Annotated in this window: 156 protein-coding genes, 3 tRNA genes and 4 pseudogenes (1 of these 163 cut by a window edge); 42 read left to right on the top strand and 121 right to left on the bottom strand. The window is 65.4% G+C overall.

Annotated elements, in window-relative coordinates; translation table 11 throughout:
* Positions 1-397: the 3' portion of a peptidoglycan DD-metalloendopeptidase family protein gene (locus ABZ677_RS11720; protein ID WP_358369684.1), read on the top strand. The gene continues 95 nt to the left of window position 1, outside the view; 397 of the gene's 492 nt are visible here — the last part of the coding sequence; its start codon lies beyond the left edge, outside the window; the stop codon is at positions 395-397.
* Between the two features lie 3 nt (positions 398-400).
* Here the strand turns inward: ABZ677_RS11720 and ABZ677_RS11725 are convergent.
* From ABZ677_RS11725 to ABZ677_RS11760, 8 genes and pseudogenes are all read right to left on the bottom strand, one after another.
* Positions 401-1,341 (bottom strand): annotated as a pseudogene (locus tag ABZ677_RS11725) (MinD/ParA family protein).
* Between the two features lie 485 nt (positions 1,342-1,826).
* Positions 1,827-2,753: a tyrosine recombinase XerC gene (locus ABZ677_RS11730; RefSeq protein WP_037189641.1), complete on the bottom strand. Its 927-nt coding sequence runs from the start codon at positions 2,751-2,753 to the stop codon at positions 1,827-1,829.
* 69 nt (positions 2,754-2,822) lie between these two features.
* On the bottom strand, positions 2,823-3,605 hold the full coding sequence (locus tag ABZ677_RS11735; RefSeq protein WP_094742079.1) for a siderophore-interacting protein: 783 nt from the start codon (positions 3,603-3,605) through the stop codon (positions 2,823-2,825).
* Between the two features lie 96 nt (positions 3,606-3,701).
* The gene (gene dprA / locus ABZ677_RS11740; RefSeq protein WP_094742080.1) at positions 3,702-4,823 is read right to left on the bottom strand and encodes a DNA-processing protein DprA; all 1,122 of its coding nucleotides are present in this window, start codon (positions 4,821-4,823) and stop codon (positions 3,702-3,704) included.
* Positions 4,820-6,085 (bottom strand): annotated as a pseudogene (locus ABZ677_RS11745) (YifB family Mg chelatase-like AAA ATPase); the annotation flags it as partial. The pseudogene ABZ677_RS11745 and the gene dprA, both read right to left, overlap by 4 nt.
* A 184-nt stretch (positions 6,086-6,269) precedes the next feature.
* Positions 6,270-6,677: a Fic family protein gene (locus ABZ677_RS11750; protein ID WP_143544844.1), complete on the bottom strand. Its 408-nt coding sequence runs from the start codon at positions 6,675-6,677 to the stop codon at positions 6,270-6,272.
* The gene (locus ABZ677_RS11755; protein WP_179274246.1) at positions 6,641-7,222 is read right to left on the bottom strand and encodes a Panacea domain-containing protein; all 582 of its coding nucleotides are present in this window, start codon (positions 7,220-7,222) and stop codon (positions 6,641-6,643) included. Before ABZ677_RS11755 ends, ABZ677_RS11750 begins: the two co-directional genes overlap by 37 nt.
* 455 nt (positions 7,223-7,677) lie before the next feature.
* Positions 7,678-7,902: a hypothetical protein gene (locus ABZ677_RS11760; RefSeq protein ID WP_094695436.1), complete on the bottom strand. Its 225-nt coding sequence runs from the start codon at positions 7,900-7,902 to the stop codon at positions 7,678-7,680.
* A 121-nt stretch (positions 7,903-8,023) separates the two neighbouring features.
* On the opposite strand from ABZ677_RS11760, the gene ABZ677_RS11765 reads away from it, so the two are divergent.
* Both ABZ677_RS11765 and ABZ677_RS11770 read left to right on the top strand, forming a co-directional pair.
* Entirely contained in the window at positions 8,024-8,248 is a 225-nt protein-coding gene (locus ABZ677_RS11765; RefSeq protein WP_358369432.1) for a hypothetical protein, read from the top strand.
* Positions 8,249-8,274: 26 nt separating this feature from the next.
* Positions 8,275-8,463, top strand: coding sequence for a hypothetical protein (locus ABZ677_RS11770; RefSeq protein ID WP_358369435.1), 189 nt, complete (start codon positions 8,275-8,277; stop codon positions 8,461-8,463).
* A gap of 398 nt (positions 8,464-8,861) precedes the next feature.
* On the opposite strand, the gene ABZ677_RS11775 is transcribed toward ABZ677_RS11770, so the two are convergent.
* From ABZ677_RS11775 to ABZ677_RS11865, 19 genes and pseudogenes are all read right to left on the bottom strand, one after another.
* Complete coding sequence (locus tag ABZ677_RS11775; RefSeq protein ID WP_358369438.1) at positions 8,862-9,308, bottom strand: phage protease; 447 nt, start codon at positions 9,306-9,308, stop codon at positions 8,862-8,864.
* 14 nt (positions 9,309-9,322) lie between these two features.
* Positions 9,323-10,201, bottom strand: coding sequence for a major capsid protein (locus ABZ677_RS11780; protein WP_094695440.1), 879 nt, complete (start codon positions 10,199-10,201; stop codon positions 9,323-9,325).
* Positions 10,202-10,217: 16 nt separating this feature from the next.
* The gene (locus ABZ677_RS11785) at positions 10,218-10,592 is read right to left on the bottom strand and encodes a capsid cement protein (protein WP_358369441.1); all 375 of its coding nucleotides are present in this window, start codon (positions 10,590-10,592) and stop codon (positions 10,218-10,220) included.
* A gap of 2 nt (positions 10,593-10,594) precedes the next feature.
* On the bottom strand, positions 10,595-11,218 hold the full coding sequence (locus ABZ677_RS11790) for a hypothetical protein (protein WP_358369444.1): 624 nt from the start codon (positions 11,216-11,218) through the stop codon (positions 10,595-10,597).
* Between the two features lie 21 nt (positions 11,219-11,239).
* Positions 11,240-11,626 carry a helix-turn-helix domain-containing protein gene (locus ABZ677_RS11795; protein ID WP_358369447.1) on the bottom strand — a complete coding sequence of 129 codons (387 nt, stop codon included), beginning with the start codon at positions 11,624-11,626 and terminating at the stop codon, positions 11,240-11,242.
* Positions 11,623-12,237, bottom strand: coding sequence for a hypothetical protein (locus ABZ677_RS11800; RefSeq protein WP_358369450.1), 615 nt, complete (start codon positions 12,235-12,237; stop codon positions 11,623-11,625). The genes ABZ677_RS11795 and ABZ677_RS11800 overlap by 4 nt, the downstream gene beginning before the upstream one ends.
* Positions 12,230-12,520: a WhiB family transcriptional regulator gene (locus ABZ677_RS11805; protein ID WP_358369453.1), complete on the bottom strand. Its 291-nt coding sequence runs from the start codon at positions 12,518-12,520 to the stop codon at positions 12,230-12,232. The genes ABZ677_RS11800 and ABZ677_RS11805 overlap by 8 nt, the downstream gene beginning before the upstream one ends.
* A gap of 349 nt (positions 12,521-12,869) precedes the next feature.
* Positions 12,870-14,537, bottom strand: coding sequence for a phage/plasmid primase, P4 family (locus tag ABZ677_RS11810; RefSeq protein WP_358369456.1), 1,668 nt, complete (start codon positions 14,535-14,537; stop codon positions 12,870-12,872).
* Between the two features lie 230 nt (positions 14,538-14,767).
* Entirely contained in the window at positions 14,768-14,956 is a 189-nt protein-coding gene (locus tag ABZ677_RS11815; protein WP_094695446.1) for an excisionase family DNA-binding protein, read from the bottom strand.
* Between the two features lie 211 nt (positions 14,957-15,167).
* Positions 15,168-16,571 carry a recombinase family protein gene (locus tag ABZ677_RS11820; RefSeq protein WP_358369460.1) on the bottom strand — a complete coding sequence of 468 codons (1,404 nt, stop codon included), beginning with the start codon at positions 16,569-16,571 and terminating at the stop codon, positions 15,168-15,170.
* Positions 16,572-16,603: 32 nt separating this feature from the next.
* Positions 16,604-16,849 (bottom strand): annotated as a pseudogene (locus ABZ677_RS11825) (magnesium chelatase domain-containing protein); the annotation flags it as partial.
* A complete protein-coding gene (locus tag ABZ677_RS11830; protein WP_094634544.1) occupies positions 16,849-17,205 on the bottom strand; it encodes a YraN family protein in 357 nt (118 codons plus the stop codon). The gene ABZ677_RS11830 and the pseudogene ABZ677_RS11825, both read right to left, overlap by 1 nt.
* A gap of 357 nt (positions 17,206-17,562) precedes the next feature.
* The gene (locus ABZ677_RS11835; RefSeq protein WP_037189646.1) at positions 17,563-17,907 is read right to left on the bottom strand and encodes an Lsr2 family protein; all 345 of its coding nucleotides are present in this window, start codon (positions 17,905-17,907) and stop codon (positions 17,563-17,565) included.
* 401 nt (positions 17,908-18,308) lie between these two features.
* Positions 18,309-18,614 carry a DUF2469 domain-containing protein gene (locus tag ABZ677_RS11840; RefSeq protein WP_008717288.1) on the bottom strand — a complete coding sequence of 102 codons (306 nt, stop codon included), beginning with the start codon at positions 18,612-18,614 and terminating at the stop codon, positions 18,309-18,311.
* A 37-nt stretch (positions 18,615-18,651) separates the two neighbouring features.
* Positions 18,652-19,413: a ribonuclease HII gene (locus ABZ677_RS11845; RefSeq protein WP_358369465.1), complete on the bottom strand. Its 762-nt coding sequence runs from the start codon at positions 19,411-19,413 to the stop codon at positions 18,652-18,654.
* Positions 19,410-20,171, bottom strand: coding sequence for a signal peptidase I (gene lepB, locus ABZ677_RS11850; protein ID WP_358369687.1), 762 nt, complete (start codon positions 20,169-20,171; stop codon positions 19,410-19,412). Before lepB ends, ABZ677_RS11845 begins: the two co-directional genes overlap by 4 nt.
* 199 nt (positions 20,172-20,370) lie before the next feature.
* On the bottom strand, positions 20,371-20,712 hold the full coding sequence (gene rplS / locus ABZ677_RS11855; protein WP_032378188.1) for a 50S ribosomal protein L19: 342 nt from the start codon (positions 20,710-20,712) through the stop codon (positions 20,371-20,373).
* Between the two features lie 132 nt (positions 20,713-20,844).
* On the bottom strand, positions 20,845-21,699 hold the full coding sequence (locus ABZ677_RS11860) for a hypothetical protein (RefSeq protein ID WP_358369690.1): 855 nt from the start codon (positions 21,697-21,699) through the stop codon (positions 20,845-20,847).
* A gap of 107 nt (positions 21,700-21,806) precedes the next feature.
* Positions 21,807-24,158, bottom strand: coding sequence for a Tex family protein (locus tag ABZ677_RS11865; protein WP_358369468.1), 2,352 nt, complete (start codon positions 24,156-24,158; stop codon positions 21,807-21,809).
* Between the two features lie 68 nt (positions 24,159-24,226).
* Between ABZ677_RS11865 and ABZ677_RS11870 the strand changes: the two genes are divergently transcribed.
* Positions 24,227-25,180 (top strand): serine hydrolase, encoded by a 954-nt coding sequence (locus ABZ677_RS11870; protein ID WP_358369471.1) that lies wholly within the window; start codon positions 24,227-24,229, stop codon positions 25,178-25,180.
* 5 nt (positions 25,181-25,185) lie between these two features.
* Here ABZ677_RS11870 and trmD read toward each other — a convergent pair whose 3' ends face one another.
* From trmD to ftsY, 12 genes are all read right to left on the bottom strand, one after another.
* Positions 25,186-25,866, bottom strand: coding sequence for a tRNA (guanosine(37)-N1)-methyltransferase TrmD (gene trmD / locus ABZ677_RS11875; RefSeq protein ID WP_037189652.1), 681 nt, complete (start codon positions 25,864-25,866; stop codon positions 25,186-25,188).
* 3 nt (positions 25,867-25,869) lie between these two features.
* Positions 25,870-26,412: a ribosome maturation factor RimM gene (gene rimM, locus ABZ677_RS11880; protein WP_037189653.1), complete on the bottom strand. Its 543-nt coding sequence runs from the start codon at positions 26,410-26,412 to the stop codon at positions 25,870-25,872.
* 13 nt (positions 26,413-26,425) lie between these two features.
* On the bottom strand, positions 26,426-26,668 hold the full coding sequence (locus ABZ677_RS11885) for an RNA-binding protein (protein ID WP_027496687.1): 243 nt from the start codon (positions 26,666-26,668) through the stop codon (positions 26,426-26,428).
* On the bottom strand, positions 26,665-27,141 hold the full coding sequence (gene rpsP, locus ABZ677_RS11890) for a 30S ribosomal protein S16 (RefSeq protein WP_358369476.1): 477 nt from the start codon (positions 27,139-27,141) through the stop codon (positions 26,665-26,667). Before rpsP ends, ABZ677_RS11885 begins: the two co-directional genes overlap by 4 nt.
* Positions 27,142-27,329: 188 nt before the next feature.
* Positions 27,330-28,160, bottom strand: a complete 831-nt coding sequence (locus tag ABZ677_RS11895) for a CPBP family intramembrane glutamic endopeptidase (protein ID WP_358369479.1) — start codon at positions 28,158-28,160, stop codon at positions 27,330-27,332.
* Positions 28,157-29,263: an amidohydrolase family protein gene (locus ABZ677_RS11900; RefSeq protein ID WP_358369482.1), complete on the bottom strand. Its 1,107-nt coding sequence runs from the start codon at positions 29,261-29,263 to the stop codon at positions 28,157-28,159. The genes ABZ677_RS11895 and ABZ677_RS11900 overlap by 4 nt, the downstream gene beginning before the upstream one ends.
* Before the next feature lie 19 nt (positions 29,264-29,282).
* On the bottom strand, positions 29,283-30,842 hold the full coding sequence (ffh, locus tag ABZ677_RS11905; RefSeq protein WP_037190175.1) for a signal recognition particle protein: 1,560 nt from the start codon (positions 30,840-30,842) through the stop codon (positions 29,283-29,285).
* A 130-nt stretch (positions 30,843-30,972) separates the two neighbouring features.
* On the bottom strand, positions 30,973-31,890 hold the full coding sequence (locus tag ABZ677_RS11910) for a M23 family metallopeptidase (RefSeq protein ID WP_358369485.1): 918 nt from the start codon (positions 31,888-31,890) through the stop codon (positions 30,973-30,975).
* A gap of 203 nt (positions 31,891-32,093) precedes the next feature.
* Positions 32,094-34,625: a [protein-PII] uridylyltransferase gene (locus ABZ677_RS11915; protein WP_037190176.1), complete on the bottom strand. Its 2,532-nt coding sequence runs from the start codon at positions 34,623-34,625 to the stop codon at positions 32,094-32,096.
* Complete coding sequence (locus ABZ677_RS11920) at positions 34,615-34,953, bottom strand: P-II family nitrogen regulator (protein ID WP_019664269.1); 339 nt, start codon at positions 34,951-34,953, stop codon at positions 34,615-34,617. Before ABZ677_RS11920 ends, ABZ677_RS11915 begins: the two co-directional genes overlap by 11 nt.
* A gap of 4 nt (positions 34,954-34,957) precedes the next feature.
* Positions 34,958-36,325: an ammonium transporter gene (locus tag ABZ677_RS11925; RefSeq protein ID WP_358369489.1), complete on the bottom strand. Its 1,368-nt coding sequence runs from the start codon at positions 36,323-36,325 to the stop codon at positions 34,958-34,960.
* 189 nt (positions 36,326-36,514) lie between these two features.
* Positions 36,515-37,906 carry a signal recognition particle-docking protein FtsY gene (ftsY, locus tag ABZ677_RS11930; protein WP_358369492.1) on the bottom strand — a complete coding sequence of 464 codons (1,392 nt, stop codon included), beginning with the start codon at positions 37,904-37,906 and terminating at the stop codon, positions 36,515-36,517.
* Between the two features lie 95 nt (positions 37,907-38,001).
* Between ftsY and ABZ677_RS11935 the strand changes: the two genes are divergently transcribed.
* Positions 38,002-38,634 carry a pyridoxamine 5'-phosphate oxidase family protein gene (locus ABZ677_RS11935; protein WP_094742088.1) on the top strand — a complete coding sequence of 211 codons (633 nt, stop codon included), beginning with the start codon at positions 38,002-38,004 and terminating at the stop codon, positions 38,632-38,634.
* A 16-nt stretch (positions 38,635-38,650) separates the two neighbouring features.
* Here ABZ677_RS11935 and smc read toward each other — a convergent pair whose 3' ends face one another.
* The 14 genes from smc to ABZ677_RS12005 form a co-directional block, all read right to left on the bottom strand.
* A complete protein-coding gene (smc, locus tag ABZ677_RS11940) occupies positions 38,651-42,352 on the bottom strand; it encodes a chromosome segregation protein SMC (protein WP_358369495.1) in 3,702 nt (1,233 codons plus the stop codon).
* A gap of 60 nt (positions 42,353-42,412) precedes the next feature.
* Positions 42,413-42,688 carry an acylphosphatase gene (locus ABZ677_RS11945; RefSeq protein WP_094634209.1) on the bottom strand — a complete coding sequence of 92 codons (276 nt, stop codon included), beginning with the start codon at positions 42,686-42,688 and terminating at the stop codon, positions 42,413-42,415.
* Positions 42,685-43,584 (bottom strand): SMP-30/gluconolactonase/LRE family protein, encoded by a 900-nt coding sequence (locus ABZ677_RS11950; RefSeq protein WP_358369499.1) that lies wholly within the window; start codon positions 43,582-43,584, stop codon positions 42,685-42,687. Before ABZ677_RS11950 ends, ABZ677_RS11945 begins: the two co-directional genes overlap by 4 nt.
* A complete protein-coding gene (locus ABZ677_RS11955) occupies positions 43,584-44,012 on the bottom strand; it encodes an OsmC family protein (RefSeq protein ID WP_037189670.1) in 429 nt (142 codons plus the stop codon). The genes ABZ677_RS11950 and ABZ677_RS11955 overlap by 1 nt, the downstream gene beginning before the upstream one ends.
* 91 nt (positions 44,013-44,103) lie before the next feature.
* The gene (gene mutM / locus ABZ677_RS11960) at positions 44,104-44,970 is read right to left on the bottom strand and encodes a bifunctional DNA-formamidopyrimidine glycosylase/DNA-(apurinic or apyrimidinic site) lyase (protein WP_037189672.1); all 867 of its coding nucleotides are present in this window, start codon (positions 44,968-44,970) and stop codon (positions 44,104-44,106) included.
* A complete protein-coding gene (rnc, locus tag ABZ677_RS11965) occupies positions 44,970-45,767 on the bottom strand; it encodes a ribonuclease III (protein ID WP_230596224.1) in 798 nt (265 codons plus the stop codon). Before rnc ends, mutM begins: the two co-directional genes overlap by 1 nt.
* 11 nt (positions 45,768-45,778) lie before the next feature.
* Entirely contained in the window at positions 45,779-45,961 is a 183-nt protein-coding gene (rpmF, locus tag ABZ677_RS11970; protein ID WP_032397784.1) for a 50S ribosomal protein L32, read from the bottom strand.
* Positions 45,962-46,570: a DUF177 domain-containing protein gene (locus ABZ677_RS11975; protein ID WP_037189678.1), complete on the bottom strand. Its 609-nt coding sequence runs from the start codon at positions 46,568-46,570 to the stop codon at positions 45,962-45,964.
* A 91-nt stretch (positions 46,571-46,661) separates the two neighbouring features.
* A complete protein-coding gene (locus tag ABZ677_RS11980; RefSeq protein ID WP_094634206.1) occupies positions 46,662-47,453 on the bottom strand; it encodes a DivIVA domain-containing protein in 792 nt (263 codons plus the stop codon).
* A gap of 119 nt (positions 47,454-47,572) precedes the next feature.
* Positions 47,573-48,061, bottom strand: a complete 489-nt coding sequence (gene coaD, locus ABZ677_RS11985; protein WP_037189683.1) for a pantetheine-phosphate adenylyltransferase — start codon at positions 48,059-48,061, stop codon at positions 47,573-47,575.
* Positions 48,062-48,097: 36 nt separating this feature from the next.
* The gene (gene rsmD, locus ABZ677_RS11990; protein WP_037189685.1) at positions 48,098-48,652 is read right to left on the bottom strand and encodes a 16S rRNA (guanine(966)-N(2))-methyltransferase RsmD; all 555 of its coding nucleotides are present in this window, start codon (positions 48,650-48,652) and stop codon (positions 48,098-48,100) included.
* Entirely contained in the window at positions 48,649-52,065 is a 3,417-nt protein-coding gene (locus ABZ677_RS11995) for a pyruvate carboxylase (RefSeq protein ID WP_358369506.1), read from the bottom strand. Before ABZ677_RS11995 ends, rsmD begins: the two co-directional genes overlap by 4 nt.
* 222 nt (positions 52,066-52,287) lie before the next feature.
* Positions 52,288-54,564 (bottom strand): ATP-dependent DNA helicase RecG, encoded by a 2,277-nt coding sequence (recG, locus tag ABZ677_RS12000; protein ID WP_358369508.1) that lies wholly within the window; start codon positions 54,562-54,564, stop codon positions 52,288-52,290.
* A gap of 13 nt (positions 54,565-54,577) precedes the next feature.
* On the bottom strand, positions 54,578-56,275 hold the full coding sequence (locus ABZ677_RS12005; protein WP_358369511.1) for a DAK2 domain-containing protein: 1,698 nt from the start codon (positions 56,273-56,275) through the stop codon (positions 54,578-54,580).
* A gap of 251 nt (positions 56,276-56,526) precedes the next feature.
* Between ABZ677_RS12005 and rpmB the strand changes: the two genes are divergently transcribed.
* The 6 genes from rpmB to ABZ677_RS12035 all read left to right on the top strand — a co-directional run bounded on the left by rpmB (position 56,527) and on the right by ABZ677_RS12035 (position 61,170).
* Entirely contained in the window at positions 56,527-56,718 is a 192-nt protein-coding gene (gene rpmB, locus ABZ677_RS12010) for a 50S ribosomal protein L28 (RefSeq protein ID WP_008717389.1), read from the top strand.
* Positions 56,719-56,921: 203 nt separating this feature from the next.
* A complete protein-coding gene (locus ABZ677_RS12015) occupies positions 56,922-57,494 on the top strand; it encodes a M15 family metallopeptidase (protein WP_037189699.1) in 573 nt (190 codons plus the stop codon).
* The gene (locus ABZ677_RS12020; RefSeq protein ID WP_358369516.1) at positions 57,491-58,135 is read left to right on the top strand and encodes a phosphatase PAP2 family protein; all 645 of its coding nucleotides are present in this window, start codon (positions 57,491-57,493) and stop codon (positions 58,133-58,135) included. Before ABZ677_RS12015 ends, ABZ677_RS12020 begins: the two co-directional genes overlap by 4 nt.
* Positions 58,136-58,187: 52 nt before the next feature.
* Positions 58,188-58,898, top strand: coding sequence for a response regulator transcription factor (locus ABZ677_RS12025; protein WP_358369519.1), 711 nt, complete (start codon positions 58,188-58,190; stop codon positions 58,896-58,898).
* Entirely contained in the window at positions 58,898-60,292 is a 1,395-nt protein-coding gene (locus ABZ677_RS12030; protein WP_358369522.1) for a HAMP domain-containing sensor histidine kinase, read from the top strand. Before ABZ677_RS12025 ends, ABZ677_RS12030 begins: the two co-directional genes overlap by 1 nt.
* Positions 60,293-60,375: 83 nt before the next feature.
* Positions 60,376-61,170 carry an enoyl-CoA hydratase-related protein gene (locus ABZ677_RS12035; protein ID WP_082323593.1) on the top strand — a complete coding sequence of 265 codons (795 nt, stop codon included), beginning with the start codon at positions 60,376-60,378 and terminating at the stop codon, positions 61,168-61,170.
* Between the two features lie 5 nt (positions 61,171-61,175).
* Here the strand turns inward: ABZ677_RS12035 and ABZ677_RS12040 are convergent, their stop codons facing one another.
* The 3 genes from ABZ677_RS12040 to ABZ677_RS12050 are packed head-to-tail and all read right to left on the bottom strand — an operon-like array spanning position 61,176 to position 63,435.
* Positions 61,176-61,868, bottom strand: a complete 693-nt coding sequence (locus tag ABZ677_RS12040; protein ID WP_358369525.1) for a uracil-DNA glycosylase — start codon at positions 61,866-61,868, stop codon at positions 61,176-61,178.
* Complete coding sequence (locus tag ABZ677_RS12045) at positions 61,865-62,389, bottom strand: gamma carbonic anhydrase family protein (protein WP_032397774.1); 525 nt, start codon at positions 62,387-62,389, stop codon at positions 61,865-61,867. Before ABZ677_RS12045 ends, ABZ677_RS12040 begins: the two co-directional genes overlap by 4 nt.
* 38 nt (positions 62,390-62,427) lie before the next feature.
* Positions 62,428-63,435, bottom strand: coding sequence for a thiamine-phosphate kinase (locus ABZ677_RS12050; RefSeq protein ID WP_358369693.1), 1,008 nt, complete (start codon positions 63,433-63,435; stop codon positions 62,428-62,430).
* Between the two features lie 173 nt (positions 63,436-63,608).
* Here ABZ677_RS12050 and ABZ677_RS12055 point away from each other — a divergent pair, with 173 nt between their 5' ends.
* Positions 63,609-63,857, top strand: coding sequence for an Lrp/AsnC ligand binding domain-containing protein (locus ABZ677_RS12055; RefSeq protein WP_358369529.1), 249 nt, complete (start codon positions 63,609-63,611; stop codon positions 63,855-63,857).
* A 3-nt stretch (positions 63,858-63,860) separates the two neighbouring features.
* Entirely contained in the window at positions 63,861-64,466 is a 606-nt protein-coding gene (locus ABZ677_RS12060; protein WP_358369532.1) for a DUF3515 domain-containing protein, read from the top strand.
* Positions 64,467-64,484: 18 nt separating this feature from the next.
* Here the strand turns inward: ABZ677_RS12060 and ABZ677_RS12065 are convergent, their stop codons facing one another.
* Positions 64,485-65,591, bottom strand: coding sequence for a D-alanine--D-alanine ligase family protein (locus tag ABZ677_RS12065; RefSeq protein WP_037189713.1), 1,107 nt, complete (start codon positions 65,589-65,591; stop codon positions 64,485-64,487).
* 73 nt (positions 65,592-65,664) lie between these two features.
* A complete protein-coding gene (locus ABZ677_RS12070; protein WP_037189714.1) occupies positions 65,665-66,663 on the bottom strand; it encodes an NAD(P)H-dependent glycerol-3-phosphate dehydrogenase in 999 nt (332 codons plus the stop codon).
* Between the two features lie 120 nt (positions 66,664-66,783).
* Here ABZ677_RS12070 and cofC point away from each other — a divergent pair, with 120 nt between their 5' ends.
* From cofC to ABZ677_RS12085, 3 genes are all read left to right on the top strand, one after another.
* A complete protein-coding gene (gene cofC, locus ABZ677_RS12075) occupies positions 66,784-67,530 on the top strand; it encodes a 2-phospho-L-lactate guanylyltransferase (RefSeq protein WP_358369536.1) in 747 nt (248 codons plus the stop codon).
* Between the two features lie 194 nt (positions 67,531-67,724).
* On the top strand, positions 67,725-69,845 hold the full coding sequence (locus ABZ677_RS12080; protein WP_230596244.1) for an RNA degradosome polyphosphate kinase: 2,121 nt from the start codon (positions 67,725-67,727) through the stop codon (positions 69,843-69,845).
* Positions 69,845-70,780 (top strand): NUDIX hydrolase, encoded by a 936-nt coding sequence (locus ABZ677_RS12085; RefSeq protein ID WP_094716554.1) that lies wholly within the window; start codon positions 69,845-69,847, stop codon positions 70,778-70,780. The genes ABZ677_RS12080 and ABZ677_RS12085 overlap by 1 nt, the downstream gene beginning before the upstream one ends.
* Before the next feature lie 128 nt (positions 70,781-70,908).
* On the opposite strand, the gene ABZ677_RS12090 is transcribed toward ABZ677_RS12085, so the two are convergent.
* From ABZ677_RS12090 to leuC, 3 genes are all read right to left on the bottom strand, one after another.
* The gene (locus tag ABZ677_RS12090) at positions 70,909-71,598 is read right to left on the bottom strand and encodes an HU family DNA-binding protein (RefSeq protein WP_037189723.1); all 690 of its coding nucleotides are present in this window, start codon (positions 71,596-71,598) and stop codon (positions 70,909-70,911) included.
* A 149-nt stretch (positions 71,599-71,747) separates the two neighbouring features.
* Complete coding sequence (gene leuD / locus ABZ677_RS12095) at positions 71,748-72,365, bottom strand: 3-isopropylmalate dehydratase small subunit (RefSeq protein ID WP_037189724.1); 618 nt, start codon at positions 72,363-72,365, stop codon at positions 71,748-71,750.
* A gap of 45 nt (positions 72,366-72,410) precedes the next feature.
* The gene (leuC, locus tag ABZ677_RS12100) at positions 72,411-73,835 is read right to left on the bottom strand and encodes a 3-isopropylmalate dehydratase large subunit (RefSeq protein ID WP_037189725.1); all 1,425 of its coding nucleotides are present in this window, start codon (positions 73,833-73,835) and stop codon (positions 72,411-72,413) included.
* 149 nt (positions 73,836-73,984) lie between these two features.
* On the opposite strand from leuC, the gene ABZ677_RS12105 reads away from it, so the two are divergent.
* Complete coding sequence (locus ABZ677_RS12105; protein WP_037189727.1) at positions 73,985-74,716, top strand: IclR family transcriptional regulator; 732 nt, start codon at positions 73,985-73,987, stop codon at positions 74,714-74,716.
* A gap of 113 nt (positions 74,717-74,829) precedes the next feature.
* The gene (locus tag ABZ677_RS12110) at positions 74,830-74,997 is read left to right on the top strand and encodes a DUF5302 domain-containing protein (protein ID WP_170946045.1); all 168 of its coding nucleotides are present in this window, start codon (positions 74,830-74,832) and stop codon (positions 74,995-74,997) included.
* A gap of 62 nt (positions 74,998-75,059) precedes the next feature.
* Here ABZ677_RS12110 and ABZ677_RS12115 read toward each other — a convergent pair.
* Both ABZ677_RS12115 and ABZ677_RS12120 read right to left on the bottom strand, forming a co-directional pair.
* A tRNA-Glu gene (locus ABZ677_RS12115) sits at positions 75,060-75,132 on the bottom strand.
* 91 nt (positions 75,133-75,223) lie between these two features.
* Positions 75,224-75,295: transfer RNA gene (locus ABZ677_RS12120), tRNA-Gln, on the bottom strand.
* Positions 75,296-75,539: 244 nt separating this feature from the next.
* Here ABZ677_RS12120 and ABZ677_RS12125 point away from each other — a divergent pair.
* Complete coding sequence (locus ABZ677_RS12125; RefSeq protein ID WP_358369542.1) at positions 75,540-77,126, top strand: bifunctional 3'-5' exonuclease/DNA polymerase; 1,587 nt, start codon at positions 75,540-75,542, stop codon at positions 77,124-77,126.
* On the opposite strand, the gene ABZ677_RS12130 is transcribed toward ABZ677_RS12125, so the two are convergent.
* Genes ABZ677_RS12130 through ABZ677_RS12140 form a run of 3 tightly spaced genes read right to left on the bottom strand, consistent with a single transcriptional unit; the run spans position 77,084 to position 80,391 of the window.
* Positions 77,084-78,088, bottom strand: coding sequence for a YihY/virulence factor BrkB family protein (locus ABZ677_RS12130; RefSeq protein ID WP_170946046.1), 1,005 nt, complete (start codon positions 78,086-78,088; stop codon positions 77,084-77,086). The two genes, ABZ677_RS12125 and ABZ677_RS12130, sit on opposite strands and share 43 nt — an antisense overlap.
* Positions 78,089-78,134: 46 nt before the next feature.
* Positions 78,135-79,610 (bottom strand): glutamate--tRNA ligase, encoded by a 1,476-nt coding sequence (gltX, locus tag ABZ677_RS12135; protein WP_358369545.1) that lies wholly within the window; start codon positions 79,608-79,610, stop codon positions 78,135-78,137.
* A 7-nt stretch (positions 79,611-79,617) separates the two neighbouring features.
* Positions 79,618-80,391: a fumarylacetoacetate hydrolase family protein gene (locus ABZ677_RS12140; protein WP_358369548.1), complete on the bottom strand. Its 774-nt coding sequence runs from the start codon at positions 80,389-80,391 to the stop codon at positions 79,618-79,620.
* Positions 80,392-80,521: 130 nt separating this feature from the next.
* Between ABZ677_RS12140 and ABZ677_RS12145 the strand changes: the two genes are divergently transcribed.
* Complete coding sequence (locus ABZ677_RS12145) at positions 80,522-81,745, top strand: MFS transporter (protein ID WP_358369551.1); 1,224 nt, start codon at positions 80,522-80,524, stop codon at positions 81,743-81,745.
* 81 nt (positions 81,746-81,826) lie between these two features.
* Here ABZ677_RS12145 and ABZ677_RS12150 read toward each other — a convergent pair whose 3' ends face one another.
* From ABZ677_RS12150 to ABZ677_RS12170, 5 genes are all read right to left on the bottom strand, one after another.
* The gene (locus ABZ677_RS12150; RefSeq protein WP_358369554.1) at positions 81,827-82,837 is read right to left on the bottom strand and encodes a 3-isopropylmalate dehydrogenase; all 1,011 of its coding nucleotides are present in this window, start codon (positions 82,835-82,837) and stop codon (positions 81,827-81,829) included.
* 49 nt (positions 82,838-82,886) lie between these two features.
* On the bottom strand, positions 82,887-84,482 hold the full coding sequence (gene serA / locus ABZ677_RS12155; RefSeq protein ID WP_037189733.1) for a phosphoglycerate dehydrogenase: 1,596 nt from the start codon (positions 84,480-84,482) through the stop codon (positions 82,887-82,889).
* Between the two features lie 184 nt (positions 84,483-84,666).
* On the bottom strand, positions 84,667-85,668 hold the full coding sequence (gene ilvC, locus ABZ677_RS12160; RefSeq protein WP_170944858.1) for a ketol-acid reductoisomerase: 1,002 nt from the start codon (positions 85,666-85,668) through the stop codon (positions 84,667-84,669).
* Between the two features lie 60 nt (positions 85,669-85,728).
* On the bottom strand, positions 85,729-86,232 hold the full coding sequence (gene ilvN / locus ABZ677_RS12165; protein ID WP_032397758.1) for an acetolactate synthase small subunit: 504 nt from the start codon (positions 86,230-86,232) through the stop codon (positions 85,729-85,731).
* The gene (locus ABZ677_RS12170; protein WP_358369558.1) at positions 86,229-88,184 is read right to left on the bottom strand and encodes an acetolactate synthase large subunit; all 1,956 of its coding nucleotides are present in this window, start codon (positions 88,182-88,184) and stop codon (positions 86,229-86,231) included. The genes ilvN and ABZ677_RS12170 overlap by 4 nt, the downstream gene beginning before the upstream one ends.
* 257 nt (positions 88,185-88,441) lie before the next feature.
* Here ABZ677_RS12170 and ABZ677_RS12175 point away from each other — a divergent pair, with 257 nt between their 5' ends.
* Both ABZ677_RS12175 and ilvD read left to right on the top strand, forming a co-directional pair.
* Positions 88,442-88,984 (top strand): PH domain-containing protein, encoded by a 543-nt coding sequence (locus tag ABZ677_RS12175; protein WP_230596226.1) that lies wholly within the window; start codon positions 88,442-88,444, stop codon positions 88,982-88,984.
* A 60-nt stretch (positions 88,985-89,044) separates the two neighbouring features.
* The gene (ilvD, locus tag ABZ677_RS12180) at positions 89,045-90,886 is read left to right on the top strand and encodes a dihydroxy-acid dehydratase (protein WP_358369562.1); all 1,842 of its coding nucleotides are present in this window, start codon (positions 89,045-89,047) and stop codon (positions 90,884-90,886) included.
* A gap of 74 nt (positions 90,887-90,960) precedes the next feature.
* On the opposite strand, the gene ABZ677_RS12185 is transcribed toward ilvD, so the two are convergent.
* A complete protein-coding gene (locus ABZ677_RS12185; protein ID WP_358369565.1) occupies positions 90,961-91,941 on the bottom strand; it encodes a DoxX family protein in 981 nt (326 codons plus the stop codon).
* Positions 91,942-92,034: 93 nt separating this feature from the next.
* On the opposite strand from ABZ677_RS12185, the gene ABZ677_RS12190 reads away from it, so the two are divergent.
* Positions 92,035-93,183, top strand: coding sequence for a PQQ-dependent sugar dehydrogenase (locus tag ABZ677_RS12190; RefSeq protein WP_358369568.1), 1,149 nt, complete (start codon positions 92,035-92,037; stop codon positions 93,181-93,183).
* A gap of 60 nt (positions 93,184-93,243) precedes the next feature.
* Here the strand turns inward: ABZ677_RS12190 and gatB are convergent, their stop codons facing one another.
* Positions 93,244-94,755, bottom strand: coding sequence for an Asp-tRNA(Asn)/Glu-tRNA(Gln) amidotransferase subunit GatB (gatB, locus tag ABZ677_RS12195; RefSeq protein WP_037189745.1), 1,512 nt, complete (start codon positions 94,753-94,755; stop codon positions 93,244-93,246).
* Between the two features lie 192 nt (positions 94,756-94,947).
* Here gatB and ABZ677_RS12200 point away from each other — a divergent pair, with 192 nt between their 5' ends.
* Positions 94,948-95,412 carry an acyl-CoA thioesterase gene (locus tag ABZ677_RS12200; protein WP_170946068.1) on the top strand — a complete coding sequence of 155 codons (465 nt, stop codon included), beginning with the start codon at positions 94,948-94,950 and terminating at the stop codon, positions 95,410-95,412.
* Positions 95,413-95,426: 14 nt separating this feature from the next.
* Here the strand turns inward: ABZ677_RS12200 and ABZ677_RS12205 are convergent, their stop codons facing one another.
* The 3 genes from ABZ677_RS12205 to ABZ677_RS12215 form a co-directional block, all read right to left on the bottom strand.
* Positions 95,427-96,458, bottom strand: coding sequence for an ATP-dependent 6-phosphofructokinase (locus ABZ677_RS12205; RefSeq protein ID WP_032397750.1), 1,032 nt, complete (start codon positions 96,456-96,458; stop codon positions 95,427-95,429).
* Positions 96,459-96,559: 101 nt separating this feature from the next.
* Positions 96,560-97,222, bottom strand: a complete 663-nt coding sequence (locus ABZ677_RS12210) for a response regulator transcription factor (protein WP_358369572.1) — start codon at positions 97,220-97,222, stop codon at positions 96,560-96,562.
* A gap of 10 nt (positions 97,223-97,232) precedes the next feature.
* Complete coding sequence (locus ABZ677_RS12215; RefSeq protein ID WP_358369698.1) at positions 97,233-98,360, bottom strand: histidine kinase; 1,128 nt, start codon at positions 98,358-98,360, stop codon at positions 97,233-97,235.
* 277 nt (positions 98,361-98,637) lie between these two features.
* Here ABZ677_RS12215 and ABZ677_RS12220 point away from each other — a divergent pair, with 277 nt between their 5' ends.
* Positions 98,638-99,294 carry a hypothetical protein gene (locus ABZ677_RS12220; RefSeq protein ID WP_082323595.1) on the top strand — a complete coding sequence of 219 codons (657 nt, stop codon included), beginning with the start codon at positions 98,638-98,640 and terminating at the stop codon, positions 99,292-99,294.
* Complete coding sequence (locus ABZ677_RS12225; protein ID WP_358369575.1) at positions 99,291-100,685, top strand: alpha/beta-hydrolase family protein; 1,395 nt, start codon at positions 99,291-99,293, stop codon at positions 100,683-100,685. Before ABZ677_RS12220 ends, ABZ677_RS12225 begins: the two co-directional genes overlap by 4 nt.
* A 28-nt stretch (positions 100,686-100,713) precedes the next feature.
* Here ABZ677_RS12225 and ABZ677_RS12230 read toward each other — a convergent pair whose 3' ends face one another.
* The 3 genes from ABZ677_RS12230 to gatC are packed head-to-tail and all read right to left on the bottom strand — an operon-like array spanning position 100,714 to position 103,571.
* A complete protein-coding gene (locus tag ABZ677_RS12230) occupies positions 100,714-101,796 on the bottom strand; it encodes an alpha/beta hydrolase-fold protein (RefSeq protein WP_358369578.1) in 1,083 nt (360 codons plus the stop codon).
* Between the two features lie 6 nt (positions 101,797-101,802).
* On the bottom strand, positions 101,803-103,275 hold the full coding sequence (gene gatA / locus ABZ677_RS12235) for an Asp-tRNA(Asn)/Glu-tRNA(Gln) amidotransferase subunit GatA (protein ID WP_358369581.1): 1,473 nt from the start codon (positions 103,273-103,275) through the stop codon (positions 101,803-101,805).
* Positions 103,272-103,571, bottom strand: coding sequence for an Asp-tRNA(Asn)/Glu-tRNA(Gln) amidotransferase subunit GatC (gene gatC / locus ABZ677_RS12240; RefSeq protein WP_068045762.1), 300 nt, complete (start codon positions 103,569-103,571; stop codon positions 103,272-103,274). The genes gatA and gatC overlap by 4 nt, the downstream gene beginning before the upstream one ends.
* Before the next feature lie 342 nt (positions 103,572-103,913).
* Here gatC and ABZ677_RS12245 point away from each other — a divergent pair, with 342 nt between their 5' ends.
* Positions 103,914-104,564, top strand: coding sequence for an amino acid-binding protein (locus tag ABZ677_RS12245; protein ID WP_037189761.1), 651 nt, complete (start codon positions 103,914-103,916; stop codon positions 104,562-104,564).
* 28 nt (positions 104,565-104,592) lie between these two features.
* Here the strand turns inward: ABZ677_RS12245 and ligA are convergent, their stop codons facing one another.
* The 10 genes from ligA to ABZ677_RS12295 all read right to left on the bottom strand — a co-directional run bounded on the left by ligA (position 104,593) and on the right by ABZ677_RS12295 (position 115,479).
* Positions 104,593-106,743 carry an NAD-dependent DNA ligase LigA gene (gene ligA / locus ABZ677_RS12250; protein ID WP_358369586.1) on the bottom strand — a complete coding sequence of 717 codons (2,151 nt, stop codon included), beginning with the start codon at positions 106,741-106,743 and terminating at the stop codon, positions 104,593-104,595.
* A 55-nt stretch (positions 106,744-106,798) separates the two neighbouring features.
* Positions 106,799-106,981, bottom strand: coding sequence for a hypothetical protein (locus ABZ677_RS12255; protein ID WP_032398339.1), 183 nt, complete (start codon positions 106,979-106,981; stop codon positions 106,799-106,801).
* A gap of 65 nt (positions 106,982-107,046) precedes the next feature.
* Complete coding sequence (locus ABZ677_RS12260) at positions 107,047-108,234, bottom strand: GGDEF domain-containing protein (protein ID WP_052047530.1); 1,188 nt, start codon at positions 108,232-108,234, stop codon at positions 107,047-107,049.
* 131 nt (positions 108,235-108,365) lie between these two features.
* A complete protein-coding gene (locus ABZ677_RS12265; RefSeq protein ID WP_358369590.1) occupies positions 108,366-109,385 on the bottom strand; it encodes a methionine synthase in 1,020 nt (339 codons plus the stop codon).
* Positions 109,382-110,470: a tRNA 2-thiouridine(34) synthase MnmA gene (mnmA, locus tag ABZ677_RS12270; protein WP_037189765.1), complete on the bottom strand. Its 1,089-nt coding sequence runs from the start codon at positions 110,468-110,470 to the stop codon at positions 109,382-109,384. The genes ABZ677_RS12265 and mnmA overlap by 4 nt, the downstream gene beginning before the upstream one ends.
* Positions 110,470-111,708 (bottom strand): cysteine desulfurase family protein, encoded by a 1,239-nt coding sequence (locus tag ABZ677_RS12275; RefSeq protein ID WP_358369593.1) that lies wholly within the window; start codon positions 111,706-111,708, stop codon positions 110,470-110,472. The genes mnmA and ABZ677_RS12275 overlap by 1 nt, the downstream gene beginning before the upstream one ends.
* An 82-nt stretch (positions 111,709-111,790) precedes the next feature.
* A complete protein-coding gene (locus tag ABZ677_RS12280) occupies positions 111,791-112,717 on the bottom strand; it encodes a lysophospholipid acyltransferase family protein (protein WP_052047531.1) in 927 nt (308 codons plus the stop codon).
* Entirely contained in the window at positions 112,714-113,532 is an 819-nt protein-coding gene (locus tag ABZ677_RS12285) for a GNAT family N-acyltransferase (RefSeq protein ID WP_358369596.1), read from the bottom strand. Before ABZ677_RS12285 ends, ABZ677_RS12280 begins: the two co-directional genes overlap by 4 nt.
* Positions 113,533-113,679: 147 nt before the next feature.
* Positions 113,680-114,636 carry an electron transfer flavoprotein subunit alpha/FixB family protein gene (locus ABZ677_RS12290; RefSeq protein WP_037189773.1) on the bottom strand — a complete coding sequence of 319 codons (957 nt, stop codon included), beginning with the start codon at positions 114,634-114,636 and terminating at the stop codon, positions 113,680-113,682.
* Between the two features lie 42 nt (positions 114,637-114,678).
* A complete protein-coding gene (locus ABZ677_RS12295; protein WP_037189774.1) occupies positions 114,679-115,479 on the bottom strand; it encodes an electron transfer flavoprotein subunit beta/FixA family protein in 801 nt (266 codons plus the stop codon).
* Positions 115,480-115,634: 155 nt separating this feature from the next.
* Here ABZ677_RS12295 and ABZ677_RS12300 point away from each other — a divergent pair, with 155 nt between their 5' ends.
* Genes ABZ677_RS12300 through ABZ677_RS12310 form a run of 3 tightly spaced genes read left to right on the top strand, consistent with a single transcriptional unit; the run spans position 115,635 to position 119,274 of the window.
* On the top strand, positions 115,635-116,474 hold the full coding sequence (locus ABZ677_RS12300) for a class I SAM-dependent methyltransferase (RefSeq protein ID WP_358369600.1): 840 nt from the start codon (positions 115,635-115,637) through the stop codon (positions 116,472-116,474).
* Between the two features lie 23 nt (positions 116,475-116,497).
* On the top strand, positions 116,498-118,030 hold the full coding sequence (locus tag ABZ677_RS12305) for a glycoside hydrolase family 57 protein (RefSeq protein ID WP_358369701.1): 1,533 nt from the start codon (positions 116,498-116,500) through the stop codon (positions 118,028-118,030).
* On the top strand, positions 118,027-119,274 hold the full coding sequence (locus ABZ677_RS12310; RefSeq protein ID WP_037189777.1) for a glycosyltransferase family 4 protein: 1,248 nt from the start codon (positions 118,027-118,029) through the stop codon (positions 119,272-119,274). Before ABZ677_RS12305 ends, ABZ677_RS12310 begins: the two co-directional genes overlap by 4 nt.
* A gap of 11 nt (positions 119,275-119,285) precedes the next feature.
* Here ABZ677_RS12310 and ABZ677_RS12315 read toward each other — a convergent pair whose 3' ends face one another.
* Complete coding sequence (locus tag ABZ677_RS12315; protein ID WP_037189779.1) at positions 119,286-120,047, bottom strand: acyltransferase; 762 nt, start codon at positions 120,045-120,047, stop codon at positions 119,286-119,288.
* A 149-nt stretch (positions 120,048-120,196) separates the two neighbouring features.
* On the opposite strand from ABZ677_RS12315, the gene ABZ677_RS12320 reads away from it, so the two are divergent.
* A complete protein-coding gene (locus ABZ677_RS12320) occupies positions 120,197-121,519 on the top strand; it encodes a PQQ-binding-like beta-propeller repeat protein (protein ID WP_358369604.1) in 1,323 nt (440 codons plus the stop codon).
* Here the strand turns inward: ABZ677_RS12320 and ABZ677_RS12325 are convergent.
* From ABZ677_RS12325 to ABZ677_RS12345, 5 genes are all read right to left on the bottom strand, one after another.
* Positions 121,507-122,679, bottom strand: a complete 1,173-nt coding sequence (locus tag ABZ677_RS12325) for a class I SAM-dependent methyltransferase (protein WP_358369607.1) — start codon at positions 122,677-122,679, stop codon at positions 121,507-121,509. The genes ABZ677_RS12320 and ABZ677_RS12325 overlap by 13 nt on opposite strands.
* 40 nt (positions 122,680-122,719) lie before the next feature.
* Positions 122,720-123,730, bottom strand: a complete 1,011-nt coding sequence (locus ABZ677_RS12330; RefSeq protein ID WP_358369704.1) for a methyltransferase domain-containing protein — start codon at positions 123,728-123,730, stop codon at positions 122,720-122,722.
* A 105-nt stretch (positions 123,731-123,835) separates the two neighbouring features.
* Positions 123,836-124,615 (bottom strand): enoyl-CoA hydratase-related protein, encoded by a 780-nt coding sequence (locus ABZ677_RS12335; protein WP_358369610.1) that lies wholly within the window; start codon positions 124,613-124,615, stop codon positions 123,836-123,838.
* Between the two features lie 11 nt (positions 124,616-124,626).
* Positions 124,627-125,457, bottom strand: a complete 831-nt coding sequence (locus ABZ677_RS12340; RefSeq protein ID WP_358369613.1) for an NUDIX hydrolase — start codon at positions 125,455-125,457, stop codon at positions 124,627-124,629.
* 48 nt (positions 125,458-125,505) lie between these two features.
* Positions 125,506-126,348 carry an ABC transporter ATP-binding protein gene (locus tag ABZ677_RS12345; protein ID WP_358369616.1) on the bottom strand — a complete coding sequence of 281 codons (843 nt, stop codon included), beginning with the start codon at positions 126,346-126,348 and terminating at the stop codon, positions 125,506-125,508.
* A 49-nt stretch (positions 126,349-126,397) separates the two neighbouring features.
* Here ABZ677_RS12345 and glgX point away from each other — a divergent pair, with 49 nt between their 5' ends.
* Entirely contained in the window at positions 126,398-128,545 is a 2,148-nt protein-coding gene (glgX, locus tag ABZ677_RS12350) for a glycogen debranching protein GlgX (RefSeq protein WP_358369707.1), read from the top strand.
* On the opposite strand, the pseudogene ABZ677_RS12355 reads toward glgX, so the two are convergent.
* The 4 genes and pseudogenes from ABZ677_RS12355 to ctaD form a co-directional block, all read right to left on the bottom strand.
* Positions 128,488-129,138: pseudogene (locus tag ABZ677_RS12355) on the bottom strand (membrane protein); the annotation flags it as partial. The gene glgX and the pseudogene ABZ677_RS12355 sit on opposite strands and share 58 nt — an antisense overlap.
* A gap of 65 nt (positions 129,139-129,203) precedes the next feature.
* A complete protein-coding gene (locus ABZ677_RS12360; protein ID WP_094634533.1) occupies positions 129,204-129,977 on the bottom strand; it encodes a peptidyl-tRNA hydrolase in 774 nt (257 codons plus the stop codon).
* A gap of 41 nt (positions 129,978-130,018) precedes the next feature.
* The gene (gene serB / locus ABZ677_RS12365; protein ID WP_094634171.1) at positions 130,019-131,245 is read right to left on the bottom strand and encodes a phosphoserine phosphatase SerB; all 1,227 of its coding nucleotides are present in this window, start codon (positions 131,243-131,245) and stop codon (positions 130,019-130,021) included.
* A 144-nt stretch (positions 131,246-131,389) separates the two neighbouring features.
* Positions 131,390-133,180 (bottom strand): cytochrome c oxidase subunit I, encoded by a 1,791-nt coding sequence (ctaD, locus tag ABZ677_RS12370; RefSeq protein WP_037189791.1) that lies wholly within the window; start codon positions 133,178-133,180, stop codon positions 131,390-131,392.
* A 383-nt stretch (positions 133,181-133,563) separates the two neighbouring features.
* On the opposite strand from ctaD, the gene ABZ677_RS12375 reads away from it, so the two are divergent.
* The 4 genes from ABZ677_RS12375 (at position 133,564) to ABZ677_RS12390 (ending at position 136,263) form a co-directional block, all read left to right on the top strand.
* Positions 133,564-134,568, top strand: a complete 1,005-nt coding sequence (locus ABZ677_RS12375; protein WP_358369710.1) for an iron-siderophore ABC transporter substrate-binding protein — start codon at positions 133,564-133,566, stop codon at positions 134,566-134,568.
* A 4-nt stretch (positions 134,569-134,572) separates the two neighbouring features.
* Complete coding sequence (locus ABZ677_RS12380) at positions 134,573-135,046, top strand: NUDIX domain-containing protein (RefSeq protein ID WP_037189792.1); 474 nt, start codon at positions 134,573-134,575, stop codon at positions 135,044-135,046.
* A 98-nt stretch (positions 135,047-135,144) separates the two neighbouring features.
* On the top strand, positions 135,145-136,062 hold the full coding sequence (locus ABZ677_RS12385) for an SPFH domain-containing protein (RefSeq protein WP_037189793.1): 918 nt from the start codon (positions 135,145-135,147) through the stop codon (positions 136,060-136,062).
* A 3-nt stretch (positions 136,063-136,065) separates the two neighbouring features.
* The gene (locus ABZ677_RS12390) at positions 136,066-136,263 is read left to right on the top strand and encodes a hypothetical protein (RefSeq protein WP_037189794.1); all 198 of its coding nucleotides are present in this window, start codon (positions 136,066-136,068) and stop codon (positions 136,261-136,263) included.
* A 25-nt stretch (positions 136,264-136,288) separates the two neighbouring features.
* Here ABZ677_RS12390 and nrdF read toward each other — a convergent pair whose 3' ends face one another.
* The 7 genes from nrdF to ABZ677_RS12425 all read right to left on the bottom strand — a co-directional run bounded on the left by nrdF (position 136,289) and on the right by ABZ677_RS12425 (position 142,931).
* The gene (gene nrdF / locus ABZ677_RS12395; protein WP_008717549.1) at positions 136,289-137,254 is read right to left on the bottom strand and encodes a class 1b ribonucleoside-diphosphate reductase subunit beta; all 966 of its coding nucleotides are present in this window, start codon (positions 137,252-137,254) and stop codon (positions 136,289-136,291) included.
* Between the two features lie 161 nt (positions 137,255-137,415).
* Complete coding sequence (locus ABZ677_RS12400) at positions 137,416-138,810, bottom strand: DUF2252 domain-containing protein (protein ID WP_358369623.1); 1,395 nt, start codon at positions 138,808-138,810, stop codon at positions 137,416-137,418.
* Between the two features lie 67 nt (positions 138,811-138,877).
* A complete protein-coding gene (gene nrdE / locus ABZ677_RS12405; protein WP_230596245.1) occupies positions 138,878-140,983 on the bottom strand; it encodes a class 1b ribonucleoside-diphosphate reductase subunit alpha in 2,106 nt (701 codons plus the stop codon).
* A gap of 96 nt (positions 140,984-141,079) precedes the next feature.
* Positions 141,080-141,541, bottom strand: coding sequence for a class Ib ribonucleoside-diphosphate reductase assembly flavoprotein NrdI (nrdI, locus tag ABZ677_RS12410; RefSeq protein ID WP_037189800.1), 462 nt, complete (start codon positions 141,539-141,541; stop codon positions 141,080-141,082).
* A 24-nt stretch (positions 141,542-141,565) separates the two neighbouring features.
* The gene (locus ABZ677_RS12415) at positions 141,566-141,799 is read right to left on the bottom strand and encodes a redoxin NrdH (RefSeq protein WP_032398330.1); all 234 of its coding nucleotides are present in this window, start codon (positions 141,797-141,799) and stop codon (positions 141,566-141,568) included.
* A 399-nt stretch (positions 141,800-142,198) separates the two neighbouring features.
* Positions 142,199-142,321: a type B 50S ribosomal protein L36 gene (gene ykgO / locus ABZ677_RS12420; RefSeq protein WP_037189801.1), complete on the bottom strand. Its 123-nt coding sequence runs from the start codon at positions 142,319-142,321 to the stop codon at positions 142,199-142,201.
* A gap of 43 nt (positions 142,322-142,364) precedes the next feature.
* Entirely contained in the window at positions 142,365-142,931 is a 567-nt protein-coding gene (locus ABZ677_RS12425; RefSeq protein WP_037189802.1) for an NAD(P)H-dependent oxidoreductase, read from the bottom strand.
* Positions 142,932-143,035: 104 nt separating this feature from the next.
* On the opposite strand from ABZ677_RS12425, the gene ABZ677_RS12430 reads away from it, so the two are divergent.
* On the top strand, positions 143,036-143,635 hold the full coding sequence (locus ABZ677_RS12430) for a TetR/AcrR family transcriptional regulator (RefSeq protein ID WP_037189803.1): 600 nt from the start codon (positions 143,036-143,038) through the stop codon (positions 143,633-143,635).
* Between the two features lie 61 nt (positions 143,636-143,696).
* Here ABZ677_RS12430 and ABZ677_RS12435 read toward each other — a convergent pair whose 3' ends face one another.
* Positions 143,697-144,485: a fructosamine kinase family protein gene (locus ABZ677_RS12435; protein ID WP_358369713.1), complete on the bottom strand. Its 789-nt coding sequence runs from the start codon at positions 144,483-144,485 to the stop codon at positions 143,697-143,699.
* A gap of 55 nt (positions 144,486-144,540) precedes the next feature.
* On the opposite strand from ABZ677_RS12435, the gene nadE reads away from it, so the two are divergent.
* The gene (nadE, locus tag ABZ677_RS12440; RefSeq protein ID WP_037189807.1) at positions 144,541-145,386 is read left to right on the top strand and encodes an ammonia-dependent NAD(+) synthetase; all 846 of its coding nucleotides are present in this window, start codon (positions 144,541-144,543) and stop codon (positions 145,384-145,386) included.
* Positions 145,387-145,428: 42 nt separating this feature from the next.
* On the opposite strand, the gene ABZ677_RS12445 is transcribed toward nadE, so the two are convergent.
* Together ABZ677_RS12445 and moaA are read right to left on the bottom strand one after the other, a co-directional pair.
* On the bottom strand, positions 145,429-145,683 hold the full coding sequence (locus ABZ677_RS12445) for a MoaD/ThiS family protein (protein WP_358369630.1): 255 nt from the start codon (positions 145,681-145,683) through the stop codon (positions 145,429-145,431).
* Positions 145,676-146,734 carry a GTP 3',8-cyclase MoaA gene (gene moaA / locus ABZ677_RS12450; protein ID WP_094742230.1) on the bottom strand — a complete coding sequence of 353 codons (1,059 nt, stop codon included), beginning with the start codon at positions 146,732-146,734 and terminating at the stop codon, positions 145,676-145,678. Before moaA ends, ABZ677_RS12445 begins: the two co-directional genes overlap by 8 nt.
* 177 nt (positions 146,735-146,911) lie before the next feature.
* On the opposite strand from moaA, the gene glp reads away from it, so the two are divergent.
* Genes glp through ABZ677_RS12465 form a run of 3 tightly spaced genes read left to right on the top strand, consistent with a single transcriptional unit; the run spans position 146,912 to position 149,515 of the window.
* Positions 146,912-148,102 carry a gephyrin-like molybdotransferase Glp gene (gene glp, locus ABZ677_RS12455; protein WP_358369633.1) on the top strand — a complete coding sequence of 397 codons (1,191 nt, stop codon included), beginning with the start codon at positions 146,912-146,914 and terminating at the stop codon, positions 148,100-148,102.
* Positions 148,099-149,109, top strand: coding sequence for a bifunctional molybdenum cofactor biosynthesis protein MoaC/MoaB (gene moaCB / locus ABZ677_RS12460; RefSeq protein WP_094742231.1), 1,011 nt, complete (start codon positions 148,099-148,101; stop codon positions 149,107-149,109). Before glp ends, moaCB begins: the two co-directional genes overlap by 4 nt.
* Positions 149,102-149,515 (top strand): molybdenum cofactor biosynthesis protein MoaE, encoded by a 414-nt coding sequence (locus tag ABZ677_RS12465; RefSeq protein WP_037189816.1) that lies wholly within the window; start codon positions 149,102-149,104, stop codon positions 149,513-149,515. Before moaCB ends, ABZ677_RS12465 begins: the two co-directional genes overlap by 8 nt.
* Before the next feature lie 5 nt (positions 149,516-149,520).
* On the opposite strand, the gene ABZ677_RS12470 is transcribed toward ABZ677_RS12465, so the two are convergent.
* Positions 149,521-150,567 carry a CobW family GTP-binding protein gene (locus ABZ677_RS12470; RefSeq protein WP_358369637.1) on the bottom strand — a complete coding sequence of 349 codons (1,047 nt, stop codon included), beginning with the start codon at positions 150,565-150,567 and terminating at the stop codon, positions 149,521-149,523.
* Positions 150,568-150,578: 11 nt separating this feature from the next.
* Positions 150,579-151,649 carry an N-acetylmuramoyl-L-alanine amidase gene (locus ABZ677_RS12475; RefSeq protein ID WP_358369640.1) on the bottom strand — a complete coding sequence of 357 codons (1,071 nt, stop codon included), beginning with the start codon at positions 151,647-151,649 and terminating at the stop codon, positions 150,579-150,581.
* A gap of 536 nt (positions 151,650-152,185) precedes the next feature.
* Between ABZ677_RS12475 and ABZ677_RS12480 the strand changes: the two genes are divergently transcribed.
* The gene (locus ABZ677_RS12480) at positions 152,186-152,530 is read left to right on the top strand and encodes an Lsr2 family protein (protein ID WP_037190211.1); all 345 of its coding nucleotides are present in this window, start codon (positions 152,186-152,188) and stop codon (positions 152,528-152,530) included.
* 133 nt (positions 152,531-152,663) lie between these two features.
* Here the strand turns inward: ABZ677_RS12480 and ABZ677_RS12485 are convergent.
* The 10 genes from ABZ677_RS12485 to ABZ677_RS12530 all read right to left on the bottom strand — a co-directional run bounded on the left by ABZ677_RS12485 (position 152,664) and on the right by ABZ677_RS12530 (position 162,731).
* Positions 152,664-152,736: transfer RNA gene (locus ABZ677_RS12485), tRNA-Ala, on the bottom strand.
* Positions 152,737-152,862: 126 nt separating this feature from the next.
* Positions 152,863-153,552, bottom strand: a complete 690-nt coding sequence (locus ABZ677_RS12490; RefSeq protein WP_082323597.1) for a DsbA family protein — start codon at positions 153,550-153,552, stop codon at positions 152,863-152,865.
* 82 nt (positions 153,553-153,634) lie between these two features.
* Positions 153,635-154,792 carry an MFS transporter gene (locus tag ABZ677_RS12495; RefSeq protein WP_052047593.1) on the bottom strand — a complete coding sequence of 386 codons (1,158 nt, stop codon included), beginning with the start codon at positions 154,790-154,792 and terminating at the stop codon, positions 153,635-153,637.
* 77 nt (positions 154,793-154,869) lie between these two features.
* Positions 154,870-156,510: a phosphoglucomutase (alpha-D-glucose-1,6-bisphosphate-dependent) gene (gene pgm, locus ABZ677_RS12500; protein ID WP_094634164.1), complete on the bottom strand. Its 1,641-nt coding sequence runs from the start codon at positions 156,508-156,510 to the stop codon at positions 154,870-154,872.
* Positions 156,511-156,580: 70 nt separating this feature from the next.
* Positions 156,581-157,312, bottom strand: a complete 732-nt coding sequence (locus ABZ677_RS12505; RefSeq protein ID WP_358369716.1) for a DUF1295 domain-containing protein — start codon at positions 157,310-157,312, stop codon at positions 156,581-156,583.
* A 56-nt stretch (positions 157,313-157,368) separates the two neighbouring features.
* On the bottom strand, positions 157,369-158,694 hold the full coding sequence (locus ABZ677_RS12510; protein WP_358369645.1) for a cyclopropane-fatty-acyl-phospholipid synthase family protein: 1,326 nt from the start codon (positions 158,692-158,694) through the stop codon (positions 157,369-157,371).
* Positions 158,691-160,001 (bottom strand): cyclopropane-fatty-acyl-phospholipid synthase family protein, encoded by a 1,311-nt coding sequence (locus tag ABZ677_RS12515; RefSeq protein WP_358369648.1) that lies wholly within the window; start codon positions 159,999-160,001, stop codon positions 158,691-158,693. The genes ABZ677_RS12510 and ABZ677_RS12515 overlap by 4 nt, the downstream gene beginning before the upstream one ends.
* Positions 159,998-160,777 carry a DUF1365 domain-containing protein gene (locus ABZ677_RS12520; protein WP_358369651.1) on the bottom strand — a complete coding sequence of 260 codons (780 nt, stop codon included), beginning with the start codon at positions 160,775-160,777 and terminating at the stop codon, positions 159,998-160,000. The genes ABZ677_RS12515 and ABZ677_RS12520 overlap by 4 nt, the downstream gene beginning before the upstream one ends.
* Entirely contained in the window at positions 160,768-162,039 is a 1,272-nt protein-coding gene (locus tag ABZ677_RS12525) for an FAD-dependent oxidoreductase (protein WP_358369654.1), read from the bottom strand. The genes ABZ677_RS12520 and ABZ677_RS12525 overlap by 10 nt, the downstream gene beginning before the upstream one ends.
* Complete coding sequence (locus ABZ677_RS12530; RefSeq protein WP_358369657.1) at positions 162,036-162,731, bottom strand: alpha/beta fold hydrolase; 696 nt, start codon at positions 162,729-162,731, stop codon at positions 162,036-162,038. Before ABZ677_RS12530 ends, ABZ677_RS12525 begins: the two co-directional genes overlap by 4 nt.
* Between the last annotated feature and the right edge of the window lie 215 nt (positions 162,732-162,946).

Below are 162,946 nucleotides of genomic sequence, written 5' to 3' on the forward strand. Positions count from 1 at the left end.
GCCGAGGCCCCAGGTCGTCGCTCCGTTCGACCGTCCCGAGCAGAATTGGCTGGCCGGCCACCGTGGTGTCGATCTCGCCGCGCAGGAGGGCCAGTCGGTTCTTGCCGTCGCCGACGGCACCGTGGTGTTCGCCGGATCGGTCGCGGGAAAGCCCGTCGTATCGATGGATCATCCGGGCGGACTGAGATCGACGTACGAACCGGTGCTGGCTTCGGTTGCCGCCGGCGCGCGAGTTCGTCGAGGGACCGTGCTGGGTTCGTTGACCTCGGGGCACGAGAGCTGCTCGTCGACGTGCCTGCACTGGGGCATCAGACGTGGCCGCGACTATCTCGATCCCACGGCGTTGGTACGCGCGAGTCCGATCAGGTTGAAACCCCTCGACGACAAAGGCAGATGATCGTCAGCGCTGTGGGCCGGAGTGTCGGCCGGACGCCGCGGGAAAATCGTCGGCCACCATCGCCGCGAGTTCGACGAACGCACTTCGAGTCTGGGGACGCAACAGGTCGAGATCGACCACGGCACCCTCGGCGAGGTGCTCGTCGAATGGAACCACCAGCACGGCGCGACAGCGCTCGAGGAAGTGCTGTTGCAGCAAGTTCATGTCCACCGCCGACGAACCCGGGCGAACAGAGCTGATCACCACCACGGTCCGTTCGACCAGATGGCCGTAGCCGTGCAGCTCCAGCCAGTCCAGCGTCGCCGCAGCACTGCGCGCACCGTCGACTGCCGGCGAGCTGACCAGAACCAGCGCGTTCGCCAGTTGCAGTACCCCGTTCATCGCCGAGTGCATGATCCCGGTGCCGCAGTCGGTCAGGATCAGGTTGTAGTACACCTGCAGCATGTCGATGACGGCGCGGTAGTCCTCTTCGCCGAACATCTCCGACGCGGCGGGGTCGCGCTCGCCGGCCAACACTTCGAGTCGACTCGGCGCCTGCGAGGTGTGCTCGCGGATGTCGGAGTAGCGACGAATGTTGGGCGCGGCGGCCAGCAGATCGCGCACGGTCGACGCCGTCTGACGCGGAACTCGCTCCCCCAGGGTGCCGAAGTCGGGATTTGCGTCCACCGCGATGACGCAATCTCCGCGCAGCGATGCGAAAGTCGAACCGAGGCCCAGCGTGGTCGTCGTCTTACCGACGCCACCCTTGAGCGACAGGAAGGCGATCCGGTAGTCGCCGAGCACCGGCTGCCGAATGCGCTCGACCTGGTTTCGGTACCGCTCTTCGGCCGTCGATTCGCCTGGGTTGATGACGCCGCCGGTCAGCCGGTCAGCCGGTGCACGCCCCGCCGCCAGCCCGAGTTCGACGCTCGCTTGGGACGCTTGAGCAGCGAGTCCGCGCCCAGATCCTGACTGTTGGGTCGATAGGCGTTGGGTGCCCCCGACCAGGGTTGTGGCGACCATCGATCGGGGTGGGTCCGAGAATCATCGGTGTGCGGTGGCACCGGCAGGTATCGGTCCGGCTGGTATCGGTCCGGCTGGTACCGGTCCGGCTGCACGGCCGGAGGCCCGGGCTCGACCGGCACCGGCGGGTTGTACCGCGGCGGCATCGACTGTCGGTCGCCCGAGTCGGGTGTCTGCCAGGGTGGCGGCTGGCGAGGCGTCGAGCGGGGAGTGGACATCGAATTCGACGATACGGGCCCGCCGGCGTTGTCGCGTGCGCTGTCCGACCGACCAGAGGAGCTCTGATGATCGGCGGCGGAGCCGTTCCGGACATGCATGGACCACGTCTCCGAAGTACCTTGCGGTCGGTCGCGGTCCACGGTCCCCCGTATTCGGTGTTGTCAGTCGGTACACGACGCTACCAAACGTTGTGCTGCCGACGCTCGGCTCACGCTCGGGGATGAGCCTGATCGTGCACGGCACGCAGCCGTTCCACCGACACGTGTGTGTAGATCTGGGTGGTCGCCAGAGAGGCGTGGCCGAGCAGCTCCTGCACCACCCTCAGATCGGCTCCACCTTCGAGCAAGTGAGTTGCCGCTGTATGACGCAGGCCGTGTGGGCCGAGGCTGGGACCACCGGGGACGGTATCGAGTACCGCGTGTACCGCCGTTCTCGCCTGCCGTTGGTCGAGCCGTCCACCTCGACGTCCCAGCAGCAATGCCGCACCGGATCGATCAGAGACCAGTTCGGGTCTGCCGCTGACCAGCCAGTTCTCGACCGCGTGGGCTGCCGGTCCACCGTACGGAGCCGAGCGTTCCTTGTTTCCCTTGCCGATGACGCGGACCAGGCGGCGCTCGGTGTCCACGTCGTCGATGTCGAGTCCACACAACTCCCCCACCCGCACCCCGGTCGCGTACAGCAACTCGACGATGAGCCTGTCCCGCAGCGCGATGGGGTCGAGCTCGGCGGCACCCGATTCGGCAGCGGCCAACGCCTGTGCCGCCTGGCTGTGGCGAAGAACACCGGGCAGCGTGCGGTGGCCGGCCGGACCGGCCAGGCGTTCTGCCGGTGCCGCCGTCACTGCCCCCACCCGCTCGAGCCACTTCCCGAACGTCCTTGCCGACGAGGTTCGCCTCGCCATCGACGTTCTGGCCGATCCGGCCGCCGAGTGCGTGGCCAACCACGAACGCACTGCCCTGAGGTCGAGGTCGGCGATCGTCGCATCCGGCGAGGACTCGGCGAAGTGCGCGAGCAGCGAACGAGCATCGGAGACGTAGGCCCGGATGGTGTGCTCGGATCGCTCTCGACCGAGTCGAAGATGCTCGGCGAACTCCTCGACGTGAACGCCGAGGTGAGGCGGCAGCGAATCGGTCATCGGCTCAGCTTGAGCGCTGGCCGGCCGCGCGACAACCGGACACGCCGTCCGAGCTGGGTTGTCGCCGGATCAGGCATCGACTCCGGATTCGGCCTGTGCGAGTTCGCGCTTCCACACGCGGAACGTCTCCTCGGTTCGGCCGCGACGCCAGTACCCCGAAATCGAGGCCCACTCGGCACCGACCCCGCGCTCCTTGCGGATGTAGGGCCGGATGTTGTGCATGACGGCCTGCGCTTCCCCGTGTACGAAGACCTGTGCTTGCCCCGGCAGCCATTCGGTTCCCTTCACCGCTGCGATCAACGGCGCGTTGTCTCCCGCCCGGTCGTCCCCGACCTCGTTCGAGGACGCACCCCGGTGGACCCAGGTCACATCGACGACGGCGAGCGTCTCCATGTAGATCTCGTCGTGCCGGTCGGCGACTTCGATGAAGACCTTGGCGATGGCGTCTTCCGGGAGCGCCTCGACGGCAGCCGAGATCGCCGGAATCGCCGATTCGTCGCCGGCGAACAGGTGCCAGTCGGCGTCGGGGCGCGGGGCGTACCCACCGGAGGGGCCGAAGAACGACATCTCGTCTCCCGGCTTCGCCCGGGTGGCCCACGGCCCGGCGACTCCCTCGTCTCCGTGCACCACGAAGTCGATGGCTATCTCCCGCGCGCCGGTGTCGACCGAGCGAACGGTGTACGTGCGCATGATCGGTTCGTCCTCGGTACCGAGGAACAACTTGACGTAGGCGTCGGTCTCGTCGATCGCATCGAAGTCGTCGAAGTTGGCCCCACCCAGGTAGACCCGGTGCATGTGCGGGGTGAGCGCTTCGGTGCGCAGGACGGACAGGGTGGTTTTCTTGCGTGGCACTTCGGACCCCTCTTCGAGCGAACGACGCCGATACCCGATGCATCGACTAAGCATTACCTAACACCCTACCGTCCGAGCTCGTGAACGATAGTGCGCTCACCCACGCACCACGCGGAACCATCCGGTCTCGTCGCTGGCCACGAATCCGTCCATCTCCATTACCGGCAGGGATGCGCGCACCTTGCTCAACGGCACACCGGAGTGCTCGGACAATTCTCGACTCGACAGTGATCCGGATGCCGGCAACGCGTCGTAGATCAACAGTGCTGTGTCCGAGAGCGCATCGGTTTCACGAAAGAGGTCGGGCCGAGACTCCTCCGAGGACCCGAGAGCGCCCGCCTCGGCGACCACGTCGTGAGAGCTCGACACCAGCACGGCCTCGCCGTCCCGGATCATGCGGTGACAGCCGGTGGACGAGGGCGACGTGACCGGCCCAGGGACCGCCAGCACCGGCCGTCCCAGTTTCGCTGCCCATGCCGCCGTGTTGCGAGCACCGCTCCGCCACCCGGCCTCGACGACCACCACAGCCGATCCGAGTGCCGCGACGAGCCTGTTGCGAGCGAGGAAACGATGCTTCGCCGGCGTCGTGCCCGGCGCGTACTCACTGAGAACCAGCCCGTGAGCAGCGATCTGCCGCAGTAGCCGCGAATGACCCGCTGGATACGCACGATCGACGCCACAGGCGAGCACCGCCATCGTCGTACCCTCGACTCCGAGGGCCGCCCGATGTGCCGCGGCGTCGATGCCGAAAGCCGCTCCCGAGATGATGGTCCAGCCGTCGAGCGCCAGATCGGCGGATATCTCCGCCGTCACATGATCGCCGTAAGGACTCGATGCACGAGTCCCGACGATCGACACCGATCGCTCGGTGATCGTTGCCACCTGCCGAGTTCCCAGCGCCCACAACGCAATCGGCGGACAGGTGTCCACCCCTGCGGTCATTCCCGGTCCGTCGAATCCGAGAAAGCGCCACGCCGGCCATTCGTCGTCGTCCGGCGTGATCAACCGGCCACCGAGCGCAGCGATGTGGTCGAGATCCGCTGCCGCGGTATCGATGTGGGCGCGGACCGCGAGCCTCTCTCCCAACCTGCCCGCCCGCACTGCGTCTGCCGTCGATTCGGGACCGTGAGCTGCAGCATGATCGACCACCGGCCGATGCGGGCCTTGCGCCACGCGAGAGAGATACGCCCAGGCGAGTCGGCGCGTGTCGTGCGTCATGCCACTCCCCTGTCACGGAAGTCCAACGCGGCTCCGACCTCGTCGGCACCGGGGACCGAACCACCGGCCAGATCGTTCAGCGTCCACGCCACCCGAATGGCGCGGTCCGCGCCGCGCGCGGTCAGCGATCCGTTGCGCAACGCGCGCTCGACCGGAGCGAGCGTCGAGCGCGCCAATCGAAATCGTTGGCGCAGAGCGGGTCCTGGAACCTCCGCGTTGGTCCTCCAGCCGAACTCCCGCCACCGCTGCGCGGCGGCGTCCCTGGCCCCGGTCACGCGTGCGCGAATCTCGCTCGTACCCTCCCCTACCTCGTCGACCAGTGCACCTGTCGCGACACCCATCATCTGAATGCGCAGATCGACGCGATCCAGCAACGGCCCGGACAGCTTGCCGAGATATTTGCGTCGCGCTGTGGGCGGGCAGACGCAGTCCACCTGCCGCGCGGGTGCACACGGGCACGGATTGGCTGCGAGAACCAACTGAAATCTGGCCGGATACCTGGCCACACCGTCGCGACGAGCAATGCGAATCTCGCCGTCCTCCAACGGAGTACGCAACGCCTCGAGTACCCGAACGCTCATCTCGGCGCACTCGTCCAGAAACAGAACCCCTCGATGTGCGCGACTGACCGCTCCCGGTTTGGCCATTCCGGTTCCGCCCCCTACCAAGGCGCTCACCGAGGTCGAATGGTGCGGAGCGATGAACGGCGGCGACGTTATGAGCGGCCGCGCCGTGGTCAACAGGCCCGCCACCGAGTGGATCGCTGTCACTTCGAGCGCTTCCGATTCGGTCAGCGGGGGCAGAATCCCCGGAAGACGTTGCGCGAGCATCGTTTTTCCGATGCCCGGTGGCCCGGTCAGCATGATGTGATGTGCGCCTGCGGCGGCGACCTCCAGAGCCCATCGCGCATCCGCCTGTCCCGCAACATCACTGAGGTCCGGGTAGATCTCCTCGTGCCATTCGGTCGGGATGGGTGATTCGAGGGCCTGCTCACCACGTAGCCAGGCCACCACGTCCCCGAGCGAACCCGCACCCAGCACCTCGATCCCGTCCACCAGCCCCGCTTCGGGCAGACACTGCAGCGGAACGACCACCCGCTGCCAGCCAGCACTCTTGACCGCGAGCACCCCGGGCAGGACCCCACGAACTGCGCGCAGCCTGCCATCGAGTGCCAACTCACCCAGAAACACCGTGTCGGACAGGCATCCACGCGGAATCGCTTTGGCAGCGTCGAGAACCGACAGCGCCAATGCCAAGTCAAAGGTGCACTTGTAACTGTTCTAAAATTGTCTGATGTGCTACCCGTCCCGCTCCCCGGAGAGCACTTCCCAAGCAACGGCGACACGCCGCCTGAGCAGGCAAAATGCAACCTAGCCATCCGCGGCAACTAGGATCGCTAGAAATAAGCAACAGGATCGAATCAGCGATCCTAGTTGCCGCGGACCCTCAGATGAGTCGGTCCCCAAACCATGTAGTGATTCCGGCAACGTCGTATTGGTGGAGAGCAACAGCCTCCACGAAATCTGCCGCTTCGGCCTGTGCCGCGTTGCTGATGGTAGCGCCGAACGCTCCCAGGTAAATCATCGAAGATATCCACGCAGTTCGCTTGTTACCGTCGCCGAACGCGTGGGCGGACACGAGTCCATCCAACAACGTGGCGGCCCGCGCCATAAACGCCGGGATCAGCAGTTGGCCATCGAACGTGTGCATCGGGCGGCCCAGCGCGCCTTCTAGCTTCCCTCGATCCAGAAGGACGTGCTGGGCACCGATCATCTTCCTGTTCGTCTCGATGACGTCTTCAACAGGTAGGCAGAAGCTCAACGCTCCGCAAGCAAGGAGAGTGTTTGTGTCCACCGCTCAATTTCGCGGTCGACAGCACTTTGAAACGGCTCCCCACCGGAGACGGATACAGGCTGCAAATTGGGCGCAGCCGGTACCGTTTCGTCGGAGTTCAGCATCTTCGACGTATAGCAGCGCCGCATGTCAGACACGGTCACCACCTCGTTACTCTTCGCGTGCTTGTTCAGATCCCCCCGCGCCTTCTTCCACGGTAGATCTTGATGCGTCATTTCGATCAGCGTGTACCTGTCGTGCTGGCTGTAGAAGTCCAGCACCGCATCGACAATCAGTTGCGACTGGCCGACGATTTCCTGCGGCTTAGCTCCGGGGAGTTCCGTCCCGAAGATTCCGCCGACCGCCGGCCGGTCGTACTTGTTCACCTGATGCAATTTCGGCACCACCGGCCCAGCGGGCCAAGCTTCGAACTCGTCATCGAACAGCCGTCGGCCGTCCCAGGCGAGATGCCACGCTTGGACGAAGTACGTCAACTTCTCCAAGCTCCACGCATCCACCCAACCGCAGCGCTGGTAGATGTAGGCACCGACATCGAGAGCGTTCACCACTGGAACCACTCCCTTCCGTCAGCGTTTTCATCCACAGGTTATCCACAGTCTGTCTTGACTTTATCAACATGGTACGACACGAAGTCATTCCCTCATGCGATAGCCGCGCGGGGTCACATAAGTCGAAACTCGTTCGCTAAGCGAACAAGTCGACCGTTCAGCGCGGCTTGCACCCAACCGGCGACCCCGCGCGATTCAACCGACCGCCTCGCTTACCGAAGTCTCCGCGCGACAGATGTCGCCCTCTCCGGCGGGGCCGGATCTTCGACGCGAACCCACATACCTGGCCCGAAGATAGTTGTCTTCGGCTCGTCACCGCGCTCGTAGACAGACAGCGCCCCGGACGCGTGAACCTCGTACTTCGAGTCCGTGAACACGGTTGAGCCCCGCCCATTACTACCCTGGTAGGTGACTTTGAACGACTTCACAGCCGTGTTTTCGAGTGCCATGGTTCAGCCTTCCGTGCTGGTGTCGGTGTCGGTGCCGATCGCTAGGTCAATGCGCTGCCACACACCCGGCCCCCACACCAGCTGCTTACCGCTCGATTCCTGAATCAACAGTGCGCCGGAGGGGTCCAGCTCGAACCTGCCTTCGTACTCGTGCCGATACAGCTTGCCCATTCCGAACGGAATTGTCTGGACGAGGAACTTCTGACGCGAATTATTTGTGAGTGCCATGGGCGGCAGTGTGCCAGTCGAGTCCGACAAAACAGGCGATGCCGGCCACGTTCATTCACTCGAACGACGCCGATCCGACGCCGACCGGCGTTGACTGATTGACATGTGGAACAAACGGGCCGTGACCCAGAAGTGTGCCGACGCCGGGCTGACTGTGGAGAAGGCCGGCAAGCTGTCCGGCATTCCCGACCTCGAACGTCAGCTGGAACGAACGATCCCGTTGAACGACCATTCGCGCGCGTTGGCACAGATACTCAAATGTTCGGAAGCCGAACTGACGACCGCCGATCCCGAGAACTGGGGGCAGGTGTCACCGACAGAATGGGGACTCACACCAGGTCAGTAGCGTTCCATACCCCCTAGACTGGGACCATGACCCTGGCGTCGGATTACCGCAAACTGGCCCGCGAACAGACGACCCTGACCGATCTGCAGGCCCGGACGAGCCGACAGATCCGTGACCGGATCCGTCGCGCATTCGCAGACGGTGAGAGCTGGCAGGACATCGCCGAAGCCACCGGCCTGTCACGGGCGCGGATCTACCAACTTCGATCTTCGTAAACTGTTGCCGCACAAGGGCATTGGGGTATTAGTACCCCGCCCGATCCTGGCACGCCGCGCGTATATATGCGGACAATAACCGCTGATGGGGTGTCCCAGGGGGTACCCCGATAAATCCCCTAGTCAGGGGCCTAAGCCCGCCAGGATGGCCACATATCGGCTGGTCAGCGGCCTGGACCTGGACATGGAACGGCCCCGGCTCCGTGGCGAAGAAGTGGAAGCAAAGACGCCGGGAGTCGGGGCCGTGGGAGTGGCGTTCGCGCTGTTCCACCAACGCGGCGGCCGCTCCGGGTGCGCCGCCAGGGGCACCAGGGGAAACGGAAGCAAACCCATTCCCCAGCGGCGCTACCGCTGTCGGCGGTCCGGAAAGACGAACACCGACAGCGGAGCTTGTGGGGTCAGCGGAACCAACCTGCAGGCTCTGTCAGCCCGTCGGGGTCGTTCGCGCCGGGGTCGCAGTGGCCCAGTTCCTCGAGCGGGATCACCACGGGCATCTGCTTCAGCGTTGCCGCCATAGCGGGATCTGCCTGGATCACGTCCAGCCAGTGCTGACGACGCGCGGGCGGCAGCTTCCCGGCCCTGATAGCCGAATCGACCGCGTCGTTCGCTTCACGGACCTTCGACGCCGCGGCCAATGCGCGACCACGATCGGCGTCGGCCTTCAGCACGTCGTACGCCGCCGGGTCCAGCACGACGCCGCCTGCAGCGGCGGCCGACGCGGCAGCCACGGGCGGAGCGGTCACCAGTTCTTCGACAGCGACCACGACGAGTTCGGCGTCGGTGACGTCGGAGCCCAGGCCCAGTGCCTCGAGTAGCCGGGTGATCTGTTCGGGTGTGAAATCCATGTCTGTCCCTTCCCTTATGCCGTGAGTCCGACGAGCTTCTTCACCGAGTACGGCCGTTCGACCGCGATGGCCGGAACCGCGTAGCCCTGGACCCAACGCGACCGGACGGACCGGTCGTCCCAGGATTCGATGGTCAGGGGTCGCTCGAACCCGACGGATCCGGCTTCACCCTGGGCCAGGACGTACGCCACCCCGTCTGCCACTCGTGGGCTGACGAACAGAGTCAGGCCGAACGACTCGAGGACGTCCTTCAGGTTCTGGCCGTACAGGGTTCGCAGCGTGGCGGCCAGGTCCGGGCCCATGATGATCAGATCGTGAGTCACGCCCATTTCCTGGCGATCGGCAGCGGCCTGTGCTTCGGCGAAGTCGGCGGTGGGCCGCTCCGACGCGCCTGTCGGTGCGGCACCGTCGAGCTGGACCGTGGCCCACTCGTGGCCGACGATGACGTTCTCCGGCAACAGGTGCGCTTCGAGTTCCTCGATGGCGCGGGCGTTGAGCTTGCGCGTGATCGTGTTCGCGAGCTGGGTTGTGTAGTTGTCCAGCCGCGACACATCGTTGCGGTCGATTTCCTCGTCGGTCAGTTTGAACTTGCCGCCGAAGTCCTCGACCGGCGCCAGCTTCGGCTCCGGGTCGACACCCTTCACGGTGATGTACTCCGAACCGGGAGTGCGCTTCTCGACGTCCCCGGCGACGTACAGATCGGCCACACGAGCGGAGGCGTACAGCAGGCCGCCGCCTTCGACGCGGGCACCGTAGGGGCTGAAGAACTTCGGGAGCAGCAGCTGATTGTCGGCCAGTGCGGCGACCCGGTCACGGATCACCGACGGGTTCTTCAGTGCGACGTCCACCGTCAGGCGGCGGCCGTTTAGTTCGGGAATGAGTGCGTTAGCCATTGCAGCACAACACCTTTCAGTAGAGAGAAATCTGGGCGTCGGTGCCGCTGGCGGCTCCGGTGACGGCGAAGCCGACGGCCACGCCGCTGGCCTTGGTGATGACTTGGCCGGCGCTGCCGACCTCCACTTCGGCGTTGGCCGCAATCGCTCCCCCGGCTCGAACGCGGACCACACGGCTGTTGCCGCGAGTGACGGAGACGAGGCCGCCCGTCGCGGCGTCGTGCTTGGCGATTCCGAAGATGCGCGCACCTGCCGGGGCCGGGGCGACGGCCAGGTTTCCCCCCGATACGCGGTTGCCGCTGATCGCCACGGCGCGGCCGCCGATCACGTCCGCGGTGGCCTGGGCGCTGATGTCGCGACCGGGGCCGTAGATATCGATATCGATCGACATGTTCAGTTCCCTTCCATCGTGTGCAGGATCGAAGCCGCGCGGCGTTGCCGACGGCGTGACGCGGCGGCGCGTAGCTGTACGCGCTGGGCCGTTGTCAGTTGTGCAGATTGCGGGGCCGAAGCCCGGACGAGCCGGATCCCGGTCGTTGCCATGGCGGGCACGCGTGACGCGCCGCCGTCGTAGAGGGCCGTGACTTCGTTCAGGGACTTCAGTGTGGGAACGCCGGGATCCTCCGCGCCCAGTAGCGCGACGGCGGCCAGGAACGCCGGGAACACACGACCGTCCGGCGCGGTCCAGTTGTCGGCCACTTCCACCGACCTCGTCGGGAACAGACCCTTCAGGTTCGCCGCCAACGGACCGGGAACGCCGACGTAGTCACCGACGAGGGTGTCGCCTCCGTCGGTCAGCCGAAGCCCGTCGATCCATCCGATGGACGGTTGGCCGACCTCGTCTTCGACGTGGCCCAGCTTCAGCGGAGGACGACGAACGCCGCCGTCCCGGAACGCCGACAGGATCGATGCCAGCATGGGCCGGGTGACGGTCCAGCCTTCACGGTTCGAGATGTCGTAGCGGCCGACCTTCAGCAGCTCCACGTTCCGCACGGTGCGTAGATCGGGGCGCGTCACCGAAGCGCCCCGATCGCAGCGTCATCGTGTGCGGCGCGTCCGGAACCGCTCGAGGTCCGATCGGTGGACGAGCCAACGGCCACCGATGCGTTCGGCGTCGATCCGCCCTTTGCGGACCAGATGCCGGACGTTCGGTTCACCACAGCGCAGGATCCGCGCCGCTTCAGCCGTGTCCACGAGGTCATGGGGCAATCGTGCAGCCGAAATCAGTTCGCGCCAAACATCGTTTGCGTCGGCGTAAACGAATGCCGTTGTGGCGGTTCGTAGCTCGTCCCGAAGAACCCGCATCGAAGGTACTAATCCCCGGTCCGGATCACGAGTGTTCAACGCGTCCAGCGCGTCCGCCAACTTCGCCGCAGCTGCCCGGTCCACGAGGATCGCATCCGGCCCGAGCGCACGCACGGTCATCGCTCCCCCGCCTTCCAGGCATCGATGTCGCGCTGCGCCAGCTGGCCGTTCCACAGCGCCGTCCGACGCAACTGACGTAGATCGTCGTCCGTCTTCGATATCCACCCGTCCTCGTACCGTGCGCGCGCCTGGGTGATCAACCGGACCCGATCCGGATAGGCCGTACCGAAGCCGTCGAACGCGGCCAGGCAGGCCGGATCGTCGGTCGGGGAATCGGTGACACCCAGGCGGGCCAGATCGTCCGCCGACAGCCCCGTCAGCGGTTCGCCCAGTTCAGCGTTCGTCCACGCCGACGGCCCTTCCCTGTCGCTTCGGGTCACACGAGGATGACGACGCATCAGCCACCCGATCAGCGCCACAGTCAGCCGCGCGCCCAGTCGCGCCTGCAGGAACTCGAACGGGACGTCTTCCCTGTCCTGCGTTTCGGTCAGCCGGTCAGCCTCTGTCGATGCCAGTAGTTCCGCTCCCAGCGCCCTCTCCATGTCGACCAGCGAATGGCCGCGGCTACGTTCCCGGATGGCTGCGACACGGGCGGCGGCGGCGCGGTAAGCCTGCGGATCGGAGGCCGAAGCCGGGAGGTCGAACAGTAGGCCGTCGGATCGTTCAGTCATCAGCTTCGTCCTTCGAGGTTTTGTAGGAATAGATGTGTCCGGCCACGACGCCCTGACGTAGCCGTCGCGGTTCGGTGAGGATCCACGCGTGGCATTGCGCCAGCGCGGGACAGCTCGAGCACAGGGCCACGGCCTGCGCCTGCCGTGCCGTCACCGACTCCGGTACTTCGCCATGGCCTGCAGGGTCGAACAGATGCCAGCGGCCACGACAGAGCGCACCGGGAAGGTCCGGGGTCGAACCGGCCAGGACGTGGACCACACGAGCCGATCGCCGGACGGTCACCGGACGGCCCCGTTCGCTGTCGCTCGTTCCGGCTGCGTTCCGAGAACGAACGCGCGAACCGCTGAAACTTGCCCCCTAAAATCCCGCTTAGGGGGCACCCCTCCGACGCCACTGACCAGGGCCGATGCCCCGAAATTGGACCGATTCCCCCTAAGCCCCCTAAACCTCGAGTTAGTTACGTGTATAGAAAAAGTAGAAAATTTCACCAGGTTTCCAACTTTCTGGGATTTAGAGGGCTTAGGGGGTAAACGCCTGGGCGAAACGGTCGATGAGCTGCATGTTTCGTGGTGCCCCCTTGGCCCCGGTAGGGGTCCGTAAGGGGGATTTAGGGGGCACCGGATCACGCCGCTCATGCGAACGAATACGGGTCGGGCGTCTTCAGCAGTTCCAGCGCCCGGTCCGTGAACCGGATCCCTACGAACTTCGCCGGCCGATTGCCGCCCTGGCGGGGCAGGTGCTTCGCGGTGACGTTGATGTCGGCCAGTTCTCCGACCAGGGCCGGGCCGATGTCCTTCGACCGCGTCGGCCGCTCCCGCGGGTTGTCACTCTCCACGGCCCGGTAGTTGCGCCACGCGGTGAACACGTCCCCGGCGGTCACGTCGTCCCCGTCGGCCGGTTCGAAGCATTCACGAGCGAACACGGCGAAGGTGGACGCGTTCGCAGCGGCGTTACGGCTGGCTTCGGTGACCGACTCCGGTTCCTGTAACCCGTTGGCCTCGTAGTCCTTCCAGCCTTCGAGCAACCACGACAGCACGCCGTTCGACTCGTCGGACACGATCGTGTGCTTCAGCCGCGGATCCGCCTGTGCGCCCTCGAACTTCCGCGTGAACGGCACTTCGCGGTACCGCTTCCAGAACGCCTGTTCGCCGGGGCCGACGTCCGGGCGATGGTTCGTTGCGACCACGAGCGTGTACGTGGGCCGGATATCGCGGAAGTCCTGATGCATCCCACGCGCCCGGAGGGTGTCGCCGCCGGTCATCTTCTTCAGCAGCTCTGTGTTCCACCGCTGCCCCGATCGTGTCTCCGACGACGTGACCAGACGCGCACCGTCCAGCACCATCAGTTCGGTGGGATGGGCTTCGCCCTGGCGTTCCACGAGCACCTGGCCCGGAAGGTGCCCGGCGTAGGAACCGAGCACGTCGGCCAGAATTTCCAACAGGACCGACTTACCATTGCGGCCCACGCCGACGAAACAGATCATGTGGTGTTCGTTGTAGTCGCCGCACAGGGCGGCACCCAAGGCGCGCTGGACGTACCCGCGAACTTCGGCGTCGGGAAGAATTTCGTCCATGAACTGACGGAACCGCGGCGCTTCGGCGTCCTCGTCGTACATCGCGTTCGTGACCTTCGTAATCAGGTCCAGGCTCCGGTGGTCGCGAACCTCCCCCGTGCGTAGGTCGACGGTCCCGGTGGGCGTGTTCAGCAGGTAGCCGTCTTCGTCCCACACGTCACCGTCCAGCACGCGCGTGTTCCACATCGACTTCAGCTGCCGGATCGTGCCGTCCAGGTTCGACGTCGCCCCGGCCCACTTCTTGTCCTCGACCATTTCCGTCGTGACGGGCTTCCCGGTCTTCGCGCTGTGGTAGTTGCCCTGGCCGTCGGTGGTCAGTTCGCCCGACTCCACCTTCGCCATGGCCGTTTCCGGTGTCAGCTTGACGGTTCGGTACGGGACGATCCGTTGTGTCGGGACGACGCGTTCGGCAACCACCGCGCTCCCTGCCACCAGTCGCTGGAACGCGGCGTGGACCTGCGCGGCGGCGTCGCCGCTGCGAGACCATCGTTCACCGGTCCAGACGAACCACTGCCCGGACCGTTCGCCGGTCACTTCGTACTTCACGCGGCCCGACAGCAGTTTGCTCAGGTGCAGCGCGATCGTGTGGTGCGTGGCTTCGACCCATTCCCGTCGACCGGGCGTCGTCTGGGTCAGTGTGAAATCTTCCAGCGACTCGAACAGCCCAGGCTCCGGCTTCGCGGTGACCTGTGCCATCAGTGCGGCTGCGGGGTATTCTCGTTTCATCGAATCACCGTTCGTATCTTGGAATCCCGGCGTCTCGGCAGCGCCGGGATTCTGCATTTGCGGTCAGTACACGTCTGCGATGGGATTCGATTTTCAGTGCGTGACAGCATGATTCGGACGGCTCCCGGTGCGCAGCAGTGATGCGATGCGGTCACGTTGGGCGTCGGTCAACGGTGGCGCGGAGGCCAGGACACGGGCGACGTGGTCGCTGACGCGACGATCGGCGGCCTTCATTTCTGGACCGGCGTCAGCATGGCGTCCAGATCCTCGAAACGGATCCGGAGCGTCCGGCTTGTTCCGACGCGGTACGCGGGAAGCGACCCCGTGGCGATCATTCGCCGGATCGTGGCCGGATGGCAGTTCATGTATTCGGCGGCCGTGGCGACCGACGCAACGCCGGGCCTAGCGGGTGGGGACATGACAGCTCCAGGTGTAGTTCTCTACACCCGGCACCCTGCGAAGTCACCCCACGGCGGTTGTCACAGCGGCCCGAGATATCTCGGCAGCGTTGTCAGATCCGGTGACTCGACGGTCACCGCGCGGGCCGTGGACCCGCACACCCACAGTTAAGCATGTGTGCGCATCCGTGCGCAAGAGTCGAAATCTGTTGCGGCACAATAGTCGTGGTGACTATGACAAAGTCTTCCAGTCGATCTGCACGTACTCCGGATTGAAATATCCGCCGCCGGGCTGACGGCCGCGCGGTGCCGGGAGCAACGTCACCGTCATCAGCGCGTCGATCACCTTGCCGCGTACGTCCGCTGACAGCGCCTCCCAGGCTTCGGCGATATCGTCGCCGCCCAGAACGAGATTGGCCAGTGCCGACGACTGACGGGCCTTGGCGATGTCGGCCTCGATGGTGTCCAGTTCGACGCGCATCTTCGACGTCCCGGCCCGGAGCTGGGATGCGTCGATATCGCCAGCGGAGAACAGTTCGGCAAGTTGGTCCAGGCGCGCCTGGATTCCAGCGCGCCTGGACTTCAGCCCCTCGACGTCGATGCCCGACGCCTCGTCGCCCCGGAGTATCGCGGCGTCCGGGGCCGCCAGTCGTCCGACCACGAGCGCCGTCACGTAATCGTCCAGCGGTGCCGCCACACGGGCCAGGTGAGCGCCGCCGCGGCACCGGTATGCCCGAGCCTTCGGCTTGTCCTTCCCGCTACTCTGCGACGCCGTCAGCATCGTCAGGCCGCACTTGCCGCACAGGTAGACCCCGGAACCCTGGTAGCGCCGCTCACGCCCAGCGGAGTGGCCGCGGGACGGATCCGTCAACAGCGACTCGAGCGCGGCCAGGGTGTCGGGGTCGATGATCGTTTCCCACGCGCCCACGCCGACCCGCTTCCCTTCGTGCAGGACGTGACCGGCGTTGCGGGGTCGGAGCATGACCTTTTTCACTTCCCGCGAATCGAACGGGTTGCCGCCGAACGAGGTCCGTAACCCGGCCTCGTTCCACTCCCGCGCAATCTGGGACAGCGACACCCCGGCCAGCAGGCGCGGCGCTGCGTCACGGATGGCCCCGGCTTCGGCTGCCCTCGTGTGCATCCCGTCAGCTTCGTAGCCGAAGGACCGGCGACCGCCGCGGAACGTGCCCGCTACCGCGGCCTGTTGCTTCGCGCGCTTCTGTCGTTCGATGGAATGTTCCACCTCGTGGCGCGCTGCGGCACCGAGCATCCGGGCCAGCATCTTCCCCGACGCCGTGGACAGATCCATCGTCCCGGCGTGGACGGTGCGAATCTCCGTCCGGTGCGTCTCGCACAGATCGATGAACGACTCGAGTTCGAGCGGCCGGCGGTGCAGTCGGTCCGGGTGCCACGCCACGATGGCCTGGGCCTTGCCGGTCCGCACGTCGTCCAGCATCGATTCGTACCCCGGACGCCGACGCCCGGAGTACGCGCTGATGTCGTTGTCCGAGTATTCGGCGACGACGGTCCATCCCAGCTTCGCCGCCAGCTCGAGGCAGTCCGCCCGTTGCCGATCCACGCCCAGGCCAGCGCCGCTACGGTCCTTCGATATGCGCGTGTACACGATGGCCTGCATGTTTAGAACGGTACCTTCCGTACCTACGTAAAGTCGTACACCGATCCGCCCTTCGGCAGGGTCGCGGGCGACAGAGCGAGAATCACCCGGCTGTCCGGCCACGTTCCGCCCGAGTTCTTCACCGCAGCCTTGACTCGATCACGCGATTCGTTCAGAGCAGTATCGGGCAACCCGACCAGATGCGTACCGGGCAAGCCCTGCCCGATGTCCGCTTCGATCTCCACCAACACACCGTCGACCCCGTTGACCGCCACCGAATGCGCTCTCCCGAGTGGCATCAGAACGCGGACCGAACGTGCGTGATGACCGGTTCTTCGTGACGACCGACCACTATTGCGATCACATCGAACCTGATCTGTACCCACGGTCCCTGCTGCAGCGAAAGCCACCGCAGCGCGAGACCTCTGATTCGCGTCTGTTTCGCGTACGTCACCGCTTCGGCCGGTGTTCCGTAACCGATTCCCGAGCGAGTCTTCACTTCGACGAAAACCATGGTGTCGCCGTCGCGCGCGATGATGTCGAGTTCTCCGGACCGATGCCGCCAATTCCGCTCGATCACATCCAGGCCGATGTCCTCGAGATGGCGCACCGCGAGTTCCTCACCGCGCGCACCGAGTTCCTGGTTGGTTGCCATGTCCGCCATTCCTCCACTCTCCGACCGTGTATTGCGGCCGATTCGGTCGTCTCGACGGTGGCACGACCCGAAAGAGGAGAAACGAAGAAAGTGCAGGTGGGAAATTGCCCTGTGGACAACTACCCGACTGTGGACCGACGGTCCGATCGTCGGCGGCGATCGGTCCGCTGTGTCGGACCGCCGTGCTACGGCCCGAGCGTGTTCGAGCGGCCGGGTGAGAGCAGACCCGATACGCAAAAAGCTCCGTCCGGATTCATGAAATCGGACGGAGCTGATGCGGTGTATCGGTACCGAAACCCGAAAGTACCGATACGTAGAACGTCTGCCGAGACTTCACGCCTCGGTTTCGAAGGACTGTCAGTGAGCAGCCTCGTAGGCCGCCTGCACATCCTGACTGATGCGGCCGCGGGCACTGACCTCGTGGCCGTTCTCGCGTGCCCATGCTCGAATGTCCTGCAGATCGACCTTGCCGCGAACCGGTGCTGCTGCAGCACCGCCCTTACGGGTACGGCGTCCGGAAATCTTCTCGGCATGCTCGATCCAGAATGCCAACTGTTCGTGCAATTCGTTGGCATGCTTGAGATTCAAATCGATGCGGTACTGGTTTCCACCGATGCCGAATTCGATGGATTCACCTTGGCCGTCTTTGATGACCGATCCATCTACATCGTCGATCATCTGCACAAGTGTCTTGCGTGCCATCTCGTACCTCTTACACGTCTGGGGGATGTGATATTCAAGTTCTACCACCCATTCTCGTATCCACGCAAAGAACTGCAGGTGTTTCGCGACGTGTCGAATCGAAAATATCGGTACAGAAATTGATCAGCTTTTCGAGTGAGTAATCTACGAATTCGAATAGCACTGTTGCGCAGTGTGTTTCACACACGAAACCGGCGTGCACCTTTCGACCGAGAACAACTTTCCGTGACACCGAACACTGAAACAGAACACGCGGACCGATTTGGCCGGGTGTCCAATTTTTCGTGTGTCGATACAGTCGGAACACAACGACCGCATCGAATCAGGCGGTTCGCAACCCGCCGCTCCGACGTCCGACGCTCGGGTGACTCCGTCGCGCCGCACTCGCCGGACGAGGAGAGCTATTCCGGCAGACGAAGATCTGGTTTGTCCAACTCTTCGATGTTGACGTCCTTGAAGGTGATCACCCGGACATGCTTGACGAAACGGGCGGGACGATACATGTCCCACACCCACGAGTCGGACATTCGCAATTCGAAGTAGATTTCACCGTCGGCATTGTGCGGAATGAGTTCGACGGAGTTGGCCAGATAGAACCGACGCTCGGTTTCGACGACGTAGTTGAACTGACCCACGATGTCCCGGTACTCGCGATACAGCGAGAGCTCCATCTCGGTTTCGTACTTTTCGAGATCTTCGGCACTCATCGGTTTCTTTCATCCTCCAGTCGGGCGTGAGAAGCAATCATCGCGCACGTGCGTCCGGGCAGTCCATTCGCCCCAGGGCGTCGACTCTCTCGCGTGACATGCCTGCCGCCGCTGCCGCGACGTTGGCGTACGACATGCGATGTTCCCTACTCGGGCCGAGTGCCGTCATCGCGGCGGAATGCGCGCGCGTGCTGTACCCCTTGTGCACGGCGAACCCGTAGCCGGGAATCGTCTCGTCCAGCTGCACCATCCATCGGTCCCGGGAGACCTTCGCCAGCACGCTCGCCGCGGCGATGCACGCCGCGGTGGCGTCGCCGCCGATCACCGGCAACGACGGAACCGGAAGACCGGGTACTCGGAAACCGTCGGTGAGTACGTAACCCGGGGTCATGCCGAGCCCGGCAACCGCGCGTCGCATTCCCTCGATGTTCGCCACGTGGACTCCGATGCGGTCGACCTCGGCCGCATCGATGGACACCACGCTCCATGCCAGTGCCAGCCTCTGAATCGTGGGGAAGAGCTCCTCGCGTCGTCGCTCGGTCAGCTTCTTCGAATCGTCCAGGTCCGCGAGAGCCGCATGAGCCCGCGCACCGAGCACACACGCCGCGACCGTCAACGGACCGGCGCATGCTCCTCGTCCCGCTTCGTCGACTCCCGCGACCGGTCCGAGACCACCCCGCTCCAGCGCCGATTCCATCGTTCGCAAGCCGGCCGCTCGTCGGATGATCGGACGCGGCGGCCACGACGACCGCGTCAGAGAGGCGCGTGCGCGCGGCGCGCGGCGACCGGATACCGTCATCGACCCTGGATGTCGGGAGAATCCAGGAGGCCGGTTCGTGACGGTGGAAGCGCGATGAACACGGCCTTGCCGATCACGTTGTCGAGCGGGACGGTGCCCTTGAACTCGTCCTCGATGTGGTACCGGGAATCCCGTGAATTACTTCGGTTGTCGCCCATCACCCAGATGTTGCCCTCCGGCACCGTGATGGGATCGAAGCATCGTCCGGACTTCAATTCGGTGTCGCACGTCATGGTGCCGGGAGTGAAGGGGAAGTCCATCTGTATGTACGGCTCGTCCAACGGCTGCCCGTCGACGAGAACTCGACCCTGGTCGTCGCAGCATTCGACCGTCTGACCGCCGGTGGCGATGACGCGCTTGACCAGATCGTTCTCGTCCGGAGCGACAACTCCGATCAACGAACCGACTTCCTGTGCCCCACGAATCACCGAATTGTCGGACCGCTGTGACACGAACTCGTCGTTCCACGAATCCGGGCCACGGAAGACGACGATGTCGCCGGGCTTCGGGTCGCCGAATCTGTATCCGATCTTCTCCACCACGATGCGGTCACCGGTGCAGCCGGTGCAGCCGTGCAAGGTCGGCTCCATCGATTCGGACGGGATCAGATACACCCGAGCGACGAATGTCTGGAGCAGAAAACTCAGCACCAGCGCTACCAGAATCAGAATGGGAAGCTCGCGCCAGAACGATCGGGGCTTGCGTTCCCGACGCTTCTTCCGTGAAGACTCGTCGTCGGGCTCGTCGGTTGGATCCAGTGGGGACTGCGTCACGTGATCAGGTTAGCCGGAACCGTCGACCACACGGCCGGACGGTCTGCGCATCGGCGGTTCACGGCTCTCGATCCGCCCGTCGGCAGGGTGGAACGCGGGACGATCGCGGGCAGAACGCATCATGCCGCGTCGCCCTGACGGGCGGCGCGGCATGGTGTGAACTGATGTGTCCGGGCGGAACCGGTCAGCGCTTTTCCTTGATCTTGGCGGCCTTGCCACGCAGATCGCGGAGGTAGTAGAGCTTGGCGCGACGGACGTCACCACGGGTGAGGACCTCGAACTGCGCAATGTTGGGGCTGTGCACCGGGAAGGTGCGCTCGACGCCGACGCCGAACGAGACCTTGCGGACCGTGAACGTTTCGCGAACGCCACCGCCCTGACGTCGGATGACGACGCCCTTGAAGATCTGAATGCGCTCCTTCGAGCCTTCGATGACCTTGACGTGCACGTTCAGTGTGTCGCCGGGGCGGAAATCGGGGATGTCGCCACGCAGCGACTGATTGTCGAGAAAGTCCAGTGTGTTCATCGGTTGTGCCATCCTTGCGTTCTGCGCATGAGTAGAGGAACCGAGCGGCTCGCTGATGCAACGGCTCGACTGGTTCGTACTCCGAGTGAGGTCCGTGCCTGCTAGAGGCAACCCGACCATTATGCCAGACCATCAGGCGTTCGACGAAATCGGCGCTTCCCGGCTTGTAGCCGTCCCACTCGCCATCGGCGCAGGTAGTACCGTCCGCGCCAGTTCCTGCTCGGTGGCCTCACGTGCGTGCACGATGCTCGGCTTGCCTGCGATCGCGTCCTGGAGATAGATCTTGGCCCGGATGATCGGCCGTCGCCACCGCTTCTCCCGGCGCAGAGCGCGTTCCATCTTCTTCGGCCTGGTGGTGTAGCGCCACCTCGCCCACGGGGCGCTCGGCCTGCTCAACCGCACTGCGGCCAGGACGAGGATCGGCAGGACGAACAGCCCGAGCAGTCCGGTCCAGATCTTTCCCTTGAGCAGGACGACGACACCGAGCGCAAGATTGGCAAGGGCCAACACAGCCACGGTGCCGCGCACCCACGGGTCGGGATCGGCGCGGAAACCGGCCGGGCTCAGCAACTCCAGAGGATGGAAGCCGAGCAGCAGCAGGCCGGTGAAGCCCACAGCCGCGAACACGGCGTCCACCGACGTTCGCCCCTGTTCGGACCAGTAGACATCGCGGAGATAGAAGATCAACGCGAACTCGTCGAGGACGAGAGCGGCGCCGATACCGAAGATCGCCGCCAGCACCGCGCCGACCGACTCGGAACCGTCGACGTACACCGCGATCAAGCCGATACCCGCCAGCAGCATCAGCACGATTCCGAACACGACATGGTGGATGTGCTGACCACCGGGCGTGATGTTTCCCGGCCACCACTTCACATCTGCGCGAATCATCCTGACGCTGAGTCGGATCAGCAGGAAGCCCACCAACAGTCCCAGTAGGAAACACAGCAGCGGCAGGCGGCCGTGATCGATGACCCCGTGTTGCAACCACCTCACGTGTGCCTCACGTCCTTCCTGCCGAACGACCGGTGAACGCGTTTCACACTATTCGCGTCCGGGACCGCCCACCGCAGCATCGACCGAGGAACCGCTCGCTATTTTCCGAATCCTGCCTTCCGTAGCGCGTCGGCCATCGAACCGGCAGCCGGTGTCGCCGCGCCAGCGCCCCCGGCCGTTCGGCGATCCCGTTGCGGGCGTGCGTCTCGACCGCGGCCACCCTGGTTCGCGCCCGGGGCCCGTCCCTGACCTCGAGGCCGATCCTGCTGTCCGCGGGCGGCGTCCTTGCCACCACCGGCACCGGGCTCGTCGTCCAGCCGCAGACTCAGACCGATGCGCTGACGGGGGATGTCGACCTCCATCACTTTGACGCGCACGACGTCCCCGGACTTGACGACCTCGCGGGGGTCCTTGACGAAGTTGTGCGACATCGCCGAGACGTGCACGAGCCCGTCCTGGTGCACACCGACGTCGACGAATGCCCCGAACGCCGCCACGTTGGTCACGACTCCCTCGAGCGTCATGCCCGGCTTCAGGTCGGCGACCTTCTCGATTCCGGCGGCGAAGGTCGCGGTCTTGAACTCCGGACGAGGGTCGCGTCCCGGCTTCTCGAGTTCGGAGATGATGTCCGTGACGGTGGGCAGACCGAATCGCTCGTCGGCGAATTCGGCCGGGTCGAGTCCGCGCAACAGCGCCGTGTTGCCGATGACCTCCCGCACTCCGACGCCGGCCTTGCCGACGATGCGCCGCACGACGGGATATGCCTCCGGGTGAACACTCGACCGGTCCAGTGGATCCTCGCCCCCGGAGATGCGGAGGAATCCGGCGCACTGCTCGAAAGCCTTGGGGCCCAGACGCGGTACGTCCTTGAGTGTGCTGCGGCTGGAGAACGGACCGTTCTGATCGCGGTGCGCAACGATGCTCTCGGCAAGAGAGCCGGCGATACCGGAGACCCGTGAGAGCAACGGTACCGACGCGGTGTTGACGTCGACGCCGACGGCGTTCACCGCGTCCTCCACGACGGCCCCGAGGGAACGGGCCAGCAGGGTTTCGGAGATGTCGTGCTGGTACTGACCGACGCCGATCGACTTGGGATCGATCTTGACCAGTTCGGCCAGCGGATCCTGCAACCTGCGGGCGATCGAGACGGCACCGCGGATCGAGACGTCGAGTTCGGGCAGCTCGCTCGAGGCGTAAGCGGACGCGGAGTACACCGACGCGCCGGCCTCGGACACCACCACCTTGGTCAGGTTGGCGGCAGGGAACTTGGCGATCAATTCTGCTGCCAGCGAGTCGGTTTCACGCGATGCGGTGCCGTTGCCGATGGCGATCAGTTCGACCTTGTGCTTGGCAGCCAGGCCCGCGAGGGTGGCCACAGCCTGATCCCACTTGCCCTGCGGCTTGTGCGGGTAGATGGTGTCGTAGTCGACGACCTTGCCAGTGGCGTCGACGATGGCGACCTTGGTGCCGGTACGGAAGCCCGGGTCCAGGCCCATGGTGGTGCGGTTGCCTGCCGGAGCGGCGAGCAGCAGGTCCTTGAGGTTGCTCGCGAAGACGTCGACGGCGTCCTTCTCGGCCGACTGACGCAGGCGCATCCTGGTATCGAGGGAGACGGTCACCAGCATCTTGGTGCGCCACGCCCATCGGACGGTGTCGAGCAGCCATTTGTCGGCCGGCCGTCCCCGATTCGCTATTCCGAACTTGGTGGCGATCCGACCCTCGTAGACGCTCGGCACCCCGGGGGTCGGTTCGTCGCGCTCGGGCTCGAAACCGAGCGAGAGCACCTCTTCCTTCTCGCCTCTGAGCGTGGCGAGAATGCGGTGCGAGGGCAGGCTCGTGAACGGTTCCGAGAACTCGAAGTAATCGGAGAACTTGGCACCTTCCTCCTCCTTGCCCTTGCGAACCGACGCGACGAGCTTGCCGGATGTCCACATCAGTTCGCGCAGTTCCCCTACAAGGTCCGCGTCCTCGGCGAAACGCTCGACGAGAATCGCCCGCGCGCCGTCGAGTTGCTCCTGATCGAACTGGGCCGGGTCGGTGCTCGGGTCGGAGAACAGGGCGTCGGCGACGGGCTCGTGCCCGGCCTCACGCGCGATCTGAGCCTTGGTGCGACGCTTGGGCTTGAACGGCAGATAGATGTCCTCGACGCGCGCCTTGGTGTCGGCCAGCATCAGCGACTGCTCGAGCGCGTCGTCGAGCTTGCCCTGCGAGCGGATGGACTCGATGACGGCGTCTCTGCGCTCGTCGAGCTCGCGCAGGTACCGCAGCCGCTCGTCGAGCTGACGCAGTTGTGCGTCGTCGAGGGTGCCGGTGACTTCCTTGCGGTAGCGCGCGATGAACGGGACCGTCGACCCGCCGTCGAGTAGTTCCACGGCGGCACGAACCTGTTCTTCACGAACGTCGAGTTCTTCGGCTATGCGCTTGTTCACAGATTTCAGAGCAGTGGTCACGGCGATGGACCCTACCGCTACTGTGGGACAAGTCGGTCAGCGGTTCAACGTATGGGAGAGATACGCGGATGGTCAGGGGGTCTCGGTTCCTGGCTGCAGCCTGCGCCTCACTGATTCTGGCCGGGTGCTCGGTTCCTCCCGACGATCAGATCGGTGACTCCGCCTCGAAGGAAACCGCAGAGACGTCGGCATCGCCCTTTCCCGATATGGAGAAGGTCGACGGTGTAGCTCTCGAAGCTCGTATCCCGATGGCGATCGCGTCGGCCCAGTCCCGTGGTGCCGATGTCGATTTCGCGCTGTTGGATCGTCAGACGGGCTCCTACTACAGCAGCAATGCCGACGTTCAGGTCGAAACCGCGTCGGTGTCCAAACTCTTCATCGCCGACGAGGTGTTGTTCCGAGCGCAGTCGGAGAACCGTCCGGTCTCCGCCGATGACCTGGACACCATGACCAGCATGCTCGAGTTGTCCGACGACAACGCCGCATACACGCTCTGGTACCGCTACGGCTCGTCCGAGATCGTGCGGACGGTCGCGGCTCGCTACGGCTTGACCAGCACCACGGCTCCCGGTGACGACCAGTGGTACAACACCGAGACCACGCCCAGCGACCTGGTCGGTTACTACGCGGGGTTGCTCAACGGTAGCGGCGGTCTGACGGCTGCCTCGACGGACGTCGTGATCGAAATGCTGCGGCGTTCGGCGCCGATTGCCGCGGACGGCTACAAACAGCATTTCGGGATCGTCGACGGTCTGCCCGGCGAGAGTGTGCACGCTGTGAAACAGGGCTGGATGTGCTGTGTGTCCGATCGGTGGGTACACCTGTCGACAGGCACGATCGGCGTCGACAACCGCTACGTTCTGGCTCTGTCGTCACGCGAGGACATCTTCTACGCAGACGACATGGAACGCTATCCGGACACCGCCGTCGTCGACGTCAGCGACGACGCCAGCGCCCTGCATGCGCGGGAAACACTCACCGGCTTCGTCTCGATGCTCTTCCCCGACGGCACCGTCAGCTGAATTCGTCAGTCCTGCAACAGGTCCGGACGACGCTCGGCGGTCCTGTCCAGTGATTGCTGTCGACGCCACGCAGCGATCTTGGCGTGATCACCCGAGAGAAGTACCTGCGGAACGTCGAGATCACGCCACTGTGCGGGGCGCGTGTAACTCGGTCCTTCGAGCAGACCGTCGGAGAACGAGTCCTCCTGATGCGACTGCTGATTGCCCAGGACACCCGGCATCAATCGCACCACGGCCTCGGCCATGACGAGGACGGCCGCCTCGCCGCCGATGAGCACGTAGTCGCCGATGCTGACTTCCTCGACCCGGACGCGACGTGCGGCGTCGTCGAACACGCGTTGGTCGATGCCTTCGTATCGGCCGCAGGCGAAGACGAGATGCTGCTCGGAGGACCATCGCTCGGCCGTCCGCTGGGTGAACGGCACTCCGGCCGGCGTCGGCACGACGAGGAGAGAATCGTCTGTCAGCACGTCGTCGAGTGCGTCTCCCCAAACAGTCGGCTTCATGACCATTCCCGGTCCGCCGCCGTACGGCGAATCGTCGACGGCCTTGTGCACGTCGTGCGTCCACGACCGCAGATCGTGGACCTCGACCGAGACGAGGCCGCGGTCGATTGCTTTGCCCAGCAACGCAGTTCGGAGCGGCGTGAGGTATTCGGGAAAGATGGTGACGACGTCGAGGCGCACGATCTACTCCGGATCCAGCAGACCCTCGGGCGGATCGATCTCGATCGTCTTGTCTGCCAACGACACCGACGTCACGATGGCCGCCACGAACGGCACGAGAATCTCGGTGCGTGTGGCTTCGCCGGAGCCGGGACTCGGCGTGATGGAGAGCAGCTCCCCCGCTGCGGAGTGGAGGACTTCGCGGACCGTTCCCACGACTGTGCCGTCGGTCAGGATCACCGTGAGGCCTTCGAGTTCGTGGTCGTAGTACTCGTCCGGGTCGTCGGACGGCGGAAGGTCGGTGGATTCGACGACGAACAGAATGCCCCGAAGTTGGTCGGCGGCCGTCTTGTCGTCGATACCGTTCAGACGCAGCAGAAGCCGCCCGGAGTGTTCCCGGACGGCGTCCACTGTGTACGAGGCTGGTTCGGCGTTCGATCGAGGCTTGCGACCCGAGAGAACGGTTCCTTCGGCAAAGCGATCGTCGGGGTTGTCGGTGCGAACCTCGACGACGACTTCGCCTTTGATGCCGTGCGACTTCGCAACACGGCCGATGACCAGCTCCATGATGGGTTGTGACCTACTGGTCCGTGTCGACCACGTCGACACGGATGCCGCGACCACCGATACCCGAGACGAGCGTGCGCAGTGCCGTGGCGGTGCGACCGCCACGGCCGATGACCTTGCCCAGATCGTCGGGGTGCACGTGGACTTCCACGGTGCGGCCACGACGGCCGGTGATCATCTCGACGCGAACGTCATCGGGATTGGCGACGATGCCGCGAACGAGATGTTCGACGGCATCGGCGACAACGGCACTCACTTCTCAGCAGCCTCGGCGGCCGGCGCGTCTGCCGTCTCGGTTGCTGCAGCCTCGGTGGTCTCCGCAGCGGCGTCGTCGGCCTTCGGAGCCTTCTTCTTCTTGGCGGTGGTGGCCTCGCCCTGGGGCTCGGAGTCGGCCTGCGCCAGTGCGGCGTTGAACAGGTCGAGCTTGGACGGCTTGGGCTCGGCGAGGCGAAGGGTTCCCTCGGCGCCGGGGAGGCCCTTGAACTTCTGCCAGTCACCGGTGATCTTGAGCAGTGCCTCGACAGGCTCGGTGGGCTGTGCGCCGACGCTCAGCCAGTACTGCGCCCGCTCGGAGTTGATCTCGATGATGCTGGGGTCCTGCTTGGGCTCGTACGTGCCGATGGTCTCGATCGCACGGCCGTTACGACGGGTGCGGGCATCGGAGATGACGACGCGGTAGTGCGGGGTGCGGATCTTGCCGATACGCATGAGCTTGATCTTGACAGCCATGTTCTGGTGAAGCCTTTCGAAAGTTGGTCACGGCGCAATTCAGCGGTCCGCACGGCATGCGAACCCGGTTTTGCGTTGAGGGTTGTTGTGACCGCCGCTCGGTACGTAACCGGATGACGGGCGAACAGCTGTTCATTGTGCCAGACGGATAGCACGATCGGTGAATCGGGCCCGCAGAACCGGTCCCGTCACGCCAGCAGAATCACCAGGGCAGGGAGAGTGTTGTTCAGCGAGTGGGCCGTGGTCGACGCGACGATCGAACCGGAGCGCATTCGAGCGATGCCGATCGCGAACCCTCCCCACAGCAGTACCACGAAGCGCCACCACTCGCGGTGCCAGATCGCGAACAACACCGCGGTGATCGCCAGCACGACCCATCTATTGCCCAACCAGGCCATGGGCATGGGGCTGGTGCGTTTCTCGAGCGCTCCCCACAGCATGCCGCGGAACATCGTTTCCTCGCAGATCGGTGCACCGATCCAGATCCACAGTGCCAGAACGATCTTCCATCCGACGGCCGTATCGGTGACGTTGCCCAGCGGCGTCGGGTCGTCGAATTCGATACGGGACAACAGAATCAGAGCCAGCACGATGCCACCGACCACCGCGACGCCACCCCACGCCAACCCGGATCGGAGGTGACCGAGGAATTCGGGGGTGGATCTGGGGAGGCCGAAGTCGACGACGGGTCCGTTGCCCCGCGCCTTCGAGATCGCCACCGCCAGTCCGGCAGCGAGCAAGCTCGGAATCATGATGCCCACCACGAAGACGGCCGACGCGTCCGACGACACGACGACGCCGAGCATCAGGAATCCCGCGAGGTTGAGCCCCAGCACCAGCGCCGCGGCCGGTAGTCCCCACCGTTGACCGCTCGTGCGTTCGAGCGCGGCCTGCTCGGCCCGCCAGTAGGTTTCGGACAATCCCGATCCTTGCTGCTGAACGTGATTCATCGGTGCCATTCCCGCCCAGCTGGGGCGGTCCGGATCGGATTGTCCTGCAGCGCTTCTCGGATCGGTCACCCTCGGGCCGCCGCTCCACTCCTCGTGCGACCGCGGCGGTCGGTCACGCGTCCGCGCAGGATGACCAGCTCCGGGTTCGACAGCACATCCGGTCCCCCGCGCGGATCTTCGGCGTAGACGACCAGATCTGCGGGCGCGCCGTGCTCGAGCCCCCGTCGACCCAGCCACGACCGGGCGTCCCAGCAGGCAGCTCCGAGCGCGTCGGTCGGTGAGAGTCCGACGGCAGCGAGCGCGGCGACCTCGTCGGCGATGCGGCCGTGCGCGATCGAACCACCTGCATCGGTGCCCGCGTAGATGGGAATGCCTGCGTCGTGAGCACGTCCGACGGTATCGGCGACGCGTTCGTGCAGCGCCCGCATGTGCCGGGCGTACACGGGGTATCGGGTGGCCGAATCCGCGATTCCGGGAAACGTCTCGATGTTGATGAGCGTCGGTACCAGGGCGGTGCCGTGATCGACCATCATCTCGACGGTCTCGTCGGTCAGGCCGGTGCCGTGTTCTATGCAGTCGATTCCCGCCGCGATCAGTCCGGGCAGGGCATCTTCGCCGAATACGTGGGCGGTCACTCGCGCACCCTCGGCGTGGGCAGCCGCGATGGCGTCGACGAGGATCGAATCGTTCCACAGCGGTCGGAGATCTCCCACCGAGCGGTCGATCCAGTCGCCGACGAGCTTGACCCAGCCATCTCCGAATCGAGCCTGCTGAGCCACCGCCTCCGGCAGTTGCGATTCGTCCTCGATGTCGATCGCCAGACCCGGGATGTATCGCTTGGGTGATGCGATGTGGCGGCCCGCTCGGATGATCCGAGGAAGGTCCTCGCGCTCGTCCAGGGCGCGCGTGTCGACCGGCGACCCGGCGTCGCGCAACAGCAGAGCGCCGACGCCTCGCTCGGTCTCGGCCTGCCGGATCGACCCGCTCAGGTCGGTGTGTCCCCCGCCGTATTCGATTCCGACATGGCAGTGGGCGTCCACGAGACCGGGCAGAATCCAGCCGCCGTCGTGCACGAATTCTGCATCCGAGATCGGCTCGGTCGACAGAACGCCGCCGTCGATCCAGAGATCGATCTCGGTCCCGTCCGGCAGCCCGCGGCCCCGCACCCGCATGGCCGACACGTGTACGCGCTTACTTCTTGGGCAGTTTCAGCTGCGACAGATCGATGCCTTCGAGCCCCGGCGGCAACTGGTCGAGACCCTTGGGCATGGACGACAGGTCGGGCATACCCGCGGGCATTCCGCCCGGCATGCCGGGGAATCCACCGCGGATCTTCGGCTGCGTCGGACCGCGAGCGCCCTTCTTGCCTTTCTTGCCCTTCTTGTTGTTCCGCACCTGCTTGCGCGCACCGGGCATGCCCATTCGACCGGCCATGGCCGACATCATCTTGCGAGCCTCGAAGAACCGATCTACCAGCTGATTGACGTCGGAGACCTTCACGCCCGAACCGTTCGCGATACGCAATCGACGTGACGCGTTGATTATCTTCGGGTCGGTACGCTCCTGCGGCGTCATGCCGCGGATGATCGCCTGTACGCGATCGAGCTGCTTCTCGTCGACGTTGGCGAGTTCTTTCATCTGGCCGGCACCGGGCAGCATGCCCAGCAGGTTTCCGATCGGCCCCATCTTGCGGACGGCCATCATCTGCTCGAGGAAGTCGTCGAGCGTGAGCTGTCCCGATCCGATCTTGTTGGCCGTCGCCTCGGCCTGCTCGGCATCGAAGTGCTGTTCGGCCTGCTCGATCAGGCTCAGCACGTCGCCCATGCCGAGGATGCGGCTGGCCATACGATCGGGGTGGAAGACGTCGAAATCTTCGAGCTTCTCGCCGGTCGACGCGAACATAATGGGCTGTCCGGTCACCTCGCGGACACTGAGTGCTGCGCCGCCACGAGCGTCGCCGTCGAGCTTGGTGAGCACAACGCCGGTGAAGCCGACTCCGTCGCGGAACGCCTCGGCGGTGCTGACGGCATCCTGGCCGACCATCGCGTCGAGAACGAACAGTGTCTCGTCCGGCTGGACCGCGTCACGAATTCCCGCGGCCTGACTCATCAGCTCGGTGTCGATGCCGAGGCGACCGGCGGTGTCGACGATGACCACGTCGTACTGCTTGCTCCGAGCCTCGGCGATGCCGGCCCGCGCGACCTCGACGGGATCCGCGGCCGAGACGCCGAGCGCATTGTCGCCGCCGCCGATGGACGTGCCCGGATGCGGCGCGAAGACGGCGGCACCGGCGCGCTCGCCCACGATCTGCAGCTGGCTCACGGCACCGGGACGCTGGAGGTCGCACGCGACGAGCAGCGGGGTGTGGCCCTGGCCCTTGAGCCATTTCGCGAGCTTGCCCGCGAGCGTCGTCTTACCCGAACCCTGCAGACCGGCGAGCATGATCACCGTGGGCGGGTTCTTGGCGAAGACGAGCCTGCGAGTCTCGCCGCCGAGGATGCCGACCAGTTCCTCGTTGACGATCTTGACTACCTGCTGGGCAGGGTTGAGCGCGCCGGAGACCTCGGCACCCTTGGCCCGGACCTTGATGCGGTTGATGAACTCACGTACGACGGGCAGTGCCACGTCCGCTTCGAGCAGGGCCAGACGGATCTCACGGGCGGTGGCGTCGATATCCGCGCCGGACAGTCGACCTTTGCCACGCAGGTCCTTGAGAGTCCCGGTCAACCTGTCTGAAAGGGATTCGAACACCGATTGCACTCCTGAGCTAGCCGATCACCGAAAACGAGCCGAATCCGGCACGGTCACCACACTAGCGGCAGCACGCCGCGTCGTCGCTGGGGCGTTCGACTGTCGTGTCGAACGTGGCGATGTCGAGCAGTCAGGCCAGGCGCGCGGAGTCGTTCCACGTCACTGCCACGCCCCGCGTCGCGAGCCACTGCGCGGGGTCGACCTTGACGCCCGAGGGATCGTGTACCTCGAAGTGCAGATGTGGGCCCGTCGACTGGCCACGGTTGCCCACGGTGGCGATCTGCTCACCGGCCGACACGCGCTGGCCTGGCTGGACGGAGAAGTCGTTGACGTGTCCGTAGACCGTCTCGGTGCCGTCGTCGTGCCGCACCTTGACCCAGAGACCGAAGCCGGATGCCGGTCCTGCGTCGGACACGGTGCCGTCGGCAGCGGCGTGGATGGGCGTCCCGATGGGTGCCGCGATGTCGAGGCCGCTGTGTTGAGTGCCCCATCGCGAGCCGAAGTTGGACGTCAACACCCCTGCCACTGGCTGCACTGTGCCCTTCTTCAGCGAGCGCAGGCTGTCGAGGGGTGACTGCGCACCCAACTGCCCCAGGCCCACATCGTCGAGCCACTGCTGGGCGGCGGCAGCGGGATCGGTGACTCCGAACGCGGCCAGTGGGTCGCCAGCCGGTGCCGGTGCCGGTGCCGGTGCAGGTGCAGGTTCGGCTTCGGGCGGTGCGGGCTGTGACGGTGCGGGCGGGGGCGCGAACTGTGGGGGTACGAACTGAGGAAGCTCGAACTGGGGCAGCTCGAATCCCGCGGGGAGCAGACCCTCGGGCACCGCGAACGGGAGTCCGGCTGCTGGTGCCTCCTGGATCGGCGCGGCCCCTGCAGTTGCGGCACCCATCGACGTCGCTCCGACGACGATCGCGCCGGTCGCGGCGACGATCGTTGCCGCGCGTCGACCGAGGTCGGGGGTGTCTTGAACGGCGCGGTGTCTGCCGCGCGTCGGACGCGCTGCGATGTCGGTCGGTACGTGGACGGTCGACCGTCGGTGGGATCCCACAGTTCGTGCCTCTCGAATGATCAGGAGTGGAGCCTGCAGGAACGACGTGGTTCGAGCAGAGTGGAGCCTGCAGAACGATTGAGAGTGTCGTTTCTGCGTCGGGGACGAATGTAACAAATCGGCATCGGCGGCATACCCGTCGGCCGGAAGTTCGTGAATAGTCACCAGCGCGGGTCGGTCTGCTGTCGCTTTCCGACCCGCGGTCAGGTGCCTTCCGGCTTCTCCGGGGGCTTGGGCGGTTCCGGGGCAGGTACGACCGCGAGGATCGCACGCTCGAGGTCTTCGCGGACCGCCCTGCTGTCCGCTCCCGCCAGGTCGATGCAGAAGGAGTCGACCACCGAGCTGCCCAGGGTCGAGACGCGGGCCCATCGGATGTCGAGTCCCTGCTGTTCGATCGCGCTGGCCAATCGGCACAGCAGACCGAGCCGGTCCTCCGCTCGTAGTTCGAGCACCACCTGACCTGGTTCGTTGTCGTCGAACCACAGCACCCGAGGCGGAGCTTGGGCGTACAGAACCGGGACTGCCGAATCCTCGGCGTCGTCCTCGACGGTTTCGGCCCTGGCGTCGCGTTCCTTGGCGTCGAGCACGGCGACGAGGTCGAGTTCGCCTGCCTGGGCGCGGATTATCTCCTGCCGCAACAGACCCGCCTGTGGCGGAGATCCGAAGAGCGGCGCAACGTCGAACGAGTTGATCGCCGACCCCTCGTGACTTCCGAGGGAGGCCGAGAGCACACGAAGCGAATGGAGTGCGAGGACTCCCGCAGCGTCGGAGAGCAGCCCGGGCGTGTCGGGGGCGATGACGGTGACAACGAAGGTGTGCAGCCCGTCGGTCGGCGAGATGTCGACATGGACGCCTCCCCTCGCTGCGAGTTCGATGTGGGCGGGGTCGAGTGGATCCGGGGAGGGCAGACTCTCCCCCGCCATCACCAATCGGCAGCGACGCACGAGCTCGCGGATGAGCGATGCCTTCCAGTCGCCCCACACCCCGGGTCCGGTGGCGAGCGAATCCGCCTCGGCCAGTGCGTGAAGCAGCTCGAGCAGGATGGTGTCGGCACCGAGTGCGTCGACGACGGTTTGCACGGTTGCGGGGTCGTCGAGGTCGCGTCTGGTGGCGGTCTCCGGCAGCAGCAGGTGGTATCTCACCATCGACGTCAGCAGTGCCACGTCGGACGGCCACAGTCCGAGCCTGTTGCCGATCTGGATGGCCAGATCGGCTCCGACGACGCTGTGGTCGCCGCCGCGTCCTTTGCCGATGTCGTGTATCAGCGCGCCGAGCACCAACAGGTCCGGACGCGCAACTCTGGTGGTCAATGCGCTTGCGTAGGCAGCAGTTTCGACCAGATGCCGATCGACTGTCCACGTGTGCACGGCATCTCGCGGCGGCAGATCGCGTACCGCACCCCACTCCGGAATAAGCCTGCCCCACAGTCCGGTTCGATCGAGAGCTTCGATGGCCGCAATGGCTTTGCGACCCGATCCGAGCAACACGAGCAGATCGTTGAGGGCTTCCTTCGGCCAGGGTTCCCGGAGCTCGGGCGCACTGTCGGACAGTCGGTTCAGGGTCGAGGCAGACATCGGCATTCCGGTCTGCGCCGATGCCGCGGCGACGCGCATGATCAGACCGGGATCCTTGTTCGGCCGCGCGTCGCGGGCGAGAACGACCTCGCCGCCGTGTTCGACGACCCCCTCGTCCAGCGGCCGCCGGACCGGGACTCGACGAAGGCGTGAAAGACCCTTTCGGGGAAGCGAATTGCCGGCGGTACGCAGTCCGACGTCGACCGAGTAGCTGATGGTGCGGGCCGAATCGCTCAGTACGCGAGCAAGATCGAAACGGTCACCGATTCGCAGCGCGGCACCGATCTCGTCGGCGTCCTGTGCCCGCAGTTGATCCCGTGCTCGACCGGCGACGCGATGCAGTTCGGTGCGCACGTCCAGCAGGCGTCCGTGTGCGAATGCCAAACCGCCACCCGGCGATTCGGGTCCGAGCCCGGGCATACCGTCGGTCAACTGCGCGATGGAGAGGGCGTCGAGCAACTGAACGTCGCGCAGTCCCCCGCGACCGCTCTTGAGATCGGGTTCGGCGCGGTGCGCGATCTCACCGCTGCGCGACCACCGCCCGCGGGTCTGCTCGATCAGCTCGTCGAAACGCCCTCGAATGCCGTTGCGCCACTGGCGACGTACGCCGCCGATGAGAAGGTTGCTCAATTCGACGTCTCCGGCGATGTGACGCGCCTCGAGCATTCCGAGCGATGCCGTCATGTCGGCTGCAGCGACCTGCAGAGCCTGCGGCACCGTTCGCACGCTGTGGTCGAGCTTGATGTGTGCGTCCCACAGCGGGTACCAGAGCTTGTCTGCGACGTCGGAGACGATGCGTGGTTCGAGATCGTCGTGCAGCAGGATCAGGTCCAGATCCGAATGCGGCAGAAGTTCACGACGCGCAAGACCGCCGACGGCGACGATCGCGAAACCGGAGTCCGGTTTGATCCCCAGCTCGGCCCCTTTGGTGGTCAGCCAGAACTCGTGGAGATCGACCAGAGCCTGCCGAAGCGAGGGTGCATCGAGGCGACGATTGCGTGTTCCGCCGTCGAGTAGTTGTTTTCTGGCCCGAGCGAGATCTGCTGCAGCATCGCTCGTGCCCTTCGATGCGGAGCCCATGGAGACCGAAGGCCCCGATCCTGACGCTTTCGCGCCAGAACCGGGGCCCACGGCCCGAGACCCTTTGGGGTCAGAGTGCATCGGCGCCACGTTCTCCGGTGCGGACTCGGATGACCGAGTCGACCGGGGAAACCCAGACCTTGCCGTCACCGATCTTGCCGGTGCGAGCAGCCTCGACGATGACCTCGACGACCTTCTCCACAGCGGCGTCGTCGACGACTACCTCGACACGGACCTTCGGGACGAAGTCGACCGAGTACTCGGCACCTCGGTACACCTCGGTGTGGCCCTTCTGGCGGCCGTAACCCTGAACTTCACTGACTGTCATTCCGAGTACGCCGGCCTGCTCCAGCCCCGTCTTGACGTCCTCCAGGGTGAACGGTTTGACGATTGCCGTGATCAGCTTCATTTCCCTATACCTCCTTGCCGGTCACGCGACCCACTGCCGAACTTCCGCCGAGTGCGGCGAAGTCGTAGGCAGTTTCTGCGTGCTCCGACTCATCAACTCCGAGTGACTCACCCTCATCGCTTACACGCAAACCAACTGTGTACTTCACGATCAATGCAACCACAGTGGTGGCCACGAGGGAGTAGAGCAGTACTGCACCGGCACCTACCGCCTGACGCCACAGCTGATCCGCGCCGCCGCCGTAGAAGAGCCCGTCGACGCCTGCAGGCGCGTCGGCTGTAGCAACGAAGCCGACGAGCAGAGTGCCGACGATGCCGCCGACCAGGTGAACACCGACCACGTCGAGCGAGTCGTCGAATCCGAACCTGTACTTGAGGCCGACCGCGAGTGCACATAGCGCACCAGCAACGACACCGATGGCGATGGCACCGTAGATGTCCACCGACGAGCACGACGGCGTGATGGCGACGAGACCCGCAACAATGCCCGACGCAGCGCCGAGCGTGGTCGCGTGACCATCACGAATTCGCTCCACCAGCAACCACGCCAACATGGCAGCGCATGTCGCGACCACGGTGGTGATGAACGTTGCGCCTGCGATTCCATTGGAGCCGACGGCGGAGCCGGCATTGAAGCCGAACCAGCCGAACCAGAGGAGACCTGCACCGAGCATGACGAGCGTCAAGTTGTGCGGCCTGAAAGGCGTGCCGGGCCAGCCTTTTCGCTTACCGAGAATGATGCACAACACCAAACCGGCCGCACCGGCATTGATGTGGACGGCAGTTCCGCCGGCGAAGTCGATTGCAAGCAGCTTGTTGGCAATCCAGCCGCCGGTATCGGTGGTGACTCCGTCGAAGGAGAACACCCAGTGCGCGACTGGGAAGTAGACGAGTGTCGCCCAGAGTCCAGCGAACAACAGCCACGGGCCGAACTTGAGCCGATCTGCCACGGCACCGGAAATGAGGGCCACCGTGATGATGGCGAACATGGCCTGGAAAGCGACAAACACGGTCGCCGGGATGGTGCCGACGAGTGGAATCGCAGAATCGGCCAACACCGCACCCGCGTCGTCGGTCTCTGCGAGGTACGAACCGCCGATCAGACCTTTCAGGCCGAAGAACTGGAACGGGTCCCCGATGATGTTGCTCTTGTCCTCACCGAAGACCACCGAGTAGCCGTACAGCACCCAAAGAATGCCCACGACACCCATGGCTCCGACGCTCATCATGATCATGTTCAGAACACTCTTCGCGCGAACCATGCCACCGTAGAAGAACGCCAAACCCGGGGTCATGAGCAACACGAGCGCGGCGCTTGTCAGCATCCACGCTGTGTCCCCGGTGTCCGCTGCACCGATTGTGGGGAAATCCACCTTGAGCCTCCTCCTTCTGGCCCAGCCATGCGCGGCTGGATACCTGACGAGAAGAGTGGTTTCACGAAGTTTCATCCGTGACACTCTGGTGTTTCGGATATGTGAACGCATGACCGAATCCTGTTGCAAAAAGGTTTCGTGCTGGCGTTTGTGCTTTCACCCCGGTTAGCGGGCCGCCCCCGCGGTCGATCAGCCGAGCAGTGCGTCGACGAACGCCCCCGGCTCGAACGGAGCCAGATCGTCGGCACCTTCACCGAGACCGACGAGCTTGACGGGCACTCCGAGCTCACGCTGCACCTGAAAAACGATGCCACCCTTCGCGGTTCCGTCGAGCTTGGTCAGCACGACTCCCGTGATGTTCACGATCTCGGCGAAGACACGGGCCTGTGTCAGTCCGTTCTGGCCCACGGTTGCGTCGAGAACGAGCAGAACGTCGTCGACGTGGGCCCGCTTCTCGATGACGCGCTTGACCTTGCTCAGCTCGTCCATCAGACCCGATTTGGTGTGCAACCGTCCCGCGGTGTCGATCAGAACCACATCGACACCGTTCTCGATCCCCTTGCTCACCGCGTCGAACGCGACGGCGGCCGGATCCGCGGCCTCCTTGCCGCGAACCACCTCGGCCCCCACTCGCTCGGCCCAGGTCTGCAGCTGATCGGCCGCAGCTGCGCGGAACGTGTCGGCGGCACCGAGCAACACCCGCCGTCCGTCGGCGACCAGCACGCGAGCCAGTTTGCCCGTGGTCGTGGTCTTGCCGGTGCCGTTCACGCCGACCACCAGCAGCACGGCGGGCGCGCCGTCGTGTGGCAGAGCCCGAATCGACCGATCGAACTCGGGATGCAGCTGCGCGACCAGAATCTCGCGCAACAGGGCCCGGGCATCGGCTTCGGTGCGAATACTGCGCGCCGCCATCTGCTCACGCAGCGTTCGCATGATCTCCGCTGTGGTGGCCGACCCGATATCGGCGATCAGCAGGGTGTCCTCGACCTCTTCCCACGAGTCCTCGTCCAGGTCTCCGCCGCCGAGCAGGCCGAGCAGGCTCTTGCCCACCGCGGACTGAGATCGCGCCAACCGGCCACGGAGACGGTCGAGCCGTCCCTCGGTCGGGTCGATGGTGTCCAAGCGGCGAGGCGCAGGGGCGACGGTGTCGACTACGGGGGGCTCGGGCGCAACAGGCTCGGCCACGGTGACATCGGTCGCCGGGGCCTCGGGTTCGAGCACCTCCGGCTCGATCCACACGGTCTCCGATTCGACCGGTTCAGGCGCTGGAACCACCGGCGGCGGCTCGACGGGGATATTCTCGACCGGCTTCGGTTCGACCGGCTTCGGTTCGGCAGGCTTGGGGGGCTTCGGGACCACGGGCTCGGCTGTCGCCGTTCCCTGACTGAACGAGAAACCACTGCCCGCGGTGTAGCCACCGGATCTGTCCTTGGCGGCCGCGTCCTCGATTCGTGCGGCCTCGTCCGACTTGAGGGACACTCTCCGACGACGGGAGAGGACAAGCCCGACGACGAGGACGACGAGCAGGACGGCAGCGATCGCCGCGACGATGATCCACGCTTGGTTACTCACGTAGGACATCCTCTCAGGCGATCATGGCCGTCGGTCACCGGTGGTGCACCGACCGTGAAAATCCGCTCCCGCCCGGGAGTGGAGTGTCGATAGCATTCACGGTCATGGAGTGGACCACGGTGCGCGACGCCGCCGAACTGACCGAGATGTTCGGAGAGCCGAGCTTCCGAGCCGCCAACAAGGACCGACGCACACTGCACCCTCTGGACGTGCAGTGGCTCGCTGCCTCACCGTTCTGCCTCCTCGGAACCTCCGACGCGAGCGGGCGATGCGACGTCTCACCCAAGGGCGATCCGCCCGGCAGTCTGGTGCACGTCCTCGACGACGCCACGATCGCTCTCGCCGAACGGCCGGGCAACCGCCGGATGGACGGCTATCGCAACATTCTCGAGAACCCGTTCGTCGGGCTGAACTTCTTCGTTCCCGGTCGCGGCGACACCCTCCGCATCAACGGTCGAGCCTCCCTGGTCACCGACGCCCCGTTCTTCGACGAGCTACAGGTCAAAGGCCACCGACCGATCATGTGCCTGGTCGTCGACATCGAGCAGGTGTTCCACCATTGTGCGAAGGCGTTCATGCGATCCAAGCTGTGGCAGCCCGAGACCTGGGATGCCGACGCCATCCCCGACGTCGCGACGCTGACGAAGGCGCTGATTCCTCAGGCTCCCGAGACGGTGGAGGAACTGCGCGAGTACTACGGACCGTCCTACGCCGAACAGCTCTACCCCAAGCAGTAGCTCCGGCGGACGAACCTCAGGACACGGTGTCGGATTCGGCGACGACAGGTGCCGCCTCCAGCTCCGTTGCGTCCGGCTCGGCTGCGTCTGGCTCGGCCGGGTCCGGTTGTGGTGCGTCCACTGCGACGCGTTCTCGGTTCAACCGCTGCGAGATGACCGTGGTGATGCCGTCGCCGCGCATGCTGACGCCGTACAGCGCGTCGGCCACCTCCATCGTCGGCTTCTGGTGGGTGATGACGATCAGCTGCGACTTCTCGCGGAGCTGCTCGAACAATCCGATCAGTCGACGCAGGTTGGTGTCGTCCAGTGCAGCCTCGACCTCGTCCATCACGTAGAACGGAGACGGTCGGGCACGGAAGATGGCCACCAGCATGGCCACCGCGGTCAGCGATTTCTCGCCACCGGAGAGCAGCGAGAGCCGCTTGACCTTCTTGCCGGGCGGGCGGGCCTCGACCTCGATTCCGGTGGTGAGCATGTCCGACGGGTCGGTCAGGATCAGTCGTCCTTCGCCGCCAGGAAAGAGCTTGGCGAACACGCCGGTGAATTCTCGTTCGACGTCGAGCCAGGCCTCCGTGAAGACCTGCAGAATCCGTTCGTCGACGTCGGCGACCACGCCGAGCAGGTCCTTGCGCGCGGATTTGACGTCCTCGAGCTGAGTGGACAGGAAGTTGTAGCGCTCCTCGAGGGCCGCGAACTCTTCGAGGGCGAGCGGGTTCACCTTGCCGAGTGTGGCCAGGTCACGCTCGGCGCGTTTGGCGCGCTGCTCCTGCGTGGCTCGGTCGAACGGCATCGGGGCAGGTGCCACCACCTGCTCACCACGCTCCTTGGCCGCCTCGTACTCGGCCATCTCGAGTTCGGTGGGAGGCAGTGCCACATCGGGCCCGTACTCGGCCACCAGATCGTCGAGGCCGATGCCGTGCTGTTCGAGAATCGTCGTCTCGAGCTGTTCGATCCGCAGCGCTGCCTGTGCGCGGGCCACCTCGTCCCGGTGCACGGCGTCGGTGATCGACGCGAGCTGACCCTGCAGGGCGCGGACTTGCTCTTTCACCTTGTCGAGTTCGATTGTGCGCGTTGCACGTTCGGCAGAGAGCTCGTCGCGCCTACGTGCAGCTGCGGCAACGACCGTAGCCAACCGTGCGGCGACCTCCTCGCCGGATTCTCCGACCGCCGCGGCCACTGCGGCCGCGTGCCGACGCGCTGCGCTCTCGCGTTCGGCTCGCGCCCTGGCCTCACGCTCGGCTCGCGCCGCCCGTCGAAGCGAATCTGCCCGGCCTCGCACGGACTGTGCACGCTCTTCGGCGGTCCGCACGTTCAACCGAGCTTCGACCTCCACGGCACGTACTTCGGTCAGTGCCGCTGCCGCCATCTCCCGTTCCATGGTGGTCGCCGCATCACCGCTCTCGCCGTCTCCCGCGAAACCGGATTGCTCGTCCTCGGCCGTCCGCAGATTTTCCTCGAGCTCGGCAAGCCGGGCAATCGCTTCTTCTCGGCTGGCCTCGGCAGAGCTGCGCTGCGTCGTCAACCGTGCCGACTCCGCGTGCGCCGAACGCGCCAATTGACCCAATCGGCCCAGCTGCTCGTACACCGCGGCCATCGCAGCGTCTGATTCGTTGAGCGCTGCGAGCGCTTGCTCGGCCGACTCGCGCCGATCCCGTTGTTCTGCCAACGCTCCCGACAGCGCTGCGTCGAGCTCCTCCGCTCGTCGGACTGCCGCCGCCAACTCCACCGTCGACGTGTCGATTGCCGACTGCACCTCGAGGGTGCTCGGGCGACGGTCCGAGCCGCCGGTGACCCAGCCGGCTTCGACGACGTCGCCGTCCTTGGTGACCGCACGCAGCTCACCGGAATCGGAGACGAGACGGTGTGCAGCGTCGAGCGAATCGACCGCGACCACACCGTCGAGCAGGGCCGCCATGGCCCCGGCCAACCGGTCCGGATACTCGATCAGGTCCAGCACCCATCGAGCGCCGCTCGGGAGGTCCGGACGTGGAACCGGTTGCGCTGCAGCCACATTGCCGTGCACGATGGACGCGCGGCCACCGTCGGCTGCACGCAGCGCCAGCACCGCATCACGCGCGGCATCGAACGATTCGGCGTGTGCGGCATCGGCGGCCGGACCCATTGCCACTGCCACCGCGATCTCGTACCCCGGCTCGACCGTGAGATGGCCTGCGAGCAGACCCGACAGGCCGTCCTGCTGGTTCTCCACCAGCCACCCGGCACCGTCCTTGCGTTCGAGGCCCATCGTCAGCGCCTCGATCCTGGCCTCGAACGACGCCACCCTCTTGCCCGCGACGCGCTCTTCGGCCTGTAGCTCCGTCACTCGGGCGTCGGCATGCCGCAGCGCGGCGACGGCTCGTTCGTAGTGGGTGTCGAGGCTCAGTTCGCTCGCGTCGAGGGTGCCGATCTGATCCTGCACACTCTCGAATTCACGCTGAGCCGATTCGCCGCGCTCTCGTGCCTCGTCGATGGCCACCGACAAGCGCGCCACCTCCGCGTCGATCGACTCGACCTTGGTTCGGAAGGTGTCGACTCGGCCGGACAGGCGCGCGAACCCCTCGCGGCGGTCGGCCACCGCGCGTACGGCCGCAAGGTGGGCACGCTCGGCGGCCGCAGCAGCGGCTTCGCGCTCGGCCAACTGCTCACGTGCCGCCTCGAGCGTTTCGCGTGCCATCTCGACGGCCTCGACGAGTTCCATCTCTTCCTCGGCCACTCGCTCGGCCTGCGCTTCGAGCTCGTCCGGGTCCTGTCCGCGACCGGTGCTCTGGACGGCGTCGAGATGTCGAGCTCGTTCGTGCGCGATGCGCACCGTCGCATTCACGCGTTCGGCCAACGCGGAGAGACGGAACCACGTCTGCCCGGCCGCTTCGGCGCTCGGAGTCAGCCGAGCGACGGCCTGCTCGTGTTCGCCGAGTGCCACCGAGCCCGCTTCGAGGGCGTCCTGCACCATCGCGTACTGCTCACGAGCCGCTTCCTCGTCCTGAGTCTGGTTCGCGAATTCCTCGCGCCTGGCCACCAGATCGTCGGCGACCAGTCGCAACCGGGCATCGCGCAGGTCTGCCTGGACGGTCTGCGCACGACGCGCAACCTCGGCCTGCCTACCGAGAGGCTTGAGTTGGCGACGTAATTCGGTCGTGAGGTCGGTCAACCGCGCCAGGTTGGCCTGCATCGCGTCGAGCTTGCGGACGGCCTTTTCCTTGCGCTTGCGGTGCTTGAGCACCCCGGCTGCTTCCTCGATGAAGGCTCGCCGGTCCTCGGGCCGCGATTCCAGGATCGCGGCGAGCCGGCCCTGCCCCACGATCACGTGCATCTCGCGGCCGATACCGGAGTCGCTGAGCAGTTCCTGGACGTCCATCAATCGGCACGAACTGCCGTTGATCTCGTACTCACCCGCGCCGTCTCGGAACATACGCCGGGTGATCGAGACCTCGGAGTAGTCGATCGGCAGTGCGCCGTCGGAATTGTCGATCGTCAGAGTCACCTCTGCGCGGCCGAGCGGGGCTCGACCCGACGTGCCTGCGAAGATGACGTCTTCCATCTTCCCGCCGCGCAACGCCTTGGCACCTTGTTCACCCATCACCCAGGTCAGGGCGTCCACGACATTGGATTTACCCGAACCGTTGGGCCCGACGACGCAGGTGATTCCGGGCTCGAAACGAAGAGTCGTCGCCGAAGCAAAGGACTTGAAGCCCTTCAGCGTCAGACTCTTGAGATACATAGCGTCCGTACTTTACCGGTAGTACGCAGCGATGTGCGCCGAGCCGTCCGCATCGGGCGATCAGCGTTCGACGAAGCCCGTCAGATCTCCGCGGGCGGTGTCCCAACTCTCCACGACGAGCGTGACCGTGCCCGGGGTCCGATCGCCTCGGAGCAACTCGAGAAGCGCCTCGAGACGCTCACGTGGGCCCTCGGCTATCACCAGAACACGTCCGTCCGCGTGATTGGTCGCGTGCCCGACCAATCCCAGCTCCAGCGCACGCGAGCGAGTCCACCACCGAAACCCGACCCCCTGAACCAGGCCGTGCACCCACGCCGTCAGCCGTTCGTCCGTCATACCTGACTCATCTTTCGGACTGTTCCGTCGAAACTGGTGGCGTACAAGGCCTTCTCGTCGAATCCGACCCCGCCGAAGGCGACCGACGAAGTCAGCGGAACACCGGTGGCCATCACGCAGGACGATCCGGTCTCGGGGTCGATACGGACCACCCTGCCGGCGAGATTCTGTGCGAGATAGACCGTTCCGTCATCGGCCACGGTCAGATCGTCCGACATCGTGAGCGGTCCGATACCGTCGATACGAATGCGCTCGGAGGGCCCGGACGGATTGTTCGCGTCGAGCACGGTGAGCGTCGTCTCGAGATCGAACGTGTTGGCCACGTAGATCTTTTCGCCGCCGATGCCGATTCCGTTCGCCGTGCCCACGTCCGTACGTACCGTCGACACGGTGCGATCGGTTGCGATCCGGCTCAGGCCTGCAGCGACACCCAGATTACGGGTGGTGAACAGATCACCCGTCTCCGATCTCGCCAGCCCGTTGGGCATCGCCAGGCCCGACGCGTACGTCGACCGAACCCCCGTACCGAGATCGATCGTGTCGACGGTGCCGGTTCGGGTATCGAAAAGCCCTGCCGCAGCGCTGTTTCCGGTCGTGAAATACAGCGTGTCACCGTCGGTGACCAGTCCGCCCGGCGACTCGACGTCGGCAACGAGTGTGCCCCGGTCACCGTCAGGAGCCACGGTACGCAGAGCGCCGGGTCCGATGGGAGAGGTCTCGGAGACGATCATCGAACCGCGGCCGTCGAATTCGAGATTTTCGAGCATCCCGAATCCCGACGCCACCGTGCTCACCGCCCACGGAGTGCAGCTGCTCGACGCGTCCGCGGTGGGTGCCAGGGCGGTCGCCGCGCCGAGGAGCAGACCCGTGACGACCACGGCTGCCCCGGCTTTCATCAGGCGTCCACGTCGATGTCCAGGGTGACAGTCGTACCGGCCTTCAGGGTCCGCCCGACGGTGCACACCTTGTCGATGGCGCGCTGGACGACCGTCAGCAGACGCTCCTGCGCCTCGGGATCCATCTCACTGAGGTCGACTCGGAGAATCTCGTTCAGTTCCGGGTACCGCTCGTTCTCGCGATCGGCGGCACCGGACACCTCGACGGTGGCGGAGTAGTCATCACCCAGTCGACGCGAGAGCGGTAGGTCCGAGCTCATACCGGTGCAGGCTGCGAGTGCGATCTTCAGCAGCTCGCCGGGGGTGAAGACGCCCTCGACCGACTCGGACCCGATGAGCACTTCGGCTCCTCGTGAGCTGCGGCCGGTGTAGCGACGGGTACCTGTGCGCTCGACCCAGAGGTTGGTCGGCGTGCTCTGTTCTGCCATGACCGAAATACTAGGCGGGCGGTTCAGGAGTGGAGCCCGCGGAATGACGTGTTCGCACAGGAGTGGAGCCCGCGGAATGACCTGCGCCCGGTCAGCCGCGCACGTGTCGGGGTCGCGGCTGGCAGGTTGGGCAGCTGAACGAGGAGCGATTCATGAACTTCTCGCGTCTGATCGGGGCTCCGCACCGAGAACAGGGCAGACCCTCCTGACCGTAGGCATCGAGGGAACGATCGAAGTAGCCGGATTGTCCGTTGACATTCACGTACAGCGCGTCGAACGAGGTTCCGCCCTGTGCCAGGGCCTCGCCCATCACCGCGTGCACCGCGGTGAGAAGGCGTCGCAGTGCCGGCCGCGTCAGAGTCTCCGCGATTCGATTGCCGTGGATCTTCGCGCGCCACAGCGCCTCGTCGGCATAGATGTTGCCCACGCCCGAGAGCACGGTCTGATCGAGCAGTGCCCGCTTGATCTCGGTGTGCTTGCCGCGCAACACGGTCACCACCGATTCGGCGTCGAACAGTGGATCGATCGGGTCGCGGGCAATGTGCGCGACCGGTTCGGGTACCTCTGTGCCGTCCACGGTGACGATCGGGGCGAGAGCCCAGCCGCCGAACGTGCGCTGATCGACGAAGCGCAGATCGGTGCCGTCGTCGAGTCGAGCGCGAATCCGCAGGTGCTTCTCGTCCGGGGCGGACGGCGGCTGCACCAGCATCTGTCCGCTCATACCCAGGTGCACGACGGTCGCGAAGTCGCCGGGTTCCATCACCAGCCACAGGTACTTGCCGCGCCGCCGAGCAGAGGAGACACGCTGACCGCGCAGCTGGCCGATCAGATCGAGGCCCCCGAGATCGTGTCGTCGCACGGCGCGCGGGTGCAGCACCTCCACCGACCGCATCGTCCTGCCGACGACGTGAGATTCCAGACCGAGCCTGACGACCTCGACCTCGGGCAGTTCCGGCATCAGGTTTCGTCGGTTGCCGACTCGGCCGGAATCGCAGTGTCGTTGTTCGACAGTGTGTTCCACGCCAGACTGGCAGCCTTCTGTTCGGCTTCCTTCTTCGATCGACCGATACCGACGCCGCGAGGGAATCCGCCGACCAACACGGTCGCGGTGAATTCCTTGTCGTGATCGGGCCCGGTGGACGAGATCTCGTACGCGGGAACGCCCAGTGCACGTTCGGCGGTCAATTCCTGCAGGCTCGTCTTCCAGTCCAGCCCCGCACCGAGCTTGGGAGCCCGATCGAGGAGACCTGCGAACAGCGTCAGTACAACGGTGCGCGCGACGTCGATGCCGTGCTGCAGGTGGATTGCACCCAGCATCGACTCCATGCCGTCGGCAAGGATGCTCGGCTTGTCGCGTCCGCCGGTCTGCTCCTCGCCCTTGCCCAACAGCAGGTGGCGACCCAAGCCGCCGTCGCCGAGTCCACGCGCGACCTCGGCCAGGGCATGCATGTTGACCACGCTCGCCCTGATCTTGGCCAGCTGACCTTCGGACTTGGTGGGGTGCACCGCGTAGAGATGCTCGGTGACGGCCAGGCCGAGCACCGAGTCCCCCAGGAACTCGAGCCGCTCGTTCGTCGGCAGACCACCGTGCTCGTACGCGAACGACCGGTGCGTCAGAGCCAATGTCAACAATGGTTCCGACAGGGAGACACCGATAGCGGCGAGGAGCGACTCTCGGTCGTCCCCGCCGCTGACGGCAGTGGAGCTATTCTTCTGCGAACCGCTGTTGTGCCGGTCCACTACTTCGTTTGTCACGTAAGCGGAAATCAGACCGCTGCGACGACCTGGCGGCCCTTGTAGGTGCCACACGAGGGGCACGCGATGTGGGGCAGAGTCTTCTCGCCACAACCGCGGTTGGGGCACGTCACGAGGGTGGGCGCAGTGGTTTTCCACTGTGCACGACGCGACCTCGTGTTGGAACGCGACATTTTGCGCTTCGGGACAGCCACTTACTTCTCCTCGGCTTCGTTGTTCACAAGTTCTGTGCTCGGTTCTGGATCCACGCCAAATTTGGCTGCAAGACCAGCCCAGCGAGGATCAATTGTATCGTGACTGTGGCCGGATTCAGCAATCGCCAGGCGAACGCCGCATTCTGGGCACAATCCCTCGCACTCGTCACTGCAGACGGGGTGGAGTGGAAGCTCCAAACCGACCGCGTCGACGATGACGGGTTCGAGGTCTATCAGGTCGTCGACGATGCGGTGAATCTCGTCCGCATCGGTGGTCTCCTCGGTGATGCTGTTCGGGTAAGCGAACAACTCGGTCAGGTAGACGTCGACGTTGCCACCGACCGGGTCGAGGCAGCGCGTGCACTCGCCGGCCGTGACTGCCCGTACGGAGCCGGTGACGAGAACGCCCTCCGAGACCGCCTGCAACTGCAGATCGAGCGAGACCGGAACACCGGCTTCGATGGCAATGGCATCGAGGCCGATTCGGGAAGGAGCCGGAACCGTCCGCTCGATGGCCTTCGTCGACCCGGGTCGACGACCGAGGTTGAGAATGTCCAGAACGAATCCGTCGTCCAATTCCGGACGCGTCGTTCTCTTGGGCGGGGGCACGGCTGTTCTTCCTTACTGTCGGTATGCCTACTGTCGGTAAGCAACCCCACAACGATACGCATACGCGCATACGAGGGCAAATCGCTGCCGTTCAGTGGCGGCTGCGACGCCCCTGGTCCGGGCTCCCGTACGCGGAGTCACCGTACGGCTCATTGCCGTATTCCGGTACACCCGAACCGGTTCGGAGCTGCTGACGCCCACGGCCGACCGATCGAATGGTGCCGCTGAGGAACTCCTCGAACTCTGCAAGCTTGGTATCGACGTAGACGTCGCACTCACTGCGCATCCGATCGGATTCGGCGTGCGCGCTGTCGATCACCCGAGCCGACTCGGCGCGGGCCGCCTGGACGACCTCGGTTTCCGAGACGAGCCGGTTCTGTTCGGCTGTGCCGTCTGCGACCGACCGCTCGTACGACGCGGTACCGGACTCGATCATCCGATCGGCCTCGGTGCGCGCGCGAACGGTCAGTTCCTCGTACTCACGCTGGCCGTCGAGCACCGTTCGCTCGGCCTCCGCCTCGGCATCGGCCACGAGCTGATCGGCGTGGGCCGACGCCTCGGACACCATGCGATCCGCTTGAGCCTTGGCGTCGGCGAGAATGCGATCGGCCGAATCCCTGGCGTTCTCGACCGTGTCCTTTGCCTCTGCGTTGGCGGTGCCGACCGTCTTCTCCGCAGTGGCCCTGGCGTCGCCGACGAGCTTGTCGCGGTGATCCAGTACGTCCTGGGCGTCGTCCAACTCGCCGGGGATGGCGTCTCGGACGTCGTCGAGCAGTTCCAGGACATCGCCGCGAGGGACGACGCACCCGGCAGTCATCGGAACGCCGCGCGCCTCCTCGACAATGGCGACGAGTTCGTCGAGCGCCTCGAATACGCGGTACACCGGTTACCCCAATCGTCGAATCTGCCACTGCGCGGTCTTCACTCGCAGTGCTGCGCTGTTCAGTCTGCCCGTCGACGCGTGCGTCTGCGCTATACCGGCCCGGTGTGTCGCTCTTCGAACTACTCTGCGGCCCGCTCGGCGATACGGGCCGTCAGTCGATCCTGAACGAAGGGCGGCAGCATGCCGGTGACGTCTCCCCCGAAGGTCGCGACCTCCTTGATCAACGAACTCGACAGGAAGCCGTGAGCTGGATTCGCCGGGAGAAACAGCGTGTCCACACCGGTCAACGTTCTGTTCATCTGCGCCATCTGCAACTCGTAATCGAAGTCGTTGGCACTGCGCAGACCTTTGACGATCGCCGAAAAGCCTTCTTGCCGTGCGTAATCGACCAACAGGCCGTACCACGAACCGACTCTGACATTGGGCAGATGATCCGTGGCGACCTCGAGCATCTCGATCCGCTCGTCGATGCTGAACATGCCCTTCTTGCTTTTGTTCACCATCACCGTGACCACCACCTCGTCGAAGGCGGCGGCGGCACGCTCGAAGATGTCGAGGTGACCGTTGGTCACCGGGTCGAAGGATCCAGGGCAGAGTGCGCCAGTCATGCCCGCGAACCTATCAGCCGATCCCGGGCTCGCTCGTCACGCGCGTGCTGCGATCTCGATCCGACTCTCGCCGTACTTCTTCGACTTCTCCGGAACCAGTCCGGCCGGCCATCGGGTCTCCGGCGAACGCGACGACCGCTCGAGGACGACGACCGCGTCGGGAGTGAGCCATCCCCCGGTGACGAGTCTGTCCAACAGGCCGGCGACGGCAGTGTCGGTGACGGCATACGGCGGGTCGGCCAACACCAGGTCGTACGCCGCATCCGCAGCGCCCGCCAGCACGGACGCCACCGGAGCGCACCGGACCGATGCGCCGGGCAACCCCACCGATGCGATGTTCTTTCGCACCACCGCCGCCGCTCGGGCGTCCGATTCGACCAACACCGCCGACGATGCTCCACGCGAGAGTGCCTCTAGCCCCAGTGCTCCCGATCCTGCGAACAGATCCAGCACCGCGGCACCGTCGAGTTCCATTCGACTCTCCAGCGAGCTGAACAACGCTTCGCGAACTCGCTCGGAGGTGGGACGGGTGCCCTGGCCGGGAACCGACAATCGTCGACCGCCCGCGACACCCGCCACGATCCGTGTCATTCGCTGCCGGCCTCTTCGCCCGTCGACCCCCCACCGATGACGACGAGCAGATCGCCGCCCTCCACCTGCTGCACGCCCGAGATCGCCAGCCGGGTCACCGAGCCGCCGCGAGGAGCGGTGATGGCAGCTTCCATCTTCATCGCCTCGATCGTGGCGATGGTGTCGCCGGCCGAGATCTTCTGTCCCTCTTCGACGGACAGTGTGACGACGCCTGCGAACGGTGCCGGGATGTGCCCGGAGTTCGATCGGTCCGCCTTCTCGACCGTGGGGGCCTCGCTGGAGATGGATCGGTCGCGCACCGACACCGGCCGCAACTGTCCGTTGAGAATGCACATCACGGTGCGCATGCCACGCTCGTCGGGATCGGAGATGGCCTCGAGCCCGATGAGCAGCTCGACGCCCTTCTCCAGTGCCACCCGATGCTCCTCGCCCTGCCGCAGCCCGTAGAAGAACTGATTGGCCGACAGCCGCGTCGTATCGCCGTACTTCTCGCGGTGGGCAGCGAGTTCGGCCGTGGGACCGGGGAACAGCAGACGGTTGAGAGTCTCGCGGCGCTGAGCCGACGTGCCGTCGAGGTTCTTCTCGTCCTCCTCGGTGAGCGGTGTAACCGGCTTGCCCTCGCCACGACCCTCCAGCGCCTTCGTCCGCAACGGTTCCGGCCATCCGCCCGCAGGCGTGCCCAGATCACCGCGCAGGAATCCGATCACCGAATCGGGGATGTCGTAGCGACCGGGATTCTCGGCGAATTCCTCGGCGGACGCGCCTGCACCTACCAGAGCCAGAGCCAGGTCGCCGACGACCTTCGAGCTCGGCGTCACCTTGGTCAAACGGCCCAACATGCGGTCGGCTGCAGCGTAATTGGCCTCGACGGTCTCGAACCGATCACCGAGACCAAGCGAAATAGCTTGCTGCCGTAGATTCGAGAGCTGTCCGCCTGGAATCTCGTGCGTGTAGACGCGGCCCGTCGGTGCCGGCAGCCCGGACTCGAACGGCGCGTACACCTTTCGCACGGCCTCCCAGTACGGCTCGAGGTCGCAGACGGCCTGAAGATTCAGACCGGTGTCACGCTCCGTGTGCGCGGCAGCCGCCACGATCGCCGACAACGCAGGCTGGCTCGTGGTACCCGCCATCGCCGCGCTGGCACCGTCGACAGCGTCTGCCCCGGCCTCCCACGCGGCGAGGTACGTCGCGAGCTGACCACCGGGTGTGTCGTGCGTGTGTACGTGCACGGGCAGATCGAAGTTCGAGCGCAACGCCGTCACCAGCGTCTTGGCTGCGGGTGCGCGGAGCAGTCCTGCCATGTCCTTGATGGCGAGCACGTGCGCGCCTGCGTCGACGATCTGCTCGGCCAACTTCAGGTAGTAGTCGAGGGTGTAGAGGTTCTCGTTCGGGTTCGACAGATCACCGGTGTAACTCAGTGCCACCTCGGCGAGCGCCGTACCGGTCTCGCGCACGGCATCGATGGCCGGACGCATCTGATCGACATTGTTGAGGGCGTCGAAGATACGGAAGATGTCGATGCCGGTGTCGGTGGCCTCGGCAACGAAGCTGCGGGTCACCTTCTCCGGATACGGGGTGTAGCCGACGGTGTTCCTGCCGCGCAGCAACATCTGAATTGCGATGTTCGGCACGGCCTCCCGCAGACTCGCCAGGCGCTCCCACGGATCCTCGTGCAGGAACCGCAGCGCCACATCGTACGTCGCACCGCCCCACGCCTCGATGGAGAGCAACTGCGGCGTCGTACGCGCCACGTACGGGGCGACACCGAGCAGTCCGCTCGTCCGTACTCGCGTCGCCAGCAACGACTGATGTGCATCACGGAACGTGGTGTCGGTGACGCCGAGAGCTTTCTGGTTGCGCAGATCGCGGGCAAAACCCTCGGGCCCGAGCGCGAGCAGTCGTTGACGCGAACCGTCGGGAATCGGAGCCGAGAAGTCGACAGCGGGAAGCTTGTCATGTGGGTACACCGGGGACGGACGCTCGCCGTGCGGCTTGTTGACCGTCACGTCGGCCAGGTAGGCGAGAATCTTCGTGCCGCGGTCGCCCGAGGATCGCGAGGTGAGCAGTTCCGGTCGCTCCTCGATGAACGAGGTGGTGACCCGGCCCGCGGTGAAGTCGGGATCGACCAGAACCGCTTGCAGGAACGGGATGTTCGTCGCGACACCGCGAATCCTGAACTCCGCCAACGCTCGTCGGGCCCGCGCCACAGCGGTGTCGAAGTCGCGGCCGCGGCAGGTGAGCTTGACGAGCATGGAATCGAAGTACGCGCCGACCTCCGCGCCCAGCGTGGTTCCGCCGTCGAGACGCACGCCCGCACCGCCCGGCGTGCGGTACGCAGTGATGCGTCCGACGTCCGGCCGGAATCCGTTCGCCGGATCCTCGGTGGTGATGCGGCACTGCAGCGCCGCACCGCGCAGCACGATGTTCTCCTGCTGCAGACCCAGATCCGCGAGCGTCTCACCCGAGGCGATCCGCAGCTGGGACTGCACCAGATCCACATCGGTCACCTCTTCGGTGACGGTGTGCTCCACCTGAATTCGAGGGTTCATCTCGATGAAGACGTGATTGCCACGGGTGTCGAGCAGGAACTCGACGGTCCCGGCGCACGAGTAGCCGATCTGCTTCGCGAACGCGACGGCGTCGGCGCAGATCTTCTCACGCAATCCTTCGGGCAGGTTGGGAGCCGGAGCGAGCTCGATGACCTTCTGATGCCGACGCTGCACACTGCAGTCGCGCTCGAACAGGTGCACCACGTTGCCCTGGCCGTCGGCGAGGATCTGAACCTCGATGTGCCGAGGATCGATCACGGCCTGCTCGAGGAACACCGTCGGATCACCGAAGGCCGATTCGGCCTCGCGCGCAGCAGCTTCGATGGATTCGCGCAGCTGCTCGGGCTCGGCCACTCGGCGCATACCTCGACCACCGCCACCGGCGACCGCCTTGACGAACAACGGGAACGTCATCGTCTCGGACGCCGCGACGAGCTCGTCCACATCGGACGACGGGTCCGACGACGCCAGTACAGGAAGCCCTGCGGCCTTGGCGGCCGCGATGGCCCGCGCCTTGTTACCGGTCAGTTCGAGCACGTCGGCCGACGGGCCGACGAAGGTGATGCCCGCCTCGGCACACGCCGCGGCCAGATCCGGGTTCTCGGAAAGGAATCCGTACCCGGGATACACCGCGTCCGCACCACTGCGTTTGGCAGCGGCGACGATCTCCTCGACCGAGAGATACGCGCGAACAGGATGACCCTTCTCCCCGATCTGATACGCCTCGTCGGCCTTCGTCCGGTGCACCGAGTTCCGGTCCTCGAACGGGAACACCGCAACGGTCGAGGCCCCGAGTTCGTAGGAGGCGCGGAAGGCGCGGATGGCGATTTCACCGCGGTTGGCAACCAAAACTTTGGAGAACATTGGCTCAACTTACCCGGCAGCGTGAGCCACCGAGGTGTACTGATCTCAACATTCGGGACGAATTGCTCGAATCGGCCGACTGAAACGGTGCAGTGAGTCCCTACGCCGTTCCTGATCGTTCCCGGTCGTTCCTGCAGGCTCCACTCCTGCCTTCCCCTGTCGTTCCTGCAGGCTCCACTCCTGCCTTCCCCTGTCGTTCCTGCAGGCTCCACTCCTGCCCCGTCAGGACTTCTGCAAATAGTCGACTCGATCCGATCGCCAGGCCGACCGCATCATCGACGCAATGCCGGGATCGTTCGCCAGCGACGGGTCCCGCGCGAACAGAGACCGTGCGCAGTCCTGTGCGTCGGCGATGATGTCCTCGTCGTCGATGAACGAGAGCAGCCGCAGTCCGCTGACCGTGCCCGACTGAGCAGCTCCGAGAACGTCGCCCTCGCGACGCGTGGCCAGATCCAGCTTGGCCAACTCGAAACCGTCGTTGGTGGCCGCCACCGCCTCCAGCCGGGCGAAGGAGCCACCCGCGGGGCTGAGATAGCTGATCATGATGCACAGGCCCTGGTGCCCGCCTCGGCCGATCCGGCCTCGCAACTGATGCAGTTGGCTCACGCCGAATCGGTCCGCATCCATGATGACCATGACCGTCGCGTTGGGAACGTCCACGCCCACTTCGACCACCGTGGTGCACACGAGCACGTCGATCTCGCCGGAGTTGAACTCGGACATCGTGATGTCCTTGTCGTCTCCCGACAGTCGCCCGTGCAGCAGCCCCACGCGCAGATCGTGCATCGGTCCGGTGGAGAGGGTCTCGTACAGGTCCACCGCAGCCGTCGTCTCGGGGCCGTCCTCCGCGCTCGCGCTCTTCTTCTTCGCGGCGCTCTTCTTCCCGTTCTCCGCGTCCTCGTCGTCGCCGATGCGGGAGCACACCACGTAGGCCTGGCGACCCGCTGCCACTTCCTCGTGAATACGCTGCCACGCTCGATCGACCCAGCCCGGTTTGCTCCTGGCGGGTACGACGTTGCTGACGATGGGCGATCGGCCGCGGGGCAGTTCGGTGAGCACCGACGTCTCGAGGTCACCCAATGTCGACATCGCGATGGTGCGCGGGATGGGGGTCGCGGTCATCACCAGCAAGTGCGGACTGGTGTTGTCGCGAGCTTTCGCGCGCAACGCATCTCGTTGCTCGACGCCGAACCTGTGTTGTTCGTCGACGACGACCATGGCGAGATCGAGGAATTCCACTCGGTCCTCGATCAGGGCGTGGGTACCGATCACGATGCCCGCGTCACCGGTGACGGCATCGAGCAGGGCGGACCGCTTGGCCGCCGTGGACATCGAGCCGGTCAACAAGGCGACCTTGGTCGCCAACTCGTGCGATCCGAGTTCCCCACCGGCCGCGAGGCTCCCGAGCATCGACCGAATCGAGCGCGCGTGTTGGGAGGCGAGAACCTCCGTCGGTGCCAGCAGCGCACACTGATGTCCGGCATCGATCACCTGCAGCATCGCCCGCAGTGCGACGATCGTCTTGCCCGAGCCGACCTCACCCTGCAACAGCCGCGACATCGGATGCGGTGCCGACAGATCGTGGGCGATCTCGGCTGCGACCTGGTGCTGGCCGGCCGTCAACTCGAACGGCAGACGCCGATCGAACTCGGCGGCGATGCCGTCGGTGATCGGTGGGCATCGCGCTGCCACCCGGGTGGATGCGTCGCGTCGGCGATCGGCGAGGACGAGTTGAACGGCGAGCGCCTCGTCGAACTTGAGCCGCTCGCGCGCGGAGTCCTTGTCCTGTGCGGTGTCCGGGAAATGGACCGACCGCAGCGCGGTGTCGATGTCGACGAGACCGCGTTGCGCACGGACCGACTCGGGCAGCGGATCGACCACGTCGTCGAGCTGGTCGAGCACCTGCCGCACGCAGCGCATGAAGGTCCAGCTCTCGACGTCCTTCGCGGCCGGATAGATGGGCACGAATGCTCGATCGAACACCGACATGTCGACGGCACCGGAGGAATCGACGGAACCACGAGCGAGTCCGGCCAGGGTGCCGCCGCCGACGATTCGCCCTGCGGGCACGACGGCACCGTCGTTGTCGTCTCCGCCGAGAATCACGTAACTGGGGTGCGTCAGATTCCAGCGCTTGCCGAAGTACTTGACCTTGCCCGAGAACATTCCTCGGCGACCGGGTACCAGAACGTGCTTGAGCTTGTGCGGGCTGAAGAAGGTGGCGTCGATCCGCTGTCCGTCGGCGGCGAGTGTCACTGCTAGGAACTGACCGTTGCGGTTCTTCATCGAGCGCAGCGTCGCGGACTCGATCGTGGCGACGATGGTGATGTGCTCGCCCTCGGGCGGCTCCTTCTCCCCCAGCTCCGAACCGTGTGTCATGTAGCGGTGCGGATAGTGCCGAAGCAGGTCCTCGACGGTGTGAATACCGAAGATGTCTGCCAGCGGCGTCGCCGCCGCGGCTCCGAGGATGTGATCGAGCCGGTCCACCAGCGTTGCCATTGTCCGAGATTCCCTATTCCACTCCGAATTGCACGAGATCCCCCGGCTGCCCACCTGTATAGACCACCACGTCGACTCCGGGATGTGCGCCGGCCACGTACTCGGCCAGCCGATCACCGAAGTCCTCCGAGGCCTGGGCTCCGACGAGCACTGTCACCATCTCCCCGCCCGTGGCCAGGAGCTGATCGAGCAGCCGGCACCCCGCATCGAGCGGACGAGCGGCGACGATCACCACCTCCTGCCCTGCGAGCCCGATGCAGTCTCCCGGCTCGCACGTGCCGACCCACGTCAGGGATCGCTCCCGGGCGATACGCAGAGAACCCCACCTCGTGCCCGCCGCCGCCTCGGACATCGTGAACGCGTCGTCGACCGCAGCCCTGGCGGCATCGTGCACCGCGAGTGCGGCCAACCCCTGCACCATCGCCGAGCACGGCAACATCACGACGTCTTTGCCGTCTGCTCGGGCAGCTGCGCCGACGGCTACGAGTTCCTGCGCGGACAACGCGCCGTTCGGCAACACCAACACCTCGCGATGCTTCATCCCGACGATCGCTCGATGCAGCACCGAGGAGTCGATCGCCTCGTCGCACCGCACCACCGTCGCGCCTTCCTGAACGTAGAGATCTGCGGCACCGTCCCCGGCCACCAGCGCCAAAATATCGCGACCGACCGACAACTCTGCTCCGTCGTGCGCTTCGGGGCTCACCGCTCCGGCCGGCTCGGCGAATCCGAAACACGAGATCCGCACTCCGCGAACATCTCCGGCAGCGATTCCGAGTTCGACGGCACCACCGGGGTCGGTGGTGTGTACGTGCGCGGACCAGGCCCCGGAACCGTCACCGGCGACCACGACCGAATCACCGATGTCGGCCAGGGCCCGGCGAAGCTCCGCCGCCCCCGCATCGTTCTGGCCGTGCACGACGTAGACCACCTCGTACCCGAGAGGGCGACCCGTTGCGTACCCCGGCTCGGGTGCACCGTCGCAGTCCGACGAGACGTTCGACGCATCGCCCACCGTCCGGCGTTCGTGCTCGTGTGGGCGACGGTATCGCCGGCGCGGTGGAGTGCGGCCGATCACCACCTCCACGAGCGCATCGATGATCACCGAGAGACCGAGAGCGCCTGCGTCCACGACCCCCGCCTCCCGGAGTTCGGCGAGTTGGTCCGTCGTGCTGTCGACCGCACGAGCGGTGGCCTCGGCGATGTCGACCACCAGAGTGGCGAGGCCGACATTGGCATCGTGGGCGGAGGCCTCGCGATCGGCGGCGGCCAGAACGGTGAGCATCGTGCCCTCGACGGGAACGCTGACCGCTCCCGCAACCAGGACTTTCGCGCGTCGCAACATGGCCTGGACCGACACCGTGTCCAACGGGCCGTCGGCCGAGGCCTCGGCGACAGCGCGCAAGAGTTGGGACACGATCACTCCCGAGTTGCCCCGCGCACCCGCGACCGCCCCCACGGCCAGTGCCCGCCCGATCGCGCGGGCGTCCGCCGTGGGCCCGGCTGCACGCATCGACTCCACCGCGGCACGGAAGGTGAACATGAGATTGGTGCCGGTATCCGAGTCGGGGATGGGGAACACGTTGAGTGCATCGATCTCGTCGCACCGCGCGGTCAGGGAATCGACGCAGCGGTAGGCCCACCGTCGCAGAGCTGCGGCATCGATCGATTCGAGAACGTCGACCACCTCGAGCAGCCTCCCCCGCGTCACACACGCCACCTCGTCCGAACTCCCTCGCGGACAGTGCCCGAAGCTTAGTCGGGCATGATCGGTGGCGCGCCTTCCGTGAGCCCTCACGCAGCGTCTGCCGTGGCGGTTTGGTGATTGCGTGCGACGCCGCTATTCTTGCAGGGTTGCCTCGAGGCGATCTTCACGCATTGCAATCCTTGCATCTGCTCGTAGTTCGTTTCGATGTCTTCGACCACATGTATCGATCAACATCTATCAAGGAGTTCGCGACTATGGCTGCCGTCTGCGACGTATGCGCCAAGGGGCCCGGCTTCGGTAAGTCGGTCTCGCACTCGCACCGACGGACCAACCGTCGTTGGAACCCGAATATCCAGACCGTTCACGCTCAGGTTGCGCCTGGTAACTCCAAGCGCATGAACGTGTGCACCTCCTGCTTGAAGGCAGGCAAGGTGGTCCGGGGCTGATTTCGGCCTCGCTCTTCGATTTCCTCCACGGCCTCGACTGCGTGCGAGCACTGTGCCCCGCCCCCGATCTCGGAGGCGGGGCACAGTCGTGTGAGCTTCCGTTTCGGTTCCGTTCCGTACTGTTACACAACCGGTCGGGACCGTGACGAATACGGCGAATCACGGGCACCGGCCGGTGACACCGGCCGAGCAGTCTCGAACGCATGGCGACAACACGCACACTCCTCGTCACGGCGCTCGCAGCGCTGACGCTCACGGCATGCTCGAACGCAGAGCCCGATACGCCGACGGCCGCGCACTACCTGGCCAGTCAGCCCGACTCGGGGCCGGCCGGCGGTGAGATAGACGACCGGATAGGCCTCGACAACACCGATCTTCCCGCACTGGCCCGTCTCGACCCCGTTCTGCTGATGGCACTGCAGTCCGCTGCTGCGGATGCGACATCGTCCGGGGTGGATGTGTACGTCACCTCCGGATGGCGTTCCGCGTCGTACCAGCAACGCTTGTTCGACGAGGCCGTGACCCGCTACGGCAGCACCGACGAAGCAAGACGCTGGGTGCAGACCCCCAACAATTCCAAGCACGTCACCGGACGGGCGGTGGATGTCGGACCGACGGACGCCGCCGACTGGATGATCCAGCACGGCAGCGACTACGGCCTGTGCCAGACCTACGCCAACGAAATGTGGCACTTCGAGATGGCGACCACTGCCGGCGGCACCTGCCCGGCCCCACTCGACGACCCATCCGAAGAACGATCGGAGGGCCGACGATGACACGGGTCGAACCGAGGCGACTGGTCGCCGCACTGGCACTGCTGAACCTGGGAGTCCTCGTCTACTGCCTGTGCGTGTTGACGACCACGGGCCAAAGGGTGGATCAAGGACTGATGGTGAGCGCCGAATCACTGTCCGGTGACCTCGCCGAGATCTGCGCCGAATTCGTCGAACTCGTCGCACCGGTCTCGGCCGCAGGAGCGGTTCTCGTCGTATGCCTGATCGCGTGGCGCGGCAACAGGATTGCCCTTGCGCTGCGAGCGGGAATCATGACGCTCGGACCGATTGCGACGGCCTGGATTCTCAAGTACTCGCTCGATCGACCGAACCTGGACGGACTCGTCCAGCACAATTCCTTTCCCAGCGGCACCCTCACCTGCGTCACCGCTGTCGTCTGTGCGGTATACCTCGCAACTGCTCGCCGCTGGCGAATCGTCGTCGCGATCAACGGTGCACTGCTCATCGTCGGAACTGCTGTGTCGGTCGTCGTCCTGAAATGGCACCGCCCCAGTGACGCGCTCGGCGCGCTGCTGCTCGTCGGGTGCTACGCCCTTGCGGTCTCCGCATTTCCGATCAGGATCTCCTCGCCCCGACATTCGACGCTGGCCGACCCCGGCAACGAACGTCTCGCGCAGGTGTGAGCCCTGTACCCTTGGCCGATCGCGATTGCCCCTACTACACAAGGTCCTCGACATGGTGAACATTCTCTTCGTAGAGGACGATCCAGCTGTGGCCGAAGCAATGACGTTGGGGCTCAACCGACTCGGCCACCGAGTCGACCATCGCCCCGACGGCAACGGTGATCTCGACAACGCGCTCACCTCCGCCGAGATCGTCCTGCTCGACCTCGGACTCCCCGGAGCCGACGGCTTCGAGATCTGCCGACGAATCCGCGCGCAGAGTTCGGTCCCGATCATCATCCTCACAGCCCGCTCCGATGACATCGACACCGTCGCGGGTCTGGAAGCCGGTGCGGACGACTACGTCGTCAAACCCACGAGCCCACGGGTCCTGGACGCGCGCATCAAGGCTGTGGTCAGACGATCGACCGACACGACACCCGCGGCAACGGCAACGGCAACGGCGACGGCGATCGTCGAGCAGTACGGCGATCTGACCGTCGACCGTTCGTCACTACAGGTGAGGAAGGGCGGAACTCTGCTGACGCTGACGCCGACCGAGCTTCGGCTCCTGCTCGCCCTGACCGAGAACGTGGGTCACGTGCTCAGCCGAGGCCAATTGTTGTCTGCAGCATGGGATCAGGACTACCTCGGCGACTCCCGAATCGTCGATGCCGCGATCCAGAGGCTACGCGGAAAAATCGAGGACGATCCCGCTGCACCGGCCACCATCGAAACGGTGCGTGGGTTCGGATATCGATTCGATCCCGGCCCGGCTCGTTGATGCCGTCCCGGCTGCGAGTCGACGGCCTACGTACTCGACTGGTCCTGGTGTTCATCACCATCGTCGTGATCATCGCCGGTGCAACGGCCGGTGTGGTGTCGTTCATGGCGCGATCGTGGATCTACTCCAACGCGCAGGACGTGGCGACTGCGCAGTTCCGCGACGAACTCCAGGATGCCGACGGGGCCCAGGTGACCCGAGCGAATTCATCCGAACTGAAACAGTTCTTTCCGTCCGACATGACGTTGCTCGTCGGCGACGACGAAATACAACGGGGATCAGTCGACCCGGCCACGCTGTCCCCCGACTTTCTGGCCGGGGTGGGCAGCCGCGGAATCATCCGTTTCGTGCGACTCGACTCCGAACGGATGATGATGGCCATGTCGGTCCGTGTCTTCGAGGCGACCGATCCGGACGGCGACGAAACCCTGGTCACGGCCGTCGCCATTCGGCCGCTCGAGGGCGTGCAGGACAAGTTCGACGATCTTCTGCGCGCCGTGGCCCTCACCCTGGCGGGCGGAGTACTGGTCAGTGGGCTGCTCGGAATGTGGATCGCCTCGACCCTGGTGCGTCCACTGCGACGCCTCGATCGGGCCGCTGCCCGCGCCGCCGACGGTGATCTGAGTGTTCGACTCTCCGAGGAGGGCGTGACCGAACTCGCCGAGCTGACGACGACCTTCAACACCATGATCGCCAGAAACGAGACGGTCATTCGCGGGTTGGAGGAGTCGGAAGAGCAGGCGCGTAGGTTCGTCGCCGATGTCTCCCACGAGCTGAGAACTCCACTGGCAGCACTGGTTCCGGTCGGAGAGATACTCCGAGAGGAGATCCCCCAACTCTCGCCCGATGCGGGAGCAGCCGCCCGGATAGTCAGCGGTGAGATCGGGAAGCTCACTCGACTCGTCGAGGATCTCATCGAGATGTCTCGTCACGACGCACAACAGGCGCGCCTCGTTCTCGACGACGTCGACCTCGTCGAGCTGGTCCGACACTCACTGACCCGCCGCGGATGGGCAGAGAGCGTCGAACTGCGAGGGCCAAACAGTATCGACGCGACCGTGGATCCCCGACGCATCGACGTGGTGGTCGCCAACCTCGTGGGTAATGCACTTCGTCACGGAGAGCCCCCGGTACGCGTGGAGATGAGCGCTCGTCCCGAGTGGGTGGACGTGACAGTGGTGGACCACGGGCCAGGGATATCGCCGGAGGACAACCACGCGATCTTCCGACGGTTCTACAAGGTGGACACCGCTCGCGGACGCAGCGAAGGCAGCGGACTCGGACTGTCCCTCGCCGCCGAGAACGTACGCCTGCACGGCGGCACCATCACTGTCGACCGAGTGGATTCGACCACGGTCTTCAGCGTCCGGCTGCCCCGTCTCCGACCCCGGTAGCGGCGCCGACAGTTGACTCCCGCATCCGTGCCCGAGCACGGCGGCCCCACGGCGGAACAGAAACGTCGGTTAGAGTCCCGAACGTGACTTATTCGGACGCAGACATTTCCAGCAAGGTCAGCATCGAGGACGGTGTACTGCGCATCGTCGTCGCCACCGATGCCGGTGGTGCCTCCCTCGACCTCGAGGGAATCGACGCAGGCACCTCGGCTCTACGCTCCGTCAATGCCGGCAGCACCGCGATCGGAAGCGTCCTGCTCATCGGACGGGGACCCAACTTCTGCGCCGGCGGCAACGTGCGCGATTTCGCCGGCGCGGCCGATCGCAGTGCCTTCGTCGGTTCCGTCGCCGACACGTTTCATGCCTTCGTTCGCGAACTCGCCACAGTCAGCGTCCCGATCGTCGCCGGTGTGCACGGCTGGGCCGCCGGTGCAGGCATGAGCCTGGTCTGTCTGACCGACGTCGCCATCGGCGGACCGTCGACCAAGCTGCGCCCCGCGTACCCCTCGATCGGATTCACTCCGGACGGTGGAATGTCCTGGACACTGCCCCGAATCGTCGGTTCGGGCCGCGCGATGGACATCCTGCTCAACGACGCGATCATCAACGGAGAGGACGCCGTTCGGCTCGGGATCCTCAGCCGGCTGGTGGGCGACGACATCGTGGACAGCGAGGCCGAGCGTCTGGCTCGAACCCTCGCCAACGGACCGACATCGGCGTACCAGGGAATCAAGAAACTGCTCGGAACCTCCGAATCGACAACTCTGACAGAGCAGTTGGACGCCGAAGCCGCCTCGATATCAGCAGCTGCGTCGTCACCTGCCGGACGTGAAGGGGTCGACGCGTTCGTCGAGAAGCGTCGTCCCGACTTCTCCTGAACCGGTCAGGGCAGGGTCCAGTCGATCGGTTCGTCTCCGCCCTCGACCAACAACTCGTTGACACGAGTGAAGGGCTTGGATCCGAAGAACCCGCGCGAGGCGGACAGCGGTGATGGATGAGCGGATTCGATGCAGGGCACGGATCCGAGCATCGGCTTCAGGGTTGCCGCGTCGCGTCCCCACAGAACGGCGACAAGTCCGGGCGCGTCGGGAGTCTCCGCTCGGGCGACCAGGGCCCGAATAGCCTGCTCCGTCACCGCTTCCCACCCCTTCTTTCGGTGCGACGCCGCCTGACCCGGCTCGACGGTCAGCACCCTGTTGAGCAGCATCACGCCGCGGTCGCACCAGGGCGTGAGATCACCGCTGCTGGGCGTGGGCAAACCCAGGTCGTCCGAGTACTCCTTGAAGATGTTGTTCAGACTCCGCGGGACGGGTCGCACGTCCGGTGCAACCGAGAAGCTCAGCCCCACTGCGTGTCCCGGCGTCGGGTACGGATCCTGGCCGACGATGAGGACTCGAACCTCGTCGAAGGGGTAGCGAAACGCCCGCAGTACGTTCTCTCCCGCGGGCAGATAGTGCCGTCCTGCGGCGAGCTCGGCCCGCAGGAAGTCGCCCATCGCAGCGACATTCGACTCGACCGGCGCGAGGGCCCGTGCCCATCCCGATTCGACGGCATCGGCGAGCGGCTTGGGCGTCACCGATCGATCCGGCGCAGCGCGTCGCGGTAGTACGCGGCGTTGGCCGAGTACATCTGCACGTTGATGTCGACGTGGCCGTCGGGAACCTGGTAGCCCTCGCGGATCTTCGCGGGCACACCGAGCGCCATGGAACGTTCGGGAACGACGAACTTGAACGGCACAACCGCGCCAGCACCGACGATCGAACCGGCACCGATCTTCGAACCGTTCAGCACCACCGAGCCCGACGCGATGAGGCAGTTGTCCCCGATGGTCGCACCCTCGACGTGCGCGTTGTGGCCCAGTACGCATCCGGATCCGATGACCGTTGCGTCGATCGGGGTGCAGTGCACCACGGTTCCGTCCTGCACGTTGGTGCCCTCGCCGATCGAGATCGTGCCGTAGTCGGCCCGCAGAACCGCAGTGGGCCACACCGACGATCCGGCAGCCAGGGTCACCGCTCCGATGACGACGGCGTCGGGATGAACGTAGGCGTCGGGGTGGATGTCGGGTTCACGATCACCGAGTGCATAGATAGCCATCTCTGCAACTTAGCCGACTCGATGGACCCGACCCGTGTTCACTCGCCCTCGAAACTCGACCATCCCGATCTACCCTCGTGAACGCGTCCACCGACCGTCACTCGCGGGCTCTGTCCATCACCGCCGTGCTGGACACGGCCGATCACCGTCCATCCCCGAGGAACGCCTGCGGCATCGGGGAAGGTGCCGACGAGCGCGTGATCCTCGCCTCCGGTGAGTACCCACTCCAGCGGATCGTGCCCCACCAGCGTTGCTGCCGACCGCAGTTCGACGGGGATCTCCAGCAGGTCCGGATCGAGGTCCAGGAGAACGCCCGACGCGTCGGCGATGTGGCCGAGATCGGCCAACAACCCGTCGGAGACGTCGGTGAGCGAGGTCGCACCCGCCTCTGCGGCGTCGATCCCGGCGCGATACGGAGGGACGGGCACCCGGTGCGCGTCCACCACGGCGTCGTGGCCGGTTGTGTCCCTGTCACCGAGCAGTAGGGCCAGGCCGGCCGCCGACCAGCCGAGCCGCCCCGCGTACGCGATCACGTTGCCGGCACGCGCCCCCGATCGAAGAACCGGGGCCCGGCCCTGAAGATCGCCGAGCGCGGTGATCGAGATCACCAGCTCCGGCGATTGCACCACATCGCCACCGACAACGGCCGACCCCGCAGCAACTGCCTCGAGCCACATGCCCTCGTTGAGACCGTCGGTCACGCTCACCGGCGTGTCGGCCGGACATCCGAGAGAGACGAGAAAGCCCGAGCACTGCGCACCCATTGCGGCGATGTCCGCGCCGTTCTGCGCGATCGCCTTACGGCCGATCTGTATCGGACTCGACCAGTCGAGTCGAAAGTGCCTGCCGTGCACCAACATATCGGTGGACGCCGCGATCCGACCGTCGGACGCAGCAACAACGGCTGCGTCGTCGCCCGGCCCGACGATGGTCGACGGTGGCTGCACACGGTCTGCGATCGCACGGGCGATCACGTCGAATTCGCCGACCTGCGCGACGGTGCGCTCGCTGCCGGTGGCCGAGTCGGTGACGGAGTCGTCGATGATGTTCCTCCCTGAGAACGCGGTACGTGCGCGACGGTCTCACGCGGAGCGCGCGCCGCGCCTGCGGTACCTTTTAGCGGCGGTCGGGACAGTACCGATGCAGCAGGTTACGTGCGAAGAGAACGTAGTCGACTCAACCTACAGTCGAGAAGTCCGGCAGGGGAAAGGGACCACCGATGGTGCAAGCATTCGTTCTCGTTCAGACCGAGGTCGGCCGAGCGACGGCCGTCGCACAGCAGATCGAGGCCGTCGACGGTGTCGTGTCGGCGGAGGCAGTGGTCGGGCCCTACGACGTGATCGCCCGCGCCGACGGTGCCTCCGACGCCGAGATCGCCGATATCGTCTCCCGCATCCAGAAGGTCGATGCCATCACTCGCACCCTCACCTGCCCTGTGGCCCCGCAGTCGACGACGTCCGTCGGATAGCTCGTGAATTCACCCGACACCGGCAACGACGCCGGCACCGAAGACAGCCCCGCCGAGACCGAGGGCACCCGCGAGCAGCGACATCCTGCGGTCATCGCCACCGCGATCGCACTGCCGGTCGCGCTGGTCGTCGGAGTTCTGGTTGCCGCCATCGCGGTCAACCGCTCGCCCGTCCACGATCCGGTCGCTCTAGGCCCGGTCGACTCCCCCGATGCCGCTGGTGCGCAGTGCACGTCGCTCCTCGACGCCCTGCCCGACAACCTCGGCGACTACACCAGAGCCGAGTTGGCCGATCCGGCACCGGTCGGAGTCCGCGCATGGGTCTCGGCCGAGGAGAACGCCGAGCCGGTCGTGTTGCGCTGCGGCCTGCCCCGGCCGATCGGGTTCGATGTGGCTGCACCCCTGCAGGTGATCGACGACGTTCAGTGGTTCGAGGTGTCCGGGGAAGACGACGGGATCGACGCCAGCACATGGTTCGTCGTCGATCGCGGTGTGTACGTGGCCCTGACGATTCCGGGCGACTCGGGCCCCACCCCGTTGCAGGACGCGTCCTCGGCCGTATCCGGCGCGCTGCCCCAGCAACCTCTCGACCCGGCTCCGCTGCAGTAGCGCTGGGCCGCAACAGCTCTAACGCAGACCGATACCGCGGGCGAGAGCGGTGTCGATCAGGGTGGCGATGAGCGTCGGGTAGTCGACGCCGGACTCCGCCCACATCTTGGGGTACATCGAGATCGAGGTGAACCCGGGCATCGTGTTGATCTCGTTGATGACCGGACCGTTCTCGGTGACGAAGAAATCCACCCGCGCCAGGCCCTGGCAGTCCAACGCACGGAAGGCAGCGACGGCGAGTTCACGAATGCGGTCGCTCGTGGCGTCGTCGAGGGCAGCCGGGATGTCGAACTCACTGACATCGTCGAGGTACTTGGTGTCGAAGTCGTAGAAAGCGTGATCGTCGATGTCCGCGTCGGGAATTCGGATCTCGGCGACGGCGCTCGCGCGCACGGTGCCGTCGGGAAATTCCAGTACCCCGCACTCGACCTCGCGGCCGTGGATCATGCCCTCGACGATCACCTTGGGGTCGTGTTCGCGTGCGACGGCGATCGCGGTGGGGAGTTGGTCCCACGCGGTGATGCGCGAGATTCCGATGGACGACCCGCCTCGGGCCGGTTTGACGAATGCGGGCAGGCCGATCCGGTCACGCTCGGCAGCCGTCAGGTCGTCGACCGCGCGCCGGAGTACCACCTGGCGACCGATCGGCAGGCCCTCGGCTCCGAGCAGCTTCTTGGTGAATTCCTTGTCCATCCCCGCAGCACTGGCCAGCACACCCGGCCCGACGTACGGAACGCCTGCCAATTCGAGCAGACCCTGCAGGGTGCCGTCCTCGCCGTACGGTCCGTGCAGAACCGGGAACACGACGTCGACGGATGCGAGCACTGTCCCGCCTTCCCCTTCGCCGAGGGCGAGCAGAGCGCCGGCGTGACCCGGGTCCGTGCTGAGAGCAAGCGATGCGCCGGTCTTGTCCACGGTCGGAAGCACCCGGTCGTGAATCGTCAGCGCGTCGATGTCGGAGGAACCGAGTACCCAGGCACCGTCCGCGGTGATTCCCACGGGAACCACCTCGTACTTGGCCGGATCGAGGTTCTGCAGCACGCTACCTGCCGATACACAGGACACAGCGTGCTCGCTGCTGCGTCCACCGAAGACGACGGCAACTTTGATGCGGGGAGTACTCACGATGAGAAACCGTACCGCCGCGGCTCATCGAACGCGGATTCGCCCTGTTCGTCGCGAGACCCCGATCACTGCCTCACTCGGGCTTGATGCGACGTCCCAGCAGGTGCCCGACTGCATCCGGAACGGACATGCCGCCGTGACACACCCGATGGACCGCGTCGGTCAGCGGCATCTCGACGTCGTAACTCTCGGCGAGCGCCCGGACCGAGGTACAGGACTTGACGCCCTCGGCAACCTGCCCGTGCGCCGCTTCCTGCGCACTCTCGAGGGAGCCACCCGAACCCAGTCGTTCTCCGAACGTGCGATTGCGCGAGAGAGGTGACGAGCAGGTGGCGACCAGATCTCCCACGCCTGCCAGGCCCGACAGCGTCGACGGTTTGGCACCGAGCGCTACTCCGAGACGGATGATCTCGGCCAGACCCCTGGTCATGATCGACGCGAGGGTGTTCTCGCCGTATCCGACGCCTGCGGCCATCCCGCAGGCGAGGGCGATGACGTTCTTGCAGGCGCCACCGATCTCGGCACCGATGACATCACTGTTGGTGTACGGCCTGAAATATCCCGTGGCGCAGGACTTCTGAATCTCGAGGGCACGCTGGGAGTCGGAGCACGCGATGACGGTCGCGGCGGGCTGTCCCTCGGCTATGGGGCGCGCAAGATTAGGCCCGGACAGGCACGCGACCCGGCTGGGGTCCGCACCGGTGACCTGAGAGATCACCTGGCTCATCCGCATGAGCGTTCCGGTCTCGATTCCCTTCGCCAGGGAGAGCAGGGTCGCGTGCGGCGGAATCGAATCGGTCCACGCCCCCAGATTGGCCCGCAGACTCTGCGACGGCACGGCCAACACCACGATGTCGGCTCCGTCGAGTGCACGAACGGGATCACTCGTCGCGCGAATCGACGACGGCAGCTCGATTCCCGACAGATAATCCTTGTTCTCGTGGTCGTCGGTGATGGATGCAGCGAGTTCCTCGCGCCGGGCCCACATGGTGACGTCCGTTCCCGCATCGGCCAACACCTTGGCGAATGCGGTCCCCCACGAACCCGACCCCAGTACCGCTGCTCTGCTCATTCCGCCAACCCCTCGCCTACTTCGCCGATGCCCTGTCCACGCGCGCATCACCCTAACTCGCAGACCTGCTCGGGCGGTCGGAGTCGGCACAGATCCGTGACGCTGGCAGGATCGAGCACCATGGGTGCATCACGAGACGGCGACGGCGACCGCGTCGTCAGGGTTCTCATCGCGGTGAAGGATCTCACCGCGGCGAAGTCGCGCCTGGCGGCGGAGTTCTCGCCACCCGACCGGACACGATTGGTGCTCGCCATGCTCAGCGACACCGTGGCGGCCGCAGACGCGGTGTCGGTGGTCGATTCGGTCACGGTGGTCACCCCTGATCCTCTCGTCGCGGAGACCGCCCGCAGAATCGGTGCACGGGTGTTCGACGAACCGGTCCGCGATCCTGCGCTGCCACCGGACGAACGCCTCAATCACGCGTTCTCCGCCGCGGCGCAGGTACTGCGACACGGTCACGTCGGCGCGGACGGTCGTGGGGGCTCGACCGTTGCCGCAGACCGCGTCGACATCATCGCGTTGCAAGCAGACCTTCCGGCGATGCGTTCGGTGGAACTCGCCCAGGCCTACACCGGTGCCCGCCGGGGAGGCAGATCACTCGTGGTCGATCATCACGGCACGGGGACCGCTGCCCTGATCCTCAAGGACTCCCCCGACGAGCTGGCTCCACTGTTCGGCAGAGACTCCGCACACCGCCACACCGAGTCGGGCGCACGGGAACTCGACGGCACGTGGCCGGGTCTTCGACTGGACGTGGACACCGCCGACGACGTCCGTAGAGCGCACGGTCTGGGGGTCGGACCGGCGACGGCGGCCGTCCTCCACTCGCTCGGCTGGAGTGACGAAGCATCTGCGACGACTGCGTGAGCGTGCGGACCGCCGCGGCAGTCGAGTGAACACCGGCGGTGAGTTCGGCCATCGGAGTTTCACCCACGCCGGGTATGGGGGATGATCGTGCGGTGAGCAAAGACGACGTGCAGCCCGCGAACCAGGATCCGCCGATCGAGACCGGAAAGGCCACCGGTGCGGAGCCGGCATGGAGCGCTCCGATCGCGGCGACGATGCCGAGCATTCCCTCCGCTCTACCGGCTGCCACGCCGGAATCCGTGGACGCTGCCACCGTGCTTCCCGAAAATCGCTATCTCAACCGGGAATTGAGCTGGCTCGACTTCAACTCGCGAGTTCTCGCGCTGGCGGAGGACTCGTCGCTCCCCTTGCTCGAACGGGCGAAGTTCCTCGCCATCTACGCATCCAACCTCGACGAGTTCTACATGGTTCGAGTTGCCGGCCTCAAGCGTCGTGACGAAACCGGTCTGTCGGTTCGCTCCGCCGACGGTATGACTCCGCGCGAGCAGCTCGCCGTGATCGGGCAACGCACCCAGGAGCTCGCGCTCAAACATGCGCGTGTGCTGCTCGATTCGATCCTGCCCGAGCTCACCGCCGAGGGCATCGCGATCATCCGGTGGTCCGACCTGGACAGCGACGAGCGCACGCGGCTGTCGGAGTATTTCACCGAGCAGGTCTTTCCGGTTCTCACGCCGCTGGCCGTCGACCCGGCCCACCCCTTCCCGTACATCAGTGGCTTGAGCTTGAATCTCGCTGTGACAGTGAAGGATTACTCGACGACCGGTGAGCACTTCGCCCGCGTGAAGGTTCCCGACAATGTGGATCGCTTCGTACGGGTCAAGCGCGGCGACGGCAATCACCGCATCGATGCCTTCCTCTCGATGGAGGAATTGATCTCGGCTCACCTCGATGTCCTCTTCCCCGGAATGGAGGTCGTCGAGTCTCACGCGTTCCGCATCACGCGCAACGCCGATTTCGAGGTCGAGGAAGACCGAGACGAGGACCTCCTGCAGGCACTGGAGCGTGAGCTCGCGCGCAGGCGCTTCGGCTCGCCGGTCCGCCTCGAGATCGCCGACGACATGACCGAGCACATGCTCGAATTGCTGCTTCGCGAACTCGATGTCGATCCGGGCGACGTCATTCAGGTCCCCGGACTGCTCGACCTGTCGTGCCTGTGGCAGGTCTACAGCGTCGACCGCCCCAACCTCAAGGATGCCCCCTTCGTCCCGGCCACCCACCCGGCATTCGGTGAGCGCGAGACCCCCAAGAGCGTCTTCTCCACCCTGCGCGACGGCGATGTGCTGGTACATCATCCCTACGATTCGTTCTCCACCAGCGTTCAACGCTTCATCGAACAGGCGGCGGCCGATCCGCAGGTGCTCGCCATCAAGCAGACGCTCTATCGGACCTCGGGCGATTCCCCGATCGTCAACGCGCTCGTCGACGCCGCCGGAGCGGGCAAGCAGGTCGTTGCACTGGTCGAGATCAAGGCGCGTTTCGACGAACAGGCCAACATCGAGTGGGCACGCAAGCTCGAAAAGGCGGGCGTCCACGTGGTGTACGGCCTCGTCGGCCTCAAGACGCACTGCAAGACCTGCCTGGTCGTGCGCCGAGAAGGATCCGTCATTCGCCGCTACTGCCACATCGGTACCGGCAACTACAACCCCAAGACAGCGCGAATCTACGAGGACGTGGGCCTGTTGACGTCGTCGCCCGAAATCGGGGCCGACCTCACCGATCTGTTCAACTCACTGACCGGATATTCGCGAAAGTCCAAGTACCGCAACCTCCTCGTCGCACCGTACGGGGTGCGGCGCGGCATCGTCGAGCGCATCGAGGCGGAGGTCGAACACCTCAAGGAAGGCCGCGCGGCCGGAATTCGTCTCAAGGCCAACGCCTTGGTCGACGAGCAGGTCATCGACGCGCTCTACCGAGCATCGATGGCAGGAGTTCCGGTGAAGGTGGTGGTGCGCGGAATCTGTGCACTCAAGCCAGGAGTTCCCGGCCTGTCGGAGAACATCGAAGTTCGTTCCATCCTCGGCCGATTCCTCGAACACTCGCGAGTTCTGCACTTCCAGGGTGCGGACGAGTTCTGGATCGGCAGCGCAGACATGATGCACCGCAACCTCGATCGCCGAGTCGAGGTGATGGCTCAGGTCAAGGATCCGCGACTGGCGAACCAGCTGAGCGACATCTTCGATTCTGCCCTCGACCCCACCACTCGATGCTGGGAGCTGGGACCGGACGGCGGCTGGGTCGCGTCACCGGCTCGGGGTGAGAAAGTTCGTGAGCATCAGGTGGACCTGATGCGCAGTCGGAGGAATCAGGCGTCCTGATGGGCACTTCCGACGGCTCGCCCCGCGCCAACATCTTCGCGGCGGGCTCGATCCTGTGGCGACGTTCACCGAGCGGCGACCCCGGCGTCGAGGTCGCCTTGGTGCACAGGCCCAAGTACGACGACTGGTCGTTCCCCAAGGGAAAGCTCGATCCCGGTGAGACAGCTGTCGACGCCGCGGTCCGAGAGGTCAAGGAGGAGACCGGATTCGACTCGCGACTCGGACGGTCGCTGTCCTACGTCACCTATCCGATCCCGGGGCACCGCCGGGTCAAGAAGGTGCTGTACTGGGCGGCCGAGGTCACCGGGGGCGAGTTCGTTCCCAATGTCGAGGTGGACGAACTGCGCTGGGTGACTCCGGAGGACGTCGGCCGCGAGCTCTCGTATCCCATGGACCACAAGATCCTTCGCCGGTTCGTGGCCAAGCCTGCCGACACCTCCACGGTGTTGCTGGTTCGGCACGGCAGCGCCGGGTCACGCTCACGGTTCAAGGGCAACGACGTCGACCGTCCACTCGACAGAACCGGACGACGTCAGGCCGAATCCTTGGTCTCGTTGCTTCGGGCCTTCGGCGGTGATTCCGTGTACGCCGCCGACCGCGCTCGATGCGTCCAGACAGTCGCTCCGTTCGCGGAATCGTTGGGGGTGGACATCACTCCCGAGCACCTCCTGTCCGAGGAGGGGTACGCCGACGACCCACGTAAGGGGCGCCACCGCGCTCGCGACATCGCCGAACTACCCGGCACCCCCGTGATCTGCAGCCAGGGAAAGGTGATCCCCGACCTGATGCGATGGTGGGCCGAGAAGGACGGAATAACGTTGCCTGCCAACAGAAATCGCAAGGGCAGCATTTGGGTCCTCTCGCGCCGCGACGGCAGGCTCATCGCTGCCGACCACATCGCCAGTCCATTGCCCACCCTCGCCGCCGACGGCTGAGCAACGCAACACGAACGACGGAAGGCCCCCGCCTCGCTCTTCGAGTCGGGGGCCTTCCGCCTTGTCCACGCTGCCACACTCACGCAGCCGCATCAGCGGCTGCGCCTCACGAGTGAGACCTGCGGGCTCTACTTCTTTGCTGCGCGCTTCGCGGGAGCCTTCTTCGCCGGAGCCTTCTTGGCCGGAGCCTTCTTCGCTACGGTCTTCTTGGCCGCTGTCTTCGCCGGAGCCTTCTTGGCGGGAGCAGCAGTCGTTGCCGCCTTGCGCGCGGTCGTCTTGGCCGGAGCCTTCTTCGCAACGGTCTTGCGTGCGGTGGTCTTCGCGGGAGCTGCCTTCTTCGCAGCGGTCTTCGCGGGAGCCGCAGCCTTGCGAGCCGTGGTCTTCGCCGGTGCTGCCTTCTTGGCGGCAGCAGTGGTTGCCTTGCGGGCGGTCGTCTTCACGGCCGCCTTCTTCGCAGCCGTCTTCTTCGCAGCCGCAGTCTTCTTGGCCGGAGCCGCAGCCGAACCGCGCTTGACGGCAGGACCGGTGGCGGGCAACTTCTGTCCGCCCGCGATGACGGCCTTGAACTGTGCACCCGGACGGAATGCCGGAACGTTGGTCGGCTTCACGCGAACGGTCTCACCGGTGCGGGGGTTACGGGCGACGCGCGCTGCGCGACGACGCTGCTCGAACACGCCGAAGCCCGTGATCGTGACACTCTCGCCGCGGTGTACTGCGCGCACGATGGTGTCGACGATGTTCTCGACAGCCTCTGTGGCGCTCCGCCTATCAGACCCCAACTTCTCGGTCAGGGCGTCAATCAGCTCTGCCTTGTTCATGGATTTCCTCCGCTATATGGTGGTCCATCGTCGGACCGACTACTACAACGGTAAACCCCAAGTCGTCAAGAGTCTATGCGCCACGCCAATTTTCATTGTGGTGTCGCGCAATGATTCACGGCCGCAAAGCGTGTCGGACCGGTGCCCGGTCAGCTTTCGGCGGGTGTCTCGATCCGCGCCGGGAGGGTCAGGGGTTTGTATGAAGGCCTTGACTTTTCGTACTCCGTAATGGCCTCTACCTGGCGTAATGTCAATCCGATGTCGTCCAGACCCTCCAGCAGACGCCACCGCGTGTAGTCGTCAATCGCGAAGCGCACCACCAACGTTCCAGCCGTTACGGTCTTGTCGACGAGGTCGACAATTATTTCCAGACCGGGCTGTTCTTCTAAGGCTTTCCACAGCAATTCGACGTCCGACTGATCGACTTCGGCGGCCAGCAGCCCGGCTTTGCCCGAGTTTCCGCGAAAGATATCGGCGAAACGGGAAGCGATCACAACCCGAAATCCGAAGTCCGAGAGTGCCCAGACGGCATGTTCGCGTGACGATCCCGTACCGAAATCGGGCCCGGCAACGAGCACCGAGCCTCGGTCGTAGGGCTCGAGGTTCAAGATGAAGTTCGGGTCCGAGCGCCATGCCGCGAACAACCCGTCCTCGAATCCGGTACGCGTGACGCGCTTGAGGTAGACCGCGGGGATTATCTGGTCGGTGTCGACGTTGGACCGCCGAAGCGGAACTCCGATACCTGTGTGTCGAGTGAAAGCTTCCATCGAATGTGCTCCTATGCGTTCGATCGATCCGAGCGAATACGCGCGTTACGCGAGATCGGCCGGAGAGGACAGGGTTCCGCGGATTGCAGTTGCCGCCGCAACCAACGGTGACACGAGATGGGTGCGACCACCCTTACCCTGCCTACCCTCGAAATTCCTGTTGGATGTCGACGCCGATCGCTCGCCCGCCGCCAATTGATCCGGATTCATACCCAGGCACATCGAGCAGCCGGCCTGACGCCACTCCGCTCCTGCGGCCGTGAATATCTCACCGAGGCCCTCTTCTTCGGCCTGCGCCCGCACCCGCATGGACCCGGGTACCACCAGCATTCGCACTCCGTCGGCAACCCGGTGCCCTTCGAGAACGGACGCGACGGCCCGCAGATCCTCGATTCGACCGTTGGTGCACGAGCCCACGAACACGGTGTCGACGGCGATCTCGCGGATGGGTGTGCCTGCTTCCAGGCCCATGTACTGCAAAGCCTTCTGCGCGGCCGCCCGCTCGCTCTCGTCGACCATCGCCTCGGGATCGGGCACCGTATCGCCCAGTGGCGCACCCTGACCCGGATTCGTTCCCCACGTGACGAACGGCGTCAACGTATCGGCATCGATGTGGACCTCGTTGTCGAACACCGCATCCGGATCGGTCGCCAGTTCGTCCCACGCCGCCACCGCCGCGTCCCAGTCGGCACCGCTGGGAGCGTGCGGACGCCCCTTCAGGTATTCGTAGGTGATCTCGTCGGGAGCAATCATGCCTGCCCGCGCACCGGCCTCGATCGACATGTTGCAGATGGTCATTCGCGCCTCCATCGACAGCTTGCGAATGGCCTCACCGCGGTACTCGAGGACGTAGCCCTGGCCGCCACCGGTGCCGATCTGTGCAATGACAGCAAGGATCAGGTCCTTGCTCGTCACACCGGGGGCGAGCTCACCGTCGACGTTGATCGCCATCGTCTTGAAGGGACGCAGCGACAAGGTCTGCGTGGCCATGACGTGCTCGACCTCGCTGGTACCGATGCCCATCGCGATCGAGCCGAAGGCACCGTGCGTCGAGGTGTGGCTGTCTCCGCACACCACGGTCATGCCGGGCTGGGTCAGACCCAACTGTGGCCCGATGATGTGCACGATGCCCTGATCGAGATCGCCCATCGGGTAGAGCCGAACGCCGAATTCCTCGCAGTTGCGTCGAAGAGTGTCGACCTGTGTGCGCGAGACCAGATCTGCGATGGGCGCGAAGATGTCTGCCGTCGGGACGTTGTGGTCCTCGGTCGCGATCGTGAGATCGGGACGCCGGAGTCCGCGGCCGGCCAGCCGAAGGCCGTCGAACGCCTGCGGGCTCGTGACCTCGTGCACCAGATGGAGATCGATGTAGATCAGGTCCGGCTCACGCGCTCCGCCTTCTCCGCCGCCTCGGACCACCACGTGCTGGTCCCATACCTTCTCCGCCAAAGTCTTCGGTGTTTCGGACATCGCTGTCGCGGACCTCGTCTTCCCTGTCGTCGTCGCGCCGATGAACGGGCTGGTCCACCTCGCGTGATCGTCTCGACATCATGCCCCTGACGCGCACTGAAGATCTCGTAGTTGTGCAATCTCAGCATTCGGGAGGCTAATATCGTTCTATGAGACAGCATAGCCCGAATGGCCTCGTCGACAAATCGAGCGGTATCGGGGTCCTCGACAAGGCGATGACCGTGCTGCACGCGGTGGCCGAGAAGCCATGCAATCTCAACGATCTGTGCGCGCGAACGAGCCTGCCCCGGGCCACGGCTCACCGGCTCGCGGTGGGCCTGGAGACCCACCGACTACTCGTACGAGATGCCGACGGCCTGTGGCGGACGGGGCCGGGGCTGGGAGAGCTTGCGGCGAGCGCATCGGACGCCCTGCTCGATGCCGCCGCCTCGGTACTCCCACGCCTGCGCGAAATCACCGGTGAGAGCGTGCAGATCTATCGGCGGGAAGGGACGGTGCGGGTGTGCGTGGCGTCCATGGAGCCGCCGACCGGACTTCGCGACACCGTGCTCGTCGGCGCACGCCTTCCGATGACGGCCGGATCGGGTGCCAAAGTGCTTCTCGCATGGGCAGATTCGCAGACTCAACGAACAGTTCTGCCCGATGCAGAATTCGGTGAGCGTGTTCTCCTCGAAGTTCGGCGGCGCGGATGGGCACAGAGTGCCGGCGAGCGTGAACCGGGCGTCGCGAGCGTCGCAGCGCCGGTTCGAGACAGCAACGACACTGTGGTGGCGGCGATCTCGGTATCCGGACCCATCGATCGAATCGGACGCAAGCCAGGAGCGCGCTGGGCCGCGGATCTCCTGGCGGCCGCGGACGCACTGAACAAGCGACTCCGATAGAAGCATGCAGACCCCGTCGGCCCGAGGAAAACGAGCTGATCGAGCTGCGAGAGTGGGGTACCTTCGTCTCGAACGGCCTACCCGGCCGGTCGACGACTGCGAGGAGTCATCCCATGCCCGAATCCGGCAGTGAAGAACTGAAGAAGAAGTTCCGCGAGGTTCTGGAACAGAAGAACAGCAAGTCTCACAATTCCGTCGAACACAAGGACGGTGGACCGAAGGTCAACAACGCCCACGGTCCGGCCGACCATCAGAAGATGTTCCGCCGCAAGAGCGTCTGAGAAGCCCGCACCGAAACGACAACACCCTCCCGATCCGAGGATCGAGAGGGTGTTGTCAGTTGTAGCCCCGACGGGATTCGAACCCGCGCTACCGCCTTGAGAGGGCGGCGTCCTAGGCCGCTAGACGACGGGGCCAGGAACTTCACCTGCATTGTGTTCGAGCTTGTACGTGCTGAGCCAGCTTAACTGCCTCGGCCTCGGCGACAAAATCGCCTTCACCTGCTCGCTGGGGTACCAGGACTCGAACCTAGAATGGCGGTACCAGAAACCGCTGTGTTGCCAATTACACCATACCCCAATGGACTTGAATCGAATTGCTCATCACGATCGATGTGCACTGCGTTTCGAGCCGGGATAGAGACTATCAAAGGTGACTACCCATTCTCCAAATCGGCTGCTCAGAGCCACCGAAACCGCCCCAAGGACGCGTCGGGAGCCGCTGAGACACCCTCGCGTGGGGACCGAAGAGCCCCCTCCACACCTCGGCCGACGCGTGGAGCAGACTTGTTCTCCGTGACCGATCGCAGACCCGGCCGAGTCCGATGAAGGTTCTGCTCGTTCCACAGGGCGAGCAAGCCGTGCTGACGTACCTCGCCGACGACGGCTCGACGCTGAGTGATCCCATCGTGGTCGAGGATCAGGCCGCGGCCGTAGCCGAGATCGAGCGCGACGATCGACCGAGGTGGGTGTGGGAAGACACGAGCAGGATCTACCCTCGACTGCTCGACGGAGGCATACGTGTACGCCGCTGTCACGATCTCGCACTGGTCGGTGCCATTCTGTCGATGCGGGCCGGCTCGGCGACCGTCCCGTCGGCTCCTGCCGACCTGCGACCGGGTCTGTTCGACGCGAACCCGAACTCCGATCCCGTGGCGGTACTCACCGAGTATCGGCGTCAGCTGCGCGACATCGGTGACGATCGCGCACTGCACCTGCTGGCAGCGGCCGAGTCGGCCGGAGGACTGGCTGCAGCGGAGATGACCTTCGACGGGTTGCCGTTCTCGGCGTCGGCGCATCGCCGTCATCTCGAGACGATGCTCGGTACCCGGCCGCTCGATGGATCCACTCCCCCGGCCCTCGTGGAACTCGAGAACCAGATCTCGTCGGTATTCGGCCGACGCGTCAATCCCGCCTCGCCCGTGGAGTTGGTGGCCGCGTTCGCGCGCGTCGGTATCGAACTGACATCGACTCGCGCGCACGTCATCCGCGACATCGACCACCCGGCGGTTCCGCTGCTGCTGCGCCACCGTGATCTCTCGAAGCTGCATGCCGCGAACGGGTGGGCGTGGCTCGACGCATGGGTTCGCGACGACAGATTCCGGCCGGTCTACGTTCCCGGCGCTGTGGTGTCGGGTCGGTGGGCCAGTCGCGGTGGGGGCGGCCTTCAAATTCCGAAACCCCTGCGCGCCAGCGTGATAGCCGATCCCGGCTATACCTTCGTGGCTGCCGATGCGGGCCAGCTCGAACCACGCATCCTCGCTGCGATGTCCGGCGATCCGCGCATGGTCGCCGCGGCAGGCACCGCAGATCTGTACGCACCGGTGGCGGCAGAATCGTTCGACGGCGATCGCGGCCACGCGAAGGTCGCCGTTCTCGGGGTGCTCTACGGCGCGACCTCGGGTGAGGCGCGCGCTCTGCTGACGCGACTACGGGCCAAGTTCCCCGGTGCCGTCGCACTGGTGGAGGAGGCCGCCCGCGCCGGAGAACGTGGCGAGGTCGTTCGTTCGTGGCTGGGACGGGCCTGCCCACCGCCCTCGGCGCAGTGGTGGTCCGCCGGTGACGCCCATGCCCGTGGCCGGTTCACTCGCAATTTCGTCGTGCAGGCCACCGCCGCCGAGTGGGCGCTGTGCTTGCTGGCCGATCTGCGTGGTCGGTTGGCCGGCAGCGGAGCCCGCAGGAGCGACCGGAATTCCGGGACCGACAGCGAATTGGTGTTCTTTCAGCACGACGAGGTGGTGGTGCATTGTCCCGTCGCCGAGTCGGATCGTGCCGCCGAAGCGATTGCCGGGTCGGCATTGTCGGCAACCCGGCTGATGTTCGGCGACACGGCGGTCCGGTTTCCGATGGAAACGAGAATCGACCGCTTCTACGGTGCCTCGGCTGCCGGTTCGGAGCCGGATTCGGACTGAGCACGCGGCGGGTCCACGAACGTCACGTCGATGTCCTCGAACGGCTTGTTGCGTTGCGCTTCGGCCTGTCCGGTGTAGGTGAGCTTGTCGCCCTCGGTCAGTTCGACGTCGTCGGTGAACGGGCCGAGCAGGGCTCGGGGAAACAGCCGATCGACGCGAACCACGTTGATCTCGATGCACATCACGATCGACACCGACGTCACGTACAGAAACGCCAGCAGTCCCAGTACGACAGCGAACACACCGTTGGTCACGGTCGCGTTGCTGACGACGTACTTCACGTACACACTGCCGAACGTCTGCAGCAGCTGCCAGATCAGACCGGCCACGATGGCCCCGGGAAGGACCTGCGGGATCGACACCGATCTCGCTGTGGCGAGCCTGAACGCGACGACGAACACGCCGACGTAGAAGAACGTGCCGACCACGAATACCACCAGGCCGGATTCCGGACCGAAATATCCTGCGGCACTGAGCACATTGAGTGCTGTGATGGCCAGCACGGCCAGACCGACCGTGCTCAGCAGACCCAGGCCGCGCACCCGGGCGCGGATGGGATCGGGCCGTAGGTTCTTCGGCACCGTCCACGCGGTGTTCATCGCGTTCTGGAGCGCCACCGCCACCCCGAGTCCGCCGTACAGGGAGCCGAGGACACCCACCACCAGACCGACGGTGCCTCCACCGATGCGTTCGGGCCGGCCCAGTTCGTCTCCGATCACCGGGATCTGACCGAGCGCCGAGTTCAGGATCTGTTGCTGCAGTTCCGGACTACCGGCCAACACGATGCCCAGAACCGTCGAGAACAGCAACAGTGCGGGAAACAGCGAGACGAAGGCGTAGTAGGTGATCAGGGCAGCGAGGTAGCCACCCTGGTCGTCGACGAACTTGTACACCACCGCAATGGGATATCCGAGAACCGGCCGCCTGCGCTGGAGTCGATCCAGTCGATCGGACACACTCATTCGAGGCTCTCCCCGAGGACCGGGGTGCGCCGGCGGCCGTGCGCCCTCACGCCACCTGGGCGCGTGCCGCAGCCAGGCGCGCCAAGGTCTTCTCGCGCCCGAGCAATTCCATGGACTCGTACAGCGGCGGGCTGATGTGCGACCCGGTCACTCCCACCCGTATCGGGGCGAAAGCCTTGCGTGGCTTGAGCTCCAGCTTCTCGATCAACACGTCCTTGAGAGTCGCCTCCAGGTCGGCCGTGGTCCAGCTCTGCAACGCCGTCAGTGCCTCGACAGTGGCGTCGAGAACGGGTGCGGCATCGGCACCGAGATTCTTGGCCGCGGCTGCGGGGTCGATCTCGAAGTCCGCCTCGTCGACGAACAGGAACTTCAACAGTCCCCATGCGTCCGACAGGACGACGATGCGGGTCTGCACCAGATCGGCGGCAACAGCGAAGATCTTCTCGTCGATCGGTTCGACCAGATGTCCTTGGGCAACGAGGAATTCGCGCAATCGCGCCGCGAAATCGTCCGCTGCCAGCAACCTGATGTGCTCGGCGTTGATCGCGTCGGCCTTCTTCTGATCGAAGCGGGCCGGATTGGAATTGACGGACGAGATCTCGAACGCGGCCACCATCTCGTCGAGCGAGAAGACGTCGTGATCGTCCGAGATACCCCATCCGAGAAGAGCGAGGTAGTTCAGCAATCCCTCCGGAACGAACCCACGATCGCGGTGGATGAACAGGTTGGACTCGGGATCACGCTTGGACAACTTCTTGTTGCCCTGGCCCATGACGAACGGCAGGTGCCCGAACTCGGGGGTGCGTTCTGCAACACCGATCCGGATCAATGCCTCGTAGAGAGCGAGCTGACGCGGCGTCGACGACAACAGGTCCTCGCCGCGCAGGACGTGCGTGATCTTCATCAGTGCGTCGTCGACCGGATTGACCAACGTGTACAGCGGAACTCCGTTGCCGCGGGTCAAGGCGAAGTCGGGTACGGTCCCCGCCTTGAACGTGGTCTCCCCGCGCACGAGGTCGTTCCACGTCAGATCGTGATCGGGCATCCGCAGTCGTACGACGGCCCCGCGCCCCTCGTCGAGAAAGCCCTGTCGCTGCTCCGGCGTCAGGTCGCGGTCGAAGTTGTCGTACCCGAGTTTGGGGTCGCGTCCGGCTGCCTTGTGACGGGCTTCCACTTCCTCCGGCGTCGAGAAGGACTCGTAGGCCTCCCCTGCGTCGAGCAACTGCTGCACGACGGCAAGGTGCTGGTCCCGTCGCAGCGACTGACGGTACGGCTCGTACGGGCCGCCCACTTCGGGGCCCTCGTCCCATTCGAGGCCCAGCCAGCGCAACGCGTCGAGCAGGGCGGCGTAGGACTCCTCGGAGTCACGTGCGGCGTCGGTGTCCTCGATGCGAAAGACGAAGGTGCCGCCGTGATGCCTGGCGAACGCCCAGTTGAACAGGGCGGTTCGCACCAGGCCGACGTGCGGGGTACCGGTGGGCGACGGGCAGAACCGAACGCGGACATCTGTTGGTGTGGTCATGCTCGCCCTACTTCTTCGCTGCGACGGGGTTGGTCAGGGTACCGATTCCCTCGACGGTGATCGACACGCTGTCTCCGTCGGTGATGGGTCCGACTCCCTCGGGGGTTCCGGTGAGAATGACGTCTCCGGGGAGCAGCGTCATCACTGCGGACACCCACTCGATGATCTTCGGAATGTCGTGCAGCAGAAGCGAAGTGCGACTCCGCTGCTTGACCACGCCGTCGACCTCGGTCTTGATCTCGAGATCGGTCGGGTCGAGTGAGGTCTCGATCCACGGCCCCAGTGGGCAGAAGGTGTCGTGTCCCTTGGCGCGAGTCCACTGTCCGTCGTGCTTCTGATGGTCGCGGGCCGAGACGTCGTTGGCGACGGTGTACCCGAGCACCACCTCGTGCGCCTTCGAGGCGGGGACGTCCTTGCACGGACGGCCGATGACGATCGCCAGTTCGCCCTCGAAGTGGACCTCGCTCGAGGACGGTGGCAGCACGATGGCCGCACCGGGGCCGACGATGGAGGTGTTCGGCTTGATGAAGATCACGGGATCCTTCGGTGCCTCACCGCCCATCTCGGCCGCGTGCGCGGCGTAGTTCTTACCGATGGCGATGACCTTGCTGGCGAGGATGGGCGCGAGCAGTCGCACATCGGCCAGCGGCCACGACCGACCCGTGAACGTGGGTGTGCCGAAGGGATGTTCGGCGATTTCCTTCGCAGTCTGCGAGTCGCCCTCACCTTCGATACTCACGAATGCCACACCATCAGGACTTGCAATTCGACCGAGACGCATGTCGGAAGTCTATCGACATGCGTGGTGTGCACTCCGCCACCGTCCGTTCAGCGCGATTCGGGCCGGTGTAGGGTCGATCTCCGGTACCACATTGCAAGAACATACGTCCATATATTGAGATGGAGAACTGATGGACGCCACCGCGCAGCTGTCCGACATCGGCGAGTTCAGGCGATGGTTCATGCTTGCCCTCGGCATGCTCGCGCAGACCGCAGGCGCGGTGTTCATCAACGGCGCAGCGTTTCTCATTCCCGCCTTGCACGACGACCGCGGCCTGAGCCTGCCCGCCGCCGGACTCGTCGTCGCCATGCCCACCGTGGGCATCATGTTCACCCTGATCGCCTGGGGTGTGTTGGTCGATCGAATCGGCGAAAGACTGGTACTCGCAGTCGGGCTCGGTCTGACGGCGCTCGCCGCCGTAGCCGCCGTGTTCACCTCCTCCATTCCCCTGCTGGCAATCCTGCTCCTGCTGGGCGGTATGGCCGCGGCGAGTGCGAACAGCGCCAGCGGACGCGTGGTGGTCGGCTGGTTCCCACCGCAGCGTCGTGGATTGGCCATGGGAATCAGGCAGATGTCGGTCCCTCTCGGCGTTGCCATCGCGGCCCTGACCATCCCACCCATCGCCCGGGACCACGGCGTCGGTGCAGCATTGCTCGTACCCGCCGCCGTGTGCGCAATTGCCGCACTGATGTGTCTCGCGGTGGTCGACCCCCCGCGTCCGAATCGCATCGATGCGGCGGAGCAGGGTCTGCTCGACAATCCGTACCGAGGCAGCAGGCAGCTGTGGCGCATTCACGCCACCTCGATCCTGTTGGTGGTGCCGCAGTACGTGGTCTGGACGTATGCGCTCGTATGGCTGATGACCGACCGAGGATGGACGGCTGCGGCGGCGGGAGTCCTCGTCACGGCGACGCAGATTCTCGGTGCACTGGGCCGGATGAGCGTCGGTGCGTTGTCCGATCGGGTCGGCAGCCGCATGCGGCCCCTCCGGTGGGTCGCGGTGACTGCCGCCGTCAGCATGATCGGACTCGGGGTGGCCGACTGGTTCGACTCCCCTGTCGCGATCGTCATGCTCGTCGTCGCGTCGGTCGCCACCGTTGCCCCGAACGGTCTTGCCTTCACCGCTGTTGCCGAGATATCGGGACCGTATTGGAGCGGCCGCGCCCTCGGCGTGCAGAACACGAGTCAGTACGTGTTCGCGTCGGCCGTGCCGCCGGTGTTCGGGGCACTTGCGGCGGTCAGCTTTCCCATCGCATTCCTGGTGTCGGCGATCTTCCCCGCACTCTCCGTGCCGATCGTCCCCGACGATCCACGTCCCGAGGTTCCCGACGAGAAGGCCGACAGCACCGGCTGATCCAGCACGGCTGCGGTGCCCGAGAAACACGGAATGCCACGGTGGCCGGTCGGCCTACCGTGGCATTTCGTGTCGGTCCAGTTACAGGCGAGCGGCGATTCGTGCGCCGATGTCCTTCGTGGACGCTGTGGTGGTTCCTCGCTCGGCGAGGTCCGCTGCGACAGCGGCTTCCACACGCGCCGCTCCTGCCGCGTCGCCGAGATGATCGAGTAGCAGCGACACCGACAGGATGGCAGCGGTCGGATCGGCCTTCTGCTGCCCTGCGATGTCAGGCGCGCTGCCGTGCACCGGCTCGAACATGCTCGGATTGGTACCGGTCGCATCGATGTTTCCGCTTGCGGCCAAACCGATTCCACCGGTCACCGCCGCCGAGAGGTCGGTCACGATGTCGCCGAACAGATTGTCGGTGACGATGACGTCGAACCGGCCCGGATCGGTCACGAGGTGAATCATCGCGGCATCGATGTGCTGGTATGCGATCTCGACGTCCGGGAACTCCGCCGCGACCTCGTCCACCGTGCGGGCCCAGAGGCTGCCTGCGAACGTGAGCACATTGGTCTTGTGCAGCAGCGTCAGATGCTTGCGTCGAGTCAGAGCACGCTCGAAACCGTTGCGCACCACCCGTTCGACGCCGTAGCGGGTGTTGACACTGACCTCGGTGGCCACCTCGTGCGGTGTGCCGACGCGAAGTGCTCCACCGTTTCCGGTGTACGGACCCTCGGTGCCCTCACGCACGACCACGACGTCGATCTGCTTGTCACCGGCCAGCGGGCCGACCACTCCGGGGTACAGCTTGGCCGGGCGCAGATTGATGTGGTGATCGAGCTCGAACCGAGCTCGCAACAGCAGTCCACGCTCGAGCACGCCGCTCGGTACCGACGGATCTCCGATGGCTCCCAACAGAATTGCGTCGTGCTCACGCAGTTCCGCCAACACCGAGTCCGGCAGCAGTTCTCCGGTGGCGTTGTAGCGACGCGCACCGAGGTCGTACTCGGTCTTCTCGGCACCGGGTGCAACCACATCGAGCACGGCGAGCGCCTCGGTGACGACCTCGGGTCCGATTCCGTCCCCGGCGATGACGGCCAGCTTCATCTCACTCCTCGTGATTGTTCGACGTCGTTCGATCGACTGCGAGCGATGCTCAGGACAGATCGACCAGCTCGATGGTGGACGCGCCGACCGCGGTGGCGATGCTCGCACTCAACTCGGCCGGAACGTCCTTGTCGACGCGCAGCAGAATCGTTGCACCGTCGCCCTCGGAGTCCTGGCTCAGTGCGGCGGCCTGGATGTCGATGCCGGCGTCGCCGAGCAGGGTGCCGATCCGGCCGAGGCTGCCGGGCTGATCCGCGTAGTTGACGATGAGGTTCTTGCCTTCGGCACGAAGGTCGAAGTTACGACCGTTGATGTTGACGATCTTCTCGACCTGCGTGGTGCCGGTCAGAGTGCCCGCGACGTTGAGCACCGAGCCGTCGCCGTAGACGGCGCGGATGTCGACGACACTGCGGTGGTTCTCGCTCTCGGACGCGGTCGTGACCTCGGCGGTCACGCCACGCTCCTCGGCGAGCGACGGGGCGTTGACGAACGTGACCGAGTCCTCGATGACGGCGGAGAACAGTCCGCGCAGCGCCGAGAGCTTGAGGATCTCGACGTCCTCGGTGGCGAGTTCGCCGCGTACGTCGACCGACAGCGACGTGGGAAGTTCGGTGGACAGAGCGCCGAGCAGTACACCCTGCTTACGCACGATCTCGAGCCACGGGGAGACCTCCTCGCCCACGGCACCACCCTTGACGTTGACGGCGTCGGGCACGAATTCGCCTGCGAGAGCGAGCAGTACCGACTTGGCCACGTCGGTGCCCGCGCGGTCCTGGGCTTCGGTCGTCGACGCGCCGAGGTGCGGGGTGACGACGACCTGGGGCAGCTCGAACAGGGGGCTGTCGGTGCACGGCTCGGAGGCGTAGACGTCGATTCCGGCGGCGAAGACGTGGCCACTGGTGATGGCGTCGGCCAGGGCCTGCTCGTCGACCAGTCCACCGCGAGCGGCGTTGACGACGATGACACCGGGCTTGGTCTTGGCCAGGGCTTCCTTGCCGATGATTCCCTTGGTCTCGGGGGTCTTCGGCAGGTGAACCGAGAACATGTCGGCGCGCTCGAGCAGCTCGTCCAGGCTCACCAGTTCGATGCCGAGCTGGGCGGCACGCGCGGCCGAGACGTAGGGGTCGTAGGCGATGATGTGGGTCTCGAATGCAGCGAGACGCTGTGCGAACAGCTGACCGATGCGGCCGAGTCCGACGACGCCGACGGTCTTGCCGAAGATCTCGACACCGTTGAACTTGCTGCGCTTCCACTCGTGCTGACGCAGAGTGGCGTCGGCAGCGGGAATCTGGCGTGCGGCCGACAGCAGCAGCGTCACGGCATGCTCGGCGGCGGTGTGGATGTTGGAGGTCGGGGCGTTGACGACGAGGACACCGCGCTCGGTGGCTGCGGGAACGTCGACGTTGTCCAGGCCGACACCGGCGCGGGCGACGATCTTGAGCTTGGTTCCGGCGGCGAGAACCTCTGCGTCGACCGTGGTCGCGGAGCGCACCAGGATCGCGTCGGCCTCGGGAACCGCGGCGAGCAGCGCGGGGCGATCCGGGCCGTCGACCCAACGGACCTCGACGCCGTCGCCCAATGCCTCGACGGTGGACGGCGCAAGTTTGTCGGCGATCAGAACGACAGGACGGCCTGGCTGGCTCACGTGAAAAACTCCCTAGGTCGGTACGAGACTGTTGTCGGTGAAATTCGGAGCTGGTGCAGCAGAAACAGTTTAGAGGCCGGAGTCGCCGAACTGTGACGCCACCTGGTGCACGCACCGAAGGGCACCCCTACCGATGCAGGGGTGCCCTTCGATCAGCATGCGTGAGAACGTGATTCGATGAGAATCAGGCCGTCTCGGTGATCGGGCGATCGACCCAGCTCATCAGGTCGCGCAGCTTCTTGCCGGTGACCTCGATGGGGTGCTCGGCGTTGGCCTTGCGCAGGCCTTCGAGCTCGGTGTTGCCGTTCTCGACGTTGGCGACCAGGCGACGGGTGAACTCACCCGACTGGATGTCGGCCAGGATGGCCTTCATGCGCTCCTTGGTGCCTGCGTCGATGACGCGCGGTCCCGAGAGGTAGCCGCCGAACTCCGCGGTGTCGGACACCGAGTAGTTCATCCGAGCGATGCCGCCCTCGTACATGAGGTCGACGATGAGCTTGAGCTCGTGCAGAACCTCGAAGTACGCCATCTCGGGCGCGTAGCCGGCCTCGACCATGACCTCGAAGCCCGTCTTGACGAGCTCTTCGGTGCCACCGCACAGCACGGCCTGCTCGCCGAAGAGGTCGGTCTCGGTCTCTTCCTTGAACGTGGTCTTGATGACGCCTGCGCGCGTTCCACCGATGCCCTTGGCCCAGGACAGAGCCAGTGCCTGACCTTCGCCCTTGGGGTCCTGGTCGATGGCGATGAGCGCGGGAACACCCTTGCCGTCGACGAACTGGCGACGCACGAGGTGGCCGGGGCCCTTGGGTGCGACCATGCCGACGGTGACGAACTCCGGAGCCTTGATCAGGTCGAAGTGGATGTTGAGGCCGTGGCCGAAGAACAGCGCGTCGCCGTCCTTCAGGTTGGGCTCGATCTCCTCGGAGAAGATCTTGGCCTGCGCGGTATCCGGTGCGAGCACCATGATCACGTCGGCCCATTCGGACACCTCGGCGGGAGTGCCGACCTTCAGGCCCTGCTCCTCCGCCTTGGCGCGGGACTTCGAGCCCGCTGCCAGGCCGATGCGCACATCGACACCGGAGTCGCGCAGGCTCAGCGAGTGCGCGTGGCCCTGGCTTCCGTAACCGATCACAGCGACCTTGCGGCCCTGGATGATCGACAGATCAGCATCGTCGTCGTAGAACATCTCGACTGCCACTGTTTGTAACCTTTCCTCTTCGATTTCGCTGAAAATCACGTCCGTCGCTCAGCGCGACGCTGTGATCGATTTCGGTCCACGTCCGACGGCAACGACTCCCGACTGAACTATTTCTCGAATTCCATAGGGGTCCAACATCTTCAGCAACGCATCGAGCTTCGAGCGGGTGCCCGTCGCCTCGACCGTCACGGCCTCGGGAGACACGTCGATCACCTTGGCGCGGAACAGGTTCACCGTTTCGATGACCTCACTGCGCACACTGGCGTCGGCGCGGACCTTGATCAGCACCAACTCGCGAGCCACCGAGGAATCGTCGTCCTGCTCGACGATCTTGATGACGTTGATGAGCTTGTTGAGCTGCTTGGTCACCTGCTCGAGCGGGAACTCGTCGACGGTCACCACGATCGTCATCCGCGAGATCTCGGGAATCTCGGTGCCGCCGACGGCAAGCGAGGAGATGTTGAATCCACGGCGCGAGAACAGCGCGGCGACGCGGGCCAGCACACCTGGCTTGTCCTCGACGAGGACGCTGAGGGTATGGCTCGTGCTCACTTGTCGGTGCCTTTCACGTCGTCGATCTGCGGGTGCGGGGCCTGCTCGCGCTCCATGGCCTCGTCGAGGCCGGGCTCACTGCCCACGGTCTCGTCCTCGTCGAACAGCGGACGGATTCCGCGGGCGGCCATGATCTCGTCGTTGCCGGTTCCGGCAGCCACCATCGGCCACACCTGCGCGTCGGCTCCGACGATGAAATCGATGACGACCGGACGATCATTGATCGCTCGTGCCTGCGCGATCACCGCATCGACGTCCTCTTCCCGCTCGCACCGCAGCCCGACGCAACCCAGCGCCTCCGCGAGCTTCACGAAATCGGGGATGCGGACGGCACCGTGCGTACCGAGATTGGTGTTGGAGTAACGCTCCTCGTAGAACAGTGTCTGCCACTGGCGGACCATGCCGAGGTTGCCGTTGTTGATGAGTGCAACCTTGATCGGGATGCCCTCGACCGCACAGGTCGCGAGTTCCTGGTTGGTCATCTGGAAGCATCCGTCACCGTCGATGGCCCACACCTCGGCGTCGGGGAGGCCTCTCTTGGCACCCATTGCGGCCGGGACCGCGTACCCCATCGTGCCGAGGCCACCCGAGTTGAGCCACGTACGCGGCTTCTCGTAGCTGATGAACTGTGCGGCCCACATCTGGTGCTGACCGACGCCTGCGCAGTAGATCGCGTCGGGTCCGGCGAACTTGCCGACCGAGCTGATGACGAACTCCGGTGACATCGATCCGTCGGACGGGCGGTCGTAGCTCAGCGGGTAGGTCTTGCGGATGCCGTTCAGGTAGACCCACCACTGCTCGAGATCGAGCGTGGTTCCGGTCGCGCGGTCGGCCCGCAGCGCCTCGATGAGCTCGGTGATGACCTCACGGCAGTCGCCCACGATCGGCACGTCCGCGTAGCGGTTCTTGCCGATCTCGGCCGGGTCGATGTCGGCGTGGATGACCTTGGCGTTCGGCGCGAACGACGAGAGCTGACCGGTGACGCGGTCGTCGAACCGGGCTCCGAGCGTGATCAGCAGATCGCTGCGCTGCAGCGCGGCGACTGCAGCGACGGTGCCGTGCATTCCCGGCATTCCGAGGTTCTGATTGTGCGAGTCGGGAAACACACCGCGAGCCATCAGAGTGGTCACGACCGGAATCCCGGTCAGTTCGGCCAGCTCGAGCAGCTCTGCCGAGGCGTTGGCCTTGATGACGCCGCCGCCGACGTACAGCACCGGCTGCTTGGCGTCGGCGATGTAGCGGGCTGCTTCGCGGACCTGCTTGCCGTGCGGCTTGGTCACCGGACGGTAGCCGGGCAGACGCATCTCCGGCGGCCACGAGAACGTGGTCTGCGCCTGCAGCACGTCCTTGGGGATGTCGACGAGCACGGCACCGGGGCGGCCCGAGGAAGCGATGTAGAACGCCTCGGCCATGATGCGCGGGATGTCGGCACCGTCGGTGATGAGGAAGTTGTGCTTGGTGACCGGCATCGTGATACCCGAGATGTCGGCTTCCTGGAAGCCGTCCGTCCCGATCAGGCTGCGGGCGACCTGACCGGTGATCGCGACGACGGGAACCGAATCCATCTGAGCGTCGGCGAGCGGAGTCACGAGGTTGGTCGCGCCCGGACCGGACGTTGCCATGCAGACGCCGACCTTGCCGGTCGCCTGGGCGTAGCCGGTCGCGGCGTGGCCCGCACCCTGCTCGTGGCGCACCAGAATGTGGCGCACCTTCACGGAGTCGAAGAGCGGGTCGTAGACCGGGAGAACCGCGCCTCCGGGAATGCCGAATACGGTGTCGACGTCGAGTTCTTCGAGGGCCCGAACGACCGACTGTGCGCCGGTGACCTTCTCCGGCGCGACGTGGCGTCGCGATCCGTTGGTCGCCGCTTCTGCGGACGGGCTGGTCGACGGGCTGGACGCTGTCCCCGACTTACGGGTCGTGGGCCCTGGGCGTGCGGTTGGTGCGCTCACTGATTGCTTCCTCAGGAATGTGAAATTGCTGGGCGATCTCTGGGCAAGAAAAAACCCCCGTCAGCGTGAGCTGTACGAGGGTGGCGCGTCGATGCGAGTTTGAACAACCGGCTCAGGCGTTGACGCGCCGGCCGATTACGAGTATCCAATTCCGCTTCACGCGCTCGACGGTAGGCGCGCGCACAGGGAAGAGTCAAACTCGTCACGACGCAATCCCATTATGTGAGATCGCGTAGATGCAATGCGAAGATGAATGGGTGTCGTCTTCGCAGCAGTCCGAACCACCTCGGCCATCATCCCACACCGCACCCGAGTCACCGAACGGTGCCGAGGGACCGCAACCATCGAGAACGCAGGTCATCCGAGTCCCGCGCCTCGCGCTCCTCGGCGTGGGACTGCTGCTGTTCGGCACGGGACTGACCGCCGCCAGCTGGCCCGTGGCCATGGGATGGCTGCTGATCCTGCCGATCGTCGCGGGCATCTGGGTGTTTCGAGTGCGCACGGTCATCTCCCCGGAGGCGATCACGGCTCGACGGTTCGTGGGTTCGGACGTGATCGCGTGGGAATCGGTGGCGGGTCTGCACTTCCCGGATCGTCGCTGGGCGCGGGTGGTTCTGACCGACAAGAGCGAGAAGTCGTTGCCGCTCGTGCGTTTCGATCTACTCCCCCAACTCGCTGCGGCCAGCGGGGGCCGCATCACCGATCCCTACGCAGCGGCCGCGGCCGCTGCCGAGGATCGAGACCGTGCGGAGGCCGAGAACGCCGAGGAAGACGGCGAGCAGGCACCGAAGGAGCAGTAGCGGGCGGCGAGTAATCTCGTCGATGCGAGAAACCGCTGCAACGAACGAGGACTACGCACTATGCCGCCGCTACGCTCACGGGTCACCACTGTCGGACGCAATGCCGCGGGCGCACGCTCGCTGTGGCGCGCCACCGGAATGACCGATTCGGATTTCGGAAAACCCATCGTCGCCATCGCGAACTCGTACACCCAGTTCGTCCCCGGCCACGTGCATCTGAAGAACGTCGGCGAGATCGTCGCCGATGCCGTACGGGCGGCAGGCGGCGTCCCCCGGGAGTTCCACACCATCGCCGTCGACGACGGGATCGCCATGGGCCACGGCGGGATGTTGTATTCGCTGCCCAGCCGCGAGATCATCGCCGACTCCGTCGAGTACATGGCCAACGCCCACACCGCCGACGCTCTCGTCTGCATATCCAACTGCGACAAGATCACCCCCGGCATGCTCAATGCAGCGATGCGCCTGAATATCCCGGCCGTCTTCGTCTCCGGTGGACCGATGGAGGCAGGCAAGGCTGTCATCGTCGACGGCGTCGCGCAGGCACCGACCGACCTGATCACCGCGATCTCCGCCAGCGCCAACGACGCCGTGTCCGAGGCCGGCCTCGACGAGGTCGAGCGCAGCGCGTGCCCCACGTGCGGGTCGTGCTCGGGCATGTTCACGGCGAACTCGATGAACTGCCTCACCGAGGCGCTCGGCCTGGCATTGCCCGGCAACGGCTCCACCCTCGCCACGCATCAGGCCCGCCGAGCGCTGTTCACGCGCGCCGGCACCACCATCGTCGAGGCAGCGTTGAAGTACTACCGCGACGAGGACGAATCCGTACTCCCGCGCAACATCGCCACTCCGGCCGCGTTCCGCAATGCCATGGCTCTCGACGTCGCGATGGGCGGATCGACCAATACGGTGCTGCACACCCTCGCAGCCGCACAGGAGGGCGAGGTCGACTTCGACCTCGACACCATCGACGCCATCAGCCGCAAGGTTCCGTGCCTGTCGAAGGTCTCTCCCAATTCCGACTACCACATGGAAGACGTGCACCGCGCCGGCGGAATCCCGGCGCTCCTCGGCGAACTGCGGCGCGCGAACCTGCTGGAGACCGACGTCTCGACCGTGCACACGAAGAGCTTCGACGACTGGCTCGACACCTGGGACATCCGCTCCGGCAAGGCATCTGCCGAGGCCGTCGAGTTGTTCCACGCCGCACCGGGCGGTGTCCGCACCGTCGAACCGTTCTCCACGGGCAACCGCTGGTCCTCGCTCGACACCGACGCCGCGGGCGGCTGCATCCGCGATCTCGAACACGCCTACACGGTCGAGGGTGGCCTGGTGGTACTCCGCGGCAACATCGCCGTCGACGGTGCGATCCTCAAGACCGCAGGCATCGACGAGGACCTGTTCTCCTTCCAGGGCCCGGCATTGGTCGTCGAGTCCCAGGAAGAAGCGGTCTCGGCCATCCTGCAGAAGAAGATTCGGCCCGGTGACGTACTGGTCGTCCGCTACGAGGGGCCCAAGGGCGGTCCGGGCATGCAGGAGATGCTGCACCCGACGGCGTTTCTCAAGGGTGCCGGACTGGGCAAGGTCTGCGCACTGATCACCGACGGCCGCTTCTCCGGCGGAACCTCGGGACTGTCGATCGGACACATCTCCCCCGAGGCCGCCGCCGGCGGTGTGATCGGGCTGGTCGAGAACGGCGACCAGGTCCGGATCGACGTCGCCACCCGCACCCTCGAGATCCTCGTCGACGACGAGACCCTCGAGACGCGACACGCGAAGATGAACGCGTCCGAGCGACCGTGGCAGCCGGTGGACCGTCAGCGCACGGTCACCACCGCTCTGCGCGCATACGCCGCGCTGGCGACATCAGCGGACAAGGGTGCCGTTCGCTACGTCCCCTGAGGGTGAAACGCGCGTGAGCGGAACTTCGTAGCAGGCTACGAAGTTCCGCTCACGTGGTCGGGTCGGTATCCGGGTCAGCGGACGACGGGGTTGGCCCCGTTGAGGAAGATCCAGATGCACACGCCTGCGGCGATGCCGACGACGAGCGCGAGGAAGGAACCGATCCGCGGCCGGGTGGCCCATCCGCGTCGGCCGTCGAACGCGATCTTTCCCGGGCCCGTGAGGATGATCGCGGCAGCGGCGAAGCCGAGAACCGTCTCGTACTCCACGCCGCCGGTGCCGGAGAATTGCAATCCGGGCTCGACGGCCTGCTTGAAGCACCAAGCGTTGATGATCGTGGCCAGCACGGCCGCGCCTGCCAGTGGTGTTGCCAGACCCAGGATCAGCAGCGCTCCGCCGAGGGTTTCGCCCGCCGCGGCCGCGATCGCGAGGATTTCCGAGTAGCGGAATCCCGAGGTCTCCAACAGGTTCTGAAATCCGTCGAGGCCGGGGCCGTCCCACAGTCCGACGAGCTTCTGCAGTCCGTGACCGAGAAACACCGCGCCAATGGTGACGCGCAGGACGAACAGGCCGAGGTCGGTGCTGCCGCGACGGGCAGGAACCTCGACGGTCTCGGTACGGATCTCGGGCTCCGGAGCGACGGCTGCCGCAGGCGCCGCGGCTGCGGTGGTACCGAGGTACGCAGTCGAGTTGTCGGAATACGCACTCGACGACGTGGTGTCGGAGGCAGACTTGCGATCGGTCGGCGAATCGGCGAAGGCCGACGGTCGATAGGTCTGCATCTTCTCCGTGGGCTGTGCATCGGCCGAGCGTGCGTCGGACGACGACGACGAGTACGGAAAGTCGAGTTCGTCGTCGGTTCGCGGCAGTCGGTCCGAGCGCTGGGCACCGAACGCGGTGGTCGGCGTACCCGAGGTATCGGTGCGGTCGGACGCCGACGTCTCGGAGGTGGAGCGCGAGGAGGGTGGAATCTTCTCCGTGGGATTGTCGTACGGACTTTCGGCTGGTTCGTACGACGTATCCGGCCGGTTGGGGTCGCGCGGTGTATCGGTCACCTCTCCACACTAGAGCCGAAGTGCGCTCCTCACCGACGTTGACGCTCACGGCCGCGTGGCGAGTCTCCCTCGACGTTCCGTACCGTTCGAAGCATGAAGCCGGTCGGAGCGTCGCCACGAACTGCAACCGCTGCCGTCGTCGCCCTGACGATGACCGCTGCCCTGCTCGCCGGGTGCGCCCGATTCGACGACTCGAATACGTCGCCGTTCACTCCTGCGCCGGAGGTGGGCGCGGCCGAGCTGGAGCCGACGACCCCCAGTGAGACGCCGCAGCCGTCCGATCCCAACGCACCGCCCCCGCCGACCGGCCCGTGTGTCGACCCCGATCCCTCGGTGATCGCGACATGCCTGGACACCACGGGCGGACTCGTTGCGCTCCCCGACGGACAGTCGGCGCTGGTTGCCGAACGCCGCACGGGTCGCATCATGGAGGTCGCTGCCGGCCGGACGCCGGTCGAGGTGGCCCGAATCGATGTCGACGGCACCGGTGACGGCGGCCTTCTCGACATCGCGCTGTCTCCCACGTACAACGAGGACGGGTTGCTCTACGCCCTCATCACCACGTCCGCGGACACCAGAGTGGTCCGACTCGCTCAGGGCGATGTGCCCAAGGACATCCTGACCGGAATTCCCCGCGGCGCGTCGGGCAATCGCGGGGCGATCGACTTCTACACGCCGAACGAACTACTCGTCCTCACCGGCGACAACGGTGATCCAGCTGCCGCTGCGAGCCCGAACTCCTTGTCCGGCAAGTTGTTACGGGTGACTTCACTGTCTCCGTCGACGAACCCCCCGCGGCCGCAGATCGCACTGAGCGGCATCGGTACGGCCGGCGACGTCTGCACCGACGGCACCGGAAACATCTACGTCACCGACCGCACCGCGATCGAGGATCGCCTGCAGCGCATCGACTCGCTGGGCGCAGTATTCAACCCTGTGTGGACGTGGCCGGACCGTCCGGGTGTTGCCGGATGCGCAGCGGGAGAAGGTGGAGTGGCGGTTGCACTCACAACGGCCAAAGCTGTTGCAGCACTGACCACGGACGCGAACACCGGAGCTGTCTCGGCCGAACCGACACTGCTGATCCAGGACGAGTACGGCCAGTTGAACGGCGCGACGAGCTCGGCCGATGGACAGATCCTGGTGGGCACCGTCAACAAGAACGGTGCGGAGCCCGGACCCACCGACGACCGCGTCGTCAAAGTGCCGTTCCCCGGCGGCGGCGGAGGCGGCTTCGACTGAACGAGAAACGACCGAGGCCGAGCGCGTATCGCGCTCGGCCTCGGTCGTTCTCCGTCGTGATCAGGGCTGGCCGCAGGCCTCGAGTACGAGTTCCTTGACGCGAGCGGCATCGGCTTGGCCGCGTGTCGCCTTCATCACCGCGCCGACGATGGCCCCGGCGGCCTGCACCTTGCCGCTGCGGATCTTCTCGACCACACCGGGATTCGCTGCGAGCGCCTCGTCCACGGCGGCCTGCAACTTGGTGTCGTCCTTCTCCAGTACGAGATTGCGCGCAGCCATGACCTCTGCAGGCTCACCCTCGCCCGCCAGCACACCGTCCACGACCTGACGGGCACCGTTGTTGTTGAGCTTGCCGTCCGCGACCAACGCCGCCACCTCGGCGACCTGAGCGGGGGTGATCGACAGATCGGTCAGTTCGACTCCGGCGATGTTGGCCTGCTGCGCCAGGTACGACACCCACCACGACCGCGCCGCCTGCGCCGACGCACCCGCCTCGACCGTCGCGGCGACGAGCTCGAGCGCACCGGAGTTCACCAGATCGCGCATCTCCTCGTCGGAGACACCCCAGTCCTTCTGAATCCGACCGCGGCGCAACCACGGCAGCTCGGGCAACGTGGTCCGAAGCTCCTCGATCCACGCCGCGTCGGGAGCGACCGGCGCAAGATCGGGCTCGGGGAAGTAGCGGTAATCCTCGGCGGTCTCCTTCTTGCGGCCGGCGGTGGTGGTGCCGTCCGACTCCTGGAAGTGCCGAGTCTCCTGAGTCACCTCTCCGCCCGATTCGAGAACCGCTGCCTGACGCCGCATCTCGTACCGAACGGCAACCTCGACGCTCTTGAGCGAGTTGACGTTCTTCGTCTCGGTGCGCGTGCCGAATTCGGTTGCCGTCTTCTCCATCAGGGACACGTTGGCATCGCAGCGCAACGAGCCCTGATCCATCCGCACATCGGACACGTTCAGCGACTTCAACAGGTCACGCAGCGCGGTGACGTACGCCCGGGCGACCTCGGGTGCACGCGCACCGGTTCCCGTGATGGTCTTGGTCACGATCTCCACCAGCGGCACACCGGCACGGTTGTAATCGAGAAGCGAATGCGACGCCCCCTCGATACGGCCGGTAGCCCCGCCGACGTGCGTCGACTTACCGGTGTCCTCCTCCATGTGCGCGCGCTCGATCTCGACTCGAAACGTACTGCCGTCATCGAGCAGCACATCGAGGTAGCCCTCGGTCGCGATGGGCTCGTCGTACTGCGAGATCTGATAGTTCTTCGGCTGATCCGGATAGAAGTAGTTCTTGCGAGCGAACCGTCCCCACGGGGTGATCGAGCAGTTGAGCGCCAGCCCGATCCGAATCGCCGACTCCACCGCAGCAGCGTTCACCACCGGAAGCGCACCGGGAAGGCTCAGGCACACCGGGCACACCTGAGTGTTCGGCTCGGCACCGAACTCGGTGGGGCAGCCGCAGAACATCTTGGTCGCCGTGCCCAACTCCACATGGACCTCCATGCCCAACACGGGGTCGAACTTGGCGAGCACATCGTCGTAATCGATCAAATCGACGGTTGCAGCAGTCATGGTCAGTAGTTTATGCACCGACTACCTGGGTCGTTCCTGCAGGCTCCACTCGCGCTACCTGAGTCGTTCCTGCAGGCTCCACTCGCGCTACCTGGGTCGTTCCTGCAGGCTCCACTCCCGTACGACGCGCGAGTAACCACGTGCACTCGTTACCGTGCACGGGTGACTCCCCCAGAGAAACAGACACTGGCCATGACAGTGCTGATGACACCCGACATGGCCAACTTCTCCGGCAATGTCCACGGCGGCACGATTCTGAAGTTCCTGGACCAGGTGGCGTACGCCTGCGCCAGTCGCTACGCCGGGGCCTACGTCGTCACTCTGTCGGTCGACCGCGTCGTGTTTCGCGAACCCATCCACGTCGGAGAGCTGGTCACGTTCTCTGCGTCGGTCAACTACACCGGCCGTACCTCCATGGAGGTCGGCATCCGAGTGGAAACCGAGAACATCCAGTGCGGTGAATTACGCCACACCAACAGCTGCTACTTCACCATGGTCGCGATCGGCGACGACGGCAAGCCGAAGACCCTGCCCCAGTTGACACCGACCACCGAGGTCGGTGCTCAGCGTTTCGAGGCCGCGCGGCGACGGCGCGAACTGCGCCGCGAGACCGAGGAACGTGAGGCCGAAATCCAGGAGGCAGCCGGTCGTATCTGACGGCTCACCGGGAGTCAGCCGAAGAACGCGGCTGCGTCGTCGTATCGGGTCTGCGGTACCCGCTTGAGTTGCTTGGTGGCCTCGGCCAGAGACACCAGGCCGATCTCGGTGCCGCGCAACGAGACCATCTTGCCGAAGTCTCCCGAATGGGCCGCATCGGTCGCGTTGACGCCGAATCGTGTTGCGAGAACGCGGTCGTACGGCGTCGGCGTTCCACCGCGCTGGACGTGGCCGAGCACCGTGGTGCGTACTTCCTTGTTGATGCGGCGCTCGATCTCGACACCGAGCTGGTGGGCAACCCCGGTGAAACGAACGTGGCCGAACTCGTCGATTCCGCCGTCGAGAAGCTTCATCGAGCCCTCCATCGGCTTGGCACCCTCGGCGACGACACAGATGAAGTGCGAGTCTCCACGCTGAAAACGCTTGCGCACCAACGTGCACACTTCTTCGACATCGAACGGCTGCTCGGGGATCAGTGTCATGTGCGAACCGGACGCCAGGCCTGCGTGCAGAGCGATCCACCCCGCGTGCCGACCCATCACCTCGACCAGCATCACGCGCTGATGGGATTCTGCGGTGCTGTGCAGACGGTCGATCGCATCGGTGGCGATCGTCAGCGCCGTGTCGAAGCCGAATGTGACGTCGGTGCAGTCGATGTCGTTGTCGATCGTCTTGGGCACACCGACAACGGGCACACCCTCCTCCGACAGCCACGCAGCAGCGGTGAGGGTCCCTTCACCACCGATCGGGATCAACACGTCGATGCCGTTGTCCTCGAGAGTCTGCTTGACCCGATCGAGTCCGGCGCGCAACACATCCGGATTGGTGCGCGCGGTGCCGAGCATCGTGCCGCCCTTGGTGAGCAACCGGTCGTTGCGGTCGTCGTTGCGCAGTTGCACCCGACGGTCTTCGAGAAGCCCGCGCCATCCGTCCTGGAAACCGACGACCGTGGAGCCGTACCGCGCGTCCGCGGTGCGTACGACTGCGCGAATCACCGCATTGAGCCCTGGGCAATCGCCGCCTCCGGTCAGAACTCCGATGCGCATCGATTTTCGCCTCTCTGCTCGCAGGTCCGTGAAGCGGACCCGGTGACGGACGTCAGCCTAATCGGGCGTGGGATGCTGCGCGCGTCGGTACCGTTCGGTCCTCACTTCGGTGTGACGACGCCGGTCTCGTAGGCCAGTACGACCGCCTGGGCGCGGTCGCGCAGTCCGAGCTTCGCGAGAACCTTGCCGACGTGCGTTTTCACGGTCTGCTCGGCCAGGAACAGTGAACCTGCTATCTCCGAGTTGGACATACCGGTCGCGATCAGTTCGAGAACCTCGCGTTCCCGCGGAGTCAGATCACTCAGACGCCGAGACGTGTGGCGCCGCGCTCCCCGACGGGAGGTGACGTCGGCGATGAGCCGTCTCGTCACCGACGGTGCCAGCAACGCGTCGCCTGCGGCGACGACCCGAACACCTCTGATCAACTCCTCGGCCGGCGCATCCTTGAGGAGAAAACCACTCGCTCCGAGAGCAAGAGCCTCGTAGACGTAATCGTCGATGTCGAACGTCGTCAGCATCAGAATGCGCACCGGCGACGGAAGTGACGCAGAGAGAATCGCCCGAGCAGCATCGAGACCGTTCATCTCGGGCATCCGGACGTCCATCAGCACCACGTCGGGCAACAGCCGGGCGACCTCGCTGACCGCGGTCCTGCCGTTGTCGGCGTCTCCGACCACCGAGATATCGGCTTGAGCACCGAGAAGTGCACCGAACCCCTGCCGCACCATTGCTTGGTCGTCGGCGATGAACACCGTTGTAGCCACGCGCAACAGCCTAGGTGAGTTCGTTCCGGACAACCGATGCCGCCGAGATCGGCATGCCGTTCGGAACGTGTACCGCGACCTCGAATCCGCCGTCGGGCAGAGGGGTGGCATGAAGCCAGCCGTGCGCCGCGCGTGCACGATCGCGCATACCCGATATCCCGTGCCCACCGGTATCGGGTCGAGTGGTGCGTTCGACACCGGCGCTCGGTGGAGGCGCATTGACCACGGTCATGACGACGGTGCTCGGCCCCACGGTGATGTCGACGGTCACCGCTGCCTCGGGGGCGTGCCGAGCGGCATTGGACAGCGACTCCTGCAGAATTCGGTACAGAGCCAAACCTGTTGTGTCGGCTACCGATTCGACCTGCCCAGTGACAGCCCACCGCACGTCCATACCGGCCTTGCGGCTCGCGTGCAAGGTACGTTCGAGATCGAGTGCGTTCGGTGCCGGCGCGTCCTGCCACTGCTGTCCGTCGCTGCGCAGCACACCCAGCATTCCCCGGATCTCGTTGAGCGCCTCCCGTGCGGTGGCCGCGATCGACTCGAATTCCACTGCTGCAGAGACGGACACGTCATCGAGTCGGTACGGCGCACTCTGCGCCTGCACCACGACCATCGACATGTGGTGCGCAACAACGTCGTGCAGATCGCGGGCGATCTTGGCTTTCTCCTCGAGTACGGTGCGTCGGGTGCGCTCGAGTTCACTGACTTCCTCTTGCTGCGCGAGCTGCCTACGGGAGAGAACGAGCCAGCGGATCAACAGTCCGAACACCACGACCGCAGTCAGACCCACCGCCCAGCCGACGCCGTCCGAGCCCGGCATGTAGGCGAAGAACACCAGCATGCTGGCCAACCAGGCCACGAGCAGTACCGACACCGGCGAGCGCAGAGCGACGGCGAACAACAACGCCAGAAGGACGAGTATGTGCACTACCTGCCACGGGTAGTCGTAGCCGGGAACGCGGTCGAACGCTACCGGGATCACCAGAGCGAACAGCGCCGAGACGGCCCATCCCAGTGCGGGATTGACGCGGATCAACGCGAACGGAAACGCGGCCAGTGCGCCGACGATGGGCAGTAGCGGACCCGAGACCTCGTGTGTGACCGGCAAAGTCGGCCACGCAATCGAATACAGCATTGCCGTGACCGCCACGATCAGCACGTCGATCGAGCGGAATCCACCGATTCGAGTCGGCACTCGACGCCGCACCGCTGTGAGCTCGCCTTTTGCTGATCTGTTCTTGCGCACGCACCGAGCCTAGGGAGTGCGGGCCGACGAGGTCGTCATACCTGGGTATCAGTTCCGTGCAGTATCCAGGTATCGGTAGGACCCTCCGAACGTCCGAGGCAGGCACAGCAGAACGAGACTTCGGCGCGATGTTCGATGAGTCCCCGGCTCCCTAGCGTCGAAAGCCATGAACAGGAACACTTCTCGCGCCGTGATGGGCGCGGTCGCAGCGATGGTGGCGGTGATGGCGACAACCGGCGCAGCATCGACACCACCGGCCGCCGACACGACTTCACCTGTCGCGGTCTCGGTACACGCACTGGTCACCGAGTCCGCGGACGCCGCCGCCCTGACCATCCCCGACGACTTCGGGTCCGTGATGGGGTACCGCCCGCGGGTGCAGGACGACATGGCGGAGAACCCTCGCGGTGACTGCTCGTCACCGGTCCCGCTGCCGTCCGAGTTCGATTCCGCATGCAAGGCCCACGATCTGGGCTACGACCTGATCCGGTACGCCGCTGCGACAGGGACAACAGTGGACCCGCAGTGGCGCAGATCGATCGATGCCCAGCTGGAAGAGCGCATGCACGCCGCCTGCACGGACCGGACCGACGACGGGCCTCGCCAGATCTGCAATGCTGCCGCATCGGTGGCTGCCACGGCCGTCGACGTCAATTCCTGGCGACAGTCCTTCGGCGCACCTGTGTCCGAGCCCGCGCTGCCGTTCGCGGCGGTCGGCGCGGGCATCGCTCTGATTGCGCTGTCGGTCATCGCAACCGACCGATATGCGCGCCGACGCCGGCTGTCCACCGAACCGGTGTCCCGGCCGATCGAACCCGCATGATCGCGCCGGTCGTCGGAGTCACCGGAATTGCCGATACGGCTACCCCGTCCACCCCGCCTGCGACGAGTGTCCTACTCCCCCGAATCGGCACCTCGGTGGCACTCACCGTTGCGGTGATGGTGTCGTCGGCTCCAAGCTTGCTCCCCCGTCCGGCCGTCACCCAGGCCTTGCTCACCGGCGTGCTGATGGCGAGTGCGCTCGCGGTCGCATGGTCGGCCCGTCGCGCGTTCGGCTCACCCACGCCCGCTCGACCACGTCTGCAAGCCTGGTCGGCGAGTGCAGGCACACTGATGTCGATCGGTTCGATGACCGCGAATGTCATGTGGCAGAATCGATTACGGGAAGCCATGGATGTCGGGACGGTGAACTGGCGGTACGCAGCGGAGGTCGCGGCAGGGGCAATCTGCGTTGCAGTGGTTCTCTGCGGACTCGGCCGTGCGGCCACCGGGTTCGGCTGCGCACTCGGCGGGGGTCGAACGATGATCCTGATTGCCGTCGCAGGCCTTCTGTCGTATTCCGTTGCCGCGCCCAGGGTCGGGTCTGTCATCCGAAACTCGTTCTCGGCCTCGAACTCCGTTGTGGACGAGACGATGCCCGCTCCGAGCTCGAACGCGAGATCGGGAGCTCCGGCCTCGCTCGTCCCGTGGCGCACGCTCGGCAGAGAGGGCAGAAAGTTCGTCTCCGGCGGTCTCGATCGCAGCACCGTGCGGGTCTATGTAGGGCTCGATTCGGCCCCGACACTCGATCGACGGGTCGCGTCGGCCGTCGCCGACATGGATCGAGCCGGTGCATTTCAGCGCAGCGTCGTGATCGTCGCGATACCGACCGGATCGGGGTGGGTGGACGAGAACGCTGTCACCGGTGCCGAAAGGAGATTCGGCGGAGATGTCGCCACCGTGGCGGTGCAGTACTCGAGCGCGCCCAGTTGGGCGACATTCCTGTTCGCCGAGGACGACGCGCGCAGTTCCGCGGACGCGGTGGTTCGCGCGGTCGCGGAGCGCGCGGCATCGGAATCGACACCGCCCGACATCATCGTGTACGGCCAGAGTTTGGGCGCGGTGGCGGGCAGCGACGCATATCTCTCTATCGGGCGGAGCAATCCGGGTGTCTGCGGTGCCGTCTGGGCGGGACCGCCCGCCGGAGCCGTGAACACCGAGGGCGCAACGGTACTGGCGAATTCTTCGGACCCGGTGGTTCGATGGTCGGCCGACCTGCTGTGGTCACCACCGAACACGTCCAATACCCGGCCCGACGCACCGATGCCGATGTGGCTCCCGATCGTCGGCTTCGTCCAGACGTCCGTCGATCTCGCCGCTGCGCTCGATGTCGGTGCCGGTCACGGCCATCGGTACGGAACCGACCAGGGCACCACGATGCACCGGTGTCGCTGATGGTGGTACTCCGAGACGACACCGTGCGTCAGTCGAGCAGACCCACGCGCCCGCCGAGCCAGTCCATCTCCTGTTCCAGCGCCGGAGCCCAGACCTGCATCGAGTGTCCACCGGGCAGCTCGCTGTAGTGCACGTCGATGCCCGCAGCCTCTGCTGCCCCGTACGCTCGCTCGGTCTGCGGCCGGAATTCTTCGTCGTCGGCTCCCACGACGAAGGCACCGGCCGAATCGGGAAAGCTGGTGCGCGAGAGAATGTTCAGCGGAGTCGTGCGCTCGAAACGCGCCTCGTTCGCCGGGGTGTCCGTGCCGTATGCCGCTGCAACGGATTCACTTCTCGTGCCCCGACGTTGCTCGTCCTCACCGGAGATATCGAGAAAGGTGGGGTACACCGACGGTGCCGTCACCGCCAGCTGCAGCGCGCACGTTCCCCCATAGGAATAGCCGCCGACCGCCCAGGCCCTCGGATCCGAGGACACCCGAAAGTTCGACCGAATCCACTGCGGCACATCGACCGACAAGTACGTCGCGGCATTTCCGAGATCCGAATCCATGCACATCGGATTCGCCTCGGTGTCCCCCAGTCCGTCGGCCACCACCACGATCGGGGCCGCGCCGCCGTGACGTGCTGCGAAGTCGTCCATCGTCTGGGCCAGACGACCACCCTCGATCCAGTCGACGACATGACCGGGTTGACCGGTGAGCAGCACCAGCACCGGTAGGTCGCTCGCGCCGGCGTCGTACGACGCCGGAACGTAGACGGTCGCGGACCGCGCGGCGAAGTGCGACACCGTGCCCGGCACGTCCACGTCGACCAACCTGCCGGTGCCCTCGGCCTGCACGGCCGGTCGGTGGCCCAGTGCCACGGCCGCCGTCGGGTATCGAGTGACGGTCAGATTGGTGAGCACTGTCGCCGCCACCAGAAGCGAGGCACCGAGACCGAGAGCGCTCAGCGCGCCGAACACCGTTCCCAGTGCTCGGCCCCGCCTGACCCTCAGGACGACAGCAAGGACCAGAACCGCCGCCACGACAGCGGTCGCAGTCAACGCGACCGCGGGCACTGCACCGGACAGCAGGGGCAGATGAGCCAGATCGGCAGCCCACCGATGCAGCACCTCGAACTACCTCAGATCGCCGCGAGCGGCCTCGTATGCGGCACCGACGCGGTAGAGCCGCTCGTCCGCGAACGCCGGAGCCATGATCTGCAGGCCCACGGGAAGTCCGTCCTCGGAGGCGAGACCCGACGGTACCGACATCGCGCAATGACCCGCGAGGTTCGTCGGCAGCGTGCAGAGGTCGTTGAGGTACATCGCCATCGGATCGTCCACCTTGTCCCCCAACGGGAATGCCGTCGTCGGGGTCGTCGGCGACACCAGCACGTCGACCTTCTCGTATGCGGCATCGAAGTCACGGGCGATCAACGTGCGCACCTTGAGGGCCGAGCCGTAGTAGGCGTCGTAGTATCCCGCGGACAGGGCGTACGTCCCGATCATGATGCGACGCTTGACTTCCGGTCCGAACCCCTGCGCGCGCGTGGTGGCCATGACCTGCTCGGCGCTGTGCTTGCCGTCGTCGCCCGCCCGCAATCCGTACCGCATGCCGTCGAACCGAGCCAGGTTGGACGACACCTCCGACGGGAGGATCAGGTAGTAGGCGGCCAACGCGTGCACGAAGTTGGGGCACGACACCTCGACCACCTCGGCACCGAGTTCGGTGAGTGTCGCCACCGCGGCATCGAAGGACGAGATGACACCCGGCTGGTACTTGTCCGAGTGCAGTTCCTTCACGACACCGACGCGCACGCCCGTCAGGTCACCGCGAGCACCCTCACGTGCCGCGGCGACCACCGGTCGAACTGCCGTCTCCACCGACGTGGAGTCCCGCGCGTCGTATCCGGCGATGACCTCGTGCAGCAACGCGGTGTCGAGCACGGTCCGGCCACACGGGCCGCCCTGATCGAGTGACGAGGCACAGGCGATCAGTCCATAGCGCGAGACGCTGCCGTAGGTCGGCTTGGTTCCCACTGTGCCGGTCAGTGCCGCCGGCTGACGGATCGATCCGCCGGTGTCGGTGCCGATGGCCAGCGGGGCCTGGTACGACGCAAGCGCCGCAGCGCTGCCGCCGCCCGAGCCGCCGGGGATGCGGGTGGTGTCCCAGGGGTTCTTGGTCGGTCCGTAGGCCGAGTTCTCGGTGGACGAGCCCATCGCGAACTCGTCCATGTTGGTCTTGCCCAGCACCGGAATGCCCGCTGCGCGCAGCTTGGTGGTCAGCGTCGCGTCGTACGGCGACATCCACCCGTCCAGAATCTTGGATCCGGCCGTCGTCGGCATGTCGGTCGTGGTGAACACGTCCTTGAGGGCCAACGGCACGCCGGCCAGAGCCGATGCCGGTGCATGCCCCGCAGTCAATCCCGCATCGACGTCGGTCGCCGCTGCGAGCGCCTCGGCTCCTGCGACATGCAGAAAAGCGTGCAGGTCACCATCGACCTCGGAGATTCGGTCGAGATGCGCCCGAGTCACCTCGACGGCGCTGATCTCACGCGCGTGGATACGGGTGGCGAGCTCGGACGCGTCGAGCTTCGTCAGGTCGGTCATTCGCTCTCTCCCAGAATTTGCGGCACCGCGAAACGGCCCTCCTCGGCGTTCGGTGCACCGGACAGCGATTGCTCCGGCGTCAGGCCGGGAACGATCACGTCGGGACGCGTCACATTCACGATGTCACTGGGGTTGGCTGTCGGCGGAACGTCGTCCGTCGCCACCTCGGCCACTGCCTTGACGTGATGAAGAATCGAGTCCAACTGGCCGGCGAACTCGTCGAGTTCGGCGTCGCTGAGAGCCAAGCGCGACAGCCGGGCGAGGTGAGCGACCTCGTCGCGGGAGATGTCTGGCACCGCGTAGACCCCTTTCAGACGGTAGAAGCGGAGCCTGCAGAAGCGGCCCCGTATTCGTGCAGAGCGAACCTCACGGGTTCGCGAACGCGGTCCAGCCTAGTGCGTAGTGTTACGCGGGCTTTCGCGCACTCCTCGTGGGCACAGCGGGTGTCGGAATTGTCACGGCCCGCGTTGCGCGACGTACCGGACAGGTCGAAGATGCAAGGATTGCTCGCGCCGGGGTGCATCTTGTTCCCAGGAGTGGAGCCTGCGGAACGACCCCAGAGCGACATTCCACCTGCCAGCAACGACCGATGAGGCTGGGGTGGCCGAAGTACATCAGAAGTCGAAAGGGAGCGTGACATGTCCTACCTACTCCGCGTCCAACTGCCGGACCGGCCGGGCAGCCTCGGATCGTTGGCCGTCGCGCTCGGTTCGGTCGGGGCGGACATCCTCTCCCTCGACGTCATCGAACGCGGCGACGGTTACGCAGTCGACGATCTGGTGGTCGACGTTGCTCCGGGTTCGCTTCCGGACACGCTGATCACTGCTGCCGAGAACCTCACCGATGTCCGGGTCGATTCCATCCGCCCGTACACCGGCGTCCTCGACACGCACCGCGAACTGGAATTGATCGATCGCGTCGCAGCGGCGTCCGACGATCGACTTCAGGTGCTCGTCGACGGAGCTCCCCGCGTCCTTCGAGTGGGGTGGAGCACTGTCGTCGCCACCAACGCGCACGGCCCGTTCCGTCTGGTGGGCAGCTCGGGGGCTCCCGAGACTCACGCCGCGGAGCTACCGTGGTTCCCGCTGCACGCCCCCGCCGCTCTGGATTCCGACGCCGAGTGGGTGCCCCAGGTATGGCGCGACATGGACACCAAGATCGCCGCTGCGCCCCTCGGCAACACCGGCACCGTGCTGATGCTGGGCAGGCCTGGAGGCCCGGAGTTCAGGCCCTCGGAGGTTGCCCGGCTCGGCTATCTCGCCGGCATCGTCGCGACGGTATTGAACTGACGCCACCGAACTGACGCGACCGGCCCGATCAGTCCGCCGAACCGGGTTCTGCGTCGGTCGGAGCCACTGCGTCGGGTCCCTCGGTCAACAGCAGGGTGAATCCCGCTTCGTCGAGCACCGGCACGCCGAGCTCGATTGCCTTGTCGTGCTTGGACCCAGGAGCTTCGCCGACGACGACGAACGCTGTCTTCTTGGACACCGAACCTGCAGCCTTGCCACCTCGCAGCAGAATCGCTTCCTTGGCCTCGTCGCGTGAATAGGACGTCAGCGACCCGGTGACCACGATCGACAGCCCCTCGAGATTGCGGTCGATCGACGCATCGCGCTCGTCTTCCATTCGCACGCCCGCGGCCCGCCACTTGTCGACGATGGCGCGGTGCCAGTCGACCTCGAACCACTCGGAGACCGCGGCCGCGATGGTGCCGCCCACCCCGTCGACCGCCGAGAGTTCCTCGACGGACGCTGCCCGGATCCGCTCGAGGCTGCCGAACTCCCCCGCCAGCGCGCGGGCTGCGGACGGCCCCACGTGTCGAATCGACAGACTGACCAGCACCCGCCACAGCGGCTGGTTCCGTGCGGTGGCCAGGTTGTCGAGCAACTTTCGACCGGTGGCAGACAACGCCCCGGACTTGGTGCGAAAGATCGCCGTCTTCATCAGGTCGTCTTCGGTGAGCGAGAACAGATCGCCTTCGTCCTCGATCGCACCGGTGGCCAGGAGGTCGGATGCGGCCTCGTAGCCCAGACCCTCGATATCGAATCGCTGCCGCTCGGCGACGAAGAACACTCGCTCGCGACGTTGCGCCGGGCAGAACTGCGAGTTGGGGCACCGCAGGTCGGCGTCGCCCTCCTTGGCCGGGGCCAGGGGCGTCGAGCACTCCGGGCACTCGGTGGGCATGACGAACTCGGTCTCGTCACCGGTCCTGGCGTCGACGACGGGGCCGAGAACCTCCGGAATGACCTCTCCCGCTTTGCGAATGGTCACGGTGTCGCCGATCAGAACGCCCTTGCGCTTGACCTCCGAGCCGTTGTGCAGCGTTGCGAGCGACACCGTGGAGCCGGCCACGAGTACCGGCGTCATGTACGCGAACGGCGTCACTCGGCCCGTCCGGCCCACGCTGACGCGGATGTCGAGCAGCGTCGTGGTGACTTCCTCGGGTGGGTACTTGTACGCGATGGCCCACCGCGGCGCGCGAGACGTCGTCCCGAGTCGACGATGCAGCGACATGTCGTCGATCTTGACGACCAGGCCGTCGATTTCGTGTTCGACGTCGTGTCGGTGCTGGTCCCAGTAGACGACTTTCTCGATGACGGCGTCGACGCCTCGCACGCGGGTCGTGTGGGTGGAAATGGGCAGACCCCAGGCGCGGAGTGCCTCGTAGGCGTGCCACTGCGACTCGGGTGTGAACCCCACCATGCGGCCGAAGCCGTGGCAGATCATTCCCAGACGACGCTTGGAGGTGACCGCCGGATTCTTCTGTCGCAGCGACCCGGCCGCCGAGTTCCGTGGATTCGCGAACGGGGGCTTGCCCTCGGCCACGAGTGAGGCGTTGAGCGCCTGGAAGTCCTCCAGCCGGAAGAAGACCTCGCCGCGCACTTCCAACAACTCCGGCACGGGGTACTGCTCGGTACCCGTCAGGGTGTCCGGGATGTCCTCGATCGTGCGTGCGTTGAGTGTCACGTCCTCACCGGTACGTCCGTCGCCTCGGGTGGCGCCGCGCACGAGCGTGCCGTTCTCGTACACCAGATTCAGTGCAACGCCGTCGATCTTGACCTCGCACAGATACTCCAGATCCGGCCCTGCCTCGGTCTCGACCCGTTTGGCCCAGGCACGAAGCTCGTCGTGATCGAACACGTTGTCCAAGCTCAACATTCGTTCCAGATGGTCGACGGCGGTGAATTCCGTCGCGAAGCCACCCCCGACGAGTTGCGTCGGTGAATCCGCCGTGCGCAGATCCGGGTGCGCCTCTTCCAGATCGTTCAGCTCACGCAGCAGCGCATCGAACTCGCCGTCGGACACGAGCGGCGCATCGCGAACGTAGTAGCGGAACTGATGACCGCGCACTTCCTCGGCCAGCATCTGCCATCGCTCGCGATCGGCCGACGACGCGGCGTCGAGTTCGACATCGACGGTCCCTGCGGTCTTGTCGTTTGCTACGGGCGGTTCGGTCGATTCGGGCACGTGTCGAAGATTATCCGACCCCACCGACAGAGTGGCACCGGCTGCAGCGCAGCGACTACCGTCCCATCAGACCCAGCAACAGCGTCGCGGCGACGATCGCCACCGCACAGATACCGGCGGTCAATGCGAAGCCGGTCACGAAGGAGTCGGCGTAGATGCCGCCGAGCACGGAGGCCATCACCGACAACAGCACTCCGGCGGGTAGTCCACGTCGCTGGGCATCCGATAGCCGATACATCGCACGATCATCGCAGAGGTCGCACCCGAGCACACCGGCGCATCGAACGACGTCGGTTCGAGGCCTCAGATCTCGTCGATGACCAAGCTGTTTCCACCGGACTGCTTGGACCGGTACATCGCCGCGTCCGCCGTGCGGGCTGCTCTGCCGACCACCGACTTGCCCACGTCCCACAGAGCCGAGTCTTCGCGCAACAACGCCATTCCCACACTGACGGTGACGGGGATGTCGTCACGGCGGTCCCAGAGCACTCGAACGACGTCGAAGCCGAGATCGACCATCCCCCGCGCATCACCGACCATGGCGACGAGGAACTCCTCGCCACCGGTTCGGGCGAGCACTCCGCCCTGATGCCGGACCAAGCGGCGCAGCCGATCGGCGACCCGCACGATCACTTCGTCGCCGCGGCTGTGCCCGAATCGGTCGTTGACCGACTTGAACTTGTCGATGTCGACAACCAGGAAGGCCATGGACATACCCCGCTTGCTGGCCTGGTGCCACAGGTCCAGCAGTTCGCTGTCGATACCGCGCCGGTTGTACACCCCGGTCAGTGGATCGAGAACCGACCGCTTGGCGTCGTTGGACAGCGTCGTCCACGCCACTTGAGCGAACACGGGTACTCCCACTGTCGCCAGAAGGAGAACCACCGTCGCGGTCGCGACAGCGGGTCCGTCGATCGAGTCCACCTCGCCGTCCATCACCGACAGGAAGGTCCGAACGCCGAACCCGATGATGAACGTCGCGGTCCACACGAGGTGCGCCACCAGCAGTCGCGGACTGAGGAAGTAGGTGCAGAACGCTCCGGTGACTGCGAACAGCACGGTTCCGATCAACGACGCGACAGGTGCGTACAGAATCAACACCGAGGTCGTGAGAATGTCCCCGAAGGCCAGAAACACGACGAAGAATTTCTTCCCCGGCAGCGGCCCGAGGACGCACCGTGCGGCGACGAACACCTGAGTGACGAGAACGAAAAAAACCCATCCGATCGCCACACTGCCCTGAGGACCGAGGTCGCTGAACAGCATCAGAATCGAGGTGAAGGCATAGATCGTGGTGGCGGTGCCGAACACGGCACGAATGATCCCGGTCAGCGGACGGGTCGACCGGTGATTGAGGATCCACTCGAAATCGTGCGGGGCCCGATACCAGTCGGAGGTGGCCGCGGCCAGTTTCGCGAGGAGGCCTCGGCGGTGCCTGCCGGAACGCCGGAGGGAGGCAACCTCATCGAAGTCCCGACCACCTGATGCCATTTCCGAACTCCCACGTATTCAACAGACCCCCAACGGCCATGTGAATAGTGTCACACCTGTTCGGTGTCCTGACGGGAGTGGGCTCGATCGGCAGAAGACCCCGGTGTTTCACTCCGACCGGCTGTGGGATCTCACAAAGAATCGGGTGAGTCTCCGAACGCGGCAGCCACGTCGTGGGCGAGTCCTGTTGCGCGACGGGCCCACTCCGGTGTGCTGCCGGCCAATCCACATGCAGGCGTCACAGAGATACGGGAGGCGAGAACCGATCTGTCGAAACCGAGTCGGTCGATCAACGTGACACCCGGCTCGGCCAGTTCACGCCAATGGGGTGGTCGCACGGGGGCTTCGGACGGAATCAACCCGAGCATCAGCGTCTTGCCGGATTGCAGCAGCTCACCGATTCCGTCGAAGTCGCTGCGGCGCAGCGCAGTCGCGTCGACGGCGACCGCAACGGCACGCGAACGGCGAAGCAGGTCGAACGGAACGTCGCCGGCGCAGCAATGCACCGCAACGGGAAGGTCGATCGTCTCGATCAGCGAATCCAGCAGGTCGAGAACATCCGGTTCCGGGACCGCCCGCACCGAATCGAGCCCGGTGATGCCCGTCAGGCTACCGGCCAGAACGGCTGCGAGACTGGGTTCGTCGAGCTGAACGAGGACCTCGACTCCGAGCCGACGCGTCAACTCCGCGCAGTGCAGGCGCAGTCCTTCGCCGAGGGATTCGGCGAAATGCCGCAGCGCCCCGCGATCGGTCAGGGCCCGATGCCCGTGCCGAAGTTCGACCTGCGCTGCCATCGTGAACGGACCGGCGGCCTGGACCTTGATGGTGCGGCCGCTGCCGCGAAGCCCCGACACCTCCCACAGTTCCTCGAGCACGTCGAGGTCCTCGGCCAGGAAATCGGTCGCCCGGCGACCGGCGAGCATCGGACGTGGAACGACCCGATAGCCGGAGGTGCGCACGTCCAGTTCGACATCGACCATGATGGCTCCGGTGCGACCGATCATGTCGGCACCAAGGCCGCGGGCCGGAAGTTCGACGATGTGCGGTAGCTCGGTGAACTCCCCGACGACGACTGCCGCGGCCTCACGGATGTCGGTGCCCGGCCACGAACCGATGCCGGTCGACAGTCCAGCGAAATCGCTCGGTGTCACTCGCGCTCGGATCGAGTGCCCGAGATGGTCGAGCTACCGATGACGATGTCTCCGTGAATGTCCTTGCGGTACAGCACCGCTGCCTGCCCCTTGGCCACACCGGTCAGTGGAGCCCGCAGTTGGATCTCCATACCGTCGCCCGCTGCCTCGGCGACGGCCTCGGTCAGTCCGCCGTGTGCACGAACCTGGACCACGCACTCGATGGGGCCGGTCGGGGCGGTACCTTCGGTCCATACCGCACGGTCTCCGCTGATCGCCCAGACGTCGAGCTTCTGCGCAGAGCCGACCATGACCGTGCCACTGTCGGGTTCGATCGACGTCACGTAGCGGGGACGGCCGTCCGCGGCCGGTCCTTCCACGCCGAGACCCTTGCGCTGGCCGATGGTGAAGCCGTGCACGCCCTCGTGATCCGCCAGTTCGACTCCGGTCTCGGAGTCGACCACCTTGCCCGGGCGCACGCCGATACGGGCACCGAGGAATGCGCGAGTGTCGCCCGAAGGGATGAAGCAGATGTCGTGACTGTCGGGCTTGTCGGCGACGGCCAAGCCACGCTCGGCAGCCTCCTCACGAATCTCCGACTTCGGGGTGTCTCCGATGGGGAACATCGCACGCGAGAGCTGCGCCTGGTTCAGTACGGCCAACACGTACGACTGGTCCTTGTCCGCATCCACGGCGCGGCGCAGCACTCCGTCGTGCAGCTGCGCGTAATGCCCGGTCGCTACGGCATCGAAGCCCAGCGCGAGAGCGCGGTCCGCCAGAGCGGAGAACTTGATCTTCTCGTTGCAGCGCAGGCACGGGTTCGGGGTCTCACCGGCGGCATAGGAGGCGACGAAATCGTCGATGACGTCCTCTTTGAAGCGATCGGCGAAATCCCATACGTAGAAGGGGATCCCGAGTACGTCGGCAGCTCGGCGAGCGTCACCCGCGTCTTCCTTGGAGCAGCAACCACGCGAACCGGTGCGCAGGGCGCCCGGAGCGGTCGACAGAGCCAGGTGCACGCCGACGACGTCGTGGCCCTCGTCCACGGCACGGGCCGCGGCAACAGCCGAGTCGACTCCCCCGCTCATAGCAGCCAGAACACGCATCAGCGATTTCCTCCTCGAGCTCCGACGCCGGCCAATCCGGCGGCACGAGCGCGTTCGACGACCTGCGGCAGAGCCGCAAGCACAGTGGTGACGTCCGATTCGGACGAGCCGGTTCCCAGCGAGAACCGCAGTGATCCACGGGCGACGGACGGATCGCACCCGAGCGCAATCAAGACATGACTGGCGCTGGCCACACCTGCGGTGCACGCCGAGCCCGTCGAGCATTCTATGCCTGCCGCATCGAGCAGCATCAACAAGGAATCACCCTCGCACCCGGGAAAGGTGAAGTGCACGTTCCCGGCCAGCCGGTCGTCGCCTTCCGGCCCGTTGAGGATCGCGTCGGGAACGGCGTCTCTGATTCCGTCGATCAACCGATCGCGGAGTGCTCTCAGTTCTGCGCGGTGCCGCACCGAGTTCTCGACGGTCGACCGCAGCGCAGCTGCCATCGCGACGACGCCCGCAGTGTCCGGGGTGCCCGATCGAACGTCTCGCTCGTGCCCCCCGCCGTGGAAGAGCGGAACACACGGGACCTGGCGGCCGAGCAGCAGCGCTCCGACGCCCTGGGGTCCACCGAATTTGTGTGCGGCGATACTGAGCGCGGACAGGCCGCTCTCGGCGAACCCGACGGGCAGATGCGGCACGGCCTGGACCGCATCGCTGTGCATCGGGACCCCGTACTCGGCGGCCACGGCTGCGAGCTCGGCGATCGGCATGACGGTGCCGATCTCGTTGTTGGCCCACATCACGGTGACGAGTGCGGTTTCGTCGGCATGCAGGGCCAGCTCGGCGCGCAGCGCGTCCGGAGTGACCCGCCCCTCCGCGTCGACCGGGAGCCAGGTGACACTCGCACCATCGTGTGCGACGAGCCACTCCACCGCGTCGAGCACCGCGTGATGCTCCACCGAGCTGGCGATGATCCTGGTCAGTGCGGCATCGGAGTCTCGACGTGCGGCGAAGATGCCCTTGACGGCGAGGTTGTCACTCTCGGTGCCACCGGAGGTGAAGATCACCTCGGACGGGCGCGCACCCAGGTCGGCGGCGATCGACTCGCGCGATTCCTCCACCCGACGCCGAGCGGACCGACCGGAGGTGTGCAGCGAGGACGCGTTGCCCACCGTGGCGAACACAGAGGTCATCGCCTCGATCGCGCTCGGCAGCATCGGGGTCGTCGCTGCATGATCGAGGTACACCGGTGGCCGCGGCGGGACGGGAGCAGTCGTACTGCGCACAGAAGGCATAACAGGCTAGACGATACCCGCTGCCGTGACCGCGGACCTACCTGCGCGAGGTGGGTCCGCGGTCACGGTGATCGATGCTCGGTCAGGCCGCCGCAACCGTCGGCGGCATCGGGCTGCGATCGGCCTCGGCCATCACCTCGTGCACGGTGGGGTCGTAGACGTCCTTCCTCGGTCGTTCCGCAAGCTCCACTCCGTCGCGTCGAATCGCGGCCTCGCACCGTCGGGCGAGGTCGCGTCGATCGCCACCGGGTGCCTCCGGGGCAGTGAACTCGACCTCGGCACGCAATCCGCGCAACCGGAAGATCCGGCCGATGGATGCACCGATCGTTTCGTCTCCCACGAAGCACGTGGCGGTGGTCTGCTCGCCGGTCCGGTCCAGGTAGCGCAGCCGAATGGGCTGTACCCAGGTCTCCGAATCGATCGCGGCCTGAAGCAGCGCCGGCCGTAGCGAGCCGTATGCGCGACCACACCAGGTGGTGGCCTCGGGGAAGACGACGACCGATCCGCCGGCGCGGACACGATCGGCCACCTGATCGACGACGCCGGGGAGCTGATGCAGTCGAGCTCGATCGATCGGAAGTACCTTCATGGCCCGCGCGAGGCGACCGAGCACCGGCCAGTCGATCAGGTCGGCACGTGCGACGAAGGTCGACGGCTGTACCGCGGTGAGCACGACGACGTCGGTCCAGGAGATGTGACCGGCGACGTGCAGTGCGCCTGCGGCGGTTCGGGAGCGTTCGCGCTCGGAGCGAGCGTCGAGCACCGTCAGGTCGATCCCGATGGCGAACAGCAGAGTGCGAGCGCCGATCCGCGTCAGCGAACGGCGAACCCGCGGGAAAGGAACCCCGAGGACGACCAACACCGGCAGCAGCCCGAACGCCGCCACCGCCAGTACGATTCGGAGCGCTAGGACCACTCGTCCCACCGTCGGTGGGTTCTTCGGCAGACAGCCGTCACTGCACGGCGACGACGGCATCCACGCGTGCGCGCGCACGATCGGTCGTGTCACCGGACACCCGACTCGAACGTCGTTGCCGCCGAACGCAAGCGGTCGAGATAGCGAGTGTTGGTCTCGTGCAGGCCGAGCAGAGCGACGAAATCGGCGACACCGAATTCGGGATCGTGCGCCGGCTCACCGCAGATCGAGGCACCGAGTCGAAGGTAACCGTTCATCAACGGCGGCATCGAGGTTCGCTTCGCGGGTTCGATGTCGATCAGGTCCACCCCGTCGACGACGACCGGAGAATACGGCCGGACCCGACGGTCGAGCGGCGTAGCGTGCTTGCCCAACAGGCGGTCTCGAACACTGCGAACGTTGGCCCCGATGAGGTCCCCTGGTGCCGACTGCATGGGCACCGACACGCATCCCATCACCCACTCGTATCCCGTCACATCGAGGTAGTGCAGGATTCCGGCCCACATCAACCCGAGCACGGACCCGGATCGATGGTCGGGATGAACTGCAGCCCTTCCCATTTCGACAATATTCATGCCGACGGGATCGAGTGCGGAGATATCGAATTCGGTAGCCGTGTAGTACCCGCCTGCAGACACGGCGGCCTGCGGCGGCAACATGCGGTAGCAGCCGACGAACGTGTCGGTCCACTGGTCACGAACGAGCAGGTGATCACAGAATTCGTCGAACCGATCGGCGTCGAGGCCGTCGGTGTCGGTGGGAATGGAAAACCCCGGCTCGGAAGCGAACACCTCGTAGCGCAGACGCTGCGCCGCGAGTCGGTGCTCCGGGTCGGTGGACAACACGAGCGAGTAGCGGTCGGTGGCCGGGACGATCGATGCAGTCGAGCTCATGACGGAAGTGGTCATGAGGTGTGTCTAACGAGCGGGGAAGGCCACCGGGCATCGTCGGGGAAACGTGTCGGAAGAGTTTGTGTGAACAAGGTTGCGCTGCTCGACACGACAGGCCCCCACCGCGCGGGCGGTGGGGGCCTGTCGGAACAGCGCTCGGAAGAGCTATCCCTTGTGCTTCTTGACTGCTTCGGTCAGCTGCGGTGCGACGTTGAAGAGGTCACCGACGATGCCGTAGTCGGCGATCTCGAAGATGGGCGCTTCCTCGTCCTTGTTGACCGCGACGATCGTCTTCGAGGTCTGCATGCCTGCACGGTGCTGGATGGCTCCGGAGATACCCAGTGCGACGTACAGCTGCGGGGAGACGGTCTTGCCCGTCTGACCCACCTGGAACTGGCCGGGGTAGTAGCCGGAGTCGACAGCGGCGCGCGAGGCACCGACTGCGGCACCGAGCGAGTCGGCCAGATCCTCGACGACGGAGAACTTGTCGGCACTGCCGACACCGCGTCCACCGGAGACGACGACCGACGCCTCGGTGAGCTCCGGACGGTCGCCGCCGACGATCGGGTCACGCGAGGTGACCTTGACGGCCCCCTCTTCCTGCGCGGGAACCTCGACGGTTTCGCGGGTGCCCGCTCCGGCCTTGGGCTCGGCCTCGACTGCGCCGGGACGCAGCGAGATGACCGGAACGTCGCCGTTGGCCTTGGCCTCGACGGTGAACGCGCCACCGAAGATGGAGTAGACGGCACTGCCGTCGCCGTTCAGGGCGACGACGTCGTTGTGGTAGCCCGAGCCGAGGCGTGCTGCGAGTCGTCCCGCAACTTCCTTACCCTCGATCGTGGCTGCGGTGATGATCGCTGCAGGCGAGACCGACTCCGCGAGTGCCGACAGCACGTCGACCTTCGGGGTGACGAGGAATCCGTCGACTGCGTCGGACTCTGCGGCGTAGATCTTCTCGGCACCGGCTTCGGTCAGCGCGTCGGCGACCTTGTCGGTGGTGCCGACCGGGCCGGTGACGACCGCGGACGGCTCACCCAGCGCGCGAGCGGCGGTGATCAGCTCGGTGCTGACCTTCTTCAGTGTTCCCTCGACGTGCTCCACGAGCACGAGTACTTCTGCCATGACTTGCTCCTCGTTTGTCTTCGATTGCTCGGTGGGGCGGGATCAGATGATCTTCTGGCCGACGAGGTAGGTGGCGATCTTGTCGCCGCCGTCGCCCTCGTCGGTGAGCCGCTCGCCTGCAGTCTTGGGAGGCTTGGGGGTGGACGACGTGACTGTCGTTCCGGCGTTGTCGACGCCGACGATGCCGTCCTCGACACCGATGTCGGCGAGCGTGATGGTCTGCACCGTCTTCTTCTTGGCGGCCATGATGCCCTTGAACGACGGGAAGCGCGGTTCGTTGATCTTCTCGGTGACGCTCACGATGGCGGGCAATGCGGCTTCGAGGCCGAAGATGCCTTCGTCGGTTTCCCGCTCGCCGGTGACCTTGCCGTCGACGACGGTGAGCTTGCGCAGCTGCGTCAGGGCCGGGATCTGAAGGTATTCGGCGATGATCGCGGGAACGGCACCGGTGCGACCGTCGGTGGCCTCGTTGCCTGCGATGATGAGATCGGCCGGCTCGTCGTTCTCGAATGCGACGTTGCCGAGCGCTGCGGCCAGCGCGTATCCGGTCTGGATCGCGTCGGAGCCGTGCAGGGTCGGGTCGTTGAGGTGCACTGCGCTGTCTGCACCCATCGACAAGGCCTTGCGGATGGCATCGGTGGCGCGATCGGGGCCTGCGGACAGAACCTTGACCTCACCGCCCTGGGCTTCCTTGATGAGCAGTGCTTCTTCGACGGCCCGCTCGTTGATCTCGTCGAGGACGGCGTCGGCAGCCTCGCGATCGAGGGTGTAGTCACCGTCGGTGAGCTTGCGCTCGGACCACGTGTCTGGAACCTGCTTGATCAAAACAACGATGTTCGTCATGGGTCTGCGTCGACCTCCTGGTCATGTTCTGCTGATCGTGAGTGTTCTAACGGTTCGTGCAGTTCTACGGTCTGGGACGAGGTTACCTCACCGTAGTTACCCGTGGGTAACATACCTCCCTGCCTGTCCGACCATACATCTGTACCCCGACTGTTATGGAGACCACGTTGGCTTACCTCTCCCACGCCTCCACTAACCTTCCGTCGGTGAACGATTCTTCGGCTCAGGCACCGGTACCGGAACCACTCCCCCTCACCGGCGAGAGAACGGTGCCGGGTATCGCCGAGGAGAACTACTGGTTCCGCCGCCACGAGGTGGTCTACCGCGCACTCGTCGAGCGTTGTCGCGATCGAACGGTGCTCGAAGCGGGATCGGGAGAAGGCTACGGAGCCAACATGATTGCCGATGTCGCGACCCAAGTTCTCGGCCTCGACTACGACGCGTCGGCCGCCGCACACGTGCATGCCCGCTACCCGAGGGTGACGATGCTGCGTGGCAATCTCGACCGCCTTCCCGTCGCCGATTCCTCGATCGACGTCGTCGTCAATTTCCAGGTGATCGAGCACCTGTGGGATCAAGGTGCGTTCCTCGCCGAAGTGCACCGGGTACTCGCACCCGGGGGGATTCTGTTGATCAGCACGCCGAACCGCATCACGTTCTCGCCCGGCCGCGACACACCGCTCAACCCCTTCCACACCCGCGAACTCGACGCGGCCGAACTGACCGAGCTTCTCGTGGACGCTCGGCTCGAGGTCGACGAACTCACCGGAGTGCGGCACGGACGCACCCTGGCCGCTCTCGACGCCAAGCACGGCGGTTCGTTCATCGACGCCCAGATCGAACGAGCCCTGGCCGGTGAACCATGGCCTGCCGAACTCACCGAGGACGTCGCGGCAATCTCGATCGACGATTTCGACATCAGCGCCGACCGTATCGACGACAGCCTCGACCTGGTCGCCGTCGCCCGCAAGAGCTCGAGCACGGTGATCGGGTGACATCCGGTGCAACCGTGCCGGGCATGTTCTCCCTCGTTCTGCACTCCCACCTGCCGTGGTTGGCCAATCACGGACGCTGGCCGGTAGGCGAGGAATGGCTGTATCAGTCCTGGGCCGACTGCTATCTGCCGCTCACCGCGGCACTGGAGCAGCTGGCCGACGACGGCTACACCGACGTGCTGTCGCTGGGGATCACCCCGGTGCTCGCTGCTCAACTCGACGACCCACACTGCCTGTCCGGAATGCACCACTGGCTCGGAAACTGGCAGCTCAGAGCGCACGAGGCGACCGACCGCGACCTGTCCGTTCGTGAACATCGAGGTTCTGCCGCTGCGCTCGATCGGTTCGAGTCCCGGTGGCGGCACGGCGGGTCCGCGGTGCTTCGACCGCTGGTCGACACCGGGACAGTCGAACTGCTGGGCGGCCCGTTGGCGCACCCGTTCCAGCCGCTGCTCGATCCCCGACTACGCGCATTCTCGCTTCGGGAAGGCCTGCTCGACGCCCGTGCTCGATGGGGCACCACGCCCCGAGGCATCTGGGCACCCGAATGCGGATTCACCCCCGGCATGGAAACCGAATACGCCGCGGCCGGGGTCTCGCACTTCATGGTCGACGGGCCTGCGATGCGCGGCGACACCTCCCTCGGCAGGCCGGTGTGGGACTCCGATGTCGTTGCGTTCGGACGCGATCTTCCGGTCAGCTACCGCGTCTGGTCACCGAAGTCCGGCTATCCCGGCCACGGTTCCTATCGGGATTTCCACACCTACGATCACGCCACCGGTCTCAAGCCGGCCCGGGTCACCGGCCGCTCCGTCGCGTCGAACGACAAGGCTCCCTACGATGCCGAGCGGGCTGCGGCCACGGTGGACCGTCACGTCGCCGACTTCGTCGATGTGGTTCGCAGGCGCCTGATCTCCGAATCCGAGCGGATCGGTCGCGACGCCCTGGTCGTCGCTGCATTCGACACTGAGCTGTTCGGACACTGGTGGCACGAGGGCCCACAGTGGCTCGGCAAGCTCATGCGCGCGCTTCCCGCCGCTGGCATCACCGTCGGCACGCTCGGCGATGCGCGCGAGCAGGGTTACGTCGGAGCGCCACTCGAACTGCAGGATTCGTCGTGGGGATCGGGCAAGGACTGGCGCGTGTGGGCGGGCGACGACGTCGCCGACCTGGTCGCGCTCAACTCCGAGGTGTCTCGGACCGCTCTCGACGCCGTAGATACCGCCCGAGATGCGCAGCGTCGCGCCGGTGGACCGGAACTACGCAATCGGGTCAACGATCAGCTACTGCGTGAGACACTGATGGCCGTGGCCAGCGACTGGGCATTCATGGTCAGCAAGGATTCCGCCGCAGGCTATGCCCGGGAACGGGCGCACGTCCACGCACATGCGCTGCGCGAGATCGCTGCCGCGGCCGCAGGTGGTTCACCCGGCCGGGCGCACGACCTGGCTGGGCAATGGAACCGCGCGGACGGACTGTTTCCTGCGCTGGATGCGCGCCGACTGCCCGGTGCACACGGTGGCGGCGAGCGAGAAGGTGCAGGGGGGCGTCGATGAAGATTCTGATGGTGTCGTGGGAGTACCCACCCGTGGTGGTCGGCGGTCTCGGTCGGCACGTGCATCACCTGGCGACCGAACTGGTCCGATGCGGGCACGAGGTCGTGGTTCTGTCGCGTCGACCCACCGGAACCGACGCCGCCACTCACCCGACGTCCCATCACATCGAGGACGGGGTGCTCGTGGTCGCCGTCGCCGAGGACCCGGCTCACTTCGTCTTCGGTGAGGACATGCTCGCGTGGACCCTCGCGATGGGGCACGCGATGGTGCGTGCCGGCGTCGCGCTGGGAAAGCCGGGTCTGGGAGACGGCTGGCAACCCGACGTCGTTCATGCCCACGACTGGCTCGTCGCGCATCCGGCGATCGCGCTCGCCGAGTTCTACGACGTGCCTCTCGTCTCGACCATCCACGCCACCGAGGCCGGACGCCACAGCGGTTGGATCTCCGGCCCCGTCAACCGCCAGGTGCACTCCGTCGAGTGGTGGCTCGCCAACGATTCCGATGCGGTGATCACCTGCTCGGCTTCGATGAAGGACGAGGTCACCACCCTGTTCGGAGTATCCGAGTCGGCGGTGAAGGTGATTCGCAACGGAATCGACCGGTCCACCTGGCACTTTCGGCGACGAGAGCCTCGATCGGAGCCGGCCAAGTTGCTCTACGTCGGCCGACTCGAGTACGAGAAGGGCATCCAGGATGCCATCGCAGCCCTACCCCGCATCCGACGAAGCCACCCGGGTACCACCCTGCACATCGCCGGCGAAGGAACACAGTTCGCTTGGCTGGCCGGTCTGGCGCGCACGCACCGAGTTGCCCGCGCAGTCTCGTTCCTGGGCAACCTCGACCACACCGAACTACTCGGCTGGCTGCACGGAGCCGATGCCATCGTCCTGCCCAGTCGGTACGAACCGTTCGGCATCATCGCGCTCGAGGCCGCCGCTGCGGGCACCCCGCTCGTCGCGTCCACCGCAGGCGGTCTGGGTGAAGCCATCGTCGACGGCGTGACCGGCCTGTCCTTCGAGCCCGGCGACGTCGGTGGGCTGGCCGCCGCCGTGCGGCGTGTTCTCGACAACGCCGATGCCGCCCAGGAACGTGCCGTGGCCGCCCGCGAGCGCCTCACCGTCGATTTCGACTGGAAGCACGTCGCCGAATCGACGGCCGAGGTCTATCTGGAAGCCAAACGCAAGGTTCGGCATCCGCTGGCTCGCCCGCACATCGTCGAGCGCGCGCTCCCCGGCCGTACCTGAAAACAGGAAGGTCAGTTCTCCCGCGCCGCCTCGGCCTGTCCGAGAGCCTTCTTGCGGGCGATATCCTCCAGCGCAGCAATGTACTTCGCGCGTTCGGCAGCACCTGCCTCCCAGGCGACCTTGCGATTGCGGACGACCTTGGCCGGGGCACCGACCGCGATGCTGTAGTCCGGGATCTCACCCTTGACCACCGCATGGGCTCCCAGCACGCAGCCCCGGCCGATCCGGGTCTCGCGCAGGATGGTCACCTTGGCCGCGATCCACGTGTCCGGACCGATTCTCACGGGCCCCTTCACGATCCCCTGATCCTTGATCGGCATGTTCACATCGTCCATCCGATGATCGAAATCGCAGATGTAGCACCAGTCGGCCACCAGCGTCGACGCGCCGATCTCGATGTCGAGGTAGGTGTTGACGACGTTGTCCTTGCCGAACACCACCTTGTCGCCGATCCGCAGCGAACCCTCGTGGCAGCGAATGGCATTGCCGTCGCCGATGTGTACCCAGCGACCGATCTCGAGGCGCGAGAGCTCGGGAGTGGAATGAATCTCGACGTTCTTGCCGAGAAACACCATGCCCTTGAGGATCACGTGCGGATTGGCCAGCTTGAACTTCGCGAGGCGGTAGTAGCGCACCAGGTACCACGGTGTGTACGCCTTGTTGGCGAGCACCCAGTCGAGGGACGCACGCGTGAGGAACCGCGCCTGTTCGGTGTCGCGTCGTCTCGACCCGCGCCAGCGTGTCCGCAGCGGCGCGTTCCACATACTCGTCATGGACGTTCACCCTAGTTTCTCGTTCGCCCGCTCTCTGCCGCCACCCTCGCGCGGGCTAGGGTTGCCTGTCGACTGTTGCTCGTCGGCAGGACGAACACAGACGCCCCGGCACCACGTCGGGCACGGACTCGAGTCATGGGGAGCGATCGATGCGCGGCGTCAGGGCCAAGGGCAGGACCGGCAGAAAGGTCACGGCGGTCGCAGCAGCGCTCGCGCTGGTGACCGTGAGCGGCTGCGGCACCGATACGTCGGCCATAGAACCACTCTCTCCCGATTCGTGGCCTGCAGCGCACGCGAACTCGCACAACAGCGGTGCCACCGCAGTGTCGGTGTCGACTCCACTGTCCCTGGACTGGACGCGCCCCACCGGCGGCACGGTGACCTCTCCGGTGTCCATCGGGTCGACCGGTCAGATGTTCGTCACTGCCGCCACCGAATCCGGCTGCAACCTCTTCTCCTTCGAGATCGACTCCGCACGCAAGCGCTGGTGCAATCGCGTCGGGCCGTCCGTCGTCACTGCCACGCCGACCGTCGATTCGGCCATCAACGTCTACATCGGCGACGACGGCGGCATGAACTCGTACAACGACCACGGGCAACTACGTTGGCGCACACCGGTGTACGGAGTGCCCAAGTCCGCCCAGTTCCTCGGGGACGGCAGCGTGCTCTCGGTCACCCAGATGGGGCAGGTCAGCGTTCTGGATTCGCAGAACGGGCAACTTCGAGTACCGATCCTGGATCTGATTCCGACGCCGAATTTCCTGACCGACCCGAATTCCGATTTCCTGCCGGTCGACACCGGGCTCGCCCAGTGCAGCTCGGGTGGATCCGAATGCCCCGTCCCCGCAGCGCCCGCGGTCGACAGTGCGACCGGAACGATCTACTTGACACTGTGGCGTCCCGGTTCGATTGCGCCACAGCTCGTTTCCCTGCAGTACAACCGAGACGGCTCTCCCGGTCTCGTCGAACGTTGGTCCTCGGACCTGCTGCCCGCCGGAGTCGCATCGAGTCCGGTGCTGTCCGAGGACGGGTCGACGGTCTACCTGGCCGATGTCGACGGCAGGCTGACCGCGTTCGACACCGCCGACGGGCGACAGAAGTGGACCGAGGGCACCGGGCTCGGCATCGGTGCGAGTCCCTCGATCGCCTCGGACGGCACGATCGTGCCCTCGGGCGGCGACGGCACCCTCGTCGGCGTCCGAGACAACGGAGATTCCGCCGAGCGAGTCTGGGTTCGCGACGACATCGAACAGGCAGGCAGCGCAGCCCAATCCGCAGACGGACGCGGGCACATCGTCGTTCGCGAAAACGACGGACTGGCACTGCTCACTTTCGACGCAGCCACCGGTGAGACGGTGGATGTGCAGTCCCTTCCCGACGTCGTCGGCACCACCGTCGGCACCTCCCTCGGCCCGGACGGCCAGGTCGTCACCGCAAGCTACCTCGGCGAAATCTTCACCTACACAGGCTGACCGATAGCGCCCGGAGCGCAGACGAACGCCACCGCAGACCGTTCGACTCGGGCGATCACCACCGACAACGCCACGGATCCGCGCAGTTTGAGCCTGGGCCGCAGTATTGCCGGATCCACGTCGACCCCGCGGACGAGAATCTCCACCGAGCCGCAGTCCATCCGATTCAGTTGTTGCCGAAGCACTTTCTCCGAGAACTTGGACTGCTCCAGAATCCGAAAGCCGCGCACCCCGCCCGGGACGGTGTCGCCGGTCAGATACGCGATTCTCGGATCGAGTTGCCACAGACCGAATCTGGCACCGTAGTGCCGAACCAAACCGGCCCTGACCACCGCGCCGTCCGGATCGACGAGGTAGCTGCCAGGGGGCCGAACCGGAATGTCGTCGGATTCTGCATCGGTGAACTCCAGAACACTGCCGTCGGACCGAAGAACAGCTGCCCGACGCCGAACACCGTTCTCGCTCAACCCTTCCGACCAGAGGCACGCTTCTCGCACTCCCCCGTCGAGCGAGACCACCTCGATCTCGCCTGCCCAGTCGACCGCGTCGAAATCCAGGCCGGGCGCACACTTGACGACCAGGTCTCGGCCCCGATAGGCGTCGAACAGGTCCGGTAGCGGTGGTTGCAGCGCCGCCGGGTCGTGGCGTCGCCGCCCACCTGCTCGGCGGCCGGGATCGGCCACGACGACGGTGTCGCGCGTCGTCGGTGTCAGAGCGTCGGCGCGCAGCACGGTGGCGTCCGGGACGTTGTGTGCGGCCATCCGAAGCCGAATCGGGTCGAGATCGCTGCCCACCGCCAACTCCGTCGTGCCGACCAGCACGGACAGTTCACTGCCGATCGAACACGTGACATCGTGCACCCGTCGTCCGGCGAGTCGAGCGGCCCGCCTGCGCGCGACGAGCGTCGGCGTGGCCTGCTGTACCGCCTCGTCGGTGACCCACCATCGGTCGGAGTCCAACAACTTCACTCGGGCCTTGCGGCGGACCGTCACGGTTTCGATCAGTGCACTCGCGTGGTCGGGGAAGCGAGTGCGCACCGAGGCCGTGTCGCGCACCGATGTTCGAGCGCTGAGCTCGAGGTCGTCGACCTCAGCAAGCGCTCCGGCACCGGCCTCGCTTCGTAGGAAGTCGAGGTCGGTGCCGGTGAATTCGTAGCCCACTAGCGGACTCGAGCGCAGAGTCTGCGGCGGTCCGAGCCGATCAAGCGCGAGGAGCGGGCTTGGTGCCGGAGATCATCACGTTGTAGAACAGTCCGCGCGGTACCACGTGCTGCAGCACGTTCTCGTCGACCCAGCTCAGTGTCTTCCATCCACCGAAGGCGAACTTCGCCCAGTTCCACCCCAGCTTGCCCGCGGGTACAGCGGCCTCGAAGGTACGCACCGGCCAGCCGAGCAGAGCGGCGGCGAACTCCTCGGTGTTCGCCTGGACGGACTCCGCACCGGCCGAGAGCGCGATGTTCTCGAGATCGGTCGGATCGAACGTGTGCAGGTCGACAACGGCCTCCAGCGCCGCTGCTCGCGAGGATTCGTCGAGCTCTTCCTGTGGCTTGCGCCAGCTCGCCAGGAACGGGAGCTTGGTGGCGCGGGTGGTCGCTTCCCAGGTGATGCGTCCGAGCCAGCGTGCGTAGAAGTTGCCCACCGTGGTGGGTTCGCCCGCGAACACGAAGCGGCCGCCCGGTTTGAGCACCCGCAGCACCTCGCGCAGGGACTGTTCGACGTCCGGGATGTGGTGGAGGACGGCGTGCCCGACGACGAGATCGAACGTGTCGTCTTCGTATGGAATGGTCTCCGCGTCGGCGACGCGGCCGTCGACGTCCAGGCCGAGGTGCTCGGCGTTGCGAAGAGCGACCTTGACCATGCCGGGCGAGAGGTCGGTGACCGAGCCCTTGTCTGCGATGCCGGCCTGCATCAGGTTCAGTAGGAAGAACCCGGTACCGCAGCCCAGTTCGAGCGCGCGGCCGTACGGCAGTGCGGACTGCGCCGACGCGTCACCGGAGACCGCCTGGTCGAACCTGCCGCGCGCGTAGTCGATGCATCGCTCGTCGTAGGAGATCGACCACTTGTCGTCGTAGGTCTCGGCTTCCCAGTCGTGATAGAGCACCTGCGCCAGTTTGGTGTCCGTCCGGGCTGCCTCGACCTGCTCGGCAGTGGCATGCGGATTCGGGGCTGGATCGACCTGGCGGTCATCGATCTCGGACGAGGCCGAAGGCATCGCATTCGAGATCGATCGATCGACACCGTCGTGGGGGCTTGCAGTCATCAGGCGAGCCTACTATCCGGTAGCTGTGGAACAACTCTTCTCCGTGGGGCCGTTGCTTCACCGTCCGGTGAAGGTCGCCTTTCCCGGGCCGTCGGCCACGAAGGACTTCATGCCGATCGTGCGATCGTCGGTCGCGAACAAGGCCGCGAACTGCTGCGCCTCGATCCGCAGACCGGTGGTGAGATCGACGTCGAGCCCCTGGTCGATCGATGCCTTGGCCGCTGCGAGCGCTCGCGATGCACCCGTGGTGAACTGCATGGCCCAGGCGCGGGCGGCGTTGTAGACCTCGTCCGGTGCCACCACCTCGTCCACCAATCCGATACGCAACGCTTCCTCGGCACCGACGAAGCGGCCGGTGAAGACCATGTCCTTGGCACGGCTCGGGCCGATCAGCCGAGCCAGCCGCTGCGTTCCGCCGCCGCCGGGAATGACACCGAGCAGCACCTCTGGAACACCGAACTTCGCGTTGTCGCCCGCGATCCGGCGGTCCGCACCCAATGCGACCTCGAGCCCACCACCGAGTGCGTATCCGGTCACCGCCGCAACGACGGGCTTGGGAATGGTACTGAGCGAGCCGAGGGCGGACTGCATATCTTCGGCGATCTCGGCCATCTCGGCCGCGGACAACGCCACCATCTCCTTGATGTCGGCACCGGCGGCGAAGACCTTCTCGCCGCCATAGACGACGACGGCCTTGACCTCGGAATTCACCGTGGCCTCGCGGGCCGCCGCTCGGATCTCCTCCTGCATCTGCCGATCGAGCGCATTCATCGGCGGACGATCCAGGCGAATGGTGCCGATACCGTCGGATACTTCGAGATTCACGAACTCAGCCATGGGCCGAAAGGCTACCGGGCCTCGGACGGACGATCCGACCAGGGATGTCGCGTTCCGGCGTAGTACGCATCGTCGCCCTCGAAGACCACCCGGACCGTACCGTCGTCGCGGGTGAGAATCGGAAGCACCGGGGCGATCTCGCGGTCGTGCTCGACGACCTGCGCGACGGTGTCGAACCGAGACAGTGCGTCCAGTTGGCTCCAGGTCGGCGGAAGGAGAATTGTGTTTCCCGCCCGCCAGTCCGCCAGTGCGTCACCGGTCGAGCGCCAACTCACCGACGCTGCCTCGCTGGTCTCGCCGTCCGCACTCTGCCCCTCGGGCAGTACCGCAACGAAGAACCGGGTGTCGTACCGTCGCGCTTCGCCCACCGGGGTGATCCAGTGCGACCACGGCCGGAGCAGATCCGACCGCAGCACGAGGTCGTGGGCGGTGAGGAATTCCGCAAACGACACCTCACGGCGCTCGAGCCGACCCCGCTCCGCCGCGAACGGAGCGGTATCGGCAACGATCGAATCCGGCGTCGAGCCGGCCAACAGCACGCCGCACTCCTCGAACGTTTCGCGCGCCGCAGCACACACAAGTGCCTGGGCCTTGCCCTCGTCCGTTCCGAAGCGCTCGGCCCACCACGACGGCGGCGGCCCTGCCCAGCGGACGTCCGCTGCCGCGTCCGAGGGGTCGACGCCGCCACCGGGAAACACCGTCATGCCGCCCGCGAATGCCATCCCACCGACTCGCTCGAGCAGGAAAACCTCGATGTCGGGTCGTGACAGACCGTCACGAATCAAGATGACCGTCGAGGCGTCCCGCGCCTGCGCGTGATCGGCAGCACTGTTCGAGCTCATGCAGGGCAACGTACCGCTGCGCTTCGCAGCGGAATCGCTCGGTCCGCTCTACCGGCGGTGCGCTCCTGCAGCGCGGGTCCGCCGCGCGAAGAACCGACCGTCGACGCGATCGAGTGCGATCGACTGACTGAACGCCTCGGTCAGGTTCTCTGCGGTGATGACGTCGTCCATGAGTCCCTGCGCCACCACGCCGCCTTCCTTGAGCAACAACGCGTGACCGAAGCCCGGCGGGATCTCTTCCACGTGGTGGGTGATCAGCACGGTCGCGGGGGCGTCGGGATCGGCAGCGAGGTCGGTCAGGCGTGCCACCAGCTCCTCGCGTCCACCGAGGTCGAGGCCGGACGCCGGCTCGTCCAGCAAGAGAAGTTCGGGGTCGGTCATCAGGGCGCGGGCGATGAGAACACGCTTTCGTTCGCCTTCGGACAGCGTGCCGTAGGTGCGGGTGGCGAGATGTTCGGCACCGAGGCTCTCGAGCATCTCGACTGCGCGCTCGGTGTCGACCGCGTCGTATTTCTCTCGCCAACGCCCCAGTACCGAGTAGCCGGCGGACACCACCAGATCGGACACGAGTTCGTCGGCGGGAATGCGCTGTGCAAGCGAGGAGGACGACAGGCCGATCCGCGGTCGGAGTTCGGAGACGTCGGTTTTGCCCATGATTTCGCCGAGAACGTGGGCGACACCGGACGTGGGATGGATCTCGGCCGCAGCGATACGAAGCAGGGACGTCTTCCCGGCGCCGTTCGGGCCGAGCACGACCCACCGTTCGTCCAGTTCCACCTTCCAGGTGACGGGTCCCACCAGGGTCGCACCGCCACGGCGGACGACTACGTCGGTGAAATCTACGAGCAGGTCGGGATCCGGTTCAGACACGACGCCTATCTTCCCGCACATCGACCGTGCATTCACGGCAGGATGTGCACGCGTGTCGCCCAATGACGATCTGCCTCGTAGCTCCCGCCGGACCGCCGGCGGCGAGTCCGCCTCGAATCCCCCCGGGTCTCCGTTCCCGCTGGGTGCCACTGCACTGTCGACTGGCACTCAATTTGCAGTCCATGCACCCGAGGCCGATGGAGTCGAGGTATGTCTGATCGATCCGGACGGCGGTGAACGTCGGGTGGAGCTGACCACCCGCACCTTCGGGGTTCGACATGCCTTCGTCCCGGGAGTGCGCCCCGGTGAGCGATACGGCTTCCGCGCCCACGGAAAATGGGATCCGCACTCCGGCCGTAGGTTCAACGGCGCGAAGATTCTGCTCGATCCCGCCGCGCGCCAGGTGACGGGCGCATTCGGAGATCCGTCGGCACTGCTCGCCTACGACGACGACCCGTTCGGTGCGCCCAGTTCTCGGAACTCGCTCGGACACGTCCCGCTCGGCGTCGTCCGCGCAGCTGCCGATCGAGTCGGCCGTCACGCGCGCCCCGACGTGCCCTGGGACCGAACGGTACTCTACGAGCTGCACGTGGGGTCGTTCACGGCCCGCAATCCTGCTGTGCCCCAGCATCTTCGCGGGACATACCTGGGTCTCGCCGAGCCTGCGGTGCTCGAACATCTCGGGCGCATCGGCATCACGTCGGTCGAATTGTTGCCCGTACACACCACATTCACCGAACCCGGGGTCCGCGCCCGGGGTAAGCGAAACCACTGGGGGTACTCGACGGGTGCGTACTTCGCACCCGACCCGCGTTTCGCCGCTGTTCCCGGTGACGAGGTGGACGAATTTCGCACCATGGTCGACGCGCTGCACGCTGCCGGGATCGAGGTGATCCTCGACGTCGTCTACAACCACACGTGCGAATCCGCGGTCGACGGCCCCTCGATCAGCTGGCGTGGGCTCGATGCGCCCGGCTACTACCTGCTGGACGGACGCGGATCGGACGTCGATCTGACCGGCTGTGGCAACACTCTCGATTCCGCATCACCCGCGGTCGTGCGGATGGTGTGCGACAGCCTTCGGTACTGGGTCGAGGACATGGGTGTGGACGGGTTCCGATTCGACCTCGCCAGCACTCTCGGCCGGCCCGGTGGTTGGCGATTCGATTCTCGCGCACCGTTGTTGACCGCCATAGCCACGGACCCGGTCCTGGCCAGGGTCAAATTGATCGCCGAGCCGTGGGACGCCACCGGTGCCGGCTATCAGGTCGGCAACTTCGGAGTGGCGTGGTCGGAATGGAACGATCGCTACCGCGACACGGTGCGACGCTTCTGGGCGGGCCAGCACGGGGTTCGCGAATTGGCCTCGCGGCTGGCCGGTTCGGAAGACCTCTTCGCGGGCGGCGGGCGCCTGCCGTGGGCGTCGATCAACTTCGTCACCGCGCACGACGGGTTCACCGCCCGAGATCTGGTGTCGTACGAACGAAAGCACAACGAGGCCAACGGCGAAGAGAACAGGGACGGTACCGACAACAATTCGTCGGTCAACCACGGCGTCGAGGGTCCGAGCGACGATCCATCCGTCGTCGAGGCTCGGGGACGTCACGTTCGGGCGTTACTGGCGACCCTGACGCTCTCCACCGGTACACCGATGCTGCTCGCCGGCGACGAACTGGGACACAGCCAGGGAGGCAACAACAACGCGTACTGCATCGCCGAGGACGCACCGGCCGCAGACTCCTGGGCCATCGACTGGGACAGTGCCGATCAGAACATGATTCGCTTCGTGGGCCGACTGCTCCGCGTCCGCGCGAGCGCTCCGACCCTGCGTCAGCAGGAGTTCTTCACCGGCCGCGCGACACCGACCGGCCGACCCGATCTGGTGTGGTTCGATTCCGCCGGAGTCGAATTCGACACGGACCGATGGAACGACGACTCGGTGCGCACCATTCAGGCCTGGGTGGACGGTTCCGACGTGCGCTCCTATGCCTCCGACGGCGGGCAGGTCGACGACGCCAGCTCGCTCCTCGTCCTCCATTCCGGCGGCCCCGCCGACATCACTCTGGCGTGCCCGAGTTGGTCGTCGTCGCGGTTCGTTCCGGTCCTCGATTCCTCGTGTGTGGACGGGGTGCCCTCGGATACCACTGCGCTGGAAGCGGGTTCGACGATATCGGTGACCGGATCGACGGTCCTGGTACTGCGCAGCGCAGGCAGGTGAGTCATGAACACTTGCACGAGCGGACCGACTCCGAGCGCATAGAGAACCGTCCCGACACCGAGCGTCCCACCGAGCAACCAACCGGTGAGCACCACGGTCAACTCGATTCCGGTGCGGGTGAGCCGAATCGACCATCCGGTCCTGGCCACCAGACCGGTCATCAGTCCGTCTCGCGGCCCCGGACCCATCCCGGCACCGATGTACAGCGCGGTTGCGAACGCGTTGACCACGATGCCGGACACCATGGCCAGGGTCCTGATCGGAAGCCCGTCGAGATGCGGCAACACCGCCGACGTCGCGTCCACCGCAACGGCGATCACCACCACGTTGCTCACGGTGCCCAGGCCAGGACGTTGCCGCAGCGGGATCCACATCAGCAGTACGGCCACGCCGGTGATCGCGGTGATGGTTCCGAAGCTGAGCGAGAGGTGACTCTCGAGACCCTGGTGAAAGACATCCCAGGGGTTGACGCCCAGTCCGCCGGCGATCATCAACGACATCGACGCCCCGTACAGCCACAGCCCCACGTAGAGGGCGGCCAACCGAGAAGGTAGCCGGCGACCGGCGACAACACGACGTGGTGAGATGAACATGCTTCCAGTCTCGGGGCTACTGGATATGTTCGGCATAGCCACTTGTGCGACAGTGGACCCCAGATCTAGGGAACGGCAATCACGGTCGTCGAACCGGGTGCCACTTCGGTGAAGCCTGCATCCCGCACCGCGACGGCACGTCCAGCGCGAACCTCGTCCAACGCACGCGTCCATTGTTCCGGGCTCGCAGACCGAACCGAACATTCGAAGCCCGACGCAGCCCACTCGCGGCATTGCGCTGTGCTCATCGCACCCGCCAGCAGCATCGACGCGTGACCCACCTGCGCGGCTGCCTTGCCCACCGTCATGGACAGCGAGGCGTCGATCCACAGCACCGGGCCTGCCGAGACCGAAGGTTCGTCTTCGGCCGACACGTCGGTCCCACCGATCTGAAGCCGCTTGATCCGCGGATCCAGATCTCCGACCCGACCGGGCACGAAAGCGCGTGCCGACGCTCCCCCGACGTCGACCGTCACACCCGGAACTTCCTGCGCCGCACGCCACTGGGCACCGCGCGCACGTCGGGCAACCTTTCGGATGCGAGCCGACGTCCACTCGGTGAAGGCCTCGTTCCACGAAGCGCCCACGCCCACTCGTGGGTCCAGGCACAGCGCAACGGTGGCTCTGGCAGCTGCCTCGAGCAACTCGCTACGCAGGGGCGGATCGATTTTGGGGATGTGCAGCACCAACGGCATGGCCAGAACCTGGGACGGATCTGCCGGGTCCTCCGCTCCGCCGTACCCACGAGCGAGCTCGGCGTGGCGCGAGACGAACGTGTTGTCCGGCGAGAACTCCTCGGCCACAGTCACAGCCGCCACGTCATCCGGTGCATCGCTCATGGGACCGCCGGTCATGTCGTCGCCGGTCATGTCATCGCCGATCATGGGATCGGGACGCGGCGGACTCCCCCGTCGACTGCGTCCGCAGCTTCGATCTCGTTGCGGGTGACGCCGAGGATGAACAGAACCGCGTCCAGATACGGATGCGAGATAGCCGTGTCGGCGATCTCTCGCAACGCAGGCTTGGCGTTGAAGGCGACCCCCAGGCCCGCGGCCGTCAGCATGTCGATGTCGTTCGCTCCGTCGCCGACGGCGACGGTCTGCTCCATCGGCACTCCCGACTGTGCCGCGAACTCGCGCAGTGCCGTCGCTTTCGCAGCACGATCGACCACTTCTCCGATCACCCGGCCGGTGAGCTTGCCGTCGACGATCTCGAGGGTGTTCGCCTTGACGTAGTCGAGTTCGAGTTCGTGCGCGAGTCCCTCGATGACCTGCCGGAATCCTCCTGATACGACGCCGCAGGCGAATCCGAGACGACGGAGGGTACGGATGGTGGTCCTGGCACCCGCCGTCAGTTCCAGGCTCTCGCCCACTTCGTCGATGACGGATTCGTCGAGCCCCGCCAACACGGCAACGCGCTGTTCGAGCGACTCCGCGAAGTCGATCTCACCGCGCATCGCAGCTTCGGTGACCGCACGAACTTCGTCCTCTCGCCCGGCGCGGGCAGCCAACATTTCGATGACCTCACCCTGGACGAGCGTCGAGTCGACGTCGAACACGATCAGTCGCTTGGATCGCCGTGCGATTCCGCCGCGCTGCACGGCGATGTCGACGCCGATCCCGGCTGCGATGGCCGCGAGGCCGGTACGCAGTTGCAGGTCGGCATCCGGCGAGGTGTCGGTTGCGGTCACCTGAAGTTCGAGGCCCGTGACCGGATAGTCGGCAATTCCGCGAATGGCATCGATGTTCGCGCCCTGTCGGGCGAGTTCACGGGAGATGGTGCTGAAGGCACGAGCGGTCACCGGTCGGCCCAGAACGACGACGACGTGGGTGGCCAGGATCTGACCGCCGCCCCGCGCGGTGTCGATCTCGACATCGACGTGCACACCGACCGTCGCCATCGCGTCCTCCAACTCTTCCTGGAGTGCTTCGGGGTCGCGGGGGCAGGACAGGAGAACGCCCAGAGTCAACCTGCCGCGAATGACCACCTGCTCGACGTCGAGGAGGCTGACGTTGTGCCGTGACAGTGCTGCGAACAGCACCGATGTGACGCCCGGCTTGTCGGGTCCTGTCACCGTCACCAGCACTGCGGTGTCGCTCGAAGTCACCGGATCTCCCTTTCGCGCACGGCCAGCGGCCGGATAGGTCTTCGTGTCACCTGTCGTGGACGAGCGAGCCCGAACACGCCACGAGATTGTCGCAAGCGAAGAGCCCCACCCGGTAGCCGGGAGGGGCTCTCGCTCTGCTGTGGACTACTTGGGGTCCGGGTCTCCGGACCCTTCGTGATCGCTGGTGGCGATCGGAGCCCGGCGGGCCTGTTCGAGGACTGCGGTGGTCTTACCACCGTGTGCTCCCGGCCCGACGTGCGCTTCCGCGCGCATCCGTTCGACCATGTGCGGGTAGTGCAACTCGAACGCCGGACGCTCGGAACGGATCCGAGGCAGTTCGGTGAAGTTGTGTCGCGGCGGCGGGCAGGAGGTGGCCCACTCCAGCGAGTTGCCGTAGCCCCACGGATCGTCGACGGTGACGACCTCGCCGTATCGGTAGGACTTGAACACGTTCCACACGAACGGCAGCGTCGAGGCACCGAGGATGAAGGCACCGATCGTGGAGATGACGTTCAGCTCGGTGAATCCGTCCGAGGGAAGGTAGTCGGCGTAGCGACGCGGCATGCCCTCGTTTCCGAGCCAGTGCTGCACCAGGAACGTGGCGTGGAATCCGAAGAACGTCAGCCAGAAGTGCCACTTGCCCAGTGCCTCGTCCATCATCCGGCCCGTCATCTTCGGGAACCAGAAGTAGATGCCGGCGTACGTCGCGAACACCACGGTGCCGAACACCACGTAGTGGAAGTGGGCGACCACGAAGTACGTGTCGGTGACCTGGAAGTCGATGGGCGGCGACGCCAGCAGAACACCGGTCAGGCCGCCGAAGACGAAGGTGATCAGGAAGCCGAGCGAGAACAGCATCGGCGTTTCCAATGTCACCTGGCCTCGCCACATCGTGCCGACCCAGTTGAAGATCTTCACGCCCGTGGGCACCGCGATCAAGAACGTCATGAAGGAGAAGAACGGCAGCAACACAGCGCCCGTGGCGTACATGTGGTGCGCCCACACCGCGATGGAGAGGGCGGCGATCGCGATCGTTGCGTAGATCAGACCGGAGTAACCGAAGATCGGCTTACGCGAGAAGACGGGGAACACCTCGGAGACGATTCCGAAGAACGGCAGCGCGATGATGTAGACCTCGGGGTGACCGAAGAACCAGAACAGGTGCTGCCACAGCAACACGCCACCGGTTGCCGGATCGAACAGGTGCGCACCCAGGTGACGATCGGCCGCCAGGCCGAGCAGGGCCGCCGTCAGCAGCGGGAAAGCCAGCAGAATCAGGATCGACGTCACCAGGATGTTCCAGGTGAAGATCGGCATGCGGAACATCGTCATACCGGGGGCGCGCAAGCAGATCACGGTGGTGATCATGTTCACGCCGCCGAGGATGGTGCCGAGACCGGCGATGGCCAGACCCATGATCCACAGGTCTGCACCCACGCCCGGCGAATGCAGAGCCGAGGTGAGTGGGGTGTACGCGGTCCAACCGAAGTCTGCTGCGCCGCCGGGAGTGATGAACCCGGCCGTGGTGATCAAGGCACCGAACAGGTACAGCCAGTACGAGAACGCGTTCAACCGCGGGAACGCGACGTCGGGAGCGCCGATCTGCAGCGGCAGGATGTAGTTCGCGAATCCGAACACGATCGGCGTCGCGTACAGCAGCAGCATGATGGTGCCGTGCATGGTGAACAGCTGGTTGTACTGCTCGTTGGACAGGAACTGCATTCCCGGAATGGCCAACTCGGCGCGCATCAGCAGCGCCATGAGTCCACCGACGAGGAAGAACGCGAACGATGTCGCGATGTACATGATTCCCAACACCTTGGGATCGGTGGTCGTCACCGCTTTGTGCAGAAACGACCCCTTCGGTCCCGTCCTCGGCGGGAACGGCCGAGCAGCATCCACCGCGGGAGCGGGCCTAGGCGCTAGGGCAGTCACAGATCCTCCTGATTGCGCGTCGGACCTCGAACCACGAGGCGACGTCATCTAGTCGTGCGCTCCTCGAATCGTAGACCGTCGGACCGGCACTTGCCGAACCGGTCCTACCGTGTGTCGTATTGGGCCGAATCGAGAAGGCCCGGATCGCGCGATCTGCCTGCGCTGTCGGCATTTCCGACGCAGCGGGGAACGCCGCGATCGTCGCCGATTCCGCACGCTCGACGGCGTCCGTTCGGGTGTTCTGCGACGGCGGCCTTCCGATACTGTGTGAGACCACCCGACCCGTCGAAGGAAGTCCCGCGTTGCCACTCCACCCGCGAGTCCCCCGTTCGTGTGCGCCGCGCAGGATCGGTGCCGTCGCCGCCGTATGCCTCGCCGCAACCATGGCGTTGGCCGGCTGCTCCGACTCCGAGACGCAGGACGACGCGTCCACCATCATCCGCACGACCACGAACATCGCCGGCGCCGGAGTGGTCGGAAACAACCGGGACACCGTGGGCCTGTGCCCAGCACTGGCACCACTCGACCCGACCGGCATCGAGGGTGACACCCGACCCGTGGGCCATGCCGAGGGCATCAGCGCCATTCCGGCCGACCCCCAGCGCATCGTCGTACTCGATGCCGCAGGACTGGACGCGAGCTGCGCGGTCGGAATCTGGGAGCGTGTCGTCGGGGCGGCCACGATCGACCCCGATTTCCGCGGTGACGGCGATCAACCGCTGTACCTGGGCACCGGATTGGCGTCCGTCCCGTCCGTCGGCCCGGTGGGTGCACCGGACATCGATGCCATCGCCGCCCTCGACCCCGACCTGATCCTGGGTGCCGATTCTCTCGGATCCGATACCTACGACAGGCTCACGGCGATAGCCCCGACCGTCCTCACCGCAACCGGGCAGGGTTGGAAGGACACCTTCCTGCAGTCCGCGGCGGCGCTCGGTCGTGGCCAAGCGGGATTCGAGGCACTCGCGTCGTTCTCCGCGGATGCCGAACGAGTCGGTCGCGAGATCGACGCCACCCAGACCCAGGCGTCCGTCGTCCGATTCGCTGCGGACTCCATCGAGGTGGACGGACCGAACTCGTTCGCGGGCCAGATACTCGACGAGGTGGGAGTCGGTCGGCCCCAGAGCCAGCGCGACGCGACGTTCTCGGTCGAGCCGGACAACCTCTCGCCGGTCGAGGGAGACATCGTCTACGTGCGATTCGCGGGCCCCGACGGCGAGACGTTCGGGCGCGAGGTGATGGACGGTGACGCGTGGCACGCTCTCGGTTCGGTCACCGACGGTCGGGTGTTCGCCGTGAACGACACGGTGTGGTCGGGCAGCGGCGTCGTCGCCGCACGGGCCGTTCTGGACGATCTGTCCGCTTCCCTGAACGCCTACGTCTCCTGACGCGATGCCGATTCCCGAATTCGTCCGCGCCCTGCGCAGCGTCGTCGGTACGTCGCCGCTGTGGCTGTCCGGTGTCAGCGCTGTCGTTCTCGACGACGACCGGCGCGTGCTGCTGACCCTGCGAGCGGACAACAACACCTGGGCCGTGGTCTCCGGAATCCTCGAACCGGGCGAGGAACCCGCCCCGGCCGCCCTGCGCGAGATCGGCGAGGAAACCGGGGTCGACGCCTCGATCGTGCGCCTGACGAGCGTCGACGTGACGGAGCCGATCACGTACCCCAACGGCGACGTCGCGCAGTATCTCGACATCACGTTCCTCGCTCGGTACACCGGAGGCACGCCTCATGTTGCCGATGACGAGAATCTCGACGTCGCCTGGTTCGCACTGGACGCGCTCCCGGAAAACCTCACGGCCACTTCGCGATTGCGCATAGAGAAGGCCATTGCCGGCGAGCCGTCGGCGTGGTTCCGGCGCTGACTCCCCCACCCCACCGAGGACACCGTTCCACCGAACCGCCCCCCTCTCGCTTCATAATGTGATATCACTTTACTATCAACATCGAGAGGGAGGTTCTCATGTCCGCACCTGCAACCGTCGCCGAGAAGCCGACGGGTACCCCGACCACCACCATCGCCGAGCGCCCGGGATGGGATCTGCCCGGCTGGTCGATGCTCGGCATCGGCCTCACGCTGTTCCTCGGCGGAATCGCCGCGTTCGCGCTCGGGCTCGTGTTCACCGTCGTAGGACTCGTCGCAGCCGGGGTCGTTCTGTTCGTTCTCTCACTGCCGGCACTCATGGGTCTGACCCTGGTGCAGCCGAATCAGGCTCGCGTTCTTCAGCTTCTCGGGAGTTCGTACAGCGGCACCCTGCGGACGCCGGGACTTCGTTGGACCAATCCGTTGACGTACCGCCGGGCCATCTCGACGCGAATCCGCAACCACGAGACCGGGCAATCGAAGGTCAACGACGCCGACGGCAATCCGATCGAGATCTCCGCCATCGTCGTCTGGCAGGTTGCCGATACTGCACTGGCATCGTTCCAGGTCGATGACTACGAGGAGTTCGTCGCCGTCCAGACCGAGTCTGCCGTCCGGCACATCGCCGGTAGCTACCCGTACGACGCCGAAGGGCGAATGTCGTTGCGGGAGAACGCCGACGAGATCACTGCCGCCATGTCGGAGGAGGTGCACGCACGTGTACGTTCGGCCGGGGTCGAGGTGATCGAAACCCGAATCAACCGTCTGGCCTATGCCCCGGAGATCGCCCAGGCAATGTTGCGGCGTCAGCAGGCCGGGGCGGTCATCGCCGCCCGTCAGCAGATCGTCGAAGGTGCCGTCGGAATGGTCGAGATGGCGCTCGGGAAGCTCGAGGAGAAGCACGTCGTCGAGCTCGACGAGGAGCGCAAGGCCACGATGGTGTCGAATCTGCTCGTGGTGCTGTGCAGCGACCGCGACACGCAACCTGTCGTCAACACCGGATCGCTGTACCAGTGAGCCATGGCCGTCGAACGTAAGAAGATCCTGCTGCGGTTGGACCCAGCGGTGCACGACGCCCTCGCCCGCTGGGCCTCCGACGAATTGCGGAGCACCAACGCTCAGATCGAGTTCCTGCTGCGCCGCGCGCTGAGCGAGAAGGGCCGAATGCCCAAGGACGCCGAGGACATTCGCCCGCCGGGACGCCCACCGAATTCGTGAGCGTCCCGGAACGGCGCGAGCGGTCTCAGAAGTCCCAGTCCTCGTCTTCGGTGTTGACGGCCTTGCCGATGACGTACGAGGAACCCGAACCGGAGAAGAAGTCGTGGTTCTCGTCGGCGTTGGGTGAGAGCGCCGACAGGATCGCCGGGTTGACGTCCGTCTCGTCCTTGGGGAACAGGCCCTCGTAGCCGAGATTGTTCAGTGCCTTGTTGGCGTTGTAGCGCAGGAACTTCTTGACGTCCTCGGTCAGGCCGATCTCGTCGTAGAGGTCCTGGGTGTACTCGACCTCGTTGTCGTACAACTCGAACAGCAACTCGAACGTGTAGTTCTTGAGCTCCTCACGCTGCGCCTCGCTGACCTTCTCGAGACCCTTCTGGTACTTGTAGCCGATGTAGTACCCGTGCACGGCCTCGTCGCGGATGATCAGACGGATCAGGTCAGCGGTGTTGGTGAGCTTGGCCCGTGAGGACCAGTACATCGGCAGGTAGAAGCCGGAGTAGAACAGGAACGACTCGAGCAGGGTCGACGCGACCTTGCGCTTGAGCGGATCGTCACCGTGGTAGAAGTTCAGGACGATCTCGGCTTTGCGCTGGAGGTTGACGTTCTCCTCGGACCAGCGGAACGCGTCGTCGATGTCGCGGGTGGAGCTGAGGGTGGAGAAGATGGAGCTGTAGCTCTTGGCGTGCACCGATTCCATGAACGCGATGTTGGTGTACACCGCTTCCTCGTGGGGAGTGATGGCGTCCGGGATGAGGCTGACAGCGCCGACTGTGCCCTGAATGGTGTCCAGCAGCGTCAGTCCGGTGAACACGCGCATCGTCAACTGCTTCTCGACAGCGGTCAGCGTCGCCCACGACGGGATGTCGTTGGACACCGGCACCTTCTCGGGCAGCCAGAAATTACTGGTGAGACGCTCCCAGACTTCGGAGTCCTTGTCGTCCTGGACCCGATTCCAGTTGATCGCGGAGACACGATCGATGAGCTTTACCATGAGTGCCTACCTACAGGTCGATGAGCGAGAAGTGGGGACGAAGCTACGTGAAAAGTCGCTGACACGAACACTACCCGTTGTGTCCGACAGTTCAGGGAGGCACTACAAAGTGTGCCCGGAGTGTTGCCGCGGGGAACGACCGTGGTCTCACGTTTCGACGGTCACCACCCCACCGAGCACGGGACGGTTCCGGCCTCGATGGCAGCGACCAACTGCGCGTGATCACGCTCGTTCTGATCGGCGTAGGCATGCGCGAAGGCAACCATCGCCCGATCGACATTGTCTCCGCGGCCGAGATAGTCGGCGATCGCCTCCGCGTCACCACTACGGGCGTGCGCTCGCGCGAGAACCTCACCGCACGCGGTGGCGAATTCGGTCAGGTACGGCCCGATGATCTCGCCGTCGGGAATGACCTTCATGTCGCGGAACTGCCGAACGTAGAAGTTCATGTCCCCCACCGCCGTCCATCCCACGAACATGTCGGTCGCGCTCTGCAGCATTCTCTGTCCGTTGACCACGCGGGCACCGTGATTGTCGTACCTGCTCGGTTCGAGAAACTGCTCGAACACCGACGGCCCTGCCTGCTTGATCTGCAGGAAGAACGGGTCGCACGTCCGCCGTTCTTCCAGCAGTGCCAGATACACCCGCATTCCCACGCTCCCGACGCCGACCACCTGTCGAACGACGTCGAGAACTCGGAACCTGGACAGCAGACTCCAGATGTGGTCGTCGACCGACTCGCTGTAACCGGCGATCACCGCCTGCACCAGCTCGATCTGGGAATCACCCACGTGCGTGCGAAAAGGTGCGTCCTCGCGAATTCTTCGACGCCCGTCCCTCGTCTCGGTGAACTTGCGGGACGCCCCACGGCTGGTCCGACGCTCGGCTTTCGTTTCGATGAGTTTCTCTGCGTGACGGGCGATGCCCGACGAGAAGTGACCGAGCAGACCTGCGACGTCGATGCGGTCGTACCAGATGTCGATCTCCGGCGTGTTCGCGTATGCCCTCATCTTTCTGCAGTACGCCGCCGTCATTGCTGCGACCGCCCGATCGGAACGCTGCGCATCGACCCCGTTCTCTCGCCCGAGGACCACCAGTGACGTCGCCAGCCGTTTGAGGTCCCATTCGAACGGGCCGGGCAGGGTTTCGTCGAAGTCGCGGACGTCGAAGTACAGGTTTCGTTCGGGAGTGGCCCACAATCCGAAGTTCAGCACGTGCGCATCTCCACACAACTGGACCTCGACGCCGGTGTGCGGAGTCGACGCGAGGTCGGCTGCCATCACGGCAGCGGCACCACGGAAGTAGGTCCACGGCGATGCGGACATTCGGGCGTATCGGATCGGCAGCAGCTCCGGCACCCGAATGACGTTCTGCGCCAGCACTGTTTCGAGCGCATCGTGACCACGCGAGGCCGGATCCCACAAGGCCAAGCGGCTGCGGGGTACGCGCCGGCGGGCGTGTCGACCACGCAAGAATTGCTCGGAAGGACGCGCGTCCTTCCGAGCCATCGTGACATCGGTGTTGGATTCGACCTCGCCGCCCGCTTCGGTGTCCATGCCTGATTATGCTCCGCAGCGCGCCGCGGTACAGCGGTATTCTCCACGGGTCGACCGACCGCGACGACTACAGCATGCAGGACACGCAGCCCTCCACCTCGGTGCCCTCGAGGGCCAACTGACGCAGACGGATGTAGTACAGCGTCTTGATGCCCTTGCGCCATGCGTAGATCTGCGCGCGGTTGATGTCGCGGGTGGTGGCGGTGTCCTTGAAGAACAGCGTCAACGACAGGCCCTGATCCACGTGTTGCGTTGCGGCAGCGTAGGTGTCGATGATCTTCTCGTACCCGATCTCGTACGCGTCCTGGTAGTAATCCAGGTTGTCGTTGTCGAGGTACGGTGCCGGGTAGTAGACGCGGCCGATCTTGCCTTCCTTGCGAATCTCGATCTTCGACGCCACCGGGTGAATCGACGAGGTGGAGTTGTTGATGTACGAGATGGAGCCGGTCGGCGGCACTGCCTGCAGGTTCTGGTTGTAGATTCCGTACTCCTGCACCGACGCCTTCAGCGCGGACCAGTCGGCCTGCGTCGGAATGGTGACATCGGAGTCGGCGAACAGCTTCGCGACCTTGGGCGTAGCGGGTTCCCAGACCTGATCGGTGTACTTGTCGAAGAACTCCCCCGACGCATACTTGGAATCCGGGAAGCCCTTGAAGTACTGGCCGCGCGCCTTGGCCAGCTGGTTCGAGGCCTGAATGGCGTGGAACAACACCGTGTAGAAGTAGATGTTGGTGAAGTCGATTCCCTCGGTCGACCCGTAGTGAATGCGCTCGCGGGCGAGGTAGCCGTGCAGGTTCATCTGACCCAGGCCGATGGCATGAGAATCGTTGTTGCCCTGCTCGATCGACGGCACGGAGAAGATGTGCGTCTGATCCGACACAGCGGTGAGGCCGCGAATGGCCACGGCGATGGTCTTACCGAAGTCGGGTGAATCCATCGTCTTCGCGATGTTCAGCGAACCGAGGTTGCACGAGATGTCCTTGCCGACATGGCTGTACGAGAGATCGTCGTTGAACGTCGACGGCGTCGAGACCTGGAGAATCTCCGAGCACAGGTTGGAGTGCGTGATCTTGCCCTTCACCGGGTTCGCACGATTGACGGTGTCCTCGTACATGATGTACGGGTAACCGGACTCGAACTGCAACTCGGCGAGCGTCTGGAAGAACTCACGCGACTTGATCTTGGTCTTGCGAATCCGCTTGTCGTCGACCATCTCGTAGTACTTCTCGGAGACGTCGATATCTGCGAACGGGACGCCGTAGATGCGTTCGACGTCGTACGGCGAGAACAGGTACATGTCCTCGTTCTTCTTCGCCAGCTCGAACGTGATGTCCGGGATGACGATTCCGAGCGAGAGCGTCTTGATGCGGATCTTCTCGTCCGCGTTCTCACGCTTGGTGTCGAGGAACTTGTAGACGTCGGGGTGATGCGCGTGCAAGTACACCGCGCCTGCGCCCTGACGTGCACCGAGCTGGTTGGCGTACGAGAACGAGTCCTCAAGCAGCTTCATGATCGGGATGACACCCGAGGACTGGTTCTCGATGCGCTTGATGGGCGCACCGGCCTCGCGAATGTTGCTCAACAGCAAGGCAACTCCGCCACCGCGCTTGGACAGCTGCAGAGCAGAGTTGATGGAGCGGCCGATGGACTCCATGTTGTCCTCGATACGCAGCAGGAAGCAGGACACGGGCTCGCCGCGCTGCTTCTTGCCGGAGTTGAGGAAGGTCGGTGTAGCGGGCTGGAAGCGGCCGGCGATGATTTCGTCGACCAGATCGGTGGCCAGAGCCTCGTCCCCGGCGGCCAGCGTCAGCGCCACCATGCACACCCGGTCCTCGAAACGCTCGAGGTAACGCTTGCCGTCGAACGTCTTGAGCGTGTACGAGGTGTAGTACTTGAACGCCCCGAGGAACGTGGGGAACCGGAACTTCTTCGAGTACGCGTGGTTGATCAGGAACTTGACGAACTCGCGGGAGTACTGATCCAGAACCTCGGGCTCGTAGTAGTTCTCCTCGACGAGGTAGTCCAACTTCTCGTCCAGATCGTGGAAGAACACGGTGTTCTGATTGACGTGCTGCAGGAAGTACTGATTGGCAGCCTCGCGATCCTTCTCGAACTGGATCTCACCGTTGGGACCGTACAGATTGAGCATCGCGTTGAGCGCGTGGTAATCCATGTCGCCGTCGCCGCGGACGGTGGTGGGTACGGGTGCTGCGTCGGTGATGGTCGGTGCCACGGCGATGCTCCTACTGGGTATGTGGTGTGTGGTGCTCTAGTGCGTGTGGGCGGCGCGTCGGACTTCACGTTCCCAGAAGTCCTCCAGCCCCTCGCGGACCCGCACTACGTCCTCGGGGGTGCCCATCAATTCGAATCGGTACAGATACGGAACTGCGCACTTCTGCGAAATGACATCTCCCGCAAAGCAGAACGAGTCACCGAAGTTCGTGTTTCCGGCAGCGATGACAGCTCGGATCAACGAGCGATTGTGCTCGTCGTTGAGAAACTTGATCACTCGCTTGGGGACGTAGTTGGTGTCGCGCCCGGAGTACGTGGTCCCTCCCCCGTACGTCGGCACGACGAGAACGTAGGGAGTGTCGACACGAAAGGTGCCGTCCGGATCACGCAGAGGGATTCGTGTCGCGGGAATGCCCAGCTTCGAGACGAAGCGATGAGTGTTCTCGGACGCGCTGGAGAAGTAGACCAGTGAGTGGGAGGACTGCGGTTGCGAACTCACCGCTCACTCACTTTCTCGTTCTGTTCAAGCAGCGTTCGCTGCGAGGGTCTTGATACGGTCCGGACGGAAGCCGGACCAGTGATCGTCACCGGCGACGACAACCGGGGCCTGCAGGTAACCGAGGGCCATGACGTAGTCGCGCGCTTCGGGATCCTGCGAGATGTCGATGACCGAGTACTCGATACCCGCCTTGTCGAGGGCGCGGTAGGTGGCATTGCACTGAACGCAGGCGGGCTTGGTGTAAACGGTGATGCTCATGGTGTCCCTCTTTCCGTTGTCGCCATCGGGTGCACCGACGCGACCGATGTGCTCTGCGTGTGGCACCGAGAACATCTCCCGCTCAGGGCGACTTCGACCTGCTCGAGCCCGTTGTGCACGTTCTTCGAGTTGTGGCCTCTCGGTCGGTCAAACACTACACCTAGTGTCCGACATCTGCCTACAACACGAGATGTTGCGAACAACATGCTTGGTATTCGCTGGTCACGGCTTTATCGGGCCGGAAATATCGAGCTGCATCGGCGTGTCGCACGTCACACCGACTATGTGTTGTCCATCACAACGGAACTCGGCCGGGACAGTGACGCGTGCCGACGCCCCCCGGCACGACGAAGGGCCCTCGAACTTCTCCGAGGGCCCTCGTCGTCGATCACGCAGTCGTCAGCGCTGACGCGCCTTGAACCGCGGTTCCTTCTTGTTGATCACGAACACCGTGCCACGGCGTCGTACCACCTGTGCACCGGGCTTGTTCTTGAGCGATTTCAACGAGTTTCTCACCTTCATGAAACCATCTTACATGAAAATGATTCTCATAACTGAGACAGGGTCACGCACTCACGAGTTCGTCGGCAGCCTTGACCAACTCGGCGACGACATGGCCGATCTCACCGGAGACCTCGGCGTTCTCGCGCGGGTGCGCCGAACCGAACTTGTCCATGGTGCCGCCGATGGAGAGCTGAACATCTTCGAGAACGGTTCCGCCTGCTATGCGCACGGCCTTGCTGGTGTCCTCGTGTGCCCACTTGGCTCCGTTGCCGCTGGGCGACGCGCTGATGACGACGACCGGCTTGCCCACCATGGCACCGGCACCGTACGGACGGGAGAGCCAGTCGATGGCGTTCTTCAGCACGGCCGGAATGGTGCCGTTGTATTCGGGCGTGACCAGCAACAACGCCGAGGCCTTTTCGGCAGCGGCCCGCAGCGCGAGTGCGCCCTCGGGCACCGATCCCTCGACGTCGATGTCCTCGTTGTAGAAGGGGACATCTCCGAGTCCGTCGTAGACCACTACCTCGGCACCGGCGGGTGCCACGGTGACAGCGGTCTCGGCGATTCGCCTGTTCACCGACTCGGCGCGCAGGCTTCCGACGAGAACGAGTACATGAGCGTCTGACATGAGGTTATTCCTTCGCAAGTTCGGATGACGTGATCGTCGTGTCAATTCCTACCATCCAAACGGACCGTGGTCCATTTATGTTCCCGGCAAGGTAGGCTTCGGCTGTGACCGGCCCGATGCTGCCCATAGCGGGCGAGGAATCCGAACGGTGCGACGCAGCGCGCAACCGTCGGCTGCTCCTCGACGCCGCAACGGATCTGGTGGCGACCGTCGGAGCCGACGCCATCACCATGGACGCAGTGGCCAGCAAGGCCGGAGTGGGCAAGGGCACAGTATTCCGTCGCTTCGGGAACCGGGCCGGGCTGATGCGCGCGTTGCTCGACCACACCGAGAAGAAGCTGCAGCACTCGTTCATGTTCGGCGACCCGCCGCTCGGCCCGGGAGCCGACCCGATCGATCGCCTCGTCGCTTTCGGCCGAGCTCGACTGGAGTTCGTCAACGTCCAGGGGGAAGTGCTGCGCGCCGCGGAGAGCGCTGACGACGCGCGATATTCCGCCCCGGCGCACATGGTCAACTTCACCCACGTCCTGTCGCTGCTCCGCGCAGCCGAGGTGGACGGGGATCTCGAATTGCTCGCGTACTGGCTGCTCACACCACTCGAGGCCACCCTGGTACTCCACCAGTACCGAGATCTGGGGATGCCGATGGATCGCCTGGCCGACGGCTGGGAAGACCTGGTACGCAGGGCAACTCGGGTCCGATAGCCATCGGGGCAACTAGAGTCCGATAGCCATCGGGGCAACTCGCCTTCGGTAGATCCGTCGCTCACAGCCCTACGACGGCCGCGGCCGCCGCGTGCAGCGCGGTGCCGTACGCGCGGCCGTGCCCGGCCGCGTGAACGGCGAGCGGATGCAGCTGATGCAGAGCCGTGCGCTCGCGCCACCCGGATCGCAACGGCTGCACCGCCTCGTAGCCGTCGACGACGACGTCGAGGTGGGGGCAACCGAACAGTGCGAGCATCGCCAGATCGGTCTCGCGGTGCCCACCGTGTGCTGCCGGGTCGATCAGCACCACTCCCGCGTCGGTCCAGAACACGTTGCCGTTCCAGAGGTCGCCGTGAATACGGCTCGGCGGCTCCGCGTCGTCGAAGTCTCCGTCCGCGATGCGTCCGCACGCCGATTCGACGATCGCCGCCTCGCCCTGCGTCACCGTGCCGGCGTCGACCGCGATTCGGAGAAACGGCACCACTCGTTCGGCCGCATAGAAGGCACCCCAGGTTCGGTGCACCGTACTGCTCATGGGCCGGGATCCGATGAACAGCTGACCCGAGAAAGCGACGCCGTCGGAGCCGACCGGCGGCGCACCGAACCCACCGGCTCCGGCAGAGTGCGTCGATGCCAGTGCGCGCCCGAATCGTTCGGCTGCGGCGAGCGTGGGACGGGCCGCGGCCAGCCGCTCGAGTTCGATGTACGTCCGGTCGTGCCCGATCACTCCGACGACCGGGGCCGCCGCCTCGCCGAGCCACCGAAGCCCGGCGGCCTCGGCGGCGTAGAAGTCGGGGTGGGCCTGGGGGTTTCGCTTGACGAAGGTATCGGAGGATCCACTCACGACCACCGACACTACGCACGGCGCGAGATCGAATCCCGGCACTCGTCATTAGGATGGCGTGATGGGACACATCAACTCGGAATTGCGCTCGGGGATCATGCGTGAGCTGGCCGTGCAGTCGACCATCGACCCGATCACGGAGGTCCGCAGACGAGTGGACTTTCTCAAGGACTACCTGGCGTCGACTCCGGCCTCGGGATTCGTACTCGGAATCAGTGGCGGTCAGGACAGCACGCTCACCGGCAAACTCGCCCAACAGGCAGCAACGGAGCTCCGAGCCGACGGACACGAGGCCGAGTTCGTCGCCGTTCGCCTCCCCTACGGTGTGCAGGCCGACGAGGACGACGCATCGATCGCGTTGAAATTCATCGATCCCGACCGCACGGTGACGGTGAACATCAAGGACGCTGCCGACGCCGCAGCGGCCGCGACCGCGGACGCGCTGGGAAGTGCCGAAATCCGAGACTTCGTCCGCGGCAACATCAAGGCCCGCCAGCGCATGGTGGCCCAGTACGCACTCGCCGGCGAACTCGGCTACGTCGTGGTGGGCACCGATCACGCCGCCGAGGCAATCACCGGTTTCTTCACCAAGTTCGGTGACGGCGGCGTCGATCTGACTCCGCTGACCGGCTTGAGCAAGCGTCAAGGTGCGGCGCTGCTGCGCGAACTGGGAGCACCCGAGAGCACCTGGCGCAAAGTTCCCACCGCAGATCTCGAGGACGATCGTCCGGCGCTACCCGACGAGGAAGCGCTCGGTGTCACGTACGAACAGATCGACGACTACCTGGAGGGCAAGGACGTCACCGACGAGGTCGCCGACAAGCTGGAGAAGATGTTCCTCGCAACTCGTCACAAGCGCACGGTGCCCGTGACGCCGTTCGACGATTGGTGGAAGAGAAGCAGCTGAATCGGGCAGCCACAGGTCGGTGGCGCGGCGAACCGGGTGTGCTCAGCCGCCGGCGAAGGGCGGCAGTACGTCGACCCTGCCGCCGATCGTGCGCCCGAGATCGCGGGTGAGATCATCTCCCACCAGGTAGGCCGAGACCCGAAGAATCGGCTCCATCGGCGCGCCGTGCCGAGACAGGATCAGCTCTCGCAGATCGGAGAGGGTGGCACCGACCGGCACGGTGAGGTACTCGGACTCGCAGTGCGACGCGTCGACCGCTGCAGCGAAGTACCGCACCTCCACCCGGGTGTCAGCCACCGATGGCTCCCATGCTGCGGGTGGGAGGTACGAAGCCGTCGGCGTCGATGCCGTGCCCCGCCCACTTGTTCCACATCGCCCCGCGCCACACCGCTGCCAGTTCGTCGTCGGTGGCACCGCCGCGCAGAGCTGCCCGCAGATCGGTCTCGTCGTCGCTGAACAGACAGGACCGAATCGTTCCTTCTGCAGTGATCCTGGTGCGGTCGCAATCACCGCAGAACGAGCGCGTCACCGACGCGATGATGCCGACGGTCGCATCGGTACCGTCGACGCTCCATTCCTCGGCCGGTGCCGACGGATCGGCGCGCCCCACCTCACGTAGGTCGAACTCGGTGGACAGCTCGTCGAGCAAGGTCTGGGCGTCGATCATGTTGGCCCGAGCCCACTCGTGGTCGGCATCGAGCGGCATCTGCTCGATGAAGCGCAGTGCCACCCCTTCGTCGAGACACCAGCGCAGTAGATCGACTGCACCGGACAGCGTGTCGCGCATCAGCACTGCGTTGATCTTCACCGGACCGATGCCCGCTCGCTTCGCCGCTCGGATTCCGGCCAGTACCGACGGCAATCGGTCGCGTCTGGTCAGCCGCGCGAAGTCTTCGCGGTCGACCGAATCCAGGGACACGTTGACCCGGGTCAAACCGGCATCGGCCAGTGCCCCGGCGCGGTGCTCCAGACCCACTGCGTTGGTGGTCATCGACAGCGGTACACCTGCCGCAGCATCGGAGCACAGCCTCAAGATCTCGTCGAGGTCGCGGCGCATCAGCGGCTCGCCTCCGGTGAAGCGCACGTCCCGAATACCCAGCAGCCGCACGGACACCGACACCACTCGCGCGATCTCGGTCGGCGTGAGCAGGTTCGACGCAGGAATGGCCGGAAGCCCCTCCTCCGGCATGCAGTAGGTGCACCGCAAGGAGCATTTCTCGGTGATGGAGATACGCAGGTCGCGCGCGACTCGGCCGAATCGATCGATCAGATGCGGCACGTCCGGCCGGTCGGACACCGAGCCGACACTGCCTGCCGTCGAACCCGTGGTGGTGCCGAACCCGGGAATGCCCAGCGAGGTAACACTGTCCACCGTCACCTCGTACCTCGTCTCCGTCGGAAATCACGTCTGTCGTTCGTGTGTCTACCCATTATGCCGCAGCCCACACCGAGTGGACGGATCGGCGTGCTTAGGATTGGCACCCATGACGGTTGAGCACACGCACGCGATCACTGGATTCGCACAGTGACCGCTGTATCGGTCGAGGAACACACCGCCGCGGTCGAGACTCTGCTCGCGGCGTTGACCACGAGAACAGCTCAGCGAATTCCTCTCGATGACGCGCTGGGACGCGTCGCGTTCGAGGACGTGCGATCGCCGGTCGATCTGCCGCTGTTCCGCAACTCGCAGATGGACGGCTATGCCGTGGATTCTCGATCCGTGGCCACGACCCCGGTGACGCTTCCGGTCTCGACGATCATCGCCGCAGGCCCGACGGAATCGGCAGTCCTCGCCTCGGGCAGCGCCGCCAAGATCATGACCGGTGCCCCCATTCCGGACGGAGCGGACGCAATCGTCCCCGTCGAAGACACCTCCGTACCGGCGGCCGGTTCCGTGACGATCGAAAGAAGCCGCGCAGCAGGTGAATTCGTACGCGAGCAGGGCAGCGACGTACGCGTCGGAACGGTCCTGGTCGAGTCGGGCCGCGTTCTGGAACCCCGACACATCTCCGTTCTCGCTGCCGTCGGCTTCGGCGACATCGACGTCCGTTCGCGTCCACGCGTGGCCGTCGTGACCACCGGTGCCGAACTGGTCGACGCCGGCTCGACGCTGACGCCCGGTCAGATCTACGACTCGAACGGCATCACCCTCGCCGCACACCTTCGCGCCAGCGGCGCAGAGGTGGTCTCCGTCTCGCGCAGCTCCGACGAGCCGAGCCGCTTTCGTGAGATCCTCGACGCCGCAGCAGAATCGGTCGAGCTGATCATCACGTCCGGCGGAGTATCGATGGGCGACTTCGAGGTGGTCAAGGACGTACTCCGGCCGCTCGGCGGCAACTTCGGGTCGGTTCGTATGCAGCCGGGTGGTCCGCAGGGCATCACGATGTTCGACGGTGTTCCCGTGCTCAGCTTTCCCGGCAATCCCGTCAGTACGGTCGTCTCGTACATCATGTTCGCGCGCAACATCGTTCGGCGAGCGGCCGGTCTGCCGCCGGTACTCTCGGCCCCTGCGGCCCTGCACGAACCGATCGTGTCTCCGCCCGGTCGAAGACAACTGCTCCGTGGCCGATTGCGCGACGACGGGCGGGTGGAGCTCGTCGCCGGTCCCGGCTCGCACCTGGTCGCTGCACTGGCATGGGCCGATGTGCTGATCGACATCGACTCCGAGACAACCGAACTCGCTGCAGGATCCGACGTGGAGGTGTGGCCACTGTGACCACAGATGTACCGCAACCCCAACTGTCTCATCTCGACGATCAGGGCCGCGCCCGCATGGTCGATGTGGCGCACAAGAAGGAAACCTCGCGCACGGCCGTCGCCGCCGGTGAGTTCGTCACCACCGCCGAGGTCGTCGCGCTCGTGCGCGCGGACGACATGCCCAAGGCCGACGTTCTCGCCACCGCCCGCATCGCGGGCATCTCGGCGGCGAAGAAGACGTCGGAACTGATTCCGCTGTGCCACCAGCTCGCCCTCTCCTCGGTGAAGATCTCGTTCGGATTCACCGACTCGTCCATCACGGTCGAGGCAACCGCCCGCACCACCGGACGTACCGGGGTGGAGATGGAAGCACTGACCGCGGTCGCCGTAGCCGGCCTGACGCTGCACGACATGGTCAAAGCCGTCGATCCCGGTGCCACCATGAACGGTGTCCGGTTGCTCACCAAAGACGGCGGTAAGCACGGACATTGGCAACGGGACGACGCAGCGGACTCCCCCGATTCTGCGGCTGCGCCGATATTCGATTCCTCACGGTCCGCAGCGGTTCTGGTCGCCTCGACCGGCGGCGCGAACGGATCTCGCCCGGACACCACCGGCCCCACCATCGCGTCCTGGTTGACCGACCGGGGCTTCGCCGTGCGTGGCCCACTGGTGTACGCCGATGCCGACATCGCTACGGGGTTGCAGGACGCCCTACGCGGCGAACCGTCGCTGATCGTCAGCACGGGCGGCACCGGCGTATCCCCCACCGATGCAACCCCCGAGGCGACGGCGGCGCTCCTCGACATCGACATGCCGGGGATAGCCGATGCGATCCGAACCCGCGGAACATCTGCGACACCTCATGCGGTGCTCAGCCGCGGTGTCTCGGGTCTGATCGGACGCACGCTCGTAGTCAACCTGCCGGGCTCGCCGGGTGGCGTGAAGGACGGACTCTCCGTTCTCGACCCGCTCCTCGACCATGTGCTGGCCCAGATCGCCGGAGGAGGCCCCCACGATGAGTGAGCTCGTCGCCCGTATCTCGAACGAACCGTTGAGCACTGCCGAAGTAGAGGTGGCAGTTCAGGATTCGCGTCACGGTGCCGTTGTACTGTTCAGCGGAATCGTGCGCGATCACGACGGCGGGCATGCGGTGGAGACTCTGGAATACCGCGCACATCCCGACGCGGAACGCTTCCTGAGCCGCTGCTGCTCGGAGGTATCGGCAGAGACGGGATTGGCAGTGGCCGCAGTACATCGCGTCGGCGATCTACGGGTCGGCGACCTCGCGCTCGTCGCGGCCGTCGGCTCGGCTCATCGCGCCGAAGCGTTCGAAGCCTGCGCCCGACTCGTCGAGCGCATCAAGGCCGAGGTCCCGATCTGGAAGCGTCAGGGATTCGAGGGCGGACGTACCGAGTGGGTCGGGCTGTAAAAGAACTAACCGGTCTCGAGATAACGATGGACCGGAAGCATGGCGGAGGCGTCGTCGGCGTCGTCCGGTCCTCGCACGCAGGCACGCAACCGCTGCTCGACGGCCGACGCATCGAGATCGGTACCGATCAGCACCAGTGACGTCTGCTCGGGCTCACCCCGGGCCCACGACGCAGCCTCGAATCGGATGTGTCGGCCCACCGTGTGCACGACGAACTTCTGCGTGTAGCCGGTGATGCCGAAGTGCACGAATCCCTTGATGCGGTAGAGGTTTCCGGAAGGATTCTCCAAGAACTCGATCAAACGGCGCGGTTCGACGGGAATCGTCGTGACGAATTGGGTGTGTGAGTACTGCGCGTGCAGGTGATGGTCGTGGTCGTGGTCGTGATCGTGGTTCTCCCGGAGTAGCTCGTCGAAGGACAGCTGCACCGCCATTGCCGAATCCACCGAGTGATCGTCACGCCGATCGAACAGCAGCAGCGGGTCGACCCGACCGAAGGCCACGGGTACGACGGGCACGTCTCCTACGACGGACTGCACCGTCGACACCACCGCGGAGCGCTCGGACTCGGTCACCGCATCCGACTTGTTCAGCACCACCAGGTCGGCCAATTGCAGGTGCTGGTCGATCTCGGGATGGCGCGTGCGGGTCCGCGGGAACTCCACCGCGTCGACGACACCGACGAGCCCGCCGTAGACGATGAATTCGTTCTGGCTACCCCGAACCATTCTGATGAGATTGCGGGGTTCGGCCAGGCCACTGGCCTCCACCACGATCACGTCGATGGCGGACCGACGGTGCGCGAGGGCGTCGAACATCGCGTCCATATCGCTGATGTCGACAGCGCAACAGATGCAGCCGTTACCGAGTGAGACCATCGAATCGACCTGGCCGGCCACGAGCATCGAGTCGATGTTGATCGCCCCGAAGTCGTTGACCACAACCCCTATTCGGATGCCGGAATCATTGCGCAGCAGGTGGTTCAGAAGCGTGGTCTTACCTGCTCCGAGAAAGCCCGCAACTATCACCACCGGAATTCGTCGACGCGCCACGGCGTCCGAGACTACCGGTCGGTGAGAATCTGTTTCAGCAGGCCTCGAGCGAACGTCGACACACTGCTCACGTTGTCCGGGGTCGCGAGTCCTGCCAGGCCGTCGACGCCGAATGCATTCACGTACGGGGACACGCTCTCGAGCAACCTCGACAATGCGCTACGCCCCTCGGCCGCGGGGCCTGCGGGGCCGGTTGACGTCGCTGCGGGCGCGGCGGTGTCGGTCGTCGCTGTCGCGGCGGGGGCAGCCGCAGTCGTGGTGGCGGCGGCCGCTGGGGTGGAGGCGGTTTCGGCCCCGAGGAGGTAGTCGATGATCCCCGTCGAGATCGCGATCGCATGCTTCAGCTGACCGTCCGAGCTCTCGAGAAGAGCTGCGTCGCCGGGGTTGGATCCGTTGCCCATCTCGACGAACACGAGGGGCACCGTGGTCAGCGCGGGCCCGGCGACATCGGATCGTTCCTGTATCCCGTTCTCGACCCCTGCGTAGTTCGCGGGCTCGAAGCCTGCGCGCACGTAGGAGTCTCGCATCAGAGTCGATGCCGACCGTCCCCCCTCGGACTGGGCAGCATCGGCAGCCGCGCTCGGAATCGGCAGAGTGGGAACGATCAGATGGAACCCGTGCTTGTCCGCATCGGTCGTCGTACTCGTGGAGTCCGCATGAATACTCACGGCCACGTCGGCACCGGACTCGCTGGCGGCCCGCGCCCTGTCGTCGACGCATCCGCCCCAGCCGGTGTCGTCGGCTCGACTCGTCTCGACCGTCGCACCCAGACTCTCCAGGCTCGATCGGACCAGCTCGCTGACTTTCCAGTTGATCGTGTGCTCGGGCACGCCGTCCAGTGTGGTCATACCGGTGGTCTGGCAATCCTTGGTGCCTCCCCGCCCGTCGTTCACCTGCCGCTGCAGATTCTCCGAGTGTGCGGTGCCCTGGTGACCCGGGTCGAGGAACACTGTCTTCCCCGACAACTCGGTGCCGGCGGGGGGTGCCGTGCTGGACGGTGCGGCGATGGCCAGCGCCGACACGAGCACTCCGACACCGAGCACTCCGACGCACATCAGCGCCGTTACTGCCGACCTGCTCATCGGTGCAGATTTCATATCGTCGTGGGCGCAACGGTGGAGCTCGCTGCGCTACTCCCTCTCGGCCCCTCGGACACCGCTGATCCGAGCGGTCACCGCATCGCGGGGCACCACACGTCACAACAGACACTTGCGCCTCAAGTGAAGCAGAAGACGGCCCCGGGGAGACTCGCACAATGATTCGTTAGGGAAATGAGTGCCTTCCGTGACCGATTCGTTGCCGACACGAATGGTCGTTTCGCGCCGAGATCGTCCACGGCCCCACCGAAACGACCACGAACCGACTCGATGATGGAAAACCGCCTTCGAACCGGCCGGTTCGTCTTTTGTCTCCTTTATGACACACGGTCGCAGCGAGACAATGTTCTCGCATGCATATCGACGTTTCGGTAACCACACGATCCGATTTCGAGACAATTCTGGGAATTACGTAACAATTCCCCGGCCCGCGTGGATAACCACATTGTTCAGCCGTATAGTCGCTTCAGTTCGATCTGGACATCCCCGCATCATCCCCTGCATCATTGGAGAGCTTCAGCATGGCCAGAAAAGTCTATGTGCAACTAGTCGACGACATCGACGAAAAACCGATCGAATCCGGTGGCGAACACATAACCTATTCGGTCAACGGAGTCAGCTACGAAATCGACCTGAGCGACAAGAACGCGAAGGAATTTCACCGCAAGCTCGACTATTACATCGAGCACTCCACCAAGGTCGGTGGAAAGCGAACGAAGAAGTCGAGCACTCCCGCAACCGGCGCCAAGCGCGACGCCAATCAGACCAAAGCCATCAGAGAATGGGCCAAGGCGAACGGCCACAACATCTCGGCGCGAGGCAGAATCCCCGCCGAGGTCGAGCAGGCGTTCGACGCAGCACACTGAGCCGTCGATCGACGAATCGGCTCCGGGCGGGACGCTCGGATGCCGACTCGGCGGTCGGTGACACCGAAACAAGAAAAGCGTCGCCCGGGGGCGACGCTTTTTCATTGACCGAAAACGAGCTTGTCCTTCACGGTGGAGCTAAGGGGACTCGAACCCCTGACCCCCACACTGCCAGTGTGGTGCGCTACCAGCTGCGCCATAGCCCCGAGTACTGCGTGCTCCCGCTCATGCGGTTGCTCGAACGAAGTTACACCATCGGTCGCAGCAGCAACAAATCACCTGGTGCGGCCGGTACCGAATCCTCGATCACCGACCGCACCCACGCCCCGAGATCAGTTGATCGACGCAAGCCATTCCGAGTCACCGAGCGCATCGACGACCTGACCGTCGACGAGGACCCCTGGCGTTCCACGGGCACCCGACGCCGCCAACGCGTCCCGTCCGGTGTTCGCATCCGCTACTGCTGCGTCGCGCTGCGCACCGGCGGCGATGCACTCCGTTGCCAGATCGCTGGCTCCGACGGATCGGGCGAGTTCCGCGAGTTCGGCATCGGTTCGGTCGGAGTCACCGCCTTCTTCGGGGCGAAATTCCGGGTCGAACAGACCGGCGTGAAATGCGGAGTAGACCCGCGCGTTCTCTGTCGCTGCCACGCAGTGCGACGCCGCGACGGCACGCGTCGAATAGTCACCGGACGGCGACTGCGGATCCAGGAAATTGACCAGGTGGTAATTCACCGAGACGACACCGTCGTCGATTTTCTGAGCCAGCTCCTGGCCGTGTTTCACTTCGAGGTCGCCGCAGAACGGGCACATCGGATCCTCGAAGACATCGATGACCCGCTGCGCTTCCGGACGCGACAGCTGCACCACCCCGTCACCCGGCAACGACAATTCGACCGCCGGATTCTTGACCGTTCCGTAGCCATCGTTGCGTGGAGCGTCGCTTCCGCTCTGCCACATGATCGCCACCGCGATGACGATCACCACTACGACGAATGCGATGCCACCCAATACGTAGGTCATCGTATTGGAGGTTGCTTCGGGTGTGTGTTTCGTACTCGATATCTTCTTCTGGCTCACACAGCGAATACTACGGTTGCGCCCGTCAGGCGCGCTCGCGTCCGAGGGTGTCCGGAACTCGCGACCACCAGAGTCCTGCCAGGAGAAGCAGCGCTCCCGTCACGGCGAAAGCCGGACCGAACGAGACCTGTTCGACGATCATCCCGGCCACGATCGGGCCGATGACCGCGCCGACATCGGAGGCCATCTGGAATGCAGCCAGTACGGGCCCTCCGCGCGCCTTCGAGCCGATCACGTCGGCAACCGAGGCCTGCTGGGCGGGGCTCATCAGACCCGATCCGATGCCGGCGATCAACGACACCACGAGAAACAGCACGGGATCGTGGACGTACCCCATCACGACGGTCCCCAGGCCGCACACCGCCAACCCACCCACCATGAAGGGCTTGCGTCCGCGCACATCGGACAGGCGACCTGCACTGGTGAGAACCAGCGCATTTCCCACTGCGAACACTGTCAGCGCGATACCGACGAACACCTCGGATCGCTGCATCGCCTCCACCACGAACAACGGCACCAAGGCCACCCGAACACCGAACACAGCCCAACCGTTGGCGAAATTCGATGCCAGCGCCGCCTGATACGACGGGATCCGCAGCGCGGCAAGCAATGACATCGTCGGCGGTGCCGAGCCCTTCTCCGGCTTGACGAGGTCGGAATTGCCCAGGGTGAAATACACGACGGCCGCGGCGATCACCAGAGCCACGGCATAGATGACGAAAGGCACCCGCAGACCGAACCCGACGAGCGCGCCGCCGACGAGCGGACCGCCGATGGTTCCCAACAGGAAGGCGGTCGCATACAGGCCGGAGATGCGGCCACGACTGGTCGGAGGACTGATCCGGATCAGCAGTCCCAGTGCCGACACCGAGAACATCGTCGAGCCGATGCCGCCGAGTCCGCGGAACACCAGCAGCTGCCAATACGTCTGGGCCAGAGCGCACGCACCGGTGGACACCGCAACGATCAGCAGTCCGATCAGGTACACGGGCCGCTCGCCGAGCCGCTGCACCAGAGCACCACTGGCGGGTGCGAACAGCAACCGCATGAGAGCGAATGCACTGATGACCGCCGACGCCGCCGTGTACCCGACGCCGAATTCCCGGGCGAACTGTGGCAGAGCGGGCGCGACGATGCCGAATCCGAGCGCGATGACGAACGCCGCCGACACCAGAACCCAGATCTCGGGTGGGAGCTTGCCTCCGGGTCGGAATGCCGGCTCGGGAGCCGAACTGTCGTTGTCGGGTGGAGGTGAGTCGGTCACGAGCTCTCGAGTGCGGACGACACCAGTTCACGTGCTGCGGCTTGCACTCGGGCGAGATGCTCTTCGCCCTGGAACGACTCTGCGTAGATCTTGTAGACGTCCTCGGTTCCGGACGGGCGCGCAGCGAACCAGGCGCTCTCCGTCGTCACCTTCAGGCCACCGAGGGCGGCTCCGTTTCCCGGAGCCTCGGTCAGCGTTGCCGTGATCGGTTCGCCTGCCAACTCGGTGGCGGTGATCTGGTCGGGCGAGAGCTTGGCGAGAACGGCTTTCTGCTCGCGGGTTGCCGGTGCATCGACGCGGGCATACGTCGGATTCCCGAACTTCGCAGTGAACTCGCCGTAGCGCTGCGACGGCGTGGATCCGGTGACGGCGGTGATCTCGGACGCCAGCAGTGCGAGAACGATGCCGTCCTTGTCGGTGGTCCAGACTCGGCCGTTGTGTCGGAGGAACGACGCTCCTGCGCTCTCCTCACCGCCGAATCCGAGCTCGCCTGCGAGCAGACCCGGAACGAACCACTTGAACCCGACCGGCACCTCGAGCAGACGACGGCCGAGAGCTGCGACGACCCGGTCGATCATCGACGAGCTCACCAACGTCTTGCCCACTGCCGCCGTGGGCGACCAATCGGGTCGGTGCGTGAACAAGTAATCGATGGCGACGGCGAGGAAGTGATTGGGATTCATCAGGCCACCGTCGGGAGTGACGATGCCGTGCCGGTCGGAGTCGGCATCGTTGCCCGTCGAGATGTCGAACCGATCGCGGGCTGCGATGAGCGACGCCATCGCGTTCGGCGACGAGCAATCCATCCTGATCTTGCCGTCGGTGTCGAGAGTCATGAAGCGGAATGTGCCGTCCACCAACGGGTTCACCACGGTCAGGTCCAGATTGTGCCGCTCGGCGATGGCATCCCAGTAATCGACACTCGCGCCGCCCAGCGGATCTGCGCCGATGCGAACTCCGGCAGCACGGATCGCATCGAGATCGAGCACGTTCGGCAGATCGTCCACATAGGTGCCGAGGAAGTCGTAGCGCGAGACGCTCCCCGCGAACGCCTGCGCGAGCGTCACCCGCTCGATGCCCGAAATGCCGGTGCGCAGAAGCTCGTTCGCGCGAGCGGCGATGACCGATGTGGCATCACTGTCGGCAGGACCGCCGTGCGGAGGGTTGTACTTGAAGCCGCCGTCCCGGGGCGGGTTGTGCGACGGAGTCACCACGATGCCGTCGGCCTTCGCCGCCGGGCCCGATTCGTTGTACCGAAGGATGGCGTGACTGACTGCCGGGGTCGGGGTGTACCGATCCCCCGAATCGACCAGTACGTCGACGTCGTTGGCCGCCAACACTTCCAGAGCCGTCGTCCAGGCGGGTTCCGACAACGCGTGGGTGTCCCGGCCGATGAACAACGGCCCGGTGATGCCTTGCGCAGCGCGGTACTCCACGATCGCCTGCGTCGTCGCGACGATGTGTGCCTCGTTGAACGCCGAATCCAAGCTGGATCCTCGATGCCCTGATGTGCCGAACACCACCTGCTGGCTGGGTTCCGACACGTCGGGAACTCGCGAGTAGTACGCCGTCACGAGCTGCGAAAGATCTACCAGATCCTCCGGCAGTGCAGTGGTTCCAGCTCTCTCGTGCGCCACGATGCGCCTCCTCGTTGATCGACGAACCGAAATCCTCGACCAACCCTAGCGCCGCTGCCTCCCCCACGAGCTACTTGCTGGGTCCTTTCGGCGGCCGTGGGAGGAAATAGCTGGTCCGCTGCTGGTATTCGCGATACCCCGGACGCTTTTCCATGCTGCGCTCGAGCAACCGCGCACCGGTGGCGAACACCAGGAAGTACGTCATCGCCATGGGCGACAGCAGCGTGAACACTCCGGGCCACGCCGACGCCGCGACGAGGAACAGTCCCCACCAGACTGCCGAGTCACCGAAGTAGTTGGGGTGCCGCGTCCAGGACCACAGCCCACGATCCATGATCTTGCCCTTGTTCGACGCGTCGGCCTTGAAGGCCGTCAACTGCGCATCCCCCACTGCCTCGAACGTCCATCCGAGAATCCAGACCAGTACGCCGAGTACGACGACCGGCAGAACGGATCCGTGTGCGACAGCGGAAACCTGCAGCGGCAGGGACACGAACCACAATGCAACCGCCTGCGTCAGGTAGATCTTCCGCAAGGCGTACAGGGTTTTGTTACCGGTGGCCTTGGCGAGCAGTTCGGTGTAGCGCGGATCCTCACCGTGCCCACGCGAGCGTCGAAAGACGTGCACTGCGAGACGAAGTCCCCACACACCGACGAGGACGAGCAGAAGTATTCGACGCCACAATTCGCCTGTTCCGGTCGCAGCCGAGATCAGCGCGATCAGAACGAACCCGCCGCCCCACGTCACGTCCACGACGTTGTGGCGTCCGATGCGCGCGCCGATGAGGGCGGTGACGATCATCAGGACGGCGGTACCGCCGAGGCTGGAAAGCGATACCGTGAGGAAGTCGGACCAGTTCACCGCGGGCCCACCCACACCGGCCGCACCGGTTCCAACTCGGACGTCCCGTTCTCGGACCGAACCGCCAGAATCTGGTCGACGCCCATCCTGTTGTCCCGGAAGGCCATTCCGCCGCCGATCAGGTACAGCCGCCACACGCGCGCGACCTCTTCCCCGACCATCGCCACCACCTCGTCGAAGCGCGCCTCGAAGCGCTCGGTCCAGACATCGACGGTCCGCACGTAATGCTCCCGAAGGGCGTGGACGTCGCGAACCTCCAGCCCTGCCTCCTCGATCATCGCGACGGTCCGCCCGACGGGGCGCATGTACATGTCCGGCGCGATGAACGACTCGATGAATGCTCCGCCGCCGGGGTTGTCACCTTCTCTTCGCGACATCTGCTGAATCAACACGCGTCCACCCGGCTTGACGTTGGTGTGCAGTGCGGCGGTGTAGGTCGGGTAATTGGCCTCCCCCACGTGCTCACCCATCTCGATCGACGCCACCGCGTCGAAGGGCCCGTCCGGAATCTCTCGATAATCCTGAATTCGGATCTCGACGTTGTCCTGCAGTCCTCGGTCGGCAATTCGTTTGTCGATGAAGGCTTTCTGTTCGCGCGAGATGGTCACTCCGACGACCTGCGCTCCGTACTCCTGAGCCGCATGCAGGCTCAGGGACCCCCAGCCGCAGCCGACGTCGAGAAAGCGTTGCCCGGCACGCTTGTCGAGACCGATCTTTCGACAGACGAGGTCGAGTTTGTCGCGTTGGGCATCGTCGAGGGTGTAGTCCGGCGAATCCGAGGTCCAGTACGCCGACGAGTACGCCATGTGCGAATCGAGCACCAATTCGTAGAAGTCGTTCGACAGGTCGTAATGGTGACTGATCGCGGCGCGGTCGCGAAGCACCGAGTGCAGCCGCCCTTTCACCGATGCCTGCGACACGGGCGGCGGCAGAGGACGGCCGAACACTCCGAGATCCTTGGCCAGTTTCGCCAACCGCAGGAGCGACGCCGGCCCCGGTCGTATCGCCGAGAGTCGGCGCTCACGCACCACACCCCAGACGTGATCGAGGGCCGCGGCGAGATCGCCGTCGACGTCCAACTCCCCGGTGACGTACGCCTGTGCAGCACCGAGTTCGCCAGGGCTCCACAGCAATCGACGAAGGGCGCTCGGGCTCCGCAACAGCACTCGCGGTGCCGACGCATCTCCCGCAACGGATCCGTCCCACGCCTGCAGCCGAACGGGAAGCGGACCACCCACCAGGGGTTCGATCAGCTCGGCAATCCGGTGTGCGACACCGACACTGCGGTCGGTCCGTTCGATGGAAAGTGTCGAGGTGGTCATCGGTTGTCCCTTCGGTCGAGCACGATCTGCTGAACATCGAGGTATCCGGATCGAAATCCGGCCTCCGAGTAGCACAGGTAGAAGTGCCACATTCGCGCGAACACCTCGTCGAAACCGAGCTCCTCGGCCTCACTGCGGTATTCACGGAAGCGCCTGTCCCACTGAGCGAGGGTTCGCGCGTAGTGATCGCCCATCGACAGACGCTCGCGAACCCGAAGCGAAGTGCTCTGCTCGGTCACCTCCTCGATGGCCCGCACGGACGGCAGGAATCCGCCGGGAAATATGTACTTGTGGACCCAGGTGTACGTGTTTCGGGTAGCCAGCATTCGGTCGTGCGGCATCGTGATGGCCTGGAGGGCAACCCGCCCACCCGGTGCGAGCAGCGCGTCGATCGTCTCGAAGTACGTCGCCCAGTACTGATGCCCGACGGCCTCGATCATCTCGACCGACACGATCGCGTCGTACTCGCCGTCGACCAAGCGGTAGTCGAGGAGATCGATCTGGATCCGGTCTCCGCAACCGGCAGCGGCACAGCGCTTACGCGCCAATTCCTGCTGTTCGGTCGACAAGGTCACCGACCGGACCGTCGCACCACGAGCTGCCGCACGGATGGCCAGCTCACCCCATCCGGTACCGATCTCGAGCACCCTGGTTCCCTCGCCGACGCCCGCCCGGTCGAGTAGCCGGTCGATCTTGCGACGCTGAGCGTCGGCGAGCTCCTCACTGTCGTCGTCTCCCGATTCGGCGAACAACGCACTGGAGTACGTCATCGTCTCGTCGAGGAAGAGTTCGAAGAGGTCGTTCGACAGGTCGTAGTGGCGCGAGATGTTGGATCGCGTGTTCTTGGTCGTATTCCGCTCGCTCCGTGGAGGCTTGGGGATATAGAGCCCTCGGAGGCGCTGCAGAGACTTCGGAATCAGGGACGCCATGCGCCGGGCGAAGACCTCGAGCACAGCAGTGAGATCCGCGGCATCCCAGTCTCCGGCCATGTATGCCTCACCGAATCCGATGAGTCCGCTGTCGCCGACCCGTGCGGCGAAGTCGTGTGGTCGATAGACGGTCATCAACGGTGCATCGGCCGAGCCTGCCCCGATGACCTCGCCGTCGGGCATCGCGACCCGGACCTGCAATCGCGCGACCGCGCGGCGGAAGAGGAAGTCGGCGACTGGTGCGGCGGCTGCAACTTTCATGCCACCGGGAACCTGGGCGATCTGAGGCCAGACCCGTGGATCCACCAGCGGGCGCGGACCGACAGCGGAACCACCGTACGGGTTCGACACAGAATCGGCCTTCGACACAGTTGTCATCTGTTGGCCCCTTCCTTCTGGAATTCTCGCGCCCCGGGAGGGGCAGGTTTCTGCACGATCTTCAGACCCCGCGCCCACAGCCGAATGCCCTGCCAGCGGATCTGTATCACCACCCGTAACGGCGCACACGGGATCTCGAGTGCGGTGCGGAGAATGGACCGCGACGTCACCTCTCGACGACGGCCGTGGACGGTCGCCACGAACGGAGGCCGACCGGGTCGTTCGAGGACGATCGACAGACGGAGTGCGGCGTCCGGCTCGGGTAGCCGCATGGAGTATTCGCCGTCGACGTCGTTGAACGGCGATACGTAGAACTCCTTGGTCGTGCGGGCCGCACCGCGATGATCGGTGTGCAGCAGATACCGGTATCGCTCGCCGTAGGTGTTGTGCACCTCCGCCACCACGCAGCGGAGCTCTCCGTCGCGATCGTGACACCAGTACACACTCAATGGGTTGAACGTGTGCCCGAACACCCGCGCACTGGCCAACATCGTGATCCGTCCGCCGCCGAGGTCGATACCGCTCTCCGCCAGGAACACGTCGACGTTCTGGCGGATGGTGGCGTCGGGGTCACCGAGGTGGTCACGGGGATCGAAGGAGGCCAGCGGTCGCAGTATCCGGGGCAATTCGGGAAGAGCGTCGAGATCGACGAACCAGCTGTAACTCTTGTACGAGAACGTATTTCGAATCGGCGCGCGTCGAACGTGGTCGATCCGAGTGCGATACAACGCCGCCCCGTGTGCGCGGGTGGTCGGCAGAACCGATGTCAGAGCCACGTGGCCCCCACCCGTTGTGCGGCGCGCGCGCCCGACAACGCACCGTCCTCGTGAAATCCCCAGCCGTGGTACGCACCGGCGAATGCCACTGTGTCGGTATCCAATTCGGGAAGTCGACGCTGCGCTGCAACCGATTCGGGGGTGTACTGAGGGTGTTCGTAGGTCATCTCGTCGAGTACCGCGTTCGGGTCGATCCGATCCGCTCCACCGAGGGTGACCAGCATTCTGCGATCGGTGTCGCCCAGGCGCTGCAACCTGGTCAGGTCGTAGCTGACCAGCACCCGGTCGGGCCTGGCCGTGCACGACGGGAGGTGGTAGTTCCACGATGCACGCGCCCTGGTGTTCTTCGGCAACACCGACGAGTCCGTGTGCAGTTGCGTGTGATTGGTGGAGTACGGCATCGCTCCCAGGATGGTGTGCTCGAGGGCCGTCGGTTCTGCGAGCATCTTCAGCGCGGCACCGGGATGCACGGCGATCACGGCCGCGTCGAACGTGCGCAGGCGGTCGTGGCCGTCGCGGATCTGCATGGAATCCGGTGACCTGTAGACCGCGCGCACCGGGGTATCGAGCAGTACCTCGTCGATGTGCTCCGCAACCCGGCGAACGTATTCGATGGACCCGCCGGTGACGGTGCGCCAGGTGGGTGATCCTGTGACGGTGAGCATTCCGTGGTGGCGGAGAAAAGTGAACAGGTAGCGAGCCGGGTAGGCGAGAGCAGTATCCGGATCGCACGACCACACCGCGGACACCAACGGCGTCATGAAGTGGGATTCGAAGTACGCCGAGAACGAGTGATCTTCGAGAAACTGCGCGAGAGTCGTCTCGGACTCCACCGGTTCGGCACTGTCCAGCAGTTCGTTGGCCAGGCGATGAAAACGCTTGACGTCGAGCAACATCGAGACGAATCGTGGCTTGAACACCGCCGTACGTTGCGCGAGGATTCCGCTCATGCCCTGGCCGCCCGAGTACTCGAGCCCGCACCCGTCGCAGCGCACGGACATGCTCATGTCCGAATCCTGCGTCGGCACGTTCAGTTCGTCGAACAGGCGCAGCAGAGTCGGATACGTCCGGTCGTTGTGCACGATGAACCCGGTGTCGACGCCTACCGGACCGTCGGGGCCGTCGACATGGTGCGTGTCCGCGTGACCACCGAGCCGAGAGTCCGCCTCGTACAGCGTCACCGACGAGTTCTTCGACAGTGCGTATGCGGCCGTCAGGCCCGCGATACCGCTCCCGACCACCGCGATACGACGGCGCGTCACGACGGTTTGCCCATGCAGTCGGCCTGCGCATCGGCGGCGATACCGAGAACGAAGTCACGCGTCGCCCGCGACCAGAGCTGCGGATTGCGGAGCATGAAGTGCCCACCCGGAACGGAAAGGTAGCGAGCGGAAGCCCCGCGCGCCGCCGCACGTTCGACCGCACGGCGCGAGGTTCTCGGATCGGTCCACTTGTCTGCAGTCCCGTGAACGACGAGCAACGCATGATGCGCGCCGAATCCGTCGGCCTCCACACCCTCCGGCCACCACGGGGCCAAGGCGACGACACCCGAGATTTTCTGGGTCGTTCCTGCAGGCTCCACTCCCACGACAGAAGGGTCGTCGATCAGGGCAGCTGCGGTGCGGCCACCCATCGAATGGCCGACGACCACCACGTGAACGTCGGGATGCTCCGCGTGGATTCGGTTCAGCGCCCACCGGGCGTCCTCGACCGGCGACCGTTCGGGGGCGTTCCAGCCGCGGAACCGGTATTGCAACTGCTGCACCGAAATGTCGTGTGCGCGTCCCACGCGCCGAAGCATCCAGGTGAACGGCCACATCCGCAGACCGGCGAGGTGCCACGGCCTACTGCGCGCCCGGCTCACGTCCTTGCCGCCGCCGAGGACCAACACGACCAGTGCAGGCTCGGACACTCTTCTGCCGGTGCGCAGAACTGGAGTCGGCTCGTTGCTCATGCCGGTTATTCGGCACCGCGGCCGCTTCGGGTGGGATCGGTTCGAACGGGGCGATTGTGACCTGTCCGACAGAAAAAGAAGACCGGGCCGAGAGTGTGTCTCTCGGCCCGGTCTTCGTCGGTGGAGCTGCCGGGAATCGAACCCGGGTCCTCTGCTGCATTGCCAGGGCTTCTCCGTCGGGGTTCGACGGGGTGTTCTCGGCATTGAGGGTTCTG

The organism is Rhodococcus sp. NPDC006774 (assembly GCF_040636045.1).
Taxonomy (GTDB): domain Bacteria; phylum Actinomycetota; class Actinomycetes; order Mycobacteriales; family Mycobacteriaceae; genus Rhodococcoides.

What these genes read in the sequence shown, in the direction of transcription:
- ABZ677_RS11730 (WP_037189641.1), bottom strand. Translation starts at nt 2,753, where the DNA reads ATGACCGATTCGCTGCCGCCTCACCTCGGCGTTCACGTCGAGGAGTTC.
- dprA (WP_094742080.1), bottom strand. Translation starts at nt 4,823, where the DNA reads ATGACGCACGACACGCGCCGACTCGCCTGGGCGTATCTCTCTCGCGTG.
- ABZ677_RS11760 (WP_094695436.1), bottom strand. Translation starts at nt 7,902, where the DNA reads ATGGCACTCACAAATAATTCGCGTCAGAAGTTCCTCGTCCAGACAATT.
- ABZ677_RS11770 (WP_358369435.1), top strand. Translation starts at nt 8,275, where the DNA reads ATGACCCTGGCGTCGGATTACCGCAAACTGGCCCGCGAACAGACGACC.
- ABZ677_RS11775 (WP_358369438.1), bottom strand. Translation starts at nt 9,308, where the DNA reads ATGGATTTCACACCCGAACAGATCACCCGGCTACTCGAGGCACTGGGC.
- ABZ677_RS11780 (WP_094695440.1), bottom strand. Translation starts at nt 10,201, where the DNA reads ATGGCTAACGCACTCATTCCCGAACTAAACGGCCGCCGCCTGACGGTG.
- ABZ677_RS11785 (WP_358369441.1), bottom strand. Translation starts at nt 10,592, where the DNA reads ATGTCGATCGATATCGATATCTACGGCCCCGGTCGCGACATCAGCGCC.
- ABZ677_RS11795 (WP_358369447.1), bottom strand. Translation starts at nt 11,626, where the DNA reads ATGACCGTGCGTGCGCTCGGGCCGGATGCGATCCTCGTGGACCGGGCA.
- ABZ677_RS11800 (WP_358369450.1), bottom strand. Translation starts at nt 12,237, where the DNA reads ATGACTGAACGATCCGACGGCCTACTGTTCGACCTCCCGGCTTCGGCC.
- ABZ677_RS11810 (WP_358369456.1), bottom strand. Translation starts at nt 14,537, where the DNA reads ATGAAACGAGAATACCCCGCAGCCGCACTGATGGCACAGGTCACCGCG.
- ABZ677_RS11815 (WP_094695446.1), bottom strand. Translation starts at nt 14,956, where the DNA reads ATGTCCCCACCCGCTAGGCCCGGCGTTGCGTCGGTCGCCACGGCCGCC.
- ABZ677_RS11820 (WP_358369460.1), bottom strand. Translation starts at nt 16,571, where the DNA reads ATGCAGGCCATCGTGTACACGCGCATATCGAAGGACCGTAGCGGCGCT.
- ABZ677_RS11830 (WP_094634544.1), bottom strand. Translation starts at nt 17,205, where the DNA reads ATGGCAACCAACCAGGAACTCGGTGCGCGCGGTGAGGAACTCGCGGTG.
- ABZ677_RS11835 (WP_037189646.1), bottom strand. Translation starts at nt 17,907, where the DNA reads ATGGCACGCAAGACACTTGTGCAGATGATCGACGATGTAGATGGATCG.
- ABZ677_RS11840 (WP_008717288.1), bottom strand. Translation starts at nt 18,614, where the DNA reads ATGAGTGCCGAAGATCTCGAAAAGTACGAAACCGAGATGGAGCTCTCG.
- ABZ677_RS11845 (WP_358369465.1), bottom strand. Translation starts at nt 19,413, where the DNA reads ATGACGGTATCCGGTCGCCGCGCGCCGCGCGCACGCGCCTCTCTGACG.
- rplS (WP_032378188.1), bottom strand. Translation starts at nt 20,712, where the DNA reads ATGAACACACTGGACTTTCTCGACAATCAGTCGCTGCGTGGCGACATC.
- ABZ677_RS11870 (WP_358369471.1), top strand. Translation starts at nt 24,227, where the DNA reads ATGGTCAGGGGGTCTCGGTTCCTGGCTGCAGCCTGCGCCTCACTGATT.
- rimM (WP_037189653.1), bottom strand. Translation starts at nt 26,412, where the DNA reads ATGGAGCTGGTCATCGGCCGTGTTGCGAAGTCGCACGGCATCAAAGGC.
- rpsP (WP_358369476.1), bottom strand. Translation starts at nt 27,141, where the DNA reads ATGGCTGTCAAGATCAAGCTCATGCGTATCGGCAAGATCCGCACCCCG.
- ABZ677_RS11900 (WP_358369482.1), bottom strand. Translation starts at nt 29,263, where the DNA reads ATGCGGGTGCGGGGCCGCGGGCTGCCGGACGGGACCGAGATCGATCTC.
- ABZ677_RS11915 (WP_037190176.1), bottom strand. Translation starts at nt 34,625, where the DNA reads ATGCACTCTGACCCCAAAGGGTCTCGGGCCGTGGGCCCCGGTTCTGGC.
- ABZ677_RS11920 (WP_019664269.1), bottom strand. Translation starts at nt 34,953, where the DNA reads ATGAAGCTGATCACGGCAATCGTCAAACCGTTCACCCTGGAGGACGTC.
- ftsY (WP_358369492.1), bottom strand. Translation starts at nt 37,906, where the DNA reads ATGTCCTACGTGAGTAACCAAGCGTGGATCATCGTCGCGGCGATCGCT.
- ABZ677_RS11935 (WP_094742088.1), top strand. Translation starts at nt 38,002, where the DNA reads ATGGAGTGGACCACGGTGCGCGACGCCGCCGAACTGACCGAGATGTTC.
- smc (WP_358369495.1), bottom strand. Translation starts at nt 42,352, where the DNA reads ATGTATCTCAAGAGTCTGACGCTGAAGGGCTTCAAGTCCTTTGCTTCG.
- ABZ677_RS11945 (WP_094634209.1), bottom strand. Translation starts at nt 42,688, where the DNA reads ATGACGGACGAACGGCTGACGGCGTGGGTGCACGGCCTGGTTCAGGGG.
- ABZ677_RS11950 (WP_358369499.1), bottom strand. Translation starts at nt 43,584, where the DNA reads ATGAAAGCCGGGGCAGCCGTGGTCGTCACGGGTCTGCTCCTCGGCGCG.
- ABZ677_RS11955 (WP_037189670.1), bottom strand. Translation starts at nt 44,012, where the DNA reads ATGGCAGAACAGAGCACGCCGACCAACCTCTGGGTCGAGCGCACAGGT.
- mutM (WP_037189672.1), bottom strand. Translation starts at nt 44,970, where the DNA reads ATGCCGGAACTGCCCGAGGTCGAGGTCGTCAGGCTCGGTCTGGAATCT.
- coaD (WP_037189683.1), bottom strand. Translation starts at nt 48,061, where the DNA reads ATGACTGGCGCACTCTGCCCTGGATCCTTCGACCCGGTGACCAACGGT.
- rsmD (WP_037189685.1), bottom strand. Translation starts at nt 48,652, where the DNA reads ATGACACGGATCGTGGCGGGTGTCGCGGGCGGTCGACGATTGTCGGTT.
- ABZ677_RS11995 (WP_358369506.1), bottom strand. Translation starts at nt 52,065, where the DNA reads ATGTTCTCCAAAGTTTTGGTTGCCAACCGCGGTGAAATCGCCATCCGC.
- recG (WP_358369508.1), bottom strand. Translation starts at nt 54,564, where the DNA reads ATGGCAACGCTGGTGGACCGGCTCGATCACATCCTCGGAGCCGCGGCG.
- rpmB (WP_008717389.1), top strand. Translation starts at nt 56,527, where the DNA reads ATGGCTGCCGTCTGCGACGTATGCGCCAAGGGGCCCGGCTTCGGTAAG.
- ABZ677_RS12015 (WP_037189699.1), top strand. Translation starts at nt 56,922, where the DNA reads ATGGCGACAACACGCACACTCCTCGTCACGGCGCTCGCAGCGCTGACG.
- ABZ677_RS12020 (WP_358369516.1), top strand. Translation starts at nt 57,491, where the DNA reads ATGACACGGGTCGAACCGAGGCGACTGGTCGCCGCACTGGCACTGCTG.
- ABZ677_RS12025 (WP_358369519.1), top strand. Translation starts at nt 58,188, where the DNA reads ATGGTGAACATTCTCTTCGTAGAGGACGATCCAGCTGTGGCCGAAGCA.
- ABZ677_RS12030 (WP_358369522.1), top strand. Translation starts at nt 58,898, where the DNA reads ATGCCGTCCCGGCTGCGAGTCGACGGCCTACGTACTCGACTGGTCCTG.
- ABZ677_RS12045 (WP_032397774.1), bottom strand. Translation starts at nt 62,389, where the DNA reads ATGGCTATCTATGCACTCGGTGATCGTGAACCCGACATCCACCCCGAC.
- ABZ677_RS12055 (WP_358369529.1), top strand. Translation starts at nt 63,609, where the DNA reads ATGGTGCAAGCATTCGTTCTCGTTCAGACCGAGGTCGGCCGAGCGACG.
- ABZ677_RS12070 (WP_037189714.1), bottom strand. Translation starts at nt 66,663, where the DNA reads ATGAGCAGAGCAGCGGTACTGGGGTCGGGTTCGTGGGGGACCGCATTC.
- cofC (WP_358369536.1), top strand. Translation starts at nt 66,784, where the DNA reads ATGGGTGCATCACGAGACGGCGACGGCGACCGCGTCGTCAGGGTTCTC.
- ABZ677_RS12080 (WP_230596244.1), top strand. Translation starts at nt 67,725, where the DNA reads ATGCCGAGCATTCCCTCCGCTCTACCGGCTGCCACGCCGGAATCCGTG.
- ABZ677_RS12085 (WP_094716554.1), top strand. Translation starts at nt 69,845, where the DNA reads ATGGGCACTTCCGACGGCTCGCCCCGCGCCAACATCTTCGCGGCGGGC.
- ABZ677_RS12090 (WP_037189723.1), bottom strand. Translation starts at nt 71,598, where the DNA reads ATGAACAAGGCAGAGCTGATTGACGCCCTGACCGAGAAGTTGGGGTCT.
- leuD (WP_037189724.1), bottom strand. Translation starts at nt 72,365, where the DNA reads ATGGAAGCTTTCACTCGACACACAGGTATCGGAGTTCCGCTTCGGCGG.
- leuC (WP_037189725.1), bottom strand. Translation starts at nt 73,835, where the DNA reads ATGTCCGAAACACCGAAGACTTTGGCGGAGAAGGTATGGGACCAGCAC.
- ABZ677_RS12105 (WP_037189727.1), top strand. Translation starts at nt 73,985, where the DNA reads ATGAGACAGCATAGCCCGAATGGCCTCGTCGACAAATCGAGCGGTATC.
- ABZ677_RS12110 (WP_170946045.1), top strand. Translation starts at nt 74,830, where the DNA reads ATGCCCGAATCCGGCAGTGAAGAACTGAAGAAGAAGTTCCGCGAGGTT.
- ABZ677_RS12125 (WP_358369542.1), top strand. Translation starts at nt 75,540, where the DNA reads ATGAAGGTTCTGCTCGTTCCACAGGGCGAGCAAGCCGTGCTGACGTAC.
- ABZ677_RS12130 (WP_170946046.1), bottom strand. Translation starts at nt 78,088, where the DNA reads ATGAGTGTGTCCGATCGACTGGATCGACTCCAGCGCAGGCGGCCGGTT.
- gltX (WP_358369545.1), bottom strand. Translation starts at nt 79,610, where the DNA reads ATGACCACACCAACAGATGTCCGCGTTCGGTTCTGCCCGTCGCCCACC.
- ABZ677_RS12140 (WP_358369548.1), bottom strand. Translation starts at nt 80,391, where the DNA reads ATGCGTCTCGGTCGAATTGCAAGTCCTGATGGTGTGGCATTCGTGAGT.
- ABZ677_RS12145 (WP_358369551.1), top strand. Translation starts at nt 80,522, where the DNA reads ATGGACGCCACCGCGCAGCTGTCCGACATCGGCGAGTTCAGGCGATGG.
- ABZ677_RS12150 (WP_358369554.1), bottom strand. Translation starts at nt 82,837, where the DNA reads ATGAAGCTGGCCGTCATCGCCGGGGACGGAATCGGACCCGAGGTCGTC.
- ilvC (WP_170944858.1), bottom strand. Translation starts at nt 85,668, where the DNA reads ATGTTCTACGACGACGATGCTGATCTGTCGATCATCCAGGGCCGCAAG.
- ilvD (WP_358369562.1), top strand. Translation starts at nt 89,045, where the DNA reads ATGCCGCCGCTACGCTCACGGGTCACCACTGTCGGACGCAATGCCGCG.
- ABZ677_RS12190 (WP_358369568.1), top strand. Translation starts at nt 92,035, where the DNA reads ATGAAGCCGGTCGGAGCGTCGCCACGAACTGCAACCGCTGCCGTCGTC.
- gatB (WP_037189745.1), bottom strand. Translation starts at nt 94,755, where the DNA reads ATGACTGCTGCAACCGTCGATTTGATCGATTACGACGATGTGCTCGCC.
- ABZ677_RS12200 (WP_170946068.1), top strand. Translation starts at nt 94,948, where the DNA reads ATGACAGTGCTGATGACACCCGACATGGCCAACTTCTCCGGCAATGTC.
- ABZ677_RS12205 (WP_032397750.1), bottom strand. Translation starts at nt 96,458, where the DNA reads ATGCGCATCGGAGTTCTGACCGGAGGCGGCGATTGCCCAGGGCTCAAT.
- ABZ677_RS12215 (WP_358369698.1), bottom strand. Translation starts at nt 98,360, where the DNA reads ATGCTGTATTCGATTGCGTGGCCGACTTTGCCGGTCACACACGAGGTC.
- ABZ677_RS12220 (WP_082323595.1), top strand. Translation starts at nt 98,638, where the DNA reads ATGAACAGGAACACTTCTCGCGCCGTGATGGGCGCGGTCGCAGCGATG.
- ABZ677_RS12225 (WP_358369575.1), top strand. Translation starts at nt 99,291, where the DNA reads ATGATCGCGCCGGTCGTCGGAGTCACCGGAATTGCCGATACGGCTACC.
- gatA (WP_358369581.1), bottom strand. Translation starts at nt 103,275, where the DNA reads ATGACCGACCTGACGAAGCTCGACGCGTCCGAGCTCGCCACCCGTATC.
- ABZ677_RS12245 (WP_037189761.1), top strand. Translation starts at nt 103,914, where the DNA reads ATGTCCTACCTACTCCGCGTCCAACTGCCGGACCGGCCGGGCAGCCTC.
- ABZ677_RS12255 (WP_032398339.1), bottom strand. Translation starts at nt 106,981, where the DNA reads ATGTATCGGCTATCGGATGCCCAGCGACGTGGACTACCCGCCGGAGTG.
- ABZ677_RS12260 (WP_052047530.1), bottom strand. Translation starts at nt 108,234, where the DNA reads ATGGCATCAGGTGGTCGGGACTTCGATGAGGTTGCCTCCCTCCGGCGT.
- mnmA (WP_037189765.1), bottom strand. Translation starts at nt 110,470, where the DNA reads ATGCGTGTTCTGGCTGCTATGAGCGGGGGAGTCGACTCGGCTGTTGCC.
- ABZ677_RS12275 (WP_358369593.1), bottom strand. Translation starts at nt 111,708, where the DNA reads ATGCCTTCTGTGCGCAGTACGACTGCTCCCGTCCCGCCGCGGCCACCG.
- ABZ677_RS12285 (WP_358369596.1), bottom strand. Translation starts at nt 113,532, where the DNA reads ATGACCACTTCCGTCATGAGCTCGACTGCATCGATCGTCCCGGCCACC.
- ABZ677_RS12290 (WP_037189773.1), bottom strand. Translation starts at nt 114,636, where the DNA reads ATGGCAGAAGTACTCGTGCTCGTGGAGCACGTCGAGGGAACACTGAAG.
- ABZ677_RS12295 (WP_037189774.1), bottom strand. Translation starts at nt 115,479, where the DNA reads ATGACGAACATCGTTGTTTTGATCAAGCAGGTTCCAGACACGTGGTCC.
- ABZ677_RS12300 (WP_358369600.1), top strand. Translation starts at nt 115,635, where the DNA reads ATGGAGACCACGTTGGCTTACCTCTCCCACGCCTCCACTAACCTTCCG.
- ABZ677_RS12305 (WP_358369701.1), top strand. Translation starts at nt 116,498, where the DNA reads ATGTTCTCCCTCGTTCTGCACTCCCACCTGCCGTGGTTGGCCAATCAC.
- ABZ677_RS12310 (WP_037189777.1), top strand. Translation starts at nt 118,027, where the DNA reads ATGAAGATTCTGATGGTGTCGTGGGAGTACCCACCCGTGGTGGTCGGC.
- ABZ677_RS12315 (WP_037189779.1), bottom strand. Translation starts at nt 120,047, where the DNA reads ATGACGAGTATGTGGAACGCGCCGCTGCGGACACGCTGGCGCGGGTCG.
- ABZ677_RS12320 (WP_358369604.1), top strand. Translation starts at nt 120,197, where the DNA reads ATGCGCGGCGTCAGGGCCAAGGGCAGGACCGGCAGAAAGGTCACGGCG.
- ABZ677_RS12330 (WP_358369704.1), bottom strand. Translation starts at nt 123,730, where the DNA reads ATGCCTTCGGCCTCGTCCGAGATCGATGACCGCCAGGTCGATCCAGCC.
- ABZ677_RS12335 (WP_358369610.1), bottom strand. Translation starts at nt 124,615, where the DNA reads ATGGCTGAGTTCGTGAATCTCGAAGTATCCGACGGTATCGGCACCATT.
- ABZ677_RS12340 (WP_358369613.1), bottom strand. Translation starts at nt 125,457, where the DNA reads ATGAGCTCGAACAGTGCTGCCGATCACGCGCAGGCGCGGGACGCCTCG.
- ABZ677_RS12345 (WP_358369616.1), bottom strand. Translation starts at nt 126,348, where the DNA reads ATGTGCGGGAAGATAGGCGTCGTGTCTGAACCGGATCCCGACCTGCTC.
- ABZ677_RS12360 (WP_094634533.1), bottom strand. Translation starts at nt 129,977, where the DNA reads ATGAGCGATGCACCGGATGACGTGGCGGCTGTGACTGTGGCCGAGGAG.
- ABZ677_RS12375 (WP_358369710.1), top strand. Translation starts at nt 133,564, where the DNA reads ATGGCGTTGGCCGGCTGCTCCGACTCCGAGACGCAGGACGACGCGTCC.
- ABZ677_RS12380 (WP_037189792.1), top strand. Translation starts at nt 134,573, where the DNA reads ATGCCGATTCCCGAATTCGTCCGCGCCCTGCGCAGCGTCGTCGGTACG.
- ABZ677_RS12385 (WP_037189793.1), top strand. Translation starts at nt 135,145, where the DNA reads ATGTCCGCACCTGCAACCGTCGCCGAGAAGCCGACGGGTACCCCGACC.
- ABZ677_RS12390 (WP_037189794.1), top strand. Translation starts at nt 136,066, where the DNA reads ATGGCCGTCGAACGTAAGAAGATCCTGCTGCGGTTGGACCCAGCGGTG.
- nrdF (WP_008717549.1), bottom strand. Translation starts at nt 137,254, where the DNA reads ATGGTAAAGCTCATCGATCGTGTCTCCGCGATCAACTGGAATCGGGTC.
- ABZ677_RS12400 (WP_358369623.1), bottom strand. Translation starts at nt 138,810, where the DNA reads ATGGACACCGAAGCGGGCGGCGAGGTCGAATCCAACACCGATGTCACG.
- nrdE (WP_230596245.1), bottom strand. Translation starts at nt 140,983, where the DNA reads ATGGATTACCACGCGCTCAACGCGATGCTCAATCTGTACGGTCCCAAC.
- ABZ677_RS12415 (WP_032398330.1), bottom strand. Translation starts at nt 141,799, where the DNA reads ATGAGCATCACCGTTTACACCAAGCCCGCCTGCGTTCAGTGCAATGCC.
- ykgO (WP_037189801.1), bottom strand. Translation starts at nt 142,321, where the DNA reads ATGAAGGTGAGAAACTCGTTGAAATCGCTCAAGAACAAGCCCGGTGCA.
- ABZ677_RS12425 (WP_037189802.1), bottom strand. Translation starts at nt 142,931, where the DNA reads ATGTCAGACGCTCATGTACTCGTTCTCGTCGGAAGCCTGCGCGCCGAG.
- nadE (WP_037189807.1), top strand. Translation starts at nt 144,541, where the DNA reads ATGGGACACATCAACTCGGAATTGCGCTCGGGGATCATGCGTGAGCTG.
- ABZ677_RS12465 (WP_037189816.1), top strand. Translation starts at nt 149,102, where the DNA reads ATGAGTGAGCTCGTCGCCCGTATCTCGAACGAACCGTTGAGCACTGCC.
- ABZ677_RS12475 (WP_358369640.1), bottom strand. Translation starts at nt 151,649, where the DNA reads ATGAGCAGGTCGGCAGTAACGGCGCTGATGTGCGTCGGAGTGCTCGGT.
- ABZ677_RS12480 (WP_037190211.1), top strand. Translation starts at nt 152,186, where the DNA reads ATGGCCAGAAAAGTCTATGTGCAACTAGTCGACGACATCGACGAAAAA.
- ABZ677_RS12490 (WP_082323597.1), bottom strand. Translation starts at nt 153,552, where the DNA reads ATGACCTACGTATTGGGTGGCATCGCATTCGTCGTAGTGGTGATCGTC.
- ABZ677_RS12505 (WP_358369716.1), bottom strand. Translation starts at nt 157,312, where the DNA reads ATGATCGTCACCGCCCTCATCGGCGCGCGCATCGGACGCCACAACGTC.
- ABZ677_RS12510 (WP_358369645.1), bottom strand. Translation starts at nt 158,694, where the DNA reads ATGACCACCTCGACACTTTCCATCGAACGGACCGACCGCAGTGTCGGT.
- ABZ677_RS12515 (WP_358369648.1), bottom strand. Translation starts at nt 160,001, where the DNA reads ATGACAACTGTGTCGAAGGCCGATTCTGTGTCGAACCCGTACGGTGGT.
- ABZ677_RS12530 (WP_358369657.1), bottom strand. Translation starts at nt 162,731, where the DNA reads ATGAGCAACGAGCCGACTCCAGTTCTGCGCACCGGCAGAAGAGTGTCC.